Annotated in this window: 213 protein-coding genes, 2 pseudogenes, 2 riboswitches and 1 other annotated feature (1 of these 218 running past the window's edge); of the genes and pseudogenes, 136 read left to right on the top strand and 79 right to left on the bottom strand. The window is 43.0% G+C overall.

Features of this window, described 5'->3' with window-relative positions:
• Positions 1-739, top strand: the final stretch of a protein-coding gene (locus NSQ50_RS16865; RefSeq protein WP_076141994.1) for a proline--tRNA ligase. 974 nt of this gene lie to the left of the window's left edge; only the last 739 of its 1,713 coding nucleotides appear in the window; its start codon lies off the left edge, out of view; it ends in the stop codon at positions 737-739.
• A gap of 14 nt (positions 740-753) precedes the next feature.
• Here the strand turns inward: NSQ50_RS16865 and NSQ50_RS16860 are convergent, their stop codons facing one another.
• On the bottom strand, positions 754-1,617 hold the full coding sequence (locus NSQ50_RS16860) for a pentapeptide repeat-containing protein (RefSeq protein WP_036687674.1): 864 nt from the start codon (positions 1,615-1,617) through the stop codon (positions 754-756).
• A 164-nt stretch (positions 1,618-1,781) separates the two neighbouring features.
• Between NSQ50_RS16860 and NSQ50_RS16855 the strand changes: the two genes are divergently transcribed.
• The 14 genes from NSQ50_RS16855 (at position 1,782) to NSQ50_RS16790 (ending at position 17,586) form a co-directional block, all read left to right on the top strand.
• Positions 1,782-4,037 carry a type IA DNA topoisomerase gene (locus NSQ50_RS16855; RefSeq protein WP_036687820.1) on the top strand — a complete coding sequence of 752 codons (2,256 nt, stop codon included), beginning with the start codon at positions 1,782-1,784 and terminating at the stop codon, positions 4,035-4,037.
• Positions 4,038-4,543: 506 nt separating this feature from the next.
• Positions 4,544-5,032, top strand: coding sequence for a YfbM family protein (locus NSQ50_RS16850; RefSeq protein ID WP_076103932.1), 489 nt, complete (start codon positions 4,544-4,546; stop codon positions 5,030-5,032).
• Positions 5,033-5,188: 156 nt separating this feature from the next.
• Positions 5,189-5,644: a DinB family protein gene (locus NSQ50_RS16845; RefSeq protein WP_036687671.1), complete on the top strand. Its 456-nt coding sequence runs from the start codon at positions 5,189-5,191 to the stop codon at positions 5,642-5,644.
• Positions 5,645-6,170: 526 nt separating this feature from the next.
• Complete coding sequence (locus tag NSQ50_RS16840; RefSeq protein WP_036687669.1) at positions 6,171-7,163, top strand: helix-turn-helix transcriptional regulator; 993 nt, start codon at positions 6,171-6,173, stop codon at positions 7,161-7,163.
• Between the two features lie 181 nt (positions 7,164-7,344).
• Positions 7,345-7,579: a binding site (T-box leader), on the top strand.
• A 142-nt stretch (positions 7,580-7,721) separates the two neighbouring features.
• The gene (locus NSQ50_RS16835; RefSeq protein WP_339279318.1) at positions 7,722-8,576 is read left to right on the top strand and encodes a GNAT family N-acetyltransferase; all 855 of its coding nucleotides are present in this window, start codon (positions 7,722-7,724) and stop codon (positions 8,574-8,576) included.
• Positions 8,577-8,626: 50 nt separating this feature from the next.
• A complete protein-coding gene (locus NSQ50_RS16830; RefSeq protein ID WP_256715430.1) occupies positions 8,627-8,809 on the top strand; it encodes an HAD hydrolase-like protein in 183 nt (60 codons plus the stop codon).
• A gap of 134 nt (positions 8,810-8,943) precedes the next feature.
• Positions 8,944-9,510, top strand: a complete 567-nt coding sequence (locus NSQ50_RS16825) for a MarR family winged helix-turn-helix transcriptional regulator (RefSeq protein WP_036687664.1) — start codon at positions 8,944-8,946, stop codon at positions 9,508-9,510.
• A 109-nt stretch (positions 9,511-9,619) separates the two neighbouring features.
• Positions 9,620-10,123, top strand: coding sequence for a hypothetical protein (locus NSQ50_RS16820; RefSeq protein WP_178420224.1), 504 nt, complete (start codon positions 9,620-9,622; stop codon positions 10,121-10,123).
• A 2-nt stretch (positions 10,124-10,125) separates the two neighbouring features.
• On the top strand, positions 10,126-10,992 hold the full coding sequence (locus NSQ50_RS16815) for an SDR family oxidoreductase (RefSeq protein ID WP_076098778.1): 867 nt from the start codon (positions 10,126-10,128) through the stop codon (positions 10,990-10,992).
• A gap of 541 nt (positions 10,993-11,533) precedes the next feature.
• Complete coding sequence (locus tag NSQ50_RS16810; protein ID WP_052097081.1) at positions 11,534-13,675, top strand: peptide ABC transporter substrate-binding protein; 2,142 nt, start codon at positions 11,534-11,536, stop codon at positions 13,673-13,675.
• 75 nt (positions 13,676-13,750) lie between these two features.
• Positions 13,751-14,713 carry an ABC transporter permease gene (locus tag NSQ50_RS16805; protein ID WP_036687660.1) on the top strand — a complete coding sequence of 321 codons (963 nt, stop codon included), beginning with the start codon at positions 13,751-13,753 and terminating at the stop codon, positions 14,711-14,713.
• A gap of 36 nt (positions 14,714-14,749) precedes the next feature.
• A complete protein-coding gene (locus NSQ50_RS16800) occupies positions 14,750-15,652 on the top strand; it encodes an ABC transporter permease (protein WP_080742512.1) in 903 nt (300 codons plus the stop codon).
• A 1-nt stretch (position 15,653) separates the two neighbouring features.
• Positions 15,654-16,640: an ABC transporter ATP-binding protein gene (locus tag NSQ50_RS16795; RefSeq protein ID WP_036687658.1), complete on the top strand. Its 987-nt coding sequence runs from the start codon at positions 15,654-15,656 to the stop codon at positions 16,638-16,640.
• The gene (locus NSQ50_RS16790; protein ID WP_076098781.1) at positions 16,630-17,586 is read left to right on the top strand and encodes an ABC transporter ATP-binding protein; all 957 of its coding nucleotides are present in this window, start codon (positions 16,630-16,632) and stop codon (positions 17,584-17,586) included. The genes NSQ50_RS16795 and NSQ50_RS16790 overlap by 11 nt, the downstream gene beginning before the upstream one ends.
• 142 nt (positions 17,587-17,728) lie before the next feature.
• Here NSQ50_RS16790 and NSQ50_RS16785 read toward each other — a convergent pair whose 3' ends face one another.
• The 3 genes from NSQ50_RS16785 to NSQ50_RS16775 form a co-directional block, all read right to left on the bottom strand.
• On the bottom strand, positions 17,729-18,436 hold the full coding sequence (locus NSQ50_RS16785) for a DsbA family protein (protein ID WP_036687653.1): 708 nt from the start codon (positions 18,434-18,436) through the stop codon (positions 17,729-17,731).
• A 109-nt stretch (positions 18,437-18,545) separates the two neighbouring features.
• Positions 18,546-19,292: an HAD family hydrolase gene (locus tag NSQ50_RS16780; protein ID WP_076141995.1), complete on the bottom strand. Its 747-nt coding sequence runs from the start codon at positions 19,290-19,292 to the stop codon at positions 18,546-18,548.
• 36 nt (positions 19,293-19,328) lie between these two features.
• Positions 19,329-20,246: an ArsR/SmtB family transcription factor gene (locus NSQ50_RS16775; RefSeq protein ID WP_036687649.1), complete on the bottom strand. Its 918-nt coding sequence runs from the start codon at positions 20,244-20,246 to the stop codon at positions 19,329-19,331.
• Positions 20,247-20,424: 178 nt separating this feature from the next.
• Here NSQ50_RS16775 and NSQ50_RS16770 point away from each other — a divergent pair, with 178 nt between their 5' ends.
• The 6 genes from NSQ50_RS16770 to NSQ50_RS16745 all read left to right on the top strand — a co-directional run bounded on the left by NSQ50_RS16770 (position 20,425) and on the right by NSQ50_RS16745 (position 26,911).
• Positions 20,425-21,561: an MFS transporter gene (locus NSQ50_RS16770; protein WP_438361439.1), complete on the top strand. Its 1,137-nt coding sequence runs from the start codon at positions 20,425-20,427 to the stop codon at positions 21,559-21,561.
• Positions 21,562-21,651: 90 nt separating this feature from the next.
• Positions 21,652-22,377, top strand: coding sequence for a phosphonate ABC transporter ATP-binding protein (locus NSQ50_RS16765; protein WP_036687647.1), 726 nt, complete (start codon positions 21,652-21,654; stop codon positions 22,375-22,377).
• Between the two features lie 34 nt (positions 22,378-22,411).
• Complete coding sequence (locus tag NSQ50_RS16760) at positions 22,412-23,692, top strand: hypothetical protein (protein ID WP_235219555.1); 1,281 nt, start codon at positions 22,412-22,414, stop codon at positions 23,690-23,692.
• Positions 23,685-24,383: a response regulator transcription factor gene (locus NSQ50_RS16755; RefSeq protein ID WP_036687642.1), complete on the top strand. Its 699-nt coding sequence runs from the start codon at positions 23,685-23,687 to the stop codon at positions 24,381-24,383. Before NSQ50_RS16760 ends, NSQ50_RS16755 begins: the two co-directional genes overlap by 8 nt.
• Positions 24,380-25,846 carry a HAMP domain-containing sensor histidine kinase gene (locus NSQ50_RS16750; protein ID WP_051491526.1) on the top strand — a complete coding sequence of 489 codons (1,467 nt, stop codon included), beginning with the start codon at positions 24,380-24,382 and terminating at the stop codon, positions 25,844-25,846. The genes NSQ50_RS16755 and NSQ50_RS16750 overlap by 4 nt, the downstream gene beginning before the upstream one ends.
• Before the next feature lie 6 nt (positions 25,847-25,852).
• Positions 25,853-26,911, top strand: coding sequence for a GNAT family N-acetyltransferase (locus NSQ50_RS16745; protein WP_081390266.1), 1,059 nt, complete (start codon positions 25,853-25,855; stop codon positions 26,909-26,911).
• 100 nt (positions 26,912-27,011) lie between these two features.
• Here NSQ50_RS16745 and NSQ50_RS16740 read toward each other — a convergent pair whose 3' ends face one another.
• A complete protein-coding gene (locus NSQ50_RS16740; protein ID WP_076144760.1) occupies positions 27,012-28,235 on the bottom strand; it encodes a glucose-1-phosphate adenylyltransferase in 1,224 nt (407 codons plus the stop codon).
• 216 nt (positions 28,236-28,451) lie between these two features.
• Here NSQ50_RS16740 and glgB point away from each other — a divergent pair, with 216 nt between their 5' ends.
• From glgB to NSQ50_RS16715, 6 genes are all read left to right on the top strand, one after another.
• Positions 28,452-30,389, top strand: a complete 1,938-nt coding sequence (gene glgB, locus NSQ50_RS16735) for a 1,4-alpha-glucan branching protein GlgB (RefSeq protein WP_076144762.1) — start codon at positions 28,452-28,454, stop codon at positions 30,387-30,389.
• A gap of 47 nt (positions 30,390-30,436) precedes the next feature.
• Positions 30,437-31,861, top strand: a complete 1,425-nt coding sequence (gene glgA / locus NSQ50_RS16730) for a glycogen synthase GlgA (protein WP_076144764.1) — start codon at positions 30,437-30,439, stop codon at positions 31,859-31,861.
• A gap of 327 nt (positions 31,862-32,188) precedes the next feature.
• The gene (locus tag NSQ50_RS31610) at positions 32,189-33,007 is read left to right on the top strand and encodes a transporter substrate-binding domain-containing protein (RefSeq protein WP_036687634.1); all 819 of its coding nucleotides are present in this window, start codon (positions 32,189-32,191) and stop codon (positions 33,005-33,007) included.
• A gap of 105 nt (positions 33,008-33,112) precedes the next feature.
• Positions 33,113-33,778 (top strand): amino acid ABC transporter permease, encoded by a 666-nt coding sequence (locus NSQ50_RS31605; RefSeq protein WP_235219554.1) that lies wholly within the window; start codon positions 33,113-33,115, stop codon positions 33,776-33,778.
• On the top strand, positions 33,765-34,487 hold the full coding sequence (locus NSQ50_RS16720) for an amino acid ABC transporter ATP-binding protein (protein ID WP_036687633.1): 723 nt from the start codon (positions 33,765-33,767) through the stop codon (positions 34,485-34,487). The genes NSQ50_RS31605 and NSQ50_RS16720 overlap by 14 nt, the downstream gene beginning before the upstream one ends.
• A gap of 161 nt (positions 34,488-34,648) precedes the next feature.
• Complete coding sequence (locus tag NSQ50_RS16715; RefSeq protein ID WP_076144766.1) at positions 34,649-36,178, top strand: Ppx/GppA phosphatase family protein; 1,530 nt, start codon at positions 34,649-34,651, stop codon at positions 36,176-36,178.
• Here the strand turns inward: NSQ50_RS16715 and ppk1 are convergent.
• Positions 36,126-38,240, bottom strand: a complete 2,115-nt coding sequence (gene ppk1 / locus NSQ50_RS16710; RefSeq protein ID WP_036687629.1) for a polyphosphate kinase 1 — start codon at positions 38,238-38,240, stop codon at positions 36,126-36,128. The genes NSQ50_RS16715 and ppk1 overlap by 53 nt on opposite strands.
• A gap of 400 nt (positions 38,241-38,640) precedes the next feature.
• Between ppk1 and NSQ50_RS16705 the strand changes: the two genes are divergently transcribed.
• Positions 38,641-39,297: a 3D domain-containing protein gene (locus NSQ50_RS16705; RefSeq protein WP_036687628.1), complete on the top strand. Its 657-nt coding sequence runs from the start codon at positions 38,641-38,643 to the stop codon at positions 39,295-39,297.
• Between the two features lie 104 nt (positions 39,298-39,401).
• On the opposite strand, the gene NSQ50_RS16700 is transcribed toward NSQ50_RS16705, so the two are convergent.
• Entirely contained in the window at positions 39,402-40,283 is an 882-nt protein-coding gene (locus NSQ50_RS16700) for a polysaccharide deacetylase family protein (protein WP_036687626.1), read from the bottom strand.
• A gap of 187 nt (positions 40,284-40,470) precedes the next feature.
• On the opposite strand from NSQ50_RS16700, the gene NSQ50_RS16695 reads away from it, so the two are divergent.
• The 8 genes from NSQ50_RS16695 to NSQ50_RS16660 all read left to right on the top strand — a co-directional run bounded on the left by NSQ50_RS16695 (position 40,471) and on the right by NSQ50_RS16660 (position 46,804).
• Positions 40,471-41,505 (top strand): NADH:flavin oxidoreductase/NADH oxidase, encoded by a 1,035-nt coding sequence (locus NSQ50_RS16695; RefSeq protein WP_076223826.1) that lies wholly within the window; start codon positions 40,471-40,473, stop codon positions 41,503-41,505.
• An 87-nt stretch (positions 41,506-41,592) separates the two neighbouring features.
• Positions 41,593-42,297 (top strand): dihydroorotate dehydrogenase electron transfer subunit, encoded by a 705-nt coding sequence (locus NSQ50_RS16690; RefSeq protein ID WP_076144768.1) that lies wholly within the window; start codon positions 41,593-41,595, stop codon positions 42,295-42,297.
• Positions 42,290-43,222, top strand: a complete 933-nt coding sequence (locus NSQ50_RS16685) for a dihydroorotate dehydrogenase (protein ID WP_038571513.1) — start codon at positions 42,290-42,292, stop codon at positions 43,220-43,222. The genes NSQ50_RS16690 and NSQ50_RS16685 overlap by 8 nt, the downstream gene beginning before the upstream one ends.
• A 24-nt stretch (positions 43,223-43,246) precedes the next feature.
• Positions 43,247-43,585 carry a prenylated flavin chaperone LpdD gene (lpdD, locus tag NSQ50_RS16680; protein WP_256717052.1) on the top strand — a complete coding sequence of 113 codons (339 nt, stop codon included), beginning with the start codon at positions 43,247-43,249 and terminating at the stop codon, positions 43,583-43,585.
• A 70-nt stretch (positions 43,586-43,655) separates the two neighbouring features.
• Positions 43,656-44,324 (top strand): PspA/IM30 family protein, encoded by a 669-nt coding sequence (locus NSQ50_RS16675; protein ID WP_036687619.1) that lies wholly within the window; start codon positions 43,656-43,658, stop codon positions 44,322-44,324.
• Between the two features lie 123 nt (positions 44,325-44,447).
• Entirely contained in the window at positions 44,448-44,852 is a 405-nt protein-coding gene (locus NSQ50_RS16670; protein WP_036687618.1) for a DUF350 domain-containing protein, read from the top strand.
• A gap of 14 nt (positions 44,853-44,866) precedes the next feature.
• Positions 44,867-45,373 carry a DUF4178 domain-containing protein gene (locus tag NSQ50_RS16665; protein ID WP_076130052.1) on the top strand — a complete coding sequence of 169 codons (507 nt, stop codon included), beginning with the start codon at positions 44,867-44,869 and terminating at the stop codon, positions 45,371-45,373.
• Positions 45,374-45,541: 168 nt separating this feature from the next.
• Positions 45,542-46,804, top strand: a complete 1,263-nt coding sequence (locus NSQ50_RS16660; protein WP_076179953.1) for a molybdopterin molybdotransferase MoeA — start codon at positions 45,542-45,544, stop codon at positions 46,802-46,804.
• A gap of 703 nt (positions 46,805-47,507) precedes the next feature.
• Here the strand turns inward: NSQ50_RS16660 and xerS are convergent.
• On the bottom strand, positions 47,508-48,590 hold the full coding sequence (gene xerS, locus NSQ50_RS16655; RefSeq protein WP_036687613.1) for a tyrosine recombinase XerS: 1,083 nt from the start codon (positions 48,588-48,590) through the stop codon (positions 47,508-47,510).
• A 165-nt stretch (positions 48,591-48,755) separates the two neighbouring features.
• On the opposite strand from xerS, the gene NSQ50_RS16650 reads away from it, so the two are divergent.
• The 8 genes from NSQ50_RS16650 to NSQ50_RS16615 all read left to right on the top strand — a co-directional run bounded on the left by NSQ50_RS16650 (position 48,756) and on the right by NSQ50_RS16615 (position 55,196).
• Positions 48,756-49,265, top strand: a complete 510-nt coding sequence (locus tag NSQ50_RS16650) for a GNAT family N-acetyltransferase (protein ID WP_076099061.1) — start codon at positions 48,756-48,758, stop codon at positions 49,263-49,265.
• A gap of 365 nt (positions 49,266-49,630) precedes the next feature.
• On the top strand, positions 49,631-49,732 hold the full coding sequence (locus NSQ50_RS16645) for a sporulation protein YjcZ (RefSeq protein WP_197069683.1): 102 nt from the start codon (positions 49,631-49,633) through the stop codon (positions 49,730-49,732).
• Positions 49,733-49,917: 185 nt separating this feature from the next.
• Positions 49,918-50,541, top strand: a complete 624-nt coding sequence (locus NSQ50_RS16640; RefSeq protein ID WP_076223824.1) for a TetR/AcrR family transcriptional regulator — start codon at positions 49,918-49,920, stop codon at positions 50,539-50,541.
• Positions 50,542-50,602: 61 nt separating this feature from the next.
• Positions 50,603-51,454 carry a hypothetical protein gene (locus NSQ50_RS16635; protein ID WP_081386912.1) on the top strand — a complete coding sequence of 284 codons (852 nt, stop codon included), beginning with the start codon at positions 50,603-50,605 and terminating at the stop codon, positions 51,452-51,454.
• Positions 51,455-51,487: 33 nt separating this feature from the next.
• On the top strand, positions 51,488-51,967 hold the full coding sequence (locus NSQ50_RS16630) for a flavodoxin domain-containing protein (RefSeq protein ID WP_038571502.1): 480 nt from the start codon (positions 51,488-51,490) through the stop codon (positions 51,965-51,967).
• Positions 51,968-52,204: 237 nt separating this feature from the next.
• Positions 52,205-53,077, top strand: coding sequence for an AraC family transcriptional regulator (locus tag NSQ50_RS16625; protein ID WP_076223820.1), 873 nt, complete (start codon positions 52,205-52,207; stop codon positions 53,075-53,077).
• Positions 53,078-53,302: 225 nt separating this feature from the next.
• Positions 53,303-54,277, top strand: coding sequence for a phosphotransferase enzyme family protein (locus tag NSQ50_RS16620; RefSeq protein ID WP_076099066.1), 975 nt, complete (start codon positions 53,303-53,305; stop codon positions 54,275-54,277).
• Between the two features lie 178 nt (positions 54,278-54,455).
• Positions 54,456-55,196, top strand: a complete 741-nt coding sequence (locus tag NSQ50_RS16615) for a class I SAM-dependent DNA methyltransferase (RefSeq protein WP_081384390.1) — start codon at positions 54,456-54,458, stop codon at positions 55,194-55,196.
• A 220-nt stretch (positions 55,197-55,416) separates the two neighbouring features.
• Here NSQ50_RS16615 and map read toward each other — a convergent pair whose 3' ends face one another.
• Both map and NSQ50_RS16605 read right to left on the bottom strand, forming a co-directional pair.
• Complete coding sequence (map, locus tag NSQ50_RS16610; RefSeq protein WP_036687603.1) at positions 55,417-56,163, bottom strand: type I methionyl aminopeptidase; 747 nt, start codon at positions 56,161-56,163, stop codon at positions 55,417-55,419.
• A gap of 7 nt (positions 56,164-56,170) precedes the next feature.
• Entirely contained in the window at positions 56,171-56,755 is a 585-nt protein-coding gene (locus tag NSQ50_RS16605) for a TetR/AcrR family transcriptional regulator (protein WP_036687602.1), read from the bottom strand.
• 152 nt (positions 56,756-56,907) lie between these two features.
• Here NSQ50_RS16605 and NSQ50_RS16600 point away from each other — a divergent pair.
• The 5 genes and pseudogenes from NSQ50_RS16600 to NSQ50_RS16580 form a co-directional block, all read left to right on the top strand.
• A pseudogene (locus tag NSQ50_RS16600) lies at positions 56,908-57,110 on the top strand (DUF6262 family protein); the annotation flags it as partial.
• Positions 57,111-57,429: 319 nt separating this feature from the next.
• The gene (locus tag NSQ50_RS16595; RefSeq protein WP_038571491.1) at positions 57,430-58,242 is read left to right on the top strand and encodes a hypothetical protein; all 813 of its coding nucleotides are present in this window, start codon (positions 57,430-57,432) and stop codon (positions 58,240-58,242) included.
• 537 nt (positions 58,243-58,779) lie between these two features.
• Complete coding sequence (locus NSQ50_RS16590; RefSeq protein ID WP_038571488.1) at positions 58,780-59,742, top strand: helix-turn-helix transcriptional regulator; 963 nt, start codon at positions 58,780-58,782, stop codon at positions 59,740-59,742.
• A 109-nt stretch (positions 59,743-59,851) separates the two neighbouring features.
• Positions 59,852-60,478 (top strand): type 1 glutamine amidotransferase family protein, encoded by a 627-nt coding sequence (locus NSQ50_RS16585; RefSeq protein WP_036687597.1) that lies wholly within the window; start codon positions 59,852-59,854, stop codon positions 60,476-60,478.
• Between the two features lie 317 nt (positions 60,479-60,795).
• Positions 60,796-61,101 carry a DUF3889 domain-containing protein gene (locus NSQ50_RS16580; RefSeq protein ID WP_038571483.1) on the top strand — a complete coding sequence of 102 codons (306 nt, stop codon included), beginning with the start codon at positions 60,796-60,798 and terminating at the stop codon, positions 61,099-61,101.
• A 555-nt stretch (positions 61,102-61,656) separates the two neighbouring features.
• Here the strand turns inward: NSQ50_RS16580 and NSQ50_RS16575 are convergent.
• Positions 61,657-62,592 (bottom strand): Gfo/Idh/MocA family protein, encoded by a 936-nt coding sequence (locus tag NSQ50_RS16575; protein WP_076223816.1) that lies wholly within the window; start codon positions 62,590-62,592, stop codon positions 61,657-61,659.
• Positions 62,593-62,703: 111 nt separating this feature from the next.
• On the opposite strand from NSQ50_RS16575, the gene NSQ50_RS16570 reads away from it, so the two are divergent.
• A complete protein-coding gene (locus NSQ50_RS16570; protein WP_076142206.1) occupies positions 62,704-63,660 on the top strand; it encodes a helix-turn-helix transcriptional regulator in 957 nt (318 codons plus the stop codon).
• Positions 63,661-63,823: 163 nt separating this feature from the next.
• On the opposite strand, the gene NSQ50_RS16565 is transcribed toward NSQ50_RS16570, so the two are convergent.
• A complete protein-coding gene (locus tag NSQ50_RS16565; RefSeq protein WP_076223814.1) occupies positions 63,824-65,068 on the bottom strand; it encodes an MDR family MFS transporter in 1,245 nt (414 codons plus the stop codon).
• A 143-nt stretch (positions 65,069-65,211) separates the two neighbouring features.
• On the opposite strand from NSQ50_RS16565, the gene NSQ50_RS16560 reads away from it, so the two are divergent.
• From NSQ50_RS16560 to NSQ50_RS16550, 3 genes are all read left to right on the top strand, one after another.
• Positions 65,212-66,984: an ABC transporter substrate-binding protein gene (locus NSQ50_RS16560; protein ID WP_036687588.1), complete on the top strand. Its 1,773-nt coding sequence runs from the start codon at positions 65,212-65,214 to the stop codon at positions 66,982-66,984.
• A gap of 244 nt (positions 66,985-67,228) precedes the next feature.
• Complete coding sequence (locus NSQ50_RS16555; RefSeq protein ID WP_076143428.1) at positions 67,229-68,152, top strand: ketopantoate reductase family protein; 924 nt, start codon at positions 67,229-67,231, stop codon at positions 68,150-68,152.
• A 34-nt stretch (positions 68,153-68,186) separates the two neighbouring features.
• Positions 68,187-68,600, top strand: a complete 414-nt coding sequence (locus NSQ50_RS16550) for a VOC family protein (RefSeq protein WP_076223812.1) — start codon at positions 68,187-68,189, stop codon at positions 68,598-68,600.
• Positions 68,601-68,727: 127 nt separating this feature from the next.
• Here NSQ50_RS16550 and NSQ50_RS16545 read toward each other — a convergent pair whose 3' ends face one another.
• Positions 68,728-69,288, bottom strand: coding sequence for a TetR/AcrR family transcriptional regulator (locus NSQ50_RS16545; RefSeq protein WP_076143430.1), 561 nt, complete (start codon positions 69,286-69,288; stop codon positions 68,728-68,730).
• A gap of 153 nt (positions 69,289-69,441) precedes the next feature.
• On the opposite strand from NSQ50_RS16545, the gene NSQ50_RS16540 reads away from it, so the two are divergent.
• Positions 69,442-70,122: an SDR family NAD(P)-dependent oxidoreductase gene (locus NSQ50_RS16540; RefSeq protein ID WP_076143432.1), complete on the top strand. Its 681-nt coding sequence runs from the start codon at positions 69,442-69,444 to the stop codon at positions 70,120-70,122.
• 110 nt (positions 70,123-70,232) lie between these two features.
• Here the strand turns inward: NSQ50_RS16540 and NSQ50_RS16535 are convergent, their stop codons facing one another.
• Positions 70,233-70,625 (bottom strand): hypothetical protein, encoded by a 393-nt coding sequence (locus NSQ50_RS16535; protein WP_076223810.1) that lies wholly within the window; start codon positions 70,623-70,625, stop codon positions 70,233-70,235.
• 153 nt (positions 70,626-70,778) lie between these two features.
• On the opposite strand from NSQ50_RS16535, the gene NSQ50_RS16530 reads away from it, so the two are divergent.
• Together NSQ50_RS16530 and NSQ50_RS16525 are read left to right on the top strand one after the other, a co-directional pair.
• Entirely contained in the window at positions 70,779-71,288 is a 510-nt protein-coding gene (locus NSQ50_RS16530; RefSeq protein ID WP_306068388.1) for a hypothetical protein, read from the top strand.
• A 3-nt stretch (positions 71,289-71,291) separates the two neighbouring features.
• Positions 71,292-71,684, top strand: a complete 393-nt coding sequence (locus NSQ50_RS16525; RefSeq protein WP_306068387.1) for a GNAT family N-acetyltransferase — start codon at positions 71,292-71,294, stop codon at positions 71,682-71,684.
• 119 nt (positions 71,685-71,803) lie between these two features.
• Here the strand turns inward: NSQ50_RS16525 and NSQ50_RS16520 are convergent, their stop codons facing one another.
• Positions 71,804-71,971 carry a hypothetical protein gene (locus NSQ50_RS16520; RefSeq protein ID WP_169744777.1) on the bottom strand — a complete coding sequence of 56 codons (168 nt, stop codon included), beginning with the start codon at positions 71,969-71,971 and terminating at the stop codon, positions 71,804-71,806.
• A gap of 220 nt (positions 71,972-72,191) precedes the next feature.
• Positions 72,192-72,650: an Hsp20/alpha crystallin family protein gene (locus NSQ50_RS16515; protein ID WP_076133714.1), complete on the bottom strand. Its 459-nt coding sequence runs from the start codon at positions 72,648-72,650 to the stop codon at positions 72,192-72,194.
• A 114-nt stretch (positions 72,651-72,764) separates the two neighbouring features.
• On the opposite strand from NSQ50_RS16515, the gene NSQ50_RS16510 reads away from it, so the two are divergent.
• The 5 genes from NSQ50_RS16510 to NSQ50_RS16490 are packed head-to-tail and all read left to right on the top strand — an operon-like array spanning position 72,765 to position 74,428.
• Positions 72,765-72,989 (top strand): spore germination protein, encoded by a 225-nt coding sequence (locus NSQ50_RS16510; RefSeq protein WP_036687577.1) that lies wholly within the window; start codon positions 72,765-72,767, stop codon positions 72,987-72,989.
• A gap of 13 nt (positions 72,990-73,002) precedes the next feature.
• Positions 73,003-73,230 (top strand): spore germination protein GerPB, encoded by a 228-nt coding sequence (locus NSQ50_RS16505; protein WP_076099080.1) that lies wholly within the window; start codon positions 73,003-73,005, stop codon positions 73,228-73,230.
• 42 nt (positions 73,231-73,272) lie between these two features.
• A complete protein-coding gene (gene gerPC, locus NSQ50_RS16500; protein ID WP_076099081.1) occupies positions 73,273-73,887 on the top strand; it encodes a spore germination protein GerPC in 615 nt (204 codons plus the stop codon).
• The gene (locus NSQ50_RS16495; RefSeq protein WP_111504304.1) at positions 73,865-74,041 is read left to right on the top strand and encodes a spore gernimation protein GerPD; all 177 of its coding nucleotides are present in this window, start codon (positions 73,865-73,867) and stop codon (positions 74,039-74,041) included. Before gerPC ends, NSQ50_RS16495 begins: the two co-directional genes overlap by 23 nt.
• A 3-nt stretch (positions 74,042-74,044) precedes the next feature.
• Positions 74,045-74,428 (top strand): hypothetical protein, encoded by a 384-nt coding sequence (locus tag NSQ50_RS16490; RefSeq protein WP_076223808.1) that lies wholly within the window; start codon positions 74,045-74,047, stop codon positions 74,426-74,428.
• 6 nt (positions 74,429-74,434) lie between these two features.
• On the opposite strand, the gene NSQ50_RS16485 is transcribed toward NSQ50_RS16490, so the two are convergent.
• From NSQ50_RS16485 to NSQ50_RS16475, 3 genes are all read right to left on the bottom strand, one after another.
• Positions 74,435-75,748, bottom strand: coding sequence for an outer membrane protein assembly factor BamB family protein (locus tag NSQ50_RS16485; RefSeq protein ID WP_076223806.1), 1,314 nt, complete (start codon positions 75,746-75,748; stop codon positions 74,435-74,437).
• Between the two features lie 189 nt (positions 75,749-75,937).
• A complete protein-coding gene (locus NSQ50_RS16480) occupies positions 75,938-76,894 on the bottom strand; it encodes an alpha/beta hydrolase (protein WP_076223804.1) in 957 nt (318 codons plus the stop codon).
• Between the two features lie 105 nt (positions 76,895-76,999).
• On the bottom strand, positions 77,000-78,322 hold the full coding sequence (locus NSQ50_RS16475; RefSeq protein ID WP_076223802.1) for an APC family permease: 1,323 nt from the start codon (positions 78,320-78,322) through the stop codon (positions 77,000-77,002).
• Between the two features lie 128 nt (positions 78,323-78,450).
• On the opposite strand from NSQ50_RS16475, the gene NSQ50_RS16470 reads away from it, so the two are divergent.
• From NSQ50_RS16470 to NSQ50_RS16460, 3 genes are all read left to right on the top strand, one after another.
• Positions 78,451-79,353 carry a LysR family transcriptional regulator gene (locus NSQ50_RS16470; RefSeq protein WP_076099085.1) on the top strand — a complete coding sequence of 301 codons (903 nt, stop codon included), beginning with the start codon at positions 78,451-78,453 and terminating at the stop codon, positions 79,351-79,353.
• Positions 79,354-79,381: 28 nt separating this feature from the next.
• The gene (locus NSQ50_RS16465; RefSeq protein WP_038571448.1) at positions 79,382-80,287 is read left to right on the top strand and encodes a tyrosine-type recombinase/integrase; all 906 of its coding nucleotides are present in this window, start codon (positions 79,382-79,384) and stop codon (positions 80,285-80,287) included.
• 110 nt (positions 80,288-80,397) lie between these two features.
• Complete coding sequence (locus NSQ50_RS16460) at positions 80,398-81,369, top strand: glycoside hydrolase family 113 (protein ID WP_256717051.1); 972 nt, start codon at positions 80,398-80,400, stop codon at positions 81,367-81,369.
• A 191-nt stretch (positions 81,370-81,560) separates the two neighbouring features.
• On the opposite strand, the gene NSQ50_RS16455 is transcribed toward NSQ50_RS16460, so the two are convergent.
• The gene (locus NSQ50_RS16455; protein ID WP_036687562.1) at positions 81,561-82,484 is read right to left on the bottom strand and encodes an L-lactate dehydrogenase; all 924 of its coding nucleotides are present in this window, start codon (positions 82,482-82,484) and stop codon (positions 81,561-81,563) included.
• 172 nt (positions 82,485-82,656) lie between these two features.
• Between NSQ50_RS16455 and NSQ50_RS16450 the strand changes: the two genes are divergently transcribed.
• The 4 genes from NSQ50_RS16450 to NSQ50_RS16435 all read left to right on the top strand — a co-directional run bounded on the left by NSQ50_RS16450 (position 82,657) and on the right by NSQ50_RS16435 (position 86,346).
• A complete protein-coding gene (locus NSQ50_RS16450; RefSeq protein WP_036687561.1) occupies positions 82,657-84,039 on the top strand; it encodes an amino acid permease in 1,383 nt (460 codons plus the stop codon).
• 30 nt (positions 84,040-84,069) lie between these two features.
• A complete protein-coding gene (locus tag NSQ50_RS16445) occupies positions 84,070-85,359 on the top strand; it encodes a VPS10 domain-containing protein (protein ID WP_081386910.1) in 1,290 nt (429 codons plus the stop codon).
• A 223-nt stretch (positions 85,360-85,582) separates the two neighbouring features.
• Positions 85,583-85,759: a hypothetical protein gene (locus NSQ50_RS16440; RefSeq protein WP_169744776.1), complete on the top strand. Its 177-nt coding sequence runs from the start codon at positions 85,583-85,585 to the stop codon at positions 85,757-85,759.
• 194 nt (positions 85,760-85,953) lie between these two features.
• Complete coding sequence (locus NSQ50_RS16435) at positions 85,954-86,346, top strand: DUF2500 domain-containing protein (RefSeq protein WP_036687780.1); 393 nt, start codon at positions 85,954-85,956, stop codon at positions 86,344-86,346.
• Positions 86,347-86,554: 208 nt separating this feature from the next.
• Here the strand turns inward: NSQ50_RS16435 and NSQ50_RS16430 are convergent, their stop codons facing one another.
• A complete protein-coding gene (locus NSQ50_RS16430) occupies positions 86,555-86,962 on the bottom strand; it encodes a hypothetical protein (protein ID WP_143760500.1) in 408 nt (135 codons plus the stop codon).
• A gap of 293 nt (positions 86,963-87,255) precedes the next feature.
• On the opposite strand from NSQ50_RS16430, the gene NSQ50_RS16425 reads away from it, so the two are divergent.
• The 11 genes from NSQ50_RS16425 to murB all read left to right on the top strand — a co-directional run bounded on the left by NSQ50_RS16425 (position 87,256) and on the right by murB (position 99,014).
• Complete coding sequence (locus tag NSQ50_RS16425; protein ID WP_036687557.1) at positions 87,256-87,687, top strand: cell wall hydrolase; 432 nt, start codon at positions 87,256-87,258, stop codon at positions 87,685-87,687.
• Positions 87,688-87,808: 121 nt separating this feature from the next.
• Complete coding sequence (gene gerQ / locus NSQ50_RS16420; RefSeq protein ID WP_036687556.1) at positions 87,809-88,273, top strand: spore coat protein GerQ; 465 nt, start codon at positions 87,809-87,811, stop codon at positions 88,271-88,273.
• Positions 88,274-88,587: 314 nt separating this feature from the next.
• Positions 88,588-89,904: a hemolysin family protein gene (locus tag NSQ50_RS16415; RefSeq protein ID WP_076223800.1), complete on the top strand. Its 1,317-nt coding sequence runs from the start codon at positions 88,588-88,590 to the stop codon at positions 89,902-89,904.
• Positions 89,905-90,065: 161 nt separating this feature from the next.
• Positions 90,066-90,818, top strand: coding sequence for a DsbA family protein (locus tag NSQ50_RS16410; RefSeq protein WP_081386909.1), 753 nt, complete (start codon positions 90,066-90,068; stop codon positions 90,816-90,818).
• Positions 90,815-91,279, top strand: a complete 465-nt coding sequence (locus NSQ50_RS16405; RefSeq protein WP_036687553.1) for a disulfide oxidoreductase — start codon at positions 90,815-90,817, stop codon at positions 91,277-91,279. Before NSQ50_RS16410 ends, NSQ50_RS16405 begins: the two co-directional genes overlap by 4 nt.
• Before the next feature lie 194 nt (positions 91,280-91,473).
• A riboswitch (cyclic di-AMP (ydaO/yuaA leader) is annotated at positions 91,474-91,633 on the top strand.
• Between the two features lie 124 nt (positions 91,634-91,757).
• Complete coding sequence (locus NSQ50_RS16400; RefSeq protein WP_076223798.1) at positions 91,758-93,575, top strand: APC family permease; 1,818 nt, start codon at positions 91,758-91,760, stop codon at positions 93,573-93,575.
• Positions 93,576-93,778: 203 nt separating this feature from the next.
• Complete coding sequence (locus tag NSQ50_RS16395) at positions 93,779-94,786, top strand: iron-hydroxamate ABC transporter substrate-binding protein (protein ID WP_081386908.1); 1,008 nt, start codon at positions 93,779-93,781, stop codon at positions 94,784-94,786.
• Between the two features lie 220 nt (positions 94,787-95,006).
• Positions 95,007-96,062 (top strand): FecCD family ABC transporter permease, encoded by a 1,056-nt coding sequence (locus NSQ50_RS16390; protein ID WP_051491521.1) that lies wholly within the window; start codon positions 95,007-95,009, stop codon positions 96,060-96,062.
• A complete protein-coding gene (locus tag NSQ50_RS16385) occupies positions 96,062-97,096 on the top strand; it encodes a FecCD family ABC transporter permease (protein ID WP_036687550.1) in 1,035 nt (344 codons plus the stop codon). Before NSQ50_RS16390 ends, NSQ50_RS16385 begins: the two co-directional genes overlap by 1 nt.
• 55 nt (positions 97,097-97,151) lie before the next feature.
• Positions 97,152-97,952, top strand: coding sequence for an ABC transporter ATP-binding protein (locus tag NSQ50_RS16380; protein WP_036687549.1), 801 nt, complete (start codon positions 97,152-97,154; stop codon positions 97,950-97,952).
• 150 nt (positions 97,953-98,102) lie between these two features.
• Positions 98,103-99,014 (top strand): UDP-N-acetylmuramate dehydrogenase, encoded by a 912-nt coding sequence (gene murB, locus NSQ50_RS16375; protein WP_076223796.1) that lies wholly within the window; start codon positions 98,103-98,105, stop codon positions 99,012-99,014.
• Between the two features lie 63 nt (positions 99,015-99,077).
• Here murB and NSQ50_RS16370 read toward each other — a convergent pair whose 3' ends face one another.
• Entirely contained in the window at positions 99,078-99,413 is a 336-nt protein-coding gene (locus NSQ50_RS16370; protein WP_036687547.1) for a hypothetical protein, read from the bottom strand.
• A 312-nt stretch (positions 99,414-99,725) separates the two neighbouring features.
• Positions 99,726-99,769, top strand: a riboswitch (PreQ1 riboswitch).
• A 163-nt stretch (positions 99,770-99,932) separates the two neighbouring features.
• Between NSQ50_RS16370 and queF the strand changes: the two genes are divergently transcribed.
• The 15 genes from queF to NSQ50_RS16295 all read left to right on the top strand — a co-directional run bounded on the left by queF (position 99,933) and on the right by NSQ50_RS16295 (position 115,173).
• Positions 99,933-100,406 (top strand): preQ(1) synthase, encoded by a 474-nt coding sequence (gene queF / locus NSQ50_RS16365; RefSeq protein WP_036687775.1) that lies wholly within the window; start codon positions 99,933-99,935, stop codon positions 100,404-100,406.
• Between the two features lie 29 nt (positions 100,407-100,435).
• Entirely contained in the window at positions 100,436-101,098 is a 663-nt protein-coding gene (gene queC / locus NSQ50_RS16360) for a 7-cyano-7-deazaguanine synthase QueC (protein WP_036687545.1), read from the top strand.
• Positions 101,098-101,580: a 6-pyruvoyl trahydropterin synthase family protein gene (locus tag NSQ50_RS16355; protein ID WP_036687544.1), complete on the top strand. Its 483-nt coding sequence runs from the start codon at positions 101,098-101,100 to the stop codon at positions 101,578-101,580. Before queC ends, NSQ50_RS16355 begins: the two co-directional genes overlap by 1 nt.
• The gene (gene queE, locus NSQ50_RS16350; protein ID WP_038571434.1) at positions 101,573-102,295 is read left to right on the top strand and encodes a 7-carboxy-7-deazaguanine synthase QueE; all 723 of its coding nucleotides are present in this window, start codon (positions 101,573-101,575) and stop codon (positions 102,293-102,295) included. The genes NSQ50_RS16355 and queE overlap by 8 nt, the downstream gene beginning before the upstream one ends.
• A 135-nt stretch (positions 102,296-102,430) precedes the next feature.
• Entirely contained in the window at positions 102,431-102,952 is a 522-nt protein-coding gene (locus tag NSQ50_RS16345) for a cysteine hydrolase family protein (protein ID WP_036687540.1), read from the top strand.
• Positions 102,953-103,771: a VanW family protein gene (locus tag NSQ50_RS16340; protein ID WP_036687539.1), complete on the top strand. Its 819-nt coding sequence runs from the start codon at positions 102,953-102,955 to the stop codon at positions 103,769-103,771.
• An 81-nt stretch (positions 103,772-103,852) separates the two neighbouring features.
• Positions 103,853-104,989: a zinc-dependent alcohol dehydrogenase gene (locus NSQ50_RS16335; RefSeq protein WP_076223794.1), complete on the top strand. Its 1,137-nt coding sequence runs from the start codon at positions 103,853-103,855 to the stop codon at positions 104,987-104,989.
• Positions 104,990-105,131: 142 nt separating this feature from the next.
• Positions 105,132-106,046 carry a DMT family transporter gene (locus NSQ50_RS16330; RefSeq protein ID WP_179087752.1) on the top strand — a complete coding sequence of 305 codons (915 nt, stop codon included), beginning with the start codon at positions 105,132-105,134 and terminating at the stop codon, positions 106,044-106,046.
• Positions 106,047-106,078: 32 nt separating this feature from the next.
• Positions 106,079-106,924 (top strand): class I SAM-dependent methyltransferase, encoded by an 846-nt coding sequence (locus tag NSQ50_RS16325; RefSeq protein WP_081386907.1) that lies wholly within the window; start codon positions 106,079-106,081, stop codon positions 106,922-106,924.
• A 225-nt stretch (positions 106,925-107,149) separates the two neighbouring features.
• A complete protein-coding gene (locus NSQ50_RS16320; protein ID WP_076223792.1) occupies positions 107,150-108,649 on the top strand; it encodes a sugar ABC transporter ATP-binding protein in 1,500 nt (499 codons plus the stop codon).
• A gap of 32 nt (positions 108,650-108,681) precedes the next feature.
• On the top strand, positions 108,682-109,674 hold the full coding sequence (locus tag NSQ50_RS16315; RefSeq protein WP_051491519.1) for an ABC transporter permease: 993 nt from the start codon (positions 108,682-108,684) through the stop codon (positions 109,672-109,674).
• A 60-nt stretch (positions 109,675-109,734) separates the two neighbouring features.
• Positions 109,735-110,715, top strand: coding sequence for an ABC transporter substrate-binding protein (locus tag NSQ50_RS16310; protein ID WP_076223790.1), 981 nt, complete (start codon positions 109,735-109,737; stop codon positions 110,713-110,715).
• 80 nt (positions 110,716-110,795) lie between these two features.
• Positions 110,796-112,406 carry a response regulator gene (locus NSQ50_RS16305; RefSeq protein ID WP_076223787.1) on the top strand — a complete coding sequence of 537 codons (1,611 nt, stop codon included), beginning with the start codon at positions 110,796-110,798 and terminating at the stop codon, positions 112,404-112,406.
• A complete protein-coding gene (locus tag NSQ50_RS16300; protein WP_076223785.1) occupies positions 112,403-114,187 on the top strand; it encodes a cache domain-containing sensor histidine kinase in 1,785 nt (594 codons plus the stop codon). Before NSQ50_RS16305 ends, NSQ50_RS16300 begins: the two co-directional genes overlap by 4 nt.
• The gene (locus NSQ50_RS16295) at positions 114,184-115,173 is read left to right on the top strand and encodes a substrate-binding domain-containing protein (RefSeq protein ID WP_036687526.1); all 990 of its coding nucleotides are present in this window, start codon (positions 114,184-114,186) and stop codon (positions 115,171-115,173) included. Before NSQ50_RS16300 ends, NSQ50_RS16295 begins: the two co-directional genes overlap by 4 nt.
• A gap of 50 nt (positions 115,174-115,223) precedes the next feature.
• Here NSQ50_RS16295 and NSQ50_RS16290 read toward each other — a convergent pair whose 3' ends face one another.
• Entirely contained in the window at positions 115,224-116,114 is an 891-nt protein-coding gene (locus NSQ50_RS16290; RefSeq protein WP_076223783.1) for a LysR family transcriptional regulator, read from the bottom strand.
• Between the two features lie 328 nt (positions 116,115-116,442).
• Between NSQ50_RS16290 and NSQ50_RS16285 the strand changes: the two genes are divergently transcribed.
• The 10 genes from NSQ50_RS16285 (at position 116,443) to NSQ50_RS16240 (ending at position 124,692) form a co-directional block, all read left to right on the top strand.
• Positions 116,443-117,378 (top strand): phosphate ABC transporter substrate-binding protein PstS family protein, encoded by a 936-nt coding sequence (locus tag NSQ50_RS16285; protein ID WP_076126671.1) that lies wholly within the window; start codon positions 116,443-116,445, stop codon positions 117,376-117,378.
• 90 nt (positions 117,379-117,468) lie between these two features.
• Positions 117,469-118,371, top strand: a complete 903-nt coding sequence (pstC, locus tag NSQ50_RS16280; protein ID WP_036687519.1) for a phosphate ABC transporter permease subunit PstC — start codon at positions 117,469-117,471, stop codon at positions 118,369-118,371.
• The gene (gene pstA / locus NSQ50_RS16275) at positions 118,368-119,264 is read left to right on the top strand and encodes a phosphate ABC transporter permease PstA (RefSeq protein ID WP_036687518.1); all 897 of its coding nucleotides are present in this window, start codon (positions 118,368-118,370) and stop codon (positions 119,262-119,264) included. Before pstC ends, pstA begins: the two co-directional genes overlap by 4 nt.
• A 38-nt stretch (positions 119,265-119,302) precedes the next feature.
• On the top strand, positions 119,303-120,079 hold the full coding sequence (pstB, locus tag NSQ50_RS16270; protein WP_036687516.1) for a phosphate ABC transporter ATP-binding protein PstB: 777 nt from the start codon (positions 119,303-119,305) through the stop codon (positions 120,077-120,079).
• A gap of 151 nt (positions 120,080-120,230) precedes the next feature.
• Positions 120,231-120,833, top strand: a complete 603-nt coding sequence (locus NSQ50_RS16265) for a nitroreductase family protein (protein ID WP_076223779.1) — start codon at positions 120,231-120,233, stop codon at positions 120,831-120,833.
• A 1,093-nt stretch (positions 120,834-121,926) separates the two neighbouring features.
• Entirely contained in the window at positions 121,927-122,130 is a 204-nt protein-coding gene (locus tag NSQ50_RS16260) for a helix-turn-helix transcriptional regulator (protein WP_036676881.1), read from the top strand.
• A 2-nt stretch (positions 122,131-122,132) separates the two neighbouring features.
• Positions 122,133-122,600 (top strand): DUF6773 family protein, encoded by a 468-nt coding sequence (locus tag NSQ50_RS16255; RefSeq protein WP_076099096.1) that lies wholly within the window; start codon positions 122,133-122,135, stop codon positions 122,598-122,600.
• Between the two features lie 84 nt (positions 122,601-122,684).
• Entirely contained in the window at positions 122,685-123,401 is a 717-nt protein-coding gene (locus NSQ50_RS16250) for an MBL fold metallo-hydrolase (RefSeq protein WP_076223777.1), read from the top strand.
• Complete coding sequence (locus NSQ50_RS16245) at positions 123,402-123,974, top strand: TetR/AcrR family transcriptional regulator (RefSeq protein WP_038571406.1); 573 nt, start codon at positions 123,402-123,404, stop codon at positions 123,972-123,974. It abuts the gene before it with no gap.
• Positions 123,975-123,999: 25 nt separating this feature from the next.
• Positions 124,000-124,692 (top strand): AlkZ-related protein, encoded by a 693-nt coding sequence (locus tag NSQ50_RS16240; RefSeq protein WP_036676892.1) that lies wholly within the window; start codon positions 124,000-124,002, stop codon positions 124,690-124,692.
• Between the two features lie 74 nt (positions 124,693-124,766).
• Here NSQ50_RS16240 and NSQ50_RS16235 read toward each other — a convergent pair whose 3' ends face one another.
• From NSQ50_RS16235 to NSQ50_RS16225, 3 genes are all read right to left on the bottom strand, one after another.
• On the bottom strand, positions 124,767-124,949 hold the full coding sequence (locus NSQ50_RS16235; protein ID WP_036676895.1) for a hypothetical protein: 183 nt from the start codon (positions 124,947-124,949) through the stop codon (positions 124,767-124,769).
• Between the two features lie 227 nt (positions 124,950-125,176).
• Positions 125,177-126,406: an aminopeptidase gene (locus tag NSQ50_RS16230; protein ID WP_076223775.1), complete on the bottom strand. Its 1,230-nt coding sequence runs from the start codon at positions 126,404-126,406 to the stop codon at positions 125,177-125,179.
• Between the two features lie 44 nt (positions 126,407-126,450).
• Positions 126,451-127,683 (bottom strand): aminopeptidase, encoded by a 1,233-nt coding sequence (locus NSQ50_RS16225; RefSeq protein ID WP_038571402.1) that lies wholly within the window; start codon positions 127,681-127,683, stop codon positions 126,451-126,453.
• A gap of 178 nt (positions 127,684-127,861) precedes the next feature.
• On the opposite strand from NSQ50_RS16225, the gene NSQ50_RS16220 reads away from it, so the two are divergent.
• Positions 127,862-128,137 (top strand): hypothetical protein, encoded by a 276-nt coding sequence (locus NSQ50_RS16220; RefSeq protein WP_038571400.1) that lies wholly within the window; start codon positions 127,862-127,864, stop codon positions 128,135-128,137.
• Positions 128,138-128,194: 57 nt separating this feature from the next.
• Here the strand turns inward: NSQ50_RS16220 and NSQ50_RS16215 are convergent, their stop codons facing one another.
• The gene (locus NSQ50_RS16215; RefSeq protein ID WP_036677378.1) at positions 128,195-129,511 is read right to left on the bottom strand and encodes a TrkH family potassium uptake protein; all 1,317 of its coding nucleotides are present in this window, start codon (positions 129,509-129,511) and stop codon (positions 128,195-128,197) included.
• A 191-nt stretch (positions 129,512-129,702) separates the two neighbouring features.
• Here NSQ50_RS16215 and NSQ50_RS16210 point away from each other — a divergent pair, with 191 nt between their 5' ends.
• From NSQ50_RS16210 to NSQ50_RS16200, 3 genes are read left to right on the top strand one after another with little or no spacing between them, the layout of a single operon-like run.
• Entirely contained in the window at positions 129,703-130,056 is a 354-nt protein-coding gene (locus tag NSQ50_RS16210; protein ID WP_036677380.1) for a VOC family protein, read from the top strand.
• Between the two features lie 25 nt (positions 130,057-130,081).
• Positions 130,082-130,510, top strand: a complete 429-nt coding sequence (locus NSQ50_RS16205; RefSeq protein WP_038571397.1) for a GNAT family N-acetyltransferase — start codon at positions 130,082-130,084, stop codon at positions 130,508-130,510.
• A 24-nt stretch (positions 130,511-130,534) separates the two neighbouring features.
• Complete coding sequence (locus NSQ50_RS16200) at positions 130,535-131,068, top strand: GNAT family N-acetyltransferase (protein WP_038571395.1); 534 nt, start codon at positions 130,535-130,537, stop codon at positions 131,066-131,068.
• 50 nt (positions 131,069-131,118) lie between these two features.
• On the opposite strand, the gene NSQ50_RS16195 is transcribed toward NSQ50_RS16200, so the two are convergent.
• Positions 131,119-132,429: a hemolysin family protein gene (locus NSQ50_RS16195; RefSeq protein ID WP_036676912.1), complete on the bottom strand. Its 1,311-nt coding sequence runs from the start codon at positions 132,427-132,429 to the stop codon at positions 131,119-131,121.
• Between the two features lie 114 nt (positions 132,430-132,543).
• Here NSQ50_RS16195 and NSQ50_RS16190 point away from each other — a divergent pair, with 114 nt between their 5' ends.
• The 8 genes from NSQ50_RS16190 (at position 132,544) to NSQ50_RS16155 (ending at position 144,049) form a co-directional block, all read left to right on the top strand.
• On the top strand, positions 132,544-133,311 hold the full coding sequence (locus NSQ50_RS16190; RefSeq protein ID WP_036676915.1) for a DUF1836 domain-containing protein: 768 nt from the start codon (positions 132,544-132,546) through the stop codon (positions 133,309-133,311).
• A gap of 91 nt (positions 133,312-133,402) precedes the next feature.
• On the top strand, positions 133,403-134,605 hold the full coding sequence (locus tag NSQ50_RS16185) for an MFS transporter (protein WP_036677382.1): 1,203 nt from the start codon (positions 133,403-133,405) through the stop codon (positions 134,603-134,605).
• A gap of 187 nt (positions 134,606-134,792) precedes the next feature.
• The gene (locus tag NSQ50_RS16180; RefSeq protein WP_076223772.1) at positions 134,793-136,352 is read left to right on the top strand and encodes a TerB N-terminal domain-containing protein; all 1,560 of its coding nucleotides are present in this window, start codon (positions 134,793-134,795) and stop codon (positions 136,350-136,352) included.
• A gap of 15 nt (positions 136,353-136,367) precedes the next feature.
• Positions 136,368-137,687 carry an ATP-binding protein gene (locus tag NSQ50_RS16175; protein ID WP_036676916.1) on the top strand — a complete coding sequence of 440 codons (1,320 nt, stop codon included), beginning with the start codon at positions 136,368-136,370 and terminating at the stop codon, positions 137,685-137,687.
• The gene (locus NSQ50_RS16170) at positions 137,684-139,882 is read left to right on the top strand and encodes a DEAD/DEAH box helicase (RefSeq protein ID WP_076223768.1); all 2,199 of its coding nucleotides are present in this window, start codon (positions 137,684-137,686) and stop codon (positions 139,880-139,882) included. The genes NSQ50_RS16175 and NSQ50_RS16170 overlap by 4 nt, the downstream gene beginning before the upstream one ends.
• A 172-nt stretch (positions 139,883-140,054) precedes the next feature.
• Positions 140,055-141,725 carry a spore germination protein gene (locus NSQ50_RS16165; RefSeq protein WP_036677387.1) on the top strand — a complete coding sequence of 557 codons (1,671 nt, stop codon included), beginning with the start codon at positions 140,055-140,057 and terminating at the stop codon, positions 141,723-141,725.
• 37 nt (positions 141,726-141,762) lie between these two features.
• Complete coding sequence (locus tag NSQ50_RS16160) at positions 141,763-142,866, top strand: GerAB/ArcD/ProY family transporter (RefSeq protein ID WP_036676920.1); 1,104 nt, start codon at positions 141,763-141,765, stop codon at positions 142,864-142,866.
• Positions 142,859-144,049 carry a Ger(x)C family spore germination protein gene (locus NSQ50_RS16155; protein WP_036676923.1) on the top strand — a complete coding sequence of 397 codons (1,191 nt, stop codon included), beginning with the start codon at positions 142,859-142,861 and terminating at the stop codon, positions 144,047-144,049. The genes NSQ50_RS16160 and NSQ50_RS16155 overlap by 8 nt, the downstream gene beginning before the upstream one ends.
• 76 nt (positions 144,050-144,125) lie before the next feature.
• Here NSQ50_RS16155 and NSQ50_RS16150 read toward each other — a convergent pair whose 3' ends face one another.
• Together NSQ50_RS16150 and NSQ50_RS16145 are read right to left on the bottom strand one after the other, a co-directional pair.
• Positions 144,126-144,434 (bottom strand): DUF4190 domain-containing protein, encoded by a 309-nt coding sequence (locus NSQ50_RS16150; RefSeq protein WP_036676925.1) that lies wholly within the window; start codon positions 144,432-144,434, stop codon positions 144,126-144,128.
• Between the two features lie 24 nt (positions 144,435-144,458).
• Positions 144,459-145,145, bottom strand: coding sequence for a GNAT family N-acetyltransferase (locus tag NSQ50_RS16145; protein WP_340949621.1), 687 nt, complete (start codon positions 145,143-145,145; stop codon positions 144,459-144,461).
• A gap of 280 nt (positions 145,146-145,425) precedes the next feature.
• Between NSQ50_RS16145 and NSQ50_RS16140 the strand changes: the two genes are divergently transcribed.
• Together NSQ50_RS16140 and NSQ50_RS16135 are read left to right on the top strand one after the other, a co-directional pair.
• Positions 145,426-146,646: an MFS transporter gene (locus tag NSQ50_RS16140; protein ID WP_076223762.1), complete on the top strand. Its 1,221-nt coding sequence runs from the start codon at positions 145,426-145,428 to the stop codon at positions 146,644-146,646.
• A 39-nt stretch (positions 146,647-146,685) separates the two neighbouring features.
• Positions 146,686-147,216 (top strand): GrpB family protein, encoded by a 531-nt coding sequence (locus NSQ50_RS16135; RefSeq protein ID WP_235219390.1) that lies wholly within the window; start codon positions 146,686-146,688, stop codon positions 147,214-147,216.
• Between the two features lie 10 nt (positions 147,217-147,226).
• Here the strand turns inward: NSQ50_RS16135 and NSQ50_RS16130 are convergent, their stop codons facing one another.
• Entirely contained in the window at positions 147,227-148,090 is an 864-nt protein-coding gene (locus tag NSQ50_RS16130; RefSeq protein ID WP_076223760.1) for an AraC family transcriptional regulator, read from the bottom strand.
• 257 nt (positions 148,091-148,347) lie between these two features.
• Between NSQ50_RS16130 and NSQ50_RS16125 the strand changes: the two genes are divergently transcribed.
• The 12 genes from NSQ50_RS16125 to NSQ50_RS16070 all read left to right on the top strand — a co-directional run bounded on the left by NSQ50_RS16125 (position 148,348) and on the right by NSQ50_RS16070 (position 159,037).
• Positions 148,348-149,646, top strand: a complete 1,299-nt coding sequence (locus NSQ50_RS16125) for an alpha-glucosidase/alpha-galactosidase (protein ID WP_076223757.1) — start codon at positions 148,348-148,350, stop codon at positions 149,644-149,646.
• Between the two features lie 181 nt (positions 149,647-149,827).
• A complete protein-coding gene (locus tag NSQ50_RS16120; RefSeq protein ID WP_076223755.1) occupies positions 149,828-150,505 on the top strand; it encodes a M99 family carboxypeptidase catalytic domain-containing protein in 678 nt (225 codons plus the stop codon).
• A 156-nt stretch (positions 150,506-150,661) separates the two neighbouring features.
• Positions 150,662-151,042, top strand: coding sequence for a GntR family transcriptional regulator (locus NSQ50_RS16115; RefSeq protein ID WP_042188506.1), 381 nt, complete (start codon positions 150,662-150,664; stop codon positions 151,040-151,042).
• On the top strand, positions 151,039-151,908 hold the full coding sequence (locus NSQ50_RS16110) for an ABC transporter ATP-binding protein (RefSeq protein WP_076141281.1): 870 nt from the start codon (positions 151,039-151,041) through the stop codon (positions 151,906-151,908). Before NSQ50_RS16115 ends, NSQ50_RS16110 begins: the two co-directional genes overlap by 4 nt.
• Positions 151,901-152,536, top strand: coding sequence for an ABC-2 transporter permease (locus NSQ50_RS16105; protein ID WP_076106738.1), 636 nt, complete (start codon positions 151,901-151,903; stop codon positions 152,534-152,536). The genes NSQ50_RS16110 and NSQ50_RS16105 overlap by 8 nt, the downstream gene beginning before the upstream one ends.
• Positions 152,537-152,553: 17 nt before the next feature.
• The gene (locus NSQ50_RS16100; protein WP_036676948.1) at positions 152,554-153,192 is read left to right on the top strand and encodes an ABC-2 transporter permease; all 639 of its coding nucleotides are present in this window, start codon (positions 152,554-152,556) and stop codon (positions 153,190-153,192) included.
• Positions 153,193-153,273: 81 nt separating this feature from the next.
• Positions 153,274-154,368, top strand: a complete 1,095-nt coding sequence (locus NSQ50_RS16095) for a HAMP domain-containing sensor histidine kinase (protein ID WP_036676951.1) — start codon at positions 153,274-153,276, stop codon at positions 154,366-154,368.
• Between the two features lie 119 nt (positions 154,369-154,487).
• Positions 154,488-154,976: a MarR family winged helix-turn-helix transcriptional regulator gene (locus tag NSQ50_RS16090; protein WP_340949620.1), complete on the top strand. Its 489-nt coding sequence runs from the start codon at positions 154,488-154,490 to the stop codon at positions 154,974-154,976.
• A gap of 62 nt (positions 154,977-155,038) precedes the next feature.
• Positions 155,039-155,251 carry a DUF896 domain-containing protein gene (locus tag NSQ50_RS16085; protein ID WP_036676956.1) on the top strand — a complete coding sequence of 71 codons (213 nt, stop codon included), beginning with the start codon at positions 155,039-155,041 and terminating at the stop codon, positions 155,249-155,251.
• 279 nt (positions 155,252-155,530) lie between these two features.
• Entirely contained in the window at positions 155,531-156,469 is a 939-nt protein-coding gene (locus NSQ50_RS16080; RefSeq protein ID WP_076141279.1) for an alpha/beta fold hydrolase, read from the top strand.
• 147 nt (positions 156,470-156,616) lie between these two features.
• The gene (asnB, locus tag NSQ50_RS16075) at positions 156,617-158,494 is read left to right on the top strand and encodes an asparagine synthase (glutamine-hydrolyzing) (RefSeq protein ID WP_076141278.1); all 1,878 of its coding nucleotides are present in this window, start codon (positions 156,617-156,619) and stop codon (positions 158,492-158,494) included.
• A gap of 15 nt (positions 158,495-158,509) precedes the next feature.
• Entirely contained in the window at positions 158,510-159,037 is a 528-nt protein-coding gene (locus NSQ50_RS16070) for a putative immunity protein (RefSeq protein WP_038571367.1), read from the top strand.
• 830 nt (positions 159,038-159,867) lie between these two features.
• On the opposite strand, the gene NSQ50_RS16065 is transcribed toward NSQ50_RS16070, so the two are convergent.
• The 6 genes from NSQ50_RS16065 to NSQ50_RS16040 all read right to left on the bottom strand — a co-directional run bounded on the left by NSQ50_RS16065 (position 159,868) and on the right by NSQ50_RS16040 (position 165,660).
• The gene (locus tag NSQ50_RS16065; protein WP_076223752.1) at positions 159,868-160,281 is read right to left on the bottom strand and encodes a sensor histidine kinase; all 414 of its coding nucleotides are present in this window, start codon (positions 160,279-160,281) and stop codon (positions 159,868-159,870) included.
• Positions 160,282-160,652: 371 nt separating this feature from the next.
• The gene (locus NSQ50_RS16060; protein ID WP_076223749.1) at positions 160,653-162,152 is read right to left on the bottom strand and encodes an alpha/beta hydrolase family protein; all 1,500 of its coding nucleotides are present in this window, start codon (positions 162,150-162,152) and stop codon (positions 160,653-160,655) included.
• 271 nt (positions 162,153-162,423) lie between these two features.
• Entirely contained in the window at positions 162,424-162,657 is a 234-nt protein-coding gene (locus NSQ50_RS16055; RefSeq protein ID WP_036676988.1) for a hypothetical protein, read from the bottom strand.
• A 386-nt stretch (positions 162,658-163,043) separates the two neighbouring features.
• Positions 163,044-163,793 (bottom strand): MerR family transcriptional regulator, encoded by a 750-nt coding sequence (locus NSQ50_RS16050; protein ID WP_076223744.1) that lies wholly within the window; start codon positions 163,791-163,793, stop codon positions 163,044-163,046.
• Positions 163,768-164,694, bottom strand: coding sequence for a DUF2268 domain-containing protein (locus NSQ50_RS16045; RefSeq protein WP_036676993.1), 927 nt, complete (start codon positions 164,692-164,694; stop codon positions 163,768-163,770). Before NSQ50_RS16045 ends, NSQ50_RS16050 begins: the two co-directional genes overlap by 26 nt.
• Before the next feature lie 414 nt (positions 164,695-165,108).
• Positions 165,109-165,660 (bottom strand): TetR/AcrR family transcriptional regulator, encoded by a 552-nt coding sequence (locus NSQ50_RS16040; protein ID WP_038571364.1) that lies wholly within the window; start codon positions 165,658-165,660, stop codon positions 165,109-165,111.
• A gap of 148 nt (positions 165,661-165,808) precedes the next feature.
• On the opposite strand from NSQ50_RS16040, the gene NSQ50_RS16035 reads away from it, so the two are divergent.
• From NSQ50_RS16035 to NSQ50_RS16025, 3 genes are all read left to right on the top strand, one after another.
• Positions 165,809-166,732: a ketopantoate reductase family protein gene (locus tag NSQ50_RS16035; RefSeq protein WP_076223742.1), complete on the top strand. Its 924-nt coding sequence runs from the start codon at positions 165,809-165,811 to the stop codon at positions 166,730-166,732.
• 713 nt (positions 166,733-167,445) lie between these two features.
• A complete protein-coding gene (locus NSQ50_RS16030; RefSeq protein WP_036677000.1) occupies positions 167,446-167,685 on the top strand; it encodes a helix-turn-helix transcriptional regulator in 240 nt (79 codons plus the stop codon).
• Positions 167,675-168,025, top strand: a complete 351-nt coding sequence (locus NSQ50_RS16025) for a hypothetical protein (RefSeq protein WP_036677002.1) — start codon at positions 167,675-167,677, stop codon at positions 168,023-168,025. Before NSQ50_RS16030 ends, NSQ50_RS16025 begins: the two co-directional genes overlap by 11 nt.
• 211 nt (positions 168,026-168,236) lie before the next feature.
• On the opposite strand, the gene NSQ50_RS16020 is transcribed toward NSQ50_RS16025, so the two are convergent.
• The 26 genes from NSQ50_RS16020 to NSQ50_RS15895 all read right to left on the bottom strand — a co-directional run bounded on the left by NSQ50_RS16020 (position 168,237) and on the right by NSQ50_RS15895 (position 201,350).
• Positions 168,237-169,715 (bottom strand): serine hydrolase domain-containing protein, encoded by a 1,479-nt coding sequence (locus NSQ50_RS16020; protein ID WP_076223739.1) that lies wholly within the window; start codon positions 169,713-169,715, stop codon positions 168,237-168,239.
• A 255-nt stretch (positions 169,716-169,970) separates the two neighbouring features.
• A complete protein-coding gene (locus NSQ50_RS16015) occupies positions 169,971-171,464 on the bottom strand; it encodes an SMI1/KNR4 family protein (RefSeq protein ID WP_076223737.1) in 1,494 nt (497 codons plus the stop codon).
• A gap of 771 nt (positions 171,465-172,235) precedes the next feature.
• Positions 172,236-173,093 (bottom strand): ABC transporter ATP-binding protein, encoded by an 858-nt coding sequence (locus tag NSQ50_RS16010; RefSeq protein WP_036677009.1) that lies wholly within the window; start codon positions 173,091-173,093, stop codon positions 172,236-172,238.
• Between the two features lie 9 nt (positions 173,094-173,102).
• Positions 173,103-174,116 (bottom strand): FecCD family ABC transporter permease, encoded by a 1,014-nt coding sequence (locus NSQ50_RS16005; protein ID WP_036677010.1) that lies wholly within the window; start codon positions 174,114-174,116, stop codon positions 173,103-173,105.
• Positions 174,113-175,138 (bottom strand): FecCD family ABC transporter permease, encoded by a 1,026-nt coding sequence (locus NSQ50_RS16000; RefSeq protein ID WP_051490946.1) that lies wholly within the window; start codon positions 175,136-175,138, stop codon positions 174,113-174,115. The genes NSQ50_RS16005 and NSQ50_RS16000 overlap by 4 nt, the downstream gene beginning before the upstream one ends.
• Positions 175,139-175,212: 74 nt before the next feature.
• Positions 175,213-177,183, bottom strand: coding sequence for an AraC family transcriptional regulator (locus NSQ50_RS15995; protein WP_038571339.1), 1,971 nt, complete (start codon positions 177,181-177,183; stop codon positions 175,213-175,215).
• A gap of 437 nt (positions 177,184-177,620) precedes the next feature.
• Positions 177,621-177,869, bottom strand: coding sequence for a hypothetical protein (locus tag NSQ50_RS15990; RefSeq protein WP_038571336.1), 249 nt, complete (start codon positions 177,867-177,869; stop codon positions 177,621-177,623).
• A gap of 59 nt (positions 177,870-177,928) precedes the next feature.
• Positions 177,929-178,480, bottom strand: a complete 552-nt coding sequence (locus NSQ50_RS15985; RefSeq protein WP_038571333.1) for an NADAR family protein — start codon at positions 178,478-178,480, stop codon at positions 177,929-177,931.
• A 2-nt stretch (positions 178,481-178,482) separates the two neighbouring features.
• Positions 178,483-179,370 carry an NUDIX domain-containing protein gene (locus NSQ50_RS15980; protein ID WP_076141273.1) on the bottom strand — a complete coding sequence of 296 codons (888 nt, stop codon included), beginning with the start codon at positions 179,368-179,370 and terminating at the stop codon, positions 178,483-178,485.
• A 26-nt stretch (positions 179,371-179,396) separates the two neighbouring features.
• Positions 179,397-180,407 carry an AAA family ATPase gene (locus tag NSQ50_RS15975; protein WP_036677020.1) on the bottom strand — a complete coding sequence of 337 codons (1,011 nt, stop codon included), beginning with the start codon at positions 180,405-180,407 and terminating at the stop codon, positions 179,397-179,399.
• Positions 180,404-181,084, bottom strand: a complete 681-nt coding sequence (gene pnuC, locus NSQ50_RS15970) for a nicotinamide riboside transporter PnuC (protein ID WP_076223731.1) — start codon at positions 181,082-181,084, stop codon at positions 180,404-180,406. The genes NSQ50_RS15975 and pnuC overlap by 4 nt, the downstream gene beginning before the upstream one ends.
• A gap of 385 nt (positions 181,085-181,469) precedes the next feature.
• Positions 181,470-181,922 (bottom strand): NUDIX hydrolase, encoded by a 453-nt coding sequence (locus tag NSQ50_RS15965; protein WP_036677025.1) that lies wholly within the window; start codon positions 181,920-181,922, stop codon positions 181,470-181,472.
• A 33-nt stretch (positions 181,923-181,955) separates the two neighbouring features.
• Positions 181,956-182,264 (bottom strand): hypothetical protein, encoded by a 309-nt coding sequence (locus tag NSQ50_RS15960; RefSeq protein ID WP_036677026.1) that lies wholly within the window; start codon positions 182,262-182,264, stop codon positions 181,956-181,958.
• 62 nt (positions 182,265-182,326) lie between these two features.
• A complete protein-coding gene (locus NSQ50_RS15955; RefSeq protein WP_076223728.1) occupies positions 182,327-183,979 on the bottom strand; it encodes a DUF6138 family protein in 1,653 nt (550 codons plus the stop codon).
• A gap of 44 nt (positions 183,980-184,023) precedes the next feature.
• Positions 184,024-184,950 carry an ADP-ribosylglycohydrolase family protein gene (locus tag NSQ50_RS15950; RefSeq protein WP_036677031.1) on the bottom strand — a complete coding sequence of 309 codons (927 nt, stop codon included), beginning with the start codon at positions 184,948-184,950 and terminating at the stop codon, positions 184,024-184,026.
• Between the two features lie 307 nt (positions 184,951-185,257).
• On the bottom strand, positions 185,258-186,199 hold the full coding sequence (locus tag NSQ50_RS15945; RefSeq protein WP_076223726.1) for an alpha/beta hydrolase: 942 nt from the start codon (positions 186,197-186,199) through the stop codon (positions 185,258-185,260).
• Between the two features lie 60 nt (positions 186,200-186,259).
• Positions 186,260-187,312: an LLM class flavin-dependent oxidoreductase gene (locus NSQ50_RS15940; RefSeq protein WP_036677037.1), complete on the bottom strand. Its 1,053-nt coding sequence runs from the start codon at positions 187,310-187,312 to the stop codon at positions 186,260-186,262.
• Between the two features lie 64 nt (positions 187,313-187,376).
• Complete coding sequence (locus tag NSQ50_RS15935) at positions 187,377-188,246, bottom strand: NAD(P)-dependent oxidoreductase (protein WP_036677038.1); 870 nt, start codon at positions 188,244-188,246, stop codon at positions 187,377-187,379.
• Positions 188,247-188,403: 157 nt separating this feature from the next.
• Entirely contained in the window at positions 188,404-188,988 is a 585-nt protein-coding gene (locus NSQ50_RS15930; protein ID WP_232061372.1) for a TetR/AcrR family transcriptional regulator, read from the bottom strand.
• Positions 188,989-189,282: 294 nt separating this feature from the next.
• Positions 189,283-190,041: an ABC transporter permease gene (locus tag NSQ50_RS15925; protein WP_076223724.1), complete on the bottom strand. Its 759-nt coding sequence runs from the start codon at positions 190,039-190,041 to the stop codon at positions 189,283-189,285.
• A complete protein-coding gene (locus NSQ50_RS15920) occupies positions 190,038-190,811 on the bottom strand; it encodes an ABC transporter permease (RefSeq protein ID WP_076223721.1) in 774 nt (257 codons plus the stop codon). Before NSQ50_RS15920 ends, NSQ50_RS15925 begins: the two co-directional genes overlap by 4 nt.
• Entirely contained in the window at positions 190,808-191,530 is a 723-nt protein-coding gene (locus NSQ50_RS15915; protein WP_440971516.1) for an ABC transporter ATP-binding protein, read from the bottom strand. The genes NSQ50_RS15920 and NSQ50_RS15915 overlap by 4 nt, the downstream gene beginning before the upstream one ends.
• 78 nt (positions 191,531-191,608) lie before the next feature.
• Complete coding sequence (locus NSQ50_RS15910) at positions 191,609-192,625, bottom strand: sensor histidine kinase (protein ID WP_340949617.1); 1,017 nt, start codon at positions 192,623-192,625, stop codon at positions 191,609-191,611.
• On the bottom strand, positions 192,622-193,299 hold the full coding sequence (locus tag NSQ50_RS15905; protein ID WP_076223717.1) for a response regulator transcription factor: 678 nt from the start codon (positions 193,297-193,299) through the stop codon (positions 192,622-192,624). Before NSQ50_RS15905 ends, NSQ50_RS15910 begins: the two co-directional genes overlap by 4 nt.
• Positions 193,300-193,501: 202 nt before the next feature.
• The gene (locus NSQ50_RS15900; protein WP_076223715.1) at positions 193,502-200,299 is read right to left on the bottom strand and encodes a putative Ig domain-containing protein; all 6,798 of its coding nucleotides are present in this window, start codon (positions 200,297-200,299) and stop codon (positions 193,502-193,504) included.
• A 109-nt stretch (positions 200,300-200,408) separates the two neighbouring features.
• Entirely contained in the window at positions 200,409-201,350 is a 942-nt protein-coding gene (locus NSQ50_RS15895; RefSeq protein ID WP_038571316.1) for a hypothetical protein, read from the bottom strand.
• A gap of 975 nt (positions 201,351-202,325) precedes the next feature.
• Between NSQ50_RS15895 and NSQ50_RS15890 the strand changes: the two are divergent.
• Both NSQ50_RS15890 and NSQ50_RS15885 read left to right on the top strand, forming a co-directional pair.
• Positions 202,326-203,474 (top strand): annotated as a pseudogene (locus NSQ50_RS15890) (glycosyl hydrolase family 8); the annotation flags it as partial.
• Positions 203,451-204,167 carry a galactose-binding domain-containing protein gene (locus tag NSQ50_RS15885; RefSeq protein ID WP_244886518.1) on the top strand — a complete coding sequence of 239 codons (717 nt, stop codon included), beginning with the start codon at positions 203,451-203,453 and terminating at the stop codon, positions 204,165-204,167. The pseudogene NSQ50_RS15890 and the gene NSQ50_RS15885, both read left to right, overlap by 24 nt.
• A 107-nt stretch (positions 204,168-204,274) precedes the next feature.
• Here the strand turns inward: NSQ50_RS15885 and NSQ50_RS31600 are convergent, their stop codons facing one another.
• The 11 genes from NSQ50_RS31600 to NSQ50_RS15835 form a co-directional block, all read right to left on the bottom strand.
• Positions 204,275-204,487, bottom strand: coding sequence for an ATP-binding cassette domain-containing protein (locus tag NSQ50_RS31600; protein WP_076143638.1), 213 nt, complete (start codon positions 204,485-204,487; stop codon positions 204,275-204,277).
• Entirely contained in the window at positions 204,474-204,647 is a 174-nt protein-coding gene (locus NSQ50_RS15880) for a hypothetical protein (protein WP_179087750.1), read from the bottom strand. The genes NSQ50_RS31600 and NSQ50_RS15880 overlap by 14 nt, the downstream gene beginning before the upstream one ends.
• Positions 204,648-204,759: 112 nt before the next feature.
• Positions 204,760-210,366 carry a golvesin C-terminal-like domain-containing protein gene (locus tag NSQ50_RS15875; RefSeq protein WP_076223712.1) on the bottom strand — a complete coding sequence of 1,869 codons (5,607 nt, stop codon included), beginning with the start codon at positions 210,364-210,366 and terminating at the stop codon, positions 204,760-204,762.
• Between the two features lie 296 nt (positions 210,367-210,662).
• On the bottom strand, positions 210,663-211,871 hold the full coding sequence (locus tag NSQ50_RS15870) for an SGNH/GDSL hydrolase family protein (RefSeq protein WP_076099125.1): 1,209 nt from the start codon (positions 211,869-211,871) through the stop codon (positions 210,663-210,665).
• Positions 211,872-211,888: 17 nt separating this feature from the next.
• On the bottom strand, positions 211,889-214,120 hold the full coding sequence (locus NSQ50_RS15865; RefSeq protein WP_076223709.1) for an FAD-dependent oxidoreductase: 2,232 nt from the start codon (positions 214,118-214,120) through the stop codon (positions 211,889-211,891).
• 84 nt (positions 214,121-214,204) lie between these two features.
• Positions 214,205-215,824 carry a response regulator gene (locus tag NSQ50_RS15860; RefSeq protein ID WP_256717050.1) on the bottom strand — a complete coding sequence of 540 codons (1,620 nt, stop codon included), beginning with the start codon at positions 215,822-215,824 and terminating at the stop codon, positions 214,205-214,207.
• A 2-nt stretch (positions 215,825-215,826) separates the two neighbouring features.
• Complete coding sequence (locus NSQ50_RS15855; RefSeq protein ID WP_076133081.1) at positions 215,827-217,566, bottom strand: sensor histidine kinase; 1,740 nt, start codon at positions 217,564-217,566, stop codon at positions 215,827-215,829.
• A gap of 190 nt (positions 217,567-217,756) precedes the next feature.
• Positions 217,757-219,343, bottom strand: coding sequence for an extracellular solute-binding protein (locus NSQ50_RS15850; protein ID WP_036677074.1), 1,587 nt, complete (start codon positions 219,341-219,343; stop codon positions 217,757-217,759).
• Positions 219,344-219,409: 66 nt separating this feature from the next.
• On the bottom strand, positions 219,410-220,279 hold the full coding sequence (locus NSQ50_RS15845; RefSeq protein ID WP_036677077.1) for a carbohydrate ABC transporter permease: 870 nt from the start codon (positions 220,277-220,279) through the stop codon (positions 219,410-219,412).
• 13 nt (positions 220,280-220,292) lie between these two features.
• A complete protein-coding gene (locus NSQ50_RS15840; RefSeq protein WP_036677080.1) occupies positions 220,293-221,240 on the bottom strand; it encodes an ABC transporter permease in 948 nt (315 codons plus the stop codon).
• 373 nt (positions 221,241-221,613) lie between these two features.
• Positions 221,614-222,189, bottom strand: a complete 576-nt coding sequence (locus NSQ50_RS15835; RefSeq protein WP_076223704.1) for a TetR/AcrR family transcriptional regulator — start codon at positions 222,187-222,189, stop codon at positions 221,614-221,616.
• A 206-nt stretch (positions 222,190-222,395) separates the two neighbouring features.
• On the opposite strand from NSQ50_RS15835, the gene NSQ50_RS15830 reads away from it, so the two are divergent.
• Entirely contained in the window at positions 222,396-223,418 is a 1,023-nt protein-coding gene (locus NSQ50_RS15830) for an MBL fold metallo-hydrolase (protein WP_076223701.1), read from the top strand.
• 199 nt (positions 223,419-223,617) lie between these two features.
• Here NSQ50_RS15830 and NSQ50_RS15825 read toward each other — a convergent pair whose 3' ends face one another.
• The 5 genes from NSQ50_RS15825 to NSQ50_RS15805 form a co-directional block, all read right to left on the bottom strand.
• Positions 223,618-224,241 (bottom strand): hypothetical protein, encoded by a 624-nt coding sequence (locus NSQ50_RS15825; RefSeq protein ID WP_143760499.1) that lies wholly within the window; start codon positions 224,239-224,241, stop codon positions 223,618-223,620.
• A 383-nt stretch (positions 224,242-224,624) separates the two neighbouring features.
• Positions 224,625-226,352 (bottom strand): thiol reductant ABC exporter subunit CydC, encoded by a 1,728-nt coding sequence (gene cydC, locus NSQ50_RS15820; protein WP_076223697.1) that lies wholly within the window; start codon positions 226,350-226,352, stop codon positions 224,625-224,627.
• The gene (cydD, locus tag NSQ50_RS15815) at positions 226,349-228,193 is read right to left on the bottom strand and encodes a thiol reductant ABC exporter subunit CydD (protein WP_076106652.1); all 1,845 of its coding nucleotides are present in this window, start codon (positions 228,191-228,193) and stop codon (positions 226,349-226,351) included. The genes cydC and cydD overlap by 4 nt, the downstream gene beginning before the upstream one ends.
• Positions 228,194-228,261: 68 nt before the next feature.
• Positions 228,262-229,278 (bottom strand): cytochrome d ubiquinol oxidase subunit II, encoded by a 1,017-nt coding sequence (locus tag NSQ50_RS15810; protein WP_076223695.1) that lies wholly within the window; start codon positions 229,276-229,278, stop codon positions 228,262-228,264.
• Entirely contained in the window at positions 229,275-230,639 is a 1,365-nt protein-coding gene (locus NSQ50_RS15805) for a cytochrome ubiquinol oxidase subunit I (RefSeq protein ID WP_076223692.1), read from the bottom strand. Before NSQ50_RS15805 ends, NSQ50_RS15810 begins: the two co-directional genes overlap by 4 nt.
• Positions 230,640-230,686 lie beyond the last annotated feature (47 nt).

Below are 230,686 nucleotides of genomic sequence, written 5' to 3'. Positions count from 1 at the left end.
ATCCTTAGCCGGTGTAGAGAGTGGATTTGTAGGACCTGTGGGTTTAACGCTGACTGTCCTAGTAGATGCAGCAGTAGCAGATATGACCCAAGGGATTACAGGGGCGGGAGAAAAAGATTATCACTTCCGTAACGTAGTTCCAGGTAGAGATTTTGCGCTTGAGCATGTGGGGGATCTACGGAATGTAGCAGAAGGTGAAGTTTGTCCGCATTGTTTGGAGGGTATTCTGCATTTTCATCAAGGGATTGAAGTGGGTCATGTTTTCAAATTAGGTACTAAATACAGTGAAAAGCTAGGCGCTTCTTACTTAGATTCTTCAGGCAAAAGTCAACCTATGATTATGGGCTGTTACGGAATTGGTATCTCACGGCTTTTATCCGCTATTGCTGAACAGCATCATGATGAGGATGGATTAATGTGGCCAGCAGCATTGGCACCTTATCAGGTTCATATCTTGATAATGGCCGTCAAGGATAGTGAGCAGCGGACGGTTGCAGAAGGTCTCTATGATCAACTAACCAAGCTTGGCATTGAGACGCTGATCGATGATAGGGATGAACGCGCTGGCGTGAAATTTAAAGATTCAAGCTTGATCGGGATACCTTTATCAATAGTTGTGGGCAAGGAAGCATCTCAGGGAAGAGTAGAGTATCTGGAACGAAACACAGCGGAGAAAGAAGTCTTAGAAATTATGGAAGCTGTGTCTCGGATCAAAAAATTCTATTCACCGCTGATATAAATGATCTTTTTAATCTAATGAGAGTGCCAATGATCAGGGCACAAGAGTGCTGCTGGTAATTTCGTGAGAGTATTGCCTTTTGCCGCATTGATCTGTGCCTGGGTGAGAAAGAGAGCTTCTGCTAAATTAGCACCTCTGAGGTCAGTATCGCGAAAGTCTGCTCCAATAAGGTCTGCACCTCTGAGATCAGCATCCCTAAGGTCTGCGGCTATTAAATAGGCTCCTCTCAAGTTGGCACCTCTAAGATCAGCTCCTTTGAGCTTTGCTCCCATAAGGTCGGCACCTCGACTGAAATTCTTCGTGGATTTTTTTAGTTTACGACGAGCGTCAGTTCTTACAATTTCACTGACCTGCAACAGTAACATATTGATTTTTGCTCGATGAGCGGAAACATCCACCTTTATAAGAGCTTCAGGATTGAGTAAGGTGAGCTGTTCTGTTTCATCGAGAGCTGTTTGCAGCTCAGTATGGATTGTACGGGTTATTTCTAGGTTCAAAGATTCATGTAAATACCAAAGCAGCTCGTGCAAATGCCACATAATCGGAAATACCTCGAACATCTGCTTCGCAGTTTTCGGCTTTTTCCTCCAGTCTTCTCCAGCATAAGTGACTTGAGAAATCTTTTGCCCAGCTCCAAAACAGTCATAGACCGTACAACCACGGTAGCCTAATTCTCTTAGCTCTGTATGTACACCACAGCGAAAGTCCGACTGTAGATTGTGACACGGCTGTCCAGCGTCTTTGTCTCTAGCGAAATCTACGGAAGCAGCAAAAGGTAATGCGGCACAACATAAGCCGAAGCACTGCTCACAATCCGCCTTCAGGGCAGAGAGGCTTCGATCAGAAAAAGGTTCTGTAAATCTGTGATTCTCATACAAGGTTTGTTTCCCTCCGATACATGAATACGCTTATACCAACTTATTTTAAATCAAACGAAAGACTATGAAAAGTCCGGTCGATTAAAAAAAACCGAGGTTAATGTTATAATAGAGTACTGGACCTATTTTGGACTTAAGAACGAGAAGGTAAGGAGCGAATGTTTTTGAAGACACTTATTATTGCGGAGAAACCGGACATGGGGCGGAATATCGCCGCCGCAATAGAACCAAAGGCTAAAAATTACCGTTCCTATCTTGAAGGGGAGCAGTACATTATTACATGGGCAATAGGGCATCTAATAGGATTGGCTGAGCCGGATGCATATGATGTAAAATACAAAAAATGGAATATTAATGATCTTCCCATTATTCCGGACCAATTCAAGCTGGTTCCTAATGCGCGGACCATTGATCAGCTGAAGGTAATCGGAGAGCTGGCTAAACGAAGCGATCTGCTAGTAAATTCTTGTGACGCCGGGCGAGAAGGCCAGCATATATTTTCGCTCATTCAGCGGCATTTGAAGCTTGAACATCCTGTGAAACGGCTGTGGATTTCCGATTTGACACCAGAGACAATCCGCAAAGGATTTCAAGAGCTAAAGGATGGGGCGGAGTACGAGAATCTAACAAAAGCGGCAAAAGCGCGCAGTGAAGCCGATTGGCTAATCGGTATGAACGGATCACGTGCATTTACTACGAAACATAATGTGCTGCTGTCGGTGGGGAGAGTTCAGACCCCAGTACTTGCACTTATTTATGATCGCCAGAAGACGATTGAGGCGTTCTCATCTCTTAAGTTTTTTGAGGTAGAGGGCCATTTTACACAAAATGAAATGACTTATAAAGGTATGTGGCAGGGTGACCGGCTGACCGATGGTGAGAAGGCGGAGGCGCTGGCTGCCAAGGTCAAAGGAAAACCGGGACGAATTGACTCTTATGAGGTTAAGGAAACGAAAGAGTATCCGAATAAACTGTATGATTTGACGCTGTTGCAGCGGGAGGCGAATGGGAAGTACGCTTTTTCCGCTAAAAAAACACTCGATATCGCACAAGCGTTATATGAAAAGCATAAGGTGATTTCCTATCCGCGGACAAATTCTAACTATGTTACAGAACAGAATATTCCGGAGATGCATAAGACTTTATCTGCGCTCCAAGGGACGGCTTATGATGAATGGGTGAAAGGCGCGAATCGTAATCTCGTTTATAAAGGAAATAAATTTATCTGCAATCCCTCGAAGGTCGAGGATCACCATGCGATTTTGCCTACATATAGAAAAGCAACAGGGCTTAGTGCGGATGAGGGAAAGCTGTATGATTTGATTGTGCGGCGCTTTTTATCACAGTTCTATCCGGCTGCGGAATATAAAGTGCATACGGTTATGACTGATGTAGAGGACGAAAAGTTCAAAACTACTGTTAAGGAATTATTAAGTCTCGGCTGGAAGGTCATTTACGCGGACCAGAAGAAAGATAAAGCGAAGTCGTCCAAGGGAAAAAACAAGGATGATGAGGAAGACGAAGAGATTGAAGTGAATGAACCGTTCACAATTGCTCCGGCAGATGAAGTGATCTGTAGTGATGCGATTGTTAAAGAGAAGGATACACAGCCGCCAAAACACTATACAGAAGGCACGCTGCTTAGAGCGATGGAAAGTGCCGGAAAACAGATTGAGGACGAAGAGCTTCGGGATGCTATGAAGGATTCAGGGTTAGGCACTCCAGCCACACGTGCTGCAACCATTGAACGGCTTAAGAATGTCGGATACATTGAAATGCAAGGTAAAAAAATCGCCATCACGCAAAAAGGACGAACGGCTATTGAACTGATACGTGGAGCGGGCATCGAGCTGTTGACTTCACCTGAAATGACCGGCCAGTGGGAACGTCGCTTGAACGAGATATCCAGAGGAACGGCGTCGGACGGACAATTTATGGAGAATGTAAAAAGATTCGCCTGCATGATCGTGGACAAGGTTCGTGTGCAGTCTCGGGCGTCCAAAACTTCTTTTGAAGGGGAAACTCCTTCTGTGAATACAGGGGCTAAAGGTCGGAGTGGTGGAGGTACATCTCGTAAAACCAGCGATAAACCTGCCGCGCCAAGAAAACGTAAACCAGCTAATGAAGAGGAATCAGCAAATTCCGGTCCGAAAATTATCGGAAACTGCCCGCGTCCTGGCTGTGGCGGGATGATTTTTATGGGTAAAAAAGGCTACGGCTGCTCTCATTACAAAGAAGGCTGCAAGTTCGTGATCTGGAAAGAAAACCACGGACGTACCCTTACAGATACACAAGTAAAGGCATTGATAGAAAAAGGCCGTACGGGAAAGCTGAAGCTTACGAGCGAAGACGGCACCCCGCTGGAAGGCAAACTTGTGCTCAATAATATGGATACGGGTCAATTAACAGTGGAGTCATAGTCTAACTGGAAGCTTGAATGGATCATGGATGATTACAGCGAATTTGCACGTACAAAGCCGCTATCGGACACAGTTGATCTTAAGCGCGGGAATACATCCTTTTTGGACTGCTATCGGACCCCATAGTCGTTATGGGCGTAAAGGGCTATAGATGCACCGCTTGCGGGAGAATACAGCACTGGAGTCCGCAAACTTGCTCCAACGGCTATAAATTCGCCAATAGCGTCAGCAGGGTCCATAGTCATGACTATTAGTCAGACTCGCCGTATAGGGGATTTGGTTTCGGTGACAGCTGTGGGTGACCATATCTTTTACACATAAAATTCATTAGTAAAGAGTGTAGGACATACCTATCTTAAACGGGATGTAGTAACTTGTGCGCACAAGATATTATGATTACGTAGGGGGCTGATCTTCACTCTTTTTTTATCCTACGGGATAAATTCAAAGGTTACATTTTGATAGGGCAGTATAGTCACTACTAGAATGGAAGGAAGGATGACATCATGGGAATGCGTGGATATTACTTCGCAATGGATGACAACCTAGTGCAGCAAATTATTGCAGGCGACATTGCATTGAAGAGCTTGAAAATAGATGATTATCCCGGACTGGACATTGATAGATCCTGGGAGGCGATTCACTACTTGCTTTGTGGAGCTATTTCCGATGGAGATGCCCCTCTTGGCTATGTTGTTCCGCTGACGTCAGACAAAGGCATCGATTTTGGCTCATTCGGGGCGTTTTCCTTACGCGCTGAGCAAGTTGCAGAAGCGCTTCAGGCTATTTCTGAGCTGGATGAAGCGCAGCTCCGCTTGCGGTATGATTTCCCGGCCATGGTCAAGGAAGAAGTATATCCTCTTGAACCTGATATTGTTTCAGACGAGGATAAGGATGCGTTCTTTGCCTACCTGCTACAGCATTTTAACGATATCCGGCGCTTCTACAGCCAAACTGTAGCCGAGGGCAAAGGTCTCATCTTTTATATTTTCTGATTCTAACCAAAAGGCGATACACGTCTCCTGATTCCAATGAGCGCGATAAAAAAAGAACCTTGGACTGCTGAAGATTATGACGATTAGAGAAATAAATGACCAATGCGGGAAACAGTAGGTTCAAGTAATCGATGAGACGAAGAGGGGGAAACGGAAATGAAGACGATCAAGCGCATGATGGACCACCTGTACTGGGCGGACGCACGAATCTTGGAAGCGCTCGAGGAGAGTGAGATGAAGAACAATGACCTTCTGAAGCTGGTTCGGCATGTCGCGGTTGCGGAACGAGTCTGGCTGTCCCGATTGCAGGGCAAGGGCAGTGCGCAATATTCGTTATGGGAGGAAGCGGAAGACCTGACGGCGATCCGAACGATGTTCGAAGAAAACGCCGAGCAATATCGTGTGTATATCGAAGGGCTGGAGGAATTTGATTTGGACGTGATGATCGACTACGCGAACCAGAACGGAGTCCCGTTCCGAACGTCCGTCCGTGACATCCTGTCGCAGGTCATTTTACATGGGCAATATCACCGGGGACAAATCAACCGGGCACTGCGGATCGAATTGGCAGAGCCTGTCCAAGTCGATTACATCACGTTCGCGAGACTCTAACAGGGCCTAATCATCACCATTACCCGGAATGAGATGGGCATTGAACTTCTCCGATATGATCTAGTTTACTCACGCAGGCTCATGAATTCGTAGGATTTTACCTTTAGCTAAATGTGAGATAAGAAGGAAATTGAGGAGGCGGTGGCTTGGAACAACTGTAAGGGCATGTGATTTTCACTCCCATGTCTCAACGGGTCCGAGCCCTTTTATTTAATGCCTCCCGGTACTCCGTGCTTCTTGTCCATCCTGCGAATGCATGACACGCTTAAGCTGCTTGCGGAAATACTTTGACAGAACGATAGGGTTATACACCGACCACTAAGTGCAAAGAGGAAATCTGATGAGATTCCGAAATAGTAGGACCAAAACGTTTGATTTGTCATTGAATGATAACGTTGATATTTTCCAAGGCGATTTAAGGTACAAATATATCCTCTCCTCTCTTTTCCGCAAGTAGAATCAAGCAATGCAAATTCCATTACTCTACAATGACTATAGAGTGGTTGAAACGAGGTGAACAGACCAATTGTACGAGTGGCACAAGCAAATCCAAATAATCGTTAATGAAATTGACGAGTGTATTAAGAATCGTAACAGTGAAGCAATAACGCTACGATTTCTTTCTCACAAGTTAGGTTATTCCGAATTTCATACTACGAGAAAATTTAAGGAAATATCGGGAATGCAATTTAGGGATTATCTACGGCATAGAAAATTAGCCTTCGCACTAAAAGAGGTTCGGGATAGTGAAAAGAGCATTTTGGATATTGCTTTTGATTATGGTTTTTCATCACATGAAGCTTTTACCAGGGCTTTCAAGGGAACATATGGTGTAACTCCAAGTGAATACCGGAAAAAGCCTATGCCTGTCGCCCTTCGTACAAAAATAAACTCTTTCGACCGCTACTTTTTCGGATTTGGAGAGATTGGTATGATGAAATCTACAGATGATCTTAACATTTATTTTGTAACCATCCCCACTCACAAATTTTTGCACATTAAAAACTATGAGAGTAATGGGTATTGGGATTTTTGGCAAAAGCAAAGCCTTATTACAGGACAGGACTGCGAAACTATTTGCGGCTTACTCGATAGTATCAAGGGCAAATTGGATGACGATGGTGGGAGTGAATCTAACGGTGGCAGCGGTCAGATTATGGCTTACATTAATGACCCGGATGGCAGACTCTGCGATTGGGGTATTCCACGTACAGAGTGTTTTGGTGTACGTCTTCCTCTTGATTATAAAGGTGAAGTACCTCCACAAATGCTTATGATTGATGTTCTCGAAGCCGAGTATATTGTTTTTGAACATGGGCCATTCAATTATGAACAGGAAAATCGTAGTGTAGAGGAAAAGATGGAAAGGGCAATGGCAGCTTTTAATTTTGCAGACACTGGTTACTGCTTTGATACTTCCCCTGGGAGAATCAATTACGTGTATCACGATCCGGAGCGGTTTTTGAAGTATATCAGGCCAGTAGTGAAGTTGACCTCCAAGCTAATCGAAACAGATTAAGCAGGTGCTATGTGTTGATGAAGAAAATAAGCAGACTGTAGTGTAGTCTCCGCAATCATATAGTCGCATGATTAGTTGGATTATCTGCTTTAGAAGCAATATAAGTTTAGAGATCCCTATTGTTGTTTGAGTTATTGACAGAATATTCCTATTATCTTATATTAAACTTAATTAATAATTACCAAATGCGATGAAGAGGACAATTAGATCTGGAAACGCCGTTCAGAGAACTGCCGGTTGGTGCGAGGCAGCGGATATCCGAATCAAAAAATCACCTCAGAGCTGTCCCCCGAATTATAGTAGATGGGACCGGGATTCTACCGTTACAAAGAAGCATCGTTGTTGGACGATGGCTAAGAGGGCGTTTATTATAAACGTCAATCAGGGTGGTAACGCGGAGCAACTCCGTCCCTAATGGGATGGGGTTTTTTGCGTCTTCATTAATTAATTATTAAATTGGCAGGCGAAAAATCAACAAACTGTAAGAAGAACGATTAGTTCGAAAAATCTGGAAAAACGTTGAGCAGATGAAAGGGTGATATTGCAATGCAATTCAAGTTGTATACGGATGTGCATGAGTTTTACAATGATACCTATGGTATGCTGATGCGTCATGAAGCACAAAATTTGATTCCTCTTGGCAATATCATAATTGGGCATGAAGGAAAAGACAAAACAGACTGGCGTGACCCTGTAAATTGGCTTATGGTAACTATTTCAGATTCTAGGGGCATACAACTTACCGCCATAATGACACCGCCACACAATATTACGCTTTATGCAACAGACAACATAATAAACCCAGAAGCTATAAACTGTCTGATAGATGGGCTGAAAGACCGTGAAATTCCAGGTGTGATGACCGAAAAAACCTTGGCAGAGTATTTTGCCAAAGAATATACCTTGCGCAAGGGAATATCCTTTAAAACAATGATGAGCCAACGTATATATGAACTTACTGCAGTAAATCCAGACATTCAAAAGGTTGGTATCGTTCGATTGCTAGATGAAAAGGATATTCACTTTTTCCCATACTGGGCTGAAGCATTTTATGCAGCGGGGAATTATGGTAAAACAGAAATGTCCATCCCGCAAGATGCAGACCCTTACCTCTACCGAATAGCATCGAAGAAACTCTATATTTTAGAGGACAACGGGATACCCGTATCTATGGCAGGATATACAAGGGAAATGCAGACGGCAATTGGCGTGGCATTTGTTTATACCCCTCCATATGAGCGCGGAAAGGGTTACGCTACTTCAATTGTGGCGCAAATAAGCCAACTTGCATTGGATAAAGGGTTTATTAAGTGCGTCTTATATACGGACTTAGCAAATCCCACATCTAATAGCATCTATCAAAAGATAGGCTATATGCCAATTTGTGATTCGCTTCAGTTAAAATTTGAATAGTAGATTGATGCGGACAGAACTTCTACTACTTTAGAAAATAAGAGCACAATATTCACTATACGACGGCGCGTTTTGGTGATGTAGGTTCAACAGATATGCTTGCAGCTGCAGCTGTAGGTGCCAAAAGAATTCTCGTAGAGACAGGATGGAGTAAGCAGTCTCTGGAAAATTATCGTCACACATGGTATGAGCTAGCATCAACAGATTTTGTTGCAAAGGACCTCTTGAATTGAAGAGCTTGAAGGTCGATTGATCGAGCTTTGGGAGAAATATAGAGTTACAACCAAATCCAACTGTATAACTCCAGGGTTGACGAGTTATAAAAAAATGAGTTGACACAAAAGTAGTTAGGGACCATACTACATATATGAACAACAATAATAAAAAAATAAACGACATTGAGGCTATTCCCTCGCTTGTACAATCCAAGCGTCAGATTGATCGTTATAACCTAGACATAGACGCACAGGCTATACTCGTCGCGTCTAGGCTAATGGCAGCGGGAGCCATGCTTGGACACGCCTCTGAGATTCATTTCTCTAGATTCGGTTTATCAACAGGGCGTTATCGTTTATTGGCAGATCTTGAAGATAACGAAGGAGAAGAGTTGCCTTCGCAATTAGCGGAGCATCTAGGCGTTACACGTGCTACAGTGACTGGTCTTATCGACATTCTTGAACGAGATGGGCTAGTATCTCGGCGATTAAGCTCAGACGATGGCCGTCAGAAATCAGTCGTTTTAACGGAAGAAGGAGCGAAGAAGCTCCGTGAAATGGCTCCTGAGCATTTCGCTCGGTTGGAAGCGATGGTGGGGTTGCTCAACATCGAAGAACGCAGCGTATTTCTCGACTTGCTGGGTCGAGTTACACAGGGCATTTCAGCACTTACGGGCGAATTAGGCTCGAAACCAAAGGGAAACATCAGTAATGAGTAGAATTGGGCTAGTGAAGCTAGCCTTTTTTTACTCTTATATAGTTAGGTGCCTAATTATAATTTACTGAAATCAATCGTTGAACTATTTCAAAGAAGAAGGGAGCAACTAAATGAACCAGATGAAATACCCGAATCAGACAGAAGATGTTTACAGCATCAAGGCTGTTGGTTCCAAGAAAAAGACTTTTGTACTATGGCGTGAAGTTGTAATGGCCTATGCTGCTCCTGCCATTATGGCAGGTATCGGGGGATTGGTTACTGTAGATAGGGGGCTTCAAATAGCGGCGTTGACTACTATTGGCGGTGCATCGGCCTTGATGGCCTTGATGATTGGACTTTTGTTGCACAGCCGAGTGGGCCGTTTGCGATGGGTCATCGGTGCACCTCACTTGATTGTGGTAGGATTATTCGCAATGGCCGGGTCCTCATTTGGGCTATACGCTGCATGGATGACATCTGTTGTAGTAGAAATTATGTATCCGAGTAATCACTTGGCCTGGGTAAATCGTGTCTGGATCGATTTCCCGTTGTCTGGATTCATAGCGAGCACGATAGTGACATGGCGGTGGCGACTTGCTGTCACAACTAATTTTTCATCCAAAAGGAGAAGATAAAAATGATAGTTATTATGGGAGCAACAGGTACGATTGGAAGTGCGCTTTTGGAACGTTTGGTTGATCTTGGTGTACCTGTCAGGGCGCTGAGCAGAGAGCCAGAGAAGTTGCGTGATCAAATCGGAGAGAAAGGCCGATCGACTACTGAGGTCGCAAGGGTAGATGCTTCCGATCCTGAATCGCTGCGACGCGTGTTTACAGGTGCTAGCCAGCTCTTCCTTGCCATGTCCAACAGTCCAAGACAAATCGAATTGGAAACCTCAATCATTCAGATTGCCACCGAATCTGGAATCAAACACATCGTAAAAATATCCAGTCCAGCCTTTGAGCAGAGCTCTCCAGTGGCAGTGGCGGGCTGGCATCAAGTAATTGAGAACACGTTGAGGGAATCGGGTATCACCCATACCGTATTGCGCCCTTATGCGTTCATGCAAAATTTAATGCGCTTTGCACCAACGATCACAACCCAAAATGTTTTCTTCGGCTCTATGGGCGTTTCACCGTGTAACTTTATTGACTGTCGCGATATTGCAGACGTTGCCGCAGAAGCTCTGACCAACGACAAGGTATCAGGCCATATATATACGCTTACTGGTTCGGAGATTTTCAGTTATCCCCAGATCGCGAGTCGACTATCTGCCCTGCTTAATCGGCCGATAAGTTACATCAACATGGAACCTCAAGTACTACTCCGTAATCTTATTGAGCATGGGAATCTGCCTCCTTGGCTCGCGAACCACGTTGTGGAAATTCAAACCATGTCTAGGATGGTGCCAGAAAGTCCAAATGATACTGTGAAGCGTTTGCTCGGCAGAGATCCACGCACACTAGACGCCTTTCTACATGAGTGTGTAGATAATTTCCGGTAGAGGCGGAGTCCACCTATTCTGATTTTGTATCGATAGCAGTATTTTATTCCGATTCCCATATCTCAATGGTTCAGAGTGTATCCCAAAGGTCATAAAATGACTGCTGGGATACACTCTTTTTATTATGTTCTATGGAACTCATAGAACTTGTTCTTCTATAGCGTTTATAACAGCATTACAAGAAATAAGCTAAAATTCGTCAATAAGTTAGTGTTATTTACGAAATAAAACTAAAAAAGCTAATAAAATATTAACGAAAAATTCATATTCAACAAATAAGTTATATTAATTATAACGAGTTATGCTAACTAACGTAACATTTTTTCTTGACAATCTTTGTGGAAAATTTTAGAATGTAAGCGATTACTCTTAGTTTTCTAAGTGAAATTCAAAAGAAGACATTCGAAAGTTCACAAACAAACATCTGAGTTTAAATTTAGGGGGGCAAAACATGAGAAGGTGAAGGATAACATCATAGATAACAAAAAATAAAATGTTATTTTTTAGATTCATGACTATGTACGAGGGGGTTCACTTGAGGATGAAAAAAAAGAACGCGTTCTTAGCTCTACTTCTGTCATTTTCTTTGTTATCTGTGACTGCTTGCAGTAATTCCTCTAATAGTGCCAATGAGAACGGTAAAAATGCTGCAGGCAATAGCAATACTTCGGTAAAAGCAACCAGTGATGTGGGTCAAACGGCAGTTAAGAATGAAGGTGCTGCTGATCTTGAAATTAAGGCGGGAAGTTCGGTAACCGTTTTCAATCCAAAGATCCCGACGCTTGATCCTACACAATGGCAAGGACAAATTCTGGTAGGGCAAGGAACTTTGCTCGAAGGGCTTTATGGCTACAATCAGGATAATGAAATCGTTCCGAAAATTGCGACAGGTTATACCGTCTCCGACGACAAAAAAACTTGGACATTTACCCTCCGTAAAGATGCCAAATGGTCTAACGGCGATCCTGTGACCGCCCATGATTTTTATTTTTCTTATATGTATCAATTGGATCCAGCTAACACAACCGCACAACTTTGGCTAAGCGTGCTTAATTTTGTGAAGAACGGATATGCATACCATGCCGGATCTGTAAGTAAAGAAGAAGTTGGTCTAAAAGTAGTTGATGATTACACTCTGGAAATTACGACCACGCTGCCTCACGCGATTCTGGGTGATATGGTTCTTTCCGGGTCGATGCCTATGAATCCTAAAGCGGTCGAAGCGAACCCTGGTAAGTGGTTTGAACCGGGGAATTTTGTGAGCAATGGCCCTTACATGGTTAAATCTTTTACACCAAACGGTGAACTTGTCATGGTGAGCAATCCGAATTATGTAGGTGCAGCTGGCCAGCTTAATCACGGCAATGTAGAGACCATCCATGTTCTTCCGGCAACAACCGTGCCGGTGGAGGATTATATGTCCGGCCATGCGGATGTTGTTCTAATCCAAAGCGCGTCTGATTTACAATACGTGAAGAAAACGGATGAGCTAAAGTCCCAGTTGTATACTGCAGCGACTTATGCGATCAAATATTTGCTCTGGAGCAACCCGACAACGGAATCTCCATATGACAAAAAAGAGGTGCGCCAGGCTATCGCCAAAGCGATCCAACGTAAACCGATCGTAGAATCGGTGCTGAACGGCATGGGCGGGGCGACCAATATCTTTGCTTCACCAGGTTGGCCAACGGAAAAACTGGAGCAAGGACTTCCGGAAGATCTCGAGGCAGCCAAACAATTATTGAAGGATGCCGGTTATGAAGGCGGTAAAGGTCTGCCAACCTTATCGCTGTATGTTGGGGTCAAGCAAGTAGATGCTCAGGGTGAGCAAATCGCTTTGGCGTTAGGTCAATTACTGCAACAAAATCTTGGTATCAAAACAGAGCTAGTTCAGCTCAATGAGGCGCAGTTTAACGCTTATCAGTACAGCGGACCTCAGGGCGATGCAAAACCAGGCTTTATTCTGGCGTCGGGCGCAACAAACTGGAGTGAACCAGGAAGTTTGGACATGGGTGCAACGCAGCAACTATATTCCATAGGAACGCTGGATGCTCCATTAGAAGCTACGAAACAATTCGTGGATTGGACCAAGGAAACTTATTATAAACCGGCCATTAAAAAATATGGAGATCCGGACAATAAGAACGCCGGTGTGGAATGGAGCGACTGGGCAGCATTAGAAAAAGCTGCCAAAGAGGATATCGCCTTTTTGGATAAATGGACAGCAGAGCAGCCTGCGGATTGGCAGCCTTATCTGAAACAACCGGGGCTTCCAACGGCCGCCGAACAATGGCAACAGATTGTAGATCTTTGGAAAAATGCTAAAAATAACGATGAAAAACATGCCGCCTTTGTAACCGCTTGGACCTTCGTAGCACCAAACGCGCCAGGTGGCAAGTTGAATCAAAATGCACTTGATGTACAGGTATACTACAACGGTTATCAATCCGATACCTTAAGAGATTTGAGAATGTGGCAAGCGCAATTCGTAAATGCGCTGACCGTCGAAGACGCTGCTCCTATCGCGGCTAAGGTAGTTAATAACCTGCTAGAAGAAGCTTATGCTATTCCGTTGTATTATCAACAGCAATACTTCTTGGTAAAACCCGGCATTACAGGAGTGCAATCAAATCCTTGGGCATGGGGCAACTTCTATGGGCTGCATCTTTTATCTGTAGAATAATCCTAAATGGGTTGAATAATTACCAATCGCGGGCGCCAATTATGGTGCCCGCGAATCGGTAAAGGAGGGTCGAATTTGACCATATTGAAATTTATTTCAAAGCGCATTTTACAAATCATTATCACTTTAATTTTGGTCATTTCAGTCAGCTATACCATGATGTATTATTCACCTGGCGGTTTCATGAATACGAATACCATGGCTACGGCACTGGCTCCGCTGCAAGGGCAAAACCCTGTTCTCTATCAGCAAGTCATGGACCAATTTCAAAGCCGGTATGGTTTAAATTTACCGCTGTGGCAGCAAATCATGAAGTATATATGGCATCAATTAACCTTCGATTTCGGTAATTCGATGCAGAATCCGTCTTTGCAAATTGCGACTCAACTGAAGCAGGCTTTGCCGATCAGTACACTTTTGGCATTTGGTTCTGTTGTTCTTTCGGTAATTATCGGGGTTCCGCTTGGCATTATTGCAGCACTCAAACGTAACACTTGGATCGATTATGTTGTAAGCACCATCTCATTGACGGGTCAGGCCATTCCGGCATTTGTTCTCGCGGTAATTATGGTTTTGTTATTTGGTGTTGTGTTTCAAGGGATTCTGCCTGTAACGGGATGGGGTCACTGGAGGCAAGCAATTTTGCCGATTATTTGTTTATCTGCGGCAAATGTCGGTGTTGTGGCCAGATATATGCGGGGCAGTCTGATCGAAACCATGAGGTCGGATTTTATGCGGACTGCAAAAGCTAAGGGTGTCAAATATTGGCCGATGATATTTAAGCATGGTGTCAAAAACTCGCTGACTGCGATGATAACCGTCATCGGACCACAATTTGCTTTTACAGTGATGGGCACGATCTGGGTGGAGCAAATTTTCGCCATTCCAGCACTTGGTCAGGTGATGCAGACGGCATTTACCAGTTTCGACTATCCGCTCGCCATTACATCTGTATTTCTGCTGGGATCCATGATTATGATTATGAATTTACTCGTTGACATTATTTATGCCTTTATTGATCCGCGTGTCAGATTATAAGCGGCACAGACTATACGAACCTAGGAGGGGGAGCAATTGGCTGGCACAGTTGCAGCAACTCAATCGGATGTAGCTTTGAAGAGAAAAAAGAATCTTCAGAGATCCCAGTTTTATCAAGGTTGGAAGCGATTTAAAAGACATCGTCTTGCCGTTATTGGTTTGGTCTGGGTTGTCCTTTTTTTGATCGCGGGGATTATCGGACCTTGGGTGGCTCCGTATGATTATCGCACGGGAGATTTTTTGGCCATCAATCAAGGGCCGACATGGCAGCATATTTTTGGCACGGATAATGTGGGGCATGACATGTTCAGCCAGATCTTGTTCAGTGTTCGAAGCGCTTTGATTATTGCCTTTGGCGCGACTTTGGTCAGCTTCATCATCGGGATCATATTGGGCTTATGGGCCGGATTGCGCGGCGGAATTGCCGATATGATTATTATGCGTGCTGTGGATTTCATGATGACCTTGCCGGGATTTTTGTTCGCCTTGATATTAGTCATTATGCTGGGACGTGGGTATTTATCTTTGATTCTAGCGATTGGGATTCCGGGCTGGGCGGGGTATGCGCGCTTGATCCGAAGTCTGGTCCTGAGTATGCGGGACGGGGAGATGGTGGAAGCGGCAAGAGCGTTAGGCGCATCTCAGGCGCATATTGCTAGAAGGTATATGTTGCCGAATGTTATCGGCAGTATGGGTGTCTCTCTTGCCTTCGGGATTCCCGGTGATCTCATCCAGATTGCAGGCTTAAGTATTTTTGGCATGGGGCTTCGGCCGCCAATCCCTTCATTTGGGAGTATGATTGCTCAAGCCAGTGAGAATATTCTCGGCTTTCCGTGGCTGCTGTATTTTCCGGCAGGTATCTTTGCAATAACCTTGCTTTCGTTTCTGTTTGTAGCAGACGGTCTCCAGGAAGCATTCAGTCCGAAAGGAGGCAATTAATATGGGTGAACCGCTACTTTCTATTGATGACCTTCATGTGAAGTTCTCCCGCAGTGAAGATGAAGTTTATGCCGTAAACGGCGTTAGTTTTTCAATCAATGAAAATGAATCCTTGGGGATTGTTGGTGAAAGTGGCTCCGGCAAGTCCGTTACATTGATGTCATCAATTGGGCTCATTCGCGAAAATGGAAAAATAACATCGGGGACAGCTCAGTTTAATGGTAAGGACTTACTTAAAATGCGTCCCAAACAATTAGAAGATATTCGTGGACGTGACATCGGCGTTGTTTTTCAAGATCCGATGACCAGCTTGAACCCGATCATGCGTATCGGGGATCAAATAATGGAAGCCATGCTGACGCATCAATATGCAAACCGGAAGGAAGCTTTTGACCGAACCATTCAGCTCTTGCATGAAATGGGGATTCCGGATCCCAAATCACGGTTTAAAAGTTATCCTCACGAATTTTCCGGGGGTATGCGCCAACGTATCATGATTGCTATTGCTTTGGCATGTGAACCGCAATTATTGATTGCCGATGAGCCAACAACCGCGCTTGATGTCACTGTGCAGATGCAGATTCTTGCACTATTGCAGGAATTGCGCAGAAAACATGGGATGAGCGTAGTGATGGTAACGCATGATTTTGGCCTTGCGACCAACTTTTGTGACAAAATCATCGTGATGTACGGGGGCCAAATCATGGAGAAAGCCACTACGGACAAGTTCATAAGTGAGGCGGCGCATCCCTATTCACTTGGATTGAAACGCTCCATTATCGAAGTGGGCCACAAGGGAAAAGAAATAATGCCTATTCCAAAGACGGCAAAGACACTTACACAGACATTGACCGGCTGCCCATTTGCCGATCGTTGCTTCTATACAACTGAGCGGTGTCAGAATGAGGTTCCCAAGCTTCGAGATTTTAGCACCGATCATCAGATCGCCTGCCATCATGCTGAGGAGGTCGCTTCCTATGCCCAATAATCCGCTCTTGCGCGTAGAGAATGTCTCAAAAACTTTTCGGGTACAAGGAAAAAAGCTGCATGCCATCGAGAATGTTTCTTTTACTCTGGAAGCAGGGAAAACATTGGGGCTTGTTGGGGAAAGTGGCTCAGGAAAATCAACCTTGGGGAGAATGGTTTTGCGTCTACTCGAATCTGACAAAGGAAAAATATTTTTTGAGGACGTTGAACTATCAAAGGCAAATAAAGAGAAGCTGCGGGCGATGCGCCGTGATATGCAAATTATTTTCCAGGATCCCAAGGCGAGCCTTAGCCCGAGAATGACGGTAGGAGACGCTATTGAAGATGCAATGGCTATCCACAAAATTGGAACTAAAGTAAGCCGGCATGAGCGTGTGCTCGAACTTCTTGAGCGGGTCGGTTTGCCTTCTGAAGTCCAATACGCTTATCCGCATGAACTGTCAGGTGGACAGTTGCAGCGGGTTGGAATTGCCAGAGCGTTGTCACTGAATCCCAAATTGCTTATTTGTGATGAACCGGTGTCCGCATTGGATGTATCTATTCAGGTTCAAGTCATTCAACTACTAAAGGATTTGCAGAAGGAATTTAACCTGACTTATATCTTTATTTCGCATAATTTGGCAGTAGTGGAGTATTTGAGTGATGATATCGCGGTTCTTTATTTAGGAGAGGTGGTTGAGCAGGCTCCGGCGGATGAATTGTTCAAGAAACCTACGCATCCTTACACGCAGGTCCTGCTAAATTCGATTTTGAAGATTCCGGATAGTGTGGAGCAGAAGCAGCAGATGGTATCGATTCAAGGCGAGGTGCCATCACCGCTCAATCCACCAAGTGGCTGCACTTTTCATCCGCGGTGTTCTTTTGCCTCGGATGTATGTATGGCTGTCAAGCCTGAACGGAAAATCGTGTCAGAAGGCCATAGTGCCGTGTGTCATTTGGTAGAATAAGCAGTGGCTTAATTAAGTAATCAGCAGATGACTTCTGTATATCACAGAAGTCATCTTTTTTAATTCATAGACACAAAAAAGCCCTGTAAGAAGGTCGCTTTTTTCAAAGTGAACAGCTTATAGGGCACAAGTTAAAGGCTGCTTACTGCTTGTCAATCGCTGCTGCTAACCCTTCATAGGAAGAATCCTGAAGCAGCACTCCGTTCACCATAAATTTAGGAGTACCGTTCACTCCGTAGGAACCAGCGATCTTAAAGTCTTCTTTTACATCGAACATGTAGGTATGATTCTTGAGATCTGTTTCAAATTGAGCGTAATCAATGCCCTCGATGTTATTCTTAACGAATTTTAAAATGAATTTCTGAGTGGCCCAAATTTCGCTCTCATCGCCTTGATTAGCGTACAGCTTATGAAGGTATTCCCAGAACTTCTCGTTACTTTGCTTGTAGATGGCTTCGCCGGCGCTAGCAGCAAGATAAGAGTCCCGGTCCAAAAATGCAAAGTTCATGAAGAAAAGTTCCACTTTTCCGGTATCCACGTAGTCTTTAATAAAAGTATCCAGATACTTTTCAGTCCACATTTTGCAGGCGGGACATTTGAAATCTGCGAATTCGATAACTTTAACTTTGGCATCAGGACTTCCAAGATGAGGTTGCTTCTCATATTTCAGCCCATCAACAACAATGCTTCCCTTTACGTCGGTGTAGTTGGGTAGATCTGCTGTATCATCAGTCTTATTGCTTAAGATGAAAACAATTACAGCGAGAAGGATCACAACAACGACACCTAATATCATGGGAAGCAAAGGTCTTTTGGTCTGAGATTGTTTAGCTGACACTTTCTTATTCATATCTCACCTCCTAGACAATATAGGAATACTATAAAAATAGTATAATCATCCAGTAGGTAGTGTAGATATGTCATTTGTAACAATGCTACGTAACGTTGTAGCTAGATTATTAGTTTTTGAATTTAGCGGCTGAGCGAATGACAGGAGGCACCTCGTGGATGGACGAAATAGTCATCACGGCTTGCTGCATCTCTTGCTCCAGCTCGATAAGGTTATAGCTCCATTCATTTTGTTGCTTCAGGTAGATACTGTTAATGCCTGCGGTAACTGCGGGAAGTACATCTGTACGTAACGAGTTGCCAATCATCCAGGTACGTTTGCGGTCAAAGCTTTGGGTAGCCAAAATATTTTCAAGTGCCTCAACATTTTTATGCTTCCGAATATAGATACGATCGTCAAAATAAGCATCCAGCTTCATTTGTTCAATTTTACGTTGCTGAATGGTGTCGTCCCCGCCAGTATACAAGAATAAATGGTGACCCTCTTGCTTCAGCGTATCGAGTGTTTCAACCATGCCAGGGTAAGCTTCAATTTCTTGGTCATAGACACTTAGGCCGAGCTTGTGTAATTGCTGCTCTTGAAAGCGATCTGTCGGACAGTTATATTTGCCGCAGAAATAACGGTAGGTGGCGATTAAGGATTTGGGAAAGTTGTCGCTGGCCAGGCCACTCGTGTTGACGGTATCAACATCAATTTCTATTTGCTTGCTGCGTAATTCACTGGTGCTTGGGCCAAATTCATTAAACCAATCAGTCATGAGCTCGAAATATTGCCCTAAAATTAAATCGAAATATTTGTTGCAGTGAACCAGCGTATCATCTAGATCGAAAATTACCTGTTGAGTTGTGTATTTCATATCTCTCACTCCTTGGATCTGTATCTGTATAGTGTTCTATAGGTGAATATAAGATTCTAGAAACATTTGAAGCTCAGAAGCGCCGTCTGGACGGATACTGAAGCGCTCGTCTTGTTCCCCGCGAAGATGGATACGGAGTAAACCGGCTACGCGTAGGATCATTAGGTGATGCATAAGCATTTCTCTGGATTGATTTAGATCGGACTGCATCTCCCATAGAGATTTGGGTTCATGGGCGACATACCGAAGCAATCGGAGTCTGGTTGGATCTGACAGCGCCTTGGTCATGCGCAATAGCACCATCGGTGGCTCATTTTCATCTTCCAATGGCACATCTACAGGATACTGTACAATCACCATAGTTTTGTAGAAGCAGTAGGTGTTGATTGGTCGATTATGAACGGTAGGCAATAATACTATAGTCTTAAGATCCCGTATATCCTCGAAAACTACACCACCGGATGCGTATTCAATTAAAGAAATAGGATCCATTTTGCTTTCCAGCATTTTTTTCTCAGAGGCATCTTCAATTAATAACGGTAAAATCTTGTGTTCAACATGACGGAAATATTGCTCATACCAGAGTCTAAGAAGCGGACTATAGCTGCTCTTGATCCGGGAAGCTTCATCTATGGTGAAATCATGAATTAACGGTGCGATCTGCTGATAACACTCTTCTATAGAAGCTGAATCCAGATCATCCAGGAAATGCAGTACTGACGTTGCGGGCCCTCGGCTGTAAACCCAAGCATATAACACATCATAATCCGTAAATGGCCACTCCGCAGCTTGCATGAGAGCTGTTACTTTATGAGGAGTAATGCGATCTTCCACATCACTTACCCAGTGGGGACCGAGGTCCAAATTGGAGATCCATTTTCTGGTTACATATATCATAAAACTGTCCAGCAGTTCATAAACCGGCGATACGTCGATTTTTAATTCGTAATCCATGTAACATGCACCCCCAGAAATCCGTAACTTCTACATATTATCTCTTGTTTTGAAGAGGGTTGTCCACTATAATGTTCGGTGTTTGCCAATTGGCGTTCGATCACATCATTGTTTTTATTATAGGGGGATATCATCCGTGTCAGACCGGCTTAAAGTATCTATACGAAGTAATAGCAAAATGACTTTCATGATTCTTATTACAGCTACTATAGCCGCGGGGCTTAGCCAAGGGCTGTTGCTGCCCATTCTATCCATTCTTTTGGAGCAAAAAGGAGTCTCCTCGTCACTGAACGGACTGAATGCTGCTGCCCTATACATAGGATCATTTGGGATGACCTTGATTGCTGAACGTGTTCTTGGAGCGGTTGGATTTAAAAAATTGATAGCTGGTGGGATTAGTTTAGTCTTAGTAAGCTTGCTCATGTTTCCCTTTTTTACAGGGATCAAGGTATGGTTTGTATTGCGTCTGCTTGTGGGTGTGGGCGATGCTGCGATTAATTACGGGGCCCAGCTTTGGGTTCTGCTCATGACACCTGCCGAGCATCGCGGACGTAATCTTTCACTATATGGCATGTCCTATGGTCTGGGTTTCAGCTTGGGTCCACTTGGGATAAGTCTGCTGCGTTATGGACAGGCAGTGCCTTTTATTGTTCTCGCATTTCTATTTTTGTTAGTCTTAATTCTTGTGACTACAATTCTGCCGGATTCCCGGCCAGATAAAGCGGAGAGTGGTGAAAGTCAGGTTCGCCGTTTCGGTCGTTGTTACAGCTTAGCCTGGTTCGCTTTAATTCCAGCCCTTTTATATGGCTTTATGGAAGCCAGCTTAAATAGCAGCTTTCCGGTATATGGTCTGCGTATCGGTTACAGCACAGATCAAATTGCAGCGTTATTGCCTTTTGCGGGGGTCGGAGGACTGCTTCTGCAGTTTCCATTAGGTCTGTGGAGCGACCGGTTTGGCCGCAAGCGGGTACTGATTATTGCCGGGATCGGAGGCGGGATCGCCTTCACTATGTTGCCGCTGTCAGGTGACCATTTTACGTTGACAATGGTGCTTCTGATGATCGCAGGAGGACTAGTGGGCTCCTTTTTCTCATTAGGGCTAAGTCTGGCCGCGGATATTTTGCCACGACATCTACTGCCTGCTGCCAATGTGGTTGCTTCTTTCCATTTTAGTATTGGCAGTATTATTGGTCCCGGCATTGGTGGTTTGTTGCTGCAAGTGGGCTTAAGCGGCGGTATTTTTGCCCTGATGGGTGGTTTATATATCGTGTTCGGCTTGCTTGGGTTATTATTCTCGCCACAACCTAGAAATTGAGGTAAGATAAGAACGAGTGCTCGCATGGAAATTGAACTCACATTCAGAGTACACTATAGATTATAGATGAAGACAGGGAGAGGCTGAACTATGATCACAGTTGAACACTTAGCCAAGGCAGTTGGGGAAGATAAAAATCCGGTCCTGCAGGATATAGGATTTCAATTAGAGCCGGGTGAGCTCGTAGCCATACTTGGAGCGAGTGGGAGCGGTAAGACCACTTTATTACGCTGTTTAGCGCTGCGAGAGAAGTGGGACAGAGGGAATTTTAGAGTGGACGGTACGGATATTATGGCGAGTGCCTTTTCCGGAAAAAGAAAAATTCGCCGGGAGTGGGCTTACCTGGAGCAGAATGCTGAGCTCAATCCTAACCGCACAGCGCTGAAAAACGTGCTGATCGGCCAGTCCGCACAGACGCCAATGTGGCGTATGGTTACAGGGATGGTTCGTTCAGATGATTATATGGGTGCGATGGATGAATTAGATGCCCTTGGACTTCTAGATAAAGCGAAGATGAAGACTAGCCAGCTAAGCGGTGGTGAACGTCAGCGTGTAGCGATTGCTAGAGCATTAACTCATGGTGCCAAAGTAATTCTAGCGGATGAACCGGTTACGGGTCTTGATCCCAAATCGGCAGAGAGTGTATTGGAAACTTTGCGCAGACTATGTAAAGAGACGGGGCTTACCGTAGTGACGGTGCTGCCTATTGAACTGGCTGAACGTTTCGCTTCACGTATATGGGTACTAGAAGATGGACGAATTAAACATGATATAAAGGGACGTAGATTAACGTCTCAGGAACGCGCGAATTTGTAAAGTTCGGACACGGATAAGGAAAAGAGTGATGAGGTTGAGTATAAAAAGTCTTAGGTGCCTGGCAGCTGCAACACTGTCGTTATCCGTACTTTCGGGTTGTACTTTCATCAGTGATCCCGTTTCGAAGATGAAAGCTCCGCAGCTGTCTGCTGACAAAGCAACACTTATGGCTGCTATTAATTCACATATTCCAGCGGGTACGGAGTTGATCCGTCCGGTTAATGATGAGAGCTCAATTTTCACAGAGGATCTCAATAACGATGGAATTATGGAGTCGTTGGTGTTCTATAGAACGCCAAGCGAAGCTGTAGAGATTCACGGGATGATCTTAGAGAAGCAAGGAGATGCCTGGGTCAAAAAGCTTGTTTTTGATGGGGATGGAACTATGCTGGAGTCCGTCGATCTGAAAGATATGACAGGTGACGGGAAGCTGAATATCATTACAGGTTATTCACGTGGGGAAGAAAAAGGCCTCGTCGTGTATAGCTATTCCAGTGGATCATTAGAAGAAGTGCTTTCACTTCCTTACACCAAATATATGATTGATGATCTTAACAAGGATGGAATTGAAGACATCACCGTTGTTTATTTTAAAAGAAATGAATTTGCAACCATTTCGATCTATCAGTACAATGATGGCTTTAAGGTGCTCGATAAGATCGAGGATATCGATCCATATTTTTTTAATTATTACAATATTGTCGCAGGAAAGATTGCCAAAGATAAAGAAGGAATCGTATTGGACGCTTCGGTGGATTTCCAATCCGCCTACAGTTTAATTGTTCTTATGGAGCATAACAAGCTGCGCGTGGTTTTGCCAGGTGATACGAGGACTTACAAAGATCGTCTGATTGCAAGCGAAGATATTGATCATGATGGCATTATTGAAGTTGGATTGCTTGAAGCACCAAAAGGATGGGAGTATTTCGACCCCGCAGATATTCCTTATTTCACCTCCTATTATAAATGGGATGGAAAAGATGGCCTAACCTTTGCAGTCCAGCTATATCGTGATCCATCGGATCGCTTTACTATTAATTTTGATCCAGAGCTGCATGGAAAGGTAAGTATTGACACGAAATCTGTTCTGGATAAAAACCTTAAGTTCATCATGACCGACACCGGAGAGACGTTTGCTGAGGTTTCCTTCTTTTCTCCTTCGGAATGGGATAAGGCTAAGAATGAAGGCTGGGAGCTGCTTGGACGGGATTCAGATAAAGTCATCGGCTACCGTGGTGAGCTAGAACAAAGTACAACTAAAGAAGGAAGCAATAAGATTGCCTCCCCTATTGAAAGGAAGGGAATAGATGAGTAAAGTTCTGATATTGGAAGATGAAGAGTCCATTCGCAGTTTCATAGTCATTAATTTGAAGCGTAATGGTTTCGAAGTGCTGGAGGCTGCTGACGGAAATGAAGCATTGCATAAATTAACCACTATACCTGATATTGATATTGCGTTATTGGATGTTATGGTTCCCGGCATTGATGGATTTGAAGTTTGTAGACGGATTAGGGAGACTAATGAACGCTTGGGAATTATTTTTCTTACCGCCAAGGTTCAGGAGCAGGATAAAGTTTACGCTTTGTCCGTAGGTGCAGATGATCATGTTAGTAAGCCATTTAGCCCAACGGAGCTAATTGCGCGTATTCAATCTTTGCTGCGCCGTGTAAATGTGCATCGTGAACAGTCGGCCAAGGTTTCTTTTCATTCGGGGCCTTTCAGCTTGGATCTTATTACCAAACAATTCAAACGTGATAATGTAGCCATTGAACTGACGCCTACGGAGTTCTCTCTGATTCAATTCTTTCTTGAAAAAGAAAACACTCCACTTAGCCGCGATCTTCTGTTGGATCATGTGTGGGGCAAGGAGTATATGGGTGATCCCAAAATTGTAGATGTAAATATCCGGCGCTTACGCCAGAAGATTGAGAACAATCCTTCGGAACCGGAATTTTTGCAGACTGTATGGGGGCACGGATATAGATGGAAAGGCCAAGGACAATGATTAAGAAGGGGATGCGCAGACAGATTGTTCTGCACTACATTCTTGTAGTTTTTTTGGCGCTTCTCCTCGTAGAAGTTATCTTCCTGCTGGCCATCAGAACATATTATTATGACAGTGTATACAGCAAGATTAAGAATCACATTTCTGTTTCAGAGTCGTTTTTTCAAAAGAACATGATACCAAGCGATAATAGCATCTATCTGCTACAAGAAGTACTGGAGAGGTTCTCATTGAGCAAGACGGAGCTGGAAATCTTATCGCTAAATGGGGATATCATCACTAGTTCCACTGGCTTTCAGCCGGATCGGACCATTACGACCAGTGATGTACCAGAAGCCGTTGGCGGCAGCGTTGGACGCTGGGTAGGGCGTCAGGCAGGCACGAATGAGAGCGTGATGGCGGTTTCCAAAATGCTGCAGATTCATGGACAGGATAAGTATGTCCTAAGGTATATTACTTCACTAGAAGAAATCAATAATGATTTGCTTAATCTTACCTTATTGTCTACTGCTATTGCTGCAGCTGTTATGGCTGTAGTTGTTGGGTTTAGCTTCGGACTGGCCAATTCGATTGTGAAGCCGCTGAATAATATTACGGCAGTTTCAGCCCAGATGGCCAAGGGGAGATTCAACGTACGGATTAAGGGAGACTATAAATTTGAGATTGGTGATTTGGCTTCAACGCTGAATTATATGGCTCAGGAAATTGTGCGCAGCAATCAGATTAAGGATGATTTTATCTCGTCCATTTCTCACGAGCTGAGGACACCTCTTACAAGTATCAAGGGCTGGAGTGAAACTTTAGTTTCCGGCGGGTATGATCCGGAGGAGACAAAACTTGGAGTCAGCATCATCTCCAAAGAAAGTGAACGTCTGATTGGGCTGGTGGAGGAAATTCTCGACTTTTCTAAGCTGCAGCAGAACCAAATGAAGCTGTCGATTGGGGTTGTAGATGTAAAGGTACTGCTACAAGAGACGATACTGAATGTTTGGGCTAAAGCGGAAAAGAAACGAATTCATCTGCTGCTGGAATGTGAAGACGCGATCTTTGTTAAAGGGGATGCCAATCGCTTAAAACAGGTATTTTTGAACTTGGTAGACAATGCAGTGAAATTCTCACATGAAGATTCCAGTATTGAATTGTCAGCAAAGAGGCTGTCTGCTACAGAAACAGCGATTATGGTACGAGACAGCGGGATAGGGATTAGTGAAGCGCATATATCCAGAGTTAAGGACCGTTTCTTTCAAGTGGATGCACTTAATGGAGGAACAGGCTTGGGGTTAGCGATCTCACAGCAGATTGTAGAACTTCATAATGGGACACTTGATATGGCAAGTGAGCTTGGAAAGGGAACGGAAGTAACCGTCATCTTGCCTCTTACTGAACCACAGCCGGAAGTTAACTCAGATGAGGTAACTCAAATTACAGCTACCTTTCCTGAATTAGATGATTGGGAGACGTGACCTGGAATGGGGATAACGAAGAATTCGATCCGTATAGTTCGTGGAGAGCCTGATCGGGTTAACGACATCTTGAGGCTGTTGCAAGAAGCGGCAGGATGGATGGAGCGTAACGGGATTAACCAATGGACACCCGGACAATTTAATGAGACCGATATTGCAGGATATTTCGCTGACAGACATGTTTATTTAGCCCTTGACGATGGGGCTGTAGTTGGCATGTTCACGTTGCAATTCAGTGATCCACAGTACTGGGGCAGTAAAAATGATAAGTCCTACGCTTATTTGCACCGATTGGCTGTGAAAGACTCCCACCGCGGCCGAGGACTTGGACAGCAAATGCTTAAATATGCAGTAGTGCTAGCCAAAGATCTAGGCTGTAAGAGTCTTAGGTTTGACACTGTGGCACATAACATTAAGCTCAATCGTTATTATCAGAGCATGGGTTTTCACTACATGGGCACTAACGATATGGGAAATGGTCGTTTAGTGAACTTATATGAACATTTTGAGGAGAGTGCTGAGTCAGACCGTCTGATCCTCAGGTTTATATCAGAATCTGATTTTGAACACTTAAAGCGCTGGAGTGTTTCTCCAGAGTATCTGAAGCAGTGGGCAGGACCTTCGCTTACTTATCCTTTAGACGATGAGCAGCTTGTTAAATACTTAACGGATGCTAATCATCCAGGCTTATCCGATCGCCTTATCTTCTTTGCAATTCAGGAAGCTACGCAGCAGGTAGTGGGCCATATTAGCTTTTCAGCCATTGACCGGGTTAATCGTTCTGCACGTATCGGCAGGGTAGTAGTGGACCCTGAGTTTCAAGGTAGAGGCATTGGTAAACGGATGATACAAGAAATGCTTCGAATTGGATTTGAAGGTCTGGACCTGCATCGTCTGTCTCTAGGCGCTTTCGATTTCAATACAGCTGCCCTGAAAGCTTATGAAGCTGTTGGCTTCAAGCGGGAGGGTGTTCAACGTGAGTCCGCTTTATTCGGTGAGCAATATGTAGATTGTGTGGAAATGAGCATATTAGACAGAGAATGGACGGCTAGCCGTAATTCATAAAATCATTAATTTTGCACAACCGAAGGGGCTGTTGCTCTGGTCATGATCGACCAGGACAACAGCCCCTTTTTATATAAAGTATTTTTCTATATAATGGTTGTTATGAAGGAAGAACTTCACGCAAACGTCCTGTCTTCTCATACACATCCTGAAACAGACGGGAAGGTTGGTTTCGGACCGCCGGCTTGGCAGCCACAGTCTCATGTGGTCCAACGACAACGATATTATTTATGCTTCCCTTGATGACTGCGCCATCCTTAATGATTGCCCCTTCACCAATAATGGCATTCTCAATCAGCACTCCACGACCAATGCGAGCTCCAGGCATAATAACACTTTGTTTGATCTGGCTCATCTTACCGATTTCTACCCCATTAAAGACTACAGAACGTTGTAGACTACCTTCTTGGGAGCAGGATTCATTCACGAGAGAGTCCGTTGACGGGATCTGTACACGTGGTTTATGAACTGCAAGCTTATTCCGGCGAACCCGACTATACATAGGCCAATGAGTCTTGTCTAACTTCATGCCATTGTCTTTTTGCAGAAGGTCCATATGTGCTTCCCAGAGACTGCCGACTGTACCTACATCTCTCCAGTAACCCTTGAAACGGTAAGCGAATAAATCATCATTCTGATCCAGCATGGTAGGAATAACGTCTTTACCAAAGTCATGGCTGGAATTAGGATTAGCTGCATCCCGCAACAAGTGCTCCTTCAGATAAGCCCACTCGAACAGGTAGATACCCATTGAAGCAAGATTACTTTTTGGTACTTTAGGTTTTTCCGCAAATTCGGAAATTTTCAGATCATCGTTTACGTTCATTACTCCAAAACGACTAGCCTCATCCCAAGGAACCTCCATTACGGAGATAGTTGCTTTTGCTCCTTTTTCAATATGATAATTCAGCATCTTACGGTAATTCATATGGTAAATATGATCACCGGATAGAATGAGCACATGTTCTGGGTTGCGGCTATCAATAAAGTCAATGTTTTTATAAATCGCATCAGCAGTTCCTGTATAACTGTCTCTGCCTTCAACACCTGAAGGAAGCAATGTGACACCTTTATCCTTTCGACTAACTAAGCCCCAAGGCTCGCCTTCACCGATATGATTATGCAAAGAGTCAGCTTCGTATTGTGTCAGAACACCTACTGTATCAATGTTCGAATTTACACAGTTACTTAGCGGGAAATCAATAATTTTATACTGTCCACCGAAAGGGACTGCAGGCTTAGCCATACTGGAAGTCAAGGGAGCCAATCTGCGGCCTTCCCCTCCTGCCAATAACATGGCGATACAATCTTTTTTGTTGTTCATTTGTTATCCCTCCCATTATTTTGTCAATGCTTGTAATATAAACTTACGACAAGCGCTTGAAACGACATAGGTGAAATATATTGCTTTGTAAACAGAAAAATTACAATTAATATTTCTTTATCAGAAAATCTTTTCTTTTAACATCAAAACATTTTCAAAATGGTAATATTCGGGTAAGGTAATAGGTACAAGCACATTGAAAAAGGTGGTGTAGAATTGGCTGAAAAAGCAAAAATCGAGACCCTTCCGTCAGCTGCTGATATCTATCTGTTCCATGAGGGCACCAATTATCGCAGCTATTCTATGCTGGGTGCACACACTGCCGCTGAAGAAGGCGTTACCGGTGTGCGCTTTACCGTGTGGGCTCCTCATGCGACATATGTAGGACTAGCTGGTGATCATAATGATTGGGACGGAACACAGGGCGTGGACTCGTTATATAAGATACCCGATTCAGGATTTTGGAGTCGTTTTTTTCCGGGAATACAGCCGGGAACTTTTTACAAATACAGGATTCTTGCCTCAGATGGATCAAGTTTCCTAAAAGCGGATCCTTTTGCTTTCAAAGCCGAGGTTCGACCGGCAACGGCTTCGGTAGTAGCAGAACTGGATGGCTACCGATGGGGAGATGCAGCATGGCGTCGGAAAAGCAAAGCGCCTTATCAACAACCAATGAACATTTATGAAATGCACTTCGGTACCTGGCGTCAAAAAGAAGATGGAGAGTTCTACACCTATCGGGAAATGAGCGAGCTCTTAATTCCTTATTTGGTGGAGCTGAACTATACACACGTGGAATTTATGCCGCTGGCAGAACATCCATACGATCTATCCTGGGGTTATCAAGGGACGGGGTATTTTGCGGCAACCAGCCGTTATGGCGAACCCCATGAGTTGATGTATTTGATCGATCAGCTGCATCAGGCAGGTATCGGTGTGATTTTAGATTGGGTTCCAGCTCACTTTGCCAAAGACGCACACGGATTACGTATGTTTGATGGAGCGCCACTTTATGAATATGCCGATCCAATGTTAGCTGAAAAACCAGGCTGGGGGACACTTTCGTTTGATTTCAGTAAGCCGGAGATTTCTTCTTTTCTTATTTCTAATGCGCTGTTTTGGTTTGAGTATTATCATATCGACGGAATGCGTGTAGATGCGGTTACCAGTATGCTTCGATTAGATTTCGAAAAGCGGGATCATCAATATCGGCGGAATGTTAACGGTGGATTGGAGAATCTGGAAGCCATCAAATTTATCCAGAATCTGAACAAGGCTATCTTTCATTATTTCCCAAAGGCATTGATGATGGCTGAGGAGTCCAGTGCTTGGCCGGGGGTTACTGCACCAGTGCATGAAGGGGGCCTTGGCTTCAATTACAAATGGAATATGGGTTGGATGAATGACACGCTAGGCTACATAGAACATGATTTTGGTGGGCGCCCTTATCATCATAATTTACTTACGTTCCCAATATGTTATGCTTATGCCGAAAATTACGCATTGCCGCTATCGCATGACGAGGTTGTCCACGGCAAGAAGTCTTTGTTAGACAAAATGCCGGGTGCTTATGAACAGAAGTTTGCAGGGCTCAGACAGCTGCTGGGATATCAGATCTCACATCCCGGAAAAAAGCTTCTGTTTATGGGTGGAGAGTTCGGTCAGTTTATCGAATGGAAGGATCAGGAGCAGCTGGACTGGCTGCTGTTGGATTATGAGAGCCATCGTTGTATGCTTGCCTACACGGCTGCACTTAATAAACTGTACCGCTCCGAAAAAGCGCTGTGGGAGCTGGATCATGCTCAAGAAGGTTATCAGTGGATTGATGCAGATGACAATGATCAAAGTGTGATTTCGTATATACGCCGAGGGAAGAAACCAGGAGATACGCTGCTTATTGTCATCAATTTCCAACCGGTAGAACGGCACAATTATCGTATAGGCGTGCCACGGGCTGGGACATATGAAGAGTTCTTTAGCTCCGAAAATGTAGAGTACGGCGGTTCCGGATTGCACAATGTCCCTCAAAAGAGCGTTAAGCTGGAATGGCACAATCAGGTGAACAGCATAGAGCTGACTCTTCCGCCCCTTAGCTTCCTGGTGTTTAAAAAAACGTCACGAATGGGTAAGAATAAAGAGGCAAAAGAGTTATAGATCTAAGTACGAATAGAGAATCCGTACAGTTTAAGGGGGAAATAATCATGAAGGTTTTATTTGCCGCAGCTGAAGCCCATCCTTTTGTCAAAACGGGTGGTTTGGCCGATGTCATTGGAGCACTACCTAAAGCGCTGAAGGCTGCCGGGGTAGATGTACGAGTGATTTTGCCTAAATATCGTGGGATTCCTGACAAGTTCACCGCTCAAATGGAGCATTTAACGGAAGTGTATGTCCCAATTGGCTGGCGAAAACAATACTGTGGAATTGAACGCATTATCTATGAGGGTATCCCCGTTTATTTTATCGACAATGAGTATTATTTTGGGCGTGATGGAATTTATGGTTATATGGACGATGGTGAACGGTTTGCGTTCTATAATCGTGCAGTACTGGAGTGTCTGCCGGCCATTGATTTCCAGCCTGATGTTCTGCATTGCCATGATTGGCACGCGGCCGTAATTCCAATGCTCCTACAGGGGCATTATCGCCACAATCCATTTTACAGTGAAATGCGGAGTGTATTTACAATACATAACCTGTTGTATCAGGGAGTGTTTCCTTATGAGGTACTTGGAGAGCTGTTAGGTCTGGATAGCAGTTATTTTGGTAGTATGGAGTACTATGGTAATGTGAATTTCTTAAAAGGCGGGATTGTATTCAGTGATCGGGTCACGACCGTTAGTCCGACCTATTCAGAAGAAATTCGCACACCTTATTATGGTTACGGCCTGGATGGTTTATTGAACGCACGGTCAGATGTTTTAAGTGGGATTGTGAATGGCATTGATACTAAAAGTTATAATCCAGCGACAGATTCCAGCCTTGTCACCCGTTATCGTTCCAATTTAACCAAGAAGACGGAGAACAAAGTAGCCTTGCAGGAAGAGCTGGGATTACCAGTAGATGCTAATATCCCAATGGTAGCTATGGTCACGCGTCTTGTGGACTCCAAAGGCTTAGATCTGCTTACCCGAGTGCTGGATGAGCTGCTATATCACGATGATATTCAATTTGTGCTGCTTGGAACTGGTGATGAATCCTACGAGCGTTGGTTCAAGGAAGCAGCATGGCGTTATCCGACAAAGCTGTCTTCACAGATCCTATTTAATGATGCACTCTCACGTAAAATATATGCTGCCAGCGATATCTTCCTTATGCCGTCCAAGTTTGAGCCATGTGGCATCAGTCAGCTGCTCGCTTTGCGCTATGGTAGTATACCCGTTGTACGTGAGACAGGTGGCCTCAATGATACTGTGCACGCTTATAATGAAGAAACCGGTGAAGGCAATGGCTTTACGTTCAGCAATTATAATGCTCACGATATGATGTTTACGCTGCGCCGGGCACTTTCTTTTTACAAGCAGCCTGAACATTGGAAAAAGATCACAAAAAATGCATTCGCGGGAGATTATAGCTGGAATGTATCCGCTCAGCAGTACATGGATATCTATGATGATATAACAAGATAAAGTTTAACAAATTCTGTAATGGGTTAATAAGGGATTGCACCCGGGAGTATGGTAAATACTCTGGGAGCAGTCCTTTTTTTATGACAGAAGGGAATGAATAATCGAATGATTTAGCTAGTATAGGGGATAGTAAAAATGTATAAATCTTGCTTCATCGTGAATAAAAACGGTTTTTTAGTTGTGTATTATAGAATTACCCTCATAGAAATCCATTAAAAGGAAGTTATTGTCACAATTATGCCTTTGCATATTCATGCGTTCTGATTTATAATAAGTCAGTCATTGGGTCAACTTAGATTTTTTCATATGAATAGGGGAGATATAGAAATGAACAAATGGGGTAAACTTAGTTTAGGAATGGTATTAGCGGTAGGTCTGCTCTCAGGCTGCGGTCAAAATAAAAATGATAATGATACCGCTGCTAGTGGTAATGCAAATTCCGGTGCAGTTACTAAAAAGCTGATTATGGGAACAAGTGCAGATTTTCCTCCGTACGAATTCCATAAAGTAGTGGACGGAAAAGATACTATCGTAGGTTTCGATATCGACATCGCTAAGGAAATTGCTGCTGACATGGGCGCTGAGCTTGAAGTTAAGGATCTGCCTTTTGATTCACTGCTTAACGAATTGTCCAGTGGACGTGTAGATATGGTGATTTCCGGTCTTAGCCCGACTGAAGAACGCAAAAAAGCGGTTGAACTCTCAGATATTTATTACAAAGCAGAGCAAGCTATTGTAGTGCGCGAAGCAGATAAAGATAAATACGCTACTATGGACGCGGTGAAGGGCACCAAAATTGGTGTACAGACAGGCTCTATTCAAGAAGAAATCGCCAAAGAGATTGAAGGCGCAAAGATCACTTCTCTTGGTAAAATCTCCGAGATCGTTCTGCAATTGCAATCTAACCGTATCGATACAGCAATTATTGAAGGACCTGTAGCCAAATCTTTTGTTAAGAATTTAGCGGGTCTTGTAATTACCGATGCTAAGCCTGAAGTAGAAGATGATGGATACGCAATTGGTATTAAAAAAGGCAATACAGAGCTTCTAGATAAAGTAAATGCAACACTTAAACGTCTAGAATCAGAAGGTAAGATTGATGAATATGTAGCGGCAGCCAGTGAGCTTGCTGAAAGCACGAAGTAAGGAATGGATATTGTTTTAGGTCTGCTGAAGTAAATTGTATGTGTATTACAGAAAATAGCGGAACTTTGCTATTTTCTATTTTTTTGGAGATAGGGGGATAAGATATTGGATATTACTTTATTTAGAATGGCTTATGATTATCGTGATCTTTTCTTGACTGGATTACAATATACCTTGCTTCTTGCTGTTCTTGGTGTCTTTTTTGGCTTCATTCTTGGGATTATCGTCTCTCTACTACGGATGTCAAAATGGAGAGTGTTACGTTTCTTAGCCACTGCTTGGGTTGAATTTTTGCGGGGTACTCCAATGCTTGTGCAACTGTTTCTCATCCATTACGGGCTGGCGACGTTTGGGATTGAGTTTACTCCGATTCAGTCCGGGGCGATTACACTCTCCATTAACAGTTCTGCTTATCTGGCAGAAATATTTCGCGCCGGGATTCAGGGTGTCGATCGTGGACAAACGGAGGCCGCACGTTCACTTGGAATGAAACAAGGGATGACAATGCGTCATATTGTACTTCCTCAGGCACTTAAAAGTGTACTTCCGGCAATCGGTAATGAATTCATTACCATTATCAAGGAATCATCAATTATTTCATTTATCGGAGTAACGGATTTGATGTTTCAAGCTCGTACGGTTACAACGATTTCGTATGATGGTATGACACCACTCGTGATTGCTGCCTTTATGTATTTTGTTCTAACGTTTACGCTTTCCAAGATCCTAGGTAGACTCGAAAGGAGGCTGAATACCGATGATCGCCGTTAAGAACCTGCAGAAGCATTATGGAAAGCTGGAGATTCTCAAGGGAATCGATTTGGAGATTAAAAAGGGTGAGGTTGTCGTTGTAATCGGGCCCAGTGGTTCGGGAAAAAGTACCTTTCTGCGTTGCTTGAATCTATTGGAGCAGCCTACAGGTGGAGAGATCACTTTTGAAGGGGAATCGATCACCTCAAAGAAGCATGATATCAATGCAACGCGTGAGAAGATGGGGATGGTTTTTCAACAGTTCAACCTTTTTCCGCACAAAACCGTTCTGCAAAACATTACACTCGCACCGATTAAAGTAAGAAAACAGCAACAGGCTGTGGCCGATAAATTCGCAATGGAGCTCCTCAAGACTGTAGGGCTTGAAGATAAAAAGGATGTTTATCCAGCTCAATTGTCCGGTGGACAGAAGCAGCGGATTGCGATTGCTCGTGCATTAGCCATGCAGCCGCATGTGATGCTTTTTGATGAGCCTACCTCAGCGCTTGATCCGGAAATGGTAGGAGAGGTACTTGAGGTTATGAAAAAGCTTGCCGAAGACGGAATGACAATGGTTATAGTTACACATGAGATGGGCTTTGCCCGTGAAGTGGGTGACCGCATTCTGTTTATGGATGGCGGGGTAATCGTTGAACAGGGTACTCCTGAACAAGTATTTGGTAATCCTACACATGCTCGGACTAAGGATTTTTTAAGTAAAGTATTATAAAGAATTCGTCAAAACGGCCCTGGACAAGTATCCGGTGGCCGTTTTGTTATAGGGTCCTGAGGGTAATGTGGGGATATATCGCTGGGACTGAGTTCATTTATTTATGTAAACCATGTATAATAGATGGTCAGTCAATCAACAGGAAAAGGAGTACATACATAATGAGAGATGATCTACGCCGGATAGGCATTATTGATATTGGTTCGAACTCCATTCGTCTTGTAATTTATGATACAACGCGCGAAGGAGGCTATAAGATCATCAAGGAGTGTAAGTACTCCGCTCGCCTTAGTGAGAAGATTACGAAGGAGAATAGACTGGAACAAAAGGACATGGAAACGATTGTTCCGGTCTTGCGGCAGTTTAAGGAAATCTGCAATGCTTTTGCAGTGGAAACCATTCGGGCGGGTGCAACGGCAGCTATTCGTAATGCAGCTAACTCAAGCGAAATAATAAGCTTTTTGTCACAATCCTCTTCCATTCCGATTGAGGTGATCAGTGGCCACCAGGAGGCATATTATGGCTTCTTGGGTGTTATTAATGCCTTTAATGTAGAGGATGGTTATGTCATTGATATTGGTGGCGGGAGTACTGAAATCACTCTTTTTTGTCAGCGGCGTTATCAACATAGCATTTCTTTCCCGTTCGGAGCAGTAAATACCAATCTAATGTTTGGTCAAGGTGGGAATTGGAGCGATGAGCAGATTCACAAGCTGCAGACCTTTGTTCTGGGCAGGCTGGTTGAGCATGATTGGCTAAATGCCAAAGCTGGGCTTCCTTTATTCGGTTTAGGAGGGACGGTTCGTTCTTTGGGGAAGCTGGATCAGAAGACACGAGCATACTCATTGCCTAACTCCCACGGTTATACGATGACCAGTGAGACAATCGAGCACTTTATGAACACCCTACCTTCAATGCCTTACGAAAAACGTAAGGATTTAGATGGATTATCTAAGAGTCGGGCGGATATCATTGTATCCGGGTTGATTATTTTCCATACGGTGTATCAGTATATTGGGGCGAGTGAGGCGATAATCAGCGGGGAGGGACTCAGAGAAGGTTTGCTGCATGATCTGTTGGAGCCGGAGCAGCCAGTGCGTGATAGTGCTTTAGAATATAGCTTAAACACGATCATTCGCTTTGATATTCATACCTCTAAACGGTATTTAGATCATATCAACAAGCTAGCGCTCAGCCTGTTTGACGCATTTAAAGATGAATCGAATAGAGCAGAGCACGAGATGTTAATCTATGTGTCCATCATGCTGCATCGTACGGGAACGAATATTAACTATTACCAATCCAAACGACATACTTTGTATTGGTTGATGAATTCACCGATTCGTGGACTTACCCACCGTCAGCTTATTCTTTGCGCTATGATTGCCTCATACAGCACAAAAAGCCGGAAGCAGAAATTGTCCCAACAACATAAGGACATTTTGCTGCCATCCGACGAAGAGTGGATTCATAAGCTCGGATCGCTTGTCCAGCTTAGCATTGCGCTGGACAGCACGGAGATTGGAATTGTAAGCGGCCTGAAGGCCAATCTGCACGGCAATACGCTTCATCTGGACTTAGAGGGCGCATCGTCACTGCTAATTGGCCTAGAGGACATTGAGAACGCGATAAAAGCATTTAAGAATGCTTGGGCGGTGAAGGTAAAACTCGGCTTCCCTTCCAACGTGTAACATCCATTGCAGCAAACTGGCTCCGGAAAGGGGCCTTTTTGTCGTCTGGTTGTTCGTAATATCCATTAGCCTGCAAGAAGCTGGCTTTAACATTATCTTGTAGAGACAACTCTAGAATCTTGACGATCTGTTTACGGATGCCGCTGTCTCTGACAGGACACATCAGCTCAATCCGGCGGGTTAGGTTTCTAGTCATCCAGTCGGCACTGGATAAATACACCTCAGGTTTGCCGCCATTTTCGAAATAATAGATCCGGGAGTGCTCCAGAAAACGGTCTACGATACTGCGTACTGTAATGTTTTCACTTAAGCCCTCTATTCCCGGACGTAGGCAGCAAACCCCTCGCACGATTAAGTCAATGGAGACACCGGCTTGGGCTGCGCCATATAAATCGTCGATCACTTGCTGATTAGAGAGTGAGTTCATCTTGGCGATTATTCGTGCGGGTCTGCCTGCCCGCGCATGTTCAGCTTCACGCATCATTAGCTTTTGCAGGGATAAGCTCATATTCGTTGGCGCTACAATGAAGGAATGCCAGTCAAAATTAGCCGAATATCCAGTCATTTGATTAAACAGCTCGGAAGCATCCAGTCCGATATCGCTTTGGGCGGTGAATAGACTGAGATCCGTGTAAGCCTTGGCTGTACTGTCATTATAGTTTCCTGTGCCTACATGCACGTAACGACGCAGTTCAGGGCCTTCCTGGCGGACAATCAAGGTCACTTTGGCATGCGTTTTGAGTCCGATCAGACCATAAACGACATGACAGCCTGATTTTTCAAGCTGGCGTGCCCAAGCGATGTTCCGTTCCTCATCAAATCGGGCTTTTAACTCTACAACCACTGTAACTTGCTTGCCAGACTCCGCAGCATTGGCTAGTGCAGTGATAAGTGGAGAATTTCCGCTGACACGGTATAAGGTCATTTTAATAGCCATCACTTGCTCATCTTCTGAAGCTTGAATGATAAAGTCTGTCATCGCATCAAAAGACTCGTAAGGGTGGTAGACTAATACATCCCGTTCACGCAGCACCTCGAAGAAATCCTCGTTTTCTTGAAATTCAGCAGGGTAGACCGGCTCAATAGGTGGATAGTTCAAGTAACTAAAACCTTTTAAGCTTCCGGCAAAATTACGAAGAAAGCCCAGATCGAGCGGACCTTCTATTTCAAATACGAAGTCCTCCAGCTCAAATTCAGCTTGTAGCTGCTCAAGAGCATAGGGATGGATACCTTTTTGTACTTCCAGACGAGCAGGCACCCCGCGACGACGCTTGCGCAGCTCTTTTTCGATCTCTTCCAGCAGATCCTCGGCACCTTCCTCATCGATAGTAAGATCTGAGTTACGAGTCAAACGAAACTCACTAACCGCAACAGGTTCGTAACCGCTGAATAAGGTTTGAATGTGATGGCGGATCACATCTTCAATAAATACAAATTGTCTTTTCTTACTATTAGAGCGGTGTGGAAGAGGGATACATCTTGGCAGATTCGAAGGAATTTGCAGGATAGCAAAATAAGGCTCCTCTTCAAGGCCATTCTTACGAGTAAGAACAACAGCTAGGTAGATAAACTGGCTGTGCACGAGTGGAAACGGCCGGCTCTGATCAACAGCCATTGGCGTAAGTACAGGATAGATGATATCCCGGTAATACTGTTCTATGGACTGCTCTTGGGCATGGGTAAGATCCTTATAATCCACAAATACGATGCCTTCTTTATGCAAACTCCGCGAAATATCACGGAATGTCCGGTATTGATCGGCAATGATTTTGGTTACGCGTTTGATGAGGCGTTTATACAGCCCGGAAGGGGTGTAGCCTGTGAAATCTTTTTTAGTATAACCCGCCCGGATCTGATCTTGAATTCCCGCTACGCGAACGCTTATGAATTCATCCAGATTGCTCGAGACGATTGCCAGAAATCTGGCACGTTCCATTAAAGGGTTATCAGGGTCCTGCGCCTCCTTGAGTACACGGCGGTTAAATTCGATCCAGCTCAAATCCCTATTGAGGTAAGCAGTGGCTGGACTGCTTTGGTTGTTTTTAATCTCTTCTGTATTCATGGGACCTCCAAATATGCTTCGATGTCTGTATCTCAAATCTATTTATCATATTCTATCATTTTACTATTGGATGAGGCACGAAATGTTAAATCTATGTAAAATCTCAAAGAATATTATTTAATTATTTTATATAATAGGATATGATTGTCGCTAATTAGTTAACATAATAAAAATTATGTTAACTTTTTAATGAATCAAAGACAATAATTAAACATGTTATTTCAGAATGGTAACAATTACATACGCATAGGTTACAAAATTGTGATATATTAAGTCCTGTCAGTTTTACAAAAGACAACAATACATCAGGACATCACACAAGATGTACATAAGTACAGGAAATGTACACGAGCGTATACGGAAGTCATACCGCTTACGCCCATCTAAAGAGGAGGCATTTATGAAGAACAAGTTCAGAACCATTAAAACCCTTGCTGCAGTTATGGGAATTAGTGCATTGCTGCACACCGCTCCTGCTTTTGCAGACAGCGTTCATATTGCAAAGGAAGGCAATACTTTCTATACTCTTTCTCAACAATACAATGTCGGTGTTAATGATCTAATGAAAGCTAATCCAAACGTTGCAGCTCTTAATATTTACGATGGACTTAAAATAACGATCCCTAGTAAAATGCAAGCAGAAGCTGTAGCTACGACAGAAACTCCAGTGCTTACCCCAAGCCTGAATGTTACTCCAGAATCAAAAACAGTTGAAGCATGGGGCAAGTCATTTAACTATGAGAAAACGATACAAGTTAAGGCTTCTGCTTATTCCTCAGCGGCTAGTGAGAATGGAGGCTGGGGTGCGGTTGATTATTTTGGAAACCCACTTAAGCTAGGAACCATTGCGGTTGATCCAAGTGTAATTCCTCTTGGAACAAAAGTGTTGGTTACCGGCCATTCACACTCAGGATTGCCTAAAGAAGCTTTTCTGGCTACTGCAACCGATATGGGAAGTGCCATTAAAGGTAACCGCATCGATATCTTTATTCCAGGCAGCCAAAGCTTTGTAGCGGATTTTGGTTATCAATATGTACAATTATACATTGTTAAATAGCTAGCTAAAAATATAGAGATTTATACAGAGATATGGAATGGTTTTAAATAGGTTAAATAAGAAACGGAGGGAGTCCTTAGCGGCTGCCTCCGTTTCTTATTTATTTATTTATTTTTAGAGACCTGCAGCAATTGAGGCACGGTAACGAAAGAATAGCCGCGTTTACGCATAATCGTGATTACCTCAGGTAAAGCCTGAATCGTTCCACTAAGATCACTACCCGGCCCACCTCCACCATGCTGAAGGATAATTGCTCCTTTTCCTGCATTAGCTAAGATGTTATTTCTAACTTGAGTTTTGGAAAGTCCCTTCCAGTCCAACGAATCCACATTCCAATTTACGAGCTTATAACCATGATTTTTTGCCCATCTCAATTGTTGCTCAGAGATATCTCCATAGGGTGGACGAATCAGGCGAGGTTTATATCCGGCTAAGGTTTGAATAATGTTCTCGGTCTCAATGATCTGTGATCTGAAATCATGCATCTTCAGCTTCACAAACTGAGGATGGTCATAAGAGTGATTTCCAATAGCATGTCCTTCTCTAATCATCCGCTTCACTAGAGCAGGATGTTTCTCAGCTCGGCTTCCTACCACGAAGAAGGTTGCTTTGACATGATATTTTTTAAGAACATCTAGCAATTGGGGTGTAAACCTTGGGTCAGGCACATCGTCAAAAGTTAAGGCGATGACTTTATTCCGAGGACCGCTGGTCTTAAAGGTCTCGGGATATTTGTGTAATAGCTGACTCAGAGACAAGCCCTTAGTGTTCTTATTGTTGCTGCTCGTTGAATTATTTGTAGTAGAAGTTCCCGCAGATATCGCCTTGTCTTCGTCAGTGGTCTGCGTACTTTTAATTTGATCCTGTGAGGACTTCTGATTCTGAGCTGGAGCTGAAGCAACCTCTGCTGAAGAGGTTGGAAATAGCAGGACAATGATTGATCCTAATACTACTAGCAGTTTCTGGACTCTCCGTTGATCATACATCCCCAAATGCCTCCTTTACTACCTGATCATCACCATATTCTTCATTGTTATCTCCATTGAAGGATGAATTTATGCCGTTTCTTCAAGGTCTCTGGTAAAGATTTCTTGCACACACTAATGCGTGTATACTAAATAGAACGGGATATTCCCGGGCCAATTATAGACAGGTGGAAGGATGGGGACAAGGATGTCAGAATTGTTTGCACCTTATGAATTGAAGGGTTTAACGCTGAAAAATCGTATTGTTATGCCACCTATGTGCCAGTATTCGGTGGATAAAGAGGATGGCATCCCCAATGATTGGCATTTTGTTCATTATGTAAGCCGTGCTATTGGAGGTACTGGTCTAACCATTGTCGAGATGACTGGAGTACATCCGGACGGTAGAATAACGAACCGGGATACAGGGCTTTGGAGTGATACGCATATAGAGGCGTATCGTAAGCTCACAGATAGTGTACATGCCTATGGAGCAAAAATAGCCATTCAACTAGGGCATGCCGGACGTAAAGCGGTCGATGCTGAGCCGCCGGTTGCACCTTCTGCAATTCCTTTTGATGCTCGTTCTAAGCAGCCACAGGTGCTTTCTAAGGAAGGCATCCTTGAGATGATAGAAGCCTTTCGTGATGCCGCTCGTAGAGCTGTGGAGGCAGGATTTGATACTGTGGAGATTCATGGTGCGCATGGTTACTTAATTCACCAGTTTCATTCACCTCTGTCCAACCTCAGAGAGGATGAATATGGACAAGATCCTGCACTTTTTGGAGAACAAGTAGTTGCAGCAATCCGAGAAGTAGTGCCAGTAGATATGCCCTTGATCATGAGGGTATCCGCGAAAGAATATGTTGATGGTGGATATGATGCTGCCTATGCCCTGGAGTTTTGCCGCCGATATAAGGATGCTGGAGTGGATATGTTCCATGTGTCTTCAGGTGGTGAAGGGCCCATTGGCTCTAATGGTGGACCTAATGCGGGCCCAGCCTACCAAGCAGATCTGGCAGAATATATTCGCAGTGGATTACAAGTGCCAGTAATTGCGGTAGGACGGCTTGAAGCCTATTCTGAGGCACAGTCCATCATTGCAGAAAAAAGGGCGGAGCTTGTAGCTATTGGCCGTGGGATGTTAAGTGATCCTTATTGGGCTTTACATGCTGAAGAAGCGCTTGGTGGCGTACATGATGTACCTAAACCTTATGAACGTGGGATTTGGAAAAGAGGCTAGACCGTTTTAGATGTGAAGTTTGTCACAGATTTTATGCTCCTTCTAAGGCAATCTTAATAAAGATAAAATTTGAAGGAGCTTGATAACGTGGGGACGGTTCTAAGTAACGAACGGCTGACAGATGGTGTGTATCACCTTAAGGTAGAGACGAATAGTGGCGGAGCAATGGGTCAATTCTACATGTTACGGGCATGGGGAGCTTACCCCATCCTATCCAGACCCTTAAGTATACATGAAGTACACGAGGATAGTGTTGAATTTCTGTATCACGTAGTTGGGGAAGGTACGGAGATATTCTCACGACTGGGTTCAGGTGATTCGGTAGAGCTTGAGGGCCCTTTTGGAAATGGATTTCCACAGGTTGAAGGGAAGGTTGCGCTCATCGGCGGTGGGATCGGAATTGCACCGCTATATTATTGTGCGAAGCAGCTTCCGGGGAGTGATATCTTTTTGGGCTTTAGCCGTGAAGCTTACCGGACAGAAGCGTTTCGCCCACTTGCAAGTGAGCTTGTAGTCGATGTTGGCGGTTTAATTTTGGATAGTGTGGATTTCAGCCAATATGATCATGTCTTTGTCTGCGGCCCACACCCTATGCTTAAAGCTGCTCAACGTAAAGGCATTGCTGCTGAAGAAGCAGGCATTAGAACGAAAGTATACCTTTCTCTAGAGAACCGAATGGCTTGTGGGATTGGAGCCTGTCTGGTCTGCAGTGTATCCTGCCGTGATGGTCAAAAGAAGGCCTGTGCAGACGGACCTGTGTTTCTTTCTGAGGAGGTGATTTTCCATGACTAAGTTGAACACAACAATTGCTGGCGTTCATTTTAAAAATCCAATTATAATGGCCTCTGGAACGTTTGGTTTTGGCCGTGAATATGGCAAGCTGTATGATGTGTCTCTGCTGGGTGGAATCTCTGGCAAGGGGTTAACCCTCAATCCGAAAGCGGGGAATCCCGGCACTCGTGTATATGAGACAGCTTCTGGTATGCTGAATAGTGTGGGACTCGAGAATCCGGGTGTAGCTGCATTTATAGATAAAGAATGCCCTTATTGGGAAACACTCGATACTGCTCGTTTGGTCAACCTGGGTGGAGGCACACTTGAAGATTATGTTCTTGGTGCTGAGATGATTCAGCGGGATGCAGATGCTCGTGCGAGTGCAGGTAAGACAGCAGTGGACATGATTGAATTGAATATTTCTTGTCCAAATGTTAAAGAAGGCGGCATTGCGTTTGGGATCCAAACTTCAGAAGCTCAAAAAGTAGTACAGGCTGTTAGACGCGCAACTAAACTGCCCCTCGCTGTAAAGCTGTCGCCGGGAGCCGAAAATATCGTTGAAATGGCACAAATGTGTCAGGAGGAGGGAGCAGACGCTGTCTCACTCATCAACACGATCTCAGGAATGAAGATTGATGTCCGCCGCAGAAGCAGTGTATTCAATAACTTATACGCTGGATTGTCTGGACCTGCGATTAAGCCTGTCGCTCTTCGTATGGTGCATCAAGTTGCACAAAACGTAACGATTCCCGTGATCGGAATGGGTGGCATCACTTCAGCAACGGATATCATCGAGTTTATTATGGCAGGTGCTGCAGTTATCCAAGTGGGAACTTATAATTTCATGAACTTGCGTGCAGGTAGTCAGCTAGTTGCAGAGCTTGAGCAATTTATGGTTGAAGAAAATATTCAGTCACTAGAGGAAATACGGGGCATTATATAAAGTGAAGTAGTGAGGGGAATACTATTGACTACTAACCAGATTGATCCTGAGGATATTGAGCTGAAGGCGACGGCTGTCGGACGTGATCTCTTGCTCTTAATTAGTGGAGGTGTTCGGCATATTGGTGCCACGAGTACTGCTTATCTGGAGGGGGAGCAGGTTAAAGTACTGACTTCAGCGGTTCCTCATCATAAAGAGCACACGATAAGCGAGCCCATTGCGATCAAAGTAGCTGAAGCGCTGAACAAGACGGTCACAGTAGTGATGGGGATTCATTACGACAATCTCACGAAAGAAGGTATTATGGAAGTCGTGGAAATTGTGAATTTAAAAGTAAATCAATATTTAGCGCAACAAATATGAAACGGTAGTGACAATTCTACGTAAAAGATAGCATGTGAGGAATTAAATTATCTTTTGGAGGAATGAAACCATGTCTATATTTAAAAGATTGCGCGATTTAACCATGTCTAATGTGAACGCGATTATTGACAAAGCAGAAGACCCGATTAAAATGACAGATCAATACATTCGTGATATGACCGAAGATTTAGAAGATGCAGAAAAAGCTGTAGCGGCGCAAATCGCCATTGAGAAGAAATTCAAACAGCTGTATGAAGAACAAGAAGCGCTTGTTAACAAACGTACCCAACAGGCTCATGCAGCAGCTCAAGCGGGTAATGTTGACCTTGCTCGCCGCGCTCTGGAAGAGAAAAATGCTGCTGAAGCTAAACTGGTAGAATACAAAGCCAGCTTTGATCAGAACAAAGCCTCTGCGGATAACCTTCGTGGCAAGCTTGAAGAGATGCGCAAACAGCTTACCCAAATGAAGAACAAACGTGAGACATTGGTTGCGCGTTATAACGCTGCCAAAGCTCAAACCGAGATCAACAAAGCAATGAGCGGATTTAGCTCCGATTCAGCGTCTGCAGGTCTCAAACGTATGGAAGATAAAATGCTGCAAGCAGAAGCTCAGGCTGAAGCCAGCAATGAGATGAGTTCAGGCAATAAATCTCTGGATGATGAATTCGAGAAGCTGAACAAAGATCAAGCGGTTGAAGATGAACTGGCGGCTCTGATGAAACAATACGAGAAGCAATAACATTTGATCTTTAGCCGGTTCACGGCTGGTGTTCACAGGCGAAGGGGAGACAGAAATTCGTTTCTTCTTCGCTTTATCTATGCTTATGAAAGGCATGCAAAATGATTAAGCGGGGGCTATAGAATGGATCTCCATATTCTGGTGTCCATGGTCGTGTGGACGGTGAGCGGCGCTGTGTTGCTGTTTGTACTGATGTATATAGATTCACTTTTTACTCGTTATAACGATATTGAAGAGTTAAAGGCTGGAAATATGGCGGTGACTACACGGTTTGTAATGAAGCTTTTAGCTCAGGCCTTCATTTTATCTTCATCGATAGCGGCTTCCAATAGTTTGTTAGATGCCTTGCTGATTTCGTTGGTATCATTTTTGCTTTTGTTAATTTTAGAAAGAACGGTTCGGCTTCTACTAGCAAATTGGGGGAAGCTGGATCTGGATCATGGTACACAGCTTGGTAAAATCGGATATGGCCTGCTATCAGGTTCACTGCAAATTACGGGTGCTTTAATTATTACTGCCTTTATGTAGGAGGAACGATCAAGTTGAGTATGTGGAAACGTATAGGTAACCTTTTCTCTAAGCCAGCGCCTCAGGAAGTTCAAAAAAGTATGCTTAATTTGTCTCCCGGAGACATTTGTGAAGTATCGCTTGTCACCTATGAAGTTACTGGCCGGACACATAATCGGGGCCGTAATGCTGTAGTTCTGACCCTTAGAGATGGAAGCCAGATAGCTTATCTTCATATAGAAGAGCGGGAACAGCTGCAATATGGATTGTACAGACCTATCGATGGGCGGCTTGATAATCCTGCTGAGGTTCCAGCAACTCTTGAGCTCGATGGCTATACATTTTTCCTGGAGGAAGAATATGAAGGTTTTGTCGCTGTTGCAGGTCAGACGCCATTTATGAATGGTGGAGAGCAGCATGTGTGGCAATATCAATCAGATGATTCACGTCTACTGCGTGTAGAGTGGCAACATGGACGGTTTATGCTTTATGAAGGGGAGAAAATAATCCCTGGGGATGTAAAGGTAATTAGAGCATCCTAGCCTAGTAGAGAAGTAATAGATCACTATACCGGAAAAAATATTGTAGAAAAGGCTGCTGCCCATAAACATGGATGGTGGCCTTTTGTGTTTATAATTTTACTTCAAGAGGTCTCATGTTAAAATAATACCTATTACAGCAAAAATCGACGTTTCAGAGCGGAGGTCTTTATGAAGGATAATAAATTTCAGCGGGAAGCGCTGCAAGTCAAAGAAGCTCAGGCCAAAATAATCAAATATGCCAATCCGCTAGAATCAGAAGACGTATCGCTAGATGAGTGTTGTGGACGTTATTTGGCTGAAAAAGTGATTGCTCCACACCCATTTCCTGCGTTTAATCGATCTAGTATGGATGGATATGCGATTATCGCGGGGGATACCCGTAACTGTGTTAATGGACAAGTTGTATGGTTAGAAATTGTGGATAATATTCCGTGTGGCGCAGTGCCTGCGGTAGATATAACTCCGGGAACAGCCGCAAGAATTATGACTGGTGCACAAGTACCGGTTGGGGCTGATGCTGTGGTGATGCTGGAGGTCACGGAGAGACGTGAAGAGGAAGGAAAGACTTACGTTGGAATTCGAAAAAAACTAGAAGCAAACAGCAATATCACACCTCAAGGTTTCGAATTAAGCCAAGGTGATCTTGTATTGCCAACAGGAAGGTTAATCTCTGCGGGGGATATAGCTGTTCTTGCAGCGTTTGGATTACATACCGTGAAAGTCTATCGTCGTCCCAAGGTAGCCATCTTTGCCACAGGAACAGAGCTGCTGGAAGTGCATGAGCCGCTGGAGCCTGGCAAAATCCGCAATAGTAACTCCCCTATGCTCGAAGCTCTAGTCAAAGAGACAGGGGGTGTTCCAGTAATGTTAGGCGCTATTGTGGATGATCTGGAGCTGGCTAGAAGTAAAGTACAGATGGCGCTGGAAACTTATGATTTTGTGATCACAACGGGTGGCGTTTCTGTGGGGGATTATGATATCATGGGCGACTTGGTTCGTGAACAAAGTGGTAATATGTTGTTCAACAAAGTGACGATGCGTCCAGGAAGCGTAACTACTGCTGCGGTTAGAGGGGGTAAGCTGCTGTTAGCTTTATCCGGGAATCCGGGGGCTTGTTTCGTTGGGTTTCAACTGTTTGCACGGCCTGTGATTTCACTGATGCAAAGTGCTTCTCAGCCTTTTTTACCGGAATGGAACGTTACACTCGGTACAGATTATAAAAGAGTGAATAATTTTACTAGATTTGTGCGAGCTCGCTTAGAAATAAAAGACGGCAGCTTGTTTGCTTATCCGGCACTCATTGATGAATCTTCCGTAACGGTCACGATCAAGGATAGCGACTGTTTGATAGTTGTACCCCCAGAAGAAAAGGGGCTATCTGCCGGAGATAAGGTAACGGTGATCAAGCTGCCAGGAGAGATTCGGGGCTAGATGTGGATGGTACTCTGCCCATCGATGATGAATAAAATTTCACCGCAGGTATTGGAGTAATTAAAGGTATTTGATATCCACGCACGCACAGAAATCGCCATAGAATTGCTAGGTCAACGGTATTATTTCCAATATTTCAACATATGAAAAATTCACAATAGATAAGCAAAAAAACAGCGTTCCTGCTAACCCAATAGTCGCTAACAACCGGTTTTAAAGGGAGGGTTACCCCAGAAATTAGAATAAGAAAACCCACTTGCGTACCGTAAGTGGGTTTTTAGTGCAACAATAATCGGGTTAGGGGTGCCCGCCGAATGTAATTCAAATTTGAAGAAAAGCGAAAGTAAAGTTTCCGGGTAGGCGACACAAATCGCAGTAAATCTCCTATCGGAAGAGTTACTGCTCTATTGTTTTGAGTTATTGGCTGCGCCACTGCCGAGATTAATCCCCCGCGGATGCTTAAGGACCCAGATGATCTTATTTGCATATTTATCACCTTTTAAGCGGGGTTTCGGACCTCAGCGTCGCTATTTCATAGAATGGAGCTCATATTTGCGTATTTCAGGCCAATAGCGACCTTGAGGTCCGTTAGCCACCCAAATGTGAGATAATCCTGCGTTTAAGGTCAGCTGAGTCCGATAACAACTCTGCACTAGCGAAGAGCAACTACTCAACCGAAGTAGGAGCACCCTTTTTGTGATGATTAATTATCGACACGCCGCTCGATCGCCTCAGACATCGTTTTATCCGTTAGATGAGCGTAGATCTCAGTTGTCTCGGTGGATGCGTGCCCGAGCTGTTCCTTCGTTTTATAAATATCATTTTGCAGATAATAATCTGTTGCAAAAGAATGACGCAGCTTATGAACCGTAAGATACGGTTTACCAAAGCGTTTAGCGTACTTAATAATCATTTCTTGAATCGCACGTTTGGTCATACGTTTGCCTTCTTGACGCCCGTTAGGGAGAGAGATAAATAAGGCCTTTTCTCTCTTGGGTGTTTTGTAGCGAGATTGGCGCAGACTAAGATAAAGAGCTAGATCATCTTTAGCTTGCTCTCTAAAATAGACGGGTGTCTTAAACGTTTCGTCATTATTCCCTTTGCGGGTGACATAGAGCAGCTTGTTGTTAATATCCAAATCGTCTACGTTTAGATTGACTACCTCAGATACACGCAGGCCAGAGTTCAGAATCAAGCTGGCAATACAGGCATCACGCTCGTGATTCAATTGAAACGAATAATAAGCCTGTTTGTTGCCTTCCACATCCCGTCCATACCCTTCATAAATGTACCCCACAAACTCCAGTAATTCCTCATCTTCCAAAATCTTACCCTTTAATTTAGCGGCAGTATCCTTTGGCTTATGTGTTCGTTTGACCTCAACCTTAGCCATAATGTTTCGCTTAAGCAATGGATAAAAGTTCTCGTCCTCAGCGATTTGACTTAAATAATGAAATAAGGAGCGTAATGCAGATAGTTTACGGGATACAGTAACACGAGTGTTCGTACCTTCGGCTCGGGTAGTTAGATGCAACCGATATCCGACAATACTGTCCATATGTAGGGTTTCCAATTCTAGAAGCGTGATCTCGGTATTTGAGCCGGCTTGGGATAAGCCCTCTGCCCGCAACCAGCCGAAAAAAGATTCATAATCCCGGATATACTCCAGCAGTGTGGAGGGGGAGAGATCAGGCCGTTTATAGTCAATAAACTGCTGAACGAACCAGGGCATGAGGGGTAGCTTTTGATCAAGTTTTTTACGGTCATCGTTCTTTTGAACGCTCATGTGATTCACCTTTTTCCATAGATTGCATAAAATCTCTTCCTTCTATCTTAACATGTTTTGTCCCAGATTGGACTTCGAATGAAGGGAAAACTAGGGCCGAGCCTTGCTCCTGATGCCGGTAAGCTTTATGATGTGAAGTAAACATAAATGTCAGAGGTGCACATAATGAAACTTGAAATTGAGCTGGTTCCCAAAGAACGTAAGCATACTATAAGCAGATTAATGCAGTTCTACCTATATGATTTCACCCGTTATTTAGAATTTGATGTCAATCAAGACGGGGTATTTCCAGCCTATCCGGGTCTAGAAGCTTATTGGAGTAGCGGAAATAATAAATCAGCGTATTTGTTTAAGGTGGACGGGCATATTGCTGGTTTTGCTTTGGTGGACAGGTTATTGCGTAATCCTGAAGGCCAGTTTTATATGACTGAGTTTTTTGTGATGCAAAAATACCGCCGAAGTGGTGTAGGTACATGGGCTGCGCATAAGCTATTTGATATGTACTCTGGTGAATGGAAGGTTTCACAAGTCCGTGCGAATACGCCCGCTCGTGATTTCTGGCATAAAGTGATCGGGGACTATACCCATGGAGAGTTTCAAGAGCGCTTTAATCCACAACAAGGCAACCCCAGCCAATACTTCAACACATTAACTATTAATCGAATTAAGAAATGAAAATCCGTGTGTTTTCGGGTTTTTCTTAAATAAGGAGTTTACTATTAACAGCAAATGGAATGGAAAAGTGGTGCTAAGCGAGTGAGAGCTAGACAGTGGAGGATGACCAAGAGAGCGTCAAGAAGGACGGCCAGGAAACTGTATTTTTTATAAAACTGGCTAGCTATTAAGAACATATACGAATTGTAAAGTAATGAGCATCTAATGCTCTCTACTTTAGTTAACATAACATTATTTATGTAAACCAATTAAACCATTCACCATAAAAAGGGTCGTTGGTTTATTTTTTGTGTTCAAAATACCCAGTCAGTGAGGGCAATATTGCATATCTTATGATGTACTCAATTACAAAGGAGGAGTCAACAATGGGCGAATTTGCAGGAGGATACGGTGGTTTCACTTCCACAGGAGCTATTCTGGTTCTGTTTATCCTGTTGGTTATCATTACTAAAACCCTCTGTCTGTAATCCTTTAACTTCACAAATTAAAGGTTCCGTCAGTCTAAATGACTGGCGGATTTTTTATGTCCAGATATGTAGATTGGAGGAGGGGGATACATGTGACTAAGGATATTGACATAATACTAATCCAAAACATATATTAAACAGTGTTCAAAGATTAAACGGTGTTCAACACATGAGGAGACAAATTTATGACTAAAGAACAACGAAAAGTACGTGAACGTGAAGAAATGAGAAATCTAATCCTGCAAAATGCAGCTTTATTGATTGCCGAAGAGGGAATAGAGAAGCTCTCTATCCGAAAAATCGCTGAGAAAATCGAATATTCACCGGGAATTATTTATCATTATTTTAAAGGCAAAGAAGAGATTATCGAGAGCTATTTGCAACAAAAATATACGGATATGCTTACTGAGCTTCAGTCTGTGCAACTAGAGGTACAGCAGGAATTACCTCCAGATATACTTTTAAAACAATCATTGGAGAAGTTCATCAGGATGTCTCTTTCTACGGGTGTAGAATACCGTAATGTTATGCTAAACGATACACCGGCTGTTCTTAGTTACACAGCTGTTCTATTTAGAGGAGCTGCACAGGAACGTAAAGCGATTGGGATGCTCTGCCAGGGCCTGCTCAGATTTGAAGCACAAAAAAACCGTGCGGAAGCTTTCGTAGAACTCATTGCTCAGGTGATATGGAGTGCAGCGTTCGGTTTAATTATGCGTTTGCTTGTCGAAAAGGATCTGCCTGATGATCAGGTCGAAGCTCTGCTTTCATGTCATTTGGATTCAATGGTTGCTATTGCCTCCAGGTAAAATCTAAATATTTTCATGAAGGGAGGGGGAGGTTGTTATAAAACATATAAGGAAAGTCGTAGTGCTGTCGGTGTTGATTTCGGTTATTGCAATGTTTGCAACAGCGGTTGGGTTGTTTTCAGATGGGATAAGTGATGGAACAAAATATACTTTTACGTCAATATGGGGCGAGGATGTAAAGCTTCAGGGGTCAGGAGTGTACAGCCATGATTCTGTCTCTGCGGCGGCACAAGCTAAAGCACAGGATGGAGTTACATTATTTCTTGCCATACCTTTACTGCTCAGTTCGCTCATCATGACAATTAAAGGCTCGATAAAGGGGAGGATGCTCCTTACGGGTACTCTGGGGTACTTTTTATATACTTACGCATCCTACAGCTTTCTGACGATGTACAATTCATTGTTTTTAGTTTATGTGCTGTTGTTTTCTTTAAGTTTTTTCGCATTCATCCTAGCCTTATTTTCCTTCGATAAAGAATCCATACATACTTACTTTAAAAACAGTTTACCTTCTAAAGGAATCGGCTTTTCACTAATGGTTATTGCTTTTATGATTTTATTTCTCTGGCTAGGGAAAATACTGAATTCACTACTGGGGGGAATACCGCCACAAGGGCTAGAGCACTATAGTACGTTGGTAATTCAAGTTTTGGATCTTGCGATCTTGGTCCCATTAGCAATTGTAACGGGGATTATGGTCATTCGTAGACAACCTTTTGGGTACCTACTGGCAACTGTCGTTGTTTTCAAAGGAGTTACCTTACTGCTAGCAATTACGGCAATGCTGGCGGCAATGATCTATAGCGGTGTGGTTGTGTCTATAGCCGAGTGTGTAATTTTTCCGACGATGGCTTTAGCTATTGCTGCTTGTATGGTTATTTTGTTAAAGCATGTACGTGAACCCTTAAGATAATAAGTGACCAGCGAGCGGAAGGGAGCGATTAGAATGAAGACAATAATTATGTTTACCTCGAAATATGGGTGTGCGGAGAAAGCGGCTTATTTATTAAAATCTCAACTGGGCGAAGAAACCGAAGTAGTTAATTTGATGCATGCTAAAGAGCCGACACTGGAACGATATGATACGGTCATCTTGGGAGGATCTATTTATTATGGGAAAATCCAAAAACAAATGACTGATTTTACAGCAAAATATCAACATGAACTAGGGAAAAAACGAGTAGGATTGTTTATTTGTGCAGGAGCAAAAGGTGAGGAGGCCTCACAAGAATTGAAATCTGCGTTTCCAGAAGTGTTATATAACCAATCGGTGACGAAAGAAGTTTTTGGAGATGAGATCTATGAAGAGAAGCTAACTTTGCTAGATCGGTTTGTATTGCGGATGGTAAAAGGAAAAAATAAGAACGTAAATGGGTTGTCAAAAGAGACGATAGAGCGTTTTGCGCTTGCTATGAAAAGGCAGTGAAAGTAGTGGACAAACGAACTGCTGAACGTACTTCAGGTTATAGTTAACATAATTATGATTATGTTAACTATAATCTTGACATTCAAAAAAAGTAGTCCTTCTTGTGAGAAGAATTTTACTTCCTCATATCGAGTCTCTGTTCATCGAAACATGAAAACCCTACAGAATCGTGCAGAAAAAGTCGGGAAGGTAAAAACCTTCTCTGATAACCTATAATTAACGAGGGGAGGCAACGTCATGGATACGCTGGTACAACTGAACAAAGCAATAAACTATATTGAGGAGAACCTAACAAATCAAATTGATTATCAGGAGGTTGTGAAAATAGCCTGCTGTTCGGAATATCATTTTACTCGCATGTTCTCATTCCTAGCAGGCATTACTCTGTCGGAATACATCCGGCGTCGACGTCTAACCTTGGCAGCACTCGAGCTTTCACAAAGTAATATCAAAATTATCGATACCGCTCTGAAATATGGTTATAATTCGCCTGATTCCTTTTCTAGGGCTTTCCATAGCATGCATGGGGTAAATCCTTCGGAAGCTCGGGTCCATGGACAATCCCTTAAGGCGTTCCCTCGGATGTCGTTTCAGCTGACTATCAAAGGAGGAAATGAAATGAATTACCGTATTGAAATCAAAGAATCTTTTCACATCGTGGGCATAAAAAAACGGGTACCAATCATTTTCCAAGGGGTCAATCCGGAGATTGCGTCGATGTATGAAGGGTTGACGCCGGAAATGATTGATGAGATGAAGAGATTTTCCGATGTTGAGCCCTCAGGGTTTATAAGCGCCTCTGCAAATTTCTCTGAGGGGCGTATGGAGGAAAAAGGAGAGTTCGATCATTATATTGGCGTTGCCACTACGAAAGACGCATGGAATGGCTTGGATCAGCTGGAAGTGGCGGCCTCCATGTGGGCTGTATTCACAGTCGTCGGCTCTTTTCCGAGTGCGCTACAAGAGATCTGGGGGCGAATATATTCGGAATGGGCTCCGTCATCGGGATATGAGCTAATTAAAGGGCCTGAAATTCTTTGGAATGAGCACAAAGATATCACATCGCCAAATTTTAAAAGCGAAATATGGGTGCCTATCACTAAGAAATAAAAGAGTTTGGTTGGATTAATGAGACTGAGAGCTGAATATCCTTTCACTACGAAGCTGCCGCGAAAAACATTCCGGCAGCTTCGTCAAGCTATAGGCAGGATATTTCGAAAATGTTGTAGAAGTACAATTGGTGAGTCGAATGATTTTTGGAATGTAGTAGATTTCAATTTTTATGATTCAGACGAAGATTGAATCAATGAATCCTTCTATTTTAAAGGAGTCCTTATGACGAACGAGAAGCTTTTGGACTTACTAGGCAGTTACGATATCCAACAGCCTGAGATTATTTTCTTAAGGCATAACGAGAACAGAACCTATCGTGTTAATGACAGAACGGGAAAATCATATTTACTCCGCATTCATGACCCTTTTATAGATGACATGAAAGGTCTGCAACATACATACGGCGGCATTCTTGGAGAATTGCAAATGCTTGAGAAGCTGGGAAGCTGGAGCAGCAACGAAATACAGACTCCCGTAAGAAACAATGAGGGTGAACTTATTACGATCATTGAATACGAAGGTGAACTGCTAAACTGCTCCGTCCTCACCTGGCTGGATGGAAGAGACATGAATATGAATGATGTTAACAATCTTGAACTGGTAAAAGAACTGGGATCGCAAATAGCAGAACTGCATACTTTTTTTCGGCAGTACGAACATACAGGTATGGAGATTCGACCGAGTCAAGGTAAAGCTTATAATGAACGGATGATCCGTGTGATTCATTCGGGTGTGAAAAAGAATTTATTTACGCCTTCTGATGCTAATGTCATTGAACAAACGCTGCAATTGATCAACTCCCGGTTAGATGACCGTGGCGGGGAGGCTGGCCCTGACCTTATTCATGGGGATTTGTGTATGGGTAATATCATCATCACAACCGAAGGAGAGGTGCGCTTCATCGATTTTGGCTTTTTCGGTAACGGTTATGCCTTACTTGATGTAGCCATGGGAGCTATGATGCTGCCATCCGATCGAAGAGATACTTTCCTAAAGGGTTACTACAGAGAGTACGAAAATACAGCGAATGATCTACTTCAGTTGGAAGGTTTAATGTTGGTCGCTATTATTGGATATTACGTCTTCCAGATGGAGAATGTACATGTTCATGCCTGGATGCGTGAAAGAATGCCCAAATTATGCGCTGAGTATTGTCGCCCCTTCCTCAATGGTGAAAGTATATTTTATAAAATATGAAATGGAATGTTCATGGTTGAACTAACGAGGAGTGGTAGGTTTGATAAAAATTGATTATATCCGTTTATCACCAAACGTGTTATCAAAAAAATAGTAAAATAATACTGTTAAGCGCGATGGCTGTCGATGAGCATTTATTTCGATTATATTATAACAAGGAATGAAAGGGGGAATGGTGTTGATTGAACATAGCAATCTTGAAGAATTTCAAGATCCGGTAAATTACGATCTTGAATTTGACGGTGAAATGGACAAATATCAGTTCTATCTTGAGCTTGCTAGATCGAGTCCTGGGGAAGTGTTAGAACTTGCTTGTGGTACAGGCTTAACAACGATCCCCCTCTCGAAAGCCGGTATAACAATGACCGGTGTAGATATCTCTTCAGCAATGATTGCATATGCGCGGTTGAAGGCGAAAGGGCTGACTGTTACTTTTATGGAAGGTGATGCCCGTACCTTCGAATCGGACAAGCGATTTTCGATGATTTATTTGACTGGTAATGCATTTCAGGCATTTTTAAGTGATCAAGATCAAAGCGATTTGCTCACGACCGTTCACAAACATTTACAACCTCATGGAATCTTTGCATTTGAGACCCGTAATCCGGAGGGAACGGATTTATCCGATCAAGAGGAGACAGAATGGGGATCATTTATTGATAAGGATGGAAATAACGTCAAGGTATCAGGCACACAATGTTACGATGCTGGCCAGCATATCATGCATTGGGTCACGATGCGTGATTGGGGGTATAAGCGAACGACTTCCCGGATTGCTTGTCGGTTCACGGATCCGAATACGCTGCATTCTTTATTAACCCGTTACGGCTTTCGCGTCGAACATCAATATGCTGACTGGAATAAAACGCCGTTTTCTCCGTCATCTTCATCTATCATTAGCGTTTGTAGGAAATGTTAGGAGAAACGTAATGCATTGCAACAAAATCCCCCTCAGATTGAGGGGGATTTTGTTGTTCCTAAGTTTAGCATACTTTTCGCATTAAGAATTCAATCGGTCCGCGGGACATTCTTTTTCTCCACCTATGTGAGAAGATCACACATGTATCGGATGAAGAAAGAAGTTCTGCTCAATAAATAAAAAAGAAGTCGACCCTCTCGTTGGTCGGCTTCTAATTGTTCTATTGCGCGGTCAGGATTTGTGGACCTTCAGCGGTGATGGCGATCGTATGCTCGTATTGGGCGGCGAGTTTGCGGTCCAGCGTCCGGGCGGTCCAGCCGTCCTGATCAATTGTCATGTTGTAGGTGCCTTCAGTGATCATGGGCTCGATCGTGAATACCATGCCTTCCTTGATGCGGGGGCCTTTGCCGGGCTTGCCGACATGCATATAGGTAGGCTCCTCATGCAGGTCACGACCGATGCCATGAGCGAGAAGGTCGCGCACGACGCCAAAGTTGTTCGATTCGGCATGCTGCTGGATTGCGCTCGTCACGTCTCCGAGCCGATTGCCGGGCTGTGCCTGCGCGATGCCGAGGTCAAGGCACTCCTTCGTGACGCGCATCAGCTTCTCAGCCGCCGGTGAGATCTTCCCGACCGCATAGCTCCAGGCTGAATCGCCGAGCCAGCCGTCGAGCTCCGCTACCGTGTCGATCGTCACGATATCGCCTTCCTCAAGTGGCTTATTTGTAGGGAAGCCATGTGCAATTACGTCATTGACGGAGGCACAGGTCGCATATTGATAACCATTGTAGCCCTTCGTATATGGTTTGGCGCCGTGCTTCAAAATAATATCCTCGAATATGCGCTCAATCTCGTTCGTTGTGATGCCCGGTTTGATGAGCGGGGCAATTGTGCGATGGCATTCGGCCACAACCTGGCATGCCTTGCGGATGGCTTCGATTTCATACTTGCTTTTTAAGATGACCATGTTTGTTTCAGGACTCCTTTGTAATGGCTTGTATCGCGAGCTGGGCGATTCGATCGATGTCCAGCTCGGAATTGCTCGCATAGTAGTGCAGCCCGCAGCAGCCGACCAACACGGCAAGCATAAGGTTGATGCTGTCGTCTTCACGCTGCATAGTCGATTGGAGTGGAACATACAGCCTTTCCATGAATCGTCTCTTGGCAGGGTGCCGATCTTTCTCTGGCAAGCCTGTAAAATGTTCCGCTGCCATTTTGTAGACGAGATATGCGCGGGCATCTGACTGCCACAACTGGAGTAGCGTCTTGCAATACGTTAACAACTGCCTGTCGTCAGGGTTGTCCCGGCTGATGTTCGCCCATTGAGTCAGGGTTTGCTCACATCGCTCGAAGCCGCTGCTCAGCACATCTTCTATTAGTAAATGCCGGTTGGGGTAATAATGGTATACCGTGCCATAACCGAGACCAGCCTCGCGGGCGACGTCGCGAATATCAAAGCTTCCGCCCGTACGGAAGTAGGTATGCGCGGCGAAGTCCAGGATCTGTTCTCTGCGCTGCATGCGTATGAGCTCATTTTGTTCTTTGGTACGGGGGCACATGGGCGCGTTAACCTCCTTTTTTAATATAGACCTGCAAATTTGTCAATATAAAGAGTGTAACGCATGAGGGGGAGAAATGCAATTATCTGTTGGCGTTCGATGAAAACAAGTATTAGACTGAATAATAAAGTGCTTACCGGGTAGACAATCCTGAGATACGTGTTCGCGTTGAATCGCTTCGTCAGCAGCAAGTTCAAGTGCCGACACCGAAACAAATTAAGCGGGAGATGGATGAAAACAACAAGGACGCCATCATTGCGTTGTTAAAACGAAAGATGAAGAACTCGAAGAAGAAAATAAAAAGTTGCGAGAACAACTTAAGTTTTCCTATGCGGAGGTCTATCAAAGGATTTGAGGGAATGACTGTTAGCATATTTAGCTTACGGGCAGCTTAGTTTAAGATCATACTCGGTGAACTGTATCATAAATAGGGGCAAGTTTAACCCTTGAAACCAGTGAGCTAGGATCAATTTCGTTTCGAGTTAATGTGAATAATAGCCATTATTTTTAAATATGCGACAAAAATTGCATTTGAAGAAATATTATTGTATGATTTGGTGTGTTAAAAATTGGAAAATTTAATCGTCATTGTGTGGACAGTACGGATACTACTTCAGCAGTTAATTATGGCGTAACCAAAGTTTCTTATACTTATTAACTAAGGAGAAGCAGCCTTGCGTAAGAAGAAATATGTTAGCATAGCCTCAATTACATTGATTGTGATTATGGTCGTTCTATTCTTCAGTATGAAAAATGTTCTTTTCGACGGCTCTTCTAACAAATCAGAGGAACAGGCCGCCACAACAACCAGTGAGATGATTAACGAGACAGAGAAACCAGCTGCCACAATAACGAATAAGGGAACCAATGAAAAGAAGAGTGTAACCGCGATGGAGGCACTGCGCCTTGGGTACTCAGAGGCGAATAAGCTGACGGAAGAAGAGCCATTACTTATTAACATAACAAGCACGGATGACACTTCTGTTTCCCAGGAACGAACCGATGGTTCGGATGGAACAAGAGATGCTTGGAATCTCGAATTTGGCAGCAAGAAAGGGAATGTTTTTATTTATATCAAGATCGATAATGGAATGGCCATTAAGACTGATGTGAAAAAGCACGATAAGAATTTACTTGTAAAAGGACAGTACGCGATATCTGATATTCAAATCGATTCTTCCGATGCAGTTAAACAAGCTGTTGAGAGACTGGGGATGAAACCAGGAAATCCTGCTATAGCAGATGACTGGATCAAGGGGTATCATTTTACTATCAGCGGGTATAATACTGATCCTAACTCCTCCAAAACACGTCTGCTGCTAAGAGTTATGGGTATCTCGCCGAATTCTCCTAATCGTGAGAATGACAGTTTGAGAATGAGCGCTTTCTTTGAAGTCAAAACAGGTGAATTGATGAGCGCTACCGAGATGACAGGCTTCGACAAGGATGGGAATACCATGTGGAAGAATATTGAGCTTAAATACTGATGACGGCATAAATAAATGAAGAAGGAAGATATTTTCGTAAAAATACAACATATTACCAAATAAAGAGTTATTATTGATGGAACTTACCGTGCGTTACTGCTCATGAGCAGACGCATGGTAAGTTTGTTTTTATGTAAAGGCGTTATTAACTGTCTACTTGGTAAAGTCTATACGCATCACTCAAGTTTATTGAACTGGAAATATCCATTCTTCCAGGTGATGTATATGCTGAGTATATTCTTTAGTCCCCTGAACGGCGGTTAGGTCAATTGGAACCTAGCGGATCAAAGAAAGAGCATCCTGCAAAGGATGACCCAAAAACTTACCGTTACAAACAGCGCGGTGAACTGTATCACAAGTTGTGGTAAAGTAGATTGTTGGGTTGAGCTAAGAGCAGCAATGTTAAAAATTGCAGATTGTTGTTTATAGATTGCTAAGTGAGGATTGAAAGGCTGGAAGATCGATGAATAAAGGGATGCAGGCGATTCGCAAAGCTAATAATTTTGAGCGATCCTAATAAAAGATGAGGTATATGTGATGCCAAAAAACGATAATATGCTGGCAATCCTATGGATGCTGAATTCGGGTGTTAAAATGACCGCAAAACAAATATCCGAAAAGTTAGAAATAAATATAAGGACAGTCTATCGGTATATTGATGCGCTAAGTGCCAGTGGAGTGCCTATAATATCCGACACTGGTCATAATGGCGGGTATAGCTTACTGAATAATTTTATCAGAGCACCTCTGCTATTTGATATTGAAGAAAAAAAAGCACTTCTTCATGCTGCTGTTTTTGCAAAAGAAGCCGGATACCCTTTGAGTGAGGCATTAGGTAATGCGACATCCAAATTGAAAATGTATTCGAATGAGGAACAGGAAAGTGTTCTCAGCCGTCATTTAGCCGGATTTGAAGTTATAAACCGTAGGGAAGACCCTTCTATTCAGCCAGTATTAGCGGAATTGGAGCAAGCTGTAGCAAACGAATTCTCTGTAGAAATTGATTATCACACACGCCGTGATGATCAACCCAAGACTAGGGTGATAGATCCCTATGGAATGGTTTACTGGAACAATAAATGGTATATTGTTGCATTTTGCCATCTGAGAAATGAGATCCGCAGCTTTCGGGTAGAACGGATTTTACAAATCAAGCGTACTCAAAACATATTTAAACGTTCCGAAGCTTTTTTGGCTCGAGAATTTTTTTTGCGAAATCTATTACCTGATTTAGTCGGCAAGGACGGGTTGATTGCTTTAATTATCGAAGGTAGATCAGAGGCGTTGGATGACTTATGCCTGCATTGGTTTTTGGGGCATCATCTGAAAGAGCGTACATCAAATCAAGCAATCTTTTTACTTGAGGAAAAATCAATTCATACCTATGTTCCTAATTTTCTCTTATCCTACGGGAAATCCATTCAAGTAATCGAACCACAGAGTTTGAAGGAAAAACTTGTTGGTGTTGTGTCGGAGTTAATGGAATATTATCAACTTTAATAACTTCACTGACAGCGGATGTCAGTGAAGTCATTTTATAATGACGATAATCATTGATTACCGATGGTTGGTATCACTAGATGAATTGTAAAATAAGGAGAACTTGCAAATGAATAATACGGTATATCTTTATGTGTTTGACACAATGGCAGACTGGGAAATAGGCTACGTAACTGCCGAACTGAAATCGGGAAGATATTATAAAAAGGGGCTGGTCCCGTCAAAAATAGTTACCGTGGGAATTGATAAGACTCCAGTAACTACAATGGGCGGATTGAAAATACTGCCTGACATCAAATTGGATGAGTGCAGCATTGAAAGATCAGATCTATTGATTTTACCTGGTGGAAATACATGGACAGAAACTATTCACCACCCCCTCTTGAAAATCGCTGAAAGGTGTTTAAGGGAAGGTATATGGGTTGCAGCGATTTGTGGTGCTACAATGGGACTTGCCCAGACAGGATTGCTGAATTCACGTGGGCATACAAGCAATGATCTGGAATACCTTAAAATGATCTGTCCCACTTATACAGGAGAAAAGTATTACAAAATGGAGTCTGCTGTAACGGATGGAAAACTGATCACAGCATCTGGAATAGCTCCATTGGAATTTTCTGCACACATCTTGAAAGCTTTGGATGTGTTTTCTCCAAAAACATTAGACGCCTGGTATAACCTTAATAAGACTAATGATTCTAAATATTACTATGAGTTGATGAATTCAATACAATGAAGGTATCAGCATTTAAGGAAAAGTGAAAGTGTGTTGTATATATGGATATGGACAAGATGCCACATGAGTAACAATGCGACTTAAAATATTCCTTCCATAGGAATCCTAATGGAGTACGATAGTTAAGCATAAAGGGTTCCACATATTAGTCATGTATAATATGTGGAACCCTTTATTATATCTGACTTTCCTAAATCTAGATCTTGATTAATTGAAAAAATAAAGTTGTAGACTGCACGCTGGCATTAAGTTGTTTAAGAATACATTTGGATAAAGTGGGAGATATTACTGAAAACTTCTCCAGATGGGCGGTTATTATGAAAAAAATACTGATATCATTTTTGGTGATACTTATTTTTTCCACTGTTACAGTAGAGGCTGCGCCTGAATACGCAAAATGGGGCAAAATTGCAGTAGAGGAAACACAAAAACGATACAATGCAGTCATAATTGATTATAAGCACATTGGTCGTACTGAACTAACACCTAAAAAGTCTGAAGAGAAATTCAAACTATGGATTAGAAGCAAAGCAGGTAATGAGTTTGGGGTTTTTGTATCAATCCAATTTGACCCATCAACTGATACAATCCAATCGATTCAGTTTTCTGAAACTAATCGTTAGATTTAATAAATCTCGCTATTTACGCTAATGGGGCACGATAGCACAATGACAACAGGCTGCCGAGATCATAGGCAGCCTGTTCAGCTAACGGGCAGAATAACGTGATGTAGGTGTGTACTTTAAATGAGAAGAGTAATAGAGGTGGATTAAAGATAGGACTTTATTTTCCAGTCCAAGACTGCCGCTGGTTTTATAAGGCGCCATTCTAAAAACCCTATTTGCCTCGGTCATTACCTCCTCAATATCAGCAGGGACCACGATCTTTGAGAATTTCCATCGTATGACTAGTTTAACCTCTAATTGAACTATCTTAATCCCAGGATGAAATCCCTCCAAAATGCTGTGAAATAACAGCATTTTATAAACTAGAACTAAGGACAGCTTACCAAAAAGGACTAAAATTACTACTTTGTTCTATAATTTCAACATATGAAAAATTCACAATAGAAAAATCAAAACCTATTCCTCACCCTAGCTACAATCCACTAATTCCATAAGTTCTACACCCCCACAAACAAAACCATGAAAAAGGATACCTAACACCAACCTCTATGTTTACACAAGCTTTTTTTCTATTTTTATTGCTAGTTCCATAGCTTGTAGGGCATGGTCTAACTCGATTATGGATGAAGTACCATCCTCTAAGCATTGGAGAGCATGCGTAATACTCTTTTCAAAAGGATTAGCTTGTTCTATCAATAGTTGCTGTTTACCTGCAGAGGTATATTCAATTAATGATCCTTCAACCTTTCCGTTCATGTCGTCACTTTCTTGATAGACAAGCTTTCCTTGTTCAAAATAAGCTTCATACCCTACGGAAAAAGGATAACCAGCTGGCATTTGTGAGGATACAACGATCTCTGCGGAGACATTCGTTTTCTGAAAATGGGTACGTACTAAAGCTTGTTCATTTCGTCCACCATCGGTTCCCCACACAGAGTATTCTTCTAAAGATCCAAGCAGCCAGGTTACAAAATCAAGTTCGTGAATCATCAGATTTGTGGAGATAGAATGAAGTCCGAGATCCCCCCAGAGAGGAGACGTTTCTCTTTTTAAGGTGAAGGCTAAAAGCTTTCCATATTTCTCATTAGAAGTGGTTTCGTATAAATATTTGTACGCAGGATCAAATTTAATAAATTGGTTCACGAGAATTCGTCTGCCATACAATTGTTCTGCTTCCTTCATCGCAAGGGCATCTTCAATGGTAAAGCATACGGGAGTTTCACAGAATACATGTTTTCCATGCTTAAGCGCCTCAACGGCAAACTGTCTATGTAAAGTTACGGGCAGACAGATATCGATCACATCAATTGTGGTATCAAGCATGATATCCTCTATATTTGTGGTAATCTCAACGCCTAACGCTTGTTTTAAATTTTGCAGCTTAGCTTCATTTCTACCATAAACAATAACTTTGTCTACACGCTCATTTTTCGTCAATAATTCTGCATGATAAGCTCCGAACCCTGTTCCTAAAACGGCAATTTTCATATGTTTCAGCTCCCTTTATGTAATGAACTAATCATAACCTCTTATTGTTGACAACATCATGGCAAGAATTTTGAAGTATACTTGATAAAAAAGAAAAGCTCGGAGGTTCCCATGCGCTTGCATCGTTTGATTGCTATTTTATTATTAGTGGAGTCGAGAGGGAAAATGAAGGCCAATGAACTAGCTCAAGCCTTGGAGACTTCTGTACGTTCAATCTATAGAGATATTGATGTACTAGCTGAAGCTGGAATTCCTTTGTTGTCTATGTCGGGGCCGAATGGTGGTATCTCCTTAATGGAGGGATATACAGTTAACCTGAAGCAGTTACATGGTGAAGATGTAATCAATCTATATTTAACAGGTATGGGCATCTATTCTGGAGGACATTCTGAATCTGGTCTTAAGCTGAAGACGACGCTGTTGAAATTAGAAAAAACATTGCCCGCATCCTATCAACCTGACATTCAGAAAGCGCAAAAGCGCTTTTATTTCGATGACACACCTTGGTGGACAGAACGAATAGAAATCCCCTGTCTGGAATCTATCCGGACAGCCGTTTGGCGATCTCAGAAACTACAGGTTAAGTACCAAAAGGTTAACGGAGAAGTATCGTGCAGGAAATTACAGCCCTATGGTCTTGTGGTGAAAAAAGAGGAATGGTATCTTATAGCCTACTGTGAAGAAGCTAATCAAATCCGAACGTTTAAATGTGAGCGAATTGTCTCTACGCAGCTTGTGGAAGAAGAGTACTCTATACCTATGGATTTTTCATTAGAAGAGCACTGGAAGCAGCAGGGACAGGTTTTTAAGCAAGCGTGTAAAGAAGAAGAGGTCTATCCTGTTGTGATCAGAGCTGATAAGAGAACAATGTCTTCTTTATCTCAGCTAGAGATCATGGAAATGAGAGAAGAAGGGGATGCATTCATTTTAAAGGTGAATATGTTTGGTTATGAAAGTGCATGTGCTAATGTCTGGTGCATAATAGGTCATTCCGAAATCATGGAGCCCTTAGAGCTAAGGCAATATGTAAAAGGCCAGCTGAGTTTTCTTCAGGGAATATATGATTAACCGTTTTTTCTATGTAAAAGAGACCGTAGCTATTGCATATTCTGCAAAGATACGGTCCCTCTTTTCTGATTAAAAGAATTAATTCATATAATTGGTTAACATAATAATGATTATGTTAACCGAGATGAGGATGATCCAATAAACAACGTATTGAATTGGAAAATCATCCTTTTATTGCTCTATTTTTAATACCAAGTGTTAATTTCTCTCTGGCAACAAGTCTTTTGTGCGCTACGAGAAGAAAAGGAAGACCAAAAGCTGTTGTTAAAGCCAACGGCACAAAGATCGCAAGGCCATTCTGAGCGCCATAATGGTCTAACAACACCCCACCGAAGATAGGTGCCATAACACTCCCTAAATTATTAAAGCCAATCGTACCAAAGTACGTCCCTTTCATTTCAGGTTTGGCAATCCGATCGATTAACATGTCCATCATCGTAAAGAGTAAGACTTCCCCTATAGTGAACAGAACTACACTGATCATTAGTAGAGCCACACCACCAGCAAGCCCCACTAAGAGAAGACTAAGTGCAACGCAGATATTCCCAAGTATTAAAGGGACAATCGGTGGAAATTTACTTGCCGTACGTACAATGGGATACTGCACTACTAACACGGTTATAGCATTCAGTGAAAGCATATAGGAGAACAATTGCCCCCCATTGGTGAAATGCGTGTTCATCGCTAAATATTGAGCCATTGTTGAGCCGAAGTGACCGTATCCTAACACACAAAAGATTGTACCCAGCAATACTGGCAGGAACACACGGTCTTTTCCTGTGATCGTCAAAGCTTCGAGTAAACGTGGTGCTTGAGCTTGTGTACGGGCGGGCATGCTTGAACGATGTGCCTTAAATTGCATTAATAATACAATTCCGTATGCAACATATACGATTCCGGCGATTAGAAAAGGAAAAGTTGATTCCGCAGAGCCGAGCTGTAGCCCAATGATCGGACCAAATACTACACCAAGATTAATTGCTGCATATCTAAGATTAAAGACAAGCAGCTTGCTCTCGGGTGGCGTAATATCGGACAAAAGTGCCCGTGAAGTAGGCTCGAATACTGATCGACATAAGCCATTTAGGGTGTTTACCAAGAAAAATACCCATAGATGCTGAGCCTCTGAGAAACCGAAGAAGACGGCTGCCCAGCCAAATACCGAGATTAACATCACGATTTTGCGGCCAACAATATCAGAAATATAACCGCCATAGAAACTAGCCAATACGCCTGCCAGCGAGCTAACCGCGACCGTAATCCCTGTTTGTGTCGGGGAAGCTCCGAGAACTTGGGTCAGATAAATGGATAAGAATGGGATGCTCATCGAGGTCACCAGACGTCCGAACATAGTGCCGATGATAATTGTCCAGGCTAGAGGGTGAATGTGCCTTAGATGCTGTTTCATAATGATTACGATCTCCTAGTCTTATTGCTCTAATATTGTTGCTGCATATTCATTGTTGATTTATGTATAATTATAATGATAAAAGGGGGAAGGAAAAGTGTAAGAAATACATTGACCGTTTCACCTTTAAAGGAGTGAACCATTTGGACCAGATAAGTAATCATTTTTTATGTTTAGCAGCAAGCGTTACTAGTTCGTTCAAAGTGAATGAACCTGTTCCTGTGACGATAGATTTATTGGCTTCGATCCTAATTTGCACTCCACGCAATGTTAAATTCGTTCTGCGGAAACTGGAAGAGCAGGAATATATTCTATGGCAGCCGGGGAGAGGCAGGGGGCATATCTCTCAACTTACTTTTTTAAAAAGTATTGATGAGGTGTTCGAGGATAGCTTTCAGGAGTTAGTCAGTAAAGGCAAGATAAAAGAAGCTATCGAATTGATGAGCAGCGATCAGGTGACCGGACCCTTAAAGGAACGATTGTTAACGATGTTAAATAAACAGATGGGTTTTCGTAGTGAAGCAGAGTCAACCTCAGGGCTGGACGTCCTGCGGATTACCCGTAACCGGCATAAGGAAGTACTGGACCCTGCTTATGTATACACCGCTTTTGAATCCTATTTGCTGGGTCAGATCTATAGCACACTAGTTACTTATGACGCAACGACCGATGCCTTTCTTCCTGGTTTGGCCCATATGTGGGAAGCTAATGAGGAGCATACAAGTTATATTTTTTACCTCCGCAAGGGGGTACGCTTTCATCACGGAAGAATTATGACCTCGAGAGATGTAAAAGAGACGCTACAACGGCTTATTGACTTGAATAGCCCTGCGGTGAACCTTTATAAGGATATCGAACGAGTAGAGGTTGAAGGAGATCATCGAATCCGGTTTGATCTGTCTCGTCCAAATCTCTTTTTTCTGCATCTGTTTAGTTGCATTCACATGTCCATACTCCCATACGATATAGACATCACTAGTGAAGTGATCGGTACAGGTCCTTACCGTTTAATGGATCTGAATGAGGATGTATTGGTGCTCGCAGCTTTTGATTTTTATTTCGGAATTCGGCCGCTCCTGGATCGTGTTGAGATTTGGTATTTGCCAAAAGAGGCTTCTAATGAACGCCAATACCAGCTGCCAGATCCTGAACATGGAGAACTTTTACCTGATATCATCAGCAATCACAGTATAGATTACCCGGCCTTAGGCTGCAGATATATTCTGTTTAATTTTCATAGAGAGGGAATTCATCAGCAGCTATGGTTTCGTCAAGTGATCCGTATCCTTTACAGTCGAACGGCTTTAATAAAAGAGTTGGGTGGCAATCGTATCACTCCAGCAGATAGCTTTTTGCCATGGGAGAGCAGTAAGAGAGAGCTTCTAGATCCAACTTTGGAACATGCACAAGCGCTTTTAGTGGAAAATGGGTATCAGGGAGAAGTCATTACTTTAGCAACTAAGGATAAAAAAGAAGAACGAGAAGAAGCGTTATGGCTCAAAACACGCGCTGCCTCCGTAGGTTTGCAAATTGAGTTATATTTTTTTAATGAATTTAAGGCAGATCATATACAGACAACAGCCGAGATCCAACTTGCTGAAGAGGTGCTGGAAGATGATTGGCAATGGGGAATGATTAACTACTTTAATAATAAATCTAATTATTTATTTTCTTTGCTTAGAGAGGATCAGATTTCATTGTTTTCGAAGGTATTAGGTCCTTTCACAGAATCTCCAAAGGATGAACGGGTGAAGCTGCTGAATCAAGCGGAGGGGATTTTACGAGACAATTATTGGGTGCTGCATGGCTGTCATATGAATAAAAAAGCTCAGCTAAATCAAAGCCTGTTTGGTCTGCACACCGGTTCCTTCGGGTTTTTGGACATCTCCAAGTTATGGATTAAAACTAGGCTTTAAGGTTTTCTTTTGTTATACTTTCCAGGGAGGCTGTATCGATAGAATCGAATGGTGCTCTAGTTGGATCAGATTTATGAATTGTAGCCATGGAGGTGAACTCGTTGGATTTTGCTCAGATCCGTATGGACCGAGACAAAAGAACGGTCGATACTTGACTCTTTTTTTGCCATTCGGACCTGTTTAGCGGATAAGCTAAGCGGTCTTTTTATTTGTTTAAAATAAGGTGAAAAAAGGGGAGACTTACATGCGTTTTCTATTCGTGGGTGCAGGAGCTATTGGTGGTTATTTTGGAGGGCGTCTAGTTCAAAAAGGGGAAGATGTAACTTTTCTAGTCCGTTCTACTAAACAAAAGCAGTTAGAAGATGAGGGTCTGGCAATAAAAAGTGTGCATGGTGACTTTCAGACTCCCGTTCGGACGATTACATACGGGGAGAAGGCAGAGCCTTTTGACTGTATTATTATTGCAGTGAAGGCCTATCATTTGCCTCAGGTGATGATGGATCTAACCCCTTTCGTCGGTGAACATACAATGATTCTCCCGCTCCTCAATGGGTATAAACATTTTGGTATTTTGCAGCAGCATTTTGGAGCAGAAAAGGTACTGGGTGGTCTTTGTTATATCGAAACAACGTTAGATTCGAATGGAGCTATCATACAAAGTAGTTCTTTCCATAGTATTGTGTTTGGTGAATGGGCGGGTGGGGAGTCAGAACGGATGCAGATACTTCTCAGCCATTTGGATAAAGCAGGATTCACTGTGATATTAAGTTCTGATATTCAACGCGAAGTGTGGCAGAAATATATATTCGTAGCTAGTTTAAGCGGGATTACAACTTTAATGGATAGCTCGGTTGGACCTATTTTAGCCTCACCTACAGCTCGTGCTATTTATGAGCAGCTTCTGAATGAGATCGTGAGCATAGCGCAAAGTGCAGGTATGCCTGTTGGACCAGATATGGTGTCGGTCACGATGCAAAAGATGAATTCGGTCCTGCCCGAATTCACCTCCTCTATGCATAGGGATATGCTTAAACATCTGCCAGTGGAAGCTGAGCATCTGCATGGTGCACTTTTGGCGATGGCTGTACCTGGTCAAGTTGCGTATCCCATTCTCGAAACCGCATATGCCCGTTTGAAAGTTTACGAAAGCGTTAATGATATGAGATGATCTGTATAAAATGACTGTAAGGAGCTGGACGATTATGAAGGAACTGAATCAAAAGATAATGACTTTTCTAATGTTCGAAGGGAAGGCTGAAGAAGCTATGAATTTCTATACTTCTTTATTTGATCACTCCGAAATCATCAGTATTAAGCGTTATGGAGCGGACGAAGCAGGACCTGAAGGGAGTGTCATGCAGGCTACTTTTTCATTACATGGACAAGTTTTTATGTGTATAGATAGCTATGTGAAGCATGGATTCACCTTTACTCCAGCGGTATCCTTATATGTGAATTGTGAAAGTGAAGCTGAAATTGACCGCGTTTATGAAGCATTATCCCAGGGTGGACAGGTGCTCATGCCACTAGGTGAATATCCATTCAGTTCGAAATTTGGCTGGGTGGCGGATCAATTTGGCGTGTCTTGGCAATTAAATTTTCTGGGGAATGTGTAAACGATTGATGTGTTGCACAGACAGATAATACGCTGTATCACAAGGGGCCGAGGTCGTTTATAAAATGACGAACTCGGCCTCTTAGTGTCAGGCAGCGGAAAGGTCTGAGGACTCTTCTGATTTTAATTCACGATTGCAGCCCGCTTATGACTAATGATGAAATTCTCTCGGCGACTTCTTGTTGATTTATAGTATTATTCCCTGTTACCCATTGATAGACACCTTCATGGATCATTTGTGCGATGATCGGTACATAAAAGCTTTTCTCGTTATCTGGGTAGATATCTCCTAAAGCGTTAGATAAGTGAACCTTCAGTTCATTTATAATCTTCTCTTTCAATTGAGGGAAAACCATCTCTATATAACTGCTGCGGCATTGTATGTTCGGTTGCTGATAGAAATCGAATACCGATAATACGAGTTGAATGATGCCTTCTTGATCGAATTTAATTTCTCCTTCAGTATGTTTTACAATAGCAGCGGATGCCGAATCACCCATAATATAATCCAATAATTCATATTTATCATTAAAGTGTGCGTAGAACGTGGCTCGATTAACTTTAGCTCCCTTTGTTATATCGACGATTGTTATTTTCTCAAAATCCTTCAGGGAAACTAACCGTAAAAAGGAGTCAATTAAAGACTGTTTAGTCTGTGTCAGCCGAATATTGTTTACTTTAGTAGCCATTACTTCACTCCTACCCAACAATTTAGCAATCTTGTTGCTATAGCAACATTTGCAGGTTGATTGTTGATTGATACATTAAATTAGTAGCTGTATATTAGCAATTAAAGCAACAGCTGTTACTTTAATATATCATAGAAAAGGAGTTCATCAAAAATGAGAAATATTGTTATCGTTGGTGCAGGGCCCGGATTAGGATTGTCTCTAGCTAAAAAATTCGGAGTTAATGGATTTAGGGTGGCTGTCATTTCACGCAATCCCGAGAAATTATCAATGATCATTAGTGAACTTAAGAAACTTAATATTGAAGCACAATCTTTTGTAGCAGATGTGACAGATTTAGCAGCGCTAAAACAAGTCTTTCAAGCGATAATAAAAGAGTTTGGTTCAATCGATGTACTAGAGTTCAGTCCGTATGCAGGGTGGGATAAATTCACTCATGTGCTGGAAACTACACCTCAAAGTGTGTTGGAACAAATAAACAGTTACTTGCTGCCCGCCGTTCTTTCAGTTAATGAAGTATTACCCGATATGATCCATAGAGGATCAGGAGCCATTCTTTTTACCACTGGTATTTCTGCTATGTTCCCGTTGCCTTTTGTAGGAAATGGCGGCATTGTTATGTCTGGTATACGAAATTATGCTACTGCTTTACACAATCAGTTAATAGATAAAGGAGTATTTGTCGGCCATCTTTCCATAGGGACAATGATACAAGCTGGAACAGCTGGTGATCCTGATGTTATTGCAGAGACTTGGTATAGCTTATATGAAAAGCAAGATAACTTTGAGGAAGTATTCCCTCTAGGATTCGACCCGACCCTTTTTCCAAATTAAAAAACTAAATCTTATTGGATAAGCAAGTCGCCTTAATGGCGGCTTTTTATCTATTAGAAGACTTATCTCTCATCAGAGTGAAGCAGGATTGAAGGGTCAGATGAAAGGATTTAATTACATTGCTGAACAACGGTTGTGCTTTCATTAGTAATCGTGACTTTGGAATGACCTGATAAATATTCGGTATAACCGCACACGGTTTGTTCTTTAGACTGTCCGTTAGAGTTGGTGTATCGAAGATATATAGCACCTTCACCATTTAGACTCAATTTTGGTTTGAATTTTTTCTTTTGTCCTGCTTTTATTGGACTTGTATACGATTTCTTTGAATCCGCACGAATTAATCCTACTTCGATAGAGCTAATATCAACATCAGATTGATTATCTACGATGACTGAGAATCTTTTAAACGGACTCAGAAGATTTGATATCGTCCCTACGCCAAGAACAACTCCACAAGCAATCAGAAATATCGTAATCCCTATAAAAAATCGTTTTCTCATCTTTTAGTCCCCCTATATAAGTAAGACAGGGTTTACTTAAAAAATGTTACATCAAGGAGAAGTTATTTATAACAATTCATTACCAAATGTAGCGTGGACATGCATGTTATTATAAATATATTCCATATTAATGATTTGAAAAGGGGTTTTGCATTGACTACTATTCGTCATTTTGAACAAGGTGACATGCCATTACTTGGGGAACTTTATAACTCGGTATCTACAAAGGGGAATGTTGTTTTTTGGTGGGTTGGTAATGAGGAAAATTGGGAAAATGTATATTGCGCTTTCGAGGACGGTAAAATGGTGGCCAAAGGCCAAGTGAGCATCATCAATATTGTGCCGCCCGGCCGTTCCAAGGATAGCAGACATTCGATCTACCTGAACTTAAAAACAATACCAGAACGTGAAAGTGATTTTGATTTATTAGAAAAAGTGTATCAGTCACTCTTATTAAGAGCCCTTGAATTAAAAGAAACTTTATCAAAGGATTACAAAACCACTCTATGTGTAGGGAACGATTCGGCAGAGGTCTTGAATACTCAATTTTTCGAAAAAGTGAAGGGCTTCTCTCATTATAATAGCTTATTTAAGATGAAACATAATTTAAAAGATGGTTTGTCCGAACCCACTCTGGCTGAGGCGTTTGAATTCGCAACCTGAGATATGGAGACGCCTGAAGATGACGAGCATTATTTGGAATTAGAAGCTGAGATTTGGCCGGAAACTCCGCTAGGGAAAGAACGGTTAGCTGAATTCAAACAAAATCCGCTCTGGACATCACTTGTTGTTCGAGAAGGGGAGAAGGTTGCGGGTAGCTTAATGGTCTGGCAGGAAGAGAAGGGCGGCTACATCGAAAATGTATTTGTTCTTGAACCATGGAGAAGATCCGGAATTGCTAAGTACATGCTTTTTCAAGCATTGAGCTATTTTAGAACCCACGGACTGGAAGAGGCATGTCTGATGGTGCTTACGGAAAATGATTCTGCATTACGGCTATATGAGTCTGTCGGTTTCATTCTAACAAATGAGGAAAGAAGATATCGGATTGAGCTATAAAAGTTATTGGAGTGAAGGATTACCAAGCAAGTGCGATAGCTTTTTTGTCGAGCCTAGGTTCGAGGTTAAGGTCGCACTTTATTTGGTAACCCTTTCTGTGAATCAACTGCTAAATGCTTTCATGCCTTTTGCTTTCCATCACATTTCTTACATACGTTAAGTTTTTCACCTGAAATGCCTTTCCCGAAGTACAACAGCTTAATACGTGTGCTGCCACAGATCGGACATGTTCCTCTAGCCCGGGATGGAATGCGCCAAAGTGCTTTGCCGCGTTTGTTTTTAGACATGATTTGACCCCACCTTTACTCTGGATACTCCATCTTATGACCAAGAGGAACTTAAAGTTCGAAGAGCGAAAAGAATAGAAAATCGGATGAAAAAGGGCCAAAAAACACCTTTAAAAAACAGCGTATAACTTAAATTATACGCTGTTTTGATTTTAAGGCGTTTTTTTAGGGGGAATGGGGCACTTGGACGAGTAAAACAGGTGGATTTTAAAGGAATATTTTATAAATAACGGATGTCGATATCTTTGAATCTTCCCGCTGACATTTTAGGCATTCTGAATTGCAGGGAACCTTGCTTATAAGTGCCTCTGCTCTGATCTGGAATGACGGGAACTGGCAGCTGAATAATCTCGCTATGATCTTTTCCTAAACCTGTTAATTTAATTTGTGTGCGATTGATTTGTGCCCATATACTTTCGGGGTGGATTCCGCTTGGAATACGAATTTTGGTAATCAGGTGATTATGAGTGTCGATATGCTCAAAACTTAAACTTGAGGTTTCGTTCATAAATGAAGAGGAGGTCGCTGCAGTTGCTTCACGGATGACTTTTTCGACATACCCGTCAATTTGGTTAGGATCCAACTTCCACTGCTCTTCAAGAGCTTTCAAGGATAACTTTTTCTTAAAAAAAGGATCTTCATTCATCCAATCTAAAGGGTTCGTCTTATTGGGACTCATAGCTTTGCGCCTCCTACGGATTTTATCCATTGTATGGGCGTTTGACTTATTCAGTGACATCTGGGCGAATATCTACATAGAATAGCTTATCATTCCGAAAGGAGGAGTGGTTTGGTGGTTTCAATCATCGGCAATATTAAAATCAATAGCGTAGGCCCCAGCTCCACAGTCTTAGTAGGAAATACGGCATCCGTTATCCTGAGCAGCAACTCTAAAATTTATGCCGGTGCCAACTCCTTCTCCATAGGTGACTCCATAGGTACGAATATAACGAATAATGCGGCCAGCAGTACAAATACGATGGATTCAGATGTGGTGGATCAAGTATCACCTCCTTAAGGGTGGGGTTTAAATGAACATTACGGTATATCAATGCATATCGATCTATAATCTAAAAATCGGCACTATCTCTAATTCCTCGGTTCTTCAGATTGGTACTTCGGGACGAATCAATACTTTGTCTCATAATTATGAGACCTCTGGAGCTCCATCATCGCCTCCAACGACTCCAGCGGAAAAAATGGATTCACCCCTTGTGTCCTTACCGCCAGCGGCAGAACTATATGCACAACTGAATTAGGCTCTTTGTCCCCGCATACAATAAACCATAGGAGGGGGTTGTATGCATCCGTATTATGCTCAACAGGTTTTTAATACACTAAGATTGCAAGCGGAGAAGATTCAACAGCTAGAGAAGCAGCTTCGAGATTTGCAAGGCGATGTAGACAGCATAAAGAACAATAAATCTGCAAGTATAGGACCTATTAATTATCATTTTGAACAATTAAAAATCGAAAAGCTGGAAGGCACTTTAAATATAGGCATTACACCGAATGAGGGGAACAATCTGGATGAAGCGATGATCAACGGTAAACCTATTGGAGAGCAGGAGGTAGGTACAACTGCCTTATCGGATCAGATTCGCCCACAGATTCTGAAGTATGTGCAAGAAGAGGTTCCCTCGCAATTTTCACGTTTAGAAAAAGAGAAGAATTTAAGCATTGATGAGCAATATATCCAAATGGTGACTCAGGATCTGCTGAATCAGATGGATGGACGGATTAACGAGTATGTAAGCCAACTCCCTGCCACAGAAGAAGGGCGTGGATACACTGATGAGGAATGCGCTTCTATTGTAGAGCAAATGAAACGAGATATCGTTATGGCAGTAGAGCGGCATTTGGAAATAAATATAACCGGAAGGCGGGAGACGAATGAAGATAACGGTGATCAATAGAGATATTAGTGTCAATGCAGTGAAAGTCGTTTCGATCTCGGGTTCATCAGTATTTTTAGTAGGGGATACTCAATCCATTCATTGCTCCTCGGCGTTTGACAGCGTAATAGAATATACTCAGAGCGCGCCAGATCAAGTCAAAAAAGGCAGTTAACCTATGCACACCTCACGCATACAAGATGTTTATATCAATAATCTGTCCGACAGTTCTATTTTTATTTGTGGATCTGTAGACCGGGTTCAATCTAAATTCCTGGGAAGCAAGGAGAATTATCTTTTTAACATAAGGGAGATTAATAATCACCCGAAAGATACTACACTCATAGACATCCCTATCCCTGTATGGACAAAGCAAGGGAATGAAGCGGATGAATTTGTGATATTAAAGGATTCCGCAGAATCAACGATTAATATACAATATATCAAAATTCTGTCGATTGGGTCTGGCACGACCTTCCAGATTGGAAACAGCGGGTCAGTTCATCTGGAGAGTCGAACCAGTGAGTTTAAACGTGAAGTGGCTGAAAAAGATGAAGAGTAACAACAACTATTTTAATTCTTTTGGCAGGGAAATCGCGAATATATCATGCTCCGTCTGGATGTAGAGAATACCATTCGCACTAAATAGTGTGCCGTATTGTTGTGCTCCGGTCTTTACTTTGCCAAGCGCTTTTCCTGTTTCTGCATTTATGATATAGAAGTAGCCATTCTCATAGCCAGCGTAAATCCCCTTACCGATCAATTGAACACTAAGCGCGGGACTGTCCGGTCCGTTGAAGCTTATAATGCGATTGTCGTTCATTTGAACGGCAGTGATCTGTGCATCCTTTTGGAAAAAAGCCATGTTATTTACTGGACCAGACACCCAATTTCCGTACTCCTCATAACTTTTGGGTTCACTCGCTGTTTCTTGACCTAAAGTAAAGCGGTATAGTGGATGACCACCCCATTGATCTAAACCTCCATCGACTGTATATAGATACGAGCCTTGAAGTGATGTGAAATAATTACCGAGTCTACTGACATCTTCGAGCGGTTTATAGTTCTTTTTGGTCTTCGCTTTTCCAGTTTTAACATCAACATGTACCAAGGTCAACTGATAGCCTTTAAGAGGCTCGTTAGAGGTATCATTTGCAGCATTGGCTTGTTCGCGGAGTATTAATTCACCATTCCGGTAAGCAACAAAGCTATAGAACCCCTGAATTCTCCATAACCTCTGTCCTGTAGCCGGATCGAGACCGAAAAACTGCGTACGCCTATTATCAACAGTACTGGATACAACCAATACCCCGTTATAAAGGCCGTCGATACTTCCTACATACATAGGGATGTCTTTATTCTCCCAGATCTTTTTACCAGTAACCGGATGATAAGCTGCAATTCCACCATGCTCGTTCCGGAAGTATAATACTCCGTTAACTAACTCCGCGAAAGCACCGATCTCGATCGGATCTTTGGCAGCCTTAACCTTCCAAAGCAATTTCCCCGTTTGAGCATTAACTTTTACAAGATAACCCTCATAAGTGATAAAGAAAACCGAGTTATTCGTAATAATCTCAGGATTTGTTCCGTTTTTGTAGGACCATTTAACTTTGCCTGTAATGAGATTGGCGGCCTTTAGTGTCCCACCTGATGAATAATAGAATAATCCATTTGCAATAGGAGCCTGTTGGCTATAAATTCCTTGACCATCTGCCTTGTCGTGCCATAAGGGTTTAATTGTGGTAATAGAGTCGACGGTTGTTGAAGAGGAGGCAGGAGTTGTTACTGCTGCTTGAGCACTAGACAAATATATACCAGCTCCAGATACGAGCAAGGAGGAAGATATAACGGTCTTTAGGATAAACGGTACATATTTCACGATTTTTGCTCCTTATACATCATTTATAATATATTGACGCAGAGAATGGATATTTGTTTCTCAATTGTAAAAATACACTTGTTAACATAATAAATATTTTGTTAACAATAAAAGGCGAATCAGTTTCGCACAAGAATTCTTGTGGGAACCAATTCGCCTAGTAAAGGAATATGTCAACAGTTGATTTGTTTAGAAACCTTCACGAAGCCATGTTGTCGCTAACTTGATGGCACCTTTTTTAGCATGAGTCTCGGCTAAAGGATTCAGCATGACAAAATCATGAATGATGCCTTGGAAGCGGACAGCCGTAACATTCACGCCAGCTTCCCGCAATTTGGCGGCATAAGCTTCACCTTCATCCCGTAGCACATCTGCTTCACCAGTAATAACCAGTGCATCTGGTAAATCCCGTAGCTGTTCTAGGCTAGCCCGAAGAGGGGAAGCAGTGATTTGATTACGTTCCTCAGGGTCAGTAGTATATTGATCCCAGAACCATTTCATGCCGTCCCGCTGCAAGAAATAGCCTTCGGCGAACTCATGATAGGATTCAGTATCAAACGAGGCATCCGTTACTGGATAGAATAGTAGCTGTTTTGCTATCTTCGGCCCACTCCGTTCTTTAGCCATTAGAGTAATAGCAGCGGCCATATTCCCGCCAACACTGTCTCCGGCTATAGAAAGCTTGCTAGTATCTAATCCGTGCTCGCTTCCTTTTTCAGCTGTCCACTGGAGTACTGCATAGATTTCTTCAATCGCTGTAGGATATTTAGCTTCTGGGGAGAGGCTGTAATTTGGGAAAACAATAGCGGCCTCCGCTCCGACAGCTAGTTCACGAATCAGGCGATCATGGGTATGGGCATTCCCAAACACCCAGCCTGCTCCATGAATGTACAGGATAACAGGCAGCGATGCTGATGAGGAGCTAGGGGGGCGAACAATTCGTATGGAAACATCACCGTTAGGTCCACCAGGCACCATTAGATCTTCAAAATCAACTTCAGGTTTATATATCTCACTGGATTGTACGCTATCTACCGTTTCACGGCCTTTTTCTGGCCCAAGGTCAGGTAGAAAGGGAGGTTTCGCATTATCATCGGCAAATTTTTGAGCCGCTGGCTCAAGAATGATCTTAGTTTTGTTTGGCATGATTTATCGTCTCCTTTGACTGGTCATAGTCTAGTATACCCTCTTCATTCCATAACCATCTATGCAGCTGCTGAAACGAATGCCCGTTTAGGACTAGTTAGAGCCTTACAACACCTTTTGTTGTTCCTCATGCGTTTTAGGACCAATCTCTTCACTGACACGTATCCTCTGTTTACGCTTATTACGGATAATCCAAACGAACACCAAAGTGATGAGTAGCGGATAGCCTATCGCCCAGCCCGTAAAAGGAAACACAGCAGCTGTTGCTAAAAAAGAAATCCAGCTTATCGTCACACCTAAGCGACTTCCTTTGAGCAGGCGTATTCCTGCAGCACAACCTCCGATATAAGTCAGGATAAAAGTAGCATTCGGAAACTGGATCAGAGTGGTGATGGAGATGGACCCGCTGCCATACAGTGTCATCACCAATACAAAACAGAGCAGAAGAAAAGCTATTCCACCGATAGGGGTATGATACTGTTTGGACATTTTACCCATCCATTTCGGCGCAGAGCCTTGGCGGGATAAAGCATAAGCCACACGTGAGGCAGCTCCTGCATAGGCAATAATTGTGGCTGTACAGATGAACAGACCGGTAAGTCCGGCAATAAATCCTCCCCAGCGCCCAAGAGGCTGACTAATAATCCAGACGAGTGAAGTGCTTGATCCACCTTTGAGGTAGCTTTGTGTACCAACAGTTGCTAGTGCGGAGAGAAAATATAGAATCCCTACTATAATAGCGGCGATGGTTACTCCTTTAACGGCGGCACGCTGTGGGTCCTTGAACTCCTCAGATAGGTGTGAGACAGCCTCCCAGCCAATAAAACACCAGAATAAGATTGCAGCAGCCTGGCCAATGCTCATCCATCCATGTGGAACAAAGGGAGTGAAGTGTTCGACTTCCATACGGGGTAGTGCAGTAGCAAAGGAGAAGACCAGCACAGCAACAATCGCTATAACTACCGCTATTTGTACCTTTCCAGCCACCTGCATACCAATCCAGTTCGTAATCAGGCCAATGACCAACATAATAGCGGCAATAGTAATTCTTGCAGATTCTTCCCAACCCATAGCGGCGGTCATATAACCAGCTCCAGTCAGTGCAGCAACAGGTGCGCCAATCGGAACGGACATCAGAAAAAACCATCCCACCAGTGAGCCAGCTTTTGGACCAAAAGCAAGCGTTACAAAATGGGACACGCCTCCAGCGTTAGGGAATTTAGCAGAGAGCAGACCCATTGATAAGGCCATCGGCAAAATCAGCAACGACATAAATCCCCACGCCAGTAATGAAGCGGGACCCGCCATTTCTGCAGCTAAACCAGGAACAATTAAGACCCCAGAACCCAACACAGCCCCGATGTAAAGGGCAATAGCCTGAGGCATGCCAATGTTTTTTTGTAAAGTGTTTGAACCGGATTCCTTCATGTTTTTTTATCCTGCTTTCCTTGTCTTTTGTTCTAGAGTAGCAGATAATAGATCCATTGGAAAAACAGAATTTTTGAATAGTATCCATTCGATATTCCGATGGTTCATTTTCATTTAGGGGGAAATTCATGGAGTCACGTCATCTTTTTACCTTTTTAGTGGTAGTGGAAACGGGCAGTTTTACTAGAGCAGCACAGAAGCTTGATTATGCACAGTCCAGTATTACTGCACAAATCCAAGCACTAGAGTCTGAAATTGGCCAGCCATTATTTGATCGGATCAGTAAAAAGATTATCCTAACCGACGCAGGCCGTCGTTTGCTTCCGTTCGCACAGGAAATATCCAGAATGCACAATTTAGCACAGGACGCGTTACGCTCGGATAGTGAACTAACGGGTTCTTTGCGGATTGGGGCTCCTGAATCTCTGGCTGCTTTTCGCTTACCAGGCATTATTAAGGAGTTTCGTGCTAAATATCCGCAGGTGCAAATTATTCTGAAGCCTGGAGCTTGCTGGGAACTATCAGATTTTGTCCGTTCGGGTGAACTGGATTTAGCGTTCTTATTGCAACCTGAGACGGAAGATAAAGATTTAAATATAGAAACATTAGTACATGAGCCGATGACGCTGATCGCAGCGCCAGATCATCCCTTATTAAACCTTGCTGAGGTAGAACCCCTTCATTTAAAAGGAGTGACCATACTTCATACCGAAACTGGCTGTTCCTACCGGACTTTATTTGAACGGCATTTGAACAGTTACGGTGTATTTCCTGACCCCACGTTAGAGTTTTGGAGTATCGAGGCGATAAAGCAATGTGTGATGGCTGATCTTGGCATTGCCTTTCTTCCATTAATTACTGTAAAAAATGAACTGGCTGAAGGCAAACTTGCCAGATTAAATTGGAATGATGAATCACAGCGTGTGGCGACGCAGATCGCCTATCATCATAAAAAATGGAAATCGCCCGTGCTTACGGAGTTCTTACTTGCAATAAAAAAACATGCTGAGCAATGGAGAAGTCTAATATAGATCAACATTAACAAGGAGGCTCTAAGGCATGAATGAGTGGTGTGAAGACTACGAAGAAGGGCTGGAGGCCTTTCTCATCTGGATGAAGGATGCCGGGTACACTCCCTATACGCAAAAATCCTATTTAGTAGATGTGAAACAGTTTTTAGACAGTCTGAATGGTAAAAAGCTTGAGACAGTGAAGAAGCTGCATGTCATTTCCTTTTTGACCTCTGTCCGCGAACGTGGAGTGAGTGATGCCACTCGTAACCGGAAGCATGCTGCGATTAACTGTTTTTTCAAGTCATTGATCGAGCTGGAACTACTACAGAACAACCCGGCAGCCGGAATTAAGAAATCCAAAACTGAGATCAATCGTGAGCCGGTTTACTTAGATGAAAGTGATCTGGGGCGGTTTTTATCTTCTATAGATGGTAAATACAAAAAGCGTAATTTAGCAGTTTTTTTGTTGATGTCCTATATGGGGCTTCGGGTGGGGGAAGTCCACACGCTGAATTTGAGTGATTATAATGTAGAAAGACATTCCCTCCGTGTGTTTGGGAAGGGGCGTAAATGGCGTAATGTGCCGGTTCCCGAGGATGTAGTGCCTTTTCTCGACTCCGCGTTAGCAGAAAGGTTAGACCCTTGGCGCAGTAAAGAGGAAGCGATGTTCATTTCACAAAAAGGACGCAGGTTGTCTATCCGAGGCATTCAGCAAATCGCAGCAGATACCTTCGATCGTTTCCAAAGGGATGTGCCAGCAGCACAGCGACGCCCGTATTCAAGCCATAAGCTCCGACATTCTTTTGCAACCATGCTGCTGAGAAAAGGGGCAGATCTGCGTACCGTACAGGAACTGCTAGGTCACTCCTCGATCCAGACTACAACCGTATACACACATATCACGAGTCGTGAGAAGGAAGAGGCCATGTCTAAATTACAAATCCAGCTGTGATTGAAAAGAAAGCAACCTCCTTAGAAAATCGATAACAAAAAATAACTTGTTATTATAACGGTATTGATTTATTCTAACAGTTATTAAGAGTTTTATAGGAGGTCCTAATCGTGAAGAATGTTTTTCTAAAAGGGATGACTTATGGCTGGGGATCAAAACGAGGTGAATACCGTACAGAATATGCAGAAGATTCGATGAGAAAGCTGGCAGAGACAGGTAGTGAATGGATTGCCTTATCTTTTTGGACATGGCAAGACACTGTGCATTCAACAGAAATTCATTATGATTACGGTTACACGGTGACTGATCGTGATCTCGCACATGCGGTACAACTGGCAAAACAGCTTGGTCTTAAAGTTTGTCTTAAACCGGTAGTGAATTCGAGGGATGGCATTTGGAGAGCTAGGATTGGATTTCCGGAAGAGGGAGATGTTTATTGGGCAGCATGGTTCCGTTCTTATACTAATTTCATTAAACACTACGCAGAGTTGGCGGAAGAACTTGAATGTGAGATGTTCTGTATCGGCTGCGAAATGGTCGGCACAGAGTCTAGAACTGCGGAATGGAGACAATTGATTCAAGAGGTCACCAATCTTTATACAGGGCCGATCATTTATAATGCCAATCATGGCAAAGAAGAAGGAATCGAGTGGCTGGATGAGGTGGATTTTATCGGAACCAGCGCTTATTATCCGGTAGCTTCAGTGCCGGGAGATTCTTATGAGAATATGCTGGCTGGTTGGGAGCGGCAGAAACCGCGGCTTAAGTCACTCTCTGAGCGATTTGGCAAGCCTCTCGTATTCATCGAGATTGGCTGCCGAAGTGCTCATGGGTGTGCCACCATGCCATGGGACTTTACATACACAGACTTACCATATTCAGAAGATGAACAGGCCAACTTCTATCGCTCAGCGCTGGAAGCATTCTGGAATGAACCTTGGTTTGCCGGTTACTTCTGGTGGGATTGGAGCACGAAATTGTATGACTTAGAAGAGGCTTCCATTGACCGTGGTTTTGATATTTATGGCAAAAAAGCCGAACAAGTTCTCAAAGAATATTATAAGCAAACTATCACTAAATAAATTGATAAAAAAGATCCGGAATTTCAGGTGAGCCTGGCCTGCTAAAGGATCTTTTTGTCATTGGCAGGCTAAGTTAATTCGTGTTATATTAAAAACCGTCCTTTTCATAGTGGAGGCAACGCTCCACATATAAAAAGGACGGTTTCTTGTGTCTTTTGTAGTCAAAAAGGGCTGTTTCCAGCCAGATTCGCTTACAATTCTAGCTTAGCTATTTCTGCTTTTAGCTTCTCAGCGGATTTCTGGAATAAAGCCTGTTCGGTTTCATTGAGTGGGAGGTCCAGTACCTGTCGAACACCCGAGCGATCTACTACGCAAGGTGCACCGAGATAGACATCCGAAACCCCGTTATAGTTATTTAATAAAGTAGAAACATTCAACACGGCGCCTTCATTATGAAGAATGGAGACTACAATTCGGTCCAGTGCAAGCGCTATTGCATAAGAGGTTGAGCCTTTGGCATCAATTATTTCATAGGCTGCATTCTTGGTATCTTGGAAGATTTCTTCGCGTTCTGCTTCGTCAAAACCAAGATCAATCCCAGCTACATTCGCAAGACTCCAAACCGGAAGCTCTGAATCTCCATGTTCACCGATGATCTGTCCGTGAATACTGCGAGGATCGATTTCTTTGTGAAGACCGATCAAATAGCGAAAACGAGCACTATCAAGTACCGTACCAGAACCAATTACACGTCTGCGGTCAAACCCGCTTATTTTCAAAGTCGCGTAAGACAGAATATCTACAGGGTTAGTCGCAATAAGTAGAATGGCATGTTGGTTATACTTTGTAATTTTTTCAATGATATCTTTAAAAATCGAAATATTTTTACGAAGCAGATCTATCCGGGTTTCTCCCGGTTTTTGTGATGCACCGGCAGTTACTATAATGATATCTGCTTCACGGCAGTCTTCATAAGTACCAGCCCATAACTTCACACCACCGACAAAAGGCATGCCGTGATTCATATCCAGTGCTTCGCCAAGTGCTTTCTGATGATTAACGTCAATAAGTACGAGTTCGGGCATACGTCTACGTAACAATAATGTATAGGCTGTAGTTGTACCAACTGCTCCAGTACCAATAACTACGACCCGATTGGGTTTTGGGGGGGCCATGTCTCCATCTCCTTAATATTTCAAATTTTTGGTTTCAATCTTGTCCATCATAATCGTTAACGGTAGTGTTTTCAAGCTGATCTTATTTAATGCATTACCCTAATTAAGGCCATACTAAAATGTGATTTTTATTTCATTATCTTAGCAAGACTAGACAGGAGAGAATGTAAGGATGGATTTATTTCGTAAAAAGGCTCTAAACATACCCACAAGTTCTGAGGGGACGCAGTTAAACAAGACGTTGGGTGCCCTGGATCTAACAATGCTTGGGGTAGGAGCCATTATCGGCACAGGTATTTTTGTAATGACAGGAGTTGCCGCAGCAGAACATGCAGGTCCTGGTCTTATAATTTCTTTTTTACTAGCGGCGTTTGCCTGTGTGCTCTCGGCATTATGTTATTCGGAATTTGCTTCGACCATTCCTGTTTCCGGGAGTGCTTATGCTTATAGTTATGTAGCCTTTGGAGAACTATTAGCTTGGATCTTAGGCTGGGATCTCGTCTTGGAATACGGAGTTGCCGCAGCGGCTGTAAGCAGTGGCTGGTCAGGGTATTTTCAGGGGTTATTAGAGGGCTTTGGGATACATCTCCCAACCGCACTATCGGGGGCTTATAATCCGGAAGCGGGTACAATAATAAATCTGCCTGCAGTAATCATCATTTTGTTAATTTCCTATTTACTGACTCGGGGAACGAAAGAAACGGCACGTTTTAACGCCATCATGGTCTTTATCAAAATAGCAGTGGTGCTTCTATTTATCGTAACTGGATTTTTCTATGTGAAGCCAGAGAATTGGACTCCATTTCTCCCCTTTGGATACCATGGCGTGATCAATGGCGCGGCCACAGTGTTTTTTGCCTACATAGGTTTTGATGCGCTAGCAACCGCTGCAGAAGAGGTGAAAAGACCCCAACGCGATTTGCCGATTGGAATTATTTCATCCCTTGCTATCTGCACTGTCTTGTACGTTCTTGTCTCACTCGTATTAACAGGTATTGTTCCATATACTGATCTCAATGTTAGTGATCCTGTATCTTATGCGCTTCGCTTTGTAAATCAGGATATGATTGCCGGTCTGATCTCTGTCGGAGCCATTGCGGGTATGACTACGGTATTGCTCGTGATGTTATTCGGTCAAACCCGGCTGTTATTTGCCATCTCACGTGATGGCCTACTGCCAATAAGTTTATCTAAGATTAATGCTAAAACACAGGTACCTGTACGAAGCACATGGATGGTAGGCATCTTAATAGCCGTGTTAACGGGTTTCATCCCACTGGACCGGTTGGCAAATCTGACAAGCATAGGAACATTGTTTGCCTTTTTTGTAGTGTCTTTAGGGGTAATCGCGCTTAGATATATTCATCCGGATTTAAAAAGAGGGTTCAGAGTTCCATGGGTACCTTTCATTCCGCTGTTAAGTGCGGCAACTTGTGGTATTTTGATGTATAATCTAGGAAGTGAGACATGGATTGGTTTTCTAATTTGGACAGTTGTTGGACTTCTAATCTATGCACTATACGGCTATCGTAATAGTAATTTGAATCATAAATAAGATTCAATCCATCCGAGAGGAGAGAGGTTATTGGCATCTAAGATTGCTGGATTGAAGGGAATAAGATTAATATTGATGCTGATTTTGTTAGCGTGGGTGGTCACGGCTTGTTCATCTCCTCCCCCGGAACCTACTCAGCAGCCCCAGCCGACAGAGGCACCTGAAGAAGGACAGACGATAACCCTGATTACTCCAGACGCGAATCATGTTGACAATGATAGTGCTCCGAAATATCAAATTCAGACTCGTCTTACAGATTTTCAGCTGCTTAGTGAAAGTGAAGGTCTGGCCTGGGGGGTTACCAAAAACGAACTCCGGTTGTACTTAACCCAGGATAACGGAGCAACTTGGGCTAATATTTCACCAGCACCAAATGTGCAGTTCCTCTCCAACCCTGTGTATGGGAAGGGGATTTTCTTCACGGATCCATCACATGGTTGGATTATAAGAAGTGCTTTTGGCTCGACAGAAACGATTGTGCTGCGAACCACAGATGGTGGCCAAAGCTGGAAAATCTCATCTTTAGGAGATGTGAATACAGTATCCTCTGTATATTTCAACTCACCCAAACGGGGTTGGCTGATGACCTCATGGAACGCATCTTCCAATAAAGAGAACAAGGCACTTTTTTCAACAACAGACGGTGGGGCCACTTGGGAAGAAGTGATGCAGAATGAGCAATACAATCCGAATTTCCCTAATGATTCGATACCGTTTGCCGGCGTCACCACTGGAATGATTTTTCGCAATAGTACACATGGATTTGTGACAATGCAGACAGGTGCTCTTCCCAAAATCTTTATGACAAAAGATGGCGGTAAGAGCTGGAGCCTCGGGCCAGCTTTTCTGGTTAACGAACGTTTAGAGGATTGTGACCGAGTAATTACGGGCAAACCGGAGTTCTTCGATGCCAGTAAGTCTACTGGTTGGATGTCTGTTGGCTGCCAAAAGGATAAAGAAAAAACAATCGCCTACCATGGATATTTTACGGCTAACGGTGGAGCAAACTGGAAATTTGCATCCTTTGGATTGAACGCACAAGCTGGTGTCAATCGTCAAATTGCTCCGACGTTTTTGAACTCACAGATCGGTTGGACCATACTTGGCGACACCCTTTACCATACGGTGGATCAAGGAGTTACGTGGTTACCTCTTAAAGAGAGCAGTGTACTGCGATCTAAGCTTCTGGAATATCCGGAGATTGTAAAGCTGCAGTTTTTTTCCACTGAGGTGGGGTGGCTTTTGATTGAGAAAAAAGAGGACAAGCGCTCGATACTGTTACAGACTACGAATGGTGGTATCAGCTGGCGCGTAATGTAATAAGGAAAAAGAACCTGCCTGTTGGTAGGTTCTTTTGTTGTTAGCAGAGTGGGGGTTTATTGTTGTTTGTGAATGATTGAATATAAGGAAAAAACTTATTTAAAATTTTCTTTATAAATGTGAAAAAAATCACATGACATTCAAAGAATCCTGTGATATATTTAACACATAGAAAACAAGTTCAAATTTTCACAAACTCAGACATCGAATAGGAGAGATTACAATGAAAACATTCGAAACAGATTATATGACAAGAAACCTTTTGCAACTTTGCTACAACTGTGATGACGCTCATCTTTGTGAAACTGAAGAACAATGCAGAGCTTGCTGGGCTGAAAATGGAATGTTAGATGATCAGACAGACGAAACTAAGAAATTGCTAGACCTAGTTCATGCTTAATTTAATAACTGAAAACTCTGTATAGAGACCACTCGAATTCTTGATTTCTAAGAAAACGAAGTGGTCTTTTTTGCATCTAGTCTCACTTATTTAATGCTTTCTGGACTAGATGAGGCATATACATGTACAGAAGTACCCAGAACGCAGCAATTAGGCTGAATTACAAGGGGAAGAAGGGGGAAACTGTCATGGGAATGGGCCCGGATCTTTCGTGGATGTTTGATTTTGCCGGAACGGTGATGCCGATCTTTATCGTTGTTATGATTGGTATTCTTGCTATATCAGCAGGCAGGGGCTTGCTTCAATGGGGCAGGAACAATGGCTCACCCATACTAACAATCCCTGCACATATCGTTAGCAAACGGACTGAAGTACGTCAGCAGCAGCTTCAGGAAGAGAATGGCTCAACTCGTACGAGTACAACTTACTATTTAACGTACGAGCTGGAAGGCGGCAGTCGCATGGAATTTAAAGTAGATGGCCATGAATATGGCTTGAGCGCAGAAGGCGATAGAGGAATGCTTACTTATCAAGGAACTAGATATCATGGATTCCAACGACAGCCACAATACTCAACTGCGGAGTAGTCATTTATTATATAAAATCAAAGCAGCGATCCCCATGCTAATGGAGGATCGCTGCTTTGCGTTTTGGTTATGTACAATTCACGTTCATTGACCCTGTAGCTCTCAAAGCTCACTATAAGTGCGATCATCTACTAAGTAGCTGATTATCATCATCCCCTTACCTTACGGACCCAGATGAGGTTATTTGTAATTTCACAGCCTTTTGAGCCTAGTTTCGGACTCCAATGCAGCTATTCATTAGAAAGATGCTTATAATCGGTGCTTTGCGGGCCAATAGGGGCTTTGGGGTCCGATAGAATCCCAAAAGTGGATTAATATCGCGAATAAGGTCAGCTGTGTCCGATAGCGCCTTTTGAGCGGACGTTGACGTGGATGCTGTTGCTGACTTTGAAGCTATTGCTGTTGCTAACAAGGACATCGACGCTGACGTGGACATTGTGGCTAACACCGACAACGATTCCAGCACCGATTCGACGCTAAAACCGACGCCGACTCTGATGCTGTACTGACGCGCTAAAACCGACGCCGACCCTGATGCTGCCACCAACATCGACTCAGACGCTAACGCTGTCGTTAACAAGGACATCGATGCTAACGCTGACATTGTCGCTAACACCGACACCGCCCCCCGACTCAGACGCTAACGCTGTCGTTAACAAGGACATCGATGCTAATGCTGACATTGTCGCTAACACCGCAGCTGCCCCCGACTCTTACGCTGTAACGCGAATGTAATTGGGCAAACGCAGCTTAGAGTATAGAAAATGGGATTTGCTGAGTGGTTAAAAGGAAAAATCCCTACTCTAAAAAATAGGCGGGAACTGTCACCTCTTAGGCGAATGCACATACTATACAGCATGCAGTTAAGAACGAGGTTGCTACAAGAAGTGACCCCAAGGAGGAGACAGCGTGGCCGTCATCAAAACGAACTCGGAAGATGTGAAGGTGCTGGCGCGGTTGATGAGAGCGGAAGCTGAGGAAGATGGAGAACTCGGTATGCTCATGGTCGGCAATGTTGGCGTCAACCGGATTCTTGGCAATTGCTTGGACTTTAATAACATTCGGAATGTGAATGACATGGTCTATCAAAGTCCAGGAGGTTTCGAAGCGCCGCAGAAGGGATACTTCTATCAGCGAGCCAGAGAAGCAGATATCCGTCTAGCCAAACGTGTAATTGCTGGTGAAAGAACCTGGCCAGCTACCAATGCTTTGTGGTTCTTCAGACCCGCAGGTGATTGTCCTGCAACCTGGTATAACCAACAAAACACAGGCCGCTTCAAAGCCCATTGCTTCTTTACTCCGACCGGAGAAGATTGCCCGACTGTATTTATCGGCAATTAGTATGGTAACTGTGCAAAGAGAATTACTCAATAAAATGAGTAATTCTCACAGAAAGTAAGAGTGATTTCAATTGTGTCCAAAGGAGTTTATGCTCCGATAAACATTTAGGAGGTTTCATTAAATGATCGTTCAACCTTACCGCCCCGTAACTTATACCATCGGTAGTGTCTCTTCTTCAGGTATGCCAATGTCTTCCGGAATGCCGATGTCATCAGGAATGCAAGGCATGGGCAGCATGCCACCTCAAGTAAGCAGTGGTAGTCCAATGACGCCAGGGGGAGTAGTAGTTCAGAATCCACCACAAACGTTCGAACAATCCTACATCGAGAATATTTTCCGCCTGAATTTAGGAAAAGTAGGTACGTTTTATTTTACTTATGAGAACAACAAAGACTGGAATGCCAAAGTTTACAAGGGTGTGCTGGAAGCGGCAGGCCGTGACCACATTATTATCAGTGACCCTGCGACTGGCCAACGCACCGTCTTACTTATGATTTATTTTGATTATGCTACCTTCGATGAGCCCCTTACTTATCAATACCCAGGTGTAATTGGCAATCCTCCAACGATGAGAAATTGTCGCTAAATGTAATCCATCTTCGATGAGAAGAACTCCAACGCCAAACGGTTAGGAGTTCTTTTTATTTGTGATTAATTTATGGAATAATCTTGATAATCACTGCCCATTTTTTTTCGAAAGGACACGCATGCTTGCGGTTTGCCCCAATATATTAATATAATAAAGTATATATTCAAAAACGTGATTCTAGACTGGAGATGAAACCATTGGGAAATTGATACTGAAAGGAACAAACGGCGAGCATTTTGCCAATACTCTGAAAAAACGAAGGAGGTGGGCCTATCCATCCATGTACGGAAAATGGTGGATAGGAGTATAAATTGAGCGACCCTTTACCCGGTATATTACATGTTGGTCTTATTATTTTGTTGGTATTGTTAAATGGATTTTTTGTTTCAGTCGAATATGCAATGGTGAAAGTGCGAAGTGGTAGAATTGATACCCTGATTGAAGAAGGTAGTAAAAAAGCTTTTAATGCAAAAAGCATTGTCAGCAACCTAGATGGCTATCTCTCAGCCTGTCAGCTCGGCATTACATTGGCTTCTCTGGCATTAGGGTGGCTGGGTCAACCAGCTATAGCTAATCTTATAGGGCCTTTATTAGGAAGCATAGGTTTAGGAGAAACTGCTGTTAATGTTGTATCTTTGGTTATTGCTCTTATGTTCATTACTATCTTGCATATCGTATTAGGTGAGCTTGCACCTAAGACCATTGCTGTTAACAAGGCTGAATCTGTCCTTTTACTAACAGCAGGACCGATGAATGTATTTTACAAAATCATGTATCCAGTGATATGGATCGTTAATGGGCTGGCGCGTGGTTTACTGCAAATTTTCCGATTAGCCCCGGCTTCAGAGCTGGGAACGGCGCATACGGAAGAAGAAATTCGTATTATCATGCAGGAAAGTAACAAAAGCGGCTTTATCGATAATACTGAAATGGCTTTGGTTGACAATATTTTTGAATTTGTGGATACCATGGCTCGGGAGATCATGATTCCGCGGACAGAGATGATCTGTCTGAATAATCATGTTTCTGCTGAGGAGAACCTTGAGATTGCCTATGATGGCATGAGGACACGTTATCCCGTCTGTGATGGTGATAAGGATCATATTTTAGGCTTCATCCATATAAAGGACTTAATTAAGGATCGCCCGCGAAGTTATCAGAAATTAATTCGTCCAATATTAACCGTGCCGGAATCCATTCAGATTAGCGCTTTGCTGAAAGTTATGCAGCGTGCGAAGACACAAATCGCCATATTGATCGATGAATATGGTGGAACTTCAGGAATGGTGACATTGGAAGATATCATGGAGGAAATTGTTGGAGAAATTCAGGATGAATTTGATGAGGAACGTCCCGGTGTTGAGAAGCTTGGCGAGGATGAACACTCCATTGACGGTTTGATGCTTATTGAAGAGATTAATGATCTTTTGGGTCTTCATATGGAGACTGAGGATTACGATACGATAGGCGGCTGGCTGTATTCTAAATTGGAGGTTAATCCACCTCAAAAAGGGCAATCCGTAGAATTTGATGATCATCTATTTATTGTAGAAGAGACTGAGAATAAGCGAATTTCTCGAATTAAGCTATTGCGGTTACAGTTATTGAATGAAGAAGCTGGAGCTTGATGGAATTATATATTTTTAAAATAAGAGCAGCGTTTCTCCTTTTGGAGTCACGCTGTTTTTTTTGACTATACTGTTTGCCAAAAAGAGATTAATAATTATATAATTTTAAATGTATATGATAAAAACTACATTAGTCCCTAGAGGACAGAAAGGAATTCTCCTTGAGTAAACCTAAAAAAAGTCCAAATGTTCCCCAGTTGAGCAAACAAGAGAAACGACGGGTAGAACAGGAGCAACAGAAGCAGAAAACGAGAATTTTAGTTATTAGTTCAATAGCTGTAGTAGTTATCATTTTTGTTGGATTGTTTATGTTAGCTTCGAAAGATGCAGCAAAGAATGTCTCTACAGGAGAACCGGTAGAATTCAATTACAGTGAGCTACCTAGGATTGGTAATGAGGATGCACCTGTTAAGCTTGTTGAATTTGGCGATTTCAAATGTCCAGCTTGTTCCCAGTTTGCTGGCTCCATGAAACCGAAAATTGTTCAAGATTTTGTCAACGAGGGAAAAGCAGCTCTTTACTTTGTAAATATGGCTTTCGTTGGTCCTGACTCTGAGACAGCTTCACTAGCTGCATTGTCTGTATACCATCAGAATATGGATGAATTCTGGAAGTTCTATGATGCTGTATATGCGCAGCAAGGGGATGAGAGCGACGAATGGGCCACTGAGGATTTCTTGATAAGCCTTGCTGAAAAAGAGAAATTAGCGATCGATTACGATCTGTTGCGTAAAGACATCCAAGAGAAAACTTATGCAGATGAGCTGAAGAAAGACATTCAGTTGGCAACTGACGCAGGCGTGACAACTACGCCTTCGCTCTACATTAATGGAGTGAAAACGGCTGAACCTTTCGATATTGAAGCGATTACATCTGAAATTAACACCGCCGCAAAAGCAGTGGAGGCAAAGTGACAAAATTCCTATCTTTTTGCAAGCGTAACTGCCTCTATCTGGCCTGGTTTGTCTCTTTGGTTGCTGTAGCTGGTAGCTTGTATTTAAGTGAAGTCTTGAAATATGAACCTTGTAAGCTTTGCTGGTTTCAGCGGATTTTTATGTATCCGCAGTTATTTTTGTTGGGAATTGCCACTTTCCGTGGAGATAAGCGCATCATTCCTTATGTGCTTCCATTAAGTTTGATTGGTGGCAGTATCTCAATCTATCATTATGCGGAACAGAAGATTCCAGCGTTAAGTAAAGTTCTACCTTGTACAATTGGTGTTCCTTGTAATAAAGATTACTTGAACTACTTCGGATTTATTACGATTCCTTTGTTAGCTTTAATCGCTTTTGCTCTAATAAGTCTCCTTCTTTGGTATGGACGTAAGGAAGAAGAAATGATTGAAGTAGATGCAGAGGAGAGCTTAGGATTTTAGTTTTTACTTTGGAAGTTACAAAAAAGCTGAAAAGGTATTAAAATCACGGGCTAGAGGGATAATTGAAGATAATGAAAGAGAGCATCCAATAAGACGCTATATTTGAGCTTATTGGATGTTTTTTCATTCTTTTTTCATTTTTTTCAACGCTTTACTGTATGCACTTTGTAGACTAATATTAGACCTTGTGAGAAGTTGAATATGCGCTGAATTTTCTTAGGAAAAACGGGGGAACCAAACTTGGCATTCATGCCAATGGGGTGAATCGGAACCGGGTCGAACAGACCTGTACCGTAGGGCTATAACCACAGCCCGAATCCGCCAGCTAACCTCGTAAGCAAGGTGGGAAAATGACCATGCATAAGCATGCGGATCATTTCCGTATGCTTATTTTTGTGTCTGCATTTATGAAATCCACCGATGAAAACAGCGCACGGAAATTCCGTTTCAGCTCCCAAAGAAAGGAACTGTATCCACCATGGTAAGCAAGGTGAAACGACTATTGATCGGACGTCCGATGAAGTCGAATGAACTCGATCATGAAAAGTTATCCAAGGTTAAAGCACTGGCTGTCCTGTCTTCTGATGCGCTCTCGTCTGTAGCCTACGGAACGGAACAAATTCTGATTGTACTGGTGGCTGCCGGGTTTACTGCCATCTGGTATTCCCTGCCAATTGCATTAGCCGTATTGGGCCTGCTGGCCATCCTGATTTTATCCTATCGGCAGACGATATTTGCTTATCCGCAAGGAGGCGGAGCTTATATCGTAGCCAAGAGCAATCTTGGTATTCCGACAGGGCTGCTCGCTGGGGGTTCATTATTGGTGGATTACATTCTTACCGTAGCGGTTAGTGCCTCGGCAGGGACGGATGCGATCACATCGGCTTTTCCAAGTCTTCATAATCATACTGTTCTCATCGCTGTATCTGTTATCGTTCTATTAACAATCATTAATCTTCGCGGAGTGACTGAATCGGCTTCGTTCATCGCAATTCCAGTGTATTTGTTTGTGGTTTCGATTGTTGTTCTGATTATCTCCGGTATCGTTAAATATGCAATGGGTGGCGCGCATGCGAATGTTCCTGAAATAGGCAGCGCCGTATCTAATGTAAGTTTGTTTCTACTATTAAAAGCGTTTAGCTCTGGTTGTTCAGCCCTAACGGGGGTTGAGGCCGTATCTAATGCGATCCCAAACTTTAAAGCACCGGCTGAGAAAAATGCAGCCAAGACGCTAATGATCATGGGACTTATCCTTGGCTTTATGTTTACCGGAATCACTGTGCTGGCGTATTGGTATGGTATTGTGCCAGATGAAAAGGCTACGGTTGTCTCTCAGATCGCTGAATCGACCTTTGGCCGTGGCGGATTGTACTTTTTCATTCAAGGGATTACAGCAGTGATTTTGTTCTTGGCAGCTAATACAGCATATTCAGCGTTTCCGCTGCTTGCCTTTATGTTTGCAAAAGATAAATATCTGCCACATGCATTTATGGTCCGTGGTGACCGCCTGGGCTTCTCAAATGGCATTATTTTTCTAGGAGTTATGTCTATCATACTTGTGGCTGCATTCCATGGGAATACGGAAGGTTTGATTCCACTTTATGCGGTAGGCGTGTTCATTCCTTTTACCTTATCCCAACTGGGGATGATGGTGCATTGGATCAAAACAAGACCTGCTGGATGGGTGAAAAGATTTGTTGTAAATACCATCGGTATGCTGACTACATTGACGATTACGCTTATATTTATCATTACTAAATTCTCGAGCGTATGGATGGCATTCATTTTCTTACCTGCTGTAATGTTCGTGTTCCACCGTATTCATAAGCACTATTTGAACACTGCGGATCAACTACGTATATGTCCTGCTACTGATAAACCTGTAATTAAAGGAAGTACTGTAGTTGTTCCTGTTGCAGGGGTTACACGTGCTGTATTACATTCCATCAGCTATGCGAAGTCTCTAACAGATAATGTTGTTGCTGTGTATGTAGGCTTTGATGAAGAAGACATTCATAAGATGGAGCAACGGTGGGAGGAATGGAATCCAGGTGTACGCCTGATTGTACTTCGTTCCAGATATCGTAGTATCATTCGTCCGTTAGTGAAGTTTATCGATACGGTAGAGTGGAAGACAGCTGCGACGGATCACATCACAATTCTGATTCCACAGTTTATTACCAAACATTGGTGGCAAGCCGTGCTTCATAATCAGACCAGCTTTTTAATCCGCTCGTATCTAATGAATCAAAAGGACGTTGTAGTAGCGACTGTCCCTTATCATTTAAATAAATAAGTAGAAGATTAAAGATGAGGTTATATCCGGAACGTTCGGAATATAACCTCTTTTGTATTTTATATGAAGGAAATTGTTGCAAATCAACAGAATTTGAAATTTATATGTTGACACAGAGAATGAGAATCAATATCATTTAAAAGTGAAGCAGAGGTAAAGGTCACCTTTGAATATCAAAGCAGTTACATATAGGAGGGTTTTTAATGTTTTGGCTTAACAGAAAAAGATCAGGAAGCATGAAAGTGACAATGAGCGGACTAATAGTGATGACGCTATTACTTTCCGCTTGTGGTAATAATAATGCTGAAAGTTCATCAAATGCAGGAACAGCGCCTACAACAGCTCCTACAGCAGAATCTACAGAGGCACCTGCTGCTCCTAAGACATTAACAGATGCAATGGGCCATGAAGTAACGATTCCGGCTAATCCACAGCGCGTCCTGGGTTCATATTTGGAAGACTCATTGGTAACTCTGGGTGTGAATCCAGTAGCTCAATGGTCAGTTACAAATGGCGTTCAGGATTATCTGGCCACTGAATTGAAGGATATTCCTACAATTAGTTACGATCTTCCGTTAGAGGCTGTAACCAGCTTTGCTCCGGATCTTATTATCATCCCATCGGAGTCTTCTGTTCAGAACGGGATTTACGATCAGTTGAATAAGATTGCACCCACTTATGTAATTGGGGATGAACTAAATCAAGATTGGCGCAAATCTTTGCTCAAGATTGGTGAGATTTTGAACAAAACCCCTGAAGCAGAAAAAGCCATTAAAGATTATGATGTTAAAGCAGCGGCTGCGAAAGAACAGCTTGCAGGAGCTATTGGACAAGAGTCCGCGGCTATTCTATGGTTGGTGCAAAAAAACTTCTATATTGTAGACGAAACCCGCAGCAGTGGTGCTGTATTATATACAGACCTTGGCGTAAAGCTTCCTAACTTAGTAACAGAGATCCCAGTAGGAACAAGAGCAACTTGGAATCCGATCTCGCTAGAGAAGCTTTCTGAGCTGACTGCAGATCATATTTTCCTTGTAAATAGTGATAAGACTGAGGGTTCGGAGATCTTAGATAGTGCAATTTGGAAGGGCATCCCAGCTGTAAAATCTGGAAATGTGCATGAAATGAGCTCAACAAGCAGCTGGCTTTACAGTGGTGCGTACGCTGGCAGCAAAATCATTGACGATGTGCTAAAAAGTCTTGTGAAATAAAAGTCGTAATTCACCATGAATGAGACTGATCATTTCGGTGGGGAAGGGCGTGCAGATCAAGTATCTCGTGATACAAAGATCTGCACCATTTTTTTATAAACCAATCCCATATTACGGAAAAATCGTTCCTGCAATTGTACAACATAAATATTTTTGCGATAATGAGAATGATTGTTGTTATCATATAAACCATTGTAACTATTGAATAAGGAGACAACCCATGGTTTCACCCTCAGATTTCGCAAATCGTATTAACAATGAACCCAAAAAAGCTCTACATACCCGACCGGCAGCTGCCATTGGTATTCTTATTTTTGGACTTGCTGCCATTGCCTTCGGATTGGCACTTTCGGTCTCAGTGGGTGCGGCAGATATCAAGTTAGCTACAGTATGGGAAGCTATATTTCATTTCAATCCAGATTTACAAAAACATCAGGTGATTAGAGAACTGCGATTTCCACGTGCTATTGCTGGCGCCTTAGTCGGTGCTTGCTTCGCAGTAGCAGGGGCTATCATGCAGGGGATGACAAGAAACCCGCTTGCGGATTCAGGGCTGTTAGGCTTGAATGCAGGAGCAGGAGTAGCGCTGGCAATAGTATTTGCTTTTGCACCCTCACTCTCATTCACTTCACTAATGTTGTATTGCTTTATCGGTGCCGCTGTGGCCTCTTTTATCGTATTCGGAATCGGTTCGCTTTCTTTTAATGGCCTGACCCCCTTGCGATTGACACTAGCAGGTTCGGCAGTTAGTGCTTTATTGGTTGCTATTAGTCAGGGAGTAGCTATTCTTTTCAACTTATCTCAGGATATAGCCTTCTGGTTAGCCGGTGGGATGGGGGGAGCTAGCTGGACTCAGATCAAGATTATATTCCCTTGGGTGGCCGTGGCCTTAATTGCAGCGATGATGTTATCACGATCCGTTACATTGCTCAGCTTAGGAAGAGAAGTTGCGGTTGGTCTGGGGCAGCGGACAAGGTTAGTTCAGTTGGCATGTATGATTGTTGTGGTTATCTTAGCTGGAAGTGCGGTTTCAACGGTTGGCCCGATTGCTTTTATAGGACTAATTATTCCACATGTTACACGTTATTTCGTTGGAGTGGACTACCGCTGGATTATACCTTGCTCGGCTGTTCTGGGGAGCTTATTGATTATCTTTGCAGATATTGCCGCAAGAATGATAAATGCACCGTATGAGACACCGCTAGGAGCCTTAATTGCCATCATCGGCGTACCTTTCTTTATTTATTTAGCGAGTAAGCGGAAGGGGGAGCTGTAATGCCCAAAATAACCCTTACTCCAGATGAAAAAGAACGCCGTACACGCGCCCTAACGGTGTTATCGCTCCTTGCTATACTGATCGTCGTGGTGTTTATAGTCAGTATGAATACAGGGTTTATGCGTCTATCCCCACTGGAGGTATTACATACACTGCTGGGTGATGGAACACATCAGCAAAAGCTTATTTTATTTGATTTCAGATTACCCCGCATCGTAATTTCATTGTTAGTTGGAGCGGGCTTTGCAGTATCAGGCTGTATTCTACAAAGTCTCGCACGTAATGCACTTGCTGAACCGGCTACGCTGGGGATAAGTGCTGGTGCAGGTTTTGCTGTAATCATTTTCATCTCGTTCTTTCCGGCTACAACTGCAGCTCCGGTATTTGTCTTGCCTCTCCTAGCGCTTGGTGGGGCTGGCCTGACTGCAGCTTTAATCTATATTCTTGCCTACCGGAAGGCAGATGGTCTGTCTCCTACAAGGCTGATCCTTATCGGGATTGCGGTCGCTGCAGGAATCAATGCTTGCCAGCTTGTATTGGCACTTAGGCTTGATCCTAATAATTATCAATTTGTAGCTACTTGGATCGCCGGGAAAATATGGGGTGGGGATTGGAGATTCGTCCTTGCTTTGCTGCCTTGGATCGCGATTCTGTTACCGTTCGCCTTCTATAAAGCCCGGGTTCTAAATGTATTGAATCTAGGGGACCATACTTCATTAGGTCTAGGAATGCGTGTGGAGAAGGAACGTATTCTCCTTCTGGTAACAGCCGTAGCGCTTGCCGGCTCCTGCGTCGCAGTAAGCGGAGGTATTGGCTTCGTCGGCCTGATAGCACCACACCTGGCTCGCAGGCTCGTGGGACCCCGTCATCAGGTGTTATTACCTGCTAGTGCTTTGACAGGGGCGCTTCTTATGATTACCGCTGATACCATCGGCAGATGGGTGTTGCAACCTGCGGAAGTTCCGACTGGCATTGTGGTTGCGATTATTGGCGCACCTTACTTTTTATATTTACTCGCCAAGTCTAAAGCGTAAATTAGTTCATACTTAGGAGCATAGCTCCATAAAACTTTTAAGGGAGTTGTAGATCATGTCAGAACGTTTGAATACAGAAGAATTAAGTATTGGGTATGCAGAGGCTACTATAGTTAAAGGATTGAACTTGTCTATCCCTACGGGAAAAATCACCGCACTAGTGGGCGCTAACGGCTCCGGTAAATCTACAATCCTCAAAACGATGGCCCGGATTATGAAGCCGAAGAGTGGCACCGTAATGCTGGACGGCAAATCGATCCATAACTTTTCAACTAAAGAGGTTGCTAGGCAGCTAGCGATTCTACCGCAGAACCCAACGGCTCCTGACGGTCTGACGGTATCTGAGCTGGTCAGCTACGGTCGTTTCCCTCATCAAAAGGGATTTGGCACGATGACCGCTGAGGATCGCAACATCATCTCCAACGCCATCTCTGTTACGGGCATGGAATCTTTTCATGATCGCCCTATTGACCGTCTCTCAGGTGGACAACGTCAACGCGCATGGATCGCTATGGCGTTAGCTCAAGAAACAGATATTTTATTCCTTGACGAGCCTACAACCTTCCTAGATATGGCGCATCAGCTCGAAGTTCTTCAGCTATTGCAAAAGCTGAATGAGGAAGAAGGTCGTACCATCATCATGGTCGTGCATGATTTGAATCATGCTACTCGTTATGCGCAGCATATGGTAGCGATTAAGTCCGGTACTGTGGTTAGCGAAGGCTCACCTACTGAGGTTATGACACCAGATGTATTGCGGGAAGTGTTTGGAATTGAAGCGGATATCGTTCCGGATCCACGTACGGGTGTGCCACTGTGTCTTCCTTACGAGCTTGCTGCCTATAAAGCTGTGTAATTATCATCTAAAATCATACAACGAACAGGCTCCCGTCATTGACAAGGGAGCCTGTTCGTTGTTACAGTTGTGGTTGCCTACAATTTCATAATAACTCTTTAAAATAGATCAAGGACCATCATTTATACATGGTTAAAGGAGCATGAAAACATGAATATTGACAAAATTCAAGATGACCTAGAGCAGCTAATGACTGCAGGAAAAGTGAAAAGTCATGAGAATTTAAAAGATCACGTGTACACTAAAATGGGCGGCAAAGCTGATATTTTGGCTGCACCAGCTACTTATGATGAAATTCAAAAGATCGTTACATATGCAGAACAAAATGGGATAACCCTTACGGTACTTGGGAATGGCTCCAATGTGATTATCCGTGATGGAGGTGTACGTGGGATCGTTCTGCAAACGGCAGGACTGACCGAAATGGGGATTCGCGACAATCTCTTATATGCGCAATGTGGTGCCAAAATAATTGATGTTTCCAGATATGCACTTGATAAGGAGCTTACGGGTCTTGAGTTCGCCTGTGGCATTCCAGGAACAGTTGGTGGAGCGCTCTATATGAACGCAGGTGCTTATGGCGGTGAGATCAAAGATGTCCTGCATAGTGCACTAGCTATAAATAAGAACGGGCAATTGGTAACTCTGCAAGGTGATGAGCTGCAATGGGGTTACAGAAAAAGCGTGTTCGCAAGCGGTGAGTACATTGTACTTGAGGCCAAATTTGCTATGACTTCCGGTGATGTTTTAACGATCAAGGCAAAAATGGATGAACTAACTTATTTACGTGAATCGAAGCAACCGCTTGAGTATCCATCCTGTGGGAGTGTATTTAAGCGGCCTCCAGGCCGTTTTGCAGGTCAGTTAATTCAAGAGAGCGGCTTACAGGGTACAAGAATCGGCGGTGCTGAGGTATCCAAGAAGCATGCGGGATTTATTGTGAATGCAGATAATGCAACAGCCAGTGATTACATCGGGCTAATCCACCATGTAAGAGCGGCTGTGAAGGATAAATTCGGTGTAGAGCTGGAAACTGAAGTGGAGATCATTGGAGAAGAATAAATGATAAGCAAAAAGAGCCCGCAATCGCTGTGGGCTCTTTTTGCTTATCATAATCATGTTCGTTTAATCTACTGAAAGGGTGTAATTAGCTCTGTCCGTAGTTATTTCTGCCTTGCGGTCGGCTAAGTCTACGATTTGAAGACCTTCAACAGCTAAATCATAAGTGGATTGTGGCAGGGATACCAGTTCACCATCGGCGTTAAGTGTGCTGCCGAAACCTCTTAATATCAGTGCACTTCCAAGATATTCATCAATAACATCGTCTGCACTCCGGAAATCTACGGACTCTAAATTGAAATGAACTTTATCCAAATCACGAAGTTCTTTCTTTTCAATAGCGATTGTTTCATTCAAATGATTGTTAAGCCAATCCATAAGCTGCTGTATACTTTGTTCCATAAAATGCTCCCACCCTTAGCTCGAAGATTATTATGAATAAGTTACCCTTTTCTTAGGATTTGAATCCTTTTTTTTGCCGCATCTTAATTAACCATATGAATAATTCATGTCATTAAAAAGAAATCCACAATCAAATTGGCATTGGTTTTGAGCTTCCTAATCTCTACATACGCAGGTCTATCCACGTTAATCTGGAGTGATTTGCTGATCTGTATAAGGTAACAGTAAAGAGTAGAACTTGTCAGGAGCGGGCTACCCATGGTATAGTTCAAGACGCAATATGCTTTAAGAAGAAGTCTGCACTAAAGTTGTGCAGGAGAGGTTCGCGAACTCCCTCTATAAAAAACTAAGAATATATTAAACAGTACAAGCGGTTGCTGTCCTTTATCCGGACGTTGCTTCCGTTTCTTCTTAGTGGAGCCAAGTTTTCGAAATCTCGTTCTTCTTTCCATTACCGGCCAAGGCCGAAGGAAAAGAGAGGGGTTTTTTGTCGTGTCAGAAGGAAGATTGAAAGAGGAAATGCAAGAAGTTACTTTGCTTGGTAATCAGGGAACACAGTACAAGTTTGGTTATGATCCAGACATTCTGGAGGTGTTTGATAACAAACATCCCGGACGTGATTATTTTGTTAAATTCAACTGCCCTGAGTTCACTAGCTTGTGTCCTGTAACGGGTCAGCCGGATTTTGCCACGCTGTATATTTCGTATATTCCTGAACAAAAAATGGTGGAATCCAAATCATTAAAGCTGTATCTGTTTAGCTTCCGCAACCATGGTGACTTTCATGAGGACTGTGTCAACATTATTATGAATGATCTGATCTCACTGATGGATCCGCGTTACATTGAGGTATGGGGCAAGTTCACTCCGCGCGGAGGCATTTCAATTGATCCTTATTGCAACTATGGAAGACCGGGTACGAAGTATGAGGCGATGGCGGAACACCGCTTAATCAATCACGACCTCTATCCAGAAAAAGTGGACAACCGCTAAATTCCAACTTGTGATAAGGAGAGATTCATATGAACAAAAAAGCACTCGTCGTATTCAGCGGCGGACAAGATAGCACCACTTGCCTGGTTTGGGCATTGCAGCAGTATGAGGAAGTGCAGGTAGTTACCTTCAACTATAATCAACGTCATGCGGCTGAAATCGAAGTTGCAACAGAGATAGCAGCTAAGTTTAATGTGAAACAGCATATTCTTGATCTGGGGCTGCTTAATCAGCTGGCACCCAATGCACTTACCCGTCAGGATATAGATATCGTGGCTGGGGAAGGGGATGAGCTTCCAAGTACTTTCGTCGATGGACGGAATTTGTTGTTTTTATCTTTTGCCGCAATATTAGCTAAACAACTGGGGTACTCCCATATCGTCACTGGGGTTTGCCAAACGGACTTTAGCGGTTATCCGGACTGCCGTGATGTTTTTGTGAAATCATTGAATGTTACGCTGAACTTATCTATGGACTATGAGTTTGCGATCCACACTCCCCTAATGTGGCTGGATAAAAAAGAAACGTGGAAAATGGCCGATCAACTGGGGTATTTTGATTATGTTCGCGAACACACACTGACCTGTTACAACGGTATTATTGGCAGTGGCTGCGGTACTTGTCCAGCCTGTCTATTGCGTCAGCGTGGTCTTGAGCAATATGAGGCGGAGAGAATGGAGGCCGGTTCTTAATGCTTAACGAGGTTTCAGTCTGCAAAATATTTACGTTCGATGCGGCACACCAGTTAGTGGGACACAAAGGGAAATGCAGCAATCTGCACGGACATACTTATAAGCTCGAAGTAGTGCTTAAGGGCAAACCTATGGCCGCGGAAGGCCACTCGGATGAAGGCTTCGTCATTGATTTTAGCGATATCAAAATGACAGTACAACAAAGCCTTGTAGATCGTTTAGATCACGCTTTTCTTGCTATGGGAAATGAACCTGTGTTAGAGACGTTAACGAATACGGGCTCCAAAGTAGCCTTATTGTCTTTCCGCACCACAGTGGAGAATATGTCTTCATATATTGCCTACAAGCTTAAGCAAGCAGGGTTGCCTTTATACTCGGTAAAGCTATGGGAGACTCCAACCTCTTGGGCAGAGGTGCTGGCTGAAGACGTTCCGGATGAAGGGCCATCCTACCGTTTGTATGGAGGCTGTGACTGTGAGTAAGATTCCTGTAATTGAAATGTTCGGTCCAACTATTCAAGGCGAAGGTGCGGTAATTGGAGTGAAGACGATGTTTGTCCGCACCTATGGCTGCGATTATCGCTGCGGCTGGTGTGACTCCGCTTTTACTTGGGATGGTACGGCTAAGAATAAGGTTCGCATGATGGAAGCAGAAGAAATCATAAATGAATTATTGGCGTTAGCTGGAGATAATTTCGACTGTGTTACGATTTCAGGCGGTAATCCTGCCTTGATTGGTGAAGGAATGGGTACCTTCATCAGTCTGCTTCATGAGCGTGGAATAAAAGCAGCGATAGAAACTCAGGGGAGTAAATGGCAGGATTGGTTCAATGACGTGGATGTGCTGACAATCAGCCCTAAACCCCCAAGCTCAGGAATGACAACGAATTGGGAAATGTTAGATAACATCATGAGTAAGATGGAGAAACTGGGTCGTTCTACGCATAGCTTGAAGGTCGTAGTGTTTGATGATAATGATTTTGATTATGCGAAAAACGTTCACCAGCGATATCCGAATGTGCAGCTCTTTCTGCAGCCTGGTAATGATGATGTCACGGAAGAGGGCAACATTTCTGCTCGACTTCTGGGAAGGCTGGAGTGGTTGTTTAATAAAGTAATCGTGGATTCGGATATGAACAAGGTTCGTGTACTTCCACAGCTGCATGCATTGATCTGGCATAATAAGCGTGGCAAATAAAAGATTGATGAAATCGTCCGGGTATCTGCTTACAGATGCTCGGTTTTTATTTTTAACATTTGTAACTTCTAGTAGGTAGATAGTCTGTCCCAGTTTCTGGTATGATTTTGAAAAAAGCTCTTGGAGGTTATTCATTTGGAACAATCAACAGCATTATTAATTATCGATGTTCAAGAAGCCATGTTCTCCTATGAACTAAAGCTGTACGATGAAGAGGGTGTGATGGACAGGATTGTCTCCCTTCAGCAAAAAGCTCGATTAGCAGGTACTCCTATTGTGTATATTCAACATACCGAAGATGAGGAGTACACAAAAGGTACACCCACTTGGCAGATCAGTCACCGCATCACACCGCAGGAAGGCGAAGTTATCGTTGAGAAGCCTACTTGGGATGCTTTTCACCGAACGGAATTGCAAGATGAACTCCAAAAGCTCGGGATCACGAATCTGGTGATCTGTGGGATGCAAAGTGAATTCTGTCTGGATACGACAATAAGACGCGCATACAGCATGGGATATAAAAGTGTACTGGTTTCAGATGCTCATAGCACCTTTGATAATGGGGTTCTGAGTAGTAGGGAGATCGTTAAGCATCATAATGCGATAATTGGAGGTAGATTCGCCCAGTTACGAGCTGAAAGCGAGGTTCAGTTCTAGATGAATACACCCCAGGCTGCCATGAAGCCTATTCAGCGTTCTCGCCTTAGATTGTTTGCTGGCAAACGATATTTTATTTGGAAAAGATATTTGAAATGGTACACTGGACGAAGCAAAATAGCGAAGCAGCGTACGGATGAAACATTATCTTATGCAGCTATGACTCATGCTACCCCGTTATTAAGAAGTCTTCGGAATGTAGATATGGTGCTTCAATACAATAAAATTACTAACTTACGGCTGGCAATTGCGAAGCTGGATGGACTTGTTGTGCAGCCGGGGGAGACTTTTTCCTACTGGAGAAGTATTGGTAAGCCCACTAAACGAAAAGGGTATCTGGAGGGTATGGTGCTGCATTATGGTGGTTTTCATTCCGGGGTTGGAGGAGGCTTATGCCAGTTGTCTAATCTGATCTATTGGATGGCACTGCACACACCACTTACCGTTATGGAACGGCATCGTCACAGCTATGATGTATTTCCAGATGAACAACGTACACAACCTTTTGGAAGCGGGGCGACCTGTTCTTATAACTATTTGGATCTTCAATTGAAAAATAACACCGCTCAAACGTATCAACTAAAGCTCTGGCTGGACGATAGCCATTTACACGGGGAATGGAGATGCAATGAGCAGGCGCTTTATGATTATGAAGTATACGAAAGTGATCATAGGATTAGTCTAGAGCCTTGGGGCGGATATATACGCAGTAATAAGATCAGTCGAAAAGTATATACCCGATCTGGAGATCTAATTGGAGATGAAGCTGTAACTGATAATTACGCACTGATGATGTATTCTCCGCTTCTTCATGGATAAGAGGTTAGGGCTTAGGGATATAACATAGAAAGGTATGAACGTTATATCTCTAGACCATCTCCAAAGGAGCGGATTAACAGCATGAAAGCACTAACCTACCAAGGGAAGAAAAAAGTGGAAGTTAAAGAAGTAGCTGATCCGAAGCTTGAGAAAAAAGATGACATTCTTGTTCGGATTACCACTACGGCGATTTGTGGCTCGGATCTGCACATTTATAACGGAGAAATTCCAGGTATGCATGATGATTATGTTATTGGTCATGAGCCGATGGGGATTGTTGAGGAAGTGGGACCTGACGTAACTAGAGTCAAAAAAGGTGACCGAGTCATCGTCCCCTTTAATGTCGCCTGTGGGCAGTGTTTTTTCTGCCAGCATGAGATGGAGAGCCAATGCGACAATGCTAATGACGCCAAGGACACAGGCGGTTATCTTGGTTATTCCGATACTTATGGCGGTTTTGCTGGCGGACAAGCTGAATTGCTGCGGGTACCTTATGGTAATTTTGGCCCTTTTGTAGTTCCGGAGGACGCAGAAATGGAAGATGAGCGGCTTCTTTTCTTATCGGATATTGTTCCTACTGCTTGGTGGGGAGTAGAAAGCGGGGGAGTGAAGCCGGGAGATACGGTCATTGTTCTCGGCTGCGGACCCGTTGGACTGCTAACTCAAAAGTTTGCCTGGATCAAAGGAGCCTCTAGAGTCATTGCTGTTGACCATATCGGCTACCGATTGCAACATGCGAAGCTGACCAATAATGTTGAAGTTTATAATTTCGAAGAGATCAAGGACATTGGGGCTCATTTGAAGGAGATCACTCATGGGGGCGCAGATGTGGTTATTGACTGTGTGGGTCTAGATGCCAAAATATCTGCCTTGGAGAAAGTGGAAACGGTTCTGAAGCTGCAAGGGGGCTCGCTCAGTGCATTCAGAATGGCCGCGGATATCGTACGTAAATTCGGAACCATCCAGCTTGTAGGGGTCTATGGACTTAATTACAATATGTTCCCGCTGGGTCAGCTATTTGAACGAAACATCACATTAAAGATGGGACAAGCGCCGGTGATTCACTATATGCCGTTGCTGTATAAGATGATTAAAGAAAATAAATTTGATCCTACAGATATCATTACGCATCGCCTGCCAATTAGTAAAGCGGAGCATGGCTATGACGTTTTTAGTGAGAAAAAAGAAGATTGCATCAAGGTTGTTCTGAAGCCGTAGCCTTTTAAGAAGCATGAGCTTTCGTCAGAAATGACATTGCTTGTGCTTTTTTTAGTGAAATCTTATGAAAAAAGATGCATTTTTTCACGGTCTGCGTTAAATTAACATAAGTGACTTAAGATATTGAAAGGACGCGTAACATGTGAAACTTAAAAAACCGCCACTTCCGATTCCACTATTAATGTTGATAGGGATTGTGGCCATCTCTTTTTCCGCCATTTTTATTAAATGGTCTGATGCACCTGCATCTATACAAGGCATGTACAGATTATTATTTACCTCACTGCTGATGCTGCCTTTTGCAAGACCCTATAGTGGAGCTGCTTTTGCTCTTCGTAAAAAAGACTGGCTAATGCTCATCCTTTCAGGCGCAATGCTTGCGCTGCATTTTTTGCTATGGATGGGATCATTAAAGTATACTTCGGTAGCTAGTTCAACAATGATCATGGCGCTGGAGCCTGTATTTATTATGCTGGGTGTTTATTTTTTGTATAAGGAAAAGACAGCTCTGTCTGCTATTCTAGGGCTTGGCATTGCAATTGGCGGTGTCGTGTTTATCGGCTGGGGTGATATTGGAATCTCTGCAGATAATCTTAAAGGTGATCTATTATCGGTCGGAGGCACTGTGGCGGTAGCTATACATATGCTGATCGGTCAAAAGCTAGTGGTGCGCATGCCCTCTTATTTATATAGCTTGATTGTCTTCTTGTCAGCCGCTGGCGTGTTCGCCGTATACAATCTGTTCATGGGGATTTCCTTTTTTAATTATCCGGCCAAGGAATGGGGAATCTTTGTATTGTTAGCAGTGGTGCCAACGGTGTTTGGCCATATTTTGTTTAATTGGTTACTACAATATGTATCTGCGACTACGGTTTCAATGAACATTTTAGGAGAACCAGTGGGTGCCAGTATCTTAGCGTATTTACTCTTGGGTGAACAGCTAACAACCTTACAATGGGCAGGTGGGCTGCTCGTTATGATTGGACTCGCAGTATATTTGTACGCGGGAAGAAGGAAAACTATCGGGATGGCTGATGCCATTCAGAATGCTTCATAACAGATATTTTACACATAAAGGGGTAGCAATGGATGGAAGAGCAGAATCAATATTCAAATAATCAGGCAGAAAAAAACGCTATGCCAACAAGCGAAGAGCTATGGAACGAAGATACTTATACCGCTTGGGTAACTCGGTTTGGTACACCGTCAGAAGCAGCTGCAAAATTAATAAAGGAACCAAGTGCAAAGCTTTACCCGCTCCTTTCTTTTTTTGGAGAGGTGAAGGGGAAGAAAATGATGAATTTAATGGGCTCAAACGGAATGAAGGCCGTGGCACTCTCATTACTAGGTGCGGAAGTAACGGTTGCTGACTTCTCGGAAGCCAATGCGCGATATGCGGCTGATCTTGCCCAAGAAGCAGGGGTACCACTAACCTATATCGTCTCAGATATTCTTAAGCTGCCAGAAGACGTCCTTGACGGTTCATATGACATCGTCTTCGCGGAGTTAGGAATTGTTCATTACTTTACTAACCTTACACTATTCATGGAAACAGCTCGCCGATTGCTTTCTCCTGGAGGCGTATTTGTACTCCGCGATTTTCATCCGGTAACGACCAAGCTTATTTCCTCAAAGGGATCTACTGCGAAGGTACGCAAACACAAAGTAAACGGAGATTATTTTGACTCATCATTGGAAGAGAAGAAGGTATCCTATTCCAAGTATTTGCCTTCCACAGGTACACCAGCAGGTGTACAAGAGCATAGTGTTGTGTATTGGCGCCGCTGGACACTCGGAGAAATTGTAACCGCAGCAGCTAATAGCGGACTAGTGATCCGCCAATTAGTAGAAGAACCTAATCTATCTTCCGACGTGTATGATAAGGGAATTCCTAAGACCTTCACATTGGTGGCTGGAAATGGCGCAAGCCTGTAAGAGGGATCGCTGACATGTGATTTTTTAGGATATAACATTTGTGCTGAACTGAGGTGCTCTCGGTTCAGTTTTTTTGTGTGTAAAACATAAAATTTTAAACTTTTTTAAGGAGATTATTCCATTACAATGGCAACTTATAGGGAATACAATGATTTTACATTCCGGATTGAAAGCGATTACTTTAAGGGTTAATGCATTCTCAAAGAATTTGAGGTGGATATCAAAATGAACGAAGTGTTGCTTCGTATGGAGGGAATCAACAAGTTTTTCCCAGGTGTTCATGCTTTGAATGAATGTCAATTTGAGCTGAAGCGTGGAGAAGTTCATGCGTTAGTAGGAGAAAATGGCGCTGGCAAGTCTACCCTTATGAAGATTGCGACAGGTGTCTATTCCAAGGATGCTGGTCAAATGTGGTACAAGGGAAATGAAGTGCAAATTGTTAATACCCGTGAAGCACAGGAGCTTGGAATTAGTATCATCCATCAGGAATTGAATTTAATGCCTCATCTTACGGTCGCCCAGAACATTTACATTGGACGAGAGCCGCGAAAAGCTCTGAAATGGTTCGTTGATGATTTAGAGATAAACCGAAAAGTTCAGGTTTTGTTTGATCAAATGAATCTGAAGCTGGATCCCAGAGTTTTGGTATCAGACCTGACCGTTGCTAATCAGCAAATGGTTGAAATCGCTAAAGCCTTGTCTTTCCAAGCCGAGGTATTGATCATGGATGAACCAACCGCCGCGTTAACAGATACAGAAATTAACGAGTTATTTCGAATGATTGAGCAGCTACGAGATAAAGGTGTGGGAATTATTTATATCTCTCACCGCATGGATGAATTGAAGCGAATTACAGACCGCATTACAGTTATGCGCGATGGTTGTTATGTAGATACCGTTCGTACCGATTCAATAACGATTGATCAGATCATCGGCATGATGGTTGGACGTGAATTATATCAAACGTCGAAACCAACGATTGCGAAACAGACTCAGCAAGTTGTCTTAGAAGTTCGGAATCTTTCTAGAGGGCATGCGTTCAAGGATATTAGCTTTCATCTGTATAAAGGTGAGATTTTGGGCTTCGCTGGTTTAATGGGAGCTGGACGTACCGAGGTTGTTCGTGCCGTATTTGGTGCCGATCCCATCGATGAGGGTGAAATTATGCTCCATGGAAAATCGGTTCGTATACGTCAGCCACATCAAGCGGTACAGCATGGTATTGGGTATTTGTCCGAAGACCGTAAACGTTTCGGACTGCTTGTGGATATGGATATCAGCATGAATAATGCGATTGCCTCCTTTTATAAATTCCGTAATTCATTTGGCTGGATGAAGGAGCGGGAGATGCGAAGCTCAGCGGAGCAGCATGTTGAAGCGCTAGCCACCAAAACTCCAAGTGTAGGTCAAAAGGTTAAGTTTCTGTCCGGAGGTAATCAACAGAAAGTGGTCATCGGCAAGTGGTTGACGAGAGACTGTGATGTACTCATCTTCGATGAGCCCACAAGAGGTATTGATGTAGGCGCGAAAAGTGAAATTTATAAGCTGCTGGATCAGCTTGCGAGCGAAGGGAAGGCGATCATTATCATTTCTTCAGATCTTCCTGAGATTCTAAGAATGAGCCATCGGATTATCATTATGTGTGAAGGGCGTATAACAGGAGAACTCCCCGCAGAAGAAGCATCGCAGGAGGCGATTATGAAATATGCGACGAAACGTTCATAACTGTTCAAGAGTTAACCGGAGGTGTCAGGACTATGAAGATCGCGGATAAAGAGATTAGTCAGCCAGCGGGTATGAAGCAAACGGGAGGGCAATCCGGATTCAAACAAAAATTATTGGCATTTGCCAGTCTGATCATATTGGTCATCGTATTCTCTTTATCCTCCAGTAACTTTTTTCAATTCTCAAATCTTGTCGGAATTCTAGTTTCTACAGCTGTAATCGGAGTATTAGCGCTTGGAGCTACCTTTGTTATTATTACGGGTGGCATCGACCTCGCTCTGGGTACTGTAATGACATTCTCATCTGTTATGGTTGGAGTCATTATTACCTTCTGGGGTCTGCCCGTCCCGTTAGGTATTGTAGGTGGGATTCTGGCTGGAGCACTGTGCGGCTTTATCAGCGGTTTGATGGTGGCGAAGATGAACATTCCACCCTTCATCGCCACTCTGGCGATTATGATGGTCACCAAAGGCTTGTCGCTTGTCATTACAGGAGCCAAACCCATTTATTTCAACGATGATCCGATCTTCGCCAAGATCGCTATGGGTAAAATGATCCCTGGTATACCCAATACCATCGTTATCTTCTTATTACTCGGTATGATCGCAAGCATAATCTTGTCTAAGACGATTATTGGGCGTTACAACTTCGCGCTTGGCAGTAATGAAGAAGCCACTCGCTTATCAGGTGTGAACACAGTCAAATGGAAGATTATTATCTATTCCATTACAGGAATCTTTAGCGGAATCGCAGGTATCCTGATGGCCTCACGTCTGAATTCAGCTCAGCCATCACTAGGCACTGGCTATGAACTAGAGGCTATTGCGGCAGTGGTCATTGGCGGAACTTCCTTAAGTGGAGGTGTAGGTTCTATTCTAGGCACGATTATTGGCGCACTGATTATGAGTGTGCTGACGAATGGCTTGCAGATTATGTCCGTGGCTCAGGAATGGCGGACGGTTATTGTCGGTGTTGTAATCATCATTGCGGTTTACGCTGATATTCTACGCCGCCGTAAGCAATAAACTTGGTATGATCTCCATCCGGAGTGATATACAAAGCAAATGACGAGGGGGAAGATTCAAATGAAACTACGTCGTAGAGGGTTTATCATGCTTGCCAGTCTATTGTTAGTCACTACTTTGCTGAGTGCATGTAACAACAATGATAGTAACAAGAGTGCATCCGGTTCAGACAAACCATACATTCCAGTCATATCAAAAGGGTTCCAGCATCAATTCTGGCAAGCGGTAAAGCAAGGAGCGGAGAAAGCTGCTAAGGAGTTTGATGTTGAGATTACCTTCGAAGGTCCAGAAAATGAGAGTCAGGTGGATAAACAAATTGAGATGCTGCAAACAGCTCTCGACAAGAAGCCAGCAGCAATTGCGCTAGCCGCACTAGACAGCAAGTCTGCGATTCCTTATCTAGAAAAGGCAAAGGAAAATAAGATTCCGGTCATCGGCTTCGACTCTGGTGTAGACAGTGATATCCCTGTAGCAACAGCAGCGACTAACAATAAAGCAGCAGCTGCTTTGGCCGCAGATAAAATGGCTGAACTGATTGGCAAGAAAGGTAAAGTGGGCCTTGTCATACATGACCAAACGAGCAGCACAGGGCAACAGCGTCGCGATGGCTTCTTGGAACAAATGAAAGCAAAATATCCGGATATTCAAGTGTTAGAGCCGCAATATGGGGGTGGAGATCAGTTAAAGTCCACAGACCTTGCGAAAGCGATGATGCAGGCAAATCCGGATCTGAAAGGAATCTATGGCTCTAACGAAGGTTCTGCTGTAGGTGTGGCTAATGCAGTAAATGAATTGCAAATGAATGGTAAGATCGTAGTCGTCGGCTTTGACTCTGGCAAGCAGTTGATGGATGCTATCCGCAGTGGTGTTGTGGCTGGCGCTGTTACACAAGACCCCATTGGTATTGGCTATCAAGCTGTGAAGGCAGCTGTGCAAGCGATTAAAGGGGAAGCGGTTGAAAAGAACATCGACACGGGGTTCCACTGGTATGATAAAAACAATATGGATTCCGATGAGATCAAACCTCTACTATACGAATAGAGTTTAATAATAGAGGTTGCCTCACGCAGGCGGCCTCTATTATGCTTATGCTGATAAGTTTAAAGTTGTGGAGGTGTTGGATGTATAAGATAATTCTGGTTGATGATGAAGATGAGGTTCGCGAAGGGATCAAACAGAAGATCACATGGAGTAAATATGGGTTTGAGCTGGTTGGTGATTTCGATAATGGCCGAGATGCGCTGGAAGCGATCGAGCAGCATCGGCCTGACGTAATTATTACTGATATTTGTATGCCTTTTATGGATGGACTGGGATTGGCCAGAGCTGTGATGGATAGGTACCGGGATATGAAGGTCATTATCGTCACTGGATATGAAGACTTCGAATATGCGAAGCAGGCGATAACGCTAAAGGTGACTGAGTACTTATTAAAACCGATTAATGCACGTGAGTTTGCTGAATTTCTAAGTAAGATGAAGCAGGATTTAGATGAAGAGCATTTACAGAAAGCGAATTTAGTTAAGCTTCGTATGCAACTTAATCAGAGTCTTCCATTGCTGCGGGAACGATTCTTGGAGCAGCTGGTAACTACTCGAATGAAAAGCGAAGAAATCGAGAATAAATTGAGTTATTTTCATATTCAGTTGCAGGGTCAAGTGTACCTTGCGCTCGTTATAGATATAGAACTGGAGAAACGAAGCCAGAACATAACTTTCGATGCAAAGCTACTGCGTTTCGGCGCCTTTAACATTGTTCAAGAGCAGCTGGAGAAAGAGCAAGACGGAGTGGTATTCCAGACGAGAGATGGAAAAATCGCTGCGATATTATCCGGCAATTCAGAGGCGTTAGAAGTAGCAACGCAGCTTCTCGCAGAGCAAGCCCAGAGTAGCTTAAATAAATATTTGAAGCTGTCATCAACCATAGGCATCGGTAGAAAATATAATACTGTACAACAAATTCCACTATCCTTCCAAGAAGCGATCTCCTCCATAGAATATCGTTACCTTTTAGGCATAGATAAAGTTATCTCCATACAGGATCTTGAGTTTGGCAAGGGATTGGATCAGGCGCATTTCACCTCATGGGAAAAGCAATTCATATCCGCTTTAAAGACAGGTAAAGCTTCTGCTGTATCGGAAATTCTGTTGAAGTGGTTTCAGGAGCTTAAAAGTAATACCTCCTCTATAGAAGGCTGCCGTAGCAGCATCTATCAGCTGCTGGTTTCTTTGATGAATTATGTGGTCGACATCGGCTTCCCAAATACAGTAGTTGTTTCGCATAATATGTTTGCAGAGGTTGCTGCGCTTAAGACTTTAGATGAAGCTAGAAATTATCTGGAGAGGACTTGCCATGAGCTGATACTTAAACTATCGGAACAGAGAACAACGGTTCGGACTTCTCAGATGCAAGCTGCAGAAGCTTATATTCGCGAGAATTATTGTAATGACAGCTTTTCACTCAATGAGCTGTGTAGCCATATTTTTATGAGCATCAGTTATTTCAGTGCAACTTTTAAACAGCATACCGGAGAAACATTTATAGAATATCTGACTCGACTCCGTTTGGAAAAAGCAAAAGAACTCCTTACGGTCACACAGTTGAAGACATATGATATCGCTGCCAGAGTTGGTTATGCTGATCCACAGTATTTTAGTGTTATTTTCAAACGTAATGTAGGAAGCACACCGAAGGAATATCGACACCGGCAGAAGGAGAATCTCTCTCTATGAGAGCACAGCGCTTTTTCCGCAGCCGAAGCATTCATACTAATATTGCTGTCTCCTTTTCACTTCTTATCCTCTGCACAACTATTGTCCTGACTTATACTTCCTATCGCCTGTCCTCAGCTGCAGTCAAGGGCAATTCTGTAGCCTACACTTCACAATTAATAGAGCAAGTAAAACTGAATATCGAGAATTACATTGGCAATATGGAGAGCATAGCTGCTCTGGTGTTAACTAGCAGTGATCTAGAGAAATATATAAAAGGCTCGAAATTAGATGAAGAAGAGGCGCTTAAGGATAAACTGCTTGCCAGTCATTATCTCCGGTCAGTCGTTCAGTCCCGCTCGGATATTTCCTCTATATTATATGCAGGCTCAGATGGCATGACCGTTTCGGATCGACAGCATGCTGTTTTGAAACCGCTTCCTGAACTAATAGCTCAAGATTGGTATCAAAAAGCTATGAATCAACTAGACGTTGCAGTTTCTTCCTCACATGTGCAGCACATCTTTCAAGATGAATACCGGTGGGTAGTGTCGATAAGCCGAAAGCTCTCGAATGCGAATGCTATGACGGAAGCGGATCAACAAGGTGTACTGCTCGTAGATCTCAATTACAGTGTAATTAATAATCTATGTAAACAAATCGAACTGGGAAAACGCGGTTATGTTTTTATCGTCGATCCCGCAGGTAGCCTTGTCTATCATCCACAACAGCAGTTGATTTACTCCCAGCTCAAGTTCGAACAATTGGAGACGGTCCTTGGGATCAAAAATGGATCTGTTACGGTTAACACGGGGAATGACCAGAAACTGTACACTGTGGACACTACCAGCTTTGGCTGGAAAATAGTTGGAGTCACTTATCCAGATGATTTGGTCGCGAACAAGCAACGTATGCAAGGAACCGCCGCCTTATGGGGAGCAATTAGTTTGATTTTTGCTATGGCTATATCGATATTTCTCTCGTACGCACTGACCAAACCGCTGAAGAATTTGGAGCTGAATATGAAAAAAGCGGAACGTGGAGAGTTCGACATACGCGTAGAGATTGAGAGCACGAATGAAATCGGCAAGCTTGCTCGTACGTTTAATCTTATGATCATGAAGATTAAAGAGTTAATGGGTCAGATCGTCTTGGAGCAAGAGATGAAGCGTGTCAGTGAACTGAAGGCGCTGCAAGCGCAGATTAAACCTCACTTTTTGTACAATACACTTGATTCGATTATTTGGATGGCAGAGACAGGAAAGATGGAGGAAGTGGTGGAGATGACTTCATCTCTATCCAAGCTGCTCCGTTCAACAATTGGTGAGGGTGAGGAATTGATTCCGCTGGCCAAAGAATTAGAGCATATTCGGCACTATTTAACGATTCAGAACATGCGTTATCGTAATAAATTCACTTATTCCATAGAGGTACAAGAAGATATCCTAACCTGCAGCATTTTAAAAATGGTACTTCAGCCTTTGGTTGAAAATGCGATCTATCACGGCATAAAACATAATCCTGAGCAAGGGCACATTCTGATCCGGGCAAGACAAGAACAGAACGATATTATCGTACAGATCATTGATGACGGTATTGGGATGGATGAAGAGCAGATGGGTAAGGTACTGCTGCAAAAATCAGATTTCAAGACTGGCAGCGGTGTAGGTGTCGCAAATGTGAACCATCGTGTCCAGCTGTATTTCGGTGTGAAATACGGTTTGTCTTTTACAAGCGAGATGGAGGAAGGAACGACGGCCACTTTACGAATACCTGTAATTTATGAGGAGGAGAGTCAATGAGCGCATTACGGTCAAAAATTGGCCTGTATACTCTGTTGCTGCTCTTCATTGTTACTTTGGGTTCATTAGCCTATCGTATGTTTGCAAATGAGCTTGACGCAAAGGTTAGGACCATTATTTATGTGCCCAAGACTATCGACAGCAGTATTGAATTCTGGGAAGTGATGAAACAAGGTGTGGCAACAGCGGCTAAGGAGTTCGGTGCAGAGGTTCGCACGGTTGGAACGGATACAGAGCTTGATGTAGATCAACAAATAGAACTGTTGGAGCAAGCAATTAAGGAGAAGCCTGACGCCATTATTTTATCTGCTACGGATTATTATCGTCTCATTCCAATCGCGGAAAAGATCAAATCAGCTGGCATTACGCTTATTACTGTAGATTCGGGCTTGAGCGGTGGTGTATCAGAGAGTTTTATTGCTACGGATAATTATGAAGCAGGACGTAAGGCAGGGCAGGAGTTAAGAAAATATATCGATCCAGAGGATAAAGTCGCCATCGTTAACTTTGTACAAGGCTCTGCGACAGCAATAGAGAGGGAAAGAGGAGCTCGTGACGCCCTTTTAGAAAATGGAGTTCATGATGTGCAGCCTACATTATACAGTGATGGTTCCGTGCGAAAAGCGTATCAGTTAACTATTGATTTGCTAAAGGACGAGCCAAATTTAAAGGGAATAATCGGTCTTAATGAACCTTCTACACTAGGTGCTGGGGAGGCGATTATGGATATGGGATTTCAGGACAAAGTGAAATTGTTTGGGTTCGACAATTCTAGCAATGAGGTGAAGCTCCTCGAAAAAGGGATTTTGCTTGGCACGGTCATGCAGAAGCCCTTTAATATGGGGTACTTAGCTGTGAAGACGGCGATTGAAGCTGTTGAGGGTGAGGAAGTGGAACAGATAATAGACACAGGCTCCGTGGTCATCACGAAGGAGAATATGTATTTAAGTGAAAATGAGAAATTAATGTTTCCTTTTATAGAATAAACAAAGGGTAGCTCCTTAAACCATTCGTGGCTTTAGGAGCTACCCTTTGTTTAAGGGGTAAGAGACTCAACAAGGTCAACAAAGGATTGCTGCAACGGTGTTAAAATATGATCTTTACGCCAGCCGAGCACAAACCCGCCGCTTTCAGGCAAAATCCCTGGTAGGTTGGCATAGCTAAGCTTGCCTAGCTCAATCTCAGCTTTAACAGCCGCTTTAGAACATATGCCAACACAGTCACTCCCGCTAACTAGCTGCTTAATCACTTCTGGAGAATTCAACTCGGATCGGTTCCATAAACGGATTTGATTGAATTGTGCCCATTGATCGGCATACCCCCGTAAACAAGATCCTTGCTCATGCTGAATCCACGGCTCATTGGCAATTAGTTCAGGTGTTAATTTCTTTAGGTCTTCAAATGGATGACCAGGTGCAAAAATTAGGACAGGTTCATCACGGACAATAAGCTGAAAATCAAAAGATTCGTCCTGCCAATCCGAAGTATGTAAAATGGCCATCTGAATATCCCGACTACGGAGACGTTCACGTAACAAAGCATCGCTTTGAACAGTCAAGGAGTTGTTAATCCCCGGATAGAGTTTCATGAATTGGATTAACACATTAGGTAAAATATAAGTTGCAGGAATAAAACTGGCTTCCAGCTCTAATGTTCCTTTTGAGGGAGAAGAAAATTGTTTGACTGTACGCTCAGCTTCTGCTGTGAGGGAAACGATTTTGAGGGCGTATTGATAAAGGGCTCGCCCAGCATCCGTAAGCAGCACTCTTCCGCTGCGGTAAAGAAATAGAGGAGTTCCGAGCTCAGCCTCCAGATTCTTCATATGAAAAGAAACAGTAGGCTGTTTAAGGCCTAATTCTGCGGCTACATCGGTTACCTTTTTATATTTTTCAATCAGAACTACGATGTTCAATTTCATAATATTCATGACTTTCCTCCACATAATGCTAAGTTGGATTACAAATTATATCTCCATTATAGATTATATCTATACAGATATACACTTTATATTGGTATTTTTTTCGTTCACTTTACAAAGATAAGAAGTTTCTCTAACGAACGAGCTCTAGAATAAGAAGAGTCAGAGGGGCCAAGAAGTCCCGGACAACATATAACATATGCGTTTGATGAGCTTTTACAGTAACCATGCATATGGGGGCCAAGCTCCACAACACCATGTTAAAGCTTTCGAAGCCAGTTTGGTATGAACTGATCAGGGAGCCATGCTAACAAACCATTTAGGAGGAGACAAAACAATGCAATTCAAAAAATCATGGATCATGACTTTGGCTTTAACAAGCGTACTGGCACTATCGGCTTGCGGTAACGGCGGGGCAAACAACACAGGAGGAAACGCTGCAGCAACTAACGAAGGAAGCGGCGGCGCTGAAATAAGTGGTTCGATTCTGGCTTCAGGTTCAACAGCATTACAACCCTTGGTTGAGCTGGTAGCAGAGAATTTCATGGATAAAAACACTGGCGTGGACATTCAAGTTCAAGGCGGTGGCAGTGGTACTGGTCTTACTCAAGTTGCTGAGAAACAAGTAGATATCGGAAACTCTGACGTATTCGCAGAAGAAAAATTAAAAGATGCAGATGCAGAAAAAGCAGCAGCACTCGTAGATCATCAAGTAGCAGTAGTAGCGATCGCAGCAGTATCTCATCCTGATGCTGGTGTGGATAGCTTGACTAAACAACAACTGGTGGACATTTTCACTGGTAAAATCACTAACTGGTCTGAAGTAGGCGGAGCGGATCAAAAAATCCAAATCATCAACCGTCCAGGCAGCTCCGGTACTCGTGCAACCTTTGAAAGCTTTGCACTTGGAACCAAAACAGAAGATATCCCAGGTTCGATTCAAGAAGATTCCTCCGGTACGGTTAAGAAAATGATCGGTGAAACTCCAGGGGCAATCGGATACCTTGCTCTTTCTTACCTGGATGATTCCATTAAAACACTTAGTCTTGACGGTGTGGAAGCATCTGTTGATAATGTTGTTTCTGGTAAATACCCAGTGTGGGCTTACGAGCATATGTACACAAATGGTGAACCTAACGCGACAGTAAAAGCATTCCTCGACTTTTTCTTAACTGACGAAGTGCAAACTGGTGAAGTTGTTGAACTTGGATACATCCCAGCTGTTAAAATGCAAGTTGTTCGCGACGTTGCAGGAACTGTTACCGCTAAGTAATTAAATTCTAGGCAATGTTATTGATTAGAATCTCAAGTGATTAGAGGCGGATACATCTGCCTCTCTTTTCACTTTAGAAAGAGGGAGCAATTGAGGGTGAAACTAAAGAACTCACGATTCGAAAAACATCATATTGAAGATTTTGTTGGACGTACTTATATGTCCTTCTGTGTATTACTGTTGATAACAATCATTGTATCGATGGTATATTTTGTAGCGTCTAAAGGAATTTCAACCTTCACAAGTGGTAATGCTACAGTTTCTGAATTTCTATTCGGTACAAAGTGGTCGCCAGAAGCGGATACGCCTTCCTTCGGAGCTTTTCCATTTATCTCGGGTTCCTTTCTGGTTACTTTGCTTGCCGCATTGATTGCTAGTCCACTTAGCTTATGCGCTGCGTTATTTATGACTGAGATTGTTCCAGGGTGGGGCAAAAAATTACTTCAACCTGTTATTGAGCTTTTGGCAGGGATTCCTTCGGTAGTATATGGTTTCATCGGATTAAGTGTAATTGTACCGTTTCTACGCAACAACCTGCCGGGCCAAGGCATCGGGGTAGCTGCAGGCGCGCTTGTGCTCTCGGTAATGATTCTTCCGACGATTACAAGCGTGGCTGCAGACGCGCTGGCTTCATTGCCGCAAAACTTAAAAGAATCTTCCTATGCGCTTGGTGCCACCCGGTGGCAGACGATTTCGCGGGTGATTATTCCAACAACCTTTCCTGCCATAATGACAGGGATTGTATTGGGAATGGCTCGTGCTTTCGGTGAAGCACTCGCTGTACAAATGGTTATCGGGAACGCGCCATTCGTACCAAAATCACTCTTTGAGTCAGCTTCTACCTTGACCAGTGTGATCACACTCGGTATGGGGAACACGACCATGGGCTCACCTCACAATAATGCACTGTGGAGTATGGCACTGGTTCTCATGCTGATGACTTTCGTATTTGTCTTCTTTGTGAGAATGCTTGAAAGGAGAAATAAAATTTGAAGCCGAGAACCGTAAATAAAATTGCCACCAGTCTTATTGTATTTTTCGCGATGCTCATCGTTGCCATTCTACTTGGACTTTTGGGATATATCCTCTTTAGAGGCTTAAGCCATATCAGTTGGGATTTTCTTTTCTCCGCACCGCAAAAGATTCGTGCAGGTGGAGGGATCGGACCACAGCTATTTAACTCCTTATTCCTGTTAGTACTGACACTTATTATTACAGTTCCGCTTGGACTGGGTGCCGGTATTTATATGGCGGAATATGCTCGTCCCGGTAAGATTACCGGCTTTATTCGCTTGATTGTTGAAGTATTGTCATCTTTCCCTTCCATCGTAGTCGGCTTGTTTGGTCTATTGCTGATTGTTAACTATTTCAATCTAGGCTTCTCCTTAATCTCCGGTGCATTGGCATTGACGGTCTTTAATCTACCACTGATGGTGCGGATTACGGAGCAAGCTTTTCGTAGTGTTCCAAAACAACAAAAAGAGGCCGGTTTTGCACTAGGATTATCCAAGTGGAAAATTGTTACCTCGGTGTTGTTTCCGGTAGCATTACCTACAATTATTACAGGTACTATCTTGTCCGCTGGCCGTGTCTTTGGGGAAGCAGCTGCGTTGATGTTCACAGCAGGAATGAGTAGCCCTAGATTGGATTTCACCAACTGGAATCCACTTAGTGCGAATTCGCCACTGAATCCCTTCCGTCCAGCGGAAACGCTGGCTGTCCACATTTGGAAGGTCAACAGTGAAGGTCTAGCTCCAGATGCTGCACAGATTGCTGCGGGAGCTTCGGCGGTGCTTGTAATTATGGTGTTAATCTTCAATCTGGCAGCACGTTATTTCGGAAGATTTATTTATCGTAAGCTTACAGCTTCAAAAAGAATGAACTAATCATACAAATTAAAGTAGAGATGTAGGAGGAGTAATCGATGGGAACGTCGGCAACAGCAGTGCGTGAATCTTTTCAAACCGAAGACCTGAGTATTTTTTACGGAACATATGAGGCAGTAAAGGGGATAAGCCTTCCATTTGCTGAAAATACGGTTACTGCACTGATCGGCCCATCCGGCTGCGGTAAATCAACCTTTCTTCGTTCTTTGAACCGGATGAATGACGAAATTTCTGGCTCAAAAACAAAAGGAAGCATCTGGATTGATGGAGTGGATATTAATGCTCCGGGTACGGATGTGATTAAGCTGCGTCAGAAGATCGGGATGGTATGGCAAAAGCCAAATCCGTTCTATAAATCGATTTACGATAACATCGCTTTTGGACCTAAGTATCACGGCATTAAAGGCAAAAAGGCTCTTGATGAGATTGTTGAGAGCAGTCTTCGCAAAGCAGCATTGTGGGATGAGGTAAAGGATCGTTTAAAAGATTCAGCACTTGCACTTTCCGGTGGACAACAGCAGCGCCTTTGTATTGCTAGAGCGTTGTCGGTTAACCCGCAAATTCTGCTCTTGGACGAACCAGCATCAGCTCTAGACCCGGTCTCCACAGGTAAAGTAGAGGAGCTAATCAAGGAGTTGAAAGAAGAGCTTCGCATCGTTATTGTGACACATAATATGCAGCAGGCAGCTCGGATCTCTGATTATACCGCATACTTTTATCTAGGCTCCCTTGTCGAATATGATAAGACGGATAAAGTCTTTACCAATCCAGAGAATCAAATGACGCAAGAATATATCATGGGCCGATTCGGCTGAAGCTGTGAACATCGTTCTTTCGGGAACGGTGTTTTTTTGTGAATTCAAGAGTTGTGATTCGAATGGTTGCCTATTATTTGCAAAAGGCAGAAAGATGCTGTATCATTTGTGATAATGATTATCATTATTACTATATTAGGGAGTGGATCTTATGACGCAATCTCAACAGACTCAACAGAATAGTGTGGCCGAAATTATAAAAGAACGACGCTCGATTAAGCTTTTTAAAAAAGATCCACTTCCACAAAGCCTTTTAGAGGAATTATTAAATGTAGCGGTATGGGCACCGAATCATGGTGTGCGTGAGCCGTGGAGATTTATTGCTTTTCAAGGGGAAGGTTCGAAATTCCTAGCTGAATCTGCATTTGCTTTTGTAAAACGTGCTATAGCTGATCCAGAAGTGGCTGCTAAACGTAAAGAATATATCTCGAATATTCCATTAACAGTAATCGTAGTGATGCCTGAAGATCCTCGGCAAAGAGAGTGGGACGAGGATTTTGCAGCAGCGTCCGCACTTGTACAGAACTTCCAGCTCGCAGCTTGGGAACAAGGTGTAGGAACGATTTGGAAGACTGATCCATACATCAACAACCCTGAATTCCGCACTAAAATTGGTGTGAAGCCCGGTGAAAAAATTGTAGCCATGATCCATGCCGGATATCCGGAGACTGTACCTGACAGCCGTCCACGCACAGACGCTTCGGAGCTGCTGAAGATCGTAAACTTCTTTCCAGAGAATGGCGTAGTGGAATAAGGAAAGTCGAAGGCATTCGTATATTAAAAGCGGAAAGATCATAAACATCGAAAAAGCGTCGAAATATCAAAAAGATCGAAATATCAAAAGCATCGAAAGATCAAAAGTATCCTTAGGGATGCTTTTTTTTGTTACTTTGACTAGCGATAGTAGGGTGATGGCTGATGGCTGCTGATCACTTGTCGCTGCCGGTTCCTCTGCTGATGTGGCTCAACCTTCTACTTACTTCTTAGTAATATCCTATTGACCTCCTAGTGGCTTCCTAGTGATATCCTAGTGACCTCTTGCGGGGCTTACTAGTGACCTTCTAGAGATCTCCTAGTGACCTTCTAGAGATCTCCTAGTGACCTTCTATGGGCTTCCTACTGATCTCCGCATCGGACTGTATTGCAGCTATTTGAGCTTTTTGAGTCATTTTGCCGAACTATCGGACCGCATAGCTCTTATTACCAAGTAACTGTGCAGAATTGGTGTGGTTTTGAGTAAATAGCTGCAACTGGGTCCGATAGCACGTCAATTAGCTGCAAATATACGAAATAAGGACTCCTCAGTCCGATGCAACGGCGAATAAGCGAACTAACCCCAAACTAACCTAAACTAACTAAAGAACCTCATGTTGGGGACTGTATTGCAGCTATTTGAGCTTTTTGAGTCATTTTGTAGAAGTATCGGACCCCATAGCTCTTATTACCTTGTAAAGGCGCAGAATTGGTGTGGTTTTGAGTAAATAGCTGCAATTGAGTCCGATAACCCGTAGAAAACACTCGAATTTGCATTATAAGGTCATCTGAGTCCGAACTATTGGCAAAAGTGTGCTTACATACTAGCCAAGGCGGCGAGTTAGGCATCGCAGCTGACTGGCTATGGACTCAGTTACAATCACTCTTCACCATTTGATCCAACGGTGGGGAGAAAGTATTTCCTGATGGAGAGGGAATGGAAAATGAAGTCTGGATCCTAAAATGACACGTCGATCCTAAAGTGAAATGTTGATCCCAATAAACAAATGTAATATATAATGTACATAATGACCGATATAGATTACAATGGTGGAAAATGGAATGCATCACAAACATTAAAGGGAGGTTATGGAGTGGGAGAGAACAAAAACATCAAGTTAAAGCTGGCAAGGATCCAAAAGAATCTTTCCCAAGAACAGTTAGCGGAAGTTGTAGGGGTTACACGGCAGACGATCGGCCTGATTGAAGCTGGTAACTATAACCCGACGATTAAGCTGTGCATAGCCATCTGCAAGGCGTTAGATACGTCATTAAACGATATTTTTTGGGAGGATTAGTTGTGAAAGGGCCAAAGATTAAAGACGAACGAATTATCACAGAAATTCAGAAGTTTAGTACGCACGGATTATTGATTGTGTTAGTGGGATTTATGATCAGCCTTTTGGTAAAAGTATTTATCCTGGAATGGGACATCAAATATTGGGTAGATACTTTTGGGATTATGCTGTTAGGTTGCTTGTATGTTACCGTTTGTTGTGTCAAAGATGGGATATACCTGCTGCCGAGTAAGGAAGGAGAACTCAGACGGTTTAAGAAGATTCATTTAATATCGGGTGTTATCAGCACGATTATTTGGGCCACGCTAACATTTTTGCTTGATTTTAGAGAAGCGGGAGAAGTGGATATTAGAAAAAATATATCGAGTACTCTCGTGGGGGCGGTTGTTTTTTTCATAGGGATCACTTGGGCGATGTGGTACATAATTAATAAATCCAACAAAAATGCTGACAAGAACATTGAGAGTTAAATATTAAAGATAACAATCTCTTGCAAAACTAATATCATTAGTTTATATTTAAGCTAATATCATTAGTTTATCGGAGGGGTAAGGATGAGAGTAACACGTGAAGGTCATTTATTGCAGTTGACTTGGATGCCAAATTTTTTTCCAGTGAATTGTTACATTATTGAGGAAAAGGATGGATTGACTTTAATAGATGCCGCTATGCCATTTAGTCTAAAAGGAATTATGGATACTGAAGCGAAGCTAAATAAGAAGCTTACACGCATAATCTTAACGCATGCGCATGATGATCATATTGGGGCACTGGATGGACTAAAAAAGCAACGTCCAGAGGCTCAGGTGTACATCTCTGAGCGAGATTCGGCATTACTACGTGGAGATCGTTCACTTCGGGAAGGAGAACCTCAGACCCCTATTAAGGGAGGCGTGCCGAAGAAGATAGCTACCAAGCCAGAGGTCCTTCTCCACGAAGGGGATACCATTGGATCATTAACAGCGATTCACACTCCAGGACATACCCCCGGCTCTATGTCTTTCCTTGATTCACGCAGCGGTGCTGTAATCGTTGGGGATGCTCTTCAGACCTTCCGGGGAACTGCGGTGGCTGGAACCATCATCCCCCTGTTTCCTTTTCCAGCAATGGCTACATGGAATAAAGCTCAAGCTCTGAATAGTGCGATTAAGCTTCTAGAGTTATCTCCAGCTTTACTTGCTGTTGGTCACGGCAACTTACTGAAAGCGCCAAAGCAGGAGATGGAGAAAGCCATACGTAAGGCAGAAATGATTCAGGATAGGAGTAATTAAATGTCACCTAGAGCAGGATTAGATCGTCACACACTAGTGATTAGAGCAGCAGAAATTGCCGATGATGAAGGTATAGAGGCCGTTACCTTGGCTGCATTAGCAGGTAAACTAGGTGTTCGTTCCCCGTCATTATACAACCATATAAATGGACTGCAGGATTTGCGGACTGGGCTCGCCATTTACGGATTAGAGTTATTATTTACAAGCATGTCGAACGCAGCTGAAGGATTAAATGGAGATGCTGCTGTACACGCAATGGGCCGGGCATATGTGGATTTTGCTAGGAGTAGACCAGGTCTGTATGAGACTACACTACGAGCGCCTGAGCAGGAGAACACGGAGCTTGAAGCGGCTGGTGAGCATATTTTGCAGTTTATAATTCAGGTGATGAAGAGTTATCTATTAGGCGAAGAAGGAGAACTTCATGCCGTAAGGGGATTACGGAGTATCCTGCATGGATTCGCCTCATTGGAGCAAAAGGGTGGATTCGGTATGGCGCTCGATACTAACGAGAGTCTAACCCGCTTGATTAGCACTTTTATAACCGGAATTGGAAATATGAAATCTGATTAAATTAGATCTAGGAGATGATGAACAAATGGGTCAGGAATATGAACAAGGTAGTGTCACCACTTATGGTGAAACAGCAGAGGTTATTGCGAAATTGGGGATTTTACCGCTTGCTGCGCTCATCCCCGGGCACCCGTCTTTAAACGGCTTAACTAAGCCCGAGAATTGGCATACTGGAACAGATTTAGATCCGTGGTCATGGCGTGCGCAGTTTCCAGGTGAGGGCCTTGCAGGATACGGAAAGTTTATTAAGAAAAAGGCTATTTTGGTCTCAAGGGAGTGGTTCCCGGCATTTGTAGCAGCAGCAGGCAGTACCAAATCTATTGAAGAGCGGTATAAGGATGGGTTGGCTAGTAAAGAAGCTGTGACCTTGCTGCAGATTGTTCGTGAACATGAAGGTATTGATACACGTAAACTTCGGGCAGAGGCTGATATGAAGGCAAAAGAAAAGAAAACAGCCTTCGATAACGCGGTTACTGAGCTGCAAGGATCTTTAGATATGGTGATCTCAGGCATCAAGCAACGCCTGAATGATGAAGGTGAAGTAAATGGTTGGAGTAGTACCTCGTTCGAGACGGTCAGTCACTGGATGTCAGATAACGGTTTATCCGCTTTTGAAGGGGATAGAGAAGAGGCCATAGCTTGGATACAATCGAAGATGAACGGGGTATGGTCGCCTACAGCAATAGCTTGGACAAACAAAGCATTCTCATGGAATTAATAAAAACGGTTAATCACTACTCCATAGAGAGTGATTAACCGTAAGCGTTTTCCAATAAAGTTATATCCATCACATTAAGGTTCCAACATAGGCGCCAAGTAAGCAATCAGGAAATACAAGAATCCAAAAAGCAGCATAACATAGGCAGTGTATTTAATAGCATTAGATGCAACAATTCTTGAATCTACCGGTGGTTGAATTTCTAGCTGTTCTTCTTCGATGCTGTCAACTTCTTTGGATACTGGGTCTCTCAACATGATAATCCCCTCCTTGGAAATTCAATCCTTAATTGTATTGTGACATATTTGTGAACGGAAATCAACGATAGTGTGAACAAATATTGAACATTTATTCAAATTTGGGCATTTTACCACCTGAAATGTTGTTGTTAAAACAAAAACAACCCGCTTACTCTCTAATTAGAGAGCTAAGCGGGTTGTTTGAAGTTGGTTCTATCTAGGATCTAACGGGTGTTGTTTAAGCCTTAAGCCCAATCCCCATTACGGAAGATAGGTACTGTTGTTCCATCATCGTTAATTCCGTCAATATTCATTTCAGGAGAGCCCATCATAAAGTCAACATGGGTATGGCTTTGATTCATTCCTTTTTCCAACAGCTGTTCCTTAGTCATCGTAATTCCTTCTTGAATTGTGAAGGCATAAGCTGCACCTAAAGCCAAATGACAGGAGGCATTCTCATCATACAACGTAGTGTAATAAAGAATACCGCTCTCAGAAATCGGAGAGTGGAAAGGTACCAAAGCAACTTCGCCAAGATAGGAAGAGCCTTCATCCAGCGCGATTAGTGATGCCAAAGTTTCAGCGCCTTCTTCAGCAGTAAAATCAATCACTTTACCGTTCTCAAAGGTCAGCGTGAAGTTATTGATTAGATTGCCGCCGTAGCTAAGTGGCTTAGTGCTGCTCACTTTACCATTAATACCAGACTTCAAAGGGGCAGTAAACACTTCTTCCGTAGGAATATTGGCTAAGAAAGGGACGCCCTTACCGTTCACAGCTCCTGCCTGACACCAGATGTGTCCTTCCGGCAACTCAATAGTTAAATCTGTACCAGGTGCTGTATAGTGCAGCTTGCGAAACTTACTTTCATTCAAGGAAGAGCAACGAGTTTTGAGTCCATCTAAATGGCGGCTCCATGCTTCAATAGGATCGTCCTGATCCGCACGTGTGGCTTTAAAGATGGCATCCCATAACAGTTCAACCTGCTGCTTGGATGGAGCGTCAGGGAACACTTTTGCAGCCCAAGAGGCTGATGGGAAGGCAAGACCGCTCCAGCTCGCATGATTTCCCATTAAGTACTCACGATATGGCGCTAGGGTCTGCCCAGAGATACGCTGATTATCGGCAATTCTTCCAGGTTCAACGCCTTTTAAAAGATCCGGGTCAGCAGAGATAATGGTTAGAAATGCGGCTCCCTTTTTAGCAAGAACCTCTAATTCATCGGCTTGCCACTGCGGCGGCTCCAGGAAGGAATCGGATGGAGCAAGATCATATCGTGTACGTAATACAACTTCATCACTATAATTCACCTTTACAAGTCTCGCGCCGGCTTCATAGGCTTTACGAACCACAAGTCGCACAAGCTCTGCGGATACAATATCTGCATTCACAACGAGTGTCTGACCCGGTTGAATATTAACGCCAATCTTCACGGCCAGCAATGCGTAATTCTCCAGCTTTTGCTTGAAATCCAACATAGTTTCTATTCCTCCCAATATCCTGTATCTCTTGTGTGCTTAAATTAGAACGCCCAGTTTCCATTCAGGAAGACAGGTTCTTCAGTTCCATCAGCAGTTATCCCGTAAATGTTCATCTCAGCTGACCCGATCATGAAATCCACATGGGTTACACTATTGTTGAGGCCATGCTCAATTAACTGCTCTGGATTCATATCTTTACCGCCTTCTAAACAGAAGGCATAAGCCATACCTATAGCAAGGTGATTAGAAGCATTTTCGTCAAACAATGTGTTGTAATAAAGAATGTTGGATTCAGAAATAGGGGATTTATGAGGAACCAAGGCAACTTCCCCTAAGTATTTCGCTCCTTCATCCATACTAATGAGGTGCTCTAGCGCTTCTTGACCTTGCTCAGCAGTAACACTTACAATACGGCCGTTCTCAAAGCTAATAGAGAAGCCATCGATGATGTTGCCGCCATGACTAAGTGGCTTTGTGCTTCTTACAGTGCCATTAACACCAGTTTTTAGTGGTGCAGTGAAGACTTCTTCGGTAGGCATATTGGCTACAAAAGAATGACCTTTTGCATTAATGCTGTCTCCTTGTGCCCAGATATGGCCTTCAGGAAGCTCGATGCTAAGGTCAGTGCCAGGTGCTATGTAATGCAGCTTTTTATATTTTTTTGCATTGAGTACATTTGCTTTTTGTTCTAAGGTGTCGAGATGCTCCTGCCATGCAGCTACTGGATCTTCACGGTCAAGACGCACGGTGTGGAAAATGGCTTCCCAGAGTTTATCTACACGTTCTTCGGCTGGAACCTCAGGGAACACTTTATCCGCCCAAGCTTGACAAGGAACAGCTACAATACTCCAGCTAACTTTGTCGGACATTTGCATTTCACGATATTTGGTGAGGGCAGCTCCACGTACTTTTTGAAAATTGGAGATACGTACTGGATCAATACCTTTAAGTGCATCAGGATCTTCAGCGATCACGTTAAGGATAGCCGCACCTTTTTCGGCGAATTCAGTCATTTCACCTGCGTACCAAGTAGGAGGCTGAGTGAATACCTCTGGCGCAGCGTGTTCAAACTGTTGGCGTGTAATGCTCGCATCACTCCAGTTCACCTTAACTAAACTTGCTCCGATGGCATATGCCTTAGCGGTAATTAGACGTACGAAATCAGCGGCAAGAATCGGTGCATTCACCACTAGAATTTGCCCGGGTTGAACATTAACACCTATTTGTACAGCTAAATCTGCATATTTACTAAGCTTAGCCTGAAAATCAGTCATTGTAATTTCCTCCATTTACTAATAGTTTAGTACTTTACAAGCATTGTACTAAATTATTAACCGCCGGATGAAAAAAGTCAATTACGTGGAATTTACAGAGCAAAGAGAAGGAATTACAATCATTTCAATGATATACTGAAAGGGTAGCTGATTTGATGATAGGAAGGAAGATAAGTGGATGAATTTAGAGATCGTAAGTGCTGAAATGAGCCGTAAAGAAGATAAAAGTTATGTAGGGAGGACTGTATTCACTCTCGAAAATCATAAGGCTCCATATGAAATTACTTTCTTCAGTACAAGAGGAACGGAATGGGATTACAGTCTAAGCTTTGCGGGTGAGCCTGGGAGCGAGGAACAGTTCTTAGAAACGGATGCATTGCTGGAGAATGACGATGATGTGTACAATCAGTTGCTGGATGCGGCACTTGATCAACAAGAAATCGTGGAAGAATAATACTATTATTGATATGACGCCAGCGGCATTATCTGGTAGCCGCTGGCCATATCATGACTATCCAATCGTTATCTTACCTTCTGGGTAACGATACAGTTCTTTACTACCTTTTGGTTTCAAAGCATAAGCAAGTGTAAGTGGTCCGGTCCGGCCCATAAACATCAGGATAATCACTAGAACCTTTCCTGCCGTAGTCAGTTCCGGAGTAAGGCCCATAGATAAGCCTGAGGTTCCAAAAGCAGATACAGCTTCAAAAAGTACAGTTAGAAATTCAGCGCTCTCGGTCAAGGATAATAACATCGTAGCGATGACAAGCAGCATAAGAGACATTAATGTGATGGTAAGGGCTCTATATACATTTTCTTTAGCGATCCGGTGGCGAAACATTACAATATCTTCTTTCCCCCGTAATCGTGCAGCTACCGCAGTAACCAGTACGGCGAATGTAGTGATCTTAATTCCTCCACCCGTCGACCCAGGTGCAGCACCGATAAACATCAATAGAATCATCAGAAATTGTGTGGATTGCCGTAAAAGTGGAACTTCAATGGTGGTGACACCACCAGATCGCGGAGTTACCGCTTGTAAAAAGGTCGCCCAAAACTTTCCGCTTGCACTCAAGGGCTTCAGCGTAGAATTATACTCCAGTAGGAAAAACAGCCCCGCACCAATAATAATCAATATAAGAGAAGTCCAAAGAACAACCTTTGAATGAAGAGTGAGTCTTCTGCGTTTAGGAAAGTCCATAAGATCAGACAGAACGATAAAACCAATCCCTCCAAGAAATATAAGGCTCATTGAGGTGAAGTTAACAATGGGATCATTTACAAAACGAGTAAGTCCGCTAAAAGGCCCATGAATATCACCGAAGAGATCAAAGCCTGCATTATTAAAGATAGATATACTGTGAAAAATCCCATAATATGCTGCTTTCCCAAAGGGCATATCCATCATAAACCTTCCAGCAAACAACACGGCACCCGACAGCTGAATAACAAGAGAATAGATCAGGACCCTACGGATTAAGAGTACAATTCCCTGCATCGAATTTTGGTTCATAGATTCTTGCAAAAGGATTCGCTCTTTCAAGGATATCCGTTTATTAAGGACCAAGGTAATCAAAGTAGCCATCGTTACAAAGCCTAATCCTCCGATTTGAAATAAAATGAGTAGAACAACTTGTCCGAAGGTAGTTAGCTGAGTTCCCGTATCAATGACTGCAAGACCTGTAACACATGTGGCTGAAGTCGCCATAAACAAGGCATCGATAAAGGATATTTGTCCGGATGTTGAGGAGACCGGGAGACTAAGCAGAAAAGTCCCGGCAGTGATAAGGATTAAGAATCCTAGTGATAAAACTTTGGGCGGGGTCATTTTAAAACCACCGAAGTTCAGGTTAGCCAATGTAATTCTCCTGACGTACGTGATATTGGAGTAATGCTCACAGAATTATAACACAACTTACCAGCCCTTCCCTAAATGGAGGGAGGTAATTGACATATTTTATCGAATTATTCTAGAATAACACCCTATCCGTCAACTTTAAAGAGGAGGCTTTCTTAATGATGATAAGTCCGATTCTGAATCAGATTGGTGCTGTTTTTATTCCGGTAAAGGATATTGAGAAATCTAAACAATGGTATTGCCAATTGCTTGGACTGCCACTAGATGGAGAGGTATTATTCGGCCATTTATATGTAGTCCCTATGCAGGGACCGGGCATCGTTTTGGACAGTAAGATTTACACCGCTGAATCTGTTCTAAACATCCCTTCGTTTCATCTAAACACCGAGGACATTGATGCTGCTTATGATTATGTAAAGGCCAACGGAGGAGAGATTCTGACGGATATCGAACATGATCATTGGTTTAATTTTAAAGATCCCGATGGAAATGTGATTATGGTCTGTCGTTGTTAAGCGTTATATAGAAGGGAGTAGACGAATGATAAGAGAAGCTGTGCCCAAAGACGCTATCAATATTGAAGAACTATACCGGATTTTGCTGCCTGAGCATCCAGCTATTCATGTATCCCCTGAGCGACTGAAGCAGATAGCAGATCATCCGGATAGTTTTCTTTATGTGTACGAAGAACAAGGAATAATTGTCGGGTCGTTACATCTTCATTTTTGTATGGATGCTTTGTGTGACGATAGGCCCTTTGCTGTTATAGAAAGAGTTATTGTGGCTGAAAAAGTACGAGGAAAAGGGTATGGCGCAATGCTAATGAGACATGCCGAGAATGTAGCAATCTCCAAGGGAGCCCTTAAGATTATGTTAGCAAGTGCTGCAAAGAGAGAAGAAGCGCATCGTTTTTACGAGCATCTAGGTTATGATGGCAGCTCCAGCAAGTTGTTCAAGAAGTATTTATAGTTATTTACGATTGGAAGTGATGATATGATGGTTACACTTAGAGAACTGGTGCCGGAGGATGCAGGTGAATTGCTTCGACTTCAGCATCAGTTAGACCAGGAGTCCAAATTTATGTTATTGGAACCGGATGAAAGACAAGCTAGTCTTTGTCAGGTCAAAGAAATGATCGAAAGCTTTCTGGTAGCAGAAACTTCAATTCTTATAGGGGCAGAGGTTGACAATCATTTGGCAGGTTACTTGTCTGTTAGAGGTGGAAGTGTTAGACGTAATAGACATAGCGCGTACATAGTGATTGGGATTCAGAAACAATATCAGGGGAATGGGATTGGAGCTGGCCTGTTCCGTGAGATGGACATCTGGGCTATGAACAATGGGATTGTTCGTCTTGAGTTATCCGTCATGACCCATAATCAAGCTGCTTTGGCGCTATATATCAAGAACGGGTTTGAAATCGAAGGGACGAAGCGGAAATCTCTTATTATCGATGGTGAGTGGGTGGACGAATATTATATGAGCAAAATTCTCCCAAAAGAAAAAAGGATAGAGGATCAGATTTAATCTGATGACCCTATCCTTTTTTTTATGAATAAAGGTTATGATTTCGTAATTTATGATGATTCAGTGTTGCTTGATTGTTCGATAACAACTTCAACCTTGCGGACACGGTATCTGTTCATCTCGCGGATGGTCAATGTTACATGGTCACGAACAATACTTTTGCCAATGGCTGGATCGGTAATATGACTGTATACCCAACCTCCAACTGTGGTCACTTCTTCATCTTCGAAATCAAGCCCTGTAAGATCCTTGACCTCTAACAGAGATACCTTACCATCGAATAGATAGTTAGTATCGCTTATTTTTTCGACTTCTCTGCGTTCATCACCGTCAAACTCGTCACGGATTTCACCAACGATTTCTTCCAAAATATCTTCAATCGTGATGAGACCGGATGTTCCACCATATTCATCAAGCAGCAAGGCAATATGCACACGCTCCAACTGCATACGAGTTAGAAGATTCTTGACTGGTGTCACCTCAGATACTGTCAGTACGGGTTGAATTAAGCTGTGGAAATCAAAATCAGGATTGTTATCATACTGCAAATAGAGCTGTTTCGTGTTGATCATTCCGATAATATTATCCTTGCTGCCTTGTGCCACAGGGAAACGAGTATATTGCTCCTTGCGGATAATTTCGAAATTTTCTTTCAACGAATGATTGGTAAAAAGACATACCATATCGGTTCGCGGAACCATGATTTCTTTGGCGAGCATCTCATCAAAAGTAAAGATTCGGTTAACATAGCCATATTCGGCTTTATTGATTTTCCCACTTTCGTAACTCTCGGACAAGATCAAACGAATCTCATCTTCACTATGCGCGTCTCCATGCTCACTAGCTGGTTTCATCCCAAAAAGTCGAACAAGCATATTAGCGGAACCGTTCATGAACCAAATGAGAGGGTACAAAATTCTGTAGAACCAAATAATCAGCGGTGAAGTAATTTGACCGATTTTTTCCGGAATGTTTATAGCTGCCGTCTTCGGAGCAAGTTCTCCGACAACGACGTGTAAGAATGTTGCAATGATGAATGCGAGTAAAAACGCAAGAGGGTGACTCACACTAGAACTGATATTGGCCCAGTCGAAAATAGGAAGCAATAACTGTTCGAATGCAGGCTCTGCCAGTGCACCAATACCCAGCGCAGTGATAGTAATCCCGAGCTGACAAGCGGATAAATAGCCATCGAGATTAGCGGATACCTTCTGAACTGCTAAGGCATTCTTCTTTCCGTCAAGCACCATTTGACTGATCTGGCTACCTCTAAGTCTCACCAATGCAAATTCTGTTGCTACAAAAAAAGCGGTTAAAATAATCAAAATAACCACCAACGTCAAACTAAGTCCTATACCCATATAATCTTTACCATCCCTTTCGTTCCTAAAATAGGTTATACTCATTATTATGAGTTCTTATGAACTATTCTACGAACTTTTCAGTAAAATATCAAATGGTGGAGGGAAACAGATATGGAATCATTTGCATTGACTCGTGTGGAGATGTCCAGTCTACTGCTCTCATTGACCGGATTGTCAGACCGGAAACCGCTGAATATCCTCCAAGAGGCATGGGCAAAGTTTCACCGTGAAGAATTACAAAAGGGGACTTCGTTACCCGCTTTTTTATCAACCAATGTTCCACCCATATTACAAAAGATCATTAAAGGCGGCCATGTTAAAGGCTTTTCACTTGGTGAAATTGCTTCATTGGGCCATCTTATAGAGTATTCCACATTGACCGTCACAGCTATGCAAAATTGGGTCAAGCGCGACTTCAAGGAATATCTCGGTTCGCCTAAAGAAGGAAAGAAATATTCGGTTAATCAGGCGGCGCTTTTGTTTATTATTGATGATCTCAAATCAGCCCTTAACTTTGAAAGTATTCGCCAATTGTTCCAGCTAATGTTCCTAAAGCCGGATCGCGATGATGATGATCTAATTGAACCGGCCAAGCTGTATTACGCATATGCAGGGCTTTTTGAGGAGATCAAAAGCAATCCATCGATTCAGACGCAATGTAAAGTAGATCAAGTGTTGCACAAGGAGTTCTCTTGGAAAGAAGATACCTCGTTAAAAAGCTCTATAGATCGTGTAATTAACCGGCTGACACATTTGTCGAGAGCGCAGAGAGAATCCGTTCGTAATATGCTGCTTATCGCCACAATTTCTGTGCAGACCTGTTATTTTCAATCGCTGGCTAGGCAATACTTTAATGCTGCTTTATTTCTTGATTTTTGAGCACTTCAATTTTAAAATGTATAAGTGAAACAATCAAAAGTAAGTTTTATTAGTTAGCAGGTTGAAATAAGGGGGCTTCGAAGTGAATCAAATGACACTGCTGCGGAATCCGAAACAAAGGAAATTACTCTTCAGCGCTGGCTTGAGCTGGATGTTCGATGCGATGGACGTCGGAATGATTTCTTTTGTTGTAGCAGCTTTAGCTAAGGATTGGAATCTGGGACCGGAGCAGATCGGTATATTGACTAGTATTAATTCCGTCGGTATGGCAGTAGGTGCTGCAGCGGCAGGAATATTAGCAGACCGCTTTGGTCGTAAACCGGTATTGCTGTGGACACTCCTTATTTTCTCGGCGGCAAGCGGATTATCTGCATTTGCAACAGGCTTTGCGATCCTCTGTGTGCTTCGTTTTATTGCTGGGTTTGGCCTTGGCGGAGAGCTGCCTGTCGCTTCTACCTTGGTCTCAGAGAGCATGCCTGCTCAGGAGAGAGGCCGTGCGGTTGTGCTTTTGGAGAGCTTTTGGGCAGTCGGTTGGATTGCATCTGCATTAATCGCGTTCTTCATTATCCCTGATTATGGCTGGCGTATAGCTTTCGGAATTGGGGCTGTACCTGCACTCTACGCTTTATATCTAAGACGGGCGATTGATGATTCACCGAAATTTGCTGAGATTAAAAAGGCACCCGTTTCCTTAAAGAAACGAATCGCTACCGTATGGTCGCCAGAATATCGCCGTTCTACAATTATGTTGTGGATTTTATGGTTTACGGTGGTGTTCTCGTATTATGGCATGTTTCTATGGCTGCCTACAGTTATGGTACTTAAAGGCTTCAGCTTGGTCAAAAGCTTCGAGTATGTGCTTATTATGACGCTCGCTCAGCTGCCTGGGTATTTTACTGCCGCTTACTTTATTGAAAAGTTCGGACGTAAATTTGTCCTAGTCATCTATATGCTGTTCACTGCGGTTAGCGCTGCATGGTTCGGAAATGCGACTACTGAAGGAATGCTGATGGCTGCCGGAATTTGTTTATCCTTCTTCAATCTTGGCGCTTGGGGTGGCATGTACGCTTATACGCCAGAGCTGTACCCAACGGCTATTCGTTCCACAGGTGCTGGTTTAGCGACGTCCTTTGGCCGGATTGGGGGAATTATCGCACCTTTGCTGGTAGGGGTTCTAGTAGGTAAATCTATGGCGATTGGCTCGATCTTTATGTTATTTTTTGTAACGATTATTATCGGTGCATTAGCGGTATTGTTCCTTGGCAAAGAAACAAAGGGAACCGAGCTTCTCTAAAGTGTGATTCTGCATTACATACTTGATGTTAATCTATCAACAGTGCTAAAATATCAAGAAGAAACGATGTTGTCGTCCTGTATGGACAACCACTACTATTACGTAAGAACAAAACGGTTCCTTCACAGTTGTGAACAGGACCGTTTTTTTACATTAATCCTTATTTATAAGGACGGAGCGATCGCACATGAGTAATGATAGGAAGCAGCCGCATTTCACAGAATTAGTCTGGGAAAGTACGGAACAAAATGTACCGATTCCGCCGCGAAATTCCCCTGAACCGCTGTTGTCTAAGTCATCTTCAACGAATAAAGGCAAAACGAATTCATCCCCTGAACCATCATTACAGCTGCAGCTTTGGGATACAGAGATGGAAACGCCGGAGCCTGTGACTACCACCGAAGGGCAGTTCGTAACAAGAGCGAAGGAATTGGTTGATAAAACTGAGGATTCAGCGCTATTTGTTCCTTTTAAGAGTTACTGGCCTACATATGGCCATATGACAGGCACGCAAAGCAGATGGTATTTTTATTGGCGGAATGAAGTTAGACAAGGCAGATATCTGAAAACAGATCTTTCTTATATTTTTCTGCATGTATATGAGCTTATTAATGGCGTGGGGTGGACTGATCCTTATGATGGCTATAGGCAGCTAAATCAGATGTGGGAAGCTTACCGGGAAAGTTATAAACGCTTGGATCAATATCTTGGCGGCTGGATCGCGGACTTCTCTTTTGTACATCACTTGGATGTCCCGCTTTCTATCATTGTGGCTCGTTCACGTGGTCTTGCAGGAGATCTGGCGGAACTTGAATTAATGAGAGGCTTGACCGCAGCGCCTGAGCAACTAACCTTTGCAGTATTAACGGCAATGTCGGACTATGATATTAGTAAATCCAAGTTCTACATCGGAGAAGGCAAAGAAGCTCTTGAACAATACATTCCGCAGGTCGTGGCGTTAATCAATGCTTATGTCACCCGAAAACACGGCTCCAATCTAGTTGAAATGTTTCCACCTGGACCAGCGGTGATGCGGGAGCGTTATTTATTCCGAAGTGCCGTATATGACATTTCATTATATGGCTATTCTGTTCTTATACCGGTTGTACGTATTAGTAAATCTCCACCACTTCGCAGTCTGATTACCAGGCTATTTCGTCTGACTGAGAATAAACTACGGGAACTGATGGGCTACCGCGGACGACTTAAAGGTGTTAATGTGGATGCCGATATGGACGATTTGATCACTCGTTTTCTAAAGCGTGAGTACCTTAAAGAGACGCAGGAAGACAAGGGGCCGGCAGTCGTCATAGATCCGGAGAAGCTAGAACGCCTGCAAAGTGATTCTGAAATTGTACGGACGATGCTTACGGTTGAGAATATGGACGAGCAGGAAGATTACGAGGATAGCGAGATCGATGTAACTATCGATGAAATCGGTCCAATAAAAGACAGCAAGGAAGAATTGTTGCCTGTAGATGTGATGGAAGAAGCTCAAGTGGTTAACATAGGGTCGGAGGCAGAACAGTTTGCCAATGCTTTAAGTCCACTACAACGGGAAGCACTGTTTGCTCTTTTGGATGAGGATGGAAGTCAATCTATGCTGAAGCTGGCTGCTGCCAATGGCACGATGTCAGAGCTTTTAATTGATGAGATTAATGAAATCGCAATGGATATTCTCGGTGATCTGATCATTGAGGGTGAAGATATTGTTGAGGAATATATCTCTATGCTGCGCAATATTTAATGAGGTGAACTTTGGATGAGTGAATTAAAAATACCTAAACGAATGACAACTGCGCTAGTCAATTCGTTGACGGCTGGTGTTGTTCCGCGTATCGGACTAGAGCATATAGCCGTTGGCCGCCGGCCGGAGATTGAAGCCATATTAAGAGATATGGAGAACATTGCAGAGGGTGGGGCAGCTTTTAAGCTGATTACAGGCAAATTCGGCAGCGGCAAAAGCTTTCTGCTTCAGATGATCCGTAATTACGCGATGGATCGTGATTTTGTAGTAGCAGATGCTGACCTCTCCCCTGAGCGCAGATTAGTGGGAACCAAAGGACAAGGCCTAGCGACTTACCGGGAGTTAATGAGCCATTTATCGACCCGCACACGTCCAGATGGTGGAGCGTTGGAGATCATCCTGCAGAAATGGATTATTACGCTACAGCAGTCCGTGATGCAGGAGAAGGAATATGGACCTGATCACCCTCAGCTTGGTGAAGAAGTAGAGAAGCGAATTTACGCTGTAGCCTCTGAAATGCGTGGTTTGGTGCATGGTTTTGATTTTGCCAAAGTACTCGCCTCTTATTGGAATGCACACAAGCTGGCTGATGATGACCAGAAACAGGATTCGCTTCGCTGGTTGCGTGGAGAATTTGCAACTCGGACAGAAGCCCGCAAAGCGCTTGGAGTTGGCGTGATTATTGATGATGATAATTGGTATGACTATATGAAGCTTTGGGCGGAATTTACCGCGGCTATTGGCTATAAAGGTCTGCTGCTGTTTATTGATGAAGGTGTCAATCTCTATAAAATTACGAACAGTATTTCCCGCCAGAGCAACTATGAAAAGCTGCTTACCATGTTCAATGATACGATGCAGGGGAAGGCAGAGAACCTTGGGATTTTTATAGGGGGAACACCGCAATTTGTGGAAGATGGACGGCGCGGATTATTTAGTTATGAGGCACTGCGATCGAGATTGGTTGCAGGCCGGTACGGGGCGGCGGGTCTGAACAATTATACTGGACCTATCATTGCACTGGACATGTTATCACACGAGGAAATTCTGGTACTGCTGCAAAAGCTTAAAGGGATTCACGCCCTACATTATGGTTATGAAGCGCGTTTATCACAGGAACAATTGGTTCATTTTATGGAGGAAGCGGTTGGAAGATTAGGGGCTGAGGAACTCTTGACTCCACGGGAGGTAGTTCGTGATTTCATGGATCTGCTGCATACGCTCCACCAGCATCCGGAGATTACTTTTGAACAGCTAGTGGGCGAAAAAACAGCTAAGCCAGCTGAGACCGAGCAAAATGAACTGGATGGGTTCTTAGCGGAGTTTGAATTATGAGTGATAATCCGTTCTATAGGCTGGCACCCTTCATTAAAGAGTTTATTTATAAGAACCGCTGGGAGACTTTGCGTGAGGCACAGGTGGATGCCTGCCGTGTGCTTTTTGATACCCCGCATCATCTGCTGATTGCCTCAGGTACCGCTTCAGGTAAGACAGAGGCAGCTTTTTTCCCTGCGCTTACTGAGCTGTATGAACGTCCTTCCGGTTCGGTTGGCATTTTGTATATCGCCCCTTTGAAAGCTTTGATCAACGATCAATTTACACGTTTGAATGATTTGCTTCGCGAAGGCAACATTCCGGTGTGGCACTGGCATGGAGATGTACCACAAGCTGATAAAACAAAACTGGTGCAGAATCCTTCAGGCGTGCTGCAAATCACCCCTGAATCGCTTGAAGGATTGTTGATGAACCGCCCGAATGCTATTCCAGCGTTGTTCCATGATCTACGTTTTATTGTCATTGACGAGGTGCATGCCTTTATGGGAGCTGACCGGGGGATCCAGGTGTTAAGCCAGCTGGCGAGAATTTCACGAATGGCGGGATGCCATCCTCGCAGAATCGGTCTATCTGCTACGCTGAGCGACTACGCTTCTGTCACGGAGTGGCTAGCGGCAGGCACACGGGAGAGCGTTGAAGTGTCCGCTCCACAAGGCGGGCGTAAGCTCAGGTTAAGTGTGGAGCATTTCTCTTTCCCGGATGCACGGGATGAGGTGCAGGCGGAGCATTTAGAACGTGCGAAGCAGTCTTATTACGATTTTATTTATGATCATACGCATCTGAAGAAGGCGTTGATCTTCACCAACAGCCGCTCAGATGCGGAGACGGCGACCCTAGAGATGCGGAGAACGGCCGCGAAGCGTGGTGAACGGGATGTGTTTCACGTTCACCACGGCAGCATCTCCGCGATGCTGCGTGAAGAGACGGAAGCCGCGCTGCGGCAAGGCACCGGACCGGCTGTTGCCGCAGCGACGTTGACGCTGGAGCTGGGCATTGATCTGGGCGAGCTGGAGCGAGTGCTACAGGTCGGCGCTCCCTATAGCTGTGCTAGCTTTGTGCAGCGGTTAGGCCGCTCGGGCAGGCGTGGAGACGATGCATCCGAGATGATCTTTGTCACGCCCGAGGAAGAGGACGAGGAAGCTCAGCTTCCGGCGCGGATGCCGTGGACACTGCTTCGAGCGATAGCGGTTATTGAGCTATATGTGCGCGAGAAATGGGTTGAACCCCTGGTCGTGCGTCAGCTGCCAGTTGGACTGCTATACCATCAGACGATGAGCATTTTGAAAAGTATGGGTGAGGCCGAACCGGATGATTTAAAAGAAGCGGTTCTGAGTTTGCCTTCGTTTAAAACCATAGATCCTACTGATTATGATATTTTCATGACCTATATGTTAGGCATGGGACAAATTGAGAAGATGGACGAAGGCAGCTTGATCATCGGGATGGCGGGAGAGAAGATCGTGAATAACTTCCGCTTCTACGCGGTCTTCAAAGATGATGAAGAGCATGTGGTCTATAACGGAACTGAGGAAATCGGATCGATCACAACGGTTCCACCACCAGGCTACTGTTTTACTCTAGCAGGTAAGCTTTGGAAGGTAGAAGAGGTGGATAATCGCCATAAAGCCGTTTATGTGAAAACCTCACGCGGCAAAGTAGATACGTTGTGGCTTGGTGCGGGTGGGGATGTACATACACGCATCATGAACAAGATCCGTGAAATCTTAGGAGCCACTTCATTGTATCCGTATTTAGCTCCGAGTGCGGCTGCGCGGCTCGAACGAGCTCGTCGTTTAGCGAAGGAAAGCGGAATGCTTGTGCGATCCGTTATGCCGGCGGGTGGAGATTCTATGTTCATTCTGCCCTGGGCGGGCAGTCGACAATTCCGCACGCTGGAGCGCCTTCTGAAGAACAATCTGAAGAGCCCTCTGGGACTGCGTTCTATCGTTCCGATGGAACCTTATTATATGGTTGTTGCGGGTAAAACTGATGCAGAAACGCTGGAAGCAGAGATCATTGCCGAAAGTATGGCTGCCACAGATCCATTATCATTGTTATCACCAGATGAAGCGCCCTACCTCGGAAAATACGATGAGTTCATCCCGCATGAGCTGCTGCGCAAAGCTTTTTCCTTGGATGGATTAGATGTCCCGGGTCTGATTGAAGTTTTAAAGCAGTGGCAGCAACCTAATTAACCTTGAGCAGTAAACACCGAAAATACTCTAAATTGCAGACGCCCGCATAAGCGGGCGTTTTGTTATGTCCGGATCCATGGTGATATATGAACTTTCCTTAAGTTTCAAATGTTGCATAAGAATAGGGTGGAAGGAGAATAGTACTAACAGATTCCTATAGAGGATGATTGCGATGTGGCCTAAAATAGTCTCTTATATTCCGGACTGGACAATTTTTATGCAGGCGGCGATTACGCTGCTCTTTCCCGTAGGGATTTTTTATCTTTACAGGCATTTGTATTTTTATGTTGGAAGCGGACGCTCTAAGGAAACAGAGGCCAAATCACAGGATGCGGAACTGAAGAAGAATGACAATCGGGAAGTAAATCCGCAGCCTCCTGTGTCTACTGCTTTTACTCAGGACTATGATGCCGATCTGACAGCGATAAAAACGGCATTGGGGGAGAACAGTGATGTACATTTTCGTGAATTCTCAGTTAAAGGTATTCAGGCACGTGCCGCATTAGTCTATGTAGAGGGGATGCAGCACGAAGAACTGATCAATCAGCAGGTGCTGCAGAATTTGATGTTTGCCGGCGAAACGCAAGCTTCAGAAGGAATATACAACTACTTGAAACAGAATATGCTCCCGCTAGCTCAGCTCAGTGAAGCCAAGGATTTAGACCAGCTGCAGGAGTTTGTCCTATTCGGATACACTGCGCTGATTGTCGAAGGCATGTGTGAGATGTTGCTGGTGGGTTCTCCGCATGGAGCAGTGCGCTCGATTACTGAGCCGACCTCAGAGGCTTTGCTGCGGGGGCCTCGGATTGGCTTTACCGAGGTGCTCAGTGAGAATACCTCTATGCTGCGGCGCCAAGGGCTTAATAAGAATCTGGAAATGAAAATGGTTGAAGTAGGCAGCGAAATCAAGAAGAACCTGGTTATCGCTTATATGAAAAACATTGTAAATCCTGATCTGCTCCAGGAAGTGAAGGAACGTATCTCCAAAATTGATATGGACTTTATTCTGGAATCCGGCTATGTGGAACAGTTGATCGAGGATGATTATTTAAGCCCGTTTCAGCAGACACAGAATACGGAAAGACCCGATCGGGTAATTGCTTCCTTGTTAGAGGGAAGAGTCGCTATTTTGCTGGATGGCACACCGTTTGCACTCGTTGTTCCAGTGACGTTCAGTATGCTTTTGCAGTCTCCTGAGGATTATTATGAGCGCTGGATTCCGGGTACACTTTTGCGGATACTCCGGTTTTGCGCATCATTTCTGGCTCTGTTGGCTCCGGCGCTGTATATTTCCTTTATCTCCTTTCATCCGGGACTGATTCCTACACAACTGGCGATCTCCATTATCGAAACACGCCAAGGTGTACCCTTTCCTGCATTAATTGAAGTGTTGATTCTGGAAATTTCCATTGAAATCTTGCGTGAAGCTGGAATCCGGCTGCCGAAGCCCATAGGTCCGGCAATGGGGATTGTCGGAGGTCTGATCATTGGAGATGCCGCGGTACAGGCTGGTATTGTGAGTCCGTTTCTGGTAATTGTTGTAGCCGTGACAGCGATCTCTTCGTTTTCCATACCGATGTACAGTGCGGGGATTACTCTCCGGATCTTACGATTCGCAGGCATGTTATTTGCGGCGGTCCTGGGCATGTTCGGAACCATCCTTTTCTTCCTGCTTATTTGCAGTCATCTGACTCGGCTTTCAAGCTTTGGAGTTCCTTACGTCACTCCTATTTCCCCTTTCCGGTTAAGTGACTGGAAGGATTTGTTCGTCCGTGCACCGTTATCAATCATGAAGCGAAGACCGGAGATGCTGAAGACCCAGAAGAAAAAGCGCAGGTCCTAGAGAATGTATTCTTAGCAGGAGCAGAGGGGAGACCACAGTGTTCAAACGAACTGATGACAAGATCACAACCTCGCAGGCTTCCATAATCTTGACCAATTCAATGCTAGGTGCGGGAATTTTGACTTTGCCCAGAAATGTTGTTAAGGCTGTACAGACTCCCGATGCCTGGATTTCAGTAGTGCTGGGAGGTATCACCGTATCTTTGGTGATATTGGTTATGGTGAAGCTTAGCCAGCAATTTCCAGGGAAGACTGTCTTTCAGTATTCTAAAAGAATTGTTGGGAATATTCCAGGCAGTGTAATGAGTACAATATTGATTCTGTACTTTATTGTGATAGCGGGTTTCGAAATCCGCGTTTTGGCGGAAGTAACATTGTTTTTTCTTCTGGAAGGGACACCGATCTGGGCGATTGTGATGCCGTTCATCTGGGTGGGCACTTATTTGGTGTATGGTGGGATTAATTCCATGGCCCGCGTGTTTCAGATTGTATTTCCGATCAGTATTTTTATCCTGATAATTTGTTATATCTTAAGTACCAGAATATTTGATATCCAGCATTTGCGTCCTTTTCTGAGTGAAGGTATGATCCCGGTGATCCGAGGCATGAAGTCGAGCATCCTGATCTTTACCGGTTGTGAGGTTGTGATGACAATGACGGCCTTTATGGAGCATCCACAGCAAGCAGTCAAGGGAATGTTGGTTGGTTTAAGCATACCATTTGTATTATATTTGGTTACTGTTGTAATGGTTATCGGCGGCTTATCTATTAATTCTGTAATCTCCAGCACCTGGCCGACGATAGATTTGGTGCGGAGCTTTGAAATTTCAGGGTTCTTTTTTGAACGATTTGAATTTCCGTTGCTGGTTATCTGGCTGATGCAGATGTTCTGCAATTTTTGCAGCTTTTTCTTTAATGCGTCACTCGGAATCTCCCAGGTGTTTCACCTAAAGATCCATCCGGTTATGTTCGCTTTAATGCCCATCATCTTCATCTGCACGATGATCCCTCAACGCATCAATGATGTCTTCAGTCTTGGTGATGCGATTGGCTATATGGGTGTGCTGATCTTTATATTGCTGCCACTGTTATTGTCGATTGTATTAATCATTAGGAAGAAAGGACTCAAGCAGAATGTTTAGACAGCAGGTTATTCGCTTACTATTGGTATTTATGATTCTGCTTACGCAGTCCGGCTGCTGGAGCAGTAAGGAAATTGAAGACTTGAGTGTTTATACGGGATTGGCGCTTGACAAGGGGGAACCTCAAACAGTCGAAAAGAAATTTGAGGAACTCGGAGGAAGTTACCTTAAGCATAATAAATTGACGGCTACGGTACAAATTGTGCCTGAAAATGTAATTGGAAACTCCGGCAAAGAAGGTGAAACACCCAAAACTCATTTCCATAATATTTCAGAGTCTGGAGATTCCCTGCTTGAAGTATTCCGCCAGATTTCGATCCGCAAGAACCGTCCGATTATAGGCCATCACCTCAAGGTTGTTGTCATATCCGAGAAATTGATACAAGAGGAGAAAATCCGACGGCTAATGGACTTTCTGTTGCGTGATAACGATATTCGCCCTAGCTGCCTCATCTTTCTTAGCCAAGGACGTGCGTCTGATACGCTAAACACGACAGCAGAGGAGGTTCCTTCTTTTCGTCTGGAGGACATGGTCCATAACCACTTCAGGACTAGTAAAGTTATGAAGGGCATAACATTGTCGAATCTAGATGCATTGATGTATTCGAAGCAAAGCTTTGTTTTGCAGAACGTTATTGAGGCAAATGGTGAGGTGGAGTTTTCCGGTGCCGGTATTATCAAGGGAGACACAGGATATTGGATCGGCAATCTGAACCAACAGGATGTGGAGAGTATTGCCTGGATCAAAGGCGATGTTAAAGGCGGGAGCATCAAAACATATGATCAGTCAAACGAAGCAATTACTTATGAGATTAAATCAGTCAAGAGCAAGATTACACTGAAGGAGACTGCTGATGAGAAGTTTTCCTTTCATGTTGCGATTGAGTCTGATGGACGTCTTATTGAGCATTGGGATGATAATGAGCATTCCGCGGAAGTTGCCTATTTCAAAGAATTGGAGAAGATATTCGAGGAGAGATTGACCGAAAAAATTAATGCTCTTATTCACAAAATGCATTCCACCTATAAAGTAGATGTGGCAGGGTTCGGAAATTGGTTCAGCATAGAAAAACCGCAGGTTTGGAAAAAGGTCAAGGATCATTGGGACGAGGAATTTATTCGGATGCCATTAACCTTTGATGTAAAGCTTAAAATCACCGATTTTGGTTCCACGACTGAATGAAGGGTTCACTTGATAAACGTGTTAACTCAAAAAGGATCTCAGCAGCCGATGATGGCTATTGAGATCCTTTTCGTGGTTAGTAAGTAGAAGCTGCAAAAACAAACACAACGACGAATAATATAATAATTGCGTACATCAGCGTGCCCACAATTCCACATACCAGACCTGCAATCGCTAAGCCTTTGCCTTGTTCATAACGATTACGGATTTCCTTCAGCGATAAGGCGGATAGAATAATCGCAATAATTCCTAACAGAAAACCAATATAAGGCACAACAATGGAGAGGATTCCCAAGACAAAACCAGCGATTGATTTGCCATTCGTTGGTGCCGGAGGGGGTGGAGGCTGATAATAGTTCAAATTGTCGTTTGGTGGATAGCTCATTAAAATCACCTCCAATAGAAATTGTTATTGAATGTAGTTAATCCAGTGCTCTAGCTGCACACAAGGGACAAGTCCAATAGATTCAGCTAGACGAATGGACGCTTGATTTCTTTCAAGGACGTGATAGCGTGGAATAAAGCCTCGTTCTAACGTTTCTTGTATGGCTGTGCGAACTACCATTTTCGCGTATCCGTATCTTTGAAATGCTTCTAAAGTATGTACAGCGCCGATTTCCCAAATCTGCTCTTCATTGCGGAACGCTAGGCAGGTACTAACCGGATTGTCGCCCTGAAAGATTGAAACGGAAAACGCTCCTTTTTGGAAATATTCCTCAATTTCTTCCTTATTGTAATGGTTAGCAGCCCAAAGTGGAAGTAGTCTGTCGTCAAATGAATGATTGATTGTTACCTCTTTGTCCTTAACATACCTTAACCCCTCAGTTGTGCTGTAAGAGAAAAACCCCCGAACTTTTTCTAAAGAAAAATGCGCAGACAGTGCCTCTTGGTACTTCACATCCTGTAGTTTAAAAACAAGCTTCGCCTCTGTGGGGAGCAGCGTTAGTAATGCTGGAAATATATCGGGGCAGCTGTAATCCAAAAATACGATGTAATCCGCTTGAGGATATACCCTATGATCATATGCGTATGCTGTGGCTGGAAGAAGTAAAGCAACACCCCACTGCTCACCTTGCTCTACTAGATGTGTTTCCATGACTTCGTGGAAGGAGGTTAACATTTTTAACAAGCTAACATTCTTTAAGGGGTTCTTTTGTAGTTTGTTTATGATTTGTTCGTTCTGGTGCACACCCATCCACTCCTAGCTCAGATTTATATATTTTACTATAAATTGTACTTATGCAGATATTTATATTTTTCCTTTACTAATCATTAATCTATTGAAAAAAGAAGGTTGACAGTGACTGCTATAATATATTAGGGAAAATAAAGCTCGCTGTTTGAAGCAGCATACGTGAACGGAGGCACATAATTTCATGACACAATCTATCACAAGCGCTGCTGTTCGTGTAGGAGGAGGTCTATCTAAGCAATTCATCCTAATTCTAGCCATTGCATCAGGGCTAAGCGTGGCAAATATGTATTATAATCAGCCGCTCCTGGCTGAGATAGGACGCACATTTAATGCTTCCTCTAACGCAGTGGGATATGTATCGATGCTTACTCAAATCGGCTACGCGCTGGGAATGTTATTTTTTGTTCCACTAGGTGACATTCGTGAACGCAGAACACTGATATCCGGACTTCTTATTGCTGTATCACTGTCCCTAATTGGTTTCGCTACCGCACAAAACCTCACTTGGATGTATATCGCCAGCTTTGCTATCGGCATAACTACGGTGGTGCCGCAGGTCATCATTCCTCTCTCGGCTGAGTTAGCTTTACCGGAGGAGCGGGGGAAGGTTATAGGTACAGTAATGAGCGGATTGTTTTTTGGTATTCTGCTAGCAAGAACAATATCCGGAATTATAGGGGATATGTTCGGCTGGAGAGCGATGTACTGGATTGCCGCAGTAGTTATGTTATTGCTATCCCTTATTCTTTATCGGCTAATCCCGGCAACGAAACCAGACAATAATTCTTCGTACTCCGATCTGCTGAAATCAATGGGGCAACTGATTCGCAGATATTCGACGCTTCGTGAGTCATCTTTAATTGGGGCTTGCATGTTTGGCGGCTTCAGTGTGTTCTGGACTTCTCTAGCTTTCTTTCTGGAAGGAGAACCTTATCACTACAGTAGCTCAATCACAGGATTGTTTGGTCTTATTGGTGTAGCAGGTGCTGCTGGTGCTCCATTTATCGGGAGGTTAGCAGACAGAATTGCTCCCAAAAAGATTGTAGGGATCCTACTGTTAATTACATTGATTGCTTACGGATTTTTTGGTTTAGCCGGATTTACAATCTGGAGTTTGATTGCAGGAGTTATTATTCTGGATCTTGGGGTACAGGGATCACAGGTCAGTAACCAAACACGGATATATGCACTTGAACCAGCGGCTCGCAGTCGTATAAATACTGTTTTTATGGTCAGCACTTTTACAGGTGGAGCGATTGGATCCACGCTGGGAAGTTTTGCATGGCAGCATTGGGGCTGGAGTGGCGTCTGCTTAATGGGGGGAACGCTTGTTGTAGCCGCTCTATGCATATGGATAGTCTATAGAGTGATCGAGAAAGAGGATATACCGGAGATTAGCTAGAAACGTATTATATTACCTTTTATTATACCCGGGAGGTGTTTGATCATCGCTGAGAAGACGAAAGTTATAGAGGTTGTCCCGTATAACCCAGAGTGGAAGGCAGAATTCAATAGATTAAAAGAACAGCTCTTATCTTATGTCGGAGATCTTATTATTTCTATCGAGCATGTGGGCAGTACTTCCATTGAAGGGCTGGCTGCTAAACCTATCATCGACCTAGATCTTGTGATGGAAAGCTACGATGTACTCCCACAAATCATCGAACGTTTACAACAGCGTGGTTATGAACACCAAGGGAACTTGGGAATAGAGGGCAGAGAAGCGTTTCAAAGACTTCAGGATGACGGGTTTATGAAATATCATCTGTATGTTTGCCCTAAGGATGGAAAAGGCTACTTGGAGCATATCGCTTTCAGAGACTATCTGCGATCGAATACAGCAGCGCGTCAAGCGTATGCAGAGGTCAAGCAGCGCCTGGCAGAACAACATCGTTATGACATTGATGCTTATTGTGAAGGAAAGACAACGTTTGTTACCTCTATTTTATCTAAAGCCATGAAAGAAACGTAAGTAATATCAATCACTTGCCCGTTCGAAGATGATTTCGAAATTCACTGGGAGACATGCCGCTCCACTTACGGAACTGCTTGGAGAAGTATAACGCGTCATTGAAACCGACCGAAGAGGAGATCTGGTCGATGGTCAGCGTTCCTCCTAGCAGTTTTTTTGCTTTATCCATCCGAACCTTTAATAAATATTGTTTGGGAGACATGCCGATCTTTTGTTTAAAGACTTTAGAGAGGTGTGCTCTATGATAGCCAAGGGAGGATGCCATATGGTCGATACTGATCTGTTGATGAAACTGTAGAGAAATCCAACGGATCGCTTGATCGATCTGGCGGTCGATAACATCCGGTAATTCTATCGATTGAGAGGGTAGCGAACTTATGTTCGCAACGCCGAATTTGTGCACTAGCAGCCGCAGCCAACCCGAAGCTTCTAAGCTCTCCAGTCGAGGATAAGCAGATTGCTGAAAGGATAAACGAATATGTTCATATATCTTATGTATCTCTATTAGGTTATCTAAGTGGACTATTGGATTGTCCCTTGTAATTCCAACTTCCTGTAGTAGCTGTTCAACCGCTTCCCCTTGTAAGGCCACCCATACATATGTCCACGGATGTTCCATGTCTGCCTGATAGCTAAATAACGCCCCCGGAAAAATAACAAAGGTATCCCCCTTACCACATCCCTGCGAATTACTACCACTTTGAAAAACACCTTCACCATCAATTACTGTATGAATGAGATAGTAATCATGAACAGAGGGACCCATTTTATGTCCAGGAACGGGTTTGCCTTCTCCGCTGAATAATACAGATAGGTCATGATCATCGGGAGCCAGATTAAACCCTGCTGTAAAATGATAATGCTCTGAAGCCATTCACTTAGAACCTCCCTAAGATTGCCTTTATAATACATTTAGATTATAGGATTGAATACACGAATGCAACAAACATCCATATATCTCTTGTATTTCTCCATACTCATTGGGACCGCTCTCATTTATAGTGATTAGTGAAGAGAGCAGACGGTTATGATCTGACATCCTAGTGTTTATAAGGGAATTATAGTTTACTCCTCTCCATAAAACTGCGATGTCGACACCGTTCACCTCACCTATAAGGAGGAATATTTCACATGTCTAAAATTACATTTATCGGAGCGGGCAGTACCGTATTTGCCAAAAACGTGTTGGGAGATTGTATGAGAACGCCAGCCCTGCAAGGGTTTGAACTTGCCCTGTATGATATTGATCTACAACGCCTTAAAGACTCCGAGAATATGCTAAATAATATAAAAGAGAGCAGCGGCAGCACTTGTGTTGTGAAATCCTATACGGATCGTAAAGAAGCTTTGCGTGGAGCTAAATATGTCATTAATGCAATCCAAGTGGGAGGTTACGATCCTTGCACCATCACAGATTTTGAAATTCCGAAGAAATATGGCTTGCGGCAAACGATTGCGGATACGGTTGGCATAGGCGGGATTTTCCGTAACCTGCGTACTATTCCAGTGATGCTGGACTTTGCTGCGGATGTACGGGAGGTTTGTCCGGACGCACTCTTTATGAATTATACTAATCCTATGGCAGTTCTGACCAATGTGATGAATACCTATGGCGGTGTAAAGACGGTTGGATTATGCCATAGTGTGCAGCATTGTATTCCGGGCTTGTTCGAGCATCTGGGTATGGATCAGACAGGTGTTCAGGCTAAGATCGCTGGGATTAACCATATGGCTTGGTTATTGGAGGTTACTAAAGACGGCGAGGATTTGTATCCGGAAATTAAACGCCGTGCCGCTGAGAAGCAACAAGAACATCACGGAGACATGGTCCGTTATGAAATGATGCTTAAATTTGGTTACTACATTACGGAATCTTCGGAACATAACGCAGAATACCATCCTTATTTTATCAAACGTAATTACCCTGAGCTTATCGAACGGTTTCAAATTCCACTCGACGAGTATCCACGCCGCTGTGTAGATCAAATTGAACGTTGGCAACAAATGCGGGAAGAATTGGTTAATAACAAAGAACTTAAACATGAACGTTCGCATGAATATGCGTCTTATATCATGGAAGCCATCGAAACTAATGTGCCTTTCAAAATAGGTGGCAATGTTATGAATACAGGTCTTATCACCAATTTGCCAAAAGAAGCATGTGTAGAGGTCCCTTGTATAGTAGATAGAAGCGGAGTAACTCCGACCTACGTGGGAGATCTGCCTCCGCAGTGCGCCGCACTAAATCGTACAAACATCAATACACAACTGTTAACGATCGAAGCGGCCATTACCCATAAGAAAGAGCATATCTATCACGCCGCAATGCTTGATCCACATACAGCAGCTGAATTGTCGATGGATGACATTACAAATATGTGCGACGAGCTGATCACAGCCCATGGAGACTGGCTCCCGGCGTATAAATAAATTAACTAGTTAGGACTAAGGAAGCCTGAGAAATCAGGCTTTTTTTGAATATATTTCTACGAGAAACGATTGTTATCTTTAAAAAAAGACAACGTCGTTTCTTCTTGCTTATCTGTCTAGGACAACTGGGGTATATCGGAATACACATATATGGATTATCTAAATGTGGAGGTGATCCTTTATGATCGTTGAAAGCTATACCTTAGCATCGTCCACAGCTTTTGCTACCCCTTATTATGTGATTAGAGGTGAGCTTCCTGGTCCTGTCTTTATGGTGGTGTCGGGGATACATGGGAATGAGACAGGAAGTATTCGTGCCGCACAGATCATTGTAGAACGTTTTAACCAGAGAAGGTTGTATATACACCGGGGCACGATCATTGTAGTTCCTCTATTGAATCAAAAAGCTTACCGCAAACGGATCAGAGGTGTACCTGATTTAAATCGCACCTTTCCACGTTCTAGCAAAACAGCGGCAAAACATCCATTAGCTTCAGCTTTGCTACAGCTAGTACTAAGATATCGTCCCACCTGGTTTCTGGACCTTCATGAAGCAAATGGGTTGTCACAAAAAAATCCTAAGCGACTTGGTCAGTCGATCATCGTCACTCCGGGAAGCCGAGGAATAGGTACAGCAAAACGTGTCATCAAAGGCATTAATCGAACGATTCCCAAAACCGCTTATCATTTTAATATCCGTTTACGGGAGCGCCCCGGCTCCTCAAGGGCAGCCGTTACCCGTATATTAGGAGCTAAAGCATTTACTGTGGAAACCTGCTGGAGCCTTGATCGTGACCTACGGATTCGCTATCAGATAGATATTGTTAGCCGTTTTTTAAAAAGTGCTGGATTATTGTGATGAAGAAAATATCTGATAACTATGTAAGCTGGTTCTTAGATCCTAGGAATCAGCTTTTTTGCTTGTACAAGAAAGGTAATTGACAACAATGGGTATAGTGTATATATTACATATATACATTGATAACACATAAACTAGGAGTGAGGGCACGATTCCATGAACATATTGATATCCAACACTTCCGGTGAACCCATCTATGCACAGATTGTCAGCCAGATCCGCCAGATGATTCTGCAAGGAGAGTTAGTGTCTGGCACCCCATTACCTTCTATCCGGCTATTAGCCAAAGAGCTGCAGATAAGCGTAATTACAACGAAACGAGCCTATGAAGAACTGGAGAGAGAAGGGCTTATCAATTCAATTGTGGGGAAAGGTTCCTTTGTTTCTGGTGCAGATCAGGAGTTTATTCGGGAACAACGGCTACGGATTATGGAGAACAAAATGAAGGAGATTATCGACGAGAGTAAAATGCTGGGGATTGATTTTGCTGAGTTTAGTGAGATGTTGAAATTGCTTTATGAGGAGGAGACAGAATGAAAGAAGTCATTCAATTGGACCAAATTTCTAAAAAATATGGCCATTTTAGCCTATGCGAACTTACGTTCGGTATCAAAGAAGGGTATATCACGGGGCTAATTGGACCGAATGGGGCAGGGAAAACAACATTAATTAAAATGATGATGGGGATGGTGTTTCCTGATCACGGCAGCGTCAAGATTTTTGATCAAGAGATGTCTATCCATGAAGCAGAGAATAAGGATCGGATTGGCTATGTCTCCGATGAGAATTACTTTTACGATCAATTAACCATCGATCAGATGAGTAAGATTATTGCTCCTTTTTATAGTCGTTGGGATCAAGAAACGTATAGGAAATACATAGAGATGTTCAAGCTTTCCCCGCGGAAAAAGATTAAGGAGCTCTCCAAAGGAATGAAAATGAAGTATTCGCTCGCTATTGCCTTATCACATGGTGCAGATCTGCTCATTATGGATGAACCTACTGCAGGACTTGATCCTATATTCCGAAGAGAGTTGCTTGATTTGCTTAGTGAGCATATCCAGGATGAGAAGAAGTCTATTCTTTTTTCAACGCATAATACGACTGATTTGGACCGGATCGCAGACTATATTGTTTTTGTGAATGAAGGGCGCCTAGTATTTAATGAAATGAAAGAATCTCTAGCCAACAAATACATGCTGGTAAAAGGCAATAAAGAGTTGCTTGATCGGGATGTACGAAAATGGTTCATCGGGCTTAGAGAGACGGAAGTTGGTTTCGAGGGTCTTCTGAACAATCGCTCTGAGGGGGAACACTTCTTTAGGGGTCATGCCATATGCGAAACACCTACTCTGGAAGAAATCATGTATTTTACGGTAAAGGGAAACACTTTGTATGTTTAATCTCTTTTTGCTGATTCGAAAAGACTTTATTCTCCTGCGGAATTTTATCCCTATATTTCTCTTGAGTATCTTGTTTATCGCATATGTTCAACTGGATAACTCCAGCATGTTTGCTACATTTCAATCTTTACTGTTGCTCGTATACTCCTGTTCTATGGATGCACAGAATAACAACACAAAGTTTGTTATAGGGTTGCCAGTAAGACGGCAAGAGATTATCTTGGCTAAATACTTATCACTTGTTCCTTATTGTTTCATCGGTTTGGTTTGCTCTTTAGCTTTGTTACTAATTTCCTTTTCATTTGGATATTCCATTAGCCCGTTTTATTGGATAGGGGTATCTTTAACATTACTGATGATTCCTTTGACTGCGTCTATTTATCTGCCGATTCATTATTGGCTTGGTTCCAAAAACTATTACTTCAATATCCTTTTTAATGTAGTAATAACGATTACCACCCTAAACACTGGATCTTCACTCTCAAATTCATCCTTTTTCTTAACAATTACCCATTTAAAGCTGCAGGATCATCTGGTGCCGATTGGTTTGACAGGGATTGTTTATCTATTCATATTGTACTGCTCTTATAGGATTTCACTACGATTGTTTAGCAAGGAAGAGTTATAAGCTAAGGAGGACGTAAAGTGTATAAATCATTTTTTTTAATTCAAAAAGACTTCATTCTTTTGCGTAAATTTCTGATGCTGCTAATCCCTTTCTTTATTTTCATAGCATACTCAAACTATCATAGCTTCAGTTTATTTACGGTAATGCCACCTATGCTGTTATTGATAAGCTCCTGTTCAATGGATACTCAGCAGATGACGCAACGGTTTCTCGTTAATCTCCCTGTACGGAGACAAGAGCTTGTCCGTGCCAAATATTTTTCGATCCTTCCGTTTGCTCTTGTCGGGCTGGCAGCAACGGCCTTTACCTATCTCCTGATTGTTGTGACAGGTAAAGCCGTAACCCCTCATTTTTGGCAAGAGGTTGGTATTACGATATCCATTTTCCCTCTCCTTGCGATGCTTTATTTACCGATTCATTACTGGTTAGGGGCAAAGGGGGCACAAGTGGTTAATCTTGTATTTATGATGATTGTTATGTTTGGCCCGAACGTGTTTAGCTTTTTGATCCAGTGGATACCTGATGTGAACAGATGGCTAAGTTTTGGAGTGAAAGGTACGGTCATTCCCTTTATAATCCTAGGGCTGGCTTATATATTCTTGCTTAGCTGTTCATATATCATTTCTCTGCGGATTTTTGTGCGGAAAGATCTTTAATTCGAAGGATTTGAGATTTTGAATGAATTCATATACCATTGTCACTACAAAGATAAATAGTAGGGGAAGGGTATACAACCAATGCCTAAAATGATTTATAGCTTTCGTACAAAAATGATTATGCTGCTGATGGCCAGTATGCTTGTATCCGGTGGAATTACCTTTTCAATCTATAAAATTCTGCAGAGATATTATCGATCAGAGGTCTTATTAGAAAATCCATTGACTAAAGTTCGCTACTTGATGCGGGATATCGGTGATGTTAATGCGTTTTTGATTATCTTCATTCCTTTGGCCATCTTATTCTTTTTTATATTTACTAAACCATATGCAAATTATTTCAAGGAAATCTCGAAAGGGATCCATCAGCTGGCGTCGGGTGATTTCTCGGAGCGGGTGGATATCCCTTCTAAAGATGAATTCGGCCTTATTGGCCATGATATCAATCTGGCTATTGATCATCTTCAGGAAGCTATTGAGCGGGGAGACTTTGCGGAGAGCAGTAAAGATCAACTTGTGTTAAATCTGGCACATGATCTGCGTACTCCACTTACCTCAGTTATAGGTTATTTGGATTTTATCCTTAAGGACAATGAATTAACGCCAGAACAGACCAGACATTACACAACGATTGCTTATACTAAATCTCAACGTTTGGAAAAATTAATTGATGAGCTATTTGAAATTACAAGAATGAACTACGGTAAGCTTACGCTTGAGAAAACCTCGATCGACCTTAGTGAGCTTCTTTTACAATTAAATGAAGAGTTATATCCCGTTTTTGAGAAAAATGGTCTTACTTCCCGCTTGGATGTAACCCAACCTCTGAAGATAGAGGGTGACGGTGAGCTGCTGGCACGTGTATTTGAGAATCTTCTCACTAACGCAGCGCGATACGGAAGCGACGGTCAATTTATTGATATTCATGGGTATTTAGAAGAAAACGAAGTCGTTATTGAGATTATTAACTATGGAGATTGTATTGATCCGGAAGAGCTGCCGCGTATTTTTGATATGTTCTACACCGGGGATCGAGCGCGAACGCATCCCACAGGGAGTACGGGACTGGGCTTATTTATCACTAAAAACATTGTGGAACAACATGCTGGAACAGTTTCTGCACAAAGCAGTGTAGTGCGGACGATGTTTGAAGTGCGGCTTCCACAAAATAATTGAGAACGAAGTCAAGTGTTGACTGGGCAGGAGTAAAAAAACAAGATCTACGTGATCTTGTGGTTTTACTCCTTTTTTAATGGTTTGGTCAGCAGACAGGATGAACGTTACCGGACATTTATTTGAAATTTTTAATAAATCGTGATATTATTAGCTTGCTAAGTAATTTGTATGGCAGTACGGAGGAAATATCTGTGATAGAAGATGAGATAAGGGAACTACTGGATAGAATATCAGCGGAAATGCGTAGAGATTATGCAGAGCTGCTTAGAGAACTTAATCTTCATGTGGGTCAAGAACAGTTATTATGCCGGTTATGGAGAACAGATGGAATGACACAGATACAGCTAAGTGAACGCTTGAATTGTGAGCCTCCAACCATAACGAATATGGTGAAATCTCTTGAAAATCATGGGTTTGTTGTTCGAAAAAGAGATCCTGAAGATGGCAGAGTTAGCCGAGTGTATCTAACCCCAGCCGGACGTAATCTCTGCGAACCTGTGGAACAGATCTGGAACAAACAGCTGAATAAATTACTAGCCGGAATTATACCTGAAGAACGTTTATTATTAAGAAGACTTATGAAACAAATGGCTGATAATTTAGCTTGAATCTGGAACTAATCGCCATAACCGTTAGTAAGCTAATTAAAACTAAGAAAAGAGGAACATAGATGATTACAAGTTTGACTCGCATCAATGAATTAGCTAAGAAAGAACGTGAAGTAGGTCTGACACAAGGCGAATGGGTTGAACAGATCGCTTTGCGTGAAGACTACCTGCGTGAAATTCGTGGACAAGTTCGTAATAGTCTTTCTGGAGTGACAATTTTAGATCCGGATGGAAACGATGTAACCCCTGAGAAGCTTCGTGCAGCGCGTAAATAATCAATGAACTAATAAGTGGAAACTACACCTTTAGATAACGTTAGATTAGCCTATGGTTAATCGACGGATAACTAAAGGTGTTTTTTTGTTATTCCAATCTTAACAGAAGCTTAAATCGTTATCATTAGGGGCTGTTGAAAGTTAAGAATCAATTAAACTTGCGTTACACAGGATCTAAGACTGGATTGATAGAATGGAATAGACAAAAGATAAGGGATAACAAGAAGGGGTGCAGAAGTTGGAGAAACTAAAAGAAACATCAAGGAAGGAAATGAAAGTATGAAGAAAACATTATTAATTTTACTTAAAGTAATAGTCGCTATAGTCCTCCTCCTAGCACTTTTTCTGGTCATCGTTTTTACAGTCAATGTGATCAGCAATAAAGTGGAGAAAGGAAAAATAGAACCCTATGGTCAGCTTGTACCTGTCGACGGGAAAAAGATGAATGTAACCATACAAGGGCAAGGCAAGGAAACGGTCGTGTTACTCCCAGGGTTTGGAACCGCATCACCCGTAATTGATTTCAAACCACTTGTAGATGAACTGACTCCTTTCTATAAAGTTGTAGTAGTTGAGCCGTTTGGTTATGGACTAAGTGATGTCACCACAAAAGAACGAACGGTCGACAATATAGTGAGTGAGCTTCATGAAGCTTTACAAGAATTAAAGATAGATCGTTATATTCTGATGGGACACTCTATAGCAGGAATTTACGGACTGGACTATGTGAACAAATACGAAAACGAAGTTAGTGCATTCGTAGGCATCGACAGCAGCGTACCCACACAAGGGGGCAACGATGAAGAATTTCCATCAGGAACCTATAAGCTGCTTAAAAAATCAGGATTTATGCGATTGCTGGTAAAACTCAACCCGGCCCAAATCGTTCCACCAAGTGATGATGAGGAAACTAAAGAACAAAATAGAATGATTTCACTTAAAAACATGATGAATCCTAATATCATCAGCGAAGCAGAGCATTTTAAAAGCAATTTCAAAGCCACGGAAACATTAAATTTCCCTAAAGATCTTCCTGTTATTTTCTTCCTAGTGAAAGACAATACGGATGTTCCAGGCTGGGAATCCCTGCATAAAGAACAGATTAAAGACTCCTTACACGGGAAATTGATGTTGCTTGATGGGGAGCATTATTTGCACCATACCCGATCTAAAGACATTGTCGAGAACTTTAGAAGCTTTCTGGGAGAGATAAAGTAAAAATGAATGAGAAAAGCCTGCTAATACAGGCTTTTCTTTTTTTATATTTTCAAATAAGTGAATCCTTTAGAAAAAAATGATAAATTTATCAAAGCAATTATGGGCACTCTATATCCTAATCTTTATAATAGGAAGGACTGCCAGAGTATGTGCGGAATAGCAGGAATATTAAAATATAATGGACAGCCACCACATGAAGAAACCTTAAAACAAATGACAGGGGTTATGAATCACCGAGGTCCCAATCATGAGGGAGTATGGCTCGATTCTCGCATTGGACTTGGTTTTCGCAGATTGTCTGTAATTGATTTACGTGATGGCAATCAACCGATGACGAATGAAGATCGTACTCTTTGGATTATTTTTAATGGTGAAATCTATAATTATAAAACACTACGAGATCAACTTAAGCTAAAGGGACATCACTTTCAGACGCAATCAGATACAGAGGTCATTGTGCATTTATTTGAGGAATACGGCAAGGACTGTGTCCATCATTTACGTGGAATGTTTAGTTTTGCGATTTGGGATCTTAAGGAACAATCTCTTTTTGCTGCTAGAGATCATTTCGGGATCAAGCCTTTTTATTATTACAAAGACGAAAATAATCTTTTATTTGCTTCGGAAATTAAAAGCATACTTGCAGTGCAAGGGGTACCCAGAAAGCTTCAGTATCAAAGTTTATTCAGCTACTTAACTTTTCAGTATGTCCCGCATCCTGATACGATGTTTGAACACATTCATAAATTAGGACCTGCAGAGCGAGTATTTGTTAACTCGGAAGGTGAAATGAAGATCGAGAAATATTGGGAACCCCATTTTCAACCGGTAGTACGATCTTTAGCAGACTACGCAGAAGAAATTCAGTGGAAATTGAAAGAGTCTGTAAACCTTCATTTACAAAGTGATGTGAATAGAGGATGTTTTTTGTCCAGTGGAATTGACTCTACAGCTATAGCTGCAATGATGAGAACAGAAGAATCCACCAAAACCTTTTCAATTGGATTTGAAGGGTTGAACAATGAAACAATCATTGCAAATCAAACAGCAGCCAAACTGGGGACAGATCATTATTTTCACATCTTATCGCAAAAAGACTTTTTTGAAAGTATCCCGAAAACGGTCTGGCATCTAGATGAACCTGTAGCGGATCCTTCTGCCATTGCACTCTATCATCTAAACCAGCTTGCCAAAGAACATGTTACGGTTGTCTTATCAGGGGAAGGTGCTGACGAATTATTCGGAGGATACAGAATCTATAGAGAGCCAAATGCTTTAAGACCGATAACCTGGATGCCTAACTTTATAAAGGATTCGTTACGAAAATCATTATCCGTATATCCCTATCATTTTTATGGAAAAAATTATTTGCTTCGGGGTCTGACACCTTTAGAAGAACGTTTTTTCGGTAATGCGAACATCTTCAACAAAACCGGTAAGATGAATTTGCTCCACGAATCGGTACACGCTCAGCATAGCTTTTTACATCCCGCGGATATCGTTAAGCCTTTTTATGATAAGACAGCTCACCTAGACCCTACGACAAGAATGCAGTTTATTGATATGAATTTTTGGTTACCTGGAGATATTTTATCAAAAGCAGATAAGCTATCCATGGCACATTCATTAGAATTAAGAGTCCCATTTTTAGATAAAGAGGTTTTCGAAACGGCTAGTAAAATACCTGTATCCAATCGGATTGGGCAAAAAACAACAAAACTTGCTTTGCGTAAAGCTATGGAAGGAATCGTTCCGGAAGCTATTGTGAATCGCCCGAAACTAGGATTTCCCGTACCCATTCGTGATTGGCTCAAAACTCCAACTTCAGATATAATGTTCGAACAAATACGATATAGTGGCATTGAAGAAATATTCAATATGAATATCATCGAAGAGATGTTTACCCAGCATCGGAGTAATAAAGGCGACTATTCGCGTAGAATATGGCTAATTTACATTTTTTCAGTATGGTACACTCTTTTTATAAAAGAAGATCTGAAGCAATTAAATAGTGCCGTATTGTAATGGGGGAGTGATTCGTTGAATATTGAGGAATATGCATGGAATAAACATGAACAGCAATTAAGAGAAACTAACATGTTTACTTATACTAGTCCAAAGATAAAGATTATAGATAACCATGAATTAAGAAATCGGCTTGAAGAAACGCTTGAAGAGCTGCCGCAGAAGTTTCTGGCCAAATGGGCTTTGAAAGTAGCAGCTGAGCACCTGGATCATCTGGACCAGCAGCTTGTAAATGACCCGCGGATTGATTTAGGTATAGAAACGCTAGAAAAGCGTATAACTGGTGAGATTAGAGCCTTTGATTTAAGAAAAGTTGGATTCATAGTCAATGAATTGGCCAAAGAGTCCACAACCGAGGCTAGTAAGTATGCTGCCCGTTCTTTTGCACAAGCCATAGCAACTGGACATATGCGAGGACACGCTATGGTTTGCAGTGACTATGCAGTAAAACTGGTGAATTACATATCAGATCATTCTTCAGTTGCAGAGGCAGCTACTAAAGAACGGGAAAGACAATTAAGGATAGCTGAAGAGTTGCTTTGAAATTAAAGCTTTAAAGATGAACATGTATGAGGATGATTATAAAAGTTAAATAATGGTAATAGTCAATTTATATAATCAAGAGTTATGTAATCTAATGCAACAATAAAAACATTATCAGCACTTAAAGTTTTATGCGAGACTTGATGAGCTTTAAAGCTTAATACTCGTTTAAGATAAATCGATTACTAAATAAGAATCAATTGCTTATGAAAGGGCAGTTATTTTGAACAGGTTTGAACATTGATTAGATAATCATTAATAGACAGTAAATTGGCAATAATTTGCATCAAATTGGTTGGTTCCTTTAATTTATATACTACTTCCTCACAAAACCCGTATTTTGTACATATGTCACTAAGATGCATTCTACTTAGACTATACATAGATCTATATGGATTGTGTCACAATCTAGGGGTTTATATTATTTGATCTATTTATCACTTCCTCTTTCGAGTTCCGAGCAATAACCACATCATTAATTAGAGCCTTGCGATTTCGACTGGCCATATCAATTGCTCAGAGTTTCATCAACCACTTATAGGACGACACACAAATTCATTCAAAAAAACTGTTGAGCTGATTCAACGGTTTTTTTGAAATTCCTACAAGGCATCACATCCAAGTTAAACATTGAGCGATAATCACCCTTTGTTTATATGCGCTAATAACCGGTAGCGAAGCCATATAATCTTCTTCGCTTATTGCACAGGATGTACTAATTTCTTCTTTTTTGAAAAGATTAGATAATAAAGAACTTTGCTGCGTTCTATAGATATCCCCAAAAGTCCCGACAACAATTGTAAGTCTCTTTTGAAGAGTACTATTATTATTTAACTAATCACCGGAAAACGAATCATAACTGTCGTACCACACCCTACCCCGCTGCTAATGTGGACAGTACCTTGATGTTGATCGACGATCCAACGTGCGATCGATAGCCCTAGACCTGCTCCATGATCCCCTCTACTTCTAGAGGAATCTCCCTTATAAAAGCGATTAAATACGAGTGGTAATTCATGTTCCGAAATACCCACTCCGTTATCCTTGACGGTTACAAGAACTGATTTCCCCTGCCTAAGACACTCAAGATCGATTTGCCCATCCGCCTGCGTAAATTTAATGGCATTGTCCAACAAAATCATGAACAACTGTATGAGACGATTCTCATCTCCATTCATGAGCAATTCCGAGCCTTCGACATGAAGCTGTACCCGCAACTGCTTGTAATCCATTATTGGCTCCATTTTTTTGGCGATCTCTTTAATGATCCCGTCAATACTAACAGGTGTGCATGAGATAACTTCCTCATGTGAACGCCTCTTGCCAGAAGAAGTAGGCCGTCTACCATGTTGCTCATTCTTTTGGTTTCTTTCAGAATGGCTGAAAATTGGAGCACTTTCTTCCTCGATCGTATGATCGGGATGGCGTAACAATATTCTACTTCGGCTACGGTACTTAAAAGGGTAAAGTTAACGGGTGGCCGTTAGCTTAATAAAAAGACAGCCGATCATCTAGACGGCTGCTATCGTGTATGGATTGATCGATCATTCCCCGTAAGCGTAATGATGTTGCTTCAGTCTAAAATAACTGCAATCATATTAACCTGCTCCGTAATTTATAGCGAGGTTACGAACTTCACCTCCGGAAAACGGCTATCCGGTCCTTTCATTAAGATTCCGTCTTGATTTTTCAGATACATATCGAAGAAATTCAGCATATAGGTATTGGTAACGGAGTCCGCTCTATCGGGCTTAATCTTTCCTGTAATGCCCAGCATTTTGAAAATCGGAGAAATGAACTGTACGTCGGTAAAATTCAAATGCTCCGTATTTTCGATATAGAGGACTTGTCCCCCTTCGTCGACCGCTTTGCGCATTCGTTCTAGCTCTAACTTTTTATCTTCCGTTACTTGATCCTCCCACTCTCTGGTTGAGCCCATACGGTTAATTTCTGCATCCGTGTAGACCCGGTTATCCATCACCATTTTTAATTTTTCAAAATAGCTTTCCGAGTTGAGGAATAAAAACGGCTTTTGCAGTCCCTCTCTTTCACGCAGACGATAAAGCCCTCCATCCAGGTCTATGCCAACCGCGATTCGCGGATCGTAAGAAGCGTCATAAGCCGTTGCTCCACCGATAGAATGACCGAACACCCCGACATGGTCGAGATCAATCCAGCCTTTTAGATGACTTGGAATCTGCCCCGATTGGATAAGTTCGAATTGGTCCAGCACAAACACCACATCGTCGGTTAAAACTTTCCCTAACTTGTCGCGATTTCCGCTTTCCGTCCGATAATCATGGTCAGGCGAGAATAAGTCGTTGGTTGTGCTGGTCGTGATTCGACCGTCCGGAAACTCGGTTGCAGATGTGTTGTAGGTGTGGTCTATCATTGCCACGATATATCCGTGACTCGCGAGATATTCGGCTTGCGACGTGTGGAGGAACCTAGAAGAGCCGTTGCCGGGATTCCCAAGGATCAGTGGGTATGAAGTCTTTGCCGTAGAGATTTCCGCTTCCGAATATGCATGACTGGATACGTACTTCAGGTGTTGAAAAGTAAACCCGGGAAGACCATAGTTCGCGGCCATATAACTTAAAATCCGCGTATCGGGAATAAAAGCAGTTCGCTTGCCACTACCAGCTTGAGTCGGATACCATACCTGAACCATCAATTCTCTTTTACCCTCTCTTGCTTTATCAAAAATCTCTTGCCTATTGGTATCCACAAAATGAAACGTTTGCGTTCCTACCTTAAATATGCCTGTCAGTTCAGGGAGTTTAAATACAGGAAAAGTATACATGAGGACCGCTGTTCCGACCAGCATGATCGCTATAGCGGTATAAGCTGAACCCAACAGGAATCGAGGGATTTTTTGGAAACTGCTTTTTTTTAAATAACTATAACTTGAAATGGCTAAAAAAAAGACCGTTATGCAATATGATAAAAACAACTGCACTCTGTATCCTTCCACCGTCCAATGAATGACCAGTAAAACTGCGGCGATCCCGCTTGCAACGAATACTGGAATTATACGCTGACCTTTTTTTAATACAACTGTTAATACAAACAAACTGATGTTTGACAAATATAGCAATAATTCAAACAATCTCATCTCAAGTCTCCTTTAAAAAAATTTCATTTTCATTTGTTCCAATCATTCCTGCCTAGCTAGCCTAACCTCCCCTCCTTTTGCTGCTTCAGTATAAAGACGGTTTCTCAATCCAAAATGTATCAGTTTCGTTACTGTAAACTGCTTATTAGCTAATGAAAAGGCAGCCGATCATTTGACCGGCTGCCTTTTCATTTTGATTGAGCTATCGTTTATCATTAACTAGCTTAATGGATCACATTTGTAGTTTTAATGCAACCTACCACTTATTCCCTTAATCTCCCTTTACTTCATTATCGTTCGGAATTAATTCATACAAGGCACGAACATCACAACCGATGGAATCGGCGATCGATATGGCAATTTTGAGTGGCATCACTCTTTTGTTTTCAATAAAGTCGTAAACTCGTTCCGGTTTAAAAAACAAGTCTTTTGCCAGCCATTCTGCTGACTTTCCGGATTCCATCAATCGTTCATTCAGTAAGCAACGTCCTAGTTCAAATTTCAAGAAGCGATGACCTCCCGTATAAGATAATACTTAACCTTAAGCGTTGTCCATTGCCAGCATGAATATACTTCATAAAGAGTCCTATAACGATGAAGTTCCCCATGCGTCTGCCCAATTGTTGGGCGAGTTCCATCGCGGGCCTTCGTTTCCCGTTAGTTCAACCGTGTTAGACTCCGAAGAACTCTTTTATCTTCAGCCAAGACTCATACCAAAATGTTTTCGATTTATATAGTATGGCGTTCTCTATCTGTTCCTCATTTTTTATTATAAAAACTGCATTATCTGTGGCTTTCAAATTATTTATCTTGGCTGTCTTTTCTATATTGTTCCTCTCTTCTATCTTCACACTCCGCTTATCAACCGAAGTTTCAAACGAATTTTCCTGTTCACGATTGAGATATATGATGCATAATAGCACTGTGTAGAAAATCTGAAAAATCCTCATTGCTATATTGATTAAAGTAGTTATTGAATCGTACATCGAATTTATAAGTATCGGCAATGCAAGCCAGTAGCTCTTTATCACATGGCATGAATTGCATTAGATTTTTTTTCCACTCCTCGATTAATCGTTGAACTTCATCGGAGGAAGGATGCTGATCGACACAAGACGCAATTTGCTTGAATACTTCCTCCATCGATTGAAAACGTTCATCTTTTTCATCTTGTGATAGTTTATCCAACGTTTCATTAAACACATTATACGCTTCTGTTTCACCATAGATGAATCTCGCCTCATTTGCATATTGTTCTTTTAATGGCAAAACGGAAGAATTGTTGAAAATTTGCAAATTACTAATATCATTCCCCGAAACGTATTCTTCGAGAGCAACCATGATGGTTTCTAGTCTTTGTTTTCTCGAAAATAAGGTTTGTCTCTGCTTCTTTAATATTTGATTCTGTTCTTGCCTGGTCAGCTTTAAAATGTCCGCAATTTCTTTCAAGGGAAAATCCAATTCCTTTAAGAACAAAATAGTTTGAAGTTTTTCCAAACTGCTTCGATCATATAAGCGATACCCTTTTTCCGTCAGATGTGTCGGTTTAAATAAATCAATCCTATCGTAATAATGCAAGGTCCGGCTAGTAATGCCTGTAATCTGAACAATATCTTTAACAGCTAATAATGGTTTCTTCATCCCAAAATCCTTTTACTTCGTCTAGTATTTGAGCAGCAGGTGTTATTGTGGCCTCAAAGATTGTTCTTCCTGTTTTTCTTAAATAATATTGGATTAAATAATATCCGCAAGCGTAGCCAGCACTATAAGGCATATTGACCGGTTCAAAGTTTTGAAGTTTGGCGATCTCGTCACCGTAAAGATACGGAGCAAATTTATCAAACCCTGTTAATTGCAATTGCTCTCTAAGGACAGGCTTTATGCGCCTGTTAAGTGTGTCTGCGTTTGTTTTCGTTACCCAAGGGCCGAGCAATTCTTCGCCAAACATGAACATAGCATAGTTTTCAGCTAATCCTTCACTTACAATGAGCTCGCCCAAATTAACGGTGTGATCCCACTGAATAAACTGATATCGCACATTATGGTTGCATTCGTGCGCCAGCGCAGCCTTCATTCGAGAAATCGTGTACTCATTTGGCAAGAGTGTACCCCAGATAAACCCGGGAATGCCCCCAAAGCCACTATATCCTTCGTTTATTGTTAAGGCACTGCTTTCAGGATTCCCTAGTTGAATGGTAAACAAATATTCGGATACGGGGAGACTTATTTCATGCTCTATAAATAGACGGAGGCTTTTCCTTACCGCGTGCTCACACTCTAACCAAAAAGAATCTGATGAAATCAACTCTACCTCAGATGAAATCTGCTGGGTAATCTGATCAGGGGATCGATGCATTATACTATTAAACGTAACAACGTCAAAACCATTCCCCTCTTCAGCTCTAAAAGGGATCTGTTGAATTTGCCATTGTTTCATAAAGGGAGCCATCATTTCATTTCTGAATAATTCAAGTTTTTCCTCGGGCGAAGCTTGGGCAACTTTTTGATAAATGTGGTCTGAACGCAATGTTTTTATGTTCATATCTCTCACTCCTAGTCGTCTATTAGTGAGAATTATGCACTATGACCTAACGTCATAGTCAAGGGATTTGGATCAAATACTGATAATTAGGTACTTTTATCGCCAGTTATATAAGTTTCTTCCCAGATGATTCTCCTTTGCCCTAATAATTATGATTACACCGTTGAATCAATTGTTAGATACGAATTTGCAAAAGGTTACAAACAATTTCGTTGATATTTCAATATAACAGAAACTGATCGTATGGAATGTCGCTCCGTACATATATAAGCAATAACGCCCTATCTCGTGCTCTATAACATCGTCCACCTTAAGAGTAAGTTAGGTCAGTTTTTATGGAGTATATTGTGTAAACAAGCTTATGCGCGCTTTTTTATTGTTATAGAACATATGGATTTGGTTTGAATGACAGACTCATTCTTTAAAATAGGGCGTAATCCCTCTTGAATATAGGTTCTCCACTAACTTGAAAAATTCTTCAGACGATAAATCCTTTTGACGCTGGAGCCAAAGACGAAACAAAGAAAGAGCAGTTGTCAGGTAAAACTCAATGAAGTATGGCGTTAAGGATTGGTTTTGCGGAACGTTTAATCCTAATTGATCCAAAGTGATTTCTTTCTTTAAGCGTTTTAAAAAACGGGCACTTCCATAATCACCCAAAAGGGCATTAAGAACCAGGAGATGTTCTTTTTTATCCAGACAATTGAGCGTATCTTGAACCGTATCCTTCGATAGCTCTTTATTCGCCAATTCTTTTTTCATGTCATTCAATAAGTCATTTTCAACAGAGTCTAACAATTCGTAAATGTCAGTAAAGTATTGATAAAAGGTGCTGCGGTTATATCCTGACTTATTCGAAATTTCCTGAATCGAAATTTTTTCAATCGGCTTTTGGCTATATAACTCACAAAAAACTTCTACAAACTTTTGTCTTGTTTTCTCCGTTATTTGGGGTTGCTTTTTCATGTTACCCTCCTACTAGTGAATAAGAATATCATCCGACAAATCATAAAAAACTGATGGTTGATCAAGGAATAATGAAGATTTATAATCACATCATACAACATGTTGTCGGATAATTAAAAGAAAATGCTAATAAGTAGGGGTGGTTTAATTGTCAGCAAAACAAGATAGAATTTTAATTTTTGGTGCAGGTGTCATCGGGAGCATGTACGCAATTAAGCTTATTGAAGCAGGGTTTGACGTTAGCCTGTTTGCACATTCGAATAGATATACATCATTAAGAGAAAATGGCCTGCAGTATATAGAAAAAGGTACAGTTAGATCGATACAAGTGAATGTCATTGATACGCTCGAAAATGACGATGTATACGATTTTATTTTCGTTACCGTTCGTTATGATCGGTCGGAATCAGCATTGTTAGCGCTAAAAGATAATCAAAGCAAAAATATAGTTACGATGATTAGTAATTCAATTGGATTTTCTTCGTGGCTGGATATCGTAGGGGATAGACTTTTACCAGCTTTTCCTGGCTTCGGCGGACAGATTAAAGATGGAGTATTGCATACTCGATTTCTACCAAAGTTTATAGCGGCAACTGCATTTGGAGAAATTAGTGGTGTAGCGACAGAACGCATAGAAAACCTTGCAAAATTATTTAAAACTGCAAAGCTTCCCTACGTTATTAAAAAAGATATGCAAGCGTATCTAATCACACATTCCGTATCAGACATTGCCATGTTGAGTTTTTTGCATTCTGAGAATAAGATTATTGACAAAAAAACAGCCAGAACCAGAAAGACGGCACGCAAAATAACAGTCACTTTAAAAGCGTATCTAAGGGCAATACAAAAAGCTGGCGTTTCAATTGATCCATCAATGCTTAAATTGGTGCTGAAATTTCCAAACTTATTTTTGGATCTTTTCTTTATGACATGGCTAAGAACTAAAATGGTTAGGGATATGATGTTGCCGGATTATGCGAATAATGCTAACAATGAGATTGTGCAGCTGAGTAATGATTTAATGAAATTTTTAAGTCAAAATGATATCAAATCGGAAATACATGTTCAGTAATTTTTTGTTAAAATAGTATGGTGATTTTTAATTTATTTTCATTAAATCCTTCAATTGGGGTTGATCTAAATATGAAAATCGAAATATATAGTTTTTTCGTAACATCCTTGACTAAACTAACGGGAAACGATAATTGAACAACAACAGCGGCAATCTAAGACTTTATTTATCAAGTCTTTTTCTGTCGCTGCTTTATTATCCGGGACAGTCAGCTGATAAACGCATTTCAGTATTCAAAGTTTACTCACACCTGGGGTGATTCCTATCTTGGTTGTGGTTCTTGCCTGGATGCTGGCTCATAATATTTTGTACACCTATATCTCTCCTTTCCTTGGGCACTCCTGCTTCTCTTGCTTCTTGCTCTGTTTGTTGCCTGGCGTGCTAAAAGGCATGGGTTTCGTCCATCCCAGATCCGTTAAGTAATCCGATTGCCATCCGTCTGCTATTGACTGTGAATTGTTCTTGCACGATCGTGGCAATCATTCATCTATTTGCGCCACTGAAAATCATAAAATGCACCACCAAAAACCATAAATTATATCAGATCGATATGTGAACCAGGCGGAATCATGAATTTCGTCAGGTTCTTTTTGTAGTCTAGTCTTGTAAATCAAAGCAATCTAAGTAAACATAAAGGTTTTATATTACTTAGTATAAGTATACTTTACTTTTGTTAAAAATAAGTTTATAATTTGCTTCAAGAGGTGATGGTCATGAAGAAAGATTTTGGTGATTCAATATCCAATAAGGTTTATGAATATCGTGTACTTGCCAGAATGTCTCAGCAAGAATTAGCAGAGAAAGTCGGGGTTTCCAAACAAACCATTTTTGTAATGGAAAAAGGGAATTATGTTCCAACTCTTCTATTGGCTTTTCGAATTGCCGATTTTTTTAATGTTGATGTAAACGATGTTTTTACTTATTTGAAAGGAAATGATCAAAATGAAAATTAAGTCTATTTCTGATATCCATAACGCAATTTTTCACCCTTTAAAGTCCTGGGCTGAGCAATCTACGGGAAATTGGAATATTCTCATTGGAGTCGGTTTTTTACTGCTCATGGGTAGTGCGATTTTTACCTATGTATTTTATAAGAAGATTGGGCAAGACGATGAACGGACAAATAAAATCTTTTTGAAAAGCAGTTACTTTATGCTGTTGACAATTATTCTATGTGACATGATTTTTCCTAAAGAGTATATGTGGAACATCTTTTTCTTGTTCAAATATGCGCTAGCATTTTTAGCTGGTGGAATTTACATGGCCATCCAGTATAAAAAGGATTTGTCGTAAGGAAGGGTCGCAGAGCGAGGGCCAGCTAAGGATGGGGATTAGACAATGTTGATAAATATACTAACTAAGTGATATGGAAGTTCAATAGGTGCAATCGGGTTGTAAAATAAATTGCTAAAATCAAAAATATCCTTTTATGTTCCTTCCCCCTTCTGCTTCTAGCGGCAATGGTTACATGTTCTTGTCCTTTGATCGCGACAAGAACATGTATTTATAAATCAAAAAAAACGCGCTCTGCCCCGCCTCTTATGGGACTATTATATCGGTGAGTGTATACAAACCATGTAATGCTTGCTGTTAATAATGCTGACGAAATCAAGGCTGTAAGAACACTATATGTTTGCCAAATAAGTATCGTTGACCAATCTAATACACAGCACATTATACACAGGGCAATCGTAGCAATCAGCAAAATAGCTGTTACGATTATTCGCTTTTTTGTCATTGGCTGCCGCCCATTCATTTTTCTTCTGCGTAATCCTAAGAGAAAGAACAGAACGGCCAATAGGCAAAAAATAATTGTGGTAGACGATAAAATGATGTCCAAAAGCTGTGTGCCGCTTATTTCATATGACTGCGTTAGATTGCCGTCTAATATATCTTTGATTTTTAGTACCATGCTTCTGTTGATATTGGCGCCGTTGGTCAGCAAGCAGACGGCTGTTCGTTCATTTGGCAGTATGATCACTTCGGTTCCAAAATTGGGATTTCCCCCGGGGTGCTCTATAATCGTTTGGTTGGCGTTTACCGTCCAGCCCGCCGCATAATACATTTCGTTGACATCCGGAACAGACATATCCCCCTGATGTGATTTTTCGATAACCGTATGGAATATTTCGGGTATGTCCTTCACAATACCCATCTGTATGCCCATCCAACGCGCCATATCTTTTGTAGAAGAAATGATGTAGCCTGCGGGTTTATTCCCGGAATAATCCGGCGCGTTATATGGAGTTGTCATAAAAAAGGAAGAACGGTAGCCCTGTGCCAACTGTCCGGTGGCTTGAGCCTCTTCTTTATAAACATACGTCTGGTGAAGACCTAACGGCTGAAATACCTGTTCCCTCATAAAGTCTTCATAGCTTTGTCCCGACACATTCTCAATAACCAAACCCAATACGTCATAATTAACGGTTCCATAGCTATACTGTTCACCGGGAGGGAACACCAACCCAGCATCTACCAGCTTTTCCACAGTCTTTTGCAGCAAATCTGGTGTATTGCCTTGTGGAATATTTTGAGAATGCCTACTATTTGTTAGGCCGCTAGTATGGTGAAGAAAGTTATTGAGTGTAAGGCTTGTCATATCAACAGGTTTCCCTTGATACTTTAACGTAAACCAAGGTAAATATTTTTGGACAGTGTCAGTCATTGACAGCAGCCCTTGCTCCTCCAACAGCAGAATGCCCATGCCGGTAAAAGCTTTACTGACCGAGGCCAACTCATATAGTGTATTTTCACTTGCAGACGACCCACTTTCACGGTCTGCATACCCGGAAGAAAAGTAGAACATTTCATCATCAGCAAGTATCGAGATTGACATTCCCGGCACACCTGATATACGACGGGCATCATCCAGCAACGCGTGTATTGCCGCAGATTGCGTATCTGACAACGACGCATAACTTTGTGTTGCGAATCTTGAGATTAATATAAGTATCGTTATCACACAAACAATAGTCTTTTTCATAAACTCTCCATATCAAAAAAATTATGCGAGGATAATATAAACAACCCGTAGTACGCCTTATCCGCCTAATGCGTCGTTCCATTTTACTTAATGCTAAACGTTCAATAATTAGATTACTATTGTAAACTTCACAGACCCATGTATATTATTTCTTGTTTCGCAAAAAAGACCCCTCTGATTGCTTACCGGAAAGGTCTCCTTTCTTTTATAAAAATTTCACCCTATAATGATAAAGCTCAGTGTAGGCAAGCTTCATTAATCTTTCCATGTTACCTGCCATCCATAAGACTGAAGTTTAAAGTATTTATTAAACTCCGCGACTACGGACTTCGCGTTCTCTTTCGATGTTGCATGAAATATAGTTATATCGACTATATTACAGTCTGAAATTTCCTCCAAACCTTTAAGTCTTGATGCATCTACTCCAATCTGCTTTAGACTCATACAATTTTTGAGTATTGTTAAATCTCCAACCGGATAAGTGAACTGCTTTAATTTCTTCAATTCTCCTATAACCTCTATATGTGATTCATCTATTGCACAGCTATCTGTCTCAAAAACCGTTAGATTCTTTAAAGCTTTTAAGAATGATAAATGTGGTATTGTCACTTGTTTGAGCTCTAGTTTTATTAACTTACTAAGGTTTGAAATATAAAGCAGGTCGCCAACCTCCATTTCTTCTAAACTTAGTTCCTTCAAATTTTTTATAGTTCCTATTAATCCCCTATCAATTGAGTTCATTCTACATAATCTCAAACTCTTTAATTTCTTTACATCTTTCAGTGTATGTATATCTTTTAATGGAAGTCCTATTAATGTTAGCTTCCTTAACCCATCTAAAGAAACCAAGTACTTCAAATCAGACTCTTTAAAAGCTTCTGATCCTATCACAAGTTCTGCTAAAGAAGTCAACCGTTTAAGTACATCAAAATTAGTAATTTCATCCGCATGTATAATAAGTTCTTTAAGATTAACCATATGGGTTAAAATATCCAAAGATATTGCTCCGTATTTTTGAGCTTGATCAGCTCTAATAAATACCATTCTCTTTTTTTTCAATGTTTTTGAAGATACAAAACCACTTTCAACATCGTCTTTAAAATACTCTTCCCAAAATCCGCTTACAGGGATAAGGCTGTTCTCTTCGATATTCCAATTAGTCAAAGCTAAAATATCATCTAACAAACTTCCATTTTCACGAGATAATATGATTACATCATCTTCTTCACGAATGCCAATACTACTATTTCTGAGGCTCGAATCAATAAATTCAAAGAAATGCCCCAAACTTTCAGCAATAACATAGGAAAAATGAGAATTATGATCTAACGTAATAATTTGCCCATAAACGCCTTTATTTCCGGGGTCTAAATCTATTGCCAAAAATGAGCCACCACCATCTTCAGCAAAAGGAATCCAGCCTTCTCTGTAGTTCCCATCTTTTATTACATCTGATTTGCTGGATATAATATCGTAAGCTGATTCCAAAAGGGACTTCCAGTTGCTTACTATCGATTCAATGTTCATCCAACCAAGACCAGCCATAATGCCAAAAATCTGCTCTCCTTCTCCATTAAAATTCATGTATAACTTTCTGAAATCTTCTGGAAATTTACAGTTCATCATGCTCTCGAAAAGATCTATTTCTGATTCCTCAACTGCTGGATTCAGTAATTCCTCTACATTTGGTATATGCGATTTTAATGTCTCAATAAGTAAACACTCTTCTTTTTTATTAGCTAATGTCATATAGTGGCCCCCATTCTACAGAGTCATAATAGTTTCAGTAAACATCCTTGGTTGATCATCAATCATTTTGTTATGATTCATCTTCAACAGTTCTATCAATAATTAATTCTAACTTACATATGGAGCATCTATTTCCCAATTTAGCAATATCGTATCATGAATTTGTAAATATTGTTGTATTAAGTCATATACAAAAACCTAAGAGTCATCTTAGGGGTTAATTTTATCTCTATATAAACTTCAATCACAACTAATTTTTCACCCTATTTATGGTACGGTTCAGCCCGATTTGTCCTCACCGCGGGATACATCTGTTCCAAGCTTTCAGCCACGTTTAGATTTTATTGTGATTGTGCGCCCTGAGTCTGAACCAGCTGATCTTCTCAACTGCTGTGTTGCGGTCTCCATCTGCAGTTTCCGGGCAATCTGCTTGTTGCACATTCCTCTGATACCTTCAATAGTCCTCCTTGCTTCATTTAGAGTTATATATACTGGTTTTCTCAAATTAATCATGTAACCTAGTGCTCCGAATAATAAAAAAAAAGCCCGCAAGCTAGGTACCTGCGGCTTTGAATATTATTTAGGATATGTTGTTATTTATTATTATCTCTCCCCTCTCCAACAAAGCCCTAGCCCCCTGTTATGGAGTTGCTTGTGGAAGCTACAGCAAAGGCTATATGCGTTGAATCGTGGCTATCACGACCCCGGTAAATCCAATGCCTAACTGCAGCCAGTATTTCCGTGCGCCTAGGAGGACACGCTATGCGATTTTCAAGTGGAAATCGCCTCTTTCTGTTCCTTAGCTTTTGGGAATCCTTGATCTACTCCTTGTTCTCTACGACTATCACGCATGAGCTCGTACGTCACATAAACCGGTCGCCCTGTTCGTGGTTCCAGCATAATCTCGGCATCAATGGCAAACACCTCACGCAGCGTCCGTACCGTCATTACACGCTCTGGCGAACCATGCTCCACCACCTGGCCCTCACGAATCGCCACCATATAGTCGGAGAAGCGTGCTGCCAGATTCAGGTCATGCAACACCATCACAATCGTCACCTGTTGACTGCGATTCAGTTCATAGAGCAGTTCCAGCACTTCAAGCTGATGCGCCAGGTCCAGATAGGTGGTGGGTTCATCCAGCAGGATCAGATCGGTTTGCTGGGCGAGCGCCATCGCAATCCATACGCGCTGACGCTGACCGCCAGATAGCGTATCGATCTCACGATGCTCAAACGCTGTAAGCTGTGTAACCGATAGGGCCCAGGCTACTACTTGTTTATCCTCTTTGGAGAGCTTGCCGAAGCCCCGTTGATGTGGAAAACGCCCATAGGCGACTAATTGACCGACCGTCAAACCGCTTGGTGCGGTCGGCGTCTGCGGCAGAATCGCCATCTGCTTGGCCACTTCCTTGGTGGACAGCGTGCGGATATCTGAACCATTCAGATAAACCGTACCATTATTCGTCTTAAGCAGCCGACCAACTGCCTTTAGTACGGTTGATTTACCGCATCCATTGGGACCAATAATCGAGGTAATCTGTCCACGCGGAATCTGCAAGTCCAGTTCTTGTACGATAAGCGTGTCATTATAGGCAATATCGATTTGTTGCGCTGTAATACTTTCCATGACGTCCTCCTAATTGGCCTTCGATAGTAAATAAAGAAAGTACGGAACACTGATGACCGTAATGACAATTCCCGTCGGCACATCTCCCCCCAGGCTAACCGTGCGCGTAATCGTGTCAGCAAGTACCACGACTAATCCCCCGGTCAGGCTGGCAGCGGGAACGAGCAATTTGTGATCGGGCCCGACCAGTTTTCTTGCCATATGCGGAGCGATCAAGCCAACGAAAAAGAAGCTTCCGCCCACTGCCACACTGCCAGAGGATAAAGCAACCGCAGCGACCGACAACCCCAAAAACTGCTGCTTCACGGCAAGACCCAGCCCTTCTGCCGTCTGATTGCCCAGATGGAGGGTGTTGAGTATGCGAGACTTGTAGAAAATATAGCCGAGTAAAATCAATACCCATGGTGCCAGTACGGAAATATAACGCCAATCAGCGCCCCACAAGCTTCCCGCCAGCCAGTGCAGCATGAAATCCATCTGCGAATCATTCAGATTGAGAGTCAGGAAGGTGGTCAGCGCTTCATACCCGCTTCCGAGTGCGACCCCGGTTAAGATCAAACCGATTGGCGAAATATCTCGCCCACGGCGATACGATATTAAGAAGATCAATCCCGCCGCCAACAATCCGCCAACAAAGGCCAGTAGTGGCAGGGCTATAAAGGAGCCCTTTCCTGTCGATGCGATGAATACGACGAAGAACAGGACAAACAAACCCGATCCCGAACTAATCCCCAGCGTCCCCGGACTAGCCATGTCATTACGCAGCAAACTCTGCATCACGACCCCAGCCGCTCCCATTCCCAGGCCTACCAAGATGGACAGTGTGATTCGTGGCAGGCGAAAATCGAACACGATCAGATTTTGCTTGTCTGTACCGTTTCCCAGGAGAACATTCAGCACTTCTAGCGGTGAAAGATTCATTTTGCCAGAATTCATGCTAATGACAGCAAACATAAGGATGAGCACCATAAGCACTATATTGACGATTATGCCCCTTTGCACCGTATAACGCTGCTTGATCATTCAGCTTCCCTCCTTTGCTTGCGAGCCAGGAAGAGAAAGTACGGCACACCAATGATAGAAAATATAATGCCAATCGGTGTTTCGAACGGCTTATTGATCAAGCGTCCAGCCAGATCGGCCGACACGGTCAGCAACGCACCATATAGCGCAGCTGCCGGAATAATGTAACGATAGTCGACACCGATCATGTATCGCACAATATGTGGGGTAATCAGACCAACAAAACCGATGGGGCCAACTAAGACAACAGCCAATCCAGTCAGCACGAGCACGATAATCGTCGATAACCCCTTGACCAGTCCGCTACGAATACCGAGACCACTTGCCACATCATCCCCCAAACTGAGCAGTGTAACAGAAGGAGATAGCGCCAGCGCCAGCAGCACACCACCAACAAATAGCGGTGAGATAATCAGCAATTCCCCCCACTTGACCCCCGCTGTACTGCCTGCCGTCCAAAATGCCAATGCTCGACCCAGGTTATAATTGATCGCTAAATACTGACTGAGTGCGCCAAATAGCATGGAGATGGACAGTCCTGCCAGTACCAGCCGCTGAGGCGTCATCCCGCGCTTGCCCAGTGACGCGATGAAATAAGTGATCCCGGTCGCGAGCGCTGCTCCCAGACAAGCAAACAGCATCATCTGCCCATACGAATAACCCGGCAGAAAGGCCAGGCAAAGAGCAATCGCGAATGCTGCCCCAGAGCTGATCCCCATCAGCCCGGAGTCGGCCAGCGGATTGCGCGTCGTTCCCTGCATAATAGCCCCACATACCGCAAGGCTGCACCCGACGATCAGATCGGCTACGGTACGCGGAAGACGTAGGGTTTGAATAATTTGATGCTCAGTGAGCGTTGGATCAAATCGGAAAATAGCCTCCCATGCAGTCGCTAACCTCATGTCGGCGGCACCGAAGCTAATCGACGCCGCCGACATGAGAACCGTTAATCCAAGCCCTACCACCATGTACATGGTGAAGTTCACCGCCCCACGGCGTTTTTGTTCAGGCTTGTTTTTCATTACGTTTTCCTTTCCTTACCTACTGACAGTCATATTTGTAAATTGGAGTACTTCTTAATACCTTGTCAAAACCCTTATTGAGGCATTGCCAGCAATTGTTTGATAATATGATCAATCAATGCACTGGAAGTCATTATATCCGTGGACCAAGATAGCGATGTACCCACCGTTATGATCCGGTTATGTTGCACAGCAGGTAGTGATTTCCAGACCGCATTATTAGTAGGAACTTCCGTATCTCCTATAGCGATTAGATAATCCCCTATGTAAGCAGCCAATACCTCCATAGAGATATCTCCCCAATATTTATCTGCGTCAATAATATCAGTTTGAACTTTTGATGGTGCCTTCATTTTAAGTTCATTATAAACAAGCTCGCCAACCGCATGTTTGGCTCCAGCGATGTAGTTACTTTTATCACTGAATTCCCCCATAGTAATCGTCACGTCTGAAAGACCTGCATTCTGAAGGGCTAACTTCGCTTCTTCGATTTTTCCGGCATAAGCACTCAAAACAGCCTTAGCCTCTTCCTGCTTGTTCAAAACATCGCCAATAAAATGTATACGCTCTTCTGTAGTCATATCACCATAAGGGACATAAATTGTTGGGGCAATTTTGGATAAATCTTCATAATTTTCATCACCCCATGCTAAAATGATCAGATCAGGCTCAAGAGTCATGACATCTTCCGGCTCCATAGCTATTTTAATGGAGTCTGTAATCTGGTTAGCAAAAACAGCCTCTTTCCCGTCCCTTGCTGCTCTCGCCACACCTAGAGGAGTTACACCCAGGGCTACCACATCACCCACTAAGTAATCGACTACAACACGCTGAGGGTTGTTAGGCACCTTAACGTCACCCTTTACTGTGGATAGCGTTCTCGTCTGCGAGACTGCTTCTGAAGCTTTCGTCTCCGATACTTCCGGTTGTGTCGTCTGTTGTGTCTGTGCAGGGTTTGGATTTACCGTTCCCCCGTTATTCGATGGCGTTCCCGACGCACATGCCGACAATAACAGCATCAAGCTCATCGCCGCCGCCAAGATCATTTCTTTACTTCTTACTTTTCCAAACATGGTTGATTCCCCTTCTCTATAAGACTGGACTAGACCTGCTAGTTCCCTCTCATAGTAAAGAAAATGAGAATCATTATCAATACCATCAACCTGCATGGATAGTGCGTTTATTTTCCGATAATCACTTGGTGTCATCTTGTAATACTTCTTAAACATCCGAAACAGATTTTTCTCATCTGCAAAACCAGATCCTGTTGCGATCTCTTTAATGGTTGCTTCTGTATGCTTCAAGTCATGGCAGGCAGCTTCAATCCTTCTCTGAATGAGGTACTCCTGTAAGCTCATGCCTTCCTTCTTTTTGAACAGCCGCGTCAATTGCCCGCCACTGATCCCAAACATATCGGCAATTTCTTGAAACATAATCGGCTGCATGTAATGTTTATCGAGGTATATCTTGGCAGAACAAGCCGGATCTGGCTGGAGATACCGAATCTCACCACTCTCAAAATCTCTGTAGACCCCATGAATCAATTGATATAGAAAACTTTTGGCCTGCAGCTGATCCATCGCCTTGCCGCGGTTCCAGCCATTCATCATCTGTTGAAACCAATCGAGTAGCAAGATAGGATTACTTGGTGTATAACCAAACTGTTGAACAAATGGGTTCACTTCCTCCAGTAATTGCTGCAGGTGCCTCTTGAAAAAAAGAGGTAATTCTGCTTTATAAAACACCATAAAGGTCTTCACATTCTCCCCTATAGGTGAAATACTGAGCAGGCTCCCCTTCCCTCCGTGAACTAAACCAAAGCGTTCCATTCCAAATGTGGTTTCATTCAGTTGAATTTGTGCTTCTCCTCCACATGCATAGATAAACATGCTACTAGGCATTTTATACTGCTCCAACGGGTATTGGGACGCTACATTCTGAAAACGCACGTCTATTAATGTAATGATCGAACGTGTCCAAATATGGGCCATCGTATCGATCATCTCCGGTGTAAATACCTGGCTTGCTGCTGCTTCGTCTTGCATCTATCTGCGCTCCCTCATCTCACTTTTTCCATTTTATATATCACCTATCAATTGATATTGATTATCAATATCATAATTCATGAGGTAAGTATATCATCATTAAGTGACATTGGGGACAGGGGCCGAATAAATGTATAGGATCCTTATCTAGGATGCTTTCATGAACGGTCATCGTTGCATCAACCCCACCTTTAAACACAGATATCGTAAAAATGAACGTTTCAGCGGACTTCCGCTTCGAGAAATTTAGAAGAACATCGAATCGGCAATCACAAGTTCTTGCCCTGAACAAAAGACAAGAACTTGTTCCAATAAAAAAAACCGCGCCCAGCGCGGCTTCCATTGAGACTATGTTCTTGTCCTCTGACCGAAGAATCGATTCTATAATCTCAGCAGAAGATATAGTTTACAGCTAAATATCACGAAGCAGTGAAGTATTAAGCTCCTCTCTCCAAGTAGCCGCTGCAGATAACGGGGCGGTTAATGATTTCATACATTTTTTTAAGATCGGAAATGTACTCTTGGCTCCAAGTTTCAAACGAATCGAATTCCGCCATAGATATTTGATGGTACTCCGGGGAGTCGGTTACCCCCGTTAGGACCTCATATGCATAAATATTGTCGCCAAACTTTCCTACAGATTGGTATCTACCTGTTTTCAGGCGGATATAATCGGTATATCTCACGGTCTTCCCTCATCCTTTCATTGATTTCATCATGTCTATTTTCTTAATCTTGTATAAATCTAACTCCGCAGCAACTCGTCCCGCACTTCCGTCAGTGCGAACCCCAGCAGATTTCTACCCCGCCATTTCACGGGATTCTCCGCATCTGGATTGGACTGGCCCATGCCGATCCCCCAAATACGGTCCCGCGGGCTAGCCTCCACGAGGATGCGGTTCTTCGTCGAGTTAAGATAATCGTTAAGCTTCGGATTCTGCGAAAATTTGGCCAAGCTGGCTCTTTTGACGATACCGTAACATTCCTTATCCCAAATATCTTTGTCAAAGTTTTGGACCGCACGTCCAAAAGCCTTCATCTCTTTTGGGTGCTTAGCTTTAAGGATGGACTCCAGCATTTCGTCATCGCCGAACAACCTTGCCTTTTCGGCCATCATAAACTGCTCGGCGCAGGAGTACTGCGTTCCCTCTACCGTGAACGGGCACATCCACCATTGGCTGAAGCAGCTTTTATCGACGCTCCCGTCCTTAGGCGGTGTATGTCCCCAAAAAAATACGAATTTGAACTTTTTTCCTTCGTTATATACTTTTCTTAACTCATCGATATTGTAAATCATCGTTAACCCTCCAAATTTCTCCGATATAAGCGGGATGGCCTATGCCCCGCATTTTCGGTATAATGATCGGTCTCCACTACAAGATCTGCTACTTTACGCCGGAAGGCCGCCTTCAACAGCTCTTTATCCATAATTACCTCATACACCTGCTGCAGTTCCGTCAAGGTAAAAAGCATCGGCATCAAGTGCAGTGCAATATCGGTATAATTTACTTTTCCCCGTAACCGATCAATCGCGCATGCTATGATCTTCGCATGGTCGAAGGCCAATCCGTCATTCGATACGATCTCATAATCCGTGCCAGTCGATGTAGTCTTCGCTGTCATAGTCCTTGCCACGACCGCCGAAAGTTCTTCTTCTTCACTGCTTAGTTTGAGTTCGTACTCCAGCGTCTTGATGTATCCGTCCTCAATCAGCTCTTTTTGCTCCCGCAGCGGCCGATAGGATACCTTGAACCAGGCGGCGTCTGCTGCATCATCTCCTGCCTTAAGCTCCAACTTGTCGCTGTTGATCAGAGCCATATAGCTGCAGCTGATCACCCAGGTTCGTGGGTCGCGCCCGATATCACTGAACGTATACAGCTGTTCCAGATAAATGTCTTCCACACCGGTTTCCTCGCATAGTTCCCTTACTGCTGCCTGCTCAGTCGTCTCATTCGGCCGGACAAAACCGCCAGGCAGAGCCCATTTGCCCAAGAAGGGGTGAGCCCCCCGGCGAATAAGGAGGACGCGTAGCTCTTTTTCCGGCAGTTTGCGATAACTGTCAGCATCCTCTTCCGTCACAGTGAAAATAACCATATCCGTTGTCACTGAAGGCCGCTCGTAATCCTCTGCTCTGTATTGCTCCAAAAATTCGCGTTCTATAAGTCCATCCTTATCCAACAAATCCAAGTGGGTACGCCTCCTTTATATTTGATTTAACCGTTCAGCTCTCCGAAATAGTTGCCGTAGGGCTCGAACTTTGCCAACACTTCATCAACCTTGCGAATACGTTCCTCCAGGCTCCCCCGCAGCGTAATATAGGGGATCCGCCGCTCCTTCAAATCCGCGATAATCTGTTTATGAAACACATGCCGCTTCTGATCCCCACTGCGGTCCCAAGTATCGTCGTAAGGAATATCGTCAGCGCATAGGAAGAACAGATCATAACGTTGCGCGTTCTCAAGAGCGATCCGGGTTAACAGCTCTGGGGCCCGGCCGTGGTAATCCAGGGCGAACATATACGTCGTGATCGCATTGGTATCGACGAACAGAACCCGGTTCGCCTCAAGTATTGCCTGTTCTTCGCGCTCGATATGACCCACCGCGATTTCATCGAACGCTTCCAAGCCGATTCGGCGGTCCACCTGATGTTCGGTCCAATAATCGCGTCCGTATTCGTTCGCGAACGTCGTGCAATATCGCCGTGCCAGCGCTTCGGTGATCGTCGACTTCCCCGTCGACATCGCTCCAACGAACACCACTTTCGTGATCAAATCCCGGTACACGATATCACTTACGAACTCCCTGTACTTATATGGATTGGAACGGACCATCGTCGCTGAGATCGGAACCCGCTCTCGGGCTTCATCCACCCGCCGGTCTATTGCACCCAAAGAGAGACTCATATGTTTGCCGTAGAACTCGCTCGAGTAAAAATGCGTTACTTGCTCTCCGTTTAGCAAACCGAGTATATACTGTTCTTCCCGAATCTCATGCTCCCTGTCATCCGAATACCCGTCCGGACCGTCCCAAGCCTCGATTACCCGGACTTCCGGATAGAGCCTGCGAATCCAATTTGCCCGGACATGAAGCGGGATCGGGGTGACCGTCGTTTCGTAAATGACCAAGATCAATTCATCGACTTCTTGTAGTGCCGTCTCGATCATGAACTGATGGCCTTTATGCAGCGGGGCAAACTTCCCCAGTGTTAGTCCAAGCGTTTTCATGCCGCCACCTCCTTAGCCCCTTTATTCCAAATATAGTACCCGTATACTGCGTTGACCAGATACGCGCTCCACATCACGATCATCAGCAGGCCTTCTCCGCTACCCTCCAGCATACGAATCACCCACAATAGCACCGTAAAGAGATTTAGCACGATATAGACCAGCCATTGTTCCTTGAATCTTCTAACCATTAAGAAGGTCGCCCCAACAGACAGCACCGTCGTAGTAGCATCGATGTAAGGCGAGTTCTGTCCCGGAATGAACGAAAGACCAAATCCGAGGAGCAAGCAGCCGATTACACAGACCATCCCAACGAGGAGCAGACTTCTAAGATCCATCTGCCGCATGGTCAGTCTACCGTCTTTTTGGCGATTATTTTTCCACATGTAGAAGCCAATGACATTCATTGGAACGAAGAATAGCAGATTGAGCATAACCTCTCCAAACAAACCGTTAATATAGGCCAAATAAGCGTAACCGACGGTATTGTACATGCCGAAAACATAGCTCATCAGGTTGCCCTTCGCCGCAAGCACCACGCATAACACCCCAGTAATAAAAACCGTGAATCCGAATAAAGAGTCCTTTGTTATCACCGTAAACCCGACAGCGATTGAGGTAAACAGTACCAACCACGTAATTTCGAACAGATTCCAGCTACCCGCCACCTTTTTCATCTTGCATCCCTCCGCTTTTTCGACTCATTCATAGAGTGAAAAACATAAGTTTTACTTAGTATCATTTTGTTAATAACATATTGTTACTATCAAAAATAACAGAAAATCCTGCGAAGGGCAAGTGAATTCTTCCTATTTCTACAGACAGGTACTTATTCATTTGTAATGGTTCGTTATAGGATCAAGCATAAGCCCTTTGCTCTAGGGATAATTGAACTCGTCGCCAGTAAGGTATGCGTTTGGAAGTCCAGAAGGCTTCTCAACAGAACTAACTTTAATTGTGTGAAAATAAAAGAAGACCCCTAATAAAAGGGGTTTCCTCCAATCTTGTTCAACTAACGTACCAATAGGTGAACTGTTTTTTTAGGTATGTATTTTATAATTCTCACTCTATAAGGTTTACTATTCCGTCTTTATACTTAAATAAATAATCACCCTCTTTTTCTAAGAGAACAGGTAAATATTGAGCTACCATTTCAGCAATTCCTAAATTACTTGGGTTCAATATCCAATCAATTTGTTTCCAATCGAGAATACCTTCTCTCGTTATTTGTATGGGCTGATTTCCTAAATTCTTATCTACTTCGAATAAGTACAGATACAATCCATCTTTTTCCTCGCCATTTTTATCCCAGGTAATGATACCTTTTGAATAGTATTTGCTTACTTTAATACCCGTTTCTTCTAATACTTCACGTTTTGCACCATCATCAGCATTTTCGCCTACTTCATTTTTACCGCCAACACCGTTCCACACGCCCATAATTGGTGGTTTTTCACGATTCAACATTAAGATACGGTCGTCACTCTTTAAAAAACACACATTATATTGAAACACGAAATCATCTCCACAATTAAATTGTGCACTACATCAGATAAACCCGTCTTCGGGTTCACCAACATCAAATCCTAATACTTTTGTCGCTTCCAATTTAAATCTCTCTATCCAAGAATTCCAATCACCATTACTCATCTGTGCATAAAATGATAATCCACTTGGCTCTACTGAGGCCACAATAAAAATATCATCATCTTCCTGCCCGAACCAATAGGGAATTCCATTTTTATATCCTATCCAACCTGGCATACTCTCATATATATTAGTTACTTTATCCCAGACTTCATCTGATAGGTAATACCATATATTTAGATTGCAATTTTGAGAGGTTAGGTTACTCATTTGTGTCCCTCCTTTAGCCAAGATCTATTTCAGATCCTAGCTTCACTTATCTCTATATAGCATCAGCAACTTATAAGAGTCAGCAGCTCTGATAGAATAACTCTAAGCTCATGCTCCGTCTGCTCTGACTTCACGGCTTTTTCCAGCTTTGCTCGACTTCCGAATATCCGGTATAGAACCTGCTCCCGTTCATATATTTCTTTAGGAGACACCTCTCGAAGCAGCACTTCTGCTAGCTCGGCCCGATCGATCACGAAGTTTTTGACAGATCTTGCTTCCTCATTTCCTGCTAGCAGAATGTCTACTAGGACTGGTATAAGCTCAGCCTCTACACCGTGCGCATCAATAAAGGCCTCCGCATAACCATCCTGTATCATTTGGTGCTCCGTATCTACCATCTCCATATAACGAGAGATGAGTGAAAAATATTCCTTGCTATATAATCCTAATCCGAGTACAGCATAGGTACCAGGCATGACCGACTTTTCACCCGGATTTGTGTCCTTGTACCACGCATAGGGCTCCATAGCGATATTCGCATACGCAGCTAGCTTAGGATATAGAGCCGGATATGCGAGTGCACCAGCAAAAAACTGATGAAGACCTGATTTAGCCATTTTTTTTAGAGGAAGATAGTTCTTTTGTGTGCTTTTAAGCTTCAGGTAATATTCCTTCGGAAATCCTTGCTGCAGCAATTCGTTAATGTGATCTAATGCTTCTCCATAAGCTGTTTCCTCCTCGGTCAAAATCCGGATTTCAATGCTCTGGGTTACATCATTATTATCAACTTCAACACGGGTTCCTTTATATACTGGAGTGAATTTCCCGCTTCCCCCCTGAATATACTCCGCTGCGCGTTTTGAACCAAGCTGGACAGCAAGTTTCAAATATTGTTCCCGGATGTCCGGTTTCGTTTTTCCAATTTGCAGAGCGGCATATACAAAAAAGGAAAGTTGATCTGCATTCGGATCCATAATCGCCATATTCTCTTTAGGTATCCAATCCATTCTAAAGCTGCCTGTACGCACAAAATGGCGAGGAAGAAAAACATTCTGAATCCAATCATCCATAGCCGAAGTATACTGGCCAGTCCATTCGTCTAAGCGTCCCCTATTACTTCTGAGCTTGTCGGACAAACGCTCTATTAATGGGCCAACCGCATTCTCTTCCTGCTTCAAAAGATCAGGATTCATCAAGTGATGAGAAAAGAAAAACTGGTCATCAACACTCGGCAATACCGGAAGATCAGACATGATTTTGGATGTTATAAACTTCTGTAATGATTTGCGGAGTTCGTTCAGCTTCTCTTCGTTTACCAGATGCACGCAAAGCGTTAAGTCTTCGTCTTCCATTTCAAAGGAAAGTACGATCTGGAATCGGTAATCAAAAAAACGAGGACCTAGTTTATCTGATAAAAAAAGCTCCTCCACTCTCTTGCATAATGCCGGGTAAAGTTCAGATCTAATTAATTCATCCGTGAGCTCGGCGATATAAGGACCTGCTTCGATTTCATAAGAGCTGTCCGTCCAATCAAGCGGTTCTTCAACATCAATATGTATTTTTCCTTCACGCCAAGCTACTTGGAGATAATCCTTTATCCCAGCCTGAAGCTGACGATTGCCTATGAATTCATTTATTCTTATAGTCTCTTTGTTATATATGGTCATCATCTCGCTCCACACATCGTTTAAAAACCTCTGTACTGCTGCGTTCATTCCCACTCCTCCTCATAGTTAATGCTAATAGAACTTAGTACTCCTCATGCAGATTGAAGACGGAGCAGCAGTTGATCAACCAGATCTGTCTCTCGCAGCTGGTTGATCCAGCGCTGAGGGATATGCTCATAGCCATATCGGATTCCGGCAAGACCGCCTGTGATACAGGCCGTTGTATCCGTGTCGTTGCCTAAGGCAACTGCTCGTTTGACGGCATTTTCGTAGGAAGTGCAGGTTTGGAGGATCATACATGCACTGAACAAGGAATCCACGACATAACCAGATCCTTCGCCATAGAATACTTTATCAGGCTGAATGTTCTCTTCAAGCTCCCGTTCATGCTCAGGCATCTGCTGGTAGATCTTTCGAAGCTTGCTAAGAGCAGTTCGGTAGCACAGATTGAAGTCTTGCTTTTGCAACAGTTCACGTGCAATTAACACATACAAGGCACAACATACCTGATTACAGATATGTCCATGAGTTACAAGGCATTGAGTATGTGCGTTTTGAACGAGCTGCTCGTCTGTTCCTTTATGCCACAAGGCAAGTGGTAGCACGCGCATCAGCGCTCCATTCCCTTTCCCATCAGGAACCGTATTGCCACTCTCGTAAGGGGACATTCCATGGTAATAAGTAGTCAGCGTACGACTGGTTTGTATCCCAATATCAAAAACTTGTTGGGCTACTGCCCATCTACCTTCGTGATACCAATCGACCAATTTGTCTGCAAAATCAGTTAGCTCCAGTGTACCTTTATCGATCAGACTCTCCAGCAGACATAGTGCCTGCGCACCATCATCCGACCAGGTGCCTGCAGGGACATCTCGGTAGGTGGGCTGAAAGCCCACAGGAGGAGTAAACTCAATATGCTTCAGAGGTGGGAGCTGCTCCGCTGATCTGAATTCATAGGGGACACCAAGAGCATCTCCAATCAATAAGCCGTAAAGCCCACCCTTAATTTTATCCCACATGTTGTATTCTCCTTATCACTAGATATAATTTGGATCAAGTAGCCTACAAATATATAAGCCTACCCTATCAATATTTAAACTGTTTTGCATCATCTAAATAAAAATTGAAAAAATAAGCTTCCAATGAACAATACGATAGTAATCTAAGCCTTTTTTAAAATCAATAATATATAACAAAAGATGAGGCTGTTTTTAAAAATCAACAACCTCATCTTTTTTATGAATCTTTCCCGAATAATTACGTGTCTCTACTTAAATAACCAATCAAGTTTTTCTGCGTATTCGCTGTTTACTTTAGTCTCAGTAATTAGTTAGGGTGAAGTGCCCGGGCCATCGCATCCATATAGCTCTGAACAGCGCGCTGACTCACTTCTGTTTCTGGAGCGAAAATTTCGAAAAGGTGAAAACAACCGGGATACAGGTGGAATTCAACATCTACACCTGCTTGTGCAAGTCGTGCCACATACTCCATTGTCTCGTCTCGGAATAGATCGAGCTGACCTATACAAGTATAGGCTGGCGGCAAACCTGCCAAGTTCTCCGCTCTCGAGGGTACTGCATAAGTAGATTCTCCTCTGCCAACGCTCTCCTCGCCCAGGTACATGTTCCAAGCTGCTATGTTGTCTGTTCGGTTCCAGATTGCGCCTGCTTCTGTAATCTCATGACTGGACGGTGTGATGTTACGGTTGTCAAGCATCGGGTATAATGGCATTTGGAAAATAAGAGAGGGTCCTCCTTTATCACGCGCCATCAGCGCGAGTGCTGCTGTCAGTCCGCCACCACCGCTAGCACCGGCAATTGCAACCCGATTCACATCAATGCCAAGCAAGGCTGCCTCCTCCGTCATCCATACCAATCCAGCATAACAATCTTCGATCGCCGCCGGATAAGGATGCTCGGGAGCAAGCCTATAATCAACCGATACGACAATACATTCAGCTGTCTGAACAAAACGTTCGCATAATTCGTCGTCCATATCCGGATGTCCTAACACGTATCCGCCCCCGTGAATCCATAGCATGGCAGGTAACAAGTCATTCGTTCGCCCGGCAGGTTCATAAATTTTCACCAGCATCTCGCCTCCATCCCTCGGGATTTTGCGACTGGTTGTGTTTACATGCTCTGATCCTTTCACGGATGCAGCTGACACTAAGCTCCTGCTCCACTCTAAATTCTTCTCCAATTCAAACCCAGGAAATTGTGAATAAACCTCTCTTAATTCTGGTAGTATACGTGTTTCATTACTCATGATAATCCCTCCAAATAAAATAATGAATTCGTTCGTTTACGTTTTATTCATAGATAATCCTTATCCCATTTGAGCTTCCCACTTGGCAATTTCCTCTCGTACTCGCGGCGCAACCTCTGTACCGAGCAGTTCTATAGCCCGCATAACCAACTCATGCGGCATCGTACTTAAGGGAACATACATCATGAATCGTGTAATCCCTACATGCTTACGCAGATGGATAATTTTTTGGGCGACTGTTTCCGGATCCCCTACATACAGCGCACCATCAAAGCGTCGGGCAGCATCATAGCTGGAACGATCATAGTACGCCCACCCCCGTTCTTTACCGAGCTTATTCATACCGTACTGGGTAGACGGAAAAAAGAGTTCTGCCGCCTGTTCCGTATCTTCTGCAACAAATCCAATGGAATGTGAACCTACCTGAAGCCGCGAAACATCATGTCCGGCATGAGCTGCCGCCTTTTTATACAGTTGTACAAGCGGCGCAAAATTGGTTGGATTTCCACCGATAATCGCCAGGACTAATGGCAGACCCAGAAGTCCTGCACGTACGGCAGACTCCTGAGTACCGCCGCTACCAATCCATACGGGTAAAGAGTGCTGAACAGGGCGCGGGTATACACCCAGATTATTTATCGCTGATCGATGTCCTCCACTCCATGTTACTTTCTCAGATTCCCGTATTTTCAGAAGCAGCTCAATGTTTTCATTAAATAAATCCTCATAGTCATGCAGGTCATAACCAAAAAGCGGAAAAGATTCAACAAAGGAACCCCGGCCCGCTATAATCTCGGCACGTCCATTGGATAAGCCGTCCAGCGTGGCAAAATCCTGAAACACACGGACAGGATCAGCTGATGAAAGGACCGTCACAGCACTCGTCAATCGAATCCGCTTTGTTAGGGGGGCCGCAGCAGATAACACCACTGCTGGTGATGAAGCTGCATAATCTTCACGATGATGTTCACCTATGCCAAACACATCTAGTCCTACCTGATCCGCAAGGACGATTTCTTCGACGACTTCACGTAATCGTTGTGCGTGACTCATCACCACTCCGGTCTCAGTATCTGGCTTTGTTTCTATGAACGAAGTAACACCTATTTCCATAGTTAATCTCTCCTTATATTTTCTCTTGCGATTTGTCCGACATCATCGGTGACAACCCAATTTCTTAAGAAGAATGCTCAAGACAACGGATTAAAGCCGTCCAATCCAACTCACCATAACCATTGGCAATTCCCTCAGACAAGTGATGGTGGATAAGCTGACCTAAAGGTAGAGGAGTTTGAACGGACTTCGCTGCCTCAATAGCCAATGCAACATCTTTTAACCCAAGCTTCATTTTAAAACCGGCCGGTTCAAAGCGCTGTTCGCTCATGATCGCTCCATAGTTCTGATATATTGGAGACTGAAAAAGAGCATTTACAACATTCATAAATTGGGACGAATCAATACCGTGCTTTTCTACCATTAGCTGCACTTCTGACAAAGCTTCCAGCATTGAAGCAATTAGAAAGTTAACGCCAATTTTTACAACGTTCCCTTCTTCGCCGTGATCCCCAATCTCTACTATCTCTTGACTCATTGCTGTTAAAACGGGAAGTACCCGTTGTCTTGCTTGTTCCGGACCAGCTAAAATAATACGCAATTTAGCTTCTTTAGCGGCATCTGGGCGCCCCATCACCGTGGCAGACACAAAGTGTTGCTTTCGCTCCGCATGCGAGACGGATAATTTTCGAGCCAGATCTACGCTGATTGTACTGGCAGAGATGTGAATTCCATTTTCCGATAATCCATTCAGTACACCATTCGGTCCCTCGACGACCTCCTTCAAAGCAGCATCATCAGAAAGCATGGTAATTACAAGATTGCTTTCTTTCACTGCCTCTAGCGGTGTTTTGGCATATCGTGCTCCCTGTTTCATTAAGGGTTCAACTTTTTCAGGGGTCCGATTAAAGATGACTAATTCATAACCCGCTTTCAATAGATTTTGGGCCATTGGTAGTCCCATATTTCCAAGCCCAATAAACGATACTTTCATTAGACACCTCTCCTTATTTTGATGGACTTCTCAATAACGGAATGATCGTTCCGAAATAATCAAAAAAAATATAGTCTAACATATACTCTTCAATTATCACCTTCATAATATGGGAAACATGATAACGGAACGATCGTTCCAAAATAATTAAAAAAAATTAGATTCCTGCAATTACAAAGCTAATCATCTCTTTTGCACGTTCCGGGTGCTGATCTGCTTTGGCCATAATATTTATGCTTTGATGTAAATTCAGCAATAAATAAGATAACACTTTGATATCAGTCGTTTTATCAATTTCTCCCCGTTGCTGGCCCTTTTCTAAAAGGTCACAAAAAGCTTGCTCTAATTCCAAAAAACTAGTCTTTATCAACTCATTAATTTTTTCATCTGGCGACTCCAATGTTGTAGCTACATTCGTAACAAAACATCCGCCCGGCAGGCTGGTATCGTATGCTGAAGCAATGTGATACTCAAAAAATTGAAGAATTCCATCTCTAACGCTTGATGCCTGTTCAAGAATAGCCTGCTTATTGAAATTCCCCTTTTTATAATGCTCAAGGGCATCTGTATACAAGGTTTGCTTGTCGGAAAATGTATCGTAAAGGCTGGATCTGCTAATGCCCATCACTTCTAGTAAATCTGGTATGCTAGCCGCTTCGTATCCTTTTTTCCAAAACAATAGCATGGCTTGATGCAGCGCTTGATCTTTGTTAAATTCTTTTGTCCTAGCGATAAGTAACACCTCCCGTCATTGAAATATAACATATCTGAACTGATCAGTCCAGAAAAAAGTGAGCAGAACTTTCGCTCATGATTCTTTGCGATATTTGTACATTTATTTTCTATTATTAAAATCCTAGACTATGTCATTAATCCAGACTATTCTTTTGATTTATAAAATAAACGGACACTCATATTGGTGTCCGTTCTTAGATGAAATACTTATTCATTGAATTGCTCAAAAACATCTTTTATTCAAACATTAATGTTTGTTGCATATTGATCTAGTTAAATGATCATATCAGCTAGTTCAGAGTTAGGCATCTCGTTTACGGTAAAGTACAATGGCTGCTGTAATAAAGATCAGTGTCCATAACATGGAAATACCTGTCCCTTCCATTGGTGTAAGGACATTTATTTCATCGGAGGAAGGCGGCATAAACATATAATAACCTGCTGTATCTGGAAAAAAATATTTAGTATTGTGTAGAAAATCTTTCGACAATGGACTGACAATGAAGTAATAGCCAAGCAGTACCACTAAAGCAGGAGTAGTTCGTCTTAATAAAGCACCTATAGCTGCACTGAGAAGTGTGGTTAAAGTTAGATAGCCTGTTGCACCTGCTAATGATTTTATCATTTCGTCTATTTCAATCACTACTGCTGTGTCTTTCATCATGATAAAGGTATATAGCACACCTGATGCAGTAGTAATAGACGCCGCAGGAATGGTTATAATGGCCAAGGCCAAATACTTCGTGGATAATTGAAACCCTCGCCAAGGTATCGTAGTTAAAGTAGTTCGAATCTGTCCCCCTGTATACTCCGAACAAGTAGTTAATATACCAAGAATAATAAACCCTGCTTGAAGATATCCCATAGAAGAAAGTCCTGTATTCAGTATATTTTGCGTTCCTGCTGCCTCTTGTAGATCAACAGAAGTAAAAGCTGCGGCTAAACCTAAATTAAGTATGAATGTAACCATAAGAGTGAGCCCTATCAATGGTAATGTAACTAATTTATCCAGTTCAGCACCAAGGATTTGTGTTATCTTTCTACTAGATGAGACACTCATGCTGCAACGTCCCTCCTATGGAATACAATAGCTGCAACAATGAAAACAACGACTACCCAGGCAAACATGACTAAACCGCCTGTGAAGGGGGTGTGAAACCTGTCGAATAAACTGCCTGTTGACGTGTTGTCCGTAAACATAAACATTTCAGCGCCAGCCCTATCTGGTAAGTAAAACGCCAACTTTGTAACCCTATATAACAGGACACTAAATGATACAACGGATGAATTTATTATGAGCACTGCAAGCGGGAGGATGCCATTCTTAGTTAGCAAAGTAATTCCAAGTGCTAAAAGAGCAGTGAATGTCCAGTAACAAATGGCACCGATAAGTCTGGACCATTCAAATGCAGGGGCATATTCACCAAGAATAAGATGCGTTACAGACACAGTTGTCATAATAGCAACAATACAAAGCAGTATGCTGACCACAGTCACAGCGCCTGCTTTTGCCAGCAAAAAATGAAGACGGGATGAAACAACTGTTAAACTCGTTGTAATCTGTTGTCCTCCACCTGATTCACTGCTCTCTGTCAAATACTCACTGCTGACAGCAAGCACACCAAGAATAATAACACCTTGCACACCAAGAGCTAACCCGATATAGCCAACTTCCGATAGCCGTGTGCTAATTCCAGCTATAATCTCCTCTTTTTGTGCTATGCTGTCCAAAGCAGCAATGGCCGCTGGAGCAAATGCTCCAATAAGTAAGGCTAGCCAAATGCCTGGCAGGGAGATCAATTTAGATAGTTCCGCGTTGAATGCCCTCATACAACATCACCTGCATTTTCAGATGTCAGGGCAAAAAAGGCTTCCTCCAGCGTGGAATAGTTACCTATTACTTCTTCCAAAGTTCCATCTGCAACGATGGTTCCATGCTTAATAATCACCACATCATCAACGGTCTCTGCAAGCTCTCCCATTAGATGACTGGATAATAACACCGTATTTCCAGACTTAGCACGTTCACGTAAAAATGTCCGAATCCAACGAATTCCTTCTGGGTCGAGCCCGTTTACGGGCTCATCTAAAATCAATATTTTTGGATCACCAAGCAGCGCAGCTGCAATTCCAAGTCTTCTCCCCATACCAAGAGAATACTTCCCAACTCTTTTTCCAGCGGCATTAGTAAGGCCTACTATTTCCAAAACTTCCTCGACACGTGAGTTAGACAATCCTGCGGCACGAGCAATCCAACGCAAGTGTGCCCGTCCTGTTCGCATACGATGAGCTCCAAATCCATCAAGTGCGGCACCTACTGTTGCTAGAGGATTATGTAGTTCTGCGAATGGCTTTCCATTGATTAGCGCACTCCCTGAGGTGGCACGATCTAACCCAAGCAGGATACGAAGCGTAGAGCTTTTACCTGCCCCATTTGGACCTAAAAAACCAGTTACTCTACCAGGTCTAGCTTTAAAACTGATACCTGATAAGATTTCCCCAGTTCCGCGATGTTTGACTAAGTTATTAATTGTAAGCAACCATAACACTTCCCTTCTGTTATGGTTCTAATTATAAAGAAGCAAAGTTACATCTCGGTTATCCTGCTATTTACTTCTGGGTTAACTTTAGGTTAAGCTCTCTCTACCAATAGCTACTCTTGTGCCATTTTCATTTGATGTAAAGTCAGCTTTCAGTTTCATTTTTTTTAACATATAATTTGAAGTCGATAAACCAATCCCCGCCCCACGCTCATAGGATGAGTTATCCATACCTGGACCTCTGTCTGCAACAATGATCTGTTCTTTTTCTACATCAACCCCAATGCTTACATATTTCCCCTCTGCTGCATGTCGAAGAATATTCTGAAATAAATTATCAAGAACCCGTGTCATCCATTTAGGATCTGCTTCCCAATAAAAAGTCGCCTCTGTCGGTAAATCAACCTCGATCTGGATTTCTTTTTCTTCAAATACAGGATACCACGCAGCAACAGATGCTCTTACTAAACGTCCAATATCTGTTGAAGTGGGCTCAAAAGGATGTTTTCCTGATGTAAGCAATGTATAGGAAAGTAAATCATCCATTAGTTCTCCGACTCTAGTAATCGTATGGTTCATCTCTGATAATGAGTTTTGTCCTTCTAGACTCATTGATTTTTCATTTAATCGGGTGACATGTCCTCTCAAAATGGTAAGCGGTGTTCGTAAGTCGTGAGATAAATTCGCGATGAGTCGATGTCGTAACAATTCCTCTTCATGTTCTCGCTTGCGACTGTCTTCAAGCTGTTGAATCATCCAATTAAAAGAACTGCCTAACTGGTCTATTTCATCCATACGATCACTTTGAACAACTATTGGTTTAGGAAATGAATTATGATTAGCTGAAAATGACATGACATCCTGTAAGCGGTTAAGACGTTTACGAAGTCTCAAGAAGAAAATCCAAGAGATTACCACAAATGCGACAATAATAAAACCAAACAAAAGAAGTACAACGTAAAAATAATTTAACTTATTCAGCTCTTCTTCATTAAAAGGAGACTCAATGAACGCAGATAAGAAAATAAGTATGATCGGAGGTAAAAAGATAAATAGAAAATGTCCTTTTAGAAAACGACGAAATAATGATTTAGTCTGTTTCATAGTTTCACCCGATAGCCTATTCCCTTCAACGTTTCAATAATCTCTGGGGAGTCTGGATGACGTTCCAGCTTTTGACGCAGTCGATGGATATGTACCATTAATGTTTTATCACCTGTTATATAAGCTTCTTCCCAGATGGCTTCATAGATTTGTTCTTTTGGTAAAACTTGATTAGGATGGCGTAAGAAGTACATTAAAATATGATGTTGTTTCCCTGTCAATATAATTTCTTCTCCTGTGTGTTTGTCAAATACCATTTGAACTTCTGGATCTACTTCAATATAATTCCCTAATGAAATTCGTTCGGAATGTGTTCCGCCACCTCGACGGATTAGAACTTCTAATCTTGCCACTAATTCATCCGTATGGAATGGTTTCGTTAAATAGTCATCAGCAAATTGTAACCCTTCTACCTTATCATCTATCGATGTTCGAGCAGTTAACAACAAAATTGGAACAACAGGAGCTGCCTTTTTTAATCGTTTTCCCACAGTAAATCCATCTAAACCGGGTAACATGATATCCAAAATAACGATTTCATGCTGATTCACTTCTTTTTCAGCTCCTTCACCAGAAAGTAGCCATTGTACTGAAAATCCTCGTTGTTCCAATTCTTCCTTTACCCAACTGCCTATCTTCTCATTATCTTCAATATATAACACGTTTCTTTTCAAGTAACTTCCCTCTCTCTAAATCGAGTTCACTATTAGACAGATTAACACAATCTAAAGAATTGTTTCCAGTTAAGACAATTATATAGTTCGTGCGGACTTTCACTGCCAAGTTATCGTCCATGCCTGGCGCACACTAGAAAACCCTCTAACATGGCAGTGCATGTTAGAGGGTTTCGAGCGTAGCTGCTAATTTTAGGAAATACTACTTCATGATACTAATAGATTTCGAAGTATTATCGAAGAATATATTTGCACCAAAATACTCAGCAATGAAACGTAATGGGAGCATAGTACGACCGTTTACAAGTTCAGCTGCTACATCCATTCCTGGTGCAAGTTCACCGATCTTAATCGACAAAGTCTGACCTTTCAAGGTAATCATTACGGTTTTCATAACGTTATCCCAGCTTACATTTGCTCCTAAGCTCTCAGCAACGAAGCGCAGTGGCACTAACGTTCTGCCTTTAACTACCATCGAAGCAACATCCATACTCATTTCGATTCCGTTTAATTTATACCCTGTCTTCCCTAAAGTGAATTCCAATTTCACAGGTTCAGGCTTGGTTGTAACGAAGATATAGCCTAGTCCTTTTGCCTTGAAGGTAAATTTACCTGTCTCATGGTCATAGTTGCCGCCTAAACGTTCCATATTACCGTTCAATCGAAGCATGACACCGCATAACATGCTAAGATCGTTTGTCGACAACTTCTCTTTTGACAGATCGAAGATTACGGGTATAAGCCCTGTATAATCCGTTACTTCCCGGCCATCCGCGAAGATCTTCAATTCATATCCCCGCCCTATAGCTCCGTCTCTTTCATCTACAGGTTTAATAACAACCTTCATCCGCTTTCCTGTATTCAATTGCTTCAACAATTCAGCGGACAATTCAACAGATAAGGTGTCATTCGTAACGATTAGCGGTTTGTCAGCTTTAATAATCGCACCGATCGTATCGCTTTGAATCTCAAGCTCATCTTTTCCGGCTGACATCGTCAATGCAATGGAATTGCCCTTCTTCAGCTTCTCTTTGATTGTAGCATCAATACGCTCCGCTACTGATAACTCTGGCGAAGGAGTCGGCGTACTGCTGTGGCCATTTGAATTGCCGCCATTGTTATTGCCATTATTGCCACCACTGTCATTTGTAGTAATTACAATAGTTAACTCTATCGTATCCATGCCAGCATGATTGGAAGCTGTAATATTGAATTTGTAAGTTCCCGCTTCAGTAGGCACGCCTGAAATAACACCCGTAGCTCCTTCTAAATTCAACCCAAAAGGTAAATAATTATCGCTTACTGTCCAAGTAATCGGTTCGTCGCCGTATACTGCTAATGTTACCGTATACGGTTGTCCAACTTTGCCGTTTGGCAAATTCTTAGTGATAATCTCCGGAGCTGTAACAACTGGCTTATCCTCTTTAATCTCGATGCTCAATACTCGCTCATCTATACCAAAGTCATTCGTTGCTGCAACCGTGAATTCGTAATATCCTGTCTCTTGAGGCGTACCCGAGATAACGCCTGTTGCTTCATCTAGGTTCAAATCTACTGGCAAATCTCCTCCCTGGACCTTCCAAGTAATCGGTTTGCTGCCATATACCGCTAGTGTTACCGTATACGGTTGTCCAACTTTTCCGCTTGGCAAATTCTTAGTGATAATCCCCGGAGCTGTGTCAACTGAGACATCTTCAGTGATCACTATATTGAAAGGTTTTGTGTCACTGCCTGCGTCATTATTTGCTTGAACTTTGAACGTAAATTGACCCCACTGATCCGGTGTACCAGAGATAACACCTGCACCTTCATCCAAGCTCAATCCTGATGGTAATTGTCCCTCTACAACGGCCCATTTGATAGGCTTATCGCCTTCAGTCGTAAGAACTGCCGAATAAGGTTGTCCGACCTTGCCATCCGCAAGCGAATTCGTCGTAATCGTTGGTGCCGTACCTGCGTCTTCAACCCATTTCGCATATAATCCAATATCCCTTGTAACAGGATCAGCAACGAAATTCCAGGCATCGTTTAATCCTGTATCTTGATACCAACCGCCGAAAACAGTTTTTTCTTTTGTTGGCGCTGTTGGCTCGGTAATTGTCCCGCCCATATCAGCGAACTTCATCGCAACTTCGCTGCCACCATTGGAATCAAAAGTTACCGCATAAGGGTTGTGTGCACCGATGGAAGGCGTTCTGCCGCTAAGTGGATTGCCAAAGAAGTCTGTTCTCTCCGTCATATGAGGCAGAGCGTTCGCCCGATCCACATATGGGCTTACAATCTCAGCACCTGCACCATAGGCCAGGTTATTACCGTCAGCAAGACGGAACCCGTTCATCGCACTATAATCAAGCTTGGCATCCGCTGTTCCGCTGTTGGTAATCCAATGTTCCGGAGCAGATTTATAATCATTTAATATAGAATTTAGTTCCTCTTCCGTTACATAGCGGTTGTCTGTTGCTGTTACGCCTGCACCTAGATACCCGCCACCACCTGCGTTCATGCTACCAAAAAGATTAGCCGGATATACAATATTGTTCGTAAACCGTCCGGCTGCAAATGGAGCTGATGTTCCCCCGCCTTTCAGACCAACCTGGTTGTTTTCACCAGTGTAGGCAAATATGTTATTCTGGAAATAAATGTGCAAGTTGGAGCCTGTCGGGTCAAATACTAACGAACTGCTATTCTTCAATGGCGTGACGATGACATTGTTATAGTATAAGCCGCTTATTTCCTCGCTCGTTGAAGAACCTCCAGCAAGTAATATAAGACTGTTAAAACTCTTGTTAAAATCCGGGCTGCGACCGTCGTTCACGCTAATGTTATAACGAACGATATTGCCCTTTGCAGCATTCATCTGTAAGTACCAACCACCATAGTTATTTCGGCTGTAATTGTATTCATACACATTGTCCTGACAATAGTTGTCAATATCCCAAGCCATACCGTCATTACTTGCATGATAAGGGTTATCCACTGCTTCATTGTAACGGAAAATGGTGCCTTTACTTGCCATAATCCACGCTGCCGCATAGTTTTGCGAACCTAGATATGTTGGTGTTGTATTATTTGGCCCCCAGTTCGTAACCAGGTTACCGCTCTTATCGCTTAAATAGCTGTAACCGTTGTCTGTGACCACATTACGTTCCACAAGGGAATTGTTCCCGCCGGACATGACAATGCCATCTCCAACCGAACTAGAAACCCAGTTGTTTCTAAACACAGCGTTGGATGCCCAAGGATAGCTTGAGTTACTCCAAGTAATGCCTGTGTTATTAGTCCCTGGATTGCTTGGCCCGTAGGCATTATTGCGAATACCTTCGTTATCACAACGAAGGGTTTTGTTGCCTTCAACCAATATATCTACATAACCATTAATAATGATGCCGCCGGATACCTTACTTGCTCCATTTGCTTGGTGCAGCCCATTAACATCATGAACATAGTTATCTCGAATGACGATTCCTTGCATACGAGCATCAGCATAATCTTGAATATTAAACTGACCTTGTCCCAGCTTGGAAATCCGTGACATTACAGCGATACCGGAACGGCCGTCACCTGCCGCATTGCCGATGTTCGTTACTTCAATTCCACTGACAATCCAATAGTTAACGTCATATAACTCAATGGTACCGTTTAAGGAAATGCCAGATGGGCTCGACGCTGTTCCTCCACCATTAATTACCGGGCGTTGGTTAGGGTCGGTCGTATTATATTTTGTAAGCGTAATCGGATTTCCTTCCTCACCATTGCCACGCAGTCTGATTTGTTCATTCCATACGCTATTCGCATCCAGATAAATAGTTGAACCTGGCATAAATACATATTCATTAATTTTGGAGATTGATTTCCATGCTGTAGCCGGTGTGCGTCCATCTGCATGATCGTCACCGTTATTGGAGAAATAATAATCACGGACTTCAAGGGGTACAATGTTCAACTCGAATGTGATTTCGGCAGGATACAGATCAAGTCTAACGGTATATTTCCCCGGTACGATATTATTTCTTGCGAATGATTCTTTGTTAATTTTCAATACATTACCGCTAACCGTATAATCCACATCCCGCTGCAGTGTTACAGCGCCGATCTCCACTCCAGCTAGATCTGCTAAATCAGGATTTACGGTGATATTATAGTCGTCCAGACCCATAACATATGTGCTGTCTTCCAAGTGGCTATACTCTTTGGGCAAAAGCTTTAGCGTAATAGAAGATGTTCCGGTTTGGGCTGTTATTCCACTATCGATAACATATACGTCATCGATAAAGTGCCTGTTCTGTATATCCTTAACCGTTCCAGCCTTGTTGCCCCAGTTCGTAGCAAGCTGCAATGCATCGATCTTGGAAATATTGTTCTTAACTGGAGTATCAAAATTTCCGCCAGCTGTTGTTTGCCTTTGAATGTCTTGTCCATCGATTTTATAGGTTGTTCCTGTTGATGTAACGAACCATTGAAATTTATGCCAGCCTTCACTTCGCTGGACATCTACAGGATAGAATCTCCCGGATGAACCAGGTCTGACTGCGTAATTGGTCAGATTTGCCGTCCAGTCACCATCTCCATTGCCATAATTTATTGCGATATGTTCATTGGACGATGGGGTTAAGCCAAAGACAGCGTGGTCATTGGAAGCCGCTCTGCCATCATCATAGTACCAAGCAGTAACGATTGTTGTCTTACCGGTTGCAGGGGCGTAATTATAGGTACCTGGAACAGTCGCCACCTGACCGGCGCCGCTTGATGTCGCGGCCTTTCCTCCGGTACGGGACATCACATCGCTGTGAATATATCCGTTCGCACCATTTGAAAATTTCTTCTCCCCTTCAAATCCATCGTAAAATTTAGTGTCAGCCTTATTGAAGTAATCAACGCTCACATGTACAGTAACTTCTTCGTTCCCTGTCGGAATATAACCTTTCTTAACCGTCACGAATCCGGCATCATCAACTTCAATCTTATTCTTGTCTTGATCCGCCGGACTGAAGCTGATGTTATCAGCAACGAACACATCAGCTGTGTCAACAATTAACCGCGTTCTATCCCCTGCCCGTAATGTATCGTTCTGGCGAATTAGCACAATGTTCGCTGAATATTGTGCACTCTCCCCTGATTCATCAGAGTCCAAGAATCGTGACGTTGCATTGCCGTTTGCCTTTACTTTAAAGGTATCGTTTAAAGTCGGAGACAAAGCCGTATCATTGCTTGTCGCTGCAATCGGGCTTCCATTAACCACTCCATTACTGAAGAGTTGAACCGAATAGGCAGATGCGTTAGCGACGCGATCCCATGTAGCGTATGTGCCGTTCCATCTGGCATTTGCCGGTGTAGGCAATTTCTCGATTTTCAATATTCCGGATGCTGCAACTTCTTCACTGATATCTCCCGCATTATTTATGACAATAGCTGTAACAGTGTAGTTGCCCACTCCCAGTGCCCTTGCATAGGGCAGAACATGATGCCTTTCATGATTGTTAGGCTGGTCGGGCCCCCCATTTTTCGATAAATAATAACCAACAGGTCCACCGTCTTTGAACAGTGTTACAAGGGTATCGCCGTAATTGGAAGCGCCATTATAAATACCCGTATCCGAGTCAAGCGTTGGATTAATTGGTGCATTCACCTGCGTATTGGTGGTTATCAACAACGGTACAGCATGGGATTTCACCACAACTCCCTCTGCCGAGGACACTTCGCAATAATAAAAATTGCCTTGTTGGGAAGCTGCGTCCACATTGGAAAGTGTTAATACTGCCTTATCAGCTCCGCTGACTTTTGTCCCGCTCAAGCCAGTTTCGTCATCAGATACATACCATTGATAAGCAGTAGTAGCGGCTGATGACGTAATGCTAAATGTTGCTGTCTCACTTTGTTTCACTTCTGCCCTTGTTGGCTGAGTGATTATTTCTAAATTTGGCAATCCGCCGGGAGGTACCAAATTCACTGTTAATGTTCTGGTACCTGTTGTTGTATCCACATCTTTTACAACATAAAAATCGTCAATTAGATGTTTATTTTTAATATAAGCTTTGTTCCCTGACTGGCTATTCCATCCTCCAGCTATTTTAGGCTGAATGGTTGTACCGCTCTTCATAGCTTTGTAAATATCACTTTGCGCTGAATCGGATATTAATGTTCCGTCTATTTGTAACGTCGCACCATTCGGTGTAATAAGCCACTCGAATTTATGCCAGCCTGTGGAACGTAAAGCCCCGCTATCTTTCCAACGGTTGCCTGCTGTACCCGCTGATGATGGTTCATAAGCCCAAGTATATTTCGTCGGGTTATGAATAACATCAGCCTCTGAACTTTGATAGAATGTCCCGGCAAAGGTGGCATTTTTGCCATCTACAATAGCAAATTGCGTTCTATCCGTCGCAGTCTTCTCCTCATTAGGATACGGGTCAAAATACCATGCCGTCATCTTATAATTGCTGCCAGCCGGCAATGCCACGTCCTGGGCTACCTTTTCATTATTCGTATCATCCGATGGTGTAATCGCTTTCAATCCAGAGCGGGACTGTGCATCGGACAGCGTGAATGACGAGCCTAATTTGCTCATAGATGTCATCGGACCATCGTTGTTCTCGAAGTCCTCCATGAATAACACTTCTGAGTCAGGGTAATAACCTGCCGTGGCCGTGATTGTCACCGGGACGCCCGGGGCACCTGGCGACGCAAATGTATAACCGTTAGATAAAGTAATGTTACCCTGATTATTAACAGTTAAAAGATGCGAATTGCTGGAATCATAACTTACCTCGTCAATAACCGGTCCTTTAACCAGACTGCTTAAAGGCGAACCTTTATAGGAAAGATTTACCCTGCCTGCCTGACCTGCGGCTTGTGTCAATTCTAGTACAACGGAGTCAAAAGATTCGCCCCCTCCCGCAGCTGATACTTCAGATGAAGGCGCCAAGCCGAACAGACCAGGGAATGCCAACGTTGTTGCCGTAACTATCGACAAAGCTTTTTGCATCCATTTCGATCGTATCATTCCAAAATTTCCTCCCTTTGAAATTAATAAATTTATACTTTATAAAAAAATCTGTATCTATGGAAATCTCAATAGACATAGATTTTTATAAACTTAAAAACTAACTATTCTAGTTCACTACTAATTCACTGAATCGATTACCGTTATACACGATCTTCAACTTATTCGTATTTGTTATTAACGCTCGCAAGTCAGATTCCGCCCATTCGTATATAATGGAATCTTTCACTTCTTCCAGTTTAAGCTTGGTGATTTCCGGTTTTGTGATTAATGTGGCAATGACATCCTCGTCCATATATTTACCGATTACTGTCTCACCTACAGAAGCAGCAGCTAATGACTCCCAGAACTTAAGAGACTCGGTATCTTCTTTGGATATATCCAAACGATTTAGCACTTTCTCTTTCTTGGCCTGCCCCGTTGTTGCTAACGCAGCCGTTAATTTATCAGCAACACGAGTATATTCCGCACTTTTTGATGCATACTCAACTTGTAACTCCGCGTTGCTCATTTTCGTTTTCTTAACCTGGGTTTCTACCAAATCCGGCCAACGGGCGCCACTTAAATATTGCATGTATTGATATAACTCAAACTGAGGCAGCCCATAGTATGTCTCTCCTGAATCATCCATCTTAGCTCGCTTAACATTTTCATCATCCATGTCGGATTCTAGCTCATCAAAGCTTTTATAAGGGGCGATCCCCCGCTCATCTGCAATAAATTGCTCCTGCTTGGTTTTTAGCAATGCAGTCATCGCAGAATTTTTGGCGTATTCAGAGGGGGTTTCATGATTTTTGCCGTATTTACGTGTCCAGAAGCCCTCATCTACTTGAGCCCCATAAGTTCTGAAGAAATAGTCTGCTGTTACAGCTCTTTGCTCTGTTACATAGAAATGAAATTCTTCCTCTGTTACGGCATATCCATCTACTGTAAATATCCAGTTTTCAGGCAGCTCCGCCTTTTTGTTAGTTAAGCCCAACATGAGTAAAGCAAGAACAATCAGAGCGGTAAACAAGATAATCACTGTTGGTTTTCGTCTTGTAATCCCCATGACAGCCCCCTTTCCAATATTCAACCTAGCTTTGCATGAAAGCCATGACAGTGAAATTCTTCCCCGTTGCAGGAGAAGTTCCCAAATTTAAATGGTTAGACATTATTGTAAGTTTAGCCACCCCTTAATGTAAGCGCTTATTTAGACTGAATTAGAACAAATTTGACTTATAACAAAACAGTCCTAGTTCGCAACTTTGTGTGTGCTAGGGGATCAATATCTTAAAAAGGAACTGTCGTTTGGTGTAAACGCTTTTATTTATGGATATTAATTTTTAAATTTTATTCACAAACACCTAGACACGGCGAAAATAGTTGTGATACATTTGAGCATAAGTAATGCTGCTGGGTTAGCAATTTCTACCTATAGGTGAAAAGTGACGTTGAGGATGCGATGATTTCCTATTGAAGCGCATATCTTCAAATCTCTTCAGCATATAAGTCAAATGTCACTTCCGCCCTAAAGTTAAAGCGCTTAAACTTTATAGGCTTAAATAACATCTATTGTTAAGCGTGTTACTTTGGAGATCAGACTATAGGGAAGGAGGATTCATTGACGTTAATTAAAAACCGTCACTTAAGGAGAAATTTTTGTGCACTCATTGAAATCGACCTCGGGCACAATGAAAGTGTTAATAGTAACGTTGAGGATGCGATGATTCCCTAAGGAAGCACGTATCTCCAAATCTTTTTCAGCATATAAGTAAATGTCACTTCCGCCCTAAAGTTAAAGCGCTTAAACATTATAAGCGTGTGTAGCACTTATTGTTAAGCGTTTTACTTTGGAGATCATTCTATAGGGAAGGAGAATTCATTGACGTTAATTAAACTAACCATCACTTAAGGAGGAATTTTTATGTACTCATTGAAATCGACCTCAGGCACAATGAAAGTGATGTTACTTGTTATGCTTTCGGCGGTTATGCTTCTATCGACATTAGCCGCACCTGCACCGCTTCAACCAAAAGCTCATGGAGCGGGTGAATTGAAACCGTTTCCTCAACAAGTCAGCTATCCGGGTATCATTAAACCAAACCACGTCAGTCAATCCTCGTTGAATAGTTCTGTAGCTTCCTACTATGACTACTGGAAGGCTACTTATCTTAAAAACAACCTGTCCTCGCTGACTGGAGGATACTATGTAAAAGGTGACATTACTGGCGAAGCGGACGGCTTCGATCCGCTAGGCACATCGGAAGGCCAAGGATACGGTATGGTCATTACCGTGCTTATGGCCGGTTACGATACGAATTCCAGAACAATCTATGACGGTTTGTTCAAAACGGCTAGAGCGTTCAAGAGCTCTAACAACCCGAACCTGATGGGATGGGTAGTAGCAGATAGTACTGGGGCTCAAGGGCACTTCGGTTCGGCAACAGACGGGGACCTCGATATCGCTTACTCCCTTATTCTAGCTGATCGCCAATGGGGCTCGACCGGAACGATCAATTATTTGGCTGAAGCCAAAAAGATGATTGGCGCTATTAAGCTTAGCAATGTGACAACTAACAACAGGCTGAACCTTGGTGACTGGGATACGAAGAGCGCCTTGAATACCCGTCCCTCCGACTGGATGCTCAGCCATCTACGGGCTTTCAATGAAGTAACTGGAGATTCAACTTGGCTAAATGTCATCAACAATCTGTATAACGTATACAGCCAATTTACAGCAGCTTATTCGTCTAGCACAGGTCTGATATCGGACTTCGTGGTAGGCAACCCGCCTAAGCCGGCTCCCCCAAACTATTTGGAAGAGTTCCCTGAAACAAATGAATACAACTACAATGCAAGCCGTGTACCACTTCGGATCGTAATGGATTACGCCTTGTACGGAGATACCCGCGGTAAGGATATCGCTAATAAAATGGTGGTATGGATCAAAGGAAAAACAGGCAACAATCCGAACAATGTGAAGGACGGTTACCAACTGAACGGTTCGAATCGCGGTACTTATGCAACAGCGGTATTCGTAGCGCCTTTCATCTCCGCAGCGACGACTACCAGCACGCATCAAGCTTGGGTCAATGCCGGTTGGGACTGGATGAAGAACAAAAAGGAAAGTTACTTCAGCGACTCCTTTAACATGCTGAACCTACTGTTCATCTCGGGGAACTGGTGGAAGCCTACCTACAGTGCAGCGGATGCACAAGCTCCCTCGGATCCAACGAATCTGACCGCAACAGCAGTTTCAAGCAGCCAAATTAATCTGAGTTGGACTGCTTCCACAGATAATGTCGGTGTAACAGGCTATCGGGTTTTCCGTGGCGGCGTGGAAGTAGGCGCACCTACAGACACATCCTTCAGCGATACCGGACTTACCGCATCGACAGCTTACAGCTATACGGTGAAAGCTGTCGATGCTGCAGGCAACCTGTCTGCTAACAGCAATACCGCAACAGAAACTACAAGTGCAACTTCTCCTGACAACACCAACCTTGCGCTAGGTAAGACAGCGGTAGCCAGCTCTATCGAAGGTGCAGGATTTGAAGCTTCCAAAGCAACAGACGGTAACTCCACTACCCGTTGGGCGAGCATGGAAGGAAGCAACAATGAATGGATTTACGTCGATCTGGGTGCAACCCAAAGTGTGAACCGCGTCAAGTTGAATTGGGAAGATGCTTACGCTAAAGGCTACAAAGTTCAGGTGTCTAACGACGCAACAACATGGACGGATACTTACGTAACAACGACCGGTAATGGTTCTATTGACGATATTACATTTACCGCAAATAGCGGACGTTACGTCAGAGTGCTGTGTACTGCTAGAGGGACCGTATACGGATATTCAATATTCGATTTCGAGGTTTACGGCTCTTAATTGAATAAAGCCTGGCGGATATGAATCCGTCAGGCTTTGTTACTTTTGCTTAGGCCAGCGACGGTTCTATAAACCGTATTATCACTGGATGTGCAGCTATATGGACTTCACTTCGAATATAGGAGAATAAGAACCATTTCCATTGCGACATTTGCTCGTATCTCTTTATTAAAGATTGAATATCCCGAAATCTGGACGCCTCCCTCCACTCTCATATCCTGATCTTGATCATTTATTCGATTTATCGTTCGCAACAAGGTTGATTTCCAGCAACCGGAGGGGCCGATCAAAGCCGTAATTGATTTTTCAAGGATGCACATAGTTATATTTTTTAATCTGGCACATCTCACGTTCAAAATAATACGGTTGGCTGATATCGCCCTGCTGATCTAGCATGAGCAGTATCGTGTAAATATCACCCAGTTGTGAGCTTTGAAAGATTAGATTAAATACGATCGGATGCTCCGGCATATGTTCCAAAAATGTACTGTCTTCTTACATCATCGTTTTACAAGTGTTTTGCATAATTCAATACTAAATTCCTAGAAATAAAAAGCCGAATGGATCGTTCTCATCCACTCAGCTCATAGGTTTATTTTACAATAATCTGTATAGTATCACTTTCCGTAGTTCCACTTCCATTCATAAACTCACAGTGATATTGATAAATGCCAGGAGTTTTCCCTGAGATTTGTGTAATGGCCGATTGAGCACTTGGTGTTTGTGAAGATAAAGATTGCGTTTCAATGAGTTCGCCATTTTCATATAATCGATATTGTGCTGCGTTCGTGCCCCACCACATATTAGCAGTAATGTTATAGTCCCCATCTTGATCCCAGTTGTCACTAGACAACACAGGTTTGCCGGGATTCGCTTCAGTCACGGTGACGGTGTGTGGATCACATGAAGTCGTTCCATACAAATTCGATAACTCACATGTATACACATAGGTTCCATTCGGCTTTCCTTGAATAGGAATAATGGAAGTCTGGGCAGCAGGCGAAACATCGGCCAGTGACTTCGTTTGGATCAATTGGCCATTCTCGTACAACTTATACAGTGAGCCATTGTTTCCCCACCACATATTCATCGTAACTTCGTAATTGCCATCATTTATGCCTGTGGCAACACCGCTGTTATTCGAAAGTGCCGGTTTACCTGGCACCCTATTTGCAAGCAATTCCGGGCTAACGGAATGCCGTTCGAACTTGACTGCATCAGCCCTCGTATAAATCATATCGGCAGGTAGAGTTGGCGGATCTACCGTTGTGGGAGTAACCCTGGTTAGACGAACGTACTCGCTGCCGTCTCCAGTAAAGTCGAACGTTCCTAGATTAACCCAACCTGAGGAGCCGACGGTTGCATCAATATACGTGACCTCGGTAACCGACTGATGCTTCACTTCTACTTTGACATAATTATCGTTTGCCGTCGTATGGACGAGCTTGTAGATGGAGACCGTATATTTCCCCTCTGGGAACTGGCCTTTCCACGTCGCTGATGATCCTTGCACGGTAGAGTAACGGGACTTAACCCCAATTTTGTATCCGGCTAAATTGCTTTGGCTCCAAGATCCTTCTGTTGTGTATAACCCAGTCGTATTCGTGCTGTCGACAATAACCGTTAAGTCCCTGATCGCAATTGTCAAAGACGGCGTTGTTAAGGTCACCCCGTCAATCGTTACAGTGGCCCATACCTCAATATGATCCGTTTCTCCGTCGAGACTTAGAAGGGTCAACATACCGCTACTGTCCACTTCAGCCAGATCGGTTCGATCAACGAAATATTGCACATTTGCCTGTGATAGATCACCAATCAGACCGTTATCCAAATAGCCGGTCACGCTTAGTTGTGCGGTTTGAGTCATTTGCAGTTCACTCCGATCCGACAGGATCACCACAGACTCCAATTGCGGCATACTTTTTGGATCGACCCACATCATCGCATCGGCAACTACCCGTGACTTGTTGGCCTTATTGGTTAACTCGACATATCCGCTATAGCCTGCTGCAAAAGGATAATCTCCCAGGTGCACCCAAGTCCCATTGGCCGTTGTCTCATCAACGGTAACCGTCTCGGAGCCTCCACTATAATAAACGGTAAATGAGGCATTCGTTGCCCAATTTTCACTTGTAGCGGTTATTTGCGGAAGCTTGTAATACACACTGTAAGTAACACTTTCCGGCAGCTCAGGCTGCCATTTAATTCTGCTTGTCGCTGTGCCGGCAGCCGATTTGGCGTACACATAGTTATCATAGTAATAGTCGTTAGCGGTTGTATCCCGTATCCAGACGCCTTCTGTCTCCGCCTCCGTATTATCCACAATGATCGATGAACCCTTCTGCCAATCCGGTTGAACCGGAGTTTCTTGTACCTGATCAGGCAAATAGAGTGTCCGCTTGCGAGTCTGTTTCCCGTCCGATTCCACATAATAAGTGAAGGTTTGGGATAAATCGTTTACCCGTATCGACCATTCCATCGGATAAATCGTATCTGGAATCGTCGTATACGTCGCCCCGCCATCCAAGGAATAATGGATCGTCGCTGGTTTTGTCGTTTTTGCCTGCACATAAGCATCATAGGCCGTTTCGTCGGGCTTGACGATCAGCATACCTTTAACCGCATCTATAGGGCTGTGGATATCGAAGAAATAGCTTGCCTCCGATGTATCAGCAGTTCTGACCTGGTGCAGCGGCACATCAATGTTGAGTCCTTCTACAATGATAGCGGTTATTCCCTTGCTTGAAACCGTGGCTTGAATGATTCCGCCACTCATAACCGTTTGCTCTGGTGTGCCATTGTCGCGGATGATGGTTACGGTATAATCTTGTGCCGGGTTGAACCCAATGATTTGCGCATTCAATTCGATAGGAGTCTGGACTTCAGCTGACGATTCGTTGCTTAACCCGATGTAGAATTTATTCCCGCTCTCTCCCGTTATCCAGTTCAATTGAGGATGGTTGGTCTTAATAATCCCCTTGGGCATCCAGAGCCAAACGTCGGAATTACCGTAAAAATGACCTGGTTTGTTTCCATAGAGGTGATATTTGAACCATAAAAAATTAGTTTCAAATACAGTAGGGAATGTAATACTACCATTCGATTTCAACGATTGTTCGCTGATCAAATAATCCATCGTTTGCCCGAGTTGTCCCGGGATATGGTGATAATATATAGATGTAGCCCCGCTTGGGCCTTCCAGAGGAAACTCTGGTTCAAGTTGGCTAACGGCGAAGCCCTTATAGTAATAACCTGGATAACTGGAATATCGACCAATAACCGCATTATGAGCAATATCCTGCAGCAGTTTATCACCTGTATAGAGCGACAATCTCAGCATGAATGGAGCTTCCTGAGCATTCATCCGATAATAGCCAGTTGTACTTCCCGCTTCAAACGTCAATCCATTGGGAGATACAAGCTCACTATCCGCTTGTACGCCTCCGGCTACATCTTCTGGGAGCTTGATCCGAGGATATTGATATTTACCACTTTCCGGCCAGTGGAACGACTCCGCGTAATTATACGTCTCAGGCTGCGGAATCGTAACGGCACCTTCAGGAACCGGACGAGCAACGAACATCGTTGCATACCGTTTGGCTTCCTTATAAGCAGCATTTAAGTATTTGGGATCCTGAGTTTCCTCGTAAAGCTCCAAGATCTCCATCCACAGCTTGCTATAATAATAAATGAACTCATTTTTACTCACATTAACAGATGCAGGCGTGTCAATATGCTGCATGATATAGCTGTCGGCTGCATCCTTGGCAGCCTGTAAATAATGCGCATCTCCCGTCATACGATACATCATCAGGGGCTGAATGACAGGACCGCGGTCTTTCTGGTCAGGATCACGCACGAGGTACTCTTCCTGTGCTAGCGCCCCAATTCCTGCCGAAGTACCCATCATCTGATTGACAGCGGCTACGCTTGAAAAATCAAACGGCAAGGTTGCCATTTTCCATAACGACGGCACACCGTATACTGGCTTCTGCGTCGGCGACCAACCTATGCCATTTCGCGATAAGCCATACTGGACGGACGGCAATGCTCTCGTATCGTAAAGCTGGTCATCCCCAGTCAAATAGTAAGCCCCCAAAAGAACCGCATTCGAGCTTGTTCGAACGCTATCCTCGTTTTCGATGTCAATGAAGCCCTTGGCACGGCTCCACCACCCGCTGGGTGACGGGACATAATCAACAGAGTCATCTCCTTGCGGCTCTATCTTAAGTAAATCGATCATATTGAACATCGCGTCAGTAAGCGACTGATCTGATACATTCTCACGGTATGCAGAATAACCGTACTCTTTGCGAAGAATATCCGCGTAGGACTCATACAAATTGCTTTTTTGAGCGATTAGTCCCATATGAAATTGATAAGTGCTTTCTGCGTTCATTTGCGAATAGGTCCCTAATTGAGGAGCATACAAGATTGGCTGCACGCTGCCTTCGTTGTTGACAAGGCTCATGCCGAGCCTTTGCTTCGTAACACCTCCCGTCGGTTCAAATTCAACCGGAAGCTCATCCGACGGTACAAATACCCCATACGTCAATGGATTCCCCGAACCGTCATTCTTCTCAACCAGACTCATCGGAGCGCTCAGTTCCCTTAAGCTTGTTGATTCCACTGAACCTACCATTTTGGCGTGTGATCTGAAACCATTTAACACTTCATTGACACCTGAGATTTGCTCTGTTGTGAAGGACTGATAACCGATTACATAATTGCCATCCCTGCGAGGTGTAAAGGCGAAGGAAACATCAGGTTTGTCCCCTGACATAGACCAGTTCACTTGTAAATCGTAATCGCTTTCATGTGATGAATCGGTTAATATCGCCGTGTGGCTGTCGGGGAAGTCGATCTCGTCGAATGTAATCCAGTGTTTGTTCATCGTATCGTAGTAATTGGTACGACTCCCCGCATTCCCATCCAATAAGACCCATTGTTCTTCAAGTCTTTCAGACACATTATTGACAGGTACCCAGTTCTCCGTATCCGTGTCCTTGTAGAACAAATCACGAACGATGGATTTGCCACCATCCCAAGCTGCTTCATAGAAGGTTGCTTTATAGCCGGCATTCTCGATGCTGCCTTTTTCCGTGTAACTGAGATTCGCCAATGTACGGCTGCGCAGCGGAGGCAACGGCGGAGCTTGCTGCCGGATATTCCCTTCAAATTTGACCGCATCGGCCCGCGTAATGATCTTTCCGGTCGTAGGTTGTGTTCGAGTCAGTCTGACAAATTCGCTATCATCACCACTGAAATAATATGACCCCAAATCAACCCATCCGGCCGATGGTCCCGACGAGGGTCTCAGATCCATAAACATGACATCTGTAATCCCATTGTGAACAATTTCGATTTTAACATTACTGTCTGCTTTGTCCGCCCAATCAAGCTTGTTGAATGAAATTTTCGCCGTCCCTGCTTCTAATCGCGGATTCCATGTGATGCTTCTTCCTACTGCATCGGTAAATTTGGAACTGGAATTATTATATCCCTTCACTCCCGTACTTGTAGTCCAATCAGGAGCGGAGAATCCGTTATTTGCGTTATTTACATCAGTGGTGACGACATCATCAATCGTGATGCTTCCATCATCAATGATGATCGTCTTATGAGGTTCTTTTTGCTGAATATTACCTTCGAACTTGACCGCATCTGCACGAGTAAGTATCGTGCTGGTTGTGCTGGTAGACCGAGTTAATCTAACGAATTCGTTACCCACTCCGGAAAAATAGTACTCTCCCAAATCAACCCATCCCACAGAAGCGCCAAATGAAGGTCTCAAATCCATAAAAAGAACATCCGTCGTTCCATTGTGGACGATTTCAATTTTTACATTGCTATCTGCTTTATCTTCCCAGTTAAGCTTGTATAACGAAATTCTCGCCGTTCCCGCTTCCAATCGTGGATTCCATGATATCGTTCTGCCTGCTGTACTCGTATATTTGGAACTGGAGTTATCATACCCCTTCACCCCTGTACTTGTGGTCCAATTCGGAGCCAAATATCCGTTGTTCTCGTTACCCACATCAGGTGTCACAACATCATTGATCGTGATGCTCCCGTCATCGATGATAATCGTCTTATACGGTAAGGTCTCTGCATAAGCGGTCCTTATTCCGTCTAGGCTGAAAGGAACTAATATCGTCACGATGAAAACGATTAAGAAAAACAGCTTCCTTTTTATCATACAACTCACAGCCTCCCTTAAGTTGATAACGCTTTCAAAATAATAAAACCCTCCTTTGTTCGAAGATCATAAAGAAGCGATCAGCCGTATCCTTCTGGCTAATCCCGCTCCGTCGTTTTTATCATAGCATGTCACAGAACTGTGAAATTTCTTTGATTTCAAGAATTTCTTATAAGATTTTAAGCAAGAAGAAACGACTTTGTCTTCCTTTAAAAAAGAGACCTACATCATAACTGGCCGCTCAACTGCAGTCAGTATAAAATAGGTCTTTCAATTGGATAAAACCTTTAGATTAATTATAATGGCGGCTGCACCAATAACAACTTCCCAAGCTGGATCACCGTTTGATCATACCAATCTGGATGCTGCCGGACATGCTCAATACTTCGTTCATTGCCGCATGCCTCAAACACAGCCGCTTTGTCTGTCTTTTCGGTATCGACTTCGAAGCGAACTGTATGTTTCCCATTCGGGAGCTCTGGCAAGAATACATACTGATTACGATTATGATCGTTGTGTAGTGTGAATCGATCGACAATAAAGGGTTCTCCACCATCCACCGACACCTTCAATCTGCCAGAATCAGGCCCCCCGATATCAAATAATCCGATATGGGTTCCCTCGAACTGCACCGTGATAGCCTCTCCAGGATCGACTGCTCGCCATAGGCCGGGGAACAACCAATTGTACTCGCGCACTAAAGCACAATCATCCGGAGTCATGTAAGACCATCCTGCGGAAAAATCGGTAAGACTATCCAGTGACAGCATGGTCGCATACTCCCATGGATTAGCCGGAACCAACGGATTCTGAGGTAAGTGATGTACTGACCTTCCCGGATGATCTTGAAGTTCTCTAATTTTCTCAAATGACCGGGTGATCGTATCCGTGTAAATCTGGTGTCCTTCAGGAATAGTCGGATGGATCGAATCATGCGTAAAAACAACGGCTCCGGAAATGGACACGTCTTCCCTTGAGGTAAAAACGAGTTTTCCCTCCGACACCAAGTGACTGACCTCTACGCCTAGATGAATCGAAGGAATGCCGTAATAGTCGGCCACTTCCTCTTGCATTATAGCCCCCTTCTGGTATTCCCCAGACTGAAATAAGGCCACATCCCGCTCCTTCAGCGTATAAACGAACAGGATATCAGTAAACCGGTTCCGCTTGCGGATCTGACGGACAATCCCTTCGATACGCGCCTTGGATTCGGGATCTCCGCCATCGTTACCGACAAATTCAACAAATACTAGATCAGGCCGATGACGCAGTACATCTGTCTCCAAACGGGCACAGCCCAAATCCGATCCTGTCCCATCAATGCCTGCATTCACAGAGCGGATATCCGCCTTAGGATATTGCTTACGAAGCCAATCCGCCGTCATGACCCTGTAGCCTTCAGAACGTGTATTACTGCCGCCGAAATAGACGATTGTTACGGTATCCCCATTTTCCAATTTTTGAATTATATTGGGGAGCCCTTTACGAGGGAATAATTCCTTCATCGTGACTTCACCTGACCTCATTTATCGATTTTAGGAGCAAACAATTTTACAGCAAACACTTCGAAATAAGGCGAACCATAAGTTGCGCAGAAATTAATCCGGATTCGGGATACACGTTTCTCATCCACCTTATGTTTATTCAAGGTGAGATAATTCCCACGAGTTATGATTGTCCTATCGGTTCCGTCTTCTAAGGTCAAGGTCATATCATAATCTTGAATAAGGGACTCGATCGGATCGTTGAAATGCTCCAAATCCAGCTGCGAATTAAAAACAAGATGGATTTCGTCCAGATTTTTGGGGCTTGTAAAACAGAATTCCAACCATTCCTGTCCTTTCGAATGTTCAGAAATCCAGCCGTTCGGTTGGCCATAAGGTCTGGAGTAGCCATTGACAACATTCTCAGGACTATACATATTCTGAGCTGGCATCAGGTCCTTAAAGCAAATGCTTTTATTGAATTTCTTCAGCCTGGACGGCTCTTCCGGCCTATAATGGAAGCTGACCGCACCTGTCAATTTCTCTTCATTACCGTATATGGCAAGGCTCGCCGTGCCCTCCAATATGATGTAGATTTTGTCGTCAGCCGGTTTCTTGCAGTCCAAGTCTAGCGTAATCCAGTCGTCATGACCGGCTGTAATAACCAAGTGGTAGTCTCTCAACTCGCTGGTTGGAATGTAGTTTTCCTTCCGTTCCCCGCCAAACAGCTTCACATGTAGAGTTTCCGAATGCTTGGACCTATTTTTAATTTTGATCCGTACGCTTTCAGCCACGGATGTCTGAATCGGCAAGACCAAACATAACCCTTTCTCCAAGGAAATCTCTTCGGTTGGATGAAGATTGTCATAACTGCGCTGAGACGAGGCACGAATAGTTAATCCGTCAGCGAAGTAAGGATCCAATTCTTCTTGAAGGCCTACAATGGTTTGCCCGTCTCGAAGCAGTAGCGCCTGCAGCTCCCCCATATGAGCTTCGCCTATGGCCGCGGGGTCTACCTCATATTTCGAGCACAAAGAAGCAGCTGTTCCAACCGCCTGCCCCATACAACCGCAGGTTGCCATAACCCTTGTAGATCCGAAAGCCACATGGGTAGCACTTATATTGCGACCAGCGAACAAGAGATTAGGAATATTTCGTGAATATAAACTGCGGAAAGGGATATTGTACAATCCGGGCACGAAATTCCAAGCTGTAGCCGGCCCCTCATCGTAGATGCCCTTATTAGCATGTAAATCCATATACCATCCACCGACGGATACAGCATCTTCGAAATGCGGCTTTGCTGTGAGATCGTTCTGAGACAACATGTGATCCCCAATAAACCTCCTCGACTCCCGCTTTCCCGGGATCGGGCATACATAATCCAAGATGAGATTGTCTACATCATCAAATTCACCGCTATTTTTGAGATAATCCCAAATCCCGTACACCAATTTCCGCAGTTCCAACGCGATGTCTTCATTATTTTTGATAATATCCATATGTCCGCCGTATTCCAGCCACCACAATCCGCCAAGCCCGTTGATTTTTCTTGGAAAAGCCCGATGGTTCAAGCCTTTTCTGATACTATCGAAAAAGGCTAACTTCGTAATATCATACGCAAAGCCAGGTCTTTTGTATGGAACGGAATATCCTACGTCACGGGCTTGAAACAGGATCGTATCGCCCATGGTGTAATGGTCCGCCACTTCAGGAGCCAATTCTTCCTTGTATTCATGTTTCGCTTCTCTCCCCCATCGGAAGAGAGCACCTGCCTGATATCCGACAACTCCATCTCCGGAGCAATCGATATAGGTTCGGCTTTCAAAACGAAATTTCCTTTCGGAAGCCAATTGAAGGCCCTCCACCCATTTAATTCTGCCGTTCTCCATGCCCGTTTCATGCACGCATGTATTCAGAAATAGAGAAATGTTAGGCTCAGCATAGACCATATCCAACAAGACCGTATCCGAAAGCGAAAGCATCAGCTTCTTGTTGTATAACGGATTATAGTGGAAAATCTTCAACTTGAGTTCTTCCACCAACCCTCCTTCGCGTGCATAATAGGATGGACTGTTTCCGAGATATGCCGACCCGTTGATATGAACCCTGACCTCGCTGCTCGCATTTCCCCCAAGAACCGGTCGATCATTAATAAGTGACACTTGCAGCCCTTGGCGTGCGGCAGCAATGGCAGCGCATATCCCAGCAATACCTCCGCCGACGACGGTTACATCTGCTTTAATAAGCTCCATTTTGATAACCTCCATGATTAGATCCTTCTATCATGGTAATCCTTTTGCTCCCTTTTTTTTTACATGATTTCGCGAAAAAATCACACATTTTTTGCAACCTTAATTGGATTCATACCGTGTCATTTTTATCCGATATTGCTTAGGAGTATCACCCGTATATTCTTTAAATAATTTGCAAAAATAACCTTCATTCACAATTCCTACTTCCTCGCACAATTCCAATATAGAATAATCCTGAACATTTAACAGCTCGAGAGCTAATTGGATTTTTTTACGATTGATGTAGCTGATAACGCCCTCGTTCATTGTTTTTTTGAATAAGCTGCTAAAATACGATGGAGCTAAATTCACTTCCTCGGCAATCGCCTCGAGCGTTAATCGCTGTTTCAGGTTTTTCTCTATAAACCGCATAGCACTCATGATTTCTATACGATGTAAAAGTTGGCCAGCGTGTACATATTCGAAGGTAAAGTCGCCAATATAGGCAAGCTGCTCCCGAAAAGCTAAAAATTCTATGGGAAACTCTGCTACTTCCGTGGCCAACTTGTTCCCCGATTTAAACTTCACAATAATGTCTCTGTACAAGTCTCGTAGCATAGGCGCCATGATGGACTTATGGATTTTATGGTCCGTAACAAATTGGTTCAGATCAGCAAATGCTTTCTCCAGCTCTTCCTTGGAAACCTTTCTTTTCACCCCAGCAAGAAAATCAGCCAGTTTCTGCTGAAATTCTTCTTTTCTGTCATTATGGTAATGGAACCGATGCATGGGTGTTTTTACTACTTTCTCTGTATGATAATAGAAATCATCACTCACATTTTGTGCTTCCGTGTAAGCTTGTTTGATGGATTCCCAGCCTCGGTGCTGACCTCCAAAAGCGACAGATACCCTTTGATTCAAATATTGATGCAAATGGGAGACGATCTGCCCCCCCAGTGTCTGGCAATCATATTCCGTTTCCAGATCACTACGATTATTTTCCCAGGAAAGAAAGCCAATAAAACGATTATCGGATAGATCCGCAGCTACACCACTGCCGCCATTCATCACCGTTTCTTCGATTATATTTGTAATCGCATACCGCAAGATGTTTTGATCAGACGCTGAATAATCGTTTCGGAAACTTTCATACATATTCATTTCGACAATGAAGCAGCGATAGTTGGCTTGAAAAAAATGGAACTGCATGCGATTGGCAAAATCCGATGCCCGATGAGAAGGAATTTCGCCTCTGATAAGCTCGTTAAAAAATTGCTTGCGGACTCTATATTTATTTTCAAGCACGGATACGTTTAACGATTGAAATTCCGCTTCTTTTTTCTTTACCTCATTTAAAATCCCGGCTGCCTTATCTAAAGCTCGATCCAAATCCGCGTCCCTGAGCGGAACCTTAACAATGTACTCCAATACGTTGGCTTGAATAGCTCTCTGGGCGTATTCAAAGGATGAATAAGCGGTCAAAAGAATGAATTGGGTATGGGGAAGCTTTGGCTTTAGCTGCTCAATCATGGAAATCCCATCCATTCGCGGCATAACGATATCAGATATTACGATATCCGGTTTAAGCTTTACGATCTCCTCTATCCCTTTCAGCCCATTATTCGCTTTTCCCACTAAATGAAATCGCCTATCCCTAAGGGAGAGCTCGTGAAAAAACAATTCCAATCTCTGTATGATTAGATCTTCATCGTCAACAATGAAGCAGGTGTAGTCTCTCATCATCATGCATCTCCTTTAAACAAGCCTGCTGGGAATAAGGCGCGAACCCGGGTTATTTCCTTAGGTATGCTAATGATTTGGAGTCCGAATTGTTCTCCGTAGTGAAGTCTGATTCGGTCATGAATATTGTTTAACCCGATTCTTTTTCTTTTCAATTCCACATCCCCCGGTTCTGAAATTAAAATATGCTTTATTTTATCAGCTGGAATTCCCTCGCCTTGATCAACTACTTCTATGATGACATTGCCGCCCTCCCTGTACGCATGAATAGTAATAGGGCCTTCGATCCCCCCTCCGTTATAACCATGGAAGATACTATTCTCCACAAGGGGCTGCAGCAGCATTCGAAAAACCGGAAAATCTATTAGCCCTGCCTCGATATTTTCGATTAAGTGGAAGTTTCTGTTGTAGCGGATGTTCTGGATCGCGATATAGTCTGATACATTTTGCAATTCCTGACGCAGTGATACCTTCTCCGAAGCGTCGGCTATCCCATATTCCAATATTGAAATGAGAGACTCGATCACCACATCTACTTTCTCTATTTGTCCGAGTCGTATGACATTGCTGATAGAACCAAGCGTGTTATATAGAAAATGAGGGTTTATTTGAGACTGCAGCACTTGAATTTCCAGCTTGCGTTCAAGTTCATTATGAAGCTCTGCTCCCCGAATCAGTTCCACAATTTGCTGCAGCATACGATCGAATGCTCGGGAGAGATCTCCAAACTCATCGTTTCGGTTAATCGATATTGTAGTTGTGAGGGAGCCTTGCTCCACCCGCTTCATTTTTGTTTTGAGTGCATAGAGCGGGTTCCTTATATATTTGGCAATAAAGAAGGAAACGAACAGACTTAAGAGAAAACCAGCAGCTAGAAGCTCGATATAATAGGTTTCCAATCTGGATAAAGCAGCTTTCAAGCGTGATTCATCGTTGATTGAGATGATGGTCCAGTTGAATTTTTCAGTCGGTTTTTTCAGAAGGGAGACTTGAATCCCCTCCTTGGTGTGCAGTTGAAGGTTTGTTTCTGTAGTATCCAGAATTTGTTCCGCTGACGTTTCACCGATTGAAAAAGTATGATCTTGAACATTCAGGGGGCCTTTATTTTCCGAAAATCCGGCAATGATTTTTCCCGATGCGGTGATTAGAGCCAAATTCATTTGTTCTTTTTTATTAATCTTGAACAAGGTATCTTCAATGGCATTTAGATCTAAATCTACTGCAATGGCCATAGGAAACGGAGCGCTGTTCAGATATCGGACCATCGTAACTGTCCAGCCGGAATATTTAGATTTGTAAGGATCACTGACAAATGTAATTCTTCTATTCTTGTCAGCTGCATCAAACAATGGTTCTCTTTCAGCTAAAGGTTCATCAAATATTCGGGTAGGTGTACTTCCGCCTAGAATAGATAAATCGCTTTTGATCAAATAAATATTACTGACGTAATTACTGTTGAGTTCATACAGCTCTCTTAATTGCTTTTTAATCACGTCCGGATTGTCAATGTTGGCTTTCACCGATGACTCGACCGAGAACAGCATGGTCTGGAAGGAGGAGAAATTAACTGTGAAATACTGATCAATCTTATCAAGTATCTGGTTGGTGTAATAAATGTCAGAGGTTCTTATTTCCTTTTGGACATAGCGATAAGACAATTGGCTTATCAAGATTATGCAGCTTAATACAAATGCAAACACGATAAAAAATAGTTTTAAAGGCAAGCTGATTCTTCTTCGCATCGATCATCTTCCTTTTAAATCTGTAATAAACAAATAATAGCATATGATAAGAAGAAACGCCTTCGGCGTCCTTTTTAAGGACGATAAGCGTTTCTTCGAAAAATAGAAGGATAAAGGATAAAGTAAAACTTATACTTTCTTATATTTCAATAAAGAGAGGGGCTAATTATAGCCGCTCTCTTCGTTTGATTTACTTGATTAAGCCTGCTTCTTTAAATTGCTTGATTACTGAGTCTTTATACTTCTGCATGTCAAACTTAGTTTCCAATGTATTGAGGAAATTGTCCCAGTTCGAAAGAGGCTCTTTGCCAGTCATAAATTTGACCAAGCTTTCATTAATGTAACGTTGGCGGTCAGCTGCCAATGAATCGTTCGGGTCTTCAGTCAATAAATTCCCGGGCAACGTAGCCGCCACGTATTTCTGATTGTTCTCAAAAGCTTCTGCCGTCTTAGGATTCTGGAAGCTGAAGTACTCAGCATCATCACCACGACGCGGCATTCTATAATGATCGACCCATAAGTACTTTTCTTTCATTTCCTTAGATAATTCGGAGGTTTTATTTTTGATCTTGCCGTCTACCAAATCCCAATGAATCCCTTTAATTCCGTATGCAAAATTCGGATAAGCTTCTTTGTCCGTAAAGAGATAATTCAGCATGGACAAGATCCGAATGATTTTGTCCTTATCCGCTTTCTTGGATATGGCCCATGAATTGCCTTGGAACGATTTTCTCTCTACAATTTGATCACCATAAGGACCTGTCATTGGAGGAATAACGATCCATTCCGGCACCTCTCCACTGATTTCTTTCATTTTTTGCTGATAATCTGGTTCCAGCCTGCGGGCATCCCTTATCATGAAGCCAACTTTACCCTTAAATAACTTTTGGTCCAATAAATCGGGAGTATTCATCGTCACCCAGTCTGGATCTACAACTTTAGCTTCCATCATTTTATTGATATAAGCGAGTGCTTCTTTCATTTTTGGGTCGGTAAACAGGAACACTGGTTCATTGTCTTTCACATCAATGGCTGAGGGAGGATTGACACCAAACATCCACATCAAACTATCGAAGCCGTAGGTTTGCAGATTACCTTCTTTATTCATTCCACCTATGAATCCGTACGTATCATTTTTGCCATTGCCGTCAGGATCTTTCTCTGTAAAGGCTTTCATAACTTCAAATAGCTCGTCAGGTGTTGTTGGCACTTCCATATTCAGCTTTTTCAGCCAATCATTACGGATAAAGAAGCTTCGACTAATACCGTTTACGTTATCATAACCTGGAACCCCAATGGTTTTTCCCTGATAGGACATCGCCTCCCAGGAGTCGTTGCTAAAACGTTTCTGCAATTCAGGAAATTGATCCAGATACGGTGTCAAATCCGCAAGAACGCCTTGGTCATAATATTGTGCGAGATCAGCCCGGCTCTTTAAGAAGATCAAATCTGGAATATCTCCGCCAGCAATGAGCGTATTTAATTTAGTCGTTGCTTGCCCTGATTGAGGAATCATCATTTCCAAGTCGATATTTACTGCTTTCTCCAACATTTGACGTTGGATATCTTCTTCACGGGGAGGAATCGGAGCAGCAGCATTGAAAGTTCCTTGGTTAAACATCGAAATTTTCAATTTGGTTTCAAAGGGACTAGACTGGCCTTGTGAATTACCCGAAGCTGTCGATGTAACCTCTTTTTGTTCCCCACAGCCTGACAATACTGTTCCCACACCGACCATTGCTGTCAGAATAGCAAATGTAATCGCTTTACGTTGCATAATGACCTCTCCTTTGCTTCTATATTATCACGGTTTCCCCGTAACAACTCAGGTTGGAATATCTTTTTAACCTTTAACCGATCCCAAGAGCACACCTTTGGTAAAATGCTTTTGCATAAATGGGTAAACGATCAAAATCGGAACTGTAGTTACGACAACTGCTGCCATTTGTATAGCGAACGTACTAACAGCTCCGGTATTGGCAAGCGAATCAGCACTTTGTGTTGCGACGTTAAGCAGGATGTTGCGCAAGATCACTTGAAGCGGCATTAAGTTGGAATCATTGATATAAACAATAGCATCGAAGTAACTATTCCAATGCCCGACTGCGTAAAATAAAGAAATTGTGGAAAGGACGGGCAAGGACAGAGGTAAAATGATCCGCCATAACGACTGAAGTTCACTTGCACCGTCTACCCTCGCTGATTCCTCGATTTCAGCAGGCAATTGCTCGAAAAAGCCTTTAATGATTACCAGATTAAATGCACTAATGAGATTTGGAATAATCAATACCCACGGACTGTTTAGCAATCCCAGAGAGCGGACTAGTAAATAAGTCGGAATTAATCCTCCCCCAAACATCATGGTAAAGACAATGAATAGTAAAAATGGGCTGCGACCCGGCAAATATTTCTTGGATAACGGATATGCCGCGATTACCGTAAAGAACACATTGAGAGCAGTCCCTACAATCGTTCGAAACAATGTAATTTTATACGCCTGCCCAATACCATGAGAAATAAATACTTCTTTATAGGCTAGAAAGGTAAAGGTTTCTGGTATAATAACAATTCCTCTTCTTAGCACTTCCGATTCTGGCGTTACTGAAACAGCAACCACATATAGAAAGGGTAGTAAGCAAAGTAGAGCTAGCAAAATAAGAATAAAATAAACGAATGCTTGCCAGACCTTTTCTCCGATTGTCAAATTGATCATTTTGATAACCACCTCACCAAATTTGCCCATCGAATTTTTTGGCGAGCTTATTCGCTGCCAACACTAAAACAAATCCGATGACCGCTTTAAATAATCCCACAGCAGTAGCCAAGCCAATCTTAAGTCGCTCGAGCCCTTCACGGTATACCCATGTGTCGATAATGTCGATCTTCTCCTGATTAAAGCTGTTGGCAAACATGAATATTTGGTCAAAACCAGCATCCAGAATATGGCTTAATTTAAGGATCAGCATCAGAATCATAACGCCTCGAATGCCGGGAAGTGTTACATGCCATAGCTGTCTCCACTTGGAAGCGCCATCAATTCTAGCCGCTTCATATAAGCTTGGATCGATTCCTGCTAATGCTGCAAGGTACAATATCGCTCCCCATCCAATATCCTTCCATATTTCAGATAAGATGATCAGCAGTCTGCCCCAGGCAGGTTCCGTTAGGAATGAGATGGGTTCAACTCCAGTTTCCTTCAAAATCATGTTAAAAAGACCATCCCCTGGGGCTAGTAATGCCACCATCATTCCATAAACAATGACCCATGATAGAAAGTGGGGTAAATAAGTGATCGTTTGTACGATTTTCTTAAACCATTGGGTATAAACTTCATTGAGCAGCAAAGCAAGTATGATAGGAGCTGAGAAACCAAACAACAGCTTATACAGGGATATGATAATCGTATTTCTCATGATGTCCCAGAAATAAACGCCGTTCATAAAATCTGTGAAATTTCTAAATCCCACCCATGGGCTATCCCATAGTCCCAAAGCTAGGTTATAGTTTTTAAAGGCAATAATGATTCCCGCCATAGGAATGTATTTGAATACGGCAAAGTAAACTAATGCCGGGAACAAGAGAGCGTACATCACTTTATACTTTTTTATCGTCCTTATCCATGAGTTCCGCTTTTTGGGGAGGGGAATGGCGTCCGCTGCCAATTTTGCTTGCATATCATCACCTCGTCTTTATTTGTATTTGTATAATAGCATCTCGTTATTGGATAAATTTCTGTAATTTCAAGAATTTCTTATAAGATATTAAGTAAGTACAGCCTCGGATAATTCGAATACAATAGGCATGATTGTCTTGCATTAAAGCTCGTACAATAACTCTGACACGAAAGTTTGAGTATAGACCAAATACAATCCTGAGGTCCCAAACAAAAAAAGCCCTAGAAAAAAATGGGCTTAATTTAATGAGTCTGTTTTTATATAATGCATCCACGTATTTTATTTTCCATTACTAAAAACTACATTCATGAACAAAAGTCATCCTCCAGCGTAAGTTTAGACTTCTCATTAAATAAATCAATAATGCTTATGACTAGGCCAAAATTCCTTTAACAAACAATGAGACACTATGCTTGTAGAACTCTTCCTCGGTGACAAATTGGGATTGATATTGCCGGTGAATCAGCTCGCTCATCTGAAATCCGTAACACATCGAGAGAAAAGACATTGCTACAAGACGCTCATCCTGCCTGGCGATAACTTTTTTCTTCTGCAAGCGTTCAAAATATTCAACCAGCAAGGAGTGAAGCTTCGCCGGCGGATCGGCCAGCACTCTGTCTAATTCGGGAAGCATTCCTTTGTCGCGGATACCAATCAAAATGATGTCCGCATTTTTATGGAAGAACAAACGGTACTGCTGACTTACATTCAGCAGATCGACTTCCGGATTATCGGTCGCTTCCTCTTTTAACAGCTTCTCAAATTGCGGAATATCCGAATGTCTTTGAATGATGGCTTCCAATATCCCTTGCTTACTTCCGAATTGCCGGAAAATCGTAGATTCATTTACTTTAGCTTCCGTTGCAATGGTTTTGGTGCTTACTCCCCGATAGCCATTCTTTTTGATGAGCTGTGTCGCGGCTTCAATGATTCTGTCTGAAGTTTGCATTGTATTTCTCCTTTTGCATATGTTAAACCTATTCTACTACAAGTTTTGCAGTCAGGTACCACTTGCGTGAGCATGCTCTTTTACTATCATATCGCATAGAATAAATGCAAGCAAGTGCTCGCTTGCATTTATTCTTTTCATTCTCTATAATAATGACTTAGTCAGTATGCCTTATCCTAAAAACATATACGTAAAGGAGAATTTTTATGAAGTATGGACGTATTATCCAAAAACCTCGCGTTAAATTTTTTGAAGTCGCAGATGGTGTCTTTGCTGGTATTTCGCCGTATCGTGGGATCAGTTGGGCCAATGCCGGATTCATCAACAAGGGTGATGGGTTGGTGTATGACACGTTCTTCGATTTGTTCCATGCGCGGGAAATGCGGGAGGCTTTTATGGAAGTAAGCAACGGCGACTCTCCTGCATATGTGGTGAACTCGCACTATAACAGCGACCATGCCTGGGGAAACAAAGTGTTTGAAGATGCTTGTATTATTATGCACAAGGAAGCCTCCAGAGAGCGTCTCACCGAAAATATCGCTTGGATGGACAGCGTCATCAGAAGAGGAAAGAATTCTCCGGAATCGACTCCGGGTGAGCGGTTTTTTGCAGCGGAATTTGAAGGATTCGACCTGGAAGGCGTAGAATGGGTGCTCCCGAGTATTGAGATAAAGGACGATATCAACATCCGTCTTGGCGATACAGAAGTTATGATTCACAACGTAGCTCCAGCCCATTCTGATAGTGACTTACTTTTGTGGATGCCAAAAGAAAAAGTGCTGTTCGCTGGCGATGTCGTGTTTAATGGTTGTACGGCATACAGCGAAGAGGGAACCCTCAATTGGGTTAAAGTGCTTGATCGCATTATTGATGAAATTAAACCCGAAATCGTTGTTCCAGGGCATGGCGCCATTTGCGGCTTGGATTTCGTGAAGGAACAGAGAGACTACCTCTTGAACCTGATCAGCGAGTTCAACAAGCATTACAATGATGAAATCGATTCCTTGTCCCTGACCAAGCAAATGGAGATTTCCCGCTTCCTTCATTGGATTCAGCCAGAACGCTTGTATGTTACAGTGGATATCCTATTGAAAAGCAAACGAGGGTTACCACCCCTTCCAATTTGGAACGAGGTGCCTGCTAAGCTGGAAGACATGAAAGCTTTTTTGGCTGGAAAATATGACAATCAGATCAAGCCATGGGACCCTATGAGTGTTTGGCAAGAATAGCAATTTACAGCTAACCTATGAAAACAAAAGAACCGCCCTGTCGCAAATGATGCGAACAGCGGTCGTTCTTTTGCATTGTTCCACGGAATTAAAAACGGTGCTTAGAAACGATTATGATAAAAAATGGAGAAGGACTATGACTTACTAGAGGGTATCCCCTCATTTGGATTGGAGAAGATTCCCGTTGTTGTTGGACTTATTATTCCAAATAACCTTCGGCAAGTTTCATCAAGGTTTCTTTGCTTACCTTATTCAAGTCTCCTTGTATAGTATAGGCGTATTTCACCTTTTTGTCTGGGCTCTCGTATACCCATTTCAGCTCGTGCCACTGCGAAGGACCAAATTCTGTATGCAGCATTTCTACACCCTTCACTTGAACCTTCTCCTGCTTAAATTCAACTTTCTCGTCAATATACGATGTTGGGTCGCTTTTCCCGCTCAGATTATTGATCATAACCCCGATTTTATCTTCGCCATTTTGATACGTAACATTGAGAAGAGAAAACTGATCTGTCATTTCAACAGACATCATTGCATAGCCCTTATTGGACTCTTCCGCCTGTTTTCTCAGCTTTTCTGCCATTTTCTTCTTTTCTTCCGAAGAAGGAGGATTCACTTCCTGAGCATTTTTAAAGATTACGTCCGCCTTTTGGAAAGTATAATTTCCATTGATGTTGTCTGCGATCTTAATGGATTTATCCGTAATCTTATCGCGCAATTGAGATGGATTGTAGAAGATAGTCAACTTCGTTCCAAGATCTGTTTGATGATTCGGGTTATTGGCAACCATATAAAACAGCCCTGCTTCCCCGTTCTTTAGCACCTTTTCCTTAAGTTCAAAAAATGCCTTGAAACGATCTGCCTCATCTTTCGATTCTGTTTTTACGCTCTATACAACGAAGAGCTCGACCCAAAATGTGACAGCAATAAAGATCATTACAATCTAAATCGAGCTTCGCAAGGAGCTTGTGTGGCCCTTTTCCGTTGGAATGTTTGTCCTTTTTTCGCCATAAAAATATCCCCTCCAAGTGTCACTCGAACCTCCATGATAACATGCAGGTTTTTTCGAGTGTCTACTTGAAGGGGATAATACCAAACAAGATCAACCTTTAGTTATTATCTTAACCATTTTTTGAATCAATCGTGCATAAACCATCGGAATCTGAGAAGTGACATTTGCAACAAGTTGATGTGTTTGGTCTATATTTACACTTCAACTTCTCCGATCATTTGCTGTTCGATTTGTTTCATCTCATAAAAATAGCCTTTTTGCTCCATCAACTCCGAATAGGACCCCGTTTCGACTACCCTGCCTTGGTCCATGACCACAATCTGGTCCATCTCTTCCAATCCGGTTAGCCGATGACAAATCAGGAGAAGCGTATCATTAGCCGCCTGTGCGTAGAGATGCTTCAATACGTGATGCTCTGTCACATAATCCAGCGATGAAGTTGGTTCGTCCAGAAGCCATACCCGTCCTTTGCGGAGCATCGCTCGCGCCATAGCCAACCTCTGCTTCTCGCCGTCTGACAGATTCTCCCCTTTTTCATACACCATATCGGTCAACGATGTATCGGGCAGCTGCATTTTAGCTAGCACATCCAACAATTGTTCGTCAGCGTGTTCTTCTCCATTCAGCAGCAGGTTGTCCCGAATCGTTCCCCGGAAGAAATGACTTTGCTGAAATACCACATTAGCCGTTTGCCAAATGCTCGTCTCGTCCAGTTCCTTCACCGAAATACCGTTTAATCGTATCTCGCCAGCCGTTGGTGTTCGCAGTTTGAGCAGCAATTCGATAATTGTTGATTTTCCTGACCCACTCGGCCCGACTATTGCCGTTTTGGAGCCAGGTAAAATGTGCAGGGACATATCCCTGAGTGCCGGTCTCCACTCCCTTTCATATTGAAATGTAACATTGGATAGTTCCATCGTAACAGCATGATTAACAGGCAATGTGCCACTTGGTTGCGAAGACTGCTCATCAAAAGTCTGAACTGTTTCCGTCAGTCGTTTGGCTGCGTGTTCGCTATCCTCTTTATACGCGGGTAATGTGGCCATAGCCGTCGCTTCTTCAAATACGGTTTGTGATGCCATAACCAACATGGCAAGAAATACGCCTGCAAGCGCTCCTTCCATAATTAAATAGGCGCCGAGCGTCAGCACTCCCCAGGAAACGAGAAATGTAACAAAAGTGTGCATCGATTGCCCGCGCAGCAAGTGCCCGGCTGCTCGTTGCTGTTCAGTTGCTAATACAGCGGAAGCATGCTGAAGCTGCTCCTCCCGCTGTGCCAATTGACCATATACTTTCAAATCCCGGAAACCGTACAACACTTCGGTAACTTCCGTGGACAGCTGCGCCCTCTGCTCACGAACGCGTCCATGTGTTCTCCGCTGCCCGAGTAACACAATTCCCGGTACAACGAATGCCGTTACCAGCATACCTATTACAAACAAAACGGCAATCCAGATCGAAAAGGTAGAAGTAAACAGCACCGTAGCCAAAAATACCATGACGACCATGATCGGAGGATAAGCGACTCGCAAAAAATAATTTTGCAAACTTTCCACATCCCCAACGATCCGCGCAAGCAGATCCCCGCTTCGATTTTTGTTCAATATACCAGGAGTTAAAGGAATAAGCTTGGCGAAAAAGGATGTACGTAAACGGCTAAGCATGGAGAAAGTCGCCCGGTGAGAATACAAGCGTTCTCCATAACGACTCGCCGCCCGAAGCAGACCCAGCAGTTTGACCATGGAGGTGAGTACAATTAAAGTATAAAGCGGTGGCGCAAATACCGTTTGTGAAATCAGATACCCGCTCGCAGAAAAGAGTGCCACACCGGCTATGCCGGCAATAAATCCACCCAAAATCGAAAGAATGATATCCTTGCGCTCCTGAATCATCGCCTTTGACAGAACAGCCAGTTCATTCATGAGGATATCCCCCCTTTCCGCTCTACATCAATCATCTCGGCATACTGAGGCAGGCGCTCCAGAAGCTCGTCATGTCGTCCCGAGTCCACCAACACTCCATTGTCCATAAACAAAATCTTGTCGGCTTGTTGAATCGTATATAATCGGTGAGCCACCGTAATCATCGTAGCCGTTTTTGCCAGTTTGGCTATGGAGCGTTGCAGTACCCGCTCGGTGTGCAAATCCAGTCCAACTGTGGGTTCATCAAACAAAATGATAGCAGGACGCTTCAAAAAAGCGCGTGCTAAGGCAAGCCGCTGCTTTTCCCCACCAGACAGTCCCCGGCCTCCTTCACCAACAAAGGTATCAAATCCATGCTCTAATTGGGCTGTAAGCGCAGCGAGTCCGGCTTCCTCCCCCGCCCGCTCAATTTCAGCTCTGGAGATGTTTCCACCAGCACCAATCGCAATATTTTCAGAAAATGTGCCTGCAAAAATATACGGATGCTGTGTAATGTAGCTAACATGTTCGAACCATTCGGTTTCATCGTATTGCGAGAGTGGACTTCCATTCACCAGAAGCGTACCCGATTCTGGTTTCAGCAGACCGGCAATGAGATGTAGCAAAGTCGTTTTGCCGGAACCGCTTTTGCCAACAATCGCAATGTGTTCTCCTGGGCTAAGCTTGATCCGCCCCGTCTTAAGCTCGAAAGAATCTGGAGCATACTGAAACCGAAGTTGGTCAATTACGATAGACGGTGGTATTAAAAGGTCTCCAGAATGGGCAAGTTCCAGTTTGCTTATTCTGTCGGTCCTATCCCCGACCTTATCTATGCTGTCGATCTCGTCGATTCCATCGGTTGTTAATGCTCCTTCAATGCCATTAGCGTCCCTGCTCTCCCCTGCCGTTTCCTCAAGCATCTGTTCCACCTTACGAACCGCACCCATACTTGTCCGGCCGCTGTGAAAGGCTGTTCCCGTATTCTTTAACAGGTTGTAAAACTCGGGAACGAGCAGCAAAACGAAAAAGGCAGTGTGGAACGTCATAGCTTTGAAAACAAGCAACTGGATGGCCAGTTCGAGAGCCACAATACCAATGCTTAGCATCACGATTGATTCCAGCATGAAGGTATTCGTAAACGCAATCTTCAAAATACCCATCGTGGCATCACGATAACCCAAGCTACTGCGTTCAATCTCCTGTTGCTGACGGTGAGCCCGTCCAAATATTTTCAATGTCACCAGTCCTTGAAGAGAGTCCAGAAACGTCCCTGAAAACTCAGCGAGTTGCGCATATTTTTCTTCGGATTTGTTCTTCGTTTTCAGCCCTACCAAAATCATGAACAGCGGGATGAACGGAGCAGTAAACAATAGAATGAACCCCGTGTTGGCATGTTGGATAAATGTAACGACCAAAATCAGAACCGGGATGATAGCAGCTTCCATCATACGCGGCATGTATTGACTGAAATAACTATCAGCCTCATCCACAGCATCCAGAGCAATACTGACCTTCCCTCCCGTCTGTCCACTAAGGGTTGAAGGCATTGAAGCATGGGTCAAGTTTTGCAGCACGGCTGCGCGCATATTTGTCTTGGCAGCAGCTGCCATATGCAAGCCAACAATACCGTTTCCATAAGACAATAGTGTGCGTACAGCCATAATAGCCAGAAGTATACCGAGCAACAGGATAACCGATGAAAATGAAGCTCTCTCCACAAAAATCCGTTGGACTGCTTCAGCAAGCAGTCCAGCCTGACTCACAATAGCTATACCAAGCCCGAGCGAAATGATTGCGAGGAGAGCCATGTTTTTCCTTTGTGAAGACATTTGTTGAGAAATCAAACTGGATTTCCTCTTCACAGATCACACCTCCTTTATATATAGGCTTGTAGGGAAACCTCAAACATGCCGTAATGGATTAATCAGCTTTATTTTTTCCCTTTTACATAATCCGCATCAAACAGGAAGAGTCTGAAGACCAGAATAAGGGATGGGATCAACAGGCATAGACCGCCGATAAACACAATAACTAATGCTAAGCCCATTGCCGGTGAAGTTGCACTGCTCTGAATCGTGATATATGGATCAAGAATATAAGGGTATTGCCCAATTCCATAAGCGAAAAAGGCACAGAAAAATTGCAACATGACGCATATAAAAGCTAATCCGTAACGGCGTCCGTTATATAATAGCCACATCGCGATCATGAAGAAAGCAACGGAAAGTGCCAGCAACCACCATAAATCCATCATATTTTGAAAATGCCGCTCATTGTGTTGACCCAAATAGATAAATGCTGTAAGTGCGAGGATTATCGTCGGTGTGCTCCAAAACAGGGCGTAGTTGCGCATCAGCTTCAACGCGGAATGATCCTCTGCCCGAGAAGCGTAAAATGTCAGAAATGAGCCGCTAATGAACAAAACGGACACAATTGCCAGTCCAACGATACTCCACGATAACGGATTGGTGAACAGCGTCCAGTAATCCAGAGAAACCGTCTCCCCCTGCTTCACGATAAAGCTGCCTTCAGACAAAGTTAGCGCCACTGACAACGATGCTGGAATAAGCAAACCTGTAGCTCCGTACAAAAAAAGATATACTATGTTTTTCTTGGAACCGTAATTTTCAAAAGCATAGAATGAACCGCGAATCGCAAGAAGAATCAATGCAATGCTTCCCGGAACAAGTAGCGCGGAGCCATAATAATAGGCTGTGTCCGGAAAAAAACCGACGATGCCAATGTAGAAAAAGATAAAAAATACATTTGTAATTTCCCAAACGGGTGATAAATAACGCGAAATCAGACGATTAATGAGATGATCCTGCTTCGTTAAACGGGCATAAAAGGCGAAGAAGCCCGCTCCGAAATCAATGGAAGCTATAATTAAATAGCCGTACAAAAACAGCCAGAGCACCGAGATGCCAATCAATTCGTAACTCATCATTCAGTGCCCCCCTTTTCGGTAGAATGATTAGGATGATCCTTCATCCATTTCTCCATCTCAGCTTCTGCCGGATTATTGTTGAACAAGCGTCTTAGCACGATTACACACATACTGCCGAGTACGATGTACAAGAGCAATAAGGCGAAGAATATAATTCTTACATTCGGTGAAGACGTGGCAGCCTCCTCAACACGCATATATCCACGGATAATCCACGGCTGTCTCCCGACTTCTGCATAAAACCAACCCAGCTCAACAGCCAGAAAAGCGAGGGGGGCGCTCAGTGCGATGATGCGAAGCATCCACTTGTTAAGCTCATTACGCTTTTTCCAGAACACAAACAGAAAATATAGGAACGAAATCGCGAGCAGAGTAAATCCGATTCCGACCATTAAATCAAACAGATAATGAACGAGAAGTGGTGGCCATTCTTCCTTGGGGAATTCCTCGAGCCCCGTCACCTCTGCATTAAAGTCTCCAAAGGCCAGGAAGCTGAGCAGCTTCGGAAGATGAAGAGCCCCTAGAACTTCATGCTCTGCATTCAGCCATCCCAATAGAACCAAATCCACCCTGCTACTCGTCTCAAAATGCCACTCTGCCGCTGCAAGCTTCTCTGGTTGATGCTCGGCCAAAAACTTGGCGGACACATCACCGGCTATCGTGTTCAGCAAACCGAATAGTAAAACGACCGCCATCATGAGATTTAAAGATTTTTTGTGGTATGCGGACACACCTTTTCTCAGCATCGCGAAGGCTGCAATCCCGGCTAACAAGGCAGCTCCTGTTAAATAGGCCGAGCTTAATACATGGAACACTTTGGAGAACGTCGCCGTATTCAGCATCGCTTGCACCGGGTTAATCGCTGTGAATTGGCCTGCTTCCATGACAAAGCCTTCAGGCTGGTTCATGAATCCGTTCACCGTCGTAATAAAAACGGCAGACATGCCTGCCCCGGCGACAATCGGTATCGTCAGCAGCCAATGGGTATATGGATTTTTGAACCGATCCCACGTATACAAATAAATGCCCAGGAAGATAGCCTCGAAAAAGAACGCGAACACCTCCATGAATAACGGAAGTGCAATGACATTCCCAGCCAGTTTCATAAAATTCGGCCATACCAGGGCCAGCTGTAGTGAAATCGCTGTACCGGTCACAACACCAACCGCCACAGAAATGACAAATCCTCGAGACCACCTCTTTGCCATAAGTGTATAATGGGGGTCTTTCTTCCGGATCCCGATGAACTCTGCTATAGCGATCATTAGCGGTATACCGACGCCAATCGTCGCAAAAATAACGTGGAACCCGAGAGTCAAGCCTGTCACTAGCCTGCTCCATAGCACCGTATCAATTGCCATTCTTTACTGCTCCCTTCAAAACTCTGTTCATTTTTCGTCTTAAGTTG

It is taken from the genome of Paenibacillus sp. FSL R10-2788 (assembly GCF_038003885.1).
Lineage (GTDB): Bacteria > Bacillota > Bacilli > Paenibacillales > Paenibacillaceae > Paenibacillus_AQ > Paenibacillus_AQ odorifer.
This window is presented reverse-complemented; position numbering and strand designations above follow the sequence as displayed.

Excerpts from the sequence above, each read along its gene's own strand:
- NSQ50_RS16850 (WP_076103932.1), top strand. The coding sequence starts at position 4,544 with ATGGGAATGCGTGGATATTACTTCGCAATGGATGACAACCTAGTGCAG.
- NSQ50_RS16845 (WP_036687671.1), top strand. The coding sequence starts at position 5,189 with ATGAAGACGATCAAGCGCATGATGGACCACCTGTACTGGGCGGACGCA.
- NSQ50_RS16825 (WP_036687664.1), top strand. The coding sequence starts at position 8,944 with ATGAACAACAATAATAAAAAAATAAACGACATTGAGGCTATTCCCTCG.
- NSQ50_RS16820 (WP_178420224.1), top strand. The coding sequence starts at position 9,620 with ATGAACCAGATGAAATACCCGAATCAGACAGAAGATGTTTACAGCATC.
- NSQ50_RS16815 (WP_076098778.1), top strand. The coding sequence starts at position 10,126 with ATGATAGTTATTATGGGAGCAACAGGTACGATTGGAAGTGCGCTTTTG.
- NSQ50_RS16810 (WP_052097081.1), top strand. The coding sequence starts at position 11,534 with ATGAAAAAAAAGAACGCGTTCTTAGCTCTACTTCTGTCATTTTCTTTG.
- NSQ50_RS16795 (WP_036687658.1), top strand. The coding sequence starts at position 15,654 with ATGGGTGAACCGCTACTTTCTATTGATGACCTTCATGTGAAGTTCTCC.
- NSQ50_RS16790 (WP_076098781.1), top strand. The coding sequence starts at position 16,630 with ATGCCCAATAATCCGCTCTTGCGCGTAGAGAATGTCTCAAAAACTTTT.
- NSQ50_RS16785 (WP_036687653.1), bottom strand. The coding sequence starts at position 18,436 with ATGAATAAGAAAGTGTCAGCTAAACAATCTCAGACCAAAAGACCTTTG.
- NSQ50_RS16780 (WP_076141995.1), bottom strand. The coding sequence starts at position 19,292 with ATGAAATACACAACTCAACAGGTAATTTTCGATCTAGATGATACGCTG.
- NSQ50_RS16775 (WP_036687649.1), bottom strand. The coding sequence starts at position 20,246 with ATGGATTACGAATTAAAAATCGACGTATCGCCGGTTTATGAACTGCTG.
- NSQ50_RS16770 (WP_438361439.1), top strand. The coding sequence starts at position 20,425 with ATGACTTTCATGATTCTTATTACAGCTACTATAGCCGCGGGGCTTAGC.
- NSQ50_RS16765 (WP_036687647.1), top strand. The coding sequence starts at position 21,652 with ATGATCACAGTTGAACACTTAGCCAAGGCAGTTGGGGAAGATAAAAAT.
- NSQ50_RS16755 (WP_036687642.1), top strand. The coding sequence starts at position 23,685 with ATGAGTAAAGTTCTGATATTGGAAGATGAAGAGTCCATTCGCAGTTTC.
- NSQ50_RS16750 (WP_051491526.1), top strand. The coding sequence starts at position 24,380 with ATGATTAAGAAGGGGATGCGCAGACAGATTGTTCTGCACTACATTCTT.
- NSQ50_RS16745 (WP_081390266.1), top strand. The coding sequence starts at position 25,853 with ATGGGGATAACGAAGAATTCGATCCGTATAGTTCGTGGAGAGCCTGAT.
- NSQ50_RS16740 (WP_076144760.1), bottom strand. The coding sequence starts at position 28,235 with ATGAACAACAAAAAAGATTGTATCGCCATGTTATTGGCAGGAGGGGAA.
- glgA (WP_076144764.1), top strand. The coding sequence starts at position 30,437 with ATGAAGGTTTTATTTGCCGCAGCTGAAGCCCATCCTTTTGTCAAAACG.
- NSQ50_RS31610 (WP_036687634.1), top strand. The coding sequence starts at position 32,189 with ATGAACAAATGGGGTAAACTTAGTTTAGGAATGGTATTAGCGGTAGGT.
- NSQ50_RS16720 (WP_036687633.1), top strand. The coding sequence starts at position 33,765 with ATGATCGCCGTTAAGAACCTGCAGAAGCATTATGGAAAGCTGGAGATT.
- NSQ50_RS16715 (WP_076144766.1), top strand. The coding sequence starts at position 34,649 with ATGAGAGATGATCTACGCCGGATAGGCATTATTGATATTGGTTCGAAC.
- ppk1 (WP_036687629.1), bottom strand. The coding sequence starts at position 38,240 with ATGAATACAGAAGAGATTAAAAACAACCAAAGCAGTCCAGCCACTGCT.
- NSQ50_RS16705 (WP_036687628.1), top strand. The coding sequence starts at position 38,641 with ATGAAGAACAAGTTCAGAACCATTAAAACCCTTGCTGCAGTTATGGGA.
- NSQ50_RS16700 (WP_036687626.1), bottom strand. The coding sequence starts at position 40,283 with ATGTATGATCAACGGAGAGTCCAGAAACTGCTAGTAGTATTAGGATCA.
- NSQ50_RS16695 (WP_076223826.1), top strand. The coding sequence starts at position 40,471 with ATGTCAGAATTGTTTGCACCTTATGAATTGAAGGGTTTAACGCTGAAA.
- NSQ50_RS16685 (WP_038571513.1), top strand. The coding sequence starts at position 42,290 with ATGACTAAGTTGAACACAACAATTGCTGGCGTTCATTTTAAAAATCCA.
- NSQ50_RS16675 (WP_036687619.1), top strand. The coding sequence starts at position 43,656 with ATGTCTATATTTAAAAGATTGCGCGATTTAACCATGTCTAATGTGAAC.
- NSQ50_RS16670 (WP_036687618.1), top strand. The coding sequence starts at position 44,448 with ATGGATCTCCATATTCTGGTGTCCATGGTCGTGTGGACGGTGAGCGGC.
- NSQ50_RS16660 (WP_076179953.1), top strand. The coding sequence starts at position 45,542 with ATGAAGGATAATAAATTTCAGCGGGAAGCGCTGCAAGTCAAAGAAGCT.
- xerS (WP_036687613.1), bottom strand. The coding sequence starts at position 48,590 with ATGAGCGTTCAAAAGAACGATGACCGTAAAAAACTTGATCAAAAGCTA.
- NSQ50_RS16650 (WP_076099061.1), top strand. The coding sequence starts at position 48,756 with ATGAAACTTGAAATTGAGCTGGTTCCCAAAGAACGTAAGCATACTATA.
- NSQ50_RS16645 (WP_197069683.1), top strand. The coding sequence starts at position 49,631 with ATGGGCGAATTTGCAGGAGGATACGGTGGTTTCACTTCCACAGGAGCT.
- NSQ50_RS16640 (WP_076223824.1), top strand. The coding sequence starts at position 49,918 with ATGACTAAAGAACAACGAAAAGTACGTGAACGTGAAGAAATGAGAAAT.
- NSQ50_RS16630 (WP_038571502.1), top strand. The coding sequence starts at position 51,488 with ATGAAGACAATAATTATGTTTACCTCGAAATATGGGTGTGCGGAGAAA.
- NSQ50_RS16625 (WP_076223820.1), top strand. The coding sequence starts at position 52,205 with ATGGATACGCTGGTACAACTGAACAAAGCAATAAACTATATTGAGGAG.
- NSQ50_RS16620 (WP_076099066.1), top strand. The coding sequence starts at position 53,303 with ATGACGAACGAGAAGCTTTTGGACTTACTAGGCAGTTACGATATCCAA.
- map (WP_036687603.1), bottom strand. The coding sequence starts at position 56,163 with ATGGTCATCTTAAAAAGCAAGTATGAAATCGAAGCCATCCGCAAGGCA.
- NSQ50_RS16605 (WP_036687602.1), bottom strand. The coding sequence starts at position 56,755 with ATGTGCCCCCGTACCAAAGAACAAAATGAGCTCATACGCATGCAGCGC.
- NSQ50_RS16590 (WP_038571488.1), top strand. The coding sequence starts at position 58,780 with ATGCCAAAAAACGATAATATGCTGGCAATCCTATGGATGCTGAATTCG.
- NSQ50_RS16585 (WP_036687597.1), top strand. The coding sequence starts at position 59,852 with ATGAATAATACGGTATATCTTTATGTGTTTGACACAATGGCAGACTGG.
- NSQ50_RS16580 (WP_038571483.1), top strand. The coding sequence starts at position 60,796 with ATGAAAAAAATACTGATATCATTTTTGGTGATACTTATTTTTTCCACT.
- NSQ50_RS16575 (WP_076223816.1), bottom strand. The coding sequence starts at position 62,592 with ATGAAAATTGCCGTTTTAGGAACAGGGTTCGGAGCTTATCATGCAGAA.
- NSQ50_RS16570 (WP_076142206.1), top strand. The coding sequence starts at position 62,704 with ATGCGCTTGCATCGTTTGATTGCTATTTTATTATTAGTGGAGTCGAGA.
- NSQ50_RS16565 (WP_076223814.1), bottom strand. The coding sequence starts at position 65,068 with ATGAAACAGCATCTAAGGCACATTCACCCTCTAGCCTGGACAATTATC.
- NSQ50_RS16555 (WP_076143428.1), top strand. The coding sequence starts at position 67,229 with ATGCGTTTTCTATTCGTGGGTGCAGGAGCTATTGGTGGTTATTTTGGA.
- NSQ50_RS16550 (WP_076223812.1), top strand. The coding sequence starts at position 68,187 with ATGAAGGAACTGAATCAAAAGATAATGACTTTTCTAATGTTCGAAGGG.
- NSQ50_RS16545 (WP_076143430.1), bottom strand. The coding sequence starts at position 69,288 with ATGGCTACTAAAGTAAACAATATTCGGCTGACACAGACTAAACAGTCT.
- NSQ50_RS16540 (WP_076143432.1), top strand. The coding sequence starts at position 69,442 with ATGAGAAATATTGTTATCGTTGGTGCAGGGCCCGGATTAGGATTGTCT.
- NSQ50_RS16535 (WP_076223810.1), bottom strand. The coding sequence starts at position 70,625 with ATGAGAAAACGATTTTTTATAGGGATTACGATATTTCTGATTGCTTGT.
- NSQ50_RS16525 (WP_306068387.1), top strand. The coding sequence starts at position 71,292 with ATGGAGACGCCTGAAGATGACGAGCATTATTTGGAATTAGAAGCTGAG.
- NSQ50_RS16520 (WP_169744777.1), bottom strand. The coding sequence starts at position 71,971 with ATGTCTAAAAACAAACGCGGCAAAGCACTTTGGCGCATTCCATCCCGG.
- NSQ50_RS16515 (WP_076133714.1), bottom strand. The coding sequence starts at position 72,650 with ATGAGTCCCAATAAGACGAACCCTTTAGATTGGATGAATGAAGATCCT.
- NSQ50_RS16505 (WP_076099080.1), top strand. The coding sequence starts at position 73,003 with ATGAACATTACGGTATATCAATGCATATCGATCTATAATCTAAAAATC.
- gerPC (WP_076099081.1), top strand. The coding sequence starts at position 73,273 with ATGCATCCGTATTATGCTCAACAGGTTTTTAATACACTAAGATTGCAA.
- NSQ50_RS16495 (WP_111504304.1), top strand. The coding sequence starts at position 73,865 with ATGAAGATAACGGTGATCAATAGAGATATTAGTGTCAATGCAGTGAAA.
- NSQ50_RS16490 (WP_076223808.1), top strand. The coding sequence starts at position 74,045 with ATGCACACCTCACGCATACAAGATGTTTATATCAATAATCTGTCCGAC.
- NSQ50_RS16480 (WP_076223804.1), bottom strand. The coding sequence starts at position 76,894 with ATGCCAAACAAAACTAAGATCATTCTTGAGCCAGCGGCTCAAAAATTT.
- NSQ50_RS16475 (WP_076223802.1), bottom strand. The coding sequence starts at position 78,322 with ATGAAGGAATCCGGTTCAAACACTTTACAAAAAAACATTGGCATGCCT.
- NSQ50_RS16470 (WP_076099085.1), top strand. The coding sequence starts at position 78,451 with ATGGAGTCACGTCATCTTTTTACCTTTTTAGTGGTAGTGGAAACGGGC.
- NSQ50_RS16465 (WP_038571448.1), top strand. The coding sequence starts at position 79,382 with ATGAATGAGTGGTGTGAAGACTACGAAGAAGGGCTGGAGGCCTTTCTC.
- NSQ50_RS16455 (WP_036687562.1), bottom strand. The coding sequence starts at position 82,484 with ATGGCCCCCCCAAAACCCAATCGGGTCGTAGTTATTGGTACTGGAGCA.
- NSQ50_RS16450 (WP_036687561.1), top strand. The coding sequence starts at position 82,657 with ATGGATTTATTTCGTAAAAAGGCTCTAAACATACCCACAAGTTCTGAG.
- NSQ50_RS16440 (WP_169744776.1), top strand. The coding sequence starts at position 85,583 with ATGAAAACATTCGAAACAGATTATATGACAAGAAACCTTTTGCAACTT.
- NSQ50_RS16435 (WP_036687780.1), top strand. The coding sequence starts at position 85,954 with ATGGGCCCGGATCTTTCGTGGATGTTTGATTTTGCCGGAACGGTGATG.
- gerQ (WP_036687556.1), top strand. The coding sequence starts at position 87,809 with ATGATCGTTCAACCTTACCGCCCCGTAACTTATACCATCGGTAGTGTC.
- NSQ50_RS16400 (WP_076223798.1), top strand. The coding sequence starts at position 91,758 with ATGGTAAGCAAGGTGAAACGACTATTGATCGGACGTCCGATGAAGTCG.
- NSQ50_RS16395 (WP_081386908.1), top strand. The coding sequence starts at position 93,779 with ATGTTTTGGCTTAACAGAAAAAGATCAGGAAGCATGAAAGTGACAATG.
- NSQ50_RS16390 (WP_051491521.1), top strand. The coding sequence starts at position 95,007 with ATGGTTTCACCCTCAGATTTCGCAAATCGTATTAACAATGAACCCAAA.
- NSQ50_RS16385 (WP_036687550.1), top strand. The coding sequence starts at position 96,062 with ATGCCCAAAATAACCCTTACTCCAGATGAAAAAGAACGCCGTACACGC.
- NSQ50_RS16380 (WP_036687549.1), top strand. The coding sequence starts at position 97,152 with ATGTCAGAACGTTTGAATACAGAAGAATTAAGTATTGGGTATGCAGAG.
- murB (WP_076223796.1), top strand. The coding sequence starts at position 98,103 with ATGAATATTGACAAAATTCAAGATGACCTAGAGCAGCTAATGACTGCA.
- NSQ50_RS16370 (WP_036687547.1), bottom strand. The coding sequence starts at position 99,413 with ATGGAACAAAGTATACAGCAGCTTATGGATTGGCTTAACAATCATTTG.
- queF (WP_036687775.1), top strand. The coding sequence starts at position 99,933 with ATGCAAGAAGTTACTTTGCTTGGTAATCAGGGAACACAGTACAAGTTT.
- queC (WP_036687545.1), top strand. The coding sequence starts at position 100,436 with ATGAACAAAAAAGCACTCGTCGTATTCAGCGGCGGACAAGATAGCACC.
- NSQ50_RS16355 (WP_036687544.1), top strand. The coding sequence starts at position 101,098 with ATGCTTAACGAGGTTTCAGTCTGCAAAATATTTACGTTCGATGCGGCA.
- NSQ50_RS16340 (WP_036687539.1), top strand. The coding sequence starts at position 102,953 with ATGAATACACCCCAGGCTGCCATGAAGCCTATTCAGCGTTCTCGCCTT.
- NSQ50_RS16335 (WP_076223794.1), top strand. The coding sequence starts at position 103,853 with ATGAAAGCACTAACCTACCAAGGGAAGAAAAAAGTGGAAGTTAAAGAA.
- NSQ50_RS16325 (WP_081386907.1), top strand. The coding sequence starts at position 106,079 with ATGGAAGAGCAGAATCAATATTCAAATAATCAGGCAGAAAAAAACGCT.
- NSQ50_RS16320 (WP_076223792.1), top strand. The coding sequence starts at position 107,150 with ATGAACGAAGTGTTGCTTCGTATGGAGGGAATCAACAAGTTTTTCCCA.
- NSQ50_RS16315 (WP_051491519.1), top strand. The coding sequence starts at position 108,682 with ATGAAGATCGCGGATAAAGAGATTAGTCAGCCAGCGGGTATGAAGCAA.
- NSQ50_RS16310 (WP_076223790.1), top strand. The coding sequence starts at position 109,735 with ATGAAACTACGTCGTAGAGGGTTTATCATGCTTGCCAGTCTATTGTTA.
- NSQ50_RS16305 (WP_076223787.1), top strand. The coding sequence starts at position 110,796 with ATGTATAAGATAATTCTGGTTGATGATGAAGATGAGGTTCGCGAAGGG.
- NSQ50_RS16300 (WP_076223785.1), top strand. The coding sequence starts at position 112,403 with ATGAGAGCACAGCGCTTTTTCCGCAGCCGAAGCATTCATACTAATATT.
- NSQ50_RS16295 (WP_036687526.1), top strand. The coding sequence starts at position 114,184 with ATGAGCGCATTACGGTCAAAAATTGGCCTGTATACTCTGTTGCTGCTC.
- NSQ50_RS16290 (WP_076223783.1), bottom strand. The coding sequence starts at position 116,114 with ATGAATATTATGAAATTGAACATCGTAGTTCTGATTGAAAAATATAAA.
- NSQ50_RS16285 (WP_076126671.1), top strand. The coding sequence starts at position 116,443 with ATGCAATTCAAAAAATCATGGATCATGACTTTGGCTTTAACAAGCGTA.
- pstB (WP_036687516.1), top strand. The coding sequence starts at position 119,303 with ATGGGAACGTCGGCAACAGCAGTGCGTGAATCTTTTCAAACCGAAGAC.
- NSQ50_RS16265 (WP_076223779.1), top strand. The coding sequence starts at position 120,231 with ATGACGCAATCTCAACAGACTCAACAGAATAGTGTGGCCGAAATTATA.
- NSQ50_RS16250 (WP_076223777.1), top strand. The coding sequence starts at position 122,685 with ATGAGAGTAACACGTGAAGGTCATTTATTGCAGTTGACTTGGATGCCA.
- NSQ50_RS16245 (WP_038571406.1), top strand. The coding sequence starts at position 123,402 with ATGTCACCTAGAGCAGGATTAGATCGTCACACACTAGTGATTAGAGCA.
- NSQ50_RS16240 (WP_036676892.1), top strand. The coding sequence starts at position 124,000 with ATGGGTCAGGAATATGAACAAGGTAGTGTCACCACTTATGGTGAAACA.
- NSQ50_RS16235 (WP_036676895.1), bottom strand. The coding sequence starts at position 124,949 with ATGTTGAGAGACCCAGTATCCAAAGAAGTTGACAGCATCGAAGAAGAA.
- NSQ50_RS16230 (WP_076223775.1), bottom strand. The coding sequence starts at position 126,406 with ATGTTGGATTTCAAGCAAAAGCTGGAGAATTACGCATTGCTGGCCGTG.
- NSQ50_RS16225 (WP_038571402.1), bottom strand. The coding sequence starts at position 127,683 with ATGACTGATTTTCAGGCTAAGCTTAGTAAATATGCAGATTTAGCTGTA.
- NSQ50_RS16220 (WP_038571400.1), top strand. The coding sequence starts at position 127,862 with ATGAATTTAGAGATCGTAAGTGCTGAAATGAGCCGTAAAGAAGATAAA.
- NSQ50_RS16215 (WP_036677378.1), bottom strand. The coding sequence starts at position 129,511 with ATGACCCCGCCCAAAGTTTTATCACTAGGATTCTTAATCCTTATCACT.
- NSQ50_RS16210 (WP_036677380.1), top strand. The coding sequence starts at position 129,703 with ATGATAAGTCCGATTCTGAATCAGATTGGTGCTGTTTTTATTCCGGTA.
- NSQ50_RS16205 (WP_038571397.1), top strand. The coding sequence starts at position 130,082 with ATGATAAGAGAAGCTGTGCCCAAAGACGCTATCAATATTGAAGAACTA.
- NSQ50_RS16200 (WP_038571395.1), top strand. The coding sequence starts at position 130,535 with ATGATGGTTACACTTAGAGAACTGGTGCCGGAGGATGCAGGTGAATTG.
- NSQ50_RS16195 (WP_036676912.1), bottom strand. The coding sequence starts at position 132,429 with ATGGGTATAGGACTTAGTTTGACGTTGGTGGTTATTTTGATTATTTTA.
- NSQ50_RS16190 (WP_036676915.1), top strand. The coding sequence starts at position 132,544 with ATGGAATCATTTGCATTGACTCGTGTGGAGATGTCCAGTCTACTGCTC.
- NSQ50_RS16185 (WP_036677382.1), top strand. The coding sequence starts at position 133,403 with ATGACACTGCTGCGGAATCCGAAACAAAGGAAATTACTCTTCAGCGCT.
- NSQ50_RS16180 (WP_076223772.1), top strand. The coding sequence starts at position 134,793 with ATGAGTAATGATAGGAAGCAGCCGCATTTCACAGAATTAGTCTGGGAA.
- NSQ50_RS16175 (WP_036676916.1), top strand. The coding sequence starts at position 136,368 with ATGAGTGAATTAAAAATACCTAAACGAATGACAACTGCGCTAGTCAAT.
- NSQ50_RS16170 (WP_076223768.1), top strand. The coding sequence starts at position 137,684 with ATGAGTGATAATCCGTTCTATAGGCTGGCACCCTTCATTAAAGAGTTT.
- NSQ50_RS16165 (WP_036677387.1), top strand. The coding sequence starts at position 140,055 with ATGTGGCCTAAAATAGTCTCTTATATTCCGGACTGGACAATTTTTATG.
- NSQ50_RS16155 (WP_036676923.1), top strand. The coding sequence starts at position 142,859 with ATGTTTAGACAGCAGGTTATTCGCTTACTATTGGTATTTATGATTCTG.
- NSQ50_RS16150 (WP_036676925.1), bottom strand. The coding sequence starts at position 144,434 with ATGAGCTATCCACCAAACGACAATTTGAACTATTATCAGCCTCCACCC.
- NSQ50_RS16145 (WP_340949621.1), bottom strand. The coding sequence starts at position 145,145 with ATGGAAACACATCTAGTAGAGCAAGGTGAGCAGTGGGGTGTTGCTTTA.
- NSQ50_RS16140 (WP_076223762.1), top strand. The coding sequence starts at position 145,426 with ATGACACAATCTATCACAAGCGCTGCTGTTCGTGTAGGAGGAGGTCTA.
- NSQ50_RS16130 (WP_076223760.1), bottom strand. The coding sequence starts at position 148,090 with ATGGCTTCAGAGCATTATCATTTTACAGCAGGGTTTAATCTGGCTCCC.
- NSQ50_RS16125 (WP_076223757.1), top strand. The coding sequence starts at position 148,348 with ATGTCTAAAATTACATTTATCGGAGCGGGCAGTACCGTATTTGCCAAA.
- NSQ50_RS16120 (WP_076223755.1), top strand. The coding sequence starts at position 149,828 with ATGATCGTTGAAAGCTATACCTTAGCATCGTCCACAGCTTTTGCTACC.
- NSQ50_RS16115 (WP_042188506.1), top strand. The coding sequence starts at position 150,662 with ATGAACATATTGATATCCAACACTTCCGGTGAACCCATCTATGCACAG.
- NSQ50_RS16110 (WP_076141281.1), top strand. The coding sequence starts at position 151,039 with ATGAAAGAAGTCATTCAATTGGACCAAATTTCTAAAAAATATGGCCAT.
- NSQ50_RS16105 (WP_076106738.1), top strand. The coding sequence starts at position 151,901 with ATGTTTAATCTCTTTTTGCTGATTCGAAAAGACTTTATTCTCCTGCGG.
- NSQ50_RS16095 (WP_036676951.1), top strand. The coding sequence starts at position 153,274 with ATGCCTAAAATGATTTATAGCTTTCGTACAAAAATGATTATGCTGCTG.
- NSQ50_RS16085 (WP_036676956.1), top strand. The coding sequence starts at position 155,039 with ATGATTACAAGTTTGACTCGCATCAATGAATTAGCTAAGAAAGAACGT.
- NSQ50_RS16080 (WP_076141279.1), top strand. The coding sequence starts at position 155,531 with ATGAAGAAAACATTATTAATTTTACTTAAAGTAATAGTCGCTATAGTC.
- asnB (WP_076141278.1), top strand. The coding sequence starts at position 156,617 with ATGTGCGGAATAGCAGGAATATTAAAATATAATGGACAGCCACCACAT.
- NSQ50_RS16065 (WP_076223752.1), bottom strand. The coding sequence starts at position 160,281 with ATGGAGCCAATAATGGATTACAAGCAGTTGCGGGTACAGCTTCATGTC.
- NSQ50_RS16060 (WP_076223749.1), bottom strand. The coding sequence starts at position 162,152 with ATGAGATTGTTTGAATTATTGCTATATTTGTCAAACATCAGTTTGTTT.
- NSQ50_RS16050 (WP_076223744.1), bottom strand. The coding sequence starts at position 163,793 with ATGAAGAAACCATTATTAGCTGTTAAAGATATTGTTCAGATTACAGGC.
- NSQ50_RS16045 (WP_036676993.1), bottom strand. The coding sequence starts at position 164,694 with ATGAACATAAAAACATTGCGTTCAGACCACATTTATCAAAAAGTTGCC.
- NSQ50_RS16040 (WP_038571364.1), bottom strand. The coding sequence starts at position 165,660 with ATGAAAAAGCAACCCCAAATAACGGAGAAAACAAGACAAAAGTTTGTA.
- NSQ50_RS16030 (WP_036677000.1), top strand. The coding sequence starts at position 167,446 with ATGAAGAAAGATTTTGGTGATTCAATATCCAATAAGGTTTATGAATAT.
- NSQ50_RS16025 (WP_036677002.1), top strand. The coding sequence starts at position 167,675 with ATGAAAATTAAGTCTATTTCTGATATCCATAACGCAATTTTTCACCCT.
- NSQ50_RS16020 (WP_076223739.1), bottom strand. The coding sequence starts at position 169,715 with ATGAAAAAGACTATTGTTTGTGTGATAACGATACTTATATTAATCTCA.
- NSQ50_RS16015 (WP_076223737.1), bottom strand. The coding sequence starts at position 171,464 with ATGACATTAGCTAATAAAAAAGAAGAGTGTTTACTTATTGAGACATTA.
- NSQ50_RS16010 (WP_036677009.1), bottom strand. The coding sequence starts at position 173,093 with ATGGAAAGTATTACAGCGCAACAAATCGATATTGCCTATAATGACACG.
- NSQ50_RS16005 (WP_036677010.1), bottom strand. The coding sequence starts at position 174,116 with ATGATCAAGCAGCGTTATACGGTGCAAAGGGGCATAATCGTCAATATA.
- NSQ50_RS16000 (WP_051490946.1), bottom strand. The coding sequence starts at position 175,138 with ATGAAAAACAAGCCTGAACAAAAACGCCGTGGGGCGGTGAACTTCACC.
- NSQ50_RS15995 (WP_038571339.1), bottom strand. The coding sequence starts at position 177,183 with ATGCAAGACGAAGCAGCAGCAAGCCAGGTATTTACACCGGAGATGATC.
- NSQ50_RS15985 (WP_038571333.1), bottom strand. The coding sequence starts at position 178,480 with ATGATTTACAATATCGATGAGTTAAGAAAAGTATATAACGAAGGAAAA.
- NSQ50_RS15975 (WP_036677020.1), bottom strand. The coding sequence starts at position 180,407 with ATGAAAACGCTTGGACTAACACTGGGGAAGTTTGCCCCGCTGCATAAA.
- pnuC (WP_076223731.1), bottom strand. The coding sequence starts at position 181,084 with ATGAAAAAGGTGGCGGGTAGCTGGAATCTGTTCGAAATTACGTGGTTG.
- NSQ50_RS15960 (WP_036677026.1), bottom strand. The coding sequence starts at position 182,264 with ATGAGTAACCTAACCTCTCAAAATTGCAATCTAAATATATGGTATTAC.
- NSQ50_RS15955 (WP_076223728.1), bottom strand. The coding sequence starts at position 183,979 with ATGAACGCAGCAGTACAGAGGTTTTTAAACGATGTGTGGAGCGAGATG.
- NSQ50_RS15950 (WP_036677031.1), bottom strand. The coding sequence starts at position 184,950 with ATGTGGGATAAAATTAAGGGTGGGCTTTACGGCTTATTGATTGGAGAT.
- NSQ50_RS15945 (WP_076223726.1), bottom strand. The coding sequence starts at position 186,199 with ATGAGTAATGAAACACGTATACTACCAGAATTAAGAGAGGTTTATTCA.
- NSQ50_RS15940 (WP_036677037.1), bottom strand. The coding sequence starts at position 187,312 with ATGGAAATAGGTGTTACTTCGTTCATAGAAACAAAGCCAGATACTGAG.
- NSQ50_RS15935 (WP_036677038.1), bottom strand. The coding sequence starts at position 188,246 with ATGAAAGTATCGTTTATTGGGCTTGGAAATATGGGACTACCAATGGCC.
- NSQ50_RS15925 (WP_076223724.1), bottom strand. The coding sequence starts at position 190,041 with ATGAGTGTCTCATCTAGTAGAAAGATAACACAAATCCTTGGTGCTGAA.
- NSQ50_RS15920 (WP_076223721.1), bottom strand. The coding sequence starts at position 190,811 with ATGAGGGCATTCAACGCGGAACTATCTAAATTGATCTCCCTGCCAGGC.
- NSQ50_RS15910 (WP_340949617.1), bottom strand. The coding sequence starts at position 192,625 with ATGAAACAGACTAAATCATTATTTCGTCGTTTTCTAAAAGGACATTTT.
- NSQ50_RS15900 (WP_076223715.1), bottom strand. The coding sequence starts at position 200,299 with ATGATACGATCGAAATGGATGCAAAAAGCTTTGTCGATAGTTACGGCA.
- NSQ50_RS15895 (WP_038571316.1), bottom strand. The coding sequence starts at position 201,350 with ATGGGGATTACAAGACGAAAACCAACAGTGATTATCTTGTTTACCGCT.
- NSQ50_RS31600 (WP_076143638.1), bottom strand. The coding sequence starts at position 204,487 with ATGTGCATCCTTGAAAAATCAATTACGGCTTTGATCGGCCCCTCCGGT.
- NSQ50_RS15875 (WP_076223712.1), bottom strand. The coding sequence starts at position 210,366 with ATGATAAAAAGGAAGCTGTTTTTCTTAATCGTTTTCATCGTGACGATA.
- NSQ50_RS15870 (WP_076099125.1), bottom strand. The coding sequence starts at position 211,871 with ATGAAGGAATTATTCCCTCGTAAAGGGCTCCCCAATATAATTCAAAAA.
- NSQ50_RS15865 (WP_076223709.1), bottom strand. The coding sequence starts at position 214,120 with ATGGAGGTTATCAAAATGGAGCTTATTAAAGCAGATGTAACCGTCGTC.
- NSQ50_RS15860 (WP_256717050.1), bottom strand. The coding sequence starts at position 215,824 with ATGAGAGACTACACCTGCTTCATTGTTGACGATGAAGATCTAATCATA.
- NSQ50_RS15855 (WP_076133081.1), bottom strand. The coding sequence starts at position 217,566 with ATGCGAAGAAGAATCAGCTTGCCTTTAAAACTATTTTTTATCGTGTTT.
- NSQ50_RS15850 (WP_036677074.1), bottom strand. The coding sequence starts at position 219,343 with ATGCAACGTAAAGCGATTACATTTGCTATTCTGACAGCAATGGTCGGT.
- NSQ50_RS15845 (WP_036677077.1), bottom strand. The coding sequence starts at position 220,279 with ATGATCAATTTGACAATCGGAGAAAAGGTCTGGCAAGCATTCGTTTAT.
- NSQ50_RS15840 (WP_036677080.1), bottom strand. The coding sequence starts at position 221,240 with ATGCAAGCAAAATTGGCAGCGGACGCCATTCCCCTCCCCAAAAAGCGG.
- NSQ50_RS15835 (WP_076223704.1), bottom strand. The coding sequence starts at position 222,189 with ATGCAAACTTCAGACAGAATCATTGAAGCCGCGACACAGCTCATCAAA.
- NSQ50_RS15830 (WP_076223701.1), top strand. The coding sequence starts at position 222,396 with ATGAAGTATGGACGTATTATCCAAAAACCTCGCGTTAAATTTTTTGAA.
- cydC (WP_076223697.1), bottom strand. The coding sequence starts at position 226,352 with ATGAATGAACTGGCTGTTCTGTCAAAGGCGATGATTCAGGAGCGCAAG.
- NSQ50_RS15810 (WP_076223695.1), bottom strand. The coding sequence starts at position 229,278 with ATGATGAGTTACGAATTGATTGGCATCTCGGTGCTCTGGCTGTTTTTG.
- NSQ50_RS15805 (WP_076223692.1), bottom strand. The coding sequence starts at position 230,639 with ATGGCAATTGATACGGTGCTATGGAGCAGGCTAGTGACAGGCTTGACT.